General features: G+C 44.3%; 245 protein-coding genes, 4 pseudogenes and 1 other annotated feature (1 of these 250 cut by a window edge). Of the genes and pseudogenes, 23 read left to right on the plus strand and 226 right to left on the minus strand.

Going from position 1 to position 230,686, the window contains the following annotated elements:
• The first annotated feature begins 389 nt into the window (after window positions 1–389).
• Window positions 390–896, plus strand: coding sequence for a hypothetical protein (locus M3221_RS03190; protein ID WP_251270113.1), 507 nt, complete (start codon window positions 390–392; stop codon window positions 894–896).
• 55 nt (window positions 897–951) lie between these two features.
• Here the strand turns inward: M3221_RS03190 and M3221_RS03195 are convergent, their stop codons facing one another.
• On the minus strand, window positions 952–1,587 hold the full coding sequence (locus M3221_RS03195) for an MBL fold metallo-hydrolase (protein WP_251270114.1): 636 nt from the start codon (window positions 1,585–1,587) through the stop codon (window positions 952–954).
• A 90-nt stretch (window positions 1,588–1,677) separates the two neighbouring features.
• Window positions 1,678–1,935 (minus strand): hypothetical protein, encoded by a 258-nt coding sequence (locus M3221_RS03200; protein ID WP_251270115.1) that lies wholly within the window; start codon window positions 1,933–1,935, stop codon window positions 1,678–1,680.
• A gap of 197 nt (window positions 1,936–2,132) precedes the next feature.
• Here M3221_RS03200 and M3221_RS03205 point away from each other — a divergent pair, with 197 nt between their 5' ends.
• Window positions 2,133–2,348, plus strand: coding sequence for a hypothetical protein (locus M3221_RS03205; protein ID WP_251270116.1), 216 nt, complete (start codon window positions 2,133–2,135; stop codon window positions 2,346–2,348).
• 96 nt (window positions 2,349–2,444) lie between these two features.
• Here the strand turns inward: M3221_RS03205 and M3221_RS03210 are convergent, their stop codons facing one another.
• The 4 genes from M3221_RS03210 to M3221_RS03225 all read right to left on the minus strand — a co-directional run bounded on the left by M3221_RS03210 (window position 2,445) and on the right by M3221_RS03225 (window position 5,098).
• A complete protein-coding gene (locus M3221_RS03210) occupies window positions 2,445–2,798 on the minus strand; it encodes a hypothetical protein (protein WP_251270117.1) in 354 nt (117 codons plus the stop codon).
• A gap of 1,163 nt (window positions 2,799–3,961) precedes the next feature.
• Window positions 3,962–4,144 (minus strand): hypothetical protein, encoded by a 183-nt coding sequence (locus M3221_RS03215; protein WP_251270118.1) that lies wholly within the window; start codon window positions 4,142–4,144, stop codon window positions 3,962–3,964.
• Window positions 4,145–4,183: 39 nt separating this feature from the next.
• Window positions 4,184–4,585, minus strand: a complete 402-nt coding sequence (locus tag M3221_RS03220) for a hypothetical protein (RefSeq protein WP_251270119.1) — start codon at window positions 4,583–4,585, stop codon at window positions 4,184–4,186.
• 105 nt (window positions 4,586–4,690) lie between these two features.
• A complete protein-coding gene (locus M3221_RS03225; protein WP_251270120.1) occupies window positions 4,691–5,098 on the minus strand; it encodes a hypothetical protein in 408 nt (135 codons plus the stop codon).
• Window positions 5,099–5,399: 301 nt separating this feature from the next.
• Between M3221_RS03225 and M3221_RS03230 the strand changes: the two genes are divergently transcribed.
• From M3221_RS03230 to M3221_RS03240, 3 genes are all read left to right on the plus strand, one after another.
• The gene (locus tag M3221_RS03230; protein WP_251270121.1) at window positions 5,400–6,188 is read left to right on the plus strand and encodes a hypothetical protein; all 789 of its coding nucleotides are present in this window, start codon (window positions 5,400–5,402) and stop codon (window positions 6,186–6,188) included.
• A gap of 178 nt (window positions 6,189–6,366) precedes the next feature.
• Window positions 6,367–6,534: an aspartyl-phosphate phosphatase Spo0E family protein gene (locus M3221_RS03235; RefSeq protein WP_242233099.1), complete on the plus strand. Its 168-nt coding sequence runs from the start codon at window positions 6,367–6,369 to the stop codon at window positions 6,532–6,534.
• Window positions 6,535–6,671: 137 nt separating this feature from the next.
• Window positions 6,672–6,821, plus strand: coding sequence for a hypothetical protein (locus tag M3221_RS03240; RefSeq protein ID WP_251270122.1), 150 nt, complete (start codon window positions 6,672–6,674; stop codon window positions 6,819–6,821).
• Between the two features lie 81 nt (window positions 6,822–6,902).
• Here the strand turns inward: M3221_RS03240 and M3221_RS03245 are convergent, their stop codons facing one another.
• The 8 genes from M3221_RS03245 to M3221_RS03280 form a co-directional block, all read right to left on the minus strand.
• On the minus strand, window positions 6,903–7,286 hold the full coding sequence (locus M3221_RS03245; RefSeq protein WP_251270123.1) for a DUF6173 family protein: 384 nt from the start codon (window positions 7,284–7,286) through the stop codon (window positions 6,903–6,905).
• Between the two features lie 178 nt (window positions 7,287–7,464).
• On the minus strand, window positions 7,465–8,643 hold the full coding sequence (locus M3221_RS03250) for a beta-ketoacyl synthase N-terminal-like domain-containing protein (RefSeq protein WP_251270124.1): 1,179 nt from the start codon (window positions 8,641–8,643) through the stop codon (window positions 7,465–7,467).
• A gap of 296 nt (window positions 8,644–8,939) precedes the next feature.
• Complete coding sequence (locus M3221_RS03255; protein ID WP_251270125.1) at window positions 8,940–10,298, minus strand: glutamine synthetase family protein; 1,359 nt, start codon at window positions 10,296–10,298, stop codon at window positions 8,940–8,942.
• Between the two features lie 292 nt (window positions 10,299–10,590).
• Window positions 10,591–11,622: an FUSC family protein gene (locus M3221_RS03260; protein ID WP_251270126.1), complete on the minus strand. Its 1,032-nt coding sequence runs from the start codon at window positions 11,620–11,622 to the stop codon at window positions 10,591–10,593.
• 300 nt (window positions 11,623–11,922) lie between these two features.
• A complete protein-coding gene (locus M3221_RS03265; protein ID WP_251270127.1) occupies window positions 11,923–12,072 on the minus strand; it encodes a hypothetical protein in 150 nt (49 codons plus the stop codon).
• Between the two features lie 105 nt (window positions 12,073–12,177).
• Window positions 12,178–12,372 (minus strand): hypothetical protein, encoded by a 195-nt coding sequence (locus M3221_RS03270; protein WP_251270128.1) that lies wholly within the window; start codon window positions 12,370–12,372, stop codon window positions 12,178–12,180.
• A gap of 180 nt (window positions 12,373–12,552) precedes the next feature.
• Complete coding sequence (locus M3221_RS03275) at window positions 12,553–12,750, minus strand: hypothetical protein (protein WP_251270129.1); 198 nt, start codon at window positions 12,748–12,750, stop codon at window positions 12,553–12,555.
• A 214-nt stretch (window positions 12,751–12,964) separates the two neighbouring features.
• Window positions 12,965–13,192 carry a hypothetical protein gene (locus M3221_RS03280; protein ID WP_251270130.1) on the minus strand — a complete coding sequence of 76 codons (228 nt, stop codon included), beginning with the start codon at window positions 13,190–13,192 and terminating at the stop codon, window positions 12,965–12,967.
• Window positions 13,193–14,332: 1,140 nt separating this feature from the next.
• Between M3221_RS03280 and M3221_RS03285 the strand changes: the two genes are divergently transcribed.
• From M3221_RS03285 to M3221_RS03295, 3 genes are all read left to right on the plus strand, one after another.
• On the plus strand, window positions 14,333–14,887 hold the full coding sequence (locus M3221_RS03285; protein ID WP_251270131.1) for a DUF7010 family protein: 555 nt from the start codon (window positions 14,333–14,335) through the stop codon (window positions 14,885–14,887).
• A gap of 607 nt (window positions 14,888–15,494) precedes the next feature.
• Window positions 15,495–15,923, plus strand: coding sequence for a hypothetical protein (locus tag M3221_RS03290; protein ID WP_251270132.1), 429 nt, complete (start codon window positions 15,495–15,497; stop codon window positions 15,921–15,923).
• A gap of 313 nt (window positions 15,924–16,236) precedes the next feature.
• Window positions 16,237–16,407 carry a hypothetical protein gene (locus M3221_RS03295; protein ID WP_251270133.1) on the plus strand — a complete coding sequence of 57 codons (171 nt, stop codon included), beginning with the start codon at window positions 16,237–16,239 and terminating at the stop codon, window positions 16,405–16,407.
• 217 nt (window positions 16,408–16,624) lie between these two features.
• On the opposite strand, the pseudogene M3221_RS26765 reads toward M3221_RS03295, so the two are convergent.
• The 3 genes and pseudogenes from M3221_RS26765 to dctA form a co-directional block, all read right to left on the minus strand.
• Window positions 16,625–17,004: pseudogene (locus tag M3221_RS26765) on the minus strand (RusA family crossover junction endodeoxyribonuclease).
• 776 nt (window positions 17,005–17,780) lie between these two features.
• Entirely contained in the window at window positions 17,781–17,912 is a 132-nt protein-coding gene (locus M3221_RS26215) for a hypothetical protein (protein ID WP_285878868.1), read from the minus strand.
• Window positions 17,913–18,214: 302 nt separating this feature from the next.
• Entirely contained in the window at window positions 18,215–19,555 is a 1,341-nt protein-coding gene (dctA, locus tag M3221_RS03300; protein WP_251270134.1) for a C4-dicarboxylate transporter DctA, read from the minus strand.
• A gap of 648 nt (window positions 19,556–20,203) precedes the next feature.
• Between dctA and M3221_RS03305 the strand changes: the two genes are divergently transcribed.
• A complete protein-coding gene (locus M3221_RS03305; RefSeq protein ID WP_251270135.1) occupies window positions 20,204–20,530 on the plus strand; it encodes a hypothetical protein in 327 nt (108 codons plus the stop codon).
• A 1,084-nt stretch (window positions 20,531–21,614) separates the two neighbouring features.
• On the opposite strand, the gene M3221_RS03310 is transcribed toward M3221_RS03305, so the two are convergent.
• Window positions 21,615–21,818: a DUF6366 family protein gene (locus M3221_RS03310; protein ID WP_251270136.1), complete on the minus strand. Its 204-nt coding sequence runs from the start codon at window positions 21,816–21,818 to the stop codon at window positions 21,615–21,617.
• 409 nt (window positions 21,819–22,227) lie between these two features.
• Between M3221_RS03310 and M3221_RS03315 the strand changes: the two genes are divergently transcribed.
• Window positions 22,228–22,689 carry a CarD family transcriptional regulator gene (locus tag M3221_RS03315; protein ID WP_251270610.1) on the plus strand — a complete coding sequence of 154 codons (462 nt, stop codon included), beginning with the start codon at window positions 22,228–22,230 and terminating at the stop codon, window positions 22,687–22,689.
• 98 nt (window positions 22,690–22,787) lie between these two features.
• Here the strand turns inward: M3221_RS03315 and M3221_RS03320 are convergent, their stop codons facing one another.
• The 13 genes and pseudogenes from M3221_RS03320 to M3221_RS03370 form a co-directional block, all read right to left on the minus strand.
• Window positions 22,788–23,045: a DUF3006 family protein gene (locus M3221_RS03320; protein ID WP_251270137.1), complete on the minus strand. Its 258-nt coding sequence runs from the start codon at window positions 23,043–23,045 to the stop codon at window positions 22,788–22,790.
• The gene (locus M3221_RS03325; protein ID WP_251270138.1) at window positions 23,045–24,754 is read right to left on the minus strand and encodes an S-layer homology domain-containing protein; all 1,710 of its coding nucleotides are present in this window, start codon (window positions 24,752–24,754) and stop codon (window positions 23,045–23,047) included. The genes M3221_RS03320 and M3221_RS03325 overlap by 1 nt, the downstream gene beginning before the upstream one ends.
• Window positions 24,755–24,859: 105 nt before the next feature.
• On the minus strand, window positions 24,860–25,468 hold the full coding sequence (locus M3221_RS03330; RefSeq protein WP_251270139.1) for an S-layer homology domain-containing protein: 609 nt from the start codon (window positions 25,466–25,468) through the stop codon (window positions 24,860–24,862).
• The gene (locus M3221_RS26220) at window positions 25,456–25,587 is read right to left on the minus strand and encodes a hypothetical protein (RefSeq protein ID WP_285878876.1); all 132 of its coding nucleotides are present in this window, start codon (window positions 25,585–25,587) and stop codon (window positions 25,456–25,458) included. Before M3221_RS26220 ends, M3221_RS03330 begins: the two co-directional genes overlap by 13 nt.
• A 374-nt stretch (window positions 25,588–25,961) precedes the next feature.
• Window positions 25,962–26,165 (minus strand): hypothetical protein, encoded by a 204-nt coding sequence (locus M3221_RS03335; RefSeq protein WP_251270140.1) that lies wholly within the window; start codon window positions 26,163–26,165, stop codon window positions 25,962–25,964.
• Between the two features lie 462 nt (window positions 26,166–26,627).
• Window positions 26,628–26,756 (minus strand): hypothetical protein, encoded by a 129-nt coding sequence (locus M3221_RS26225; RefSeq protein ID WP_285878882.1) that lies wholly within the window; start codon window positions 26,754–26,756, stop codon window positions 26,628–26,630.
• A 211-nt stretch (window positions 26,757–26,967) separates the two neighbouring features.
• A complete protein-coding gene (locus M3221_RS03340; protein ID WP_251270141.1) occupies window positions 26,968–29,172 on the minus strand; it encodes a S8 family serine peptidase in 2,205 nt (734 codons plus the stop codon).
• A gap of 553 nt (window positions 29,173–29,725) precedes the next feature.
• A pseudogene (locus tag M3221_RS03345) lies at window positions 29,726–30,031 on the minus strand (phage terminase large subunit); the annotation flags it as partial.
• Window positions 30,021–30,290 carry a hypothetical protein gene (locus tag M3221_RS03350; RefSeq protein ID WP_251270142.1) on the minus strand — a complete coding sequence of 90 codons (270 nt, stop codon included), beginning with the start codon at window positions 30,288–30,290 and terminating at the stop codon, window positions 30,021–30,023. The gene M3221_RS03350 and the pseudogene M3221_RS03345, both read right to left, overlap by 11 nt.
• A 133-nt stretch (window positions 30,291–30,423) precedes the next feature.
• Complete coding sequence (locus tag M3221_RS03355) at window positions 30,424–30,606, minus strand: hypothetical protein (protein WP_251270143.1); 183 nt, start codon at window positions 30,604–30,606, stop codon at window positions 30,424–30,426.
• A 143-nt stretch (window positions 30,607–30,749) separates the two neighbouring features.
• Window positions 30,750–31,229, minus strand: a complete 480-nt coding sequence (locus tag M3221_RS03360; RefSeq protein WP_251270144.1) for a DUF3942 family protein — start codon at window positions 31,227–31,229, stop codon at window positions 30,750–30,752.
• A gap of 564 nt (window positions 31,230–31,793) precedes the next feature.
• Window positions 31,794–32,006, minus strand: a complete 213-nt coding sequence (locus M3221_RS03365; RefSeq protein ID WP_251270145.1) for a hypothetical protein — start codon at window positions 32,004–32,006, stop codon at window positions 31,794–31,796.
• A gap of 82 nt (window positions 32,007–32,088) precedes the next feature.
• A complete protein-coding gene (locus tag M3221_RS03370; RefSeq protein WP_251270146.1) occupies window positions 32,089–32,316 on the minus strand; it encodes a hypothetical protein in 228 nt (75 codons plus the stop codon).
• Window positions 32,317–32,507: 191 nt separating this feature from the next.
• On the opposite strand from M3221_RS03370, the gene M3221_RS03375 reads away from it, so the two are divergent.
• On the plus strand, window positions 32,508–32,663 hold the full coding sequence (locus tag M3221_RS03375; RefSeq protein ID WP_251270147.1) for a hypothetical protein: 156 nt from the start codon (window positions 32,508–32,510) through the stop codon (window positions 32,661–32,663).
• 404 nt (window positions 32,664–33,067) lie between these two features.
• Complete coding sequence (locus tag M3221_RS03380) at window positions 33,068–33,706, plus strand: hypothetical protein (protein ID WP_251270148.1); 639 nt, start codon at window positions 33,068–33,070, stop codon at window positions 33,704–33,706.
• A gap of 614 nt (window positions 33,707–34,320) precedes the next feature.
• Here M3221_RS03380 and M3221_RS03385 read toward each other — a convergent pair.
• A complete protein-coding gene (locus M3221_RS03385; RefSeq protein WP_251270149.1) occupies window positions 34,321–34,503 on the minus strand; it encodes a hypothetical protein in 183 nt (60 codons plus the stop codon).
• Between the two features lie 100 nt (window positions 34,504–34,603).
• Here M3221_RS03385 and M3221_RS27075 point away from each other — a divergent pair, with 100 nt between their 5' ends.
• Window positions 34,604–34,774, plus strand: a complete 171-nt coding sequence (locus M3221_RS27075) for a DUF8096 family protein (RefSeq protein WP_472843770.1) — start codon at window positions 34,604–34,606, stop codon at window positions 34,772–34,774.
• A gap of 66 nt (window positions 34,775–34,840) precedes the next feature.
• On the opposite strand, the gene M3221_RS03395 is transcribed toward M3221_RS27075, so the two are convergent.
• The 8 genes from M3221_RS03395 to M3221_RS03430 form a co-directional block, all read right to left on the minus strand.
• Window positions 34,841–35,086 carry a sporulation protein Cse60 gene (locus M3221_RS03395; RefSeq protein WP_311316120.1) on the minus strand — a complete coding sequence of 82 codons (246 nt, stop codon included), beginning with the start codon at window positions 35,084–35,086 and terminating at the stop codon, window positions 34,841–34,843.
• A gap of 223 nt (window positions 35,087–35,309) precedes the next feature.
• Window positions 35,310–35,498: a hypothetical protein gene (locus M3221_RS03400; RefSeq protein ID WP_251270152.1), complete on the minus strand. Its 189-nt coding sequence runs from the start codon at window positions 35,496–35,498 to the stop codon at window positions 35,310–35,312.
• A gap of 362 nt (window positions 35,499–35,860) precedes the next feature.
• Window positions 35,861–36,109: a hypothetical protein gene (locus M3221_RS03405; RefSeq protein ID WP_396120238.1), complete on the minus strand. Its 249-nt coding sequence runs from the start codon at window positions 36,107–36,109 to the stop codon at window positions 35,861–35,863.
• A gap of 205 nt (window positions 36,110–36,314) precedes the next feature.
• A complete protein-coding gene (locus tag M3221_RS03410; RefSeq protein ID WP_251270153.1) occupies window positions 36,315–36,689 on the minus strand; it encodes a hypothetical protein in 375 nt (124 codons plus the stop codon).
• A gap of 979 nt (window positions 36,690–37,668) precedes the next feature.
• Window positions 37,669–37,980 carry an IDEAL domain-containing protein gene (locus tag M3221_RS03415; RefSeq protein WP_251270154.1) on the minus strand — a complete coding sequence of 104 codons (312 nt, stop codon included), beginning with the start codon at window positions 37,978–37,980 and terminating at the stop codon, window positions 37,669–37,671.
• A gap of 583 nt (window positions 37,981–38,563) precedes the next feature.
• Window positions 38,564–38,758, minus strand: a complete 195-nt coding sequence (locus tag M3221_RS03420; RefSeq protein ID WP_251270638.1) for a hypothetical protein — start codon at window positions 38,756–38,758, stop codon at window positions 38,564–38,566.
• Window positions 38,759–38,827: 69 nt separating this feature from the next.
• Window positions 38,828–39,247, minus strand: a complete 420-nt coding sequence (locus tag M3221_RS03425) for a DUF3908 family protein (RefSeq protein WP_251270155.1) — start codon at window positions 39,245–39,247, stop codon at window positions 38,828–38,830.
• A gap of 121 nt (window positions 39,248–39,368) precedes the next feature.
• Window positions 39,369–40,127: a DUF5677 domain-containing protein gene (locus M3221_RS03430; RefSeq protein WP_251270156.1), complete on the minus strand. Its 759-nt coding sequence runs from the start codon at window positions 40,125–40,127 to the stop codon at window positions 39,369–39,371.
• A 108-nt stretch (window positions 40,128–40,235) separates the two neighbouring features.
• Here M3221_RS03430 and M3221_RS03435 point away from each other — a divergent pair, with 108 nt between their 5' ends.
• Window positions 40,236–40,406, plus strand: a complete 171-nt coding sequence (locus M3221_RS03435; protein WP_251270157.1) for a DUF8096 family protein — start codon at window positions 40,236–40,238, stop codon at window positions 40,404–40,406.
• A gap of 71 nt (window positions 40,407–40,477) precedes the next feature.
• On the opposite strand, the gene M3221_RS03440 is transcribed toward M3221_RS03435, so the two are convergent.
• The 4 genes from M3221_RS03440 to M3221_RS03455 all read right to left on the minus strand — a co-directional run bounded on the left by M3221_RS03440 (window position 40,478) and on the right by M3221_RS03455 (window position 42,490).
• Window positions 40,478–41,020 (minus strand): BA5345 family protein, encoded by a 543-nt coding sequence (locus tag M3221_RS03440; RefSeq protein WP_251270158.1) that lies wholly within the window; start codon window positions 41,018–41,020, stop codon window positions 40,478–40,480.
• Window positions 41,021–41,110: 90 nt separating this feature from the next.
• Window positions 41,111–41,602 carry a sigma-70 family RNA polymerase sigma factor gene (locus tag M3221_RS03445; protein ID WP_251270159.1) on the minus strand — a complete coding sequence of 164 codons (492 nt, stop codon included), beginning with the start codon at window positions 41,600–41,602 and terminating at the stop codon, window positions 41,111–41,113.
• A gap of 73 nt (window positions 41,603–41,675) precedes the next feature.
• On the minus strand, window positions 41,676–41,825 hold the full coding sequence (locus M3221_RS03450; protein WP_251270160.1) for a hypothetical protein: 150 nt from the start codon (window positions 41,823–41,825) through the stop codon (window positions 41,676–41,678).
• A 482-nt stretch (window positions 41,826–42,307) separates the two neighbouring features.
• Window positions 42,308–42,490, minus strand: a complete 183-nt coding sequence (locus M3221_RS03455; protein WP_251270161.1) for a DUF3954 domain-containing protein — start codon at window positions 42,488–42,490, stop codon at window positions 42,308–42,310.
• Between the two features lie 166 nt (window positions 42,491–42,656).
• Between M3221_RS03455 and M3221_RS03460 the strand changes: the two genes are divergently transcribed.
• From M3221_RS03460 to M3221_RS03470, 3 genes are all read left to right on the plus strand, one after another.
• Window positions 42,657–42,824, plus strand: coding sequence for an aspartyl-phosphate phosphatase Spo0E family protein (locus M3221_RS03460; protein ID WP_251270162.1), 168 nt, complete (start codon window positions 42,657–42,659; stop codon window positions 42,822–42,824).
• A gap of 1,468 nt (window positions 42,825–44,292) precedes the next feature.
• Window positions 44,293–44,511: a hypothetical protein gene (locus tag M3221_RS03465; RefSeq protein ID WP_251270163.1), complete on the plus strand. Its 219-nt coding sequence runs from the start codon at window positions 44,293–44,295 to the stop codon at window positions 44,509–44,511.
• 587 nt (window positions 44,512–45,098) lie between these two features.
• The gene (locus M3221_RS03470; protein ID WP_251270164.1) at window positions 45,099–45,272 is read left to right on the plus strand and encodes a YjcZ family sporulation protein; all 174 of its coding nucleotides are present in this window, start codon (window positions 45,099–45,101) and stop codon (window positions 45,270–45,272) included.
• A gap of 330 nt (window positions 45,273–45,602) precedes the next feature.
• Here the strand turns inward: M3221_RS03470 and M3221_RS03475 are convergent, their stop codons facing one another.
• Window positions 45,603–45,902 (minus strand): hypothetical protein, encoded by a 300-nt coding sequence (locus tag M3221_RS03475; RefSeq protein WP_251270165.1) that lies wholly within the window; start codon window positions 45,900–45,902, stop codon window positions 45,603–45,605.
• A gap of 166 nt (window positions 45,903–46,068) precedes the next feature.
• Here M3221_RS03475 and M3221_RS03480 point away from each other — a divergent pair, with 166 nt between their 5' ends.
• Window positions 46,069–46,332: a hypothetical protein gene (locus tag M3221_RS03480; protein ID WP_251270166.1), complete on the plus strand. Its 264-nt coding sequence runs from the start codon at window positions 46,069–46,071 to the stop codon at window positions 46,330–46,332.
• A gap of 76 nt (window positions 46,333–46,408) precedes the next feature.
• Here M3221_RS03480 and M3221_RS03485 read toward each other — a convergent pair whose 3' ends face one another.
• From M3221_RS03485 to M3221_RS03500, 4 genes and pseudogenes are all read right to left on the minus strand, one after another.
• Window positions 46,409–46,828 carry a RusA family crossover junction endodeoxyribonuclease gene (locus M3221_RS03485; RefSeq protein WP_251270167.1) on the minus strand — a complete coding sequence of 140 codons (420 nt, stop codon included), beginning with the start codon at window positions 46,826–46,828 and terminating at the stop codon, window positions 46,409–46,411.
• 74 nt (window positions 46,829–46,902) lie between these two features.
• On the minus strand, window positions 46,903–47,124 hold the full coding sequence (locus M3221_RS03490; RefSeq protein WP_251270168.1) for a hypothetical protein: 222 nt from the start codon (window positions 47,122–47,124) through the stop codon (window positions 46,903–46,905).
• Complete coding sequence (locus M3221_RS03495; protein ID WP_251270169.1) at window positions 47,121–47,297, minus strand: hypothetical protein; 177 nt, start codon at window positions 47,295–47,297, stop codon at window positions 47,121–47,123. The genes M3221_RS03490 and M3221_RS03495 overlap by 4 nt, the downstream gene beginning before the upstream one ends.
• A pseudogene (locus M3221_RS03500) lies at window positions 47,284–47,740 on the minus strand (replicative DNA helicase); the annotation flags it as partial. The pseudogene M3221_RS03500 and the gene M3221_RS03495, both read right to left, overlap by 14 nt.
• A gap of 351 nt (window positions 47,741–48,091) precedes the next feature.
• On the opposite strand from M3221_RS03500, the gene M3221_RS26770 reads away from it, so the two are divergent.
• Window positions 48,092–48,235 carry a hypothetical protein gene (locus M3221_RS26770; RefSeq protein ID WP_251270611.1) on the plus strand — a complete coding sequence of 48 codons (144 nt, stop codon included), beginning with the start codon at window positions 48,092–48,094 and terminating at the stop codon, window positions 48,233–48,235.
• 129 nt (window positions 48,236–48,364) lie between these two features.
• On the opposite strand, the gene glnA is transcribed toward M3221_RS26770, so the two are convergent.
• The 3 genes from glnA to M3221_RS03520 all read right to left on the minus strand — a co-directional run bounded on the left by glnA (window position 48,365) and on the right by M3221_RS03520 (window position 51,520).
• Window positions 48,365–49,699, minus strand: a complete 1,335-nt coding sequence (glnA, locus tag M3221_RS03510; protein ID WP_251270170.1) for a type I glutamate--ammonia ligase — start codon at window positions 49,697–49,699, stop codon at window positions 48,365–48,367.
• Between the two features lie 45 nt (window positions 49,700–49,744).
• Entirely contained in the window at window positions 49,745–50,140 is a 396-nt protein-coding gene (locus M3221_RS03515; RefSeq protein ID WP_242234510.1) for a MerR family transcriptional regulator, read from the minus strand.
• A gap of 117 nt (window positions 50,141–50,257) precedes the next feature.
• On the minus strand, window positions 50,258–51,520 hold the full coding sequence (locus tag M3221_RS03520) for a methionine gamma-lyase family protein (RefSeq protein ID WP_251270612.1): 1,263 nt from the start codon (window positions 51,518–51,520) through the stop codon (window positions 50,258–50,260).
• 150 nt (window positions 51,521–51,670) lie between these two features.
• On the opposite strand from M3221_RS03520, the gene M3221_RS03525 reads away from it, so the two are divergent.
• Window positions 51,671–52,279, plus strand: a complete 609-nt coding sequence (locus M3221_RS03525) for a trimeric intracellular cation channel family protein (protein WP_242234509.1) — start codon at window positions 51,671–51,673, stop codon at window positions 52,277–52,279.
• Between the two features lie 44 nt (window positions 52,280–52,323).
• On the opposite strand, the gene M3221_RS03530 is transcribed toward M3221_RS03525, so the two are convergent.
• From M3221_RS03530 to M3221_RS03560, 7 genes are all read right to left on the minus strand, one after another.
• Window positions 52,324–52,959 carry a TetR/AcrR family transcriptional regulator gene (locus M3221_RS03530; protein ID WP_251270171.1) on the minus strand — a complete coding sequence of 212 codons (636 nt, stop codon included), beginning with the start codon at window positions 52,957–52,959 and terminating at the stop codon, window positions 52,324–52,326.
• Between the two features lie 37 nt (window positions 52,960–52,996).
• Window positions 52,997–53,908 carry an AAA family ATPase gene (locus M3221_RS03535; protein ID WP_242234507.1) on the minus strand — a complete coding sequence of 304 codons (912 nt, stop codon included), beginning with the start codon at window positions 53,906–53,908 and terminating at the stop codon, window positions 52,997–52,999.
• Between the two features lie 81 nt (window positions 53,909–53,989).
• A complete protein-coding gene (hfq, locus tag M3221_RS03540) occupies window positions 53,990–54,220 on the minus strand; it encodes an RNA chaperone Hfq (protein ID WP_242234506.1) in 231 nt (76 codons plus the stop codon).
• Window positions 54,221–54,263: 43 nt separating this feature from the next.
• Window positions 54,264–55,208 (minus strand): tRNA (adenosine(37)-N6)-dimethylallyltransferase MiaA, encoded by a 945-nt coding sequence (gene miaA / locus M3221_RS03545; RefSeq protein WP_251270172.1) that lies wholly within the window; start codon window positions 55,206–55,208, stop codon window positions 54,264–54,266.
• A 53-nt stretch (window positions 55,209–55,261) separates the two neighbouring features.
• A complete protein-coding gene (locus M3221_RS03550; protein WP_251270173.1) occupies window positions 55,262–56,884 on the minus strand; it encodes a glycerol-3-phosphate dehydrogenase/oxidase in 1,623 nt (540 codons plus the stop codon).
• A gap of 150 nt (window positions 56,885–57,034) precedes the next feature.
• Window positions 57,035–58,525, minus strand: coding sequence for a glycerol kinase GlpK (glpK, locus tag M3221_RS03555; RefSeq protein ID WP_251270174.1), 1,491 nt, complete (start codon window positions 58,523–58,525; stop codon window positions 57,035–57,037).
• Window positions 58,526–58,538: 13 nt separating this feature from the next.
• A complete protein-coding gene (locus M3221_RS03560) occupies window positions 58,539–59,354 on the minus strand; it encodes an MIP/aquaporin family protein (protein ID WP_251270175.1) in 816 nt (271 codons plus the stop codon).
• Between the two features lie 238 nt (window positions 59,355–59,592).
• Between M3221_RS03560 and M3221_RS03565 the strand changes: the two genes are divergently transcribed.
• Window positions 59,593–60,357 (plus strand): polyphosphate kinase 2 family protein, encoded by a 765-nt coding sequence (locus M3221_RS03565; RefSeq protein WP_396120239.1) that lies wholly within the window; start codon window positions 59,593–59,595, stop codon window positions 60,355–60,357.
• Between the two features lie 31 nt (window positions 60,358–60,388).
• On the opposite strand, the gene M3221_RS03570 is transcribed toward M3221_RS03565, so the two are convergent.
• The 120 genes from M3221_RS03570 to M3221_RS04160 all read right to left on the minus strand — a co-directional run bounded on the left by M3221_RS03570 (window position 60,389) and on the right by M3221_RS04160 (window position 182,920).
• Window positions 60,389–60,949 (minus strand): glycerol-3-phosphate responsive antiterminator, encoded by a 561-nt coding sequence (locus M3221_RS03570; RefSeq protein ID WP_251270177.1) that lies wholly within the window; start codon window positions 60,947–60,949, stop codon window positions 60,389–60,391.
• Window positions 60,950–60,961: 12 nt separating this feature from the next.
• On the minus strand, window positions 60,962–62,806 hold the full coding sequence (mutL, locus tag M3221_RS03575; RefSeq protein WP_251270178.1) for a DNA mismatch repair endonuclease MutL: 1,845 nt from the start codon (window positions 62,804–62,806) through the stop codon (window positions 60,962–60,964).
• 11 nt (window positions 62,807–62,817) lie between these two features.
• Window positions 62,818–65,397, minus strand: coding sequence for a DNA mismatch repair protein MutS (gene mutS, locus M3221_RS03580; RefSeq protein WP_251270179.1), 2,580 nt, complete (start codon window positions 65,395–65,397; stop codon window positions 62,818–62,820).
• Window positions 65,398–65,482: 85 nt separating this feature from the next.
• The gene (gene cotE / locus M3221_RS03585; protein WP_242234497.1) at window positions 65,483–65,983 is read right to left on the minus strand and encodes an outer spore coat protein CotE; all 501 of its coding nucleotides are present in this window, start codon (window positions 65,981–65,983) and stop codon (window positions 65,483–65,485) included.
• 102 nt (window positions 65,984–66,085) lie between these two features.
• Window positions 66,086–66,523, minus strand: a complete 438-nt coding sequence (locus tag M3221_RS03590) for a YlbF/YmcA family competence regulator (RefSeq protein WP_251270180.1) — start codon at window positions 66,521–66,523, stop codon at window positions 66,086–66,088.
• A 1-nt stretch (window position 66,524) separates the two neighbouring features.
• On the minus strand, window positions 66,525–68,060 hold the full coding sequence (miaB, locus tag M3221_RS03595; RefSeq protein ID WP_251270181.1) for a tRNA (N6-isopentenyl adenosine(37)-C2)-methylthiotransferase MiaB: 1,536 nt from the start codon (window positions 68,058–68,060) through the stop codon (window positions 66,525–66,527).
• Between the two features lie 122 nt (window positions 68,061–68,182).
• A complete protein-coding gene (locus M3221_RS03600) occupies window positions 68,183–69,064 on the minus strand; it encodes a 2-oxoacid:ferredoxin oxidoreductase subunit beta (protein WP_251270182.1) in 882 nt (293 codons plus the stop codon).
• A 2-nt stretch (window positions 69,065–69,066) separates the two neighbouring features.
• The gene (locus M3221_RS03605; RefSeq protein ID WP_251270183.1) at window positions 69,067–70,809 is read right to left on the minus strand and encodes a 2-oxoacid:acceptor oxidoreductase subunit alpha; all 1,743 of its coding nucleotides are present in this window, start codon (window positions 70,807–70,809) and stop codon (window positions 69,067–69,069) included.
• 175 nt (window positions 70,810–70,984) lie between these two features.
• A complete protein-coding gene (locus M3221_RS03610) occupies window positions 70,985–71,245 on the minus strand; it encodes a stage V sporulation protein S (protein WP_050181379.1) in 261 nt (86 codons plus the stop codon).
• A 67-nt stretch (window positions 71,246–71,312) separates the two neighbouring features.
• The gene (locus M3221_RS03615; RefSeq protein ID WP_251270184.1) at window positions 71,313–72,113 is read right to left on the minus strand and encodes a TIGR00282 family metallophosphoesterase; all 801 of its coding nucleotides are present in this window, start codon (window positions 72,111–72,113) and stop codon (window positions 71,313–71,315) included.
• Between the two features lie 63 nt (window positions 72,114–72,176).
• A complete protein-coding gene (rny, locus tag M3221_RS03620; protein ID WP_251270185.1) occupies window positions 72,177–73,736 on the minus strand; it encodes a ribonuclease Y in 1,560 nt (519 codons plus the stop codon).
• A 241-nt stretch (window positions 73,737–73,977) separates the two neighbouring features.
• Window positions 73,978–75,027, minus strand: a complete 1,050-nt coding sequence (recA, locus tag M3221_RS03625; protein ID WP_311316121.1) for a recombinase RecA — start codon at window positions 75,025–75,027, stop codon at window positions 73,978–73,980.
• A 412-nt stretch (window positions 75,028–75,439) separates the two neighbouring features.
• Entirely contained in the window at window positions 75,440–76,690 is a 1,251-nt protein-coding gene (locus tag M3221_RS03630; protein ID WP_251270186.1) for a competence/damage-inducible protein A, read from the minus strand.
• Between the two features lie 64 nt (window positions 76,691–76,754).
• Window positions 76,755–77,333 carry a CDP-diacylglycerol--glycerol-3-phosphate 3-phosphatidyltransferase gene (pgsA, locus tag M3221_RS03635; protein ID WP_251270187.1) on the minus strand — a complete coding sequence of 193 codons (579 nt, stop codon included), beginning with the start codon at window positions 77,331–77,333 and terminating at the stop codon, window positions 76,755–76,757.
• A gap of 24 nt (window positions 77,334–77,357) precedes the next feature.
• The gene (locus tag M3221_RS03640) at window positions 77,358–78,242 is read right to left on the minus strand and encodes a helix-turn-helix domain-containing protein (protein ID WP_251270188.1); all 885 of its coding nucleotides are present in this window, start codon (window positions 78,240–78,242) and stop codon (window positions 77,358–77,360) included.
• An 18-nt stretch (window positions 78,243–78,260) separates the two neighbouring features.
• Window positions 78,261–79,052, minus strand: a complete 792-nt coding sequence (locus M3221_RS03645; RefSeq protein ID WP_242234486.1) for a DUF3388 domain-containing protein — start codon at window positions 79,050–79,052, stop codon at window positions 78,261–78,263.
• Between the two features lie 138 nt (window positions 79,053–79,190).
• The gene (locus tag M3221_RS03650; RefSeq protein ID WP_242234485.1) at window positions 79,191–79,436 is read right to left on the minus strand and encodes a DUF3243 domain-containing protein; all 246 of its coding nucleotides are present in this window, start codon (window positions 79,434–79,436) and stop codon (window positions 79,191–79,193) included.
• Between the two features lie 58 nt (window positions 79,437–79,494).
• Window positions 79,495–80,217: an elongation factor P 5-aminopentanone reductase gene (gene ymfI / locus M3221_RS03655; RefSeq protein ID WP_251270189.1), complete on the minus strand. Its 723-nt coding sequence runs from the start codon at window positions 80,215–80,217 to the stop codon at window positions 79,495–79,497.
• Window positions 80,218–81,513 carry an EF-P 5-aminopentanol modification-associated protein YfmH gene (gene yfmH, locus M3221_RS03660; protein ID WP_251270190.1) on the minus strand — a complete coding sequence of 432 codons (1,296 nt, stop codon included), beginning with the start codon at window positions 81,511–81,513 and terminating at the stop codon, window positions 80,218–80,220. It abuts the gene before it with no gap.
• Window positions 81,513–82,790 (minus strand): EF-P 5-aminopentanol modification-associated protein YfmF, encoded by a 1,278-nt coding sequence (gene yfmF, locus M3221_RS03665; RefSeq protein ID WP_251270191.1) that lies wholly within the window; start codon window positions 82,788–82,790, stop codon window positions 81,513–81,515. The genes yfmH and yfmF overlap by 1 nt, the downstream gene beginning before the upstream one ends.
• Window positions 82,791–83,076: 286 nt before the next feature.
• Window positions 83,077–84,036 (minus strand): ABC transporter permease, encoded by a 960-nt coding sequence (locus M3221_RS03670; RefSeq protein WP_251270192.1) that lies wholly within the window; start codon window positions 84,034–84,036, stop codon window positions 83,077–83,079.
• Entirely contained in the window at window positions 84,037–85,089 is a 1,053-nt protein-coding gene (locus M3221_RS03675; RefSeq protein WP_309087128.1) for an ABC transporter permease, read from the minus strand.
• Window positions 85,076–86,602: an ABC transporter ATP-binding protein gene (locus M3221_RS03680; RefSeq protein ID WP_251270194.1), complete on the minus strand. Its 1,527-nt coding sequence runs from the start codon at window positions 86,600–86,602 to the stop codon at window positions 85,076–85,078. The genes M3221_RS03675 and M3221_RS03680 overlap by 14 nt, the downstream gene beginning before the upstream one ends.
• A 154-nt stretch (window positions 86,603–86,756) precedes the next feature.
• Window positions 86,757–87,845 carry a BMP family lipoprotein gene (locus M3221_RS03685; protein WP_251270195.1) on the minus strand — a complete coding sequence of 363 codons (1,089 nt, stop codon included), beginning with the start codon at window positions 87,843–87,845 and terminating at the stop codon, window positions 86,757–86,759.
• Window positions 87,846–87,890: 45 nt separating this feature from the next.
• On the minus strand, window positions 87,891–88,616 hold the full coding sequence (locus tag M3221_RS03690) for a GntR family transcriptional regulator (RefSeq protein WP_242234477.1): 726 nt from the start codon (window positions 88,614–88,616) through the stop codon (window positions 87,891–87,893).
• A 267-nt stretch (window positions 88,617–88,883) separates the two neighbouring features.
• A complete protein-coding gene (locus M3221_RS03695) occupies window positions 88,884–91,181 on the minus strand; it encodes a DNA translocase FtsK (protein ID WP_251270196.1) in 2,298 nt (765 codons plus the stop codon).
• A 102-nt stretch (window positions 91,182–91,283) separates the two neighbouring features.
• The gene (locus tag M3221_RS03700) at window positions 91,284–92,951 is read right to left on the minus strand and encodes a ribonuclease J (RefSeq protein WP_251270197.1); all 1,668 of its coding nucleotides are present in this window, start codon (window positions 92,949–92,951) and stop codon (window positions 91,284–91,286) included.
• A gap of 143 nt (window positions 92,952–93,094) precedes the next feature.
• A complete protein-coding gene (dapA, locus tag M3221_RS03705) occupies window positions 93,095–93,961 on the minus strand; it encodes a 4-hydroxy-tetrahydrodipicolinate synthase (RefSeq protein ID WP_251270198.1) in 867 nt (288 codons plus the stop codon).
• Between the two features lie 42 nt (window positions 93,962–94,003).
• The gene (gene dapG, locus M3221_RS03710) at window positions 94,004–95,212 is read right to left on the minus strand and encodes an aspartate kinase (RefSeq protein ID WP_251270199.1); all 1,209 of its coding nucleotides are present in this window, start codon (window positions 95,210–95,212) and stop codon (window positions 94,004–94,006) included.
• 40 nt (window positions 95,213–95,252) lie between these two features.
• Complete coding sequence (gene asd / locus M3221_RS03715) at window positions 95,253–96,305, minus strand: aspartate-semialdehyde dehydrogenase (protein ID WP_251270200.1); 1,053 nt, start codon at window positions 96,303–96,305, stop codon at window positions 95,253–95,255.
• A gap of 173 nt (window positions 96,306–96,478) precedes the next feature.
• On the minus strand, window positions 96,479–97,084 hold the full coding sequence (locus M3221_RS03720; protein ID WP_251270201.1) for a dipicolinate synthase subunit B: 606 nt from the start codon (window positions 97,082–97,084) through the stop codon (window positions 96,479–96,481).
• Window positions 97,085–97,087: 3 nt separating this feature from the next.
• Window positions 97,088–97,960 carry a dipicolinate synthase subunit DpsA gene (dpsA, locus tag M3221_RS03725; RefSeq protein WP_251270202.1) on the minus strand — a complete coding sequence of 291 codons (873 nt, stop codon included), beginning with the start codon at window positions 97,958–97,960 and terminating at the stop codon, window positions 97,088–97,090.
• A gap of 106 nt (window positions 97,961–98,066) precedes the next feature.
• Window positions 98,067–99,308, minus strand: coding sequence for a M16 family metallopeptidase (locus M3221_RS03730; RefSeq protein ID WP_251270614.1), 1,242 nt, complete (start codon window positions 99,306–99,308; stop codon window positions 98,067–98,069).
• A 132-nt stretch (window positions 99,309–99,440) separates the two neighbouring features.
• On the minus strand, window positions 99,441–101,567 hold the full coding sequence (pnp, locus tag M3221_RS03735) for a polyribonucleotide nucleotidyltransferase (protein WP_251270203.1): 2,127 nt from the start codon (window positions 101,565–101,567) through the stop codon (window positions 99,441–99,443).
• Window positions 101,568–101,644: 77 nt separating this feature from the next.
• Window positions 101,645–101,914: a 30S ribosomal protein S15 gene (gene rpsO, locus M3221_RS03740; protein ID WP_242234468.1), complete on the minus strand. Its 270-nt coding sequence runs from the start codon at window positions 101,912–101,914 to the stop codon at window positions 101,645–101,647.
• Window positions 101,915–102,023: 109 nt separating this feature from the next.
• A complete protein-coding gene (gene ribF / locus M3221_RS03745; RefSeq protein ID WP_251270204.1) occupies window positions 102,024–102,986 on the minus strand; it encodes a bifunctional riboflavin kinase/FAD synthetase in 963 nt (320 codons plus the stop codon).
• 22 nt (window positions 102,987–103,008) lie between these two features.
• Complete coding sequence (gene truB, locus M3221_RS03750) at window positions 103,009–103,902, minus strand: tRNA pseudouridine(55) synthase TruB (RefSeq protein ID WP_251270205.1); 894 nt, start codon at window positions 103,900–103,902, stop codon at window positions 103,009–103,011.
• An 85-nt stretch (window positions 103,903–103,987) separates the two neighbouring features.
• Window positions 103,988–104,338, minus strand: a complete 351-nt coding sequence (gene rbfA, locus M3221_RS03755; RefSeq protein ID WP_046175015.1) for a 30S ribosome-binding factor RbfA — start codon at window positions 104,336–104,338, stop codon at window positions 103,988–103,990.
• A 24-nt stretch (window positions 104,339–104,362) separates the two neighbouring features.
• Window positions 104,363–106,342, minus strand: coding sequence for a translation initiation factor IF-2 (infB, locus tag M3221_RS03760; protein ID WP_285878939.1), 1,980 nt, complete (start codon window positions 106,340–106,342; stop codon window positions 104,363–104,365).
• A gap of 37 nt (window positions 106,343–106,379) precedes the next feature.
• On the minus strand, window positions 106,380–106,688 hold the full coding sequence (locus M3221_RS03765; protein WP_242234465.1) for a YlxQ family RNA-binding protein: 309 nt from the start codon (window positions 106,686–106,688) through the stop codon (window positions 106,380–106,382).
• A gap of 1 nt (window position 106,689) precedes the next feature.
• Window positions 106,690–106,965, minus strand: coding sequence for an RNase P modulator RnpM (rnpM, locus tag M3221_RS03770; protein WP_242234464.1), 276 nt, complete (start codon window positions 106,963–106,965; stop codon window positions 106,690–106,692).
• A 14-nt stretch (window positions 106,966–106,979) separates the two neighbouring features.
• On the minus strand, window positions 106,980–108,116 hold the full coding sequence (nusA, locus tag M3221_RS03775; RefSeq protein WP_251270206.1) for a transcription termination factor NusA: 1,137 nt from the start codon (window positions 108,114–108,116) through the stop codon (window positions 106,980–106,982).
• A 42-nt stretch (window positions 108,117–108,158) separates the two neighbouring features.
• Window positions 108,159–108,632, minus strand: a complete 474-nt coding sequence (rimP, locus tag M3221_RS03780) for a ribosome maturation factor RimP (protein WP_251270207.1) — start codon at window positions 108,630–108,632, stop codon at window positions 108,159–108,161.
• 148 nt (window positions 108,633–108,780) lie between these two features.
• Complete coding sequence (locus M3221_RS03785; RefSeq protein ID WP_251270208.1) at window positions 108,781–113,091, minus strand: PolC-type DNA polymerase III; 4,311 nt, start codon at window positions 113,089–113,091, stop codon at window positions 108,781–108,783.
• A 59-nt stretch (window positions 113,092–113,150) separates the two neighbouring features.
• Window positions 113,151–114,857, minus strand: coding sequence for a proline--tRNA ligase (locus tag M3221_RS03790; RefSeq protein WP_251270209.1), 1,707 nt, complete (start codon window positions 114,855–114,857; stop codon window positions 113,151–113,153).
• Between the two features lie 28 nt (window positions 114,858–114,885).
• Complete coding sequence (gene rseP / locus M3221_RS03795) at window positions 114,886–116,145, minus strand: RIP metalloprotease RseP (protein ID WP_251270210.1); 1,260 nt, start codon at window positions 116,143–116,145, stop codon at window positions 114,886–114,888.
• Window positions 116,146–116,165: 20 nt separating this feature from the next.
• Complete coding sequence (locus M3221_RS03800; RefSeq protein ID WP_251270211.1) at window positions 116,166–117,311, minus strand: 1-deoxy-D-xylulose-5-phosphate reductoisomerase; 1,146 nt, start codon at window positions 117,309–117,311, stop codon at window positions 116,166–116,168.
• A gap of 13 nt (window positions 117,312–117,324) precedes the next feature.
• Window positions 117,325–118,116, minus strand: coding sequence for a phosphatidate cytidylyltransferase (locus M3221_RS03805; RefSeq protein ID WP_251270212.1), 792 nt, complete (start codon window positions 118,114–118,116; stop codon window positions 117,325–117,327).
• 24 nt (window positions 118,117–118,140) lie between these two features.
• Window positions 118,141–118,902, minus strand: coding sequence for an isoprenyl transferase (locus tag M3221_RS03810; protein ID WP_251270213.1), 762 nt, complete (start codon window positions 118,900–118,902; stop codon window positions 118,141–118,143).
• Between the two features lie 117 nt (window positions 118,903–119,019).
• The gene (frr, locus tag M3221_RS03815; RefSeq protein ID WP_255821970.1) at window positions 119,020–119,562 is read right to left on the minus strand and encodes a ribosome recycling factor; all 543 of its coding nucleotides are present in this window, start codon (window positions 119,560–119,562) and stop codon (window positions 119,020–119,022) included.
• A gap of 17 nt (window positions 119,563–119,579) precedes the next feature.
• A complete protein-coding gene (pyrH, locus tag M3221_RS03820; RefSeq protein WP_251270214.1) occupies window positions 119,580–120,302 on the minus strand; it encodes a UMP kinase in 723 nt (240 codons plus the stop codon).
• 91 nt (window positions 120,303–120,393) lie between these two features.
• Complete coding sequence (tsf, locus tag M3221_RS03825; protein ID WP_251270215.1) at window positions 120,394–121,275, minus strand: translation elongation factor Ts; 882 nt, start codon at window positions 121,273–121,275, stop codon at window positions 120,394–120,396.
• A 104-nt stretch (window positions 121,276–121,379) separates the two neighbouring features.
• Complete coding sequence (rpsB, locus tag M3221_RS03830) at window positions 121,380–122,132, minus strand: 30S ribosomal protein S2 (protein ID WP_050181424.1); 753 nt, start codon at window positions 122,130–122,132, stop codon at window positions 121,380–121,382.
• 145 nt (window positions 122,133–122,277) lie between these two features.
• Window positions 122,278–122,754 carry a DUF6115 domain-containing protein gene (locus tag M3221_RS03835; protein WP_251270216.1) on the minus strand — a complete coding sequence of 159 codons (477 nt, stop codon included), beginning with the start codon at window positions 122,752–122,754 and terminating at the stop codon, window positions 122,278–122,280.
• 9 nt (window positions 122,755–122,763) lie between these two features.
• The gene (locus tag M3221_RS03840) at window positions 122,764–122,928 is read right to left on the minus strand and encodes a hypothetical protein (protein WP_251270217.1); all 165 of its coding nucleotides are present in this window, start codon (window positions 122,926–122,928) and stop codon (window positions 122,764–122,766) included.
• On the minus strand, window positions 122,925–123,056 hold the full coding sequence (locus M3221_RS26230; RefSeq protein ID WP_285878955.1) for a hypothetical protein: 132 nt from the start codon (window positions 123,054–123,056) through the stop codon (window positions 122,925–122,927). The genes M3221_RS03840 and M3221_RS26230 overlap by 4 nt, the downstream gene beginning before the upstream one ends.
• Before the next feature lie 25 nt (window positions 123,057–123,081).
• Complete coding sequence (locus M3221_RS03845) at window positions 123,082–123,843, minus strand: FliA/WhiG family RNA polymerase sigma factor (RefSeq protein WP_251270218.1); 762 nt, start codon at window positions 123,841–123,843, stop codon at window positions 123,082–123,084.
• A 127-nt stretch (window positions 123,844–123,970) separates the two neighbouring features.
• On the minus strand, window positions 123,971–124,471 hold the full coding sequence (locus M3221_RS03850; protein ID WP_251270219.1) for a chemotaxis protein CheD: 501 nt from the start codon (window positions 124,469–124,471) through the stop codon (window positions 123,971–123,973).
• Complete coding sequence (locus tag M3221_RS03855; protein WP_251270220.1) at window positions 124,461–125,102, minus strand: chemotaxis protein CheC; 642 nt, start codon at window positions 125,100–125,102, stop codon at window positions 124,461–124,463. The genes M3221_RS03850 and M3221_RS03855 overlap by 11 nt, the downstream gene beginning before the upstream one ends.
• A 10-nt stretch (window positions 125,103–125,112) precedes the next feature.
• Window positions 125,113–125,550, minus strand: coding sequence for a chemotaxis protein CheW (locus M3221_RS03860; RefSeq protein ID WP_251270221.1), 438 nt, complete (start codon window positions 125,548–125,550; stop codon window positions 125,113–125,115).
• 13 nt (window positions 125,551–125,563) lie between these two features.
• Window positions 125,564–127,603, minus strand: a complete 2,040-nt coding sequence (locus tag M3221_RS03865; protein WP_251270222.1) for a chemotaxis protein CheA — start codon at window positions 127,601–127,603, stop codon at window positions 125,564–125,566.
• Between the two features lie 6 nt (window positions 127,604–127,609).
• On the minus strand, window positions 127,610–128,701 hold the full coding sequence (locus M3221_RS03870; RefSeq protein WP_251270223.1) for a protein-glutamate methylesterase/protein-glutamine glutaminase: 1,092 nt from the start codon (window positions 128,699–128,701) through the stop codon (window positions 127,610–127,612).
• 2 nt (window positions 128,702–128,703) lie between these two features.
• A complete protein-coding gene (locus tag M3221_RS03875) occupies window positions 128,704–129,588 on the minus strand; it encodes a MinD/ParA family protein (RefSeq protein WP_251270224.1) in 885 nt (294 codons plus the stop codon).
• Window positions 129,585–130,700 carry a flagellar biosynthesis protein FlhF gene (gene flhF, locus M3221_RS03880; protein WP_251270226.1) on the minus strand — a complete coding sequence of 372 codons (1,116 nt, stop codon included), beginning with the start codon at window positions 130,698–130,700 and terminating at the stop codon, window positions 129,585–129,587. Before flhF ends, M3221_RS03875 begins: the two co-directional genes overlap by 4 nt.
• The gene (gene flhA, locus M3221_RS03885; protein ID WP_251270227.1) at window positions 130,697–132,733 is read right to left on the minus strand and encodes a flagellar biosynthesis protein FlhA; all 2,037 of its coding nucleotides are present in this window, start codon (window positions 132,731–132,733) and stop codon (window positions 130,697–130,699) included. The genes flhF and flhA overlap by 4 nt, the downstream gene beginning before the upstream one ends.
• 22 nt (window positions 132,734–132,755) lie before the next feature.
• Window positions 132,756–133,832: a flagellar biosynthesis protein FlhB gene (flhB, locus tag M3221_RS03890; RefSeq protein ID WP_251270228.1), complete on the minus strand. Its 1,077-nt coding sequence runs from the start codon at window positions 133,830–133,832 to the stop codon at window positions 132,756–132,758.
• Between the two features lies 1 nt (window position 133,833).
• Window positions 133,834–134,610, minus strand: a complete 777-nt coding sequence (gene fliR / locus M3221_RS03895; protein WP_251270229.1) for a flagellar biosynthetic protein FliR — start codon at window positions 134,608–134,610, stop codon at window positions 133,834–133,836.
• A 6-nt stretch (window positions 134,611–134,616) separates the two neighbouring features.
• Window positions 134,617–134,886: a flagellar biosynthesis protein FliQ gene (gene fliQ, locus M3221_RS03900; protein WP_242234439.1), complete on the minus strand. Its 270-nt coding sequence runs from the start codon at window positions 134,884–134,886 to the stop codon at window positions 134,617–134,619.
• 12 nt (window positions 134,887–134,898) lie between these two features.
• Entirely contained in the window at window positions 134,899–135,564 is a 666-nt protein-coding gene (gene fliP, locus M3221_RS03905) for a flagellar type III secretion system pore protein FliP (RefSeq protein WP_251270230.1), read from the minus strand.
• Window positions 135,557–136,228, minus strand: a complete 672-nt coding sequence (locus M3221_RS03910; RefSeq protein ID WP_251270231.1) for a flagellar biosynthetic protein FliO — start codon at window positions 136,226–136,228, stop codon at window positions 135,557–135,559. Before M3221_RS03910 ends, fliP begins: the two co-directional genes overlap by 8 nt.
• Window positions 136,229–136,241: 13 nt before the next feature.
• The gene (locus M3221_RS03915; RefSeq protein ID WP_242234436.1) at window positions 136,242–136,607 is read right to left on the minus strand and encodes a response regulator; all 366 of its coding nucleotides are present in this window, start codon (window positions 136,605–136,607) and stop codon (window positions 136,242–136,244) included.
• Window positions 136,608–136,630: 23 nt separating this feature from the next.
• Window positions 136,631–137,806 (minus strand): flagellar motor switch phosphatase FliY, encoded by a 1,176-nt coding sequence (gene fliY / locus M3221_RS03920; protein WP_396120252.1) that lies wholly within the window; start codon window positions 137,804–137,806, stop codon window positions 136,631–136,633.
• On the minus strand, window positions 137,796–138,797 hold the full coding sequence (gene fliM / locus M3221_RS03925) for a flagellar motor switch protein FliM (RefSeq protein WP_251270232.1): 1,002 nt from the start codon (window positions 138,795–138,797) through the stop codon (window positions 137,796–137,798). Before fliM ends, fliY begins: the two co-directional genes overlap by 11 nt.
• Before the next feature lie 31 nt (window positions 138,798–138,828).
• Window positions 138,829–139,278, minus strand: a complete 450-nt coding sequence (gene fliL, locus M3221_RS03930) for a flagellar basal body-associated protein FliL (protein ID WP_251270233.1) — start codon at window positions 139,276–139,278, stop codon at window positions 138,829–138,831.
• Window positions 139,268–139,489 (minus strand): flagellar FlbD family protein, encoded by a 222-nt coding sequence (locus M3221_RS03935; RefSeq protein ID WP_251270234.1) that lies wholly within the window; start codon window positions 139,487–139,489, stop codon window positions 139,268–139,270. Before M3221_RS03935 ends, fliL begins: the two co-directional genes overlap by 11 nt.
• A gap of 61 nt (window positions 139,490–139,550) precedes the next feature.
• Entirely contained in the window at window positions 139,551–140,351 is an 801-nt protein-coding gene (gene flgG / locus M3221_RS03940; RefSeq protein ID WP_251270235.1) for a flagellar basal body rod protein FlgG, read from the minus strand.
• Between the two features lie 76 nt (window positions 140,352–140,427).
• Complete coding sequence (locus M3221_RS03945; RefSeq protein ID WP_251270236.1) at window positions 140,428–140,817, minus strand: TIGR02530 family flagellar biosynthesis protein; 390 nt, start codon at window positions 140,815–140,817, stop codon at window positions 140,428–140,430.
• A 13-nt stretch (window positions 140,818–140,830) separates the two neighbouring features.
• Window positions 140,831–141,496 (minus strand): flagellar hook assembly protein FlgD, encoded by a 666-nt coding sequence (flgD, locus tag M3221_RS03950; protein ID WP_251270237.1) that lies wholly within the window; start codon window positions 141,494–141,496, stop codon window positions 140,831–140,833.
• A 3-nt stretch (window positions 141,497–141,499) separates the two neighbouring features.
• Window positions 141,500–142,852: a flagellar hook-length control protein FliK gene (locus M3221_RS03955; protein WP_251270238.1), complete on the minus strand. Its 1,353-nt coding sequence runs from the start codon at window positions 142,850–142,852 to the stop codon at window positions 141,500–141,502.
• Window positions 142,853–142,905: 53 nt separating this feature from the next.
• On the minus strand, window positions 142,906–143,523 hold the full coding sequence (locus M3221_RS03960; protein ID WP_251270239.1) for a MotE family protein: 618 nt from the start codon (window positions 143,521–143,523) through the stop codon (window positions 142,906–142,908).
• Window positions 143,524–143,530: 7 nt separating this feature from the next.
• On the minus strand, window positions 143,531–143,977 hold the full coding sequence (gene fliJ, locus M3221_RS03965; RefSeq protein ID WP_251270240.1) for a flagellar export protein FliJ: 447 nt from the start codon (window positions 143,975–143,977) through the stop codon (window positions 143,531–143,533).
• Window positions 143,978–143,980: 3 nt separating this feature from the next.
• Complete coding sequence (gene fliI / locus M3221_RS03970; protein WP_251270241.1) at window positions 143,981–145,297, minus strand: flagellar protein export ATPase FliI; 1,317 nt, start codon at window positions 145,295–145,297, stop codon at window positions 143,981–143,983.
• Window positions 145,298–145,300: 3 nt separating this feature from the next.
• Window positions 145,301–146,059, minus strand: coding sequence for a flagellar assembly protein FliH (gene fliH, locus M3221_RS03975; RefSeq protein WP_251270242.1), 759 nt, complete (start codon window positions 146,057–146,059; stop codon window positions 145,301–145,303).
• On the minus strand, window positions 146,052–147,065 hold the full coding sequence (fliG, locus tag M3221_RS03980) for a flagellar motor switch protein FliG (RefSeq protein WP_251270243.1): 1,014 nt from the start codon (window positions 147,063–147,065) through the stop codon (window positions 146,052–146,054). Before fliG ends, fliH begins: the two co-directional genes overlap by 8 nt.
• A 9-nt stretch (window positions 147,066–147,074) precedes the next feature.
• Window positions 147,075–148,643, minus strand: coding sequence for a flagellar basal-body MS-ring/collar protein FliF (gene fliF / locus M3221_RS03985; protein WP_251270244.1), 1,569 nt, complete (start codon window positions 148,641–148,643; stop codon window positions 147,075–147,077).
• Window positions 148,644–148,679: 36 nt separating this feature from the next.
• Entirely contained in the window at window positions 148,680–148,985 is a 306-nt protein-coding gene (gene fliE / locus M3221_RS03990) for a flagellar hook-basal body complex protein FliE (protein WP_251270247.1), read from the minus strand.
• 21 nt (window positions 148,986–149,006) lie between these two features.
• Window positions 149,007–149,459, minus strand: coding sequence for a flagellar basal body rod protein FlgC (gene flgC, locus M3221_RS03995; RefSeq protein WP_251270616.1), 453 nt, complete (start codon window positions 149,457–149,459; stop codon window positions 149,007–149,009).
• Window positions 149,456–149,854, minus strand: a complete 399-nt coding sequence (gene flgB / locus M3221_RS04000; RefSeq protein ID WP_311316122.1) for a flagellar basal body rod protein FlgB — start codon at window positions 149,852–149,854, stop codon at window positions 149,456–149,458. The genes flgC and flgB overlap by 4 nt, the downstream gene beginning before the upstream one ends.
• 236 nt (window positions 149,855–150,090) lie before the next feature.
• A complete protein-coding gene (gene codY, locus M3221_RS04005) occupies window positions 150,091–150,870 on the minus strand; it encodes a GTP-sensing pleiotropic transcriptional regulator CodY (RefSeq protein WP_251270249.1) in 780 nt (259 codons plus the stop codon).
• A 20-nt stretch (window positions 150,871–150,890) separates the two neighbouring features.
• Window positions 150,891–152,285, minus strand: coding sequence for an HslU--HslV peptidase ATPase subunit (gene hslU, locus M3221_RS04010; RefSeq protein ID WP_251270617.1), 1,395 nt, complete (start codon window positions 152,283–152,285; stop codon window positions 150,891–150,893).
• A 29-nt stretch (window positions 152,286–152,314) separates the two neighbouring features.
• Window positions 152,315–152,854, minus strand: a complete 540-nt coding sequence (gene hslV / locus M3221_RS04015; protein WP_251270251.1) for an ATP-dependent protease subunit HslV — start codon at window positions 152,852–152,854, stop codon at window positions 152,315–152,317.
• A gap of 14 nt (window positions 152,855–152,868) precedes the next feature.
• Window positions 152,869–153,768, minus strand: a complete 900-nt coding sequence (gene xerC / locus M3221_RS04020; RefSeq protein ID WP_251270253.1) for a tyrosine recombinase XerC — start codon at window positions 153,766–153,768, stop codon at window positions 152,869–152,871.
• Between the two features lie 62 nt (window positions 153,769–153,830).
• Entirely contained in the window at window positions 153,831–155,135 is a 1,305-nt protein-coding gene (gene trmFO / locus M3221_RS04025; protein WP_251270254.1) for an FADH(2)-oxidizing methylenetetrahydrofolate--tRNA-(uracil(54)-C(5))-methyltransferase TrmFO, read from the minus strand.
• 143 nt (window positions 155,136–155,278) lie between these two features.
• Window positions 155,279–157,357 (minus strand): type I DNA topoisomerase, encoded by a 2,079-nt coding sequence (gene topA, locus M3221_RS04030; protein ID WP_251270255.1) that lies wholly within the window; start codon window positions 157,355–157,357, stop codon window positions 155,279–155,281.
• A gap of 205 nt (window positions 157,358–157,562) precedes the next feature.
• Window positions 157,563–158,441: a DNA-processing protein DprA gene (gene dprA, locus M3221_RS04035; RefSeq protein WP_251270257.1), complete on the minus strand. Its 879-nt coding sequence runs from the start codon at window positions 158,439–158,441 to the stop codon at window positions 157,563–157,565.
• 66 nt (window positions 158,442–158,507) lie between these two features.
• On the minus strand, window positions 158,508–159,410 hold the full coding sequence (sucD, locus tag M3221_RS04040; RefSeq protein ID WP_242232063.1) for a succinate--CoA ligase subunit alpha: 903 nt from the start codon (window positions 159,408–159,410) through the stop codon (window positions 158,508–158,510).
• Between the two features lie 34 nt (window positions 159,411–159,444).
• Complete coding sequence (gene sucC / locus M3221_RS04045; RefSeq protein WP_251270258.1) at window positions 159,445–160,605, minus strand: ADP-forming succinate--CoA ligase subunit beta; 1,161 nt, start codon at window positions 160,603–160,605, stop codon at window positions 159,445–159,447.
• 154 nt (window positions 160,606–160,759) lie between these two features.
• Window positions 160,760–161,032: an EscU/YscU/HrcU family type III secretion system export apparatus switch protein gene (locus tag M3221_RS04050; protein WP_251270259.1), complete on the minus strand. Its 273-nt coding sequence runs from the start codon at window positions 161,030–161,032 to the stop codon at window positions 160,760–160,762.
• On the minus strand, window positions 161,029–162,786 hold the full coding sequence (locus M3221_RS04055) for a hypothetical protein (RefSeq protein ID WP_251270260.1): 1,758 nt from the start codon (window positions 162,784–162,786) through the stop codon (window positions 161,029–161,031). Before M3221_RS04055 ends, M3221_RS04050 begins: the two co-directional genes overlap by 4 nt.
• Before the next feature lie 19 nt (window positions 162,787–162,805).
• Window positions 162,806–163,576 (minus strand): ribonuclease HII, encoded by a 771-nt coding sequence (locus M3221_RS04060; protein ID WP_251270262.1) that lies wholly within the window; start codon window positions 163,574–163,576, stop codon window positions 162,806–162,808.
• Window positions 163,577–163,649: 73 nt separating this feature from the next.
• Window positions 163,650–164,504 carry a ribosome biogenesis GTPase YlqF gene (ylqF, locus tag M3221_RS04065; RefSeq protein WP_251270264.1) on the minus strand — a complete coding sequence of 285 codons (855 nt, stop codon included), beginning with the start codon at window positions 164,502–164,504 and terminating at the stop codon, window positions 163,650–163,652.
• 25 nt (window positions 164,505–164,529) lie between these two features.
• On the minus strand, window positions 164,530–165,069 hold the full coding sequence (gene lepB, locus M3221_RS04070) for a signal peptidase I (RefSeq protein WP_251270265.1): 540 nt from the start codon (window positions 165,067–165,069) through the stop codon (window positions 164,530–164,532).
• 98 nt (window positions 165,070–165,167) lie between these two features.
• Window positions 165,168–165,512, minus strand: a complete 345-nt coding sequence (rplS, locus tag M3221_RS04075) for a 50S ribosomal protein L19 (RefSeq protein ID WP_242232070.1) — start codon at window positions 165,510–165,512, stop codon at window positions 165,168–165,170.
• 130 nt (window positions 165,513–165,642) lie between these two features.
• Window positions 165,643–166,377: a tRNA (guanosine(37)-N1)-methyltransferase TrmD gene (gene trmD / locus M3221_RS04080; RefSeq protein WP_242232071.1), complete on the minus strand. Its 735-nt coding sequence runs from the start codon at window positions 166,375–166,377 to the stop codon at window positions 165,643–165,645.
• The gene (rimM, locus tag M3221_RS04085) at window positions 166,374–166,889 is read right to left on the minus strand and encodes a ribosome maturation factor RimM (protein WP_251270266.1); all 516 of its coding nucleotides are present in this window, start codon (window positions 166,887–166,889) and stop codon (window positions 166,374–166,376) included. Before rimM ends, trmD begins: the two co-directional genes overlap by 4 nt.
• A gap of 4 nt (window positions 166,890–166,893) precedes the next feature.
• Complete coding sequence (locus tag M3221_RS04090; RefSeq protein ID WP_242232073.1) at window positions 166,894–167,283, minus strand: YlqD family protein; 390 nt, start codon at window positions 167,281–167,283, stop codon at window positions 166,894–166,896.
• A gap of 81 nt (window positions 167,284–167,364) precedes the next feature.
• A complete protein-coding gene (gene rpsP / locus M3221_RS04095) occupies window positions 167,365–167,637 on the minus strand; it encodes a 30S ribosomal protein S16 (RefSeq protein WP_046175080.1) in 273 nt (90 codons plus the stop codon).
• Between the two features lie 102 nt (window positions 167,638–167,739).
• Window positions 167,740–169,089, minus strand: coding sequence for a signal recognition particle protein (gene ffh, locus M3221_RS04100; protein ID WP_251270618.1), 1,350 nt, complete (start codon window positions 169,087–169,089; stop codon window positions 167,740–167,742).
• A 12-nt stretch (window positions 169,090–169,101) separates the two neighbouring features.
• Window positions 169,102–169,416: a putative DNA-binding protein gene (locus M3221_RS04105; protein WP_242232453.1), complete on the minus strand. Its 315-nt coding sequence runs from the start codon at window positions 169,414–169,416 to the stop codon at window positions 169,102–169,104.
• A 92-nt stretch (window positions 169,417–169,508) separates the two neighbouring features.
• Complete coding sequence (gene ftsY / locus M3221_RS04110) at window positions 169,509–170,531, minus strand: signal recognition particle-docking protein FtsY (protein WP_251270267.1); 1,023 nt, start codon at window positions 170,529–170,531, stop codon at window positions 169,509–169,511.
• A 17-nt stretch (window positions 170,532–170,548) separates the two neighbouring features.
• Window positions 170,549–174,109: a chromosome segregation protein SMC gene (smc, locus tag M3221_RS04115; protein WP_251270268.1), complete on the minus strand. Its 3,561-nt coding sequence runs from the start codon at window positions 174,107–174,109 to the stop codon at window positions 170,549–170,551.
• A 17-nt stretch (window positions 174,110–174,126) separates the two neighbouring features.
• Window positions 174,127–174,861: a ribonuclease III gene (rnc, locus tag M3221_RS04120; protein WP_242232077.1), complete on the minus strand. Its 735-nt coding sequence runs from the start codon at window positions 174,859–174,861 to the stop codon at window positions 174,127–174,129.
• Between the two features lie 251 nt (window positions 174,862–175,112).
• Window positions 175,113–175,346, minus strand: coding sequence for an acyl carrier protein (gene acpP, locus M3221_RS04125; RefSeq protein ID WP_251270269.1), 234 nt, complete (start codon window positions 175,344–175,346; stop codon window positions 175,113–175,115).
• A 58-nt stretch (window positions 175,347–175,404) separates the two neighbouring features.
• Window positions 175,405–176,148, minus strand: a complete 744-nt coding sequence (gene fabG / locus M3221_RS04130) for a 3-oxoacyl-[acyl-carrier-protein] reductase (RefSeq protein ID WP_242232079.1) — start codon at window positions 176,146–176,148, stop codon at window positions 175,405–175,407.
• Window positions 176,145–177,092 carry an ACP S-malonyltransferase gene (fabD, locus tag M3221_RS04135; protein WP_251270270.1) on the minus strand — a complete coding sequence of 316 codons (948 nt, stop codon included), beginning with the start codon at window positions 177,090–177,092 and terminating at the stop codon, window positions 176,145–176,147. Before fabD ends, fabG begins: the two co-directional genes overlap by 4 nt.
• Before the next feature lie 8 nt (window positions 177,093–177,100).
• Window positions 177,101–178,093, minus strand: a complete 993-nt coding sequence (gene plsX, locus M3221_RS04140; protein WP_251270271.1) for a phosphate acyltransferase PlsX — start codon at window positions 178,091–178,093, stop codon at window positions 177,101–177,103.
• On the minus strand, window positions 178,077–178,667 hold the full coding sequence (gene fapR, locus M3221_RS04145) for a transcription factor FapR (protein WP_251270273.1): 591 nt from the start codon (window positions 178,665–178,667) through the stop codon (window positions 178,077–178,079). The genes plsX and fapR overlap by 17 nt, the downstream gene beginning before the upstream one ends.
• 87 nt (window positions 178,668–178,754) lie before the next feature.
• A complete protein-coding gene (gene recG / locus M3221_RS04150) occupies window positions 178,755–180,812 on the minus strand; it encodes an ATP-dependent DNA helicase RecG (RefSeq protein WP_251270277.1) in 2,058 nt (685 codons plus the stop codon).
• Between the two features lie 59 nt (window positions 180,813–180,871).
• Window positions 180,872–182,539 (minus strand): DAK2 domain-containing protein, encoded by a 1,668-nt coding sequence (locus tag M3221_RS04155; RefSeq protein WP_251270280.1) that lies wholly within the window; start codon window positions 182,537–182,539, stop codon window positions 180,872–180,874.
• 18 nt (window positions 182,540–182,557) lie between these two features.
• Window positions 182,558–182,920: an Asp23/Gls24 family envelope stress response protein gene (locus M3221_RS04160; RefSeq protein WP_251270282.1), complete on the minus strand. Its 363-nt coding sequence runs from the start codon at window positions 182,918–182,920 to the stop codon at window positions 182,558–182,560.
• 223 nt (window positions 182,921–183,143) lie between these two features.
• On the opposite strand from M3221_RS04160, the gene rpmB reads away from it, so the two are divergent.
• On the plus strand, window positions 183,144–183,332 hold the full coding sequence (rpmB, locus tag M3221_RS04165) for a 50S ribosomal protein L28 (RefSeq protein WP_045850130.1): 189 nt from the start codon (window positions 183,144–183,146) through the stop codon (window positions 183,330–183,332).
• Window positions 183,333–183,381: 49 nt separating this feature from the next.
• Here rpmB and spoVM read toward each other — a convergent pair whose 3' ends face one another.
• From spoVM to M3221_RS04240, 16 genes are all read right to left on the minus strand, one after another.
• Window positions 183,382–183,465 carry a stage V sporulation protein SpoVM gene (gene spoVM / locus M3221_RS26775; RefSeq protein WP_050181490.1) on the minus strand — a complete coding sequence of 28 codons (84 nt, stop codon included), beginning with the start codon at window positions 183,463–183,465 and terminating at the stop codon, window positions 183,382–183,384.
• Window positions 183,465–184,115: a thiamine diphosphokinase gene (locus M3221_RS04170; protein ID WP_251270284.1), complete on the minus strand. Its 651-nt coding sequence runs from the start codon at window positions 184,113–184,115 to the stop codon at window positions 183,465–183,467. Before M3221_RS04170 ends, spoVM begins: the two co-directional genes overlap by 1 nt.
• Window positions 184,112–184,771 carry a ribulose-phosphate 3-epimerase gene (rpe, locus tag M3221_RS04175; protein ID WP_251270286.1) on the minus strand — a complete coding sequence of 220 codons (660 nt, stop codon included), beginning with the start codon at window positions 184,769–184,771 and terminating at the stop codon, window positions 184,112–184,114. The genes M3221_RS04170 and rpe overlap by 4 nt, the downstream gene beginning before the upstream one ends.
• Window positions 184,772–184,775: 4 nt before the next feature.
• Window positions 184,776–185,651 (minus strand): ribosome small subunit-dependent GTPase A, encoded by an 876-nt coding sequence (gene rsgA / locus M3221_RS04180; protein WP_251270288.1) that lies wholly within the window; start codon window positions 185,649–185,651, stop codon window positions 184,776–184,778.
• A gap of 11 nt (window positions 185,652–185,662) precedes the next feature.
• Window positions 185,663–187,621, minus strand: coding sequence for a Stk1 family PASTA domain-containing Ser/Thr kinase (gene pknB / locus M3221_RS04185; protein WP_251270290.1), 1,959 nt, complete (start codon window positions 187,619–187,621; stop codon window positions 185,663–185,665).
• A 5-nt stretch (window positions 187,622–187,626) separates the two neighbouring features.
• Window positions 187,627–188,379, minus strand: a complete 753-nt coding sequence (locus M3221_RS04190; protein ID WP_251270292.1) for a Stp1/IreP family PP2C-type Ser/Thr phosphatase — start codon at window positions 188,377–188,379, stop codon at window positions 187,627–187,629.
• A 4-nt stretch (window positions 188,380–188,383) separates the two neighbouring features.
• Window positions 188,384–189,463 (minus strand): dual-specificity RNA methyltransferase RlmN, encoded by a 1,080-nt coding sequence (gene rlmN / locus M3221_RS04195; RefSeq protein WP_251270294.1) that lies wholly within the window; start codon window positions 189,461–189,463, stop codon window positions 188,384–188,386.
• Complete coding sequence (gene rsmB / locus M3221_RS04200; protein WP_251270296.1) at window positions 189,464–190,789, minus strand: 16S rRNA (cytosine(967)-C(5))-methyltransferase RsmB; 1,326 nt, start codon at window positions 190,787–190,789, stop codon at window positions 189,464–189,466.
• A gap of 1 nt (window position 190,790) precedes the next feature.
• Window positions 190,791–191,732: a methionyl-tRNA formyltransferase gene (gene fmt / locus M3221_RS04205; protein WP_251270298.1), complete on the minus strand. Its 942-nt coding sequence runs from the start codon at window positions 191,730–191,732 to the stop codon at window positions 190,791–190,793.
• Window positions 191,729–192,214 (minus strand): peptide deformylase, encoded by a 486-nt coding sequence (def, locus tag M3221_RS04210; RefSeq protein ID WP_251270300.1) that lies wholly within the window; start codon window positions 192,212–192,214, stop codon window positions 191,729–191,731. Before def ends, fmt begins: the two co-directional genes overlap by 4 nt.
• Before the next feature lie 14 nt (window positions 192,215–192,228).
• Window positions 192,229–194,625, minus strand: coding sequence for a primosomal protein N' (gene priA, locus M3221_RS04215; protein WP_251270302.1), 2,397 nt, complete (start codon window positions 194,623–194,625; stop codon window positions 192,229–192,231).
• On the minus strand, window positions 194,622–195,827 hold the full coding sequence (coaBC, locus tag M3221_RS04220; RefSeq protein ID WP_251270304.1) for a bifunctional phosphopantothenoylcysteine decarboxylase/phosphopantothenate--cysteine ligase CoaBC: 1,206 nt from the start codon (window positions 195,825–195,827) through the stop codon (window positions 194,622–194,624). The genes priA and coaBC overlap by 4 nt, the downstream gene beginning before the upstream one ends.
• A gap of 95 nt (window positions 195,828–195,922) precedes the next feature.
• The gene (gene rpoZ / locus M3221_RS04225) at window positions 195,923–196,150 is read right to left on the minus strand and encodes a DNA-directed RNA polymerase subunit omega (RefSeq protein ID WP_251270306.1); all 228 of its coding nucleotides are present in this window, start codon (window positions 196,148–196,150) and stop codon (window positions 195,923–195,925) included.
• Window positions 196,150–196,773, minus strand: coding sequence for a guanylate kinase (gene gmk / locus M3221_RS04230; protein WP_251270308.1), 624 nt, complete (start codon window positions 196,771–196,773; stop codon window positions 196,150–196,152). Before gmk ends, rpoZ begins: the two co-directional genes overlap by 1 nt.
• Before the next feature lie 5 nt (window positions 196,774–196,778).
• Window positions 196,779–197,039, minus strand: coding sequence for an extracellular matrix/biofilm regulator RemA (remA, locus tag M3221_RS04235; RefSeq protein ID WP_050181503.1), 261 nt, complete (start codon window positions 197,037–197,039; stop codon window positions 196,779–196,781).
• A 56-nt stretch (window positions 197,040–197,095) separates the two neighbouring features.
• Window positions 197,096–197,344, minus strand: coding sequence for a hypothetical protein (locus M3221_RS04240; RefSeq protein ID WP_251270311.1), 249 nt, complete (start codon window positions 197,342–197,344; stop codon window positions 197,096–197,098).
• 144 nt (window positions 197,345–197,488) lie between these two features.
• Between M3221_RS04240 and M3221_RS04245 the strand changes: the two genes are divergently transcribed.
• Window positions 197,489–199,192 carry an Rqc2 family fibronectin-binding protein gene (locus M3221_RS04245; protein ID WP_251270312.1) on the plus strand — a complete coding sequence of 568 codons (1,704 nt, stop codon included), beginning with the start codon at window positions 197,489–197,491 and terminating at the stop codon, window positions 199,190–199,192.
• Window positions 199,193–199,213: 21 nt separating this feature from the next.
• On the opposite strand, the pseudogene M3221_RS04250 reads toward M3221_RS04245, so the two are convergent.
• The 31 genes and pseudogenes from M3221_RS04250 to M3221_RS04400 form a co-directional block, all read right to left on the minus strand.
• A pseudogene (locus M3221_RS04250) lies at window positions 199,214–199,646 on the minus strand (GNAT family N-acetyltransferase).
• A 186-nt stretch (window positions 199,647–199,832) separates the two neighbouring features.
• Entirely contained in the window at window positions 199,833–200,459 is a 627-nt protein-coding gene (gene pyrE, locus M3221_RS04255) for an orotate phosphoribosyltransferase (RefSeq protein ID WP_251270313.1), read from the minus strand.
• A 1-nt stretch (window position 200,460) separates the two neighbouring features.
• The gene (gene pyrF, locus M3221_RS04260; RefSeq protein ID WP_251270314.1) at window positions 200,461–201,168 is read right to left on the minus strand and encodes an orotidine-5'-phosphate decarboxylase; all 708 of its coding nucleotides are present in this window, start codon (window positions 201,166–201,168) and stop codon (window positions 200,461–200,463) included.
• Window positions 201,168–202,079, minus strand: coding sequence for a dihydroorotate dehydrogenase (locus tag M3221_RS04265; protein ID WP_251270315.1), 912 nt, complete (start codon window positions 202,077–202,079; stop codon window positions 201,168–201,170). Before M3221_RS04265 ends, pyrF begins: the two co-directional genes overlap by 1 nt.
• Window positions 202,076–202,855: a dihydroorotate dehydrogenase electron transfer subunit gene (locus M3221_RS04270; RefSeq protein ID WP_251270316.1), complete on the minus strand. Its 780-nt coding sequence runs from the start codon at window positions 202,853–202,855 to the stop codon at window positions 202,076–202,078. The genes M3221_RS04265 and M3221_RS04270 overlap by 4 nt, the downstream gene beginning before the upstream one ends.
• A complete protein-coding gene (gene carB / locus M3221_RS04275; RefSeq protein ID WP_251270317.1) occupies window positions 202,852–206,058 on the minus strand; it encodes a carbamoyl-phosphate synthase large subunit in 3,207 nt (1,068 codons plus the stop codon). The genes M3221_RS04270 and carB overlap by 4 nt, the downstream gene beginning before the upstream one ends.
• Window positions 206,051–207,142, minus strand: a complete 1,092-nt coding sequence (locus M3221_RS04280) for a carbamoyl phosphate synthase small subunit (RefSeq protein WP_242232106.1) — start codon at window positions 207,140–207,142, stop codon at window positions 206,051–206,053. Before M3221_RS04280 ends, carB begins: the two co-directional genes overlap by 8 nt.
• Window positions 207,139–208,425 (minus strand): dihydroorotase, encoded by a 1,287-nt coding sequence (locus tag M3221_RS04285; RefSeq protein ID WP_251270318.1) that lies wholly within the window; start codon window positions 208,423–208,425, stop codon window positions 207,139–207,141. Before M3221_RS04285 ends, M3221_RS04280 begins: the two co-directional genes overlap by 4 nt.
• Window positions 208,409–209,317 (minus strand): aspartate carbamoyltransferase catalytic subunit, encoded by a 909-nt coding sequence (locus tag M3221_RS04290; RefSeq protein WP_242232454.1) that lies wholly within the window; start codon window positions 209,315–209,317, stop codon window positions 208,409–208,411. The genes M3221_RS04285 and M3221_RS04290 overlap by 17 nt, the downstream gene beginning before the upstream one ends.
• 189 nt (window positions 209,318–209,506) lie before the next feature.
• Complete coding sequence (gene pyrR / locus M3221_RS04295; protein ID WP_251270319.1) at window positions 209,507–210,043, minus strand: bifunctional pyr operon transcriptional regulator/uracil phosphoribosyltransferase PyrR; 537 nt, start codon at window positions 210,041–210,043, stop codon at window positions 209,507–209,509.
• A gap of 160 nt (window positions 210,044–210,203) precedes the next feature.
• On the minus strand, window positions 210,204–211,115 hold the full coding sequence (locus tag M3221_RS04300; RefSeq protein ID WP_242232109.1) for an RluA family pseudouridine synthase: 912 nt from the start codon (window positions 211,113–211,115) through the stop codon (window positions 210,204–210,206).
• Between the two features lies 1 nt (window position 211,116).
• On the minus strand, window positions 211,117–211,578 hold the full coding sequence (lspA, locus tag M3221_RS04305) for a signal peptidase II (protein WP_242232110.1): 462 nt from the start codon (window positions 211,576–211,578) through the stop codon (window positions 211,117–211,119).
• A 63-nt stretch (window positions 211,579–211,641) separates the two neighbouring features.
• Window positions 211,642–214,413 (minus strand): isoleucine--tRNA ligase, encoded by a 2,772-nt coding sequence (gene ileS / locus M3221_RS04310; protein ID WP_251270320.1) that lies wholly within the window; start codon window positions 214,411–214,413, stop codon window positions 211,642–211,644.
• A 50-nt stretch (window positions 214,414–214,463) separates the two neighbouring features.
• Window positions 214,464–214,682, minus strand: a binding site (T-box leader).
• Window positions 214,683–214,733: 51 nt separating this feature from the next.
• Complete coding sequence (locus M3221_RS04315; protein WP_242232112.1) at window positions 214,734–215,243, minus strand: DivIVA domain-containing protein; 510 nt, start codon at window positions 215,241–215,243, stop codon at window positions 214,734–214,736.
• A gap of 90 nt (window positions 215,244–215,333) precedes the next feature.
• Window positions 215,334–216,110, minus strand: coding sequence for a YlmH family RNA-binding protein (locus M3221_RS04320; RefSeq protein WP_251270321.1), 777 nt, complete (start codon window positions 216,108–216,110; stop codon window positions 215,334–215,336).
• Between the two features lies 1 nt (window position 216,111).
• Window positions 216,112–216,372, minus strand: coding sequence for a YggT family protein (locus M3221_RS04325; protein WP_242232114.1), 261 nt, complete (start codon window positions 216,370–216,372; stop codon window positions 216,112–216,114).
• Between the two features lie 5 nt (window positions 216,373–216,377).
• Window positions 216,378–216,806 carry a cell division protein SepF gene (locus M3221_RS04330; protein WP_251270322.1) on the minus strand — a complete coding sequence of 143 codons (429 nt, stop codon included), beginning with the start codon at window positions 216,804–216,806 and terminating at the stop codon, window positions 216,378–216,380.
• Window positions 216,807–216,827: 21 nt separating this feature from the next.
• Window positions 216,828–217,499, minus strand: coding sequence for a YggS family pyridoxal phosphate-dependent enzyme (locus tag M3221_RS04335; RefSeq protein WP_251270323.1), 672 nt, complete (start codon window positions 217,497–217,499; stop codon window positions 216,828–216,830).
• Window positions 217,489–218,373 (minus strand): peptidoglycan editing factor PgeF, encoded by an 885-nt coding sequence (gene pgeF / locus M3221_RS04340; protein WP_251270324.1) that lies wholly within the window; start codon window positions 218,371–218,373, stop codon window positions 217,489–217,491. The genes M3221_RS04335 and pgeF overlap by 11 nt, the downstream gene beginning before the upstream one ends.
• Entirely contained in the window at window positions 218,370–218,627 is a 258-nt protein-coding gene (locus M3221_RS04345; protein ID WP_242232118.1) for a YlmC/YmxH family sporulation protein, read from the minus strand. The genes pgeF and M3221_RS04345 overlap by 4 nt, the downstream gene beginning before the upstream one ends.
• A gap of 75 nt (window positions 218,628–218,702) precedes the next feature.
• Window positions 218,703–219,482 carry an RNA polymerase sporulation sigma factor SigG gene (gene sigG / locus M3221_RS04350; RefSeq protein ID WP_242232119.1) on the minus strand — a complete coding sequence of 260 codons (780 nt, stop codon included), beginning with the start codon at window positions 219,480–219,482 and terminating at the stop codon, window positions 218,703–218,705.
• A 61-nt stretch (window positions 219,483–219,543) separates the two neighbouring features.
• Entirely contained in the window at window positions 219,544–220,263 is a 720-nt protein-coding gene (gene sigE / locus M3221_RS04355; protein WP_242232120.1) for an RNA polymerase sporulation sigma factor SigE, read from the minus strand.
• 21 nt (window positions 220,264–220,284) lie between these two features.
• Window positions 220,285–221,133, minus strand: a complete 849-nt coding sequence (locus tag M3221_RS04360) for a sigma-E processing peptidase SpoIIGA (RefSeq protein ID WP_251270325.1) — start codon at window positions 221,131–221,133, stop codon at window positions 220,285–220,287.
• 228 nt (window positions 221,134–221,361) lie between these two features.
• The gene (gene ftsZ / locus M3221_RS04365) at window positions 221,362–222,528 is read right to left on the minus strand and encodes a cell division protein FtsZ (protein ID WP_251270326.1); all 1,167 of its coding nucleotides are present in this window, start codon (window positions 222,526–222,528) and stop codon (window positions 221,362–221,364) included.
• A gap of 32 nt (window positions 222,529–222,560) precedes the next feature.
• The gene (gene ftsA, locus M3221_RS04370; RefSeq protein ID WP_251270327.1) at window positions 222,561–223,871 is read right to left on the minus strand and encodes a cell division protein FtsA; all 1,311 of its coding nucleotides are present in this window, start codon (window positions 223,869–223,871) and stop codon (window positions 222,561–222,563) included.
• A gap of 215 nt (window positions 223,872–224,086) precedes the next feature.
• Window positions 224,087–224,920 (minus strand): cell division protein FtsQ/DivIB, encoded by an 834-nt coding sequence (locus tag M3221_RS04375; RefSeq protein ID WP_251270328.1) that lies wholly within the window; start codon window positions 224,918–224,920, stop codon window positions 224,087–224,089.
• A 70-nt stretch (window positions 224,921–224,990) separates the two neighbouring features.
• The gene (gene murG, locus M3221_RS04380) at window positions 224,991–226,100 is read right to left on the minus strand and encodes an undecaprenyldiphospho-muramoylpentapeptide beta-N-acetylglucosaminyltransferase (protein ID WP_251270329.1); all 1,110 of its coding nucleotides are present in this window, start codon (window positions 226,098–226,100) and stop codon (window positions 224,991–224,993) included.
• 129 nt (window positions 226,101–226,229) lie between these two features.
• Entirely contained in the window at window positions 226,230–227,339 is a 1,110-nt protein-coding gene (gene ftsW, locus M3221_RS04385) for a putative lipid II flippase FtsW (protein ID WP_251270619.1), read from the minus strand.
• A gap of 41 nt (window positions 227,340–227,380) precedes the next feature.
• Complete coding sequence (gene murD, locus M3221_RS04390) at window positions 227,381–228,730, minus strand: UDP-N-acetylmuramoyl-L-alanine--D-glutamate ligase (protein ID WP_251270330.1); 1,350 nt, start codon at window positions 228,728–228,730, stop codon at window positions 227,381–227,383.
• A complete protein-coding gene (mraY, locus tag M3221_RS04395) occupies window positions 228,727–229,698 on the minus strand; it encodes a phospho-N-acetylmuramoyl-pentapeptide-transferase (RefSeq protein ID WP_251270331.1) in 972 nt (323 codons plus the stop codon). The genes murD and mraY overlap by 4 nt, the downstream gene beginning before the upstream one ends.
• Window positions 229,695–230,686, minus strand: partial view of a UDP-N-acetylmuramoyl-L-alanyl-D-glutamate--2,6-diaminopimelate ligase gene (locus M3221_RS04400; RefSeq protein WP_251270332.1) — the 3' portion only. It continues 484 nt past the right edge of the window; 992 of the gene's 1,476 nt are visible here — the last part of the coding sequence; its start codon lies beyond the right edge, outside the window — the gene reads right to left on this strand; the stop codon is at window positions 229,695–229,697. The genes mraY and M3221_RS04400 overlap by 4 nt, the downstream gene beginning before the upstream one ends.

The raw sequence follows: 230,686 nt of genomic DNA on the forward strand, positions 1-230,686 counted from the left end.
ATGATAGGTTGATCGTATCAAAATGGAAATCACTTGTAAAATGAAAAGAGAATCGGCATGAGTGATGATAATTAAGAAGCGGCAAGCGATGTCATAAAAAATACATAGAAGAATAAGAAGAATCAAGCCCTTAGCGCCTAACCCCCACTAAATCGGAGATTTTGAAGGGGAATGCGGCGCTAATTTTTTGTTCAAAGGATTCAGTGATCATAAACAGCATCAAGCTATGATTACACCCCCTGTTGTTACAGGCTTGATCGCCGGGAAGATTTCATACGGGCGTTCATTCTTTTAAATGTGTGCTGAAAGACTGTTCGGGGTACATAATGAGTATAGGAGTTTCCTGCTTAAACGAATGCAGATAACAATCAAAAAAAGAAGGTGTTTGTATGGGATTTTGGAAAGGTGCTGCTTATGTAGCAGGTGGAGTGGCAGCTGCTGCAGCCGCTCCGCTGGCTGCTAGCGCGATTGCCGCGACGGCTGCAGGAGCCGCCATCGCCGGCACCGCTGCTGTTGTCACAGGCACCGCTGCTGCAGCTGGAACGCTTGCAGCGACGGCGGCTGCAGCGGCTGGAACGGCAGCTGCTGCAGCCGTGACCACAGCCGGGACCGCCGTCGCTGGCGCAGCTGCGGCTGTCGGTGCGGCTGGATTAGCCAGTGCGGTAACCACTGCCACCGGAGCCGTCTCGGGAGCCGCGGTCACAGCCGGAACAGTGGCCGCCGGAACTGCTGGTGTTTTTGCAACGATTGCGGGAGCGGCTGGAGCAGACATATTGATGGAACCTATTTCACCAAAAGGAATCCGAAAAAAGGGATTAAAAACAGTTATAAGCGGTGTTCAGGAAATGCATGCCTCCTGGAAAGAGAGACAGGCAGGAAAAGACACATCCGCTTAAAAACGTGAAAAGCTGTGTTTGTTCTTTTAACAAACACAGCTTTTTTATGTAAGTTTTATTTATGCTTTTTTAAAAAAGGGTTATTTTCTTTTTCCCGGCCAATCGTTGTCACACTATCATGACCCGGCAGTACGTATGTATCGTACGGCAGCGTTAAAAGCTTTTGATGAATGCTTTTCAACAGCTGGGTTTCCTGCCCGCCTTTTAAATCCGTACGGCCGATACTTCCTTCAAACAAGGTATCTCCTACAACAACAAAGCCTCCCTCTTTAAAATAAAAGCTGACACTGCCGGGAGAATGTCCCGGAGTTTCGTACACATCTAAAGAAAAGCTGCCAATCGAAAGCCTTCCTTCCCCTGTGAATAGCTGATCAGCGGGGTTTACTACAATAGGCTCTATTCCCTCAAAAGAAGCCGATCCATTCAAAGCCGGATTCAACAGCCACTTTTTTTCAGCGTGATGAAGGTAAACCGGTATACTGTATTCTTCCCGAAGCGGTTCCACTGCCCCTATATGATCAAAATGGGCATGTGTTAAAAGGATGGCTTCCGGCTGCAATTTTTTCTGTCGGATAAACCGCCGAATTTTATTCCCTTCTCCGCCTGGATCGATCAGTAAGGCTCTTCCTTTCTCGTAAATCACGTATGCATTCGCTTGAAGCGCCCCTGCCGGCAGCCCAATCCATTCCATGTCTATCACCTCTTCTTCTCATTTTATCATGAAAGAACGGCTGTCCTTTTCCGGATGTGCTGCCCAGCAAAAAAGCGCCGGGATAGGCGCTTACACTTTTCCTGATTGTTTCCTGCGAAAATCGGCTATTTTTGATTCAACATCCATATAAATGTTTCTTGCTTCATCAGCGGAAATATTAAATTCACGGCTCACAAGTGCGGTAAGCTGAGGATCCTGCACTTTAGCATCATACGCATCACCGTAGCTCATCGTTCTTTCGTATTCTTCTCTCATAAAACGATACACGTCTTTTTCGTGCTGACTAAGCCCGTCAATAACATTTTCTGTACCGGAATCTCTTTCCATATTGTTCACTCTCCTTTTTTAGCTTTATTCTTTATGTTCCCCAAAAAGGGCAAAATTCACCTCTATTTTGCCAGCGTAAAAGAAAACCTTATACATAGCCGTTTCAAGTGTACGATCAAAGAACAGGCATACGGCTTATACAAAGATTCCGTATTTGAATATCTTAAAGTAACTCTTTAAAGGAGGCTTTTTTTGAGATGATGGATCAAACCTTAAAAGATCTTTTGGATATGGCGAGTTTGTATGGCCTGCTGGCAAAAAGATATGAGTATGTAGATCCGCAAAAGCATATGCACTTTGAATTGCTTCACCTTAAATACGTCGATCAGTTAGAACGGCATTTCAAGATGCTGGAAAAACACCATGGCCCGTCTTCTTTTTCCTTTTCGTCTCCTCCTAATACCATGTACTAATAAACAAGCAAGCCGGACAGGAGAACGGCTTGCTTGTTTTGTTTATTTCTCATTTAAGCCTTTAAAACGACGGCTCCATATTCCTTTTTACTTTTCTCAAGCAATAATTTTTTCATTTTGAAGACGTTGAATAAACTCCGTATACTGGCGCTCATAGCTTTCCGGAAATTCATTCGTAATTGAAACGGCCACCTCTTTTATAAACGGAATCTGGCTTTCGTCTACCGTATAAAAAATTTCGTTTTCTGTTTCCTCAGTGCTTAAAATATTCGTTAAGCCTATTTTTCTTTCCTCTTCAGAAGCAAGCTTTTCATAATGCTCAATATATCGGTGATAACACATTCCTCCGCCAATATCGATGGGCGGATCCAATGTTTCTGCTGCTGCAAACGCAATATGGTCCCCTGCCCGGTGCGCTTTTTTGTTAATTTGCAAAATACACTGTGTCATTCACAGCCGTCTCCTTCCTTACTTGTACAGTTGGTTTGGAATATTCACTTTCATGTCGATATTTTTCACCATTCGTTTTAAAATAAACAAAAACTCTTTTATTTACCACAGGTAACATGTCTTTTATCGCATTGAAGAAGCTTCGTTCTCCAATAAATGAATTTTTTTATATATTTACGCATAATTTTTTGAAATTAGGGTATAAACATATAGGTTTGACTATTTTACCCTTTAGTAGTTTGATAGACATCACCCACACGTTCATCTGTCCCGCACCTTGGTGAAAACAAATTATCCAAAAAGGAGTGCTCATTCTGGAAGATACGATCATTCTTCTTTCTGCTGAATTGGGTCGTTTAATAGATGATCATAACCGGTGTCGCAGCTTGCGCCTTAAGAAATTAATAGAAGAAGATATCCAGCTTTTAAAAAATGCACTGCTGGAGTGTGAGCAGCCAGTTTAAAAATATGTTGGTTGTTCTTTTTTATTTCTTTATTTGAATTTTGCACAATATGAAATATGTATTTTTAAAAACACTATTTTTTACTGTGTTTAAAGACGAATATGTCCCGTGTAGGATGGAAAGAAGCAGCTGTATTCATTCTTTTCTTGAAACCATACATACTGAATACCCATATAATAGGAATTGTCACTTTTTATAAGACTGGGATTAAAAATTTGAATATTCTATTTACTTAATACTTTTTAGTTTACTTTTGTTTTTCTATTTATCTTACATTTTCTAAAAATAGAACAAATAATTTAATAAACATCCTTGTGATTACACTCTTTCTTTCAAATCAAAAAAACGTTCACGATGAACGGTTTTTTGATTTGAAAAAGGATGTATTGTTTTATGCAGGCAGTTAGCCAATCAGCCATGCGGCAATCAATGCGGCCGATAAACAAACACCGCCTAAGCCGTTCTCATGGATTTTATCGAACTTATCAACGTTGAGCCTTAAGCTTTAACTTTTAAGAGCTTTGATCTTTCACCTTTAAGGTTTGAACGTTTGACTTTGAGCTTTCAGCTTGATAACGCTCGCTCGCGTTTAAGTTCCCTGTATCCTCAAATGGATGAATGAAAAGTTAGCGGCTGTAAGGCCAAAGCCGCCGGCACCTGTTTAGTTTTGCTGATTTTCGACTGACTAACCGCTTTATCTTATTCCGGCACTTCAATTTCCGTCAAAGTATTCGAGGTAGACAGGACAAAATCGACTTCTGATAAAAATTCATCCATTTCCTGCTCCAATTTCTCGTATGTATGGCGGATTTTCAGCGGATCGATCATTTTAGCTTCGTTATCGTTTCGATAGCTTTTTACAAGCTCATTGTTTTCGTCCACTTTTATTTTTGCTTCGCGCCCATATAAAGCATCGAGCTTTCAATTCAATTCTTCTTTGACTTCCTCATTTATTCTTTGAATGTTGTTTACCGCTTTTGTATACTCGTTTTTCATTTTTTGCATAAGCTGCACTTCATATTGAATAGATGTTTTTCGCTCGATGGCTTCCGCTACCGTATATTCTTTGTCCGCAATTTTCACCCTTGTCATGGCATTGGAAAGAACAATCGCAGACTTAATATCATTGCGTCGCTTCATCAAATCTTTCACAGACTGATAAGCTGATTGCACTTTATCTTCATATTCTTTGTTCGATGTGTATCCGTTCACCGCTTTTTCACCGATGGCGAAGTCAACGAATGCAGCCGAGTTCATTACTGTCTTGATACGCTTGTCCAGCAGCTTCAATTCTGCCAGCCCCCGGGTCACAGACATTTTCATACAAAAAAGCCGCATCAGCTGAGCTGAATCGCTGATACAACTTTTTTCGCTTCTTTTCTTCCTTTTGCTGTTCAGTTTATCTCTTTTTATACGAAACACTTTTATTCAATGAGCCGAGCCTGCCGGCAGGTATTCGACTACTTTTAATCCGGAAAGATCAGGCGGTCTGTATGGATTGGTCACTTCATACCTGGCCAGAAGCATTTTCACGGGAGTTTTGTGCAAAATTGATTCTTTCATCAGCTCTCTGGCCCGGTCATTTAACGCTCTTTCCTCATCTGACGTTAGGGCTCTTTTTTCTTTCTGCACAAAATCAGCGGTGAGGGACCGGCTGATGGCAGCAAAGTAAAACCAATACTCCGTTGAACGTTGATCATGCGGCTTTCCCATCACAATGCGATCCGGTACAACACCAATAATCTCGCCCGCTTCTCCCCAGTATTTTTTGTCGTCCCATTGCCAGCCGGATGAGTACTGAACAAGTGATTCATTAAAAGGAACTGCTTCACTCATAAGTCTGCCGCTTTCCTTATCTTTTCCTCGCCGTTTACAGCAGCTTTCTCGCCGATTCCGTTTCTGCCCACTTTTTTCATCCTTTCTTTACCGAGGTTTCCATGTACGTTTCTACTTCGGCCATACAGCGGCGCAGTACACAGCTTGAGCGGATAGTATCACCGCTGCAGCCGAGCCATATTCATCGATCAGTGCTTAAGAAAAGCAACAAATAACGGCGAATTCATATGATAAGAGTGCTGCATATGCCATTATCCAGTATCCGCTTTTTTGCGGCTGGCTTTTTAGGAGGGGCGTTTCGATGAAAAACTCACAAAAGCAGGAAACCATCCCAAATAAGAACATCGCTTTATTTTCTTTTATACATGGAGTTGATCTGACTGTTCTTTTCAGCCTGTTTTCTGTTCTGTCGGTTGCTTTTATGTATTTTTATACGGAAAGTCAATTCAGGTATTACGGCATGCCGGCTGAACTGATCGAAATTAAATTGATTAACTTCACTGGGACCTTATTTTACCTGCTTATTTTATGCCTCGTGCTGGCGCAGTTTATTTCCCTATTTTCCTCACCAGCGGCTTATTCAAAAATGTATTCAAAAAGATGGTACACTAGAATCCTTTTTGTTTTTTCGTTCCTCATTACAGCCCTGCTTGTGATTTCTAAATCCACTGATTTTTTTATGACATCGGAATACGATAAAGCCTTTACCTTTCTCCTAACAATCGGCACGATCATTGTATTTCTGCTTATTTTCTCTGAAATCACCTATCTTGTAACGCGAAAAAATCCAAATACACACAATCAATTGGTTTGGTATATATCAGCTGGAATTGGGGTGTTAATATTAAGCAGCGCTCTCGGCTATTTTCAAGCTTATTTTAAAACAGCTTATTACGTAACGACAGAGGACCCCCGCCGAGTGGTCGTAGGAAAATATAATGGCCACTTTATTGTGGCACCAGTTGATTTGAAAAAAGGGATAATCAAGCGGCAGTATGGCATCTTGAAAATGGAGTCAGATGATGGAAAGCTTATTTTAGAAAGTATGCACACAGGAAAGCTAAAAGTAGAGGATCCGAGGATAAAATAAATCCCGGCTGGATGACCAGCGTTTAACTTTACTTCTCTTTCCTCTCATTTCTTGTGAATGTTACTTCAAGCACTTTCCTTTACTTTCGTCAGATCTTCTCACAAACAACTGTTTCTTTTCTATGTAAAATATCCTATAATCAAGTTAGTTCCTATTCTTTTTGACAGGGAGAATGCATATGGATACGAACCAGCCAATTCTTGAAGAATTATCATTCCAAATTAAAAAACTGCGCCACCTAATGATTCTCGCTGCTGCTATTTATGGATTCGGAAGTGAGGAAGTGTTAGGTTACAGCCAGGAATTAGATAAATTAATTATTGAGTATCAGCTTCAAACGAGCTGACTATTTATAGAGCCGGAAAAATTTCCGGCTTTTTTTGCGTGTTTACCCAACATAAACTTATCTTTTTTCTCCTTTCCCTACAGCACCTCCGAATATTTCCGGGCGTTCAACAAACTCTATATAGAGGAGGTGACAACATGGAAAAGCAAGATCAGGCGAAAAAAACGGGACAGAAAGATGAATCCATTAAAACCATGGATCAAGGGTTTAACTTGATTGTTCAAGCGGTTAACAACGCGACAGGCATAGATAAAAGCAATGATGGAAAAAAGAATAAAGAAGGGTAAAGCGAGCGCCTTTTATGGCGTTTACCCCTTTTTTCTCCAAGCTTCAAATAAAAAAAGCCACCTATAAAAGTGACTTTTGCCTTACTGAATAAAACCGAGTGGAATTTTTGGTTCTTTAGGGTTCGGCCGGGGCATGGCCATCAGCAAAAAGTTAAGCTGTGATACGTGCTGAATCAACTGCACTTCCAGTCCACTCTCCGTAACGCCATCAAAAATGATTAAACTCGGATCACAATAACCTAATGCCCTGACTTGAAAAGTAACCGACTGCCCGGACGGAATCAGTTTCACACCCACCCCCTGAGTGCCATCCAGTTTGTTGTCAAAATCTTCCGCTCTCTTTTTTAAATGCTTATACACTTCACTTGCCAGGTTTTTTTGTCCCGGTGCACTCATCGGTAGAGGCAGCTCATTGCAAATGTCACTGTCGTTCATTGGTTGAAGTGAATCTGGCTTTTGTTCCACTTTATCATCTCCTTCTTCGAACCGGGTAAATCTGCTTTACATCCCGTTTTATTATCTCCTTTTTCGAGAAATTATTACCCAAGTCCTCAGAAGCGTTCTTCCCCTTTTAATCCGCCCGATATAAAAAAGCCTGCCGATTCAGTCCGATCAGTCGCCGCTTTGCAGAACAAAGGCCGCCTTATCCTGTAATAAGCAGCCCTGTGTTGCTTCCTCCAAAGCCGTGTGTCGTCACCGCAACCGAGGAAACCGGCTTTTCTTGTTTTTCGGTTACAATTGGCAGTGATTCAAAGCTCTTTTTATCGGTTCCATATGTGGCAGGAATAAAGCCTTCCCGAATGCTGATAATGGAAGCAATCGCCTGTATTACACCCGAGGCTCCAAAGGTATGGCCGAACAGCCCTTTTATAGACGTAATGGGAACACTGCCATCGAAGCAGTTTCGATAAGCACTGGCCTCCACCCGGTCATTTTCCTCTAAACCTAAAGCCTGGCTGTTCACATATGACGGCAGGCGGCTTCCGCATATTTCCTGAATTACTTCAGTCATGTTTTCTCCGGTTTGATCGGATTGAAACACTGAGATATTATCATGATTGGAAAACCCTTTTTCGATAAAAGCATAAATGTCTGCCCCTCTTCGCACAGCATCTTCTTCCCGCTCCAACACAAGCGCCCCAGCCCCTTCAGACACAACAAATCCTTGAGTCGATGTTGAAAACGGCATACCTGCCTGACGTACATCTTCTTCAACAGCAAGACCCCTTTGTTTTAAAAAGCCGTACACGAGTGTTCGATTAATTAAAGAATCTGCTCCCCCAACTATACATATGTCCGTGGTATAACTTTCAAGAAGTTGTTTTCCGAGCAAAATAGCATCGGTGCTGGCGGTACATGTGTTTCCAAGTGTCAACTGAAGATGATTAGCTTTTATATATGAACCAATCCCCATTGCAAGTGACCCAATATTGCCATGGGCAACACCCGTCACCGGATAACGCCGCAGGTTTTCTTGTGCAGCGGATGCCACGAGTTCTTCGATTTCTGTGAGCCCGCCTACAGACGTCCCAAAAATCACGGATATGCGTTTACCTGGATGATTTTCTATATGGATATCTTTAAACGCCTCTTTCACTGCGGCGATGGCCAGTTTGCTTACCCTCGAATACCTTTTAAAATAAGGATCACTCAGTATCTCATGATCAATCACACCCATAACTAAATCTCTGTGTTTTTGCGTTCCTATATTTTTTACAACCTGCAAGGGACAAATATTATGAGCCAGCATTTCAGCAAAGCGGCTTACACTGTCCGCTCCTGGAAGCTGCACGCCCATCCCCGTCACTGCTACTTTCATCATTGATCTCTCGTTTCTAAAGTCCTGTTTTTTATCAGTATAACACTGAAGTTAGAAATGAATGAGTTATTTTTCCTCCTCTTTATCAAGGGTGACGGGGCGAAAGCAGCCGAAGCCCTTTAAAGAATGTTATAAGAGATTGATGCAATCTTTTTCTGCCTGCACGACATAAAGATCCGTTTTAGTGTAAACAGGATCTCACATCCACCCGTGGAAAGAAAAAGAAAAACAGCCCTCCATTTTACCAACAAGGTGAAATGAAGAGCTATCAAAAAAAGCGGGCAAAAGCCCGCTTTTGATTAGAATTTTGCGTGGTAATTTTCGATTTCCCATCCATGAACGGCTGTACGGTAGCTGTCCCATTCTGCTTTTTTCAAAGAAACGTATTCGTTATAAACGTGTTCCCCTAATGTATTTACTGCAATATCGCCTGATTCCAGTGCTTCTACTGCTTCTTTTAAGCTGCCAGGAAGACTTTCAATTCCGTAAGACGCTCTTTGTTCTTCCGTCATGTGGAAGATGTCTTCATTAATAGACGCTGGCGCTTCTAGTTCTTTCTCAATTCCATCCAAGCCTGCAGAAGCAATAACTGCAAACGTTAAGTAAGGGTTTGAAGATGGATCCGGGCAGCGCAGTTCCACACGTGTTGCAAGACCTTTCTTCGCCGGGATACGGATAAGAGCAGAACGGTTAGAAGCGGACCAAGCAAGGTAGCAAGGTGCTTCGTAGCCTGGAACTAAACGCTTGTACGAGTTTACCAATGGGTTTGTTACTGCGACAAAGCTCTTCACATTTTCTAATAGACCCGCAATAAAGTGGTACGCTTCTTTTGATAATTGCAAAGCATCAGAAGGATCAAAAAATGCATTTTCATTTCCTTTAAAGAACGACATATTCACGTGCATACCAGAACCATTGATTCCGAACTTTGGTTTTGGCATAAATGTTGCGTGTAAGCCATATTGTTTCGCAACTGTTTTAACGACCCACTTGTACGTAGTCGCTTTATCCGCTGCACCCAATGCATCTGCATATTTAAAGCTAAGTTCATGCTGGCCTTCAGCCACTTCATGATGCGATGCTTCAATTGTGAAGCCCATTGCTTTTAATGCACGGTAAATTTCCAGGCGAACACGCTCACCAAGATCTTTTGGAGATGGCTCAAAGTAACCGCCGTTATCTGATAGTTCAGTAGTCGGGTTTCCATTTTCGTCTGCTTTGAACAAGAAGAATTCTAATTCCGGTCCGACTGAAATCGTGTAGCCATGTTCCGCTGCACGGTCAACTGTTTTCTTTAAAACGTTACGCGTGTCTCCTTCAAACAAAGAACCATCTGGATTTACGACCGAGCAAAGAAAACGTGCTTCCGCGTAGCCTTCTTCTTCTGTCCAAGGAAGAACCGCAAATGTAGATAAATCAGGCTGAAGATAAAGATCTGAATTGTTAATGGCAGAAAAACCTTTAATAGATGAACCATCAAACATCATTTTGCCTTCTACGACATCTTCTAATTGTTCAGCTGTTACAGTGACATGCTTTAAGATTCCTTCGATATCTACAAACTGTAAGTGAAGTAAATCTACACTTTTCGTTTTAATAGTTTCTTTAATTTGTTCTAAGGCTGCTTCTGTTGTATTTGAAATAAGAGTTTCTGTCATGTCATCTTTTCCTCCAAGTTCACGTTATGTAATATCACATCTGATATTTTGATTATAGTTCAGTCGACACGTTTTGACAATCATTTTTTTTGAATATTTATGCTAGTTTAAGTAATGGTTTTTTTCTATAAAGTGAAATCTTCCAGATTTTCGGCTGAAAAATAAGAACCTCTTAAAGCACTTTATTGTTTTCTTTTAAAACAAATAAAACAGGATTAAACCCCGTTTTCCCAATGTATAAAATATGAATCCATAAAAAAGCAGCCGCTATAAGTAGCGGCTGCTTTTTTCCTCAAACCTTTCGTACCTTGTAGTATTGGTCGATTAATTGGTCCATCCTCTGCAGGTGAAAAGAATATTCAACGATAGAAGAAGCAATAATCAATAAGCGAAATTTTTGGTCTTTGTTTTGCTTATAAATATCCAGCGCCCGTTCAAAAAAAGCGGCGCTTTCCTTTATTTCTTTTAGTTCGTGATGGTTTTCCTGCTGCTTGATTTTCCCTTCATATTTTAAAAATAAATATTCATGATATTTAATTAATTGTTCAATATGAGTATCAAACAAATAATCCTCTGCTTCGTTTGCTCCGGTTTGGAAATAATGTTCTTCGATATTTTCTAATATTTCTTCTCCCTGCTGAAGCGTCTTGAGCATTTGCTTAAATAGGACAATCTCCCGCACATCAACCGGCTTTAATTTCGACAGCTTGGTGCGCTCTTCATCGAACATTTTGAACAAGTCCTCCAATTTCCGAATATCATCCTGGAGCTTTTTGCTTTGCTCTTGAAAAGATGTTTCCGTTAATTCATTGGACACGGCCGTACGCAGCAGCAGTGACATATTTTGAAAAACCGTTCTTGTTTTTTCAAGGTAATTCTTTTTATAGTTTGGCGGTATAATCAGCAGGTTCACGACCAAGGCAGATCCAATACCAACTAAAATAATCAAAAAGCGGTTCAATATAAAATCGATATTTTCATTGTCCGGAGTACTCATAATAGCCAGTACTGTCACGAGGGTCAGTGGAATGGTGCTTTCCATTTTCATTTTCAAGCTTAATGAAATTACGAGCATCATCAACACCCCGATGATAATAGGGTTGTCTCCTATAAAGTAAATAGAAAAAAGGGAAATCGCAGCGCCCATGGTATTGGTCATTACCTGATCGAGCAGCTGCCGCCAGGATCGGTAAATCGATGGCTGAATTGTAAAAAGGGCTGCCACCGCTGCAAAAACAGCCGGCTCAAGATTTAAGAAATAACATATGTATAGTGATAGTGTGACAGCAATGCCTGTCTTAAAGACACGCGGACCTAACGTCATCTCTCAATCCTCCTGTTTGGCTTTTCAATATAAACAAAGACACTTTCATTTGATTTTAGTGGAATATGTAGTTTACTACAAATAATTCTCTTTAATCTATTTTAGAGGGTATGTATAACAGTCTGATTAGAATTGTGTCTGTCTTCATGTGTACCTTAAAAGCCGGGTGCCTTAAACAGCCAGGAAGTGTCTTAAAACCTGCGTATTTCTGGAATATAGAAAAAAGCACCCCGAAGGCTGCTCGCTTGTTTTATATTTTAAGTATATTCTTTCCACCATTAATTAAGCGTTATAGAGGAGTCAGCCATTTTTAAATACCAATCGATCAGGAATGAACTTGTTCTTTTCCAAAATTAACGTTTTCAATAGCTTTTTCGTCCCCTGGTCAATTTCAATGTTTTTTAATATTTTATTCATTTCCTCTGCGGTCAATTCCGTTTGTTTAGTCATATCATCGTCTCCTTTTATTTACATTTCGGCAATAGAGGAATGATTTCCTGCTTGATCTCTTTCGCTAAGAGCTTTGTTTATTCGGATATAAAAAATAGCACCCGTTTATTTGGATGCAATTGTTTCTCTTTTTTCTTTTATAAATTTGTTTAGTTCCCTGTAAAATTCTTCTTCCGTTGCAATATTCTTTTCACTAAGTAAAGCAGACACGGCTGTAATGTGTGGAAATATATTGCACAATTCCTTGAATTTCTCTAGCTGTTCAATGTATTTTTTCAATTCTGTTTGTTTCTCACTCATTTTCCCATTTCCTCCCTTCTATATATTGCAGGAGGAAGCGCTAAAATCCAATAAAAATCATTCATCAAATTCCGACAAGACGACGGCTGCTTTTATTTGGGAAAGTGGTACGTGAAGATTACTTCTCTTGATATACATATGTTCTTTTTAAGTTTCCAAGCGAGAAAGCCGGTTATACACTCAGATAGGTCTGCTCTCGATTACTTCAAACCGATCTTTACTTAAGTGTAATTTTCTGCTTAAGGCGTCTCCTGCCAGTTCTCCTGAGTCGTCGATTGATTGATTATCGATTTCTACTATTTCGTAAGAATAATTGAGATTAGGTACTAATCGTCCTTCTTTCATATCAAATCTTCGATATTTTACTTCTACCTTCATTCGAAACCCTCCTTTACCTTTATTGTTTATTTCGATTAAAGTGGTCAACTTCCTTCAAACACTACTTGTCCTAATAGCTAACTTATTTAGTTTTTTACTTTACCCGCTTTGATTGAATATCATCCCATTTCGCCAATTTACATCACTGTCACCTCCAAGATTTTTTGAACAAAGAAAAAAGCACCCCAGAGGATGCTAGTTATCTTTTCTCGCATTACATGTCTGCCGGTTCACCTTTTATACTGGCCGGTTTTACAAATGAGATCTTTGTTACTAAATTCAAGTTAATCGCCTGGTTGTTTTCGTCAATAATCCATTTTTCTTCATGATCCGTAAACATCTTCAATACTACTTCTTCCTTACCGGGTGGACCTTTGACTTCGATAATCTCACTATTGTCTTTATCGAATTGCAGTTTGACTTTATAGATGATTTTATCCATTGCGCGCTCCCCCTTTTTCTAACATTTCGTCAAAAGGAGGTGATTCCCTTCTTTCTTAGCTGCTCTCTCATATGATACTGTACAAGGGCGCAAAAGGAGGATGCAGCATGGAAACAAAACGAGAAATGGACTCAGAAGTTATCCATGTATAGCCAGTCAATAAATTAGCAGCTTCTGCCTTTCGCACCTGTATTCATAACGGTTGAAGATTTAAAAAAATCTGCTTATTGCAGAAAAATAAACGAAAAGCTGGCAACTGCTGACTAATCTACTTTCAAGAAAGCCTGTAGACTTCATTAACCTATCTATAAGCTTTTTTATTTGGCTTGTATAAAATATGACGAACTTGTCCATACTGACCGATAGCGAGAGACTCCTCTCTCCCATGTAATATTCACACAGTGCAGCCAGAGCCCCCTCTGGCTGTTCTTTTTTACGCACATCCCCATTATTTCTTTCCTTCTTGCTGCCTGTTACTTAATAAATGGCCTTACAAATGCTCCAATTACGACGGCGGTTGCGATAGATGCTGATACACCTACGGGATTAATATTCGCCTTTGTGTACTCGGCTACTGCAAAAAAAGTAGCAATTGCAAATACCAGAGACCAGTGTATCACTTTCAAGGTTGCTCCTCCGATGCTTCGCATTTAGTGTTTCCTTGTATAACTTTGCTTTATTTGTCCCCAAAGATGAGTAATCCCATTCAGCGTATTATGCTATCCTGCTTCGTAAGTGGGTTTTGATCTTAGTAACGGTGTATTTCTATCTAGTAGTTGCCTTCCTTATAAAGCAAGAACATTGATTTCACATAATTTCTCCAAGTAAAGGAAACGACCAATATCAGGGCGTTACATAATAGCGCCCTCTCTATTCATAACACCTCGTATCGGCCTTGAAGCCCGGAAACCTCCCTGGCTTTTTTGTATAAATTTTCATCTAATGGCCCATAATGTTACTGTTACAACCCAAACCCAACTCCGACAGCTCGTCATCATTTTTCCAGTCAGGCTCCCCGGCCTGGCTGCTTTTTCATGCAACCTGAAAATATCTCATCAATGATTTAACCTTTAAAGTTCATAATAAATATAAGCATTTAATAGCACATTATAGGCAGGTCGTAATATGCCAGCGTAAGGAGTGAACTACTTGAATAAAACACTTGAACAGTTTCAAACCGATATGATCCTGGCAGCCAAAAAAGGATTTCCCATATTGTTATCTGGTTCCATCATTTTTTTGTTATTTACCTTCCTGCCCTTTGTCTTGCCCTTAAAACCAGTCTGCTTGATATGGATTTTAGGTATGAGTGCGATTTTTCCATTTGGTCTGTTGCTATGTAAAATGATGAATGTCCATTTATTATCAACCGATAATCCACTTAGTGTTTTAGGCGGTATGATTGCAGCTGCCCAGACTTTTTTTATTCCTGTGTTTATCCTCGTGTATAGACATATGCCTGAATACCTTCCTTTTACAATTGGCTTGCTTGGCGGCTCGCACTTCCTCCCTTACATGTGGATCTATAGAAGCAGAGCCTATTTGTTTATCACATTAGGCACCTGCTCTTCCGCTCTCGTTTTAGGCGGTTACTTTGTTGAGCAGGCATTTACACTTGTACCCCTGGCCACTTCTATCGTATACGCAATCGGTATTTTGCTGATTTTTAAGGAACTTAAAACTGATGCTGTTTAACTACTCGCACAAGGATTGTTCCATGCGATATACTAACCAGCAGTCTTACTCACGACAGCTTGGATTCGCTTTCCGACGGAAATATCATAAACTAAACATAACCCTGCTATTTACGGTCAGAGCCCCCTGGCTTTTTTGTTTAAATCCCCTTTTTCTTTTCTCGTCATCTCTTTAAGGCTGCACCTTTGCTGCCTGCCAACTTACCTGCTAGGAAAGAAAAGTTTTAAAAGGTTACCTATTGGGCATACTTTAAACAGGTGCATATTACGACTGCGGTACTTAACCAAGCTTTGAAGACCTCACGGCACCTGTGAGGTCTTTCTTCATATAAATCATCATTCAACTTCTCGAGGATATATCATCTGCTCAGCACTTTAAAATAAAAGTCTCTTCTTTGCTGAACACACCTAAAAATTCACAATAATATTAGCCGCATATTCCTGAAAAAGTGACGCACACAAAATCGATACACACGCCTTACAGCATATCGCTTCCTTCTTAAAAACCTCAATCTGCCGTTTTATTATGCAAAAGCAGGCAATCTTCTTATACAACATAAAATGAAGTGAATACCCTACTAAGGTAAAGTTAAAAGGGGGAATTTTTAATGAAAATGGATGACATGTTAAAGGATCTTTTAGAAAAAGCAAGCTTATATGGACTGCTTGCGAAAAAATACGAGTATGTAGATCCTCAAAAGCACATGTATTATTATCAAAAGCATTTTCAGTACGTAATGAAGGTGGAACAGCATTACATGATGCTTGAAGGGCGCAGCCATGCCCCCAAAAGAATGCCTAAAAGATGCGGATGTAACAAAGCTCCCCAAATGATGCCTGAAGGATATAACAATGCTCCTTATATGATGGGGGAGGGACATGATAACAATGCTCCTCATATGATGCCTCAGAGCCATGATAACAACGCTCCTCATATGATGCCTCAGAGCCATGATAACAACGCTCCTCATATGATGCCTCAGAGCCATGATAACAACGCTCCTCATATGATGCCTGGACAGTATCCAATGTATTAATTTTTATGAAGAAGTCGTTTTTCACGGCTTCTTTTTAGTTAAAGAACGATTTTAGCGTTTTCTCTTGCTCACCGCGACTGTACTCCACTGCTGTTGTCACTTCCTGCCCGATCCCTCACTCTAGAAGCTTTCTTCGAGGCGAGAGGTTTGCTTCCAACTTTAACAAAGACCTAATCTCCCTCTGAAAATGGCAAAGCTGCCCCTTTTATTCAAATGTTTTGTTATGTCTTAAATTAAAAAATAACGCTTTATTTTCTTTTAAATGGGTAAATAAATAATTCAAAGATTTCCTTAACAAGGAGGTTTCCAAAACATGCATCCAATTGAACTGTTCGGATGGTTTTTATCCGCGGTTTTAACGGTAAGCTTCATTGTTTCGGTCATTTTCCTATCAAGAAAATCCAAATCCTTTTCCGAATCAAACGATGAGTCTTCAAAAGACAATAATCAAAAACTCAAAGACAAAGATAAACGATTTTATTAAAACGCTTCATTTTTTTGTTTTTACTATTGTCACTTCTTATCCACTCTCTTGCCCTTAATCGTCCTGCCACCCCTTTTATTTAATTCGGAGAAACTATTTCATTTGTCAACTTGCAGGTTTGAAACCTTTCGCTCAGCCAGAGACCAAAATCATCTAATACTTGCAAGGAGCTGATATGATGAACCCTGCTTTGTGGATTTTTATGTTCCTCCTTTTTTCAATTATTATCACTTTCGGCTACTATTGGGAAAAAACGATTAAATTGCATTTGCTGCAGCCCAATTGACTCAATTGTGATTTCAACGCGTGGTGTGACACTATCAAACTTTGAAACTCTTAAATCAACAACCTGGCTGTCATCTACCTAAATGACCTGCTGTGGCTGCTTTCTTTTTTCTGAAGCTTTTCAGTGTTGGCTCGAATACCCGGTCAGTATTTCCAATGGATCTTCTAGAAGCTGAACGGGTCAGCGCTGAGAAGCAGCGAACTTTACGCACTCCTTGATTTTTGCGGATCATACATTTGAACTTTGCCATGAAAAGCCGAAGCTCTTGATCGGCCTGGCGCAACCGGCTCTCCATATACTACAAATGTAATGAATCAACTCAACCTCCTTTTCCACTCTCACTATACTTTTTATTCAAGAAACTCATCGATCATTTTTGTCATCTGACTTATCTATATCTTTCAATGTTCAGCTTTTGTTTCCCGATAAAAGTTCTATACGTATTCATGCATAATACACCTGGAATGAAACAAGCTACTCAAAAACAGAAAGGAGCTGTTCACTCTGGAAGATCTACTCATCATTTTTTCTGCTGAGATTGGCCGTCTTGTAGATGACTATCATAAATGTGAAGATGAGAACCTTAAGGAACTCATCCACAATGACATTCAACTTTTGAGTAAAGCATTGCTGGAATGCGAACAGGAAAAGTAGGATATATTACCTTTTTCTTTTTCGGGTTCCGCTATTGAATTTTGCATAATGTTTATTATGTTATACATTTGACCCATGTTCCTTTAGCTTTAAACCGCCGCTGATCTCTATTTAAGAACAGAATGTTAATAGTTGGCTGGCTGAGGATTAGACGTCACTTCTATAATATTTTCAAGCCTCTATAGCTCCTGTTTTTTTATGATGCCCCTTGAGCATTTCGTACACTTCATGCCGACTCATCGCCTCATCTCCTTTCAAGATTTCTAAACTCGCTATATTCCTTCCATGGAAGCAACCCCCACAGTACTGATTGGGCCATTCCATTTTTTACTAAAATGACCTTTGCTACATTTTTAGCTTTGCTCCCTTACTCCACAAAAAATACCCACTATCAATAACGGATAGCGGGCCTAAGAGAATCAAGTTAAAATAATCATTTATTTTTTGCGGGTGTTTCTGCTGGTGGCTGTGTCGGCGCTTCCACCGGCGGCTCTATCGGTGTCTCTGCTGGTGACTTTGTTGGAGTTTCTGCTGGCGGCTTTGGTATTTCTGCAAAATCACTCAAATTAATTCTCCTTACCTGTATAACATGTTGTATTTAATATGATTAATTTACTCTATCCTTGTGTTTTAAACCCGCGTTTCAAAAAAAGCAGCTGTCGCGCATAGCAGGTCCGAAACTCTTGATATTTATGCAAAAAAGAGCAAAGACGGCATTGCATGTGAACAATAAAATTAAGCAGCCAACTAAGTAAAGCTGCATCAGCAATGAATACTTAAATACCCAACCTCCAAAAAATATCAGCAAATGATAAAGGACCTGCTCCATAAGTAAGCAAGCCCTTATCATTTATCTCTATCCATTATTTATTTGAAATTCTTTAAAGGTAAATCGTTGCTGGATGCTTTAGGCGTCATACTAACAGGCTCAATTTTAATACGGCCGGCCAATACGTCTTTTGCACGTTTTATATCGAGCAGTCTTTCCCAGCGTGCGATGACAAATGTTGCTACTGCATAACCAATAATGTTGACAGTTGTACGGTAATTACCCATAAAGCGGTCTGGAGCAAGCATCAGTGCTACCGCAGCAACAGGAATAGAGCCTGTGGCAGCTGCGGTAGCAGACAGCGCTACGAATGCAGATCCTGGAATACCCGCCATGCCTTTTGACGTTAATAAAAGAACACCTAAAATCATAAGCTGGTCCATTAAACTTAAATCAATCCCTACCGCCTGCGCAAGGAACACCAAGGCAAGTGACAGGTAAATAGAAGCACCGTCCAAGTTAAAAGAATAACCAGTTGGAATAACCAGCCCGACTACCGCACGATTACAGCCCGCGTCTTCTAACTTGTCCATTAATTGTGGCATGACAGCTTCTGAAGATCCTGTTGCAAAAGCGAGCATAATTTCCTCACGAATATAGACAATTACTTTCCAAAGGTTTAGACCTAAAAATACACGTGTGATAATAGCTAATACTACAATAAAAGCAAGACACGCAATAGTCATTGCAATAAACAACTTACCAAAAGATAAAAGTGTCCCCATTCCATACTGACTAACGGCAAAGGCCATCGCACCGAATGTGGCAATTGCTGTTAACTTCATAATGTAATCCATAATCTTAAACAAGACTTCATTCACTTTTTCTAGTAAATCAAGAATCGTTTCACTTGTACGCCCGCCTACATGAACAAGAGCAAAGCCGAACAAGCAGGAAATAAGTAAAACCTGCAGCATTGAGTTTGTTGTAAAGGCACCTACCGCACTATCAGGAATAATACTCATTAAAAATTCAGCTTCACTTGGCAATTCAGATCCTTGGGTTTTTTCTTCTACTGCATCTGTAGTTAAAGTGGAAGGATCCACATTCATTCCTTGACCTGGGTTCATCAGGTTTGCCACTACCATCCCGATAATTAATGCAAGCGTAGTGACGATTTCAAAATACAGAAGTGTTTTTCCACCTATCCGGCCTACTGTTTTAATGTTCCCTACTTTAGCAATCCCGACTACGACGACACTAAACACAAGCGGAGCAATAATCATCTTGATCAGTTTTACAAAACCATCGCCCAGCGGCTTTAAAGCAAGTCCAATATCAGGAAATGCATAGCCAACTAAAATCCCCGCTATAATTGCAACCATGATTTGAAAGAATAGCCCTTTATAAAAAGGAACTTTCGCTTTTTCTTTCTTCATCTTCCTCTCCCCCTTTTGCAATATTTCACCGATCAAATATGTAACAAAACATAACATTAAATATCTCTTAATCATCTTAAACCATGCTTACTGAGATTTCATTGTTCATTACAGCTAATTTTTTTATATTTTTTGGGTGTTTCTTCTATTTGTTTTCCTGAATAAAACTGTATAGCAATAAATTGTAATTAATTTACGTAATGTTTTATTCCACTAAATTTAAAATAATAAATAAAAAGCCGTACCAGCAAGATGACTGATACGGCTTTTACTCATAATTTAATGAATCGTAAAACCTATTCTCCAGCATAAGCAGCTAGTGCTGCATCTCAAAAAGAATCGTTTAAAAACTGCCTGAACTCCGCAAGAAGTACCCTGACAGCTTGACAAAAGATGGATGCAGCCACAAAATAGTTTCCTTATAATTTTATCTACATTTCAACATTGAACTTTAAGATGCCTTCTTTTTAACGCGACATAAAAGCGGACGTCCTGTGAAAAATGGCATAGATACGCACTAAGCTTTCCGTTCTTCTGTTCGTTATAGTTAATTTTCCTTACTGAAAATGAGATGCTTTACCCTTTCTTGGCAAAACAGGAATCTGTTACACTCATGAAATAACAATTGAATACGGAGGTTGTCCCTTAATGTCTGTCACATTATGCGCGTCCTGTCATACAAGTCAGGCCGTTTTAAAAGAAAATGAAAAACCTTTTTGCCTGCCCTGTTATTCGACTCTAACGGGAATTAAGTTCCAAGAGGAATCAGATCCTGCTGAATCTGATCGTCCGTCTTTCTTTTTCGACTCAGGCGCTATCCCCACATTAGAACTTCTTGCTGAAACATTGCGGTCACTAAAGCAAGAAGAGATTGAGACAATCCGCTCGGAAAACATGATGGATGCTGCAAAAGCCAAAAAGCAATTAGACCAATTTATTTATGAGGCGGAATCGCTTATCCAAAATTTCAAATAAGATTCTCTTATTTTTAGTGAATACATATTATCCAAACAGAAACTTTCTCTAAAGTTTGTTCATAATTGCGTTTGAGCCCCAGTTATAATATACCTTTGTTTTTCTCAAGAGCCCCGTATAACATGGAGGCTCTTTGCGTATTGATTGTTTCATTTTGAGCGAATTAGAAAAAGACTATCCCCTCATCATCAATAACGAACCAGTTTTCATCTAAAAAATCAAATCCATTAATCCTAAAATCAAGCGACTGGTCATCGGGCATGTCAGCGTTACTAGTATTGAACTAGCTGAAAAAGCGCACAAGACGGCTCAAAACACACTTCATTTTTGATACAAATCTGTGCAAGAGATATACAAACGGCGTGAAAAAAGATCACCAAGCTTATGACAACAAGTGTGACTGTGATAACAGCGGATAGGCTTGGAAAGGTAATGAATAAGCAATGAATTTCCTAAAGTAAAAGCCGTATCAGTTAACATGCTGATACGGCTTTTACTCATTGATTACGCTTGAGCAGCTTCTCTTGGACTTCAATATATAAACAGAAAAGAATAAGCGTTACTAATATTGTGCCAGAATTGATAGATAAATACATACAATTGCCGCAGTAAATAAGAAGACAGAATTCAGAAGGTTTCTCCTCATTTTAATGCCATATGCACAAAAAAAGATTGCTGCAGTTAATTTGGAGCCACTTTGATAATAGGCATTATTCGAGAAAAATGAACTGCTAAAAATAATAGAACTAAGTAAAGTGGTAGAGACTAGTATTTTAAACCATAAAGGCTCCATTAAGAATTGTTTGATCATAAATTTGATCCACTGCATAACGCTATAAACTCCCTTCAAGAAACTTTTGACTTTAATTAAACATAAGATACTCAGTTCATTTTATTCATACCTTTTAGAGAAGGACCATACTTTTTAAAAGGCTTTTTCTCTTATTTCTTGAGCGTATTAGACAAGTGTTTATCCCTTGAAAAACAAGTGGAACAGATACTTATTTCAGCGGATCAAAAACCTAATGGACTACGGTTGAGACCTTAAAAAGTGCATAATAAAAAACCTCAAAAAGAGGCCTTCTTATTTAAAAAATATTGATATCAAAACAAAGCTTATTAAAATTACAAGGATTAGAATGCTGACACCTTTCCAACCTAAACTACCTGCTAAATCAGCAAGGTTTTCATTAAATGCATCATTCATATTTCCAGTTGGATTTCTTTTTAGTTCTTCTTGTCTTAGTCTTTCTCTTGTTCTTTCAGGAGTTTCTTTATCTTTGCTCATTTTAGCACCCCCTATTTTCTATAATTCTAACATAATTTGTTAATTCTTGAATAATCAACCTTTATCTCTTCATCACGAAATTCTACCATACCACTCCAAAACGGGATATGTTTCGACTGTGCATCGTCGTCTTCTTTTCCTTTTTTAATCTTAAATTCCGTCCGAAAACATGAAGAAAGATTTGAGCATTAGTATATAGAATATGATATCTGGAAGGCTTCATCTACATTCCCAGACTGCTTACTCGTAAGCAGTCTTTTTTCGGAAAGAAAACATATTGACAATAAAAAATGAAATATGATATCATGTAAAATTTGAATAAAAATTCATGTTGTGTTAATCTCAAGAAAGGAATCATCCATGGAGGTGGATTAGTTTGTTTGAGATTGGTGACAAGATTGTATATCCAATGCATGGGGCAGGCGTAATTGAAGCCATTGAGGAAAAAGAAATTCTAGGGAAAACACAGCAATATTTCATTATGGCTTTTCCTCTTAAGAAACTGCAGGTAATGATTCCAATCACGAAAGTGAGCGACTATGGGATGCGGCTCGTATTGAACATGACAGCGATTGAGCAAGTCATGGACATGTTCGGGCAAGGAGAAATTGATCGGTCTATAACATATAAACAAAGATTTAAGATCAACACTGACAAAATGAAAACGGGTATGACGAAAGATGGAGCTGAGGTTATCCGCGATTTGGTTATGATCCAAAAGGAAAAACCATTGAATTCAAACGAAAAAATAATGCTCCGCGATGCAATGCAGTTTCTTGTCAGTGAACTTGAGCTAAGTAACAGCATGACGCAGCCACAGGCGAAAGACTTACTACAAGATCGGCTTAGCCGGGTAAAAACCGCTGGCTAAAAATATATAATAAAAAAGCTTGCAGACACCGTCTTCAAAATGAAGACTTTTTCTACAAACTGAAAGCCGTATCAGTAAATAACTGATACGGCTTTTTTTCATTTCTTTTCTTCAATTTGCTTGAGCAACTGTTCTTTCATTGCTCCAGCTTTTTCCTTAATACTTTCTGTTTCCTCTTTTAAAAGCTCAACTTGGAGCCCTTCTGGCAGAGACACGATTTTGATCAAGTCCCCTTCTCTCACATGAGCCCCCAGCTTTTTAACCTCCAACAGCTCTTCAATCGATTCATCTTCCCGCCATAACAGCTTCGCCTGGCCTTTTTCAATGGAATCAATCGTATAAATACCGTTTCTCATCAGTCCACCACGCTCACGATTTCCCAATTTGAATCAAATAACTGTGCTGGATCCCCGATATTGGCCCACATGTTAGAAGTTGTCCATTTCAGATACGTTGGCAATTGTTCTTTTGCATCGGGTCCTGATGTCACGTAAACGGTCTTCCCTGCTCCGAGGATATAGCCATCTGGAAATGTATATGTTTGGTTTCCTTGAACACTGACAAGCTTCCATCCGGACAGGTCTATGCTGCTAGAGCCGCTATTCTTGATGCCAACTGTTTCCCCGCTTAAATCTTTGCTGGCAATTTCGACTGTGCTGCTGCCTTCCACTGGATCTTCTACGGTTGGCGGTACATCAATCCCTTGTGTGAAATGAATCTCCTGGCCTTCTGTCCATGTTTCGATGTTCCCTTCTGGTGTTTTCCACACATTAACACCATAATCAAGCAGGCGGTTCAGTACTTCAGAATGAGGATGTCCATATGTGTTTCCTTCTCCATAAGATAAGATCGCATCACTTGGGTCAACGGCAGCTAAAAAGGCTGCTGAGGTTCCAGTAGAAGATCCATGGTGTGAAACCTTCAATACTTCTGCATCCAGATCATATTTAGCCATGATTTCATTTTCTACTGCAATACCGGCATCCCCTGTTAATAAGTAGTCTGCAGCACCGTAGCTCACTTTAAGAACAATTGACCCTTCATTAAGATCCGCTGCCTGGCTGTCTGCGTGCAATACCTTCACTGAAACGGATGGATCCGGCGAAATATCCTGGCCTTCTTCTGCTACCTTAAAGTCGGCACCTGACACCTGGATGGCTGCCAGATAATCCAGGTATGTATTCGTCGTATGATCCTGGCCGGAATCAATAACGGTTTTCACACCGAAATCTTTAATCACAGCATCAGCCCCACCAATATGGTCGGCATCTGGATGAGTGGCCACGAATGTATCAATCGCAAAGCCAGGACCAAATCCGCTGACTGCTTCCTTGATATCTGTATCCGATCGGCCGGCATCCACCATCATCGTCTGCCCATTTGGGAATGCAAGAAAAATGGCATCCCCCTGGCCAACATTCAAGAAATCCACGTATAAAGCAGGTCCTTCCGGCAATGGCCCAGAAGTGTCTGCGGCATCTATAGCGCGTGACATAAACGCCGCAAATTCGCCGCGTTTCACTGCTGTGTCAGGACGGTATGTATTGTCTGGATAACCTTGTGTAATACCAGTTGCAATAATCTTACCGATATAAGAATAAGCTGCTGAATTCTTTGATACATCTTTAAACACTACTGGTGCTGTTTCTGTCAATTCATAAGCACGTGTCAGCAAAATTGCCAGCTGTCCCCGGGTAACCGGCTCATTAGGACGAAATGTTCCGTCTGGAAAACCGCTAATAATGCCCCCTTCTACCGACTGTGCAATATAACCGGAGGCCACACTGGATGGACTTACATCATTAAATACCGTCGATCGCTTTGTGCCATCCACATCAAATGCACGGCCAATCATAATCGCCGCCTGAGCACGGGTTACCTGCGTATCAGGCATAAAACGGCCATCTGGAAAACCAGAAATAATCCCTGTATTGGATAAATAATCAATATCCTCGTGGAATCTGTAACTTTCAGAAACATCCTTAAATGTTGCTGCCTGAGCTAGCGGAGCCGCAATGCCAAGCGAAAAAACTATGCTTGATAATAAAGCTAATGACCTTTTCAACTAATCTTCCTCCCTCATTTACCAACCTGTTTATATTTTTAAATTACTTCTTTAGGTGTCAATATTTCAAAGAGAAAACCGCCAAATGGCTTGGCGGTTTCTCGTTTACTTCAATGCAGTCATACCTGCTGCCTCCATGCGCTGGAAGAAAGCAAAGATTTGAGCACGGGTTAACGGTTCATTAAAGTGATAGTCTTCAAATGTTTTAGCTCCCGTTATGCCAGAGGCTCCGACTGCTGAATATGGTCCATAAGCAGCACCCTGAGAAGCCGCAATGACTTGTGCCAATTGGCCGCGTGTTACGGTACCGTTTTTCGCAGTATCATTCGTGTGCCCTTTAAGCGGCAGATTGTATGGTTTAAAGAAATCGTAATACTGCTGTGCCCGGTGGCCATAAGTGGCACCTGGCTTAAAGCCGAAATATTTAGCCGCAATTACAGTGAAGTCAGATTCTTTCAATAAAGAAAGTGGCTGGAACCGGCCATCCGGGAACCCTTGAATCAATCCCGTGCGGAATGCCCACGTAATATTTTCACGTGCCCAATGGTCATTTCGAACATCGATAAATGCTGGATATAGCCAGTTTTCCAGTTTCCAATGTAGTCTGTCCGGATCGTAACTCAATTTTGGCGTGCCGCCAGACGTTAAAAAGAGCACACCGCACATATGATATCTTGCTTCTTCATCAAGCTCAACGCCATTTACTGAACCCAATCAACTTCCCATTCTGGTTTCTCTGCCACATTTTCCTGTGCTGAAGAAAAATCTGGAACTAACAAACCAAGCGAAAAAAGCAAAGATGTCAAAAAAAATGATGTGATAAATTTTTTCAAACTATACTCTTCTTATCAATTTTACAATATATTACCTTAGAATATGGCAGGTTCAATGAGCTTAAATACCTATTATTGTTAAAATTTATATTATTTTTTAAAAATAATTGTTAAACATCATAATACTGTATATTACAAGCGTCAATTCGGGTAATTAAATATAAGTTTCATTTATAAATCAAAGGAAGGAAAATTTAAAGAGAGGGTCAAAAAATACTTATGACTGGCTGTGACTGGTCTTTTTCCAGATAAGATTATCTTTCATTCAAGACACGATATAAGAAAGAAGTTAATCAATAATCGATCCCTTGCTCCACAAAAAACGCCCACTATCAATAGCAGACAGTGGGCTTAGAAGAATCAAATTAAAATAGTTATTTATTTTTTGCGGGTGTTTCTTCTGGTGGCTCAATGGGTGTTTCTGCCGGTGGTTTTGCCGGCGCTTCAGCCGGCGGCTCTACTGGTGTCTCTGCTGGTGACTTTGTCGGTGCTTCCACTGGCGGCTCTACCGGTGTCTCTGGCGGTGACTTTGTTGGAGTTTCCTCTGGTTGTTTTAGTATTTCTGCAAAATCGCTCATATTGATTCTCCTTTTCTTTAGCAGCATGTAATATGATTAATTAACTTTATCCTTGTGTTTTAAACTTTCTTCAAAAAAGCTCCCGTCACACATAGCAGATCCGGAACTCTTAGTATTCACAGCAGACGCGCCGTCTACTCCGAAAATCTGGTCTGCACTATTAGCTGCAATTACCAACATAAACAGTCAAGGTTGTTCTGGTGATGGAGAAGTTCAAGTAAGGATTACTGTTAACGAAGATTATGACACCATACTTTTTGGCGCTTACAATTCCTACATTATCGATTCTAGAATCTTAGAAGATGATTTAATTACTGTGATGGGAACATCGAATGGTCTGTTAACTTATGAGTCTACAATGGATGAAGATATTACTATCCCTAGTATATTTATTGATAAAATTGAGCAATAATGATTTGCAAAATCAAAGGCCGCATCCGCTGTTATGCTGACACGGCTTTCTTAATTAATTTCGTCATTTCGCTTAAGCAGCTGCTCTTTAATCACTCTGGCTTTTTCCTTAATGTTCTCTGTTTCCTTCTCTAAAAACTCAACCTGAAGTCCTTCTGGAAGAGACTCGATTTTAATCAAATCCCCTTCCTTCACATGAGCACCAAGCTTTTCAGCCTCTACTGCCTCTTCAACCGATTTGTCTTCACACCGTAACAGTTTCGCCCGGCCTTTTCAATGGATAATAAAAGCCACGTTATTCTTACTTTCCCACAAAAGTTTAACAATAAAAAAGCTGGCACAAAAGCACGAATGCTTTCATGCCAGTTTAATCTGGGTACTCCTATAAACATTATTTAGACGACAACCGATAAAGGAAAACGGCCAGCTGACCGCGGGTAATATTACGGGCAACCCCGAATTGTGTTGCAGTGTAACCAGATGTGATATTATTTGCAACCAATGCATCCACAGCTTCCTTGTAACGAGAAGACACGTCTGTAAAAGAAGATGACCTTCCGTCTCCTGTGAGGTTATAAGCCCGCTGTAAAATAAGAGCAACTTCCCCACGTGTCAGCGGATCAGAGGCACCGAATCTGGTTGCTGTTTTCCCGCCAATGATCCCTGCTTGTTTCAGCGCATTTACTGCCCCTGCAGCCCTTGGCGGTACATCCACAAAGCCGGATTCCTCTGCTCTTTCCGTGTTTAAATTTAGTTCTTTAGCTAACCAAATGGCAGCGTCTGCACGGATAATATCCTTCTGAACACCAAATTCTGTCCGAGATAAACCCTGGGTGATTTGATTACGAACCAAATATTCTACGGCCGGAGCATAAAAGGAAGAAACATCCTGGAAAGAATGAATACCTGTTTCTGATTCTGGCAGCGGCTCTGGGCTATTGACCACAATCATAGTTGATTGACCCTCATACGTAACCATGATGGTTGTGCTGCCATAGCCGGTGAACTCTACTCTTCCGTCCTCGACCATGGCAACAGCCGTGTTGGCCGATGACCATGCTGCCTCATTCGTCACATTTTGCCTATCACCATTTTTGTAGGTGGCGGATGCTGTGACATTAATAACATCTCCTGGCTGCCCTACTAGAATTGTTTGGTTGACTTCAAGGTTGACAACAGGATTCGGTTCTGGCTCTGGAGCTGGAACGTTTACAATGATCACAGCGGATTGGTCTTCGTATGTCACTGTAATTGTTGTGCTGCCATAACCTTTCAGTTCCACTCTTCCGTCTTGAACCGTTGCCACAGCGGTGTTAGCCGATGACCACGCTGCCTCATTCGTCACATTCTGGACTTCGCCGTTTTTAAATACCGCAGATGCTATGACATTGAGGGTATCTCCCGGCATTCCTGAGAGGGAACTTTGACTGAGGTTTATACCGGTCAATGGATTCTCTTCCTCAAATTCTGTAGGCTCTGTGAAGGAAGAAGCCTGAATGAAACCATAGCCAAAAAACGGATCTCTTCCTGCTGAGCCTAAATCCCTTGTATGCTCAATTAGTACCTGGCGCAATTCTTCATTGGTAAGCCGTGGGTAAGCCTGTTTCAATAAAACCAGTTCCCCTGTTACATAAGGTGCTGCCATGGAAGTGCCACTCATATAAGCGTACTGGTTCCCTAAATAGGTACTTAGAATTCTTACACCGGGAGCAGCTACTTCGACAGCTGGCCCTGTAGATGAAAAAGGAGCTCGATTAAAATAGCTGTCTACAGCGCCGACTCCAATAACCGACGAATAACGCGCCGGAAAGTCCACTGTATCTTCTAGTCCATCTGGCGCTCCATCATTTCCGGCAGCTGCAACTATAAGCAGGCCGCTTGCATAAGCTCGATCAATGACAGAGTGTAATACAGCGGATTCTATTTGAGTGCCTGAACTTAAGTTAATGATGTCCATTCCATTTGAAATGGACCAGTCGATTCCTTCGATCAAATCAGACAAATACGCTTCACCATTTTGATCAAACGCTTTTACAGCGTAAAGTTCCGATTCGTAAGCCGCCCCTTTTACACCGAAGTTGTTGTTTCGTGCGCCGATTATACCAGCCACATGTGTTCCATGACCTTGATCATCGTTGTATGAAGTCGTATAGCCAACCGTTGATACCCCTCCTGCAACCGCCAAATCACTGTGCGGTGCGATACCCGAATCAATCACCGCTACTTTAACCCCTTGACCTGTAAAACCAGAATTCCAGGCAGAAGGTATATTGGTGGCCTGAATACCCCAATCTTCTATTTGTTCGCTCAGATGAATGAGAATATCTTCCTCTACATGCTTTACAGAAGGAGATTTCTGGAGCTCATCGATTGAATCTTCTGGTATTTCAATAGATGCGGCCGCCACTTGCTCAAATGAATCTATCACATCACCGTCTACACTCTCTACCGTTTTGTCAATCTCTTGCTGACTGGCTTCCTCATCAAAAATAATAAGCATTTGTTTTTCCTCATTACTATCAGCAAAGACCGGATGGTTTCCGTGAATTGACAGCCACAACCCGATACCTATTACTCCGCAGACGAAGTTTTTCAATTCACTACTCCCTTTCATCATATAATCCGGAAAAATACCCCATTATTTCATTCCTGCTTGAGAAAGTAATGAAACCCTAAAAAGACGTATCTAAAAATAAAAAATAATAACTGGTAGTATCTAATTCAGCCTCCTCTTTCTAACTAAGTTATTCTTTTTGAGTATCTTTTTATTAATTATTTTTTGGAAGCAAGCCCTGTTTTTCTACGAAGCTTCTATAAAGTTTCCTTTGAAGATGATTTGTAAGTAATTCTATTTTGTTCCACTGTACTTTTTTGGAATTTTTTCTTTTCGTCAGTATTTCTCCCTTTTTTGAATAGATGCATTATATTTATAAATCAGCATATCCAGACCAGAAAAGCTGGATAGTAATCTAACTTCAGCAAGGATGGATATTGAAGCAGACTATATATATCCGGTCCTAGCAAGTGCGTAGAAGCTGGCTCACATATACTTATCTTATTAAATGATTCCCTTTCTTGTGCCCTGCAATGACCAGAATATGCGCATGAAGCAGCGCATATTCTCCGTCACTAATGAATGGTACAAGCAGGTTAATGGACTTTAACTTAGCTGGCTTGTCCATTCCTTTGAATATAATCTTGCTGCCATTCGGAAAGCGAATCTGTATAAGAGATGTTATCCACTTAATGTGATCCTCCAAGCCCAAATCGATAACCAGCTTTTCTAGTAAAGAAAACGTAGAGTCACGGTATGTATCATAAACTTCACGGACAATCAAAGCCGTTTGTTTTTCTTCTAGCAGCTTCAAAATAATTTTTAAAGCTACATGATAGCTCTTGCTGCTGCCATAGCCGCCGACAAGGAACTGAAATTTAGTGGACCAATCAAATAAAAAAGCCGCGGAGTTCTTCCATCGCTCGAGATTGAGCGTTTAAAAAGGCAGCCCGCCGATCCCAGGCAAATTGAAATTCCCATTCCTGCTTTTCTGAAGTTGAATTATCATCCGAATAAGTTTCAGTCTTCTTAATCTCTTTGATCATTTCATCTTTATCTTCAACCCACATAATTTGTTGAGAGCAGATGATTGCAGCAAATTGGATCTGTATCCGCTGCCGTATCAAATCAGCGGCAGAAAGATCGGTCATTGCATCCATGATCTCTTTTGTTTCATCTGGCAGGAACCTAGAGAACAACGCATACTTCTCAGCAGCCTTGTTCCGTTTTGTAAATTGGTTATTCGGATGTAGGTTTCCGCTTCTCTTTCGTTGAGGCCCTTACTTTTTTCAGTTATATCCTTTTGTTAAATGGTTGCAACCTTTCCACTTTTGGCTGCATCCGGATTCCTCGACCATCCTTCACGGCTTTTCCGTTTTTTAAGGTACCGGGTTTTATACCATGCTTTTCCGCTAATGCAGCAAGCGTGATCTTTGTTGTTCCCAATTCTGATCTAATATCACCCCAGTTCGCCACTTCACATCACCACCACCTCCATTGTTTCTCCACAATAAAAAGGCCCCCTCCCAGGAGCCTTTTTACTTAATACCGTTTTCTATTCCTATCTTTAAAAACAAATAATACTCAGATATAAAACCATCATTCTAAAAGGTGTTCAATTAAAATATGACAGGTGCAAAAGTTTTTTCTAAATACCCTTCTAAATGTTCTATTTTAAATTCTTCATCATGCCTCTCGCTAAAAAGCTTGCCGTTTTTAACAATGAGCTCATCTAAATATAGTTCCTTTTGATGCTGAAGAATTTTTATTTTGTTCGTACTTTGTTTTACCTTAATATGTAGTTCTGCATCTTTAATTCTAATTTTCCCGCCTGTTTCAGGTGACATCCTAAAGCTATAACTTCTGTTCTCTTCAGAACCTATTTTACTGTTTAATTCAGAAAGATACGGGAATAACACCTCTTTAAATTCTTTCTGTAAAACAGCTTTATCAGGATCTTCAACCAGATGTTCCTTAACTTTCCCGGCAAAAATGTCTTGAAAACTCAAACGAATCACTCCTTCTGCTGTTTTATAATCATAAGTTCGGCAAAAGGAGATAATTTCCTGCCCTTCACTAGACACAAAATTTATTATCATGTTCAAGTGACTTCATAAGAAAGAGTGAGCAGCACCAATGGAAACAAAACAAGAAATCGATTTAAGCATCCCTTCTGATCCAATAGCATCCCAGTTCGCCGCTTTACATTACTACCATCTCCAAGGTTGTTTTAAGCAAAGAAAAAAGCACCTTATACAGGTGCTTTATAAACCAAAGAGATCATCTGACGGCAGCTTGTGCCCTTTATTGGCGTTTTCCCATCTTTTCATCATTTACACTATCTCCTTCATATTGTGTGAAAGACATTGCAATGATTAGATTTATCGATTGATTTATCATGATTTTACAATTCAAAAGGCTTCCTGCTACCTAATTCGTATAAAAGAGCTGATTACATGAAGAAAGAAAAAATGGTTATGGTGTGCCCGCATTGCCTGGAAGAAATACAGGAGCCTGACCCATGTAAGAATAACACAAATTAGCAGTATTGTTCCTTTGCATTGAGGTGCTTGGCCACGACCAGGAGAGAGGATTATTGACGAAGGTTCATACGAGAAAATATTTAAAAAGTATTTATACCCCCGGCCAAACCAGGGCTTTTTCTACTCCATTTCGATCTCCAACATTCCTATATTAAAGAACAGCGGCCAGTTAAACTTCTCCTTCTCATCCTCCGTAAATTCAGCCAGTTTCTTTCGTGTAATACTTTCGAGCTTGGCTAAACAATTCTGCGGAAAGGCACGCGCTCCATATTGCCATACAAGACCGGCGACAAATTGGCGGCACATTTTGATAATTTCAACATCCTTCATCACTATGCAGCACTCCTTTTCACTTTTGATGGTAGTGAACTGATTGTCGGCGCAGGTTACTGCTTGCTGGGAAAGATCTTGGGTTTTATTGAGGATTTTGTTTTAGGTAAAGACGTACCGCATCACGGTATAGTTTAGATCTTTCTCGTTTCGGGACCTTTGTCAACGCATCCATTAAATCCTTATCATATTCCGGATTGAGCTTCGCTGATAATGACCGAACAGGATCTACATGATGTTCCTTTGCGGGAGTGTTATTTTTTCCGATGTACAAAGGAATGTTTTTTACGGTCAGCTTTTTTTCTTCGTCCATTCCCACCACCTCTTCTCTTATGTTAATTAGTGTTAAATAATGATATGGGCGGGAATGCCTGTGTTATGCCGAAATAGATGAAAATATTTAAGAAGAAGTGTGAAAAAGAGGGAATTGATGCGACTGGGTGAGAGAGTTTGAAAAGAAAAAAAACCTCTGGTTATGATACATTTATTTAAAGGGGGAATTTCATGAAGATATATGAGAATGAAAATATGCTGGGCTGTTATTTGTTGAAGTATGGGCCAGATTTATTACTTGTACAATACCGTGATTTTAATCCCCAGAGGCAAAAGGAAGCAATTAACTTGGATGAATGGACCGAAATTACTGAACCAAAGGAGTAACCCCGATTGAAATCGGGGCTTTTTTTGTTATACACTATACGATTTGATTTTTGGATTGTATCCATGTTCAACAGCAATAAGCACCCGGGCTTCTTCTGCAGACTCAAGCGACGTAAAGACATCCGCGATGTCAGGAAGAAATACAGGATTCTGACCCATGTACGAATAACAAAAATTAGCAGCATTGTTCATTTATATTGTGGCGCTTGGCCGCGTCCGGGTAAATGGGTTATCAAGAAAGGGACATTTAGAGACATGAAGAAAAAACATTTATGACCAGGTAAAACTGGTCTTTTTTAATTTTTTTTCAAATAAATCACACTTTGTCATACAATAGTAAAAAGTATTATAGATGAAATTAGAAAGTTAGTCTCAGAATAATTTAAGGTAAAGAGGTTGAGTAAGTGGATAGAATAGAAATTTTCAAAGAAAATTATCATAAAGAGCTGGAATCGAGAGAATACCTGCAAAACCGTTTCTCCACAAACGTTACAATTGTGACCTTATTATTAGCTGCTTTGCTATACTGTATTAAAAATGCCGGCTCCATTGAATACACTAAATATTTTTACTCTGATTTCTTTTGGGTTTTTTACATCTCCTTAATCTTTTCAGTAGCTACTTCTATCTTTATAATTGTGATTTTGTTAATAAACTTACTTGGAGCACCTTATAAAAGAATACCTTCTTCTCAGGTATTAAATTCTTACTATCAAGATTTAGTAAAGTACTACGAAGATTATCCCGAAGCTGAAGGAAATCCTGATAGTGAGTTCGAAAAATCTATGACTGAATATTATATTGAGATAGGCACATATAATATGGAGGTCAACGAGAAAAGAACAAAAAATATGGGCAACGCACATATTGGTATAATTGTTTTAGCAGTTACTATTTTAATTTCTTTGATGTTCTATGTCCCAACCTTTCTTGAAAAGGATGCAAATGTTCAAAAGTTTGAAATTGTTGATCCGAGTACACCTGAAGATCCAGCGTCACCTAAAGAAAAAGATATAAAGGAGAATTTTAATGTTCCAAAATAACTCTAGAAAAACCAGCCCGCAAAACAGTAAAAAAAACCCTCCTCTGCCTAGAAAACCAGCTCCTTCGATTTTAAAAGAGAATTCTGTTAAACCTGGCCGTACTAATAGTAAGAAAAAATGAATTTTATTTGTAAAGCCCCAAAGCCGACATTGCAGACAGCTTTGGGGCTTTTTCCTGCTTTATTCTTTTTTACCCTGAATTAACCCGCGATCAATAGCAACAAACAGCAAGCCGGTCGCATCAGATTCAGTGAGCATGCCTTTATCCAGTTTTCCACCCAAGATGGATCGATACCTTTTGGATCTTTTTCTACTAGCCGATGTAAGACTGTACGAGTAGAATTTTTAATGGATGAGTCAGATGGTTCCTTTCCGCTTTCGGTTGCATCCTTTTTCGTTGGATCCTTTGACCATCCTTCACGGCTCTTCCGACTTTTAAGGTACCGAGTTTTATACTATGTTTTTCTGCTAATGCAGAAAGCGTGATCTTGGTTGTTTCCCATTCCGATCTAATATCCTCCCAGTTCGCCACCTCACATCACCACCACCTCCGAGAATTTTATAGGCAAAGAAAAAAGCACCGTTGTGGGTGCTAATAGAAGATGAAGCTAAATTCATGTCATACTTATAACTTTTAATTTGTTTTTACTTATGTATAACTTTTTGCTTAATGCTTCTTCAACTAGCTTCCTTACGCCACCAGCTAAATCCGGATTTATTTCTACTTGTTCATATTTTTGTAAACCTTCCAGCATCCCATTAGAATCCAAGCAGTAATAACTAACTTTTATTTTCAATTTATCATCTCCTTATACCTTACATTCGATTAAAGGAGATAAATTCCTTCCTCACTTACTGATAGTTAAGTGATATGATTGTCGAGGCGAGGTGAGCAACATGGAAACAAAGCAGGAAATCGATTTAAGCATCATATATAACATTAGAGAGGTACCCGATAAAGTGAGCGGTCGTTGTGATAATTGTAATAACGCTCAGTTTAAGAGTTCAATCAAAAATATGATATTTCTTCGTGAGTGCCGAAACTGCGGCATGAAGAAAATAATTTAACCCTGCCAGATGACAGGGTTTTATTTGAGCAATGAAAAAAGCCACCTCTTACCAAGGCGGTTGCTATTAATTTTCGTTTAAATTTTTATAAATAACTAAAGCAGTGCAATGAATTTTGGATTGTACATCAGTCTCTTTGTGAGTACTAATTGATATAGGAACGATATTGTACTTTATATCAATTAATTGTCCTTCACATAACTGGTGATAAATAAAAAGATTAATATGTCTAGTTAGTTCATCGAATTTATTGCTCTCAAAACTTTTTACTGAATAATGTCGTTTATTCATTTTTCCCCTCTCTTCCCTCATGTTATTTTGGTGAAAAAAGGATAATACCCTACAAAATCGTTAGTCAAATAATTACTCGGACATCAATGGTTACCTGCATCTATCCTTGTTTTTGTCATTTTAAAATTGTTTTAAGCTACTGGGGCAGCCTCCTGCTTGCTTTTGTACTTACTGCTATTATCACTTTATTGGAATTAGGAACTTTTTATGTTAGCTAATTAAATAAATGATAACACCAGAAGAATTATTTCCTTCTAAGACTGCCTCCCACCCGAGCGTATGTATCTCTTCGCTGTCCCATTAATTCTTCCCATTCCCAGCGTCGGTATTTTTCCCTTGGCTTTGCAAACGGATCTTTTTCTCTTTTATCCTGGCCAGAAACAGCGGTCAATTGCTTCTTTATATCAGTTGACAAAAGATCTGCTATTTTCATGTTATTAGCACCACCTTGCGCTATTTGCTCTTTCGTTTTGATGGTATATTTTTGTGATCACGCCTCCCAATACACCGAGAGCTGGCTGAGCAGGACACTTCTTCATCTCGCAGAATCGCTCAAGTACGTCTTGATAAGGGAAAGGCGCTTCTCCCACCGACTGTCGCAGATGCGCCACCCGATAAGAAAATGTTACCTTTATTCAAAAAATAAAAAGGTGCCCAAAATGGTGCCTGTTTTGTCCAGGAAATGTCCGGTTTTTGTTCGCCTTTTATCCAAACAGAGTTAAATAATTCCGAGGGCGGCAGCAAGACGATAAATAGCCGAGCGCTTCTCGTCATAGTACTTTCCTTTCTTGAGGCCTAAATTCTCCGCTCAGTAAAATCTAAGCTTCGATTTAGCGCACGATCAACCTGCCTTACCTTCAATTCATTTAGTTGGTCCTCCTTCCGAACCGGCGGGAAAAGATCAATCACTCCTGCCTCTTCTCTCTCTTTTTTATTCTCTATTTGCACTTTTAAAGCTCGATAATTATGAAGCTCCATGATCAGAAGGTTTTGAATTTCTTTTTCATCTATATTTTTAAAAAGTGTTAGTTGCTTAACCGTCATTTTTCTTCTCCTTTGTCTCTTTTCTACTTGCATACAAAATAAAAAAGGACACCAAACAGCTCACGAATTTTCGCGTCTGTTCAGTACCCTCAGTTTTTCCGTTAGGCTTTTATTCATGAAGTGCTTCGTAGGTTATGTCTATTGACCCCTTCGAAAAATGGTTTGATTTCTACCTCCTAAACCAGTTCTTCCACAGTCGTTTCTTTTACTCCTTTTTCTCCTCTTCCATTTTGAAATAGCAGGCCCGACATAGATGGGCCCCATTGTCTCCTAAATAATCAAACATCAGCTGGCTAACATTATTCTTCTTCGCAATACAGGATCTATGTTGACCATCCGAAAAAGTAATATGCCCACAACTATTTTTAAACCCTCTTATTCCTGATGGTTCGGAAAATTTATATTGTTCTTTCATAATTTCCAATAACTCACGACAATATCCCACTCTTGCTTCATAGTAGTGCGGGTGATTACATGTAGTACTTTCTTTAAGATACTCTTCGTCACTTAAACCGAATGTACATTTTTCATTCACTAGCTTATGGTAACGTTTCGAACAAATAAAATTTAACTTCATCAAGATCGAAACCATTTCTTGCAGCTGGGCATAACCTATTTGCTTTTTTCATCACTGATCATTTTGAAACATATACTATTTTCGGGAAGAAGGAAGCAGGTTAGCCCTTCCTTCATCCTCTACATAATCAACGCACTGACGATTATTCTGTTGGTTTCAAATCCAGTTCCTAAAGATCGAAGCCATTCTGCAGCGAGAGCCCCTCTAGCTATTTTTTGCATATTTTTCTTTAAATGGGGGAAATGATCATGATCAAGACGTTAGATAGTTCCCCTATTCTTAACGTTCTTGATGGTCCCGTTTTGGCCAATGAGCCTGGAAAGCTCCTTGGCTTTTTTTATAAAATCCATTTTGATGGACCATAATGTTACTGCCAGTTTCACATCTGTTTCTGTCGCTCAACTTTTTACAGTCAGGTCCCTCATGCCTGGCTATTTTTTGTTTTAAATTCACTTCGCGTATATTTTCTTTTCTAATAAAGTACACTTTATCACTGCTTAGCCCAAGCAGGCACCTTTTTCAGTCATGCTACCTCTGTACCCGGGTGTACCGGGGCTTTTTGTTTTACGTTGTTTTCTCTAACATGGCGTCCTGAGATGTTCTATAGATTTGCATTGTTGATCTTTTTGTATAGTTTTTTCAAGTTCGCCAATAATATCACAGTCAGCTATGAACCCACACTCACAGATGACACATTCTTTACTGCAGCCTGGTGCAAGCCTGGCTGCTTTTTTATTCAAATCCCCGTCTCTTCTTCGCTATTTTCAACCGTTCCGAAGTCAGGTCCTTGGCCCGCACAAGAATATGTTCATCTGTAATACCTTTCTCTATAGACCGAATGTATTGTGCTCTCCTAAGGTTTCTATTTGAATTTATCGTCTTTTGCGTTGTGAGATCCTTATACGCACCATTCCTCTGCCTCTCACAAATAGGCCGGCCGTTTCGATTCAAACTTAGAAGCACAATAAGCATTCACTTCCGCTCAACTACTGCTCCGCGATATGCCGATTTTTAATCCTTTCGTCAATTCTTCAAACCATTCCTTGTCCTTCGTCATAAGAGCTAGGTCAATGAGTGCTGTTTTATCTTGTATATCGTCCAGTAGTGTGCCAATGGGTTTTAAACGATGCTCCCCAAATAGTAACTTCGTTGGCGTTCCCCACATTATTTTGCCTTTTGTGATTCTTCCGACTATCGCTAGCTCAATTTGACTGTGGCAACAACCGATGCTACTAATATATCCGATGACTGTAAGGTCCCCGATTTTAGCAATTTTCCACTCTCCGATCTCCAAGGATATCTCCCCCCATTTTTTTCAATAAGCAAAAATACAAATTAAATTAGGGGGTAAAAAGGCGGTAAATTGATGGATCTACCTACAATACACGCAAATTTCACTACTGTTCCTGTAAACAGAAGGCCATCGCTTCTACCTCCACTCCCCCTGTTTATATTTTATTACTGCCGCTTCCTGCCCGATCCCCCCTAGAAGCTTTCTTCGGGTGAGAAATCCCGGAAAGTTCGATCGTCTCCAATATAATGACCTAATCTCCCTCTGGAAATTGCAAGGCCGCCACCCCTTTTATTGAATTTTCACAGTCTGCATCCTTGTTACATATAACTAAAACAAACAGGGCTCTTTCTCCCTCCTATTTAGAAGCTTTCTTTTTATGAATTTCGAGCAACTACCTTGACCTAGGATAGTTGCTTTTTCAGATCAATAATTGGGACGAACTGTTGAGAAAACATTAATTTGTTATAGCTCCCTTCTAAGCCCACGTAAATGGTAAACTCAAAATAAGTATTGTACATTTATAAAATGGTATAGAAGGAGTCACCAGCAAAAATGCGTAAACGTTCTTTTAATAAAATATCTGTTATATTACTGCTTGTTTAATAGTTGCAACCTTTTCACTTTTGATTGCATCCTTTTTCGTCGGATCCCTCGACCATCCCTCACGACTTTTTCGGCTTTTTAAAGTACCGAGTTTTATATCATGCTTCTCCGCTAGCGCAGTAAGCGTGATCTTGGTTGTTTCCCATTCCGACCTGATAGTATCCCATTTCGCCACTTCATATCACCACCACCTCCGAGATTGTTTTTAAGAAAAGAAAAAAGCATCTCAAATGAGATGCAAAACTTATTGTAAATATTTATAAATATCCAAAATTATTTCTTGCAGTTTAAAATTATGATTAACGCTATCTAATTTACTATCTAAAAAATAAGTATCGCCATTATCAAAATGAAGAGTTATGGATGAAGAATGTCTATCTTTGTGTAATAACTCAACTCTTGAAACAGTATTTAAAGTCCTATCCATTATAGAAACATATCCACCTTCCAAGAAACTAATGATTCTTATCTTTTCTTTTTCAAATAAGAAAATCTGTGCTTCATTAAAAGACTTGTCTTTAAAAAGATAATTCTTAGGATAAAAATGCAATATCTTAGACTCATCGACAATATCATTTAACGAATAGTACTGATCTTCAATATCAGAGTTGTAAAAGCCTAATCTTTTCATGCCCTCCAAAAACTCACTATAAATAATATCCATAATGGTAACCTCCCTTCGCTTACTCATTTCAACAAAAGGAGATATTTTCCTTCCTCTGCTCCTTACGCTAATCGCTTTGTGTATTTGGGCATAAAAAATAGCACCCTTGGAGGATGCCTATTTATATGACTCGACTTACTATGAAACGCCAGTCATTATCCACTTGGAAGAAATCACCTCGCATGAATTCTTTCAACTCAAAATAAACTGTCATGTTTCTTATAACACTTATTGTAAAATCTAAAATATATTTTCTGATACGAATATCTAGCGCTTCATTATATTCGAATTTACTGTAACTAAATGTCTCATTATCTTTAGCCACTCCATAAGAGTGTCTAGTCTGCGGGTTATAATGAACATAGCCGCTTAACATTGTATACACTTCCGCGTATAGTTCAAATTGATGTATTTTTTTAGATAAATCCTTTATGCTTTCGAGATGCTGAACTCTATTTCTTTTAGGCTTACCTTCAAAGAAAGACTGAATATACTCATCATAATCATCTATTTCTTTCGGCGACTCTTCTTTCAGTTCATTCAGGGTTCTCCCAAGTCTCCATTGTTGGTACGCAAGATGGTCCTTATACTCTTGCTCCAATCTATCCCCATCGCTCTTATTTAGCCTAATATAATTACTATGAAGATATGATTCCAATATTATTCTTAATTGCGGCAACACTTCAATATAATTATTTGGTATATCCGAATTCAGTATAACGTTACTTGTTTGAAAAGCTCTTTTGGTTTTCGAATAAAGATCGTACATTATCCCGTTCAACCATCCTTCTGATGAACGGAATCCCTCTTGTTTCTCCATACTTTCAAATAGATCAGTAATTCTATCATTAAACGAAATTAACCCATCGACATTGCTCACCTTATCACTCCCCTCTAAAAACCCTTCGATAAGAACCTCTATTTTCCTGCCCTTCACTCGACATGAAATCTGTTATCATGTTTAAGTGATTCAAAAGGAGTGTGCAGCATGGAAACAAATCAAGAAATCGATTTAAGCATCACCTATAACATCCGTGAATTCCCAGACATTAAAAGTGGCCGTTGTAATAACTGCGGTAATGCTCATTTTAAGAGCTCCATTAAAAACATGGCCTTTCTTCATGAGTGCCGGAGCTATGGTATGAAGAAAATAATATAACCCCGCCAACTGGCAGAGTTTATTTTTTCTTTCTCATATATACGGTATTTGTACGACAACGCAAAGGGATTTTATCCTCTAATCTGCCTTTTGAAAAAGTCTAGGTTTTTATCGAAATGTTTTTGATTGAAATGAACAATTATAAACATAACAATGTTGGCGATTAAAATAATAATACAAGGGGTATTAACAACATCGGAATAAAACAAAGCTAAAGAAGCTACAGTAATTATCGATAAAGCATGACTAGTTTTAAGAGCTCTTAATTCATGCACTCTTGATAAAAGATGTCTATAACGCTCTCTTATTTTCTCACCTTTGTCTTCGGAATCAAAGATAATCCTGTCTAATTCATACTCTTCTTTAAAAAATTTGCTTTTATTTGGTGTCCATATAATGAAACCAAAAAACATACTCACCTGATGAATTAAGTATCCGACTGGTACCCCTAAACCAGCCAAAATAGCTCCTAAACCTATTAATGATAGGCCTTCTTTTCCTTTAAGATCCGATATATAATTAGGATTGTCAGAAAACACATAAAATATAATCGTCATTAAATAAACCCATCCTGGAATTCCCCCTCGGATCAAATGTTTCGTGTCAAAGTTCATCCTATTATACTTCCTCTCTTTATGTATTTATATTCTATTAAAAGAATATTATTCCTTCTTGATAGCTTGATAGAATAGAAAAAGCCTTTCTCATGAAACAAGAAAAAGGCTGCCGTTTTTGCGTTCTTTAATTTTCCGTTCGGCTCTCTCAAGATACGTTTGGACAGATGATTTAGTAAGGCCCAGCAACTCCGCAGTGTACTCATAGGTCAATCCTTCTGCTTTTACTAAGGTAAATACATCTCTTTCCCTTACTGTTAAATCAGCCAATACATCATCCAGCAGCCATTGTTCATGCGCTGTGAGTTTTCTCTCTTCACTTACCGCGCGGTTTGGTACAACTGCTTCTATCAGTTTTGGATCCAATGTATAAGCTCCTGTCCGATCAGCTCCACGCCTTGCATCTGGATTCCGGCCGGACCCCATCCACTGAATCGCAAACTCCATTTCGCTTATCATGCTATTAATGAGCGTCTTATCCTGGATATCCTGCTCCGACAATTCCGTTTTCGCTTCGATGGCTGTCTTCATTTCCTTCAGCGCTCTTAGTGATTGTTTGTATTCGTAAATAAGTATCTGCATATTCGTTCTCCTTTGTTTTTTTACTTATAAGCTCCGCCACGTCCGCGGCGAAGTGTTTTCATATCCATGTTCATCAAGTAGCGTAAATCTCTATCGGATAGCTTTTTTTCTTTTTAGCGGGCTGTTTCTTCTTTGGCTTGCACTTGTTTTGGTTCTTTTTCTTTGGCGCCGGCATCGGATTCACTTTCTTCCACTGCTGCAGCTGCTCTTTCATTGTTTTCATCTCCACCGCTCCTTTTCAGTAAATAAAAAAGGACACCAAATAGACGCCACATGTGCGTTTATTCAGTGCCCTTGGGGTTTCCAATAAGCATATTCATTTAGCTAAATCACAATTTCGAATACCTTTATTTACCGCTTGTTTTTAATATCACCCAGCGATAATATAAGTAGGTCAGTTGCTTCAAGAAATGTTAATTTAATTTTTTCAAGTTTAAATATTTTGTTACGAAGAGACAGTCCGTTGTCTCTTCTTTTTTTGCGTGTAATTACGGATAACGTTTCATGAACTGGCGCATACTTATAATGATTCATTCTTATCCGGCTACATAAGAAGGATCATTTTGTCTACAGTCGGGCTCCTGCCCGGCTTTTTTGTGTATCGAGCGCTAAATGAAGACATATATTGATGATGAGAGAAGGAAGTAGGTTAGCCCTTCCTTCTTCTTTGTGTAAGTGAATATAAGGTGGAACTATCTCTTTTTTTCAAAACCGTATATCTGTTTCCAATTTAGCGTGACAAGGCTTGTTACCCTGCCAACTGATAATTTGCTTACCGTGACCGCTATCAGGCTTAGCTACCTCCTGCAACTTTCCGTCTTTCACCACATATACTGCATTTTTCATTAAATTTATTTCGGCCGTCATTTTTTCATAATTTATTTTCATGTTGTAGAAGCCCCCAGTCTGTTAAAATAAGATTGTGAGTAATAGTTTAAAAGCTGGGGACTTATTCTCGGCTTTTTGTTAGATTTTCTGCCAAACAGTTGTTTCTTTTTCGTGAAAATTATCCTATAATTTAACTAGGTTCTATTTTGAATTTAGGAGGATTTACATGGAAAACAACCGACCACTCCTTGATGATTTATCATCTCAAATTCAGAAGCTTCGTCATTTAATGCTTTTAGCTGGTACAGTCTACGGACTTGGAAGTAAGGAAGTCTTAGATTATAGCCAAGAGTTAGATGAATTAATCATTCAGTTTCAGCTTCAAAACAGCTGAATAAATATAAAGCCGAAGTTTTCTTCGGTGTTTTTGTATAAATTTTCATTAAAAGGATTATAATGGTAATAATTCGAACTAATAAAATTTAATTCATCAAGATCAAAACCATTTCTGCAGTCAGGTTCATGCCTGGCTGTTTTATTTTTTGTATAAAATTTCTTGTGCGGGGTCATAATGGTACTGTTAATTCTAAATCCAACTCCTACAAACCTGTTGTTTTTCAGTCAGGCTCCCCTCGCCTGGCTGTTTTTTTTGTTTATTCTCTATTGATAAGGGAAATGATTACTATCGATGCGTTAGTCCCCTTGCGATAAATTAACGTTCTTGATGGCTTTGGAGTTTGAGACCTCCTTGGCTTTTTTGTATAAATTTTTCTTAAACGGTCATAATAATAACTGTTGATTTTGATCCTCCAAAGGATTTTAACTATCCGTGTAGTCAGGTTCCTCATATCCTGGCTGCTTTTTTACTTTCAATTTCTATCATGAATATTTTTTCTTTTGATGAAATACACTTTATTAATGCTTACTCCAAGCAGGCACCTCAGTTAGCTTTGCCACTTCTAAACCCGGGCGTATCCCGGGATTTTTTCTTTTGGCCATTTCTGCATTTTGACAGCATTTCGATAAGTCATGTTGTTATCTCCATATTTTTTGTATAAGTATTTCTCAAACGGTTTATACTGGTATTATTCCTTTCAACTTCATATAGCTAAGAATCGCCTTCGTGTCTACAGTCAGGTTCTAGCCTGGCTGTTTTTTTGTTCAAATTTGTTTATTTGTGGTTAAAATGGAAACGAATCAAGCAACCGTCCCCAGTGGTTAAGGCTTGTCTGCCTGAGAGCATTTGCTTTCAGGCCTATTTGTTTTAGACAAACTGTTAACTTACTTATGAGATTTTCATGAATAATTTCTCTAAAAACGGTCATCCTCATGCTAGTGAAATCTTTAGGAGGGGTTATTATTTTTTATTCACTCTTTTTACTTTTATATTTTGTGAATACATTAATTGTTCTAGCTTGGCTTCTATATCAATATCAAGGTTACAGGTCTAACAGTAAACTTAACAGACCTATGCCAGAAGATGAGCACAATGAGTCGAAAGATAAATGATGCCCTGTCTCTTTTACTGTTTCAATTTACTACTTATTAAAGTCTGCATTATATGGAATACAGACATACGCTGAACTCAAGATTTATCTGTATTAAATTTTCTCAACCGATTCATAATAGTAACGCCACCTTCGATGCTAACTCCAAAAAAGCCCATGATTTTTGCAGTCAGGCCCTCTCGTCTGGCTGCTTTTTTATTGAATAAATGGTAAGCAACGATCAATACCGTATTTTTGTTGGATCTCCAATTAAGCAATAGCAGTAAGCATATGTTATAGTAATAAGCGTACTCAGTTGGATTTTTTTTACTTTTTAGTCACTTTCCTTTAATTCAAGAAAGGAGGCAGCATACAATGTCTTTCAATCATATAAAGGACACCCTAGAGACGATATGCTTCTTTAAAAGCGTTAATATTACCCACACGTTTAGTAAAAATGATGAACCTCTATTGCATGTTCAGTTTGCAGAAGAAGTCCAGAAAATCCAGATAACCTGGCCCCAAACTAACAAGAAAGAACTTTACAATGATGTAGATAAAGCCGCTGAAGTCATCCAAGAATTTGTAGGCTAGCCACTATCCCTCACCCGATAAAACTTTAAATCCTTCTTCCACTCTGTTCATTCTTTAATCAGAAGATGATTTTAAAAATGTATATTTTCATGGTAAAAGATCAAAATAATGTAAGTGAGGCTCATTAGGAGAAGGAAGCTATACAGCTCCTTCTTCTTTATTTAGACGGCAGCATACTGACTGCCGTCTAATCTTAAATACTGCTGAGATGAGGCCATTTATTGTCACTATTCAATAACATAAACATACACTGGCTGTTAGAGCGATTTAAAAAGTTCCCCTTCAGATGCCTATACCTTTTTAGAGTAATTTACATTCCGTGAATTGCTCTTTTTTAATTTAAAATACAAATAAGCAATTTTGTTTTGTATAAACTTTTATTTAACGGTCAATACTGGTGTTGTCAATTTCCACTCCACTTCTTAGGAGCGGAGACCTTTCCTTTGGCCAGGCTCCCACCTGGCTGCTTTTTTATACAAATCCCCTATTATTTTCTACCTCACGGATAAAATTTTCTTCTATAAGGTCATTTACACAATCCTAACTCTCAACTTCTCAATACTATGAAGAGGTAGGAGGTGATAGCCATGAGCAATGAAAACAAAGGTGGGTATGAAGACAAAGGTGGATACGGATCTGGTTTTGCACTTGTTGTTGTCTTATTTATTCTTCTGATTATTATCGGTGCCTCTTATGTAAAAGGAGACTACGGATACGATAATAAAGGACACTATGGATATGGTGGTAAAGGATACTACTAAGTGCCCTTACTTTTCTGTGAGTCACTCCTGAAGTAGCCCTGTTTCTTCGTGTAAATCCCGTTCGATGTAAAGTTGGCTGTATTAAATAAATACAGCTTTTTTTGTTTTTTTGTATAAATTTTCATCTGTCGGATCATAATGGTACTGATTCAAACCCAACTCCTAAAGACGCAACCCTTTCTACAGTCAGGTCCCCCACCTGGCTGCTTTTTTATTTCAACACATCTACATTTGCGTTTTTAAATTATTAAAGGATAATAAACAATATCAAGCTATCCACCCCCTGTGGTTCACAGCTTGATTGCCTAGGAGCATTGCTTCTGGGTTTTATTAAATTCCCCACCGCTCCTTTGCTTTCTGTAGCCACCCTATCGGCAAATTAGGATAGCGATCAATAATATTTTCTTCCGTAAGACCCTGCTTCAGATACCGCTCGTATTGCTTCTTGTTTGGCCTTGTCAGACAGAGATCATTCCTCTTTCGCTTACTGTTTTTTGAAAAACGAAGAGCGTCCTCTTGTTCTGCTTTCTTCACGTAAGCTGGCCGCTTTGACCCAAACTTCTCATCGAAATACGTTTGTACTTCCTCTGGCGTCCATTGCTGTACAACTACTGCTCCACGGTATGCCATTAATTGTTCACTCCAATCCTCTAACTCAATTATTTTTAACTAATCGTGTTGTTTCACTTAACTTTTTAAAATGAAGGTGCTACTTCGAGTTCTGCTTCACTCCTGTAATAATTTAATCGACTAAACAATAGGATTAGGTTAGTACAACAACTTGGAGGTGCATCAAATGCTTAATGAAAAATTCGAATTAGAAGTTCTTTATGATGTAAGAGAAAAACTACATGAACTTCAAGAATGGTCCGTTGCTCAAACAAATGACAATCAAGAGCTTTACGATATAATTGATGGGCTGTGCCGGGTTGCAAACATGTATAATGATGTTGTAATTCAAGCTGTCAGGGATAAAGCGATTTTTACAGCAAACCCACAAGACTACATTGAGAGCAAGCTGGGAGCGTCTTATGGCGCCTATAAATATAGAGAAGACTAAGCAAGAGCCCTTTTACTAGGGGCTTTTCACTTTTTAACATCCTTTTTTATTACATAATTTCGATCAACTGTTGTCATCATTGTTCTAACTCTTCAACTAACACTTCCACCCTTGGCGATTCACTATAAAACTTGGAGACAGTCAGATCTACTACCTGGCTATCATCCTTCCAGATCACCTTGTTCAGCGCGTCTTTTATCCCCTTTACGTAGTTGTCCACGTCTGGCTTTGTGACTGGTCGTAGTATTCCGGCCTCTGCCTCAGCTAGTTTCTTTTTACTGAACCTTTTAAGCACAGGCTTGTACACTTTCACTGTGACCTGAAGCGGCCCTTCCAGCAGCTTATCAGGCCGGTATTGTGCAGCTACTACCTTCACATATTCCTTAAAGTTTCTTGATTTAGCAGGATCGTATAAAACGGTGTTTCCCCTCCAGTCCTTGCCGGCGCGAGGCCGGCCCTGAGCAACCGGCTCACCATAAACAGTGAATTGAATCACTTGATCACCTTCTTTTATTTTCTGATATTGAAATTTGCACAATGTTTATTATGTTTTAAAATGGTTTTATTTTATTAATACCAGGTTCCTTTTGCTGTGAATTGTCGCTGCTCGCCATTTAGAAATCGAACGTCAACTGCTGCCTGCTGTGGGTTGGACTTCACCTCAACAACATTTCCAAGCCCATATTGATCGCGCTCTTTACTTGTTAGAGATGATAAATGCTTCTGATGTGCCCGAATAAACAATCTGCGCTCGGCATCTGTTAAATGTTCATAGCCCTGAATTGGTGTCACGCTGTTTTCCCCCTTTGTTGATCTAAAAACCTGCTGAACATATGAACAGCATCGATGATAGAAGCTGGCTCTGTTTCCTCTCCAGCAGCCAAAATCATTTGTACCGGAGTCATTATATGCCCTGTTTTCTTATAGTGCTCCTTCAGCATTTCGTATACCTCATGCCGGCTCATGGCTCCAGCTCCTTTCAAGATCTACAAATTTGCTGTATTCCTTTACGAAAGCGAGTTCTACGGTACCGATCGGGCCGTTCCGTTGTTTGGCTAAAATGACCTCCACTACATTCTTAGCTTCGCTTTCCTTGTTGTAATAATCATCCCGGTACAAGAACGAGACGATATCGGCATCCTGCTCAATGGATCCTGAATCACGTAAATCAGACATCATCGGACGCTTATCCTGTCGCTGTTCTACCGCTCGGCTGGCTTAACTGACTGAGGAGCATCACCAGTACGTCAAACTGACGGGCCATTTGCTTGAGCTCCCTGGTGATGTATCCGATAGCTAAGTCGTGTCGCTCAAACTTGCCAATTGGTGTAATTAGCTGCAGGTAATCGATTACGACAATATGCTTCTTGCCAGAATGCTCCCGCTTTGTTTTGCGGACAGTTGCTCTTCAATGGTCAGATATAAACCGGAGAGATGGAACGATTCATATTCAACGTTCATTGGATTTCCAACCCGAAGAAGGTGAGGAGCTATTTGGACAAACAAAAACTTATCATTCTGATCGGATTATCACTATTCGCCCTTCTCTTCTATCTGAACTTCAAACTCATCTAAAATACCAAAATGAACGTAAGCTGCATTTAGACGATTTGTACTTTCACGCCTTAAATCTGGTTCTTTGCCGCGATGACGGATCACCCCTTACCTAAATCTATATTGTTTAATGCTTTTGATGGTTGCTAAAAAAAATGACGGTCCAAAGCTTCCCATTCATCCAACTTGGCATACTCATGCTGTAATGTTGTTAGAAGCTGGTGCGGATATGAAAATGGTTCAAGAGAAACTTGGCCATGGCTCCATGAAAACTACCTCAGATGTATATGCCCATGTTTCGAAGAAGATGGAATCTCGGTCATTAGATCGTTTTGATAGCTATATGTAGGAATTAGAGGAATCGTAAAAAATCCATGGTAAAGATGTGGTAAGGTCTTAAAAACTTTACCACGAACCCTATAAATTTAGGGCAAAAGAAAAACCCCTTGAAACCATACGGCTCAAGGGGTTGATTCTCTTAGTACATTTGCATGTACTGTTCGCGCTCCCAAGGGTGAACTTGTGTGCGGAACATATCCCATTCGATCTCTTTTGCTTCGATAAAGTGCTCAAGAATATGTTCGCCCAGCGCGTTTTTGATTGTGTCATTTTTCTTCAACACTTCAAGTGCTGCTGCTAGTGTAGCTGGAAGGTCGCGTACGCCTTCTGCTTCACGCTCTTCTTTGTCCATTGCGTAGATGTTGCGGTCTACTGGAGCTGGAGCTGGCATTTTGTTTTTGATTCCGTCAAGACCTGCTGCCAATAGAACAGCCATTGCAAGGTACGGGTTTGCTGCTGGGTCAACAGAACGCACTTCAACGCGTGTGCTTAGGCCGCGTGATGCCGGAATACGGATAAGCGGGCTGCGGTTTTGCGCTGACCATGCAACGTAGCAAGGAGCTTCGTAGCCTGGTACAAGGCGCTTGTAAGAGTTTACTGTTGGGTTACAGATTGCTGTGAACGCTTCTGCGTTTTTCACTGTACCTGCGATAAATTGGTAAGCTGTTTCGCTTAGTTTCAATTCGCCGCTTTCATCAAAGAATGCGTTTTTGCCATCTTTGAATAAAGACAAGTTCATGTGCATACCAGAGCCGTTTACACCGAACAATGGTTTTGGCATGAATGTCGCGTGCAAGCCGTGCTTGCGGGCGATTGTTTTAACAACAAGTTTAAATGTTTGGATGTTGTCACAAGCTGTAACGGCATCCGCATATTTAAAGTCGATTTCGTGTTGTCCTGGTGCTACTTCGTGGTGAGATGCTTCGATTTCAAAGCCCATTTCTTCAAGCTCAAGCACGATGTCGCGGCGGCAGTTTTCACCAAGGTCTGTTGGCGCAAGGTCGAAATATCCACCGTTATCGTTTAGCTCAAGAGTTGGTTCACCTTTTTCGTCCAATTTGAACAAGAAGAATTCCGGCTCAGGCCCAAGATTGAAGTCTGTGAAGCCAAGCTCTTCCATTTCTTTTAAAACACGTTTTAAGTTTGCACGCGGATCGCCTGAGAACGGCTCGCCTTCTGGAGTGTAGATATCACAGATAAGACGCGCTACTTTACCTTTTTCAGCAGTCCAAGGGAATACAACCCAAGTGTCCAGGTCTGGATAAAGCTGCATGTCGGATTCTTCAATACGCACAAAACCTTCGATTGAAGATCCATCGAACATCATTTTGTTATCAAGCGCTTTGTCAAGCTGGCTCACTGGAATTTCTACGTTTTTGATTGTGCCAAGAATATCTGTGAACTGAAGACGAATGTATCTCACGTCTTGTTCTTTCGCTAAGCGCTGAATGTCTTCACGTGTGTACTTACCCATTTGTATCCATTCCTCCTCAAATATGTAAACCTTGTATGCAAAAGATTAGTGAAAAAACCGTCGGTCCATTCCAGAAGAACGATTGAAGCGTCCCGCATTGATCAGCTCTTTGCGAAGCAGCTTGCGAAGTTCTTCATCCGTGAACTCTTTTTTCGGCTTTTGGCCACTATCTCTTGTTTCTAATTCGAGCTCCTGCGATCCGTCTTTAAGCAGGATTTTTTTAATCCCGGCCATATTGATACCCTGGTCCAGAAGATCTTTCACTTCTAAGAGGCGGTCAATATCGTTCAATGAATAGAGACGCCGGTTTCCATCAGAACGATCCGGGGTAATTAATTGATGCTGCTCATAATAGCGAATCTGCCTTGCGGTTAAATCCGTTAATTTCATGACGGTTCCCATTGGAAAAAGCGGCATTGTCCGGCGTATTTGGCTGCTCATATTATCCCCTCCTTTTTCTTATCTGATCTGATACCCTTACTATAAATCATGTAAGATCATTTGTCAACTCGGTGTAACGTTTTGTCACACTTCATTCATTTGTTGATTCATAGGTTGTCAGATTTTTTTCGTTTCCATTAAATAGTCAATCGCGCTTGCCACCGCGATTTTCACATGCGCATACGTAAGTCCGCCCTGTACGTATGCCGCGTATGGCGGACGCAGCGGCCCGTCTGCCGTCAGTTCGATACTGGCACCCTGTACGAATGTGCCTGCCGCCATAATCACGTCATCCTCATAGCCCGGCATATAAGCAGGCTGCGGGGTTACATGCGAGTTTACAGGCGAGGCAAACTGAATTGCCTGGCAAAAAGCGACCATTTTATCGCGGTCACCAAACTCTACCGCTTGAATTAAATCTGTGCGCGGCTCGTTCCATGCCGGTGTAGTATTCATGCCAAAGCCTTCAAGCATCGCTGCTGTAAACACAGCGCCTTTTAAGCTTTCCGCCACTACATGCGGAGCGAGAAACAGTCCCTGGTACATTTCCTGAAGGCTGTAAAGGCTGGCGCCTGCTTCCGCTCCGATGCCCGGTGAGGTCATGCGGTACGAACAGCTTTCTACATATTCCTTTTTGCCGACAATGTATCCGCCGGTTTTGGCAATGCCGCCGCCCGGATTTTTAATGAGGGAGCCGGCCATCAAATCAGCACCGGCATGCAGCGGCTCTTCCTGCTCAACAAATTCCCCGTAGCAGTTGTCTACAAACACTATAGCATCGGGCTTGATTTCTTTCACAAACGAAACCATTTCGCGAATGTCTTCTATCGTAAAAGACGGCCGCACGGCATAGCCTTTTGAACGCTGGATCGCAATCATCTTCGTCCGTTCATTGATACTGGCGCGGATACGGTCAAAATCCGGCCGGCCGTTTTCATCCAGATCCACGTGCTGATAGGAAATGCCAAATTCACGAAGTGAACCATTGGATGGTCCGTTTATGCCGATAATTTCATCTAATGTATCATATGGCTTTCCAGTAATGTAAAGTAATTCATCGCCAGGACGCAAAATGCCGAACAGTGAAATGGTGATCGCGTGCGTACCTGAAATAATTTGCGGACGCACAAGGGCATTTTCACCGCCGAATACGTCTGCGTATACTTTTTCAAGCGTTTCCCTTCCCGCGTCATCATAACCATAGCCGGTAGATGGGGTAAAGTGAAAATCGCTTACCTGATTCGATTGAAAGCTTTTGAGTACACGAAATTGATTGAACTCCGCCCGCTCGTCAATCTGCCGGTGAATACCGGCAATTTTCGCCTCTGCCTCTGCCGCTTTTTCGCGGATGGCAGCGCCGTTTTTCAGTAAATCAAACATGCTGGTCATGATTGTGTTCCTACTTTCTTATTCGCTTTTTTCATCATAGCAAAATACCGGATTTCTTGAAAGAAAAAGTAGATGTGAATTAAGAGAATGGTTTATAATAGAAGCCGAACATTAATCATTTTGAATGAAGGAAGGTTCGGAATGGAGCTTACATGGGATGTTTTTACGATCCTTGGCACGATTGCGTTTGCGATTTCAGGGGCAATTGTGGCAATGGAAGAAGAGTATGATTTGTTTGGCATATATATTTTAGGGATGATTACCGCGTTTGGGGGCGGTGCCATCCGGAATTTATTGATCGGCGTTCCGGTTTCCGCGCTGTGGGAGCAGGGAGAATTTTTTACGATCGCAGCTCTTTCCATTACGGCGGTCATTTTGTTTCCACAAAATCTGCTCCGCCACTGGCCGGTATGGGGGAATTTTTTTGATGCGATCGGCCTCGCTGCTTTTGCCGTGCAGGGTGCATTATATGCAGCCGGCATGAATCATCCGCTCAGTGCTGTTGTTGTGGCAGCTGTACTGACTGGAAGCGGCGGCGGGCTTGTACGGGATGTGCTGGCACAGCGGAAGCCTGCGCTGCTTCGCGATGAAGTATACGGCGTCTGGGCGGCGCTTGCCGGCTTGATCATTGCCCTTGGCGGTGCAGAAACGCCGGCACAGCTTATTATTTTATTTCTGTTTATTACGGTGCTGCGTATTCTTTCTTACAAATACGGCTGGCATCTGCCAAAACGTACGGTTAAACTGTAAGAGCCCGTCTCGGACGGGCTTTTTTTGTGCAAAAAAGAACCCGTTTACTGAACGGATTCTTTCTTTAGCAGGAATTGATCTCCTTTTCCGGCTTTCATGGCGCTTTCGGTCAACAGGGAATGCAGCATCATATCATTAAAAATACGGGCAATATCTTCAATCGATAATTCGCCTTCTTTTTTAAACCATTTGTACATCCAGTTGATCATTCCCATAATCGCCATGGTGGAAATTTCAGCCGGCACTTCCGGACGGAAATCGCCATTCTCCTGTCCTTCACGGATAATCTGGAGAAGCAGCTGGCGGTACTGGTCACGTTTTTCGTTAATCTGCTTTTCAAAATCCCCTTTTAAATACGTACTTTCCTGGTAGAATACCGTAATATGCGGCTTATATAAATCAAAAATTTTTGTAAACGAAGTAATGATTCCGCACATTCGTGAAACAGGGTCTGTTTCTTTTTCGTACGATTCTTTGGCTTTGTTGAGCAGATACGAAATAAACACGTCATGAATATGGTACAGCAGCTCATCTTTTGACCGGAAATTGTGATAAAATCCGCCTTTTGACGTTCCGCATTCATCTACAATCTGGTCGATGGTCACTCCGTGGTAGCCGTGTTTTTCAAACATTACTAAAGCGGTTTCAATGATTCTTTCCTTCACAGGCTTTTTTTTCATCTTCATCATCCTTTTGGACATTCTAACATATGTTTTTTTATTGTGACAATTGAAAATCTTCCCCTTTCAATGTTTTCAGCTCTTTTTTTGAATGGGCGGTCTGCTTCATCAGCCGGATCGCCTGGCGCCGGGCCGCTTTTTCAATGAGAGTCCGCACATTCCTCCCGTTTGCGAAACGAAACCCCGCCCGCCGTTTTTCCTGTTCAATCATCGCCTGAAGGACAGCCCTTCCTTCCCGGTCGATTTCATAATTTTTTTCTCTGGCGATCACATCCGCGATTTGAAGCAGCTCCTCCGTTGTATAATCCGGAAAGTGGTGAACAATTGGAAATCTTGACTGAAGCCCCGGATTCATCGACAAAAAGTGCGCCATTTCCCGTGGATAGCCGGCCAGTATTAGAATAAAGCTGTTTTGATGATCCTCCATTTGTTTCACAAGCGTATCAATCGCTTCTTTGCCAAAGTCTTTTTCTCCGCCCCGCGCCAGAGAGTAGGCTTCATCAATAAACAGCACGCCGCCAAGCGCTTTTTTAACGAGATCGCGTGTTTTTTGTGCCGTATGACCGATATATTCCCCGACCAGGTCCGCCCGCTCGGCTTCAATAAAATGACCTTTTTCCAGCAGGCCGATCCGCTTAAACATCGAAGCAAACAGCCGCGCAGCGGTTGTTTTTCCGGTGCCCGGGTTGCCGGTAAACAGCATATGCAACATTTGCCCGCGCGTATCGATGCCGGCTTCGATGCGCTTTTTGCTGATGTAGGCTGCTGCATACAGCTCCCGTATGAGTATTTTGAGGCCGCTCAGGCCAATTAACGTATCCATTTCTTCTTCAATCTTGCGAAGCACCCCGTGTTCCGGATGCTCCGGCCAGCCGTCAGCAAGCGGCGCCGGCTTTTCTTTTGGGTTGAGGACGACATGAATACGGCCTTCCTTGTTTGTCTGCTTCATGCTGCGCCCCTCCTTTATAAGAAAAGATATGCAGGCGCACAAAAAAAAGACCCGCCCTAGGCGGATCTCTGGAGTCTTCTCTTATTGTTCTTCGAAATTCAAGTTGACGCTGCGCTGAGGAGCAAATGTCGAAATGGCATGTTTAAACACAAGCTGCTGTTTCCCATCGGTTTCTACCAGAACGGTAAAGTTATCAAATCCTTTAATCAGCCCGCGCAGCTGAAATCCATTCAGTAAAAATACGGTAACCATCGTATTTTCTTTGCGCAGCTGGTTTAGAAATTGGTCTTGAATGTTAATTGGCTGTTTCATGCTTGGTTCCTCCTCTTTCTCTCTGAATCCATTATTACTAATTCTACCTTAGATTCAGCTTTCCTGCCAGCAGCGAGCAAATTTGTTGTTTTTTTTCTTTTCGTGCAGCTTCATCCGTTACATCAAACCAGTCAATCTCCATTTTATTGCGGAACCAGGTAAGCTGGCGTTTGGCGTACCGGCGTGAATTTTGCTTGAGCACATCGAGCGCTTCTTCAAGCGTCTGCTCACCGCGCAAAAACGGAAACAGCTCTTTGTAGCCAATGGCCTGAACAGCCGGCACATCGGAGGACAGCTGCTGGCGGTACAGCCATTCTGCTTCTTCCAATAAGCCCTGCTCGACCATCAAATCTACCCGGCGGTTGATTCGGTCATACAGCACATCCCGGTCCATGGTCAGCCCGATCATGGCACTTTCGTATTTTTCTGTCGGTGCTTCGGCACTTGGCCGCTGGGATGGCGGCTCGCCTGTTGTCCGGTAAATTTCAAGCGCCCGGACCGTCCGGCGCACATTGTTCGGATGAAACGTGGCAGCTGTTACAGGGTCCACCCGCTTCAACTCATCATGGAGCGCTTGCGGCCCTATTCTGTCCGCTTCTGCTTCAAGAGCTGCCCGAACGGTGCCATCTGTCTCCTCACGGGCAAATTGGTAGTCATATAAAACAGATTGAATGTAAAGACCTGTGCCGCCGCATATGATGGGCAGCCGGCCCCGCGCGTTGATATCCGCGATTTTTTCGCGGGCGAGCTGCTGAAACTCGGCAGCAGAAAAAGATTCATCTACATTTTTAATATCAATTAAATGATGCGGAACCCCGTCCATTTCTTCTTCTGTTACTTTTGCGGTTCCGACGGAAAGCCTCCGGTAAATCTGCATGGAATCTCCGCTGATCACCTCACCGTCAAATTGTTTGGCCAGGTGAATACTTAAATCGGTTTTTCCGGATGCTGTCGGGCCAATCACGACAGCGACTTTGTTTTTTGTCACGTTTTTCACAGCCTTTTATGGATAAGTATCCTTATTATAGCGGATACGGACCCTTACGAACAGGCATCGATCTCTTTTTGAAGCTCTGTGGCATGTTTGGCCCTTTCTTCTTCTGACCAGCCGAACAGCCGGGCCATTTTGTTTATCACCTGCTCTTTGTACGTAAGGACAGTTTGGATATCAAACAGCAGGGCTCCTGTACGGCGGATGAAAAAGTCTGCCGGCGTATACGCCATTTCTTCCTCGATTGCATACATGAGCTGGGCATTTAACAAGTCTGGCAGTTCACTGTCTTCCTTGTAGGCAAATACTTTTTCTGCATTGGACCCGTACATACGGGCAATTTTTTCTGCATCCTTTTCGGTAAAGCCTTTGGCCGCGCCGACTGTTGTTTTCGATTGTACAAACGCCGGGAAGTTCGCCGAGCCGCCCACATCACCGCCTGAGATCGGCAGGTGCTTCGTTTCGGATGGGCTGTAAAGAATGTCCCGTTCCTCCTTCAGCCGTTTGGCAACCAGGTCCACAATGGTTTCGGCCATTTTTCGGTAGCCTGTCAATTTCCCGCCAGCGATCGTCAGCAGGCCGGATTCAGTTTCCCAGATCTCATCTTTACGGGAAATTTCAGACGGGTCTTTGCCCTCTTCGTAAATAAGCGGGCGGACACCCGACCAGGATGATTCAATATCGGCTTCGCCTACCTTTACGGAAGGAAACATAAACCGGATCGCATCAAGCAGGTAAGCGCGGTCTTCCGCTGTAATATCCGGGCGGATCGGATCGGTGTTGTAGAATGTATCGGTTGTACCGACATACGTTTTGCCGTCACGCGGAATCGCAAACACCATCCGTTTGTCCGGCGTATCAAAGTAAACAGCTTGCTGAAGCGGAAAAACGGACTGATCGATAACAATATGAACACCTTTTGTCAGGCGGAGGTGCTTGCCGTTTTCACTTCCGTCTTTTTTGCGCACTTCATCTACCCACGGGCCGGAAGCGTTAATCACTTTGGCGGCCGTAATAGTCAGCGCCTGGCCGGTTAATTGATCAATAGCTTGAATGCCGGTTACTTTTCCGTCCTCATATGTAAAGCCTTCCGCTTTCACATAGTTCAGGCAGTGTGCCCCTTTTTCGGCCGCCCGCTTCATCACTTCAAGTGTCAGGCGTGCATCGTCTGTCCGGTACTCCACATAGTAACCGCCGCCTTTTAAGCCTTCACGCTTTACAAGCGGTTCCTGCTTCAGCGTTTCTGAAGCCGAAAACATTTTCCGGCGCTCTGACCGCTTGACACCTGCTAAAAAATCATAAACGCGGAGACCGAGAGACGTAGAAAGCGGGCCGAATGTACCGCCTGCGTGGAACGGAAGCAGCATCCATTCCGGCGTGGTTACATGCGGGCCGTTTTCATATACGATCGCCCGTTCTTTGCCGACCTCTGCCACCATTTTCACTTCAAATTGTTTTAAGTAGCGAAGACCGCCGTGCACAAGCTTGGTGGAACGGCTCGATGTACCTGCCGCGAAATCCTGCATATCAATTAAAGCGGTTTTCATGCCGCGCATGGAAGCATCAAGGGCAATGCCGGCGCCGGTGATGCCGCCGCCAATTACGAGAATGTCATACTGCCCGTTTTGCAATGTCTGTATCGCTTCTGACCGCTGGTGATTGGTGAACTTCATTTTGTCATCCCCTTAGTGTTGGTTGTTTCTTTTTACCCCTGGATAAACAAAAAGAGACCTGAAAGAACAAAACAGCGATGCTGTCTTGCTTTCAGGTCTCTCCCGTTTCTCCGGACAATGTATTAACTTATATTTATTGTATCATTAGTGTTATTGAAACGCAATAGCGGCCTTTATTGCTTTTTTCCAGCCTGCGTATAATGTTTCACGGACTTCTTCCGTCATTTCCGGCTCGAACGTGCGGGCTACCTGCCAGTTTTGTGCGATTTCCGACCGGTCGTTCCAAAAACCAACTGCAAGCCCGGCCAGATAAGCCGACCCAAGTGCTGTCGTTTCATTGATTTGAGTGCGCTCAACCGGTACATTCAGCACGTCGCTTTGAAACTGCATTAAAAAAGCATTCATGACGGCGCCGCCGTCTACACGGAGCGTTTTCAGCGAAATACCGGAGTCCGCTTCCATCGCTTCAAGCACATCTCTCGTTTGATACGCAAGAGACTCGAGTACCGCGCGAATAAAATGCTCTTTCTCCGTTCCACGTGTGACACCAAACACGGCTCCTCGTACATCACTTTCCCAGTATGGCGTACCCAGTCCCACAAAAGCCGGTACTACATAAACACCATCGGTGGACTCTACCCGCTCCGCATATTTCTCACTGTCTGCCGCTGTTTTGATCATCCGCATGCCGTCACGCAGCCACTGAATCGCAGAACCAGCTACAAAAATACTTCCTTCAAGCGCGTATTCTACTTTTCCGTCAACACCCCAGGCAATCGTTGTCAGCAGGCCATGCTCTGATTTCACGGCTGTTTCACCGGTATTCATCAACATAAAGCAGCCGGTGCCGTATGTATTTTTTGCCATGCCTTTCTCAAAGCATGCTTGTCCGAAGAGCGCTGCCTGCTGATCTCCTGCAGCGCCGGCAACCGGAATTTCCTGTCCAAAAAAGTGAAACGGTGCCGTTTTGCCATATACTTCTGAAGAAGGGCGAACGTCCGGCAGCAGCTGCTTTGGCACCGTTAAAATCTCAAGCAGTTCTTCGTCCCATTCCAATGTATGAATGTTAAACATCAGCGTCCGCGCCGCATTTGAATAATCGGTTACGTGCGCTTTTCCGCCTGTCAGCTTCCAAATCAGCCACGTATCGATCGTACCGAATAATAATTCTCCTCTTTCCGCCCGCTCGCGTGCTCCTTCTACGTGATCCAAAAGCCATTTTACTTTCGTTCCGGAAAAATAAGGGTCAACCAAAAGCCCCGTTTTGTCACGGAATGTTTGTTCATGGCCTTTCGCTTTAATATCCGCGCAGATATCTGCCGTCTGGCGCGACTGCCAGACGATGGCGTGATAAATGGGACGGCCGGTTTCTTTGTCCCAGACGACCGCTGTTTCACGCTGGTTGGTAATGCCGATGGCTTCGATTTGGTCAGCACGAATGTCCACTTCACTTAATACTGTTGCGATACAAGATAAAACGGATGCCCAAATTTCATTTGCGTCATGCTCCACCCAGCCTGGATTCGGGAAATATTGCTTAAATTCTTTTTGTGCAGAATGAACGATTTCTCCTCCTTTATTAAACAAAATCGCCCGTGAGCTTGTTGTTCCTTGGTCAATTGACATAATGTACTTTTTCATTCCAAAATCCCCCTTATTTATGTGTATAGCTTTGCACAGCAGGCCACGCTGAAGCAAGCTTGATCATTAAAATAAAAACCACTGACAGCGCTAGCGTAATGAAAAATGCGCCTGTTCCTTCATTCAGGAAAAATCCTTTATAAAAGAAAGCAGCCAGCACCGAGCCCAAAACCGGCCCCACTACCGGAACCCAGGCATACTTCCAGTTCGAACTGCCTTTACCGGCAATCGGAAGCAGAAAATGGGCGATGCGCGGACCCAGGTCACGGGCCGGGTTGATCGCGTAGCCCGTTGTACCGCCCAGCGACAGTCCAATGGCCATAATTAAAAAGCCGACAATTAAAGGATTCAAGCCGTCCGTAAACTTATTCGCTCCAATAGTTAATAGTCCAATCACTAAAATAAAGGTTCCAATCACTTCACTCACTACGTTGGCATACGGGCGGTTAACCGCCGGCGATGTAGCAAAAACGCCAAGCTTCGCGCCAGGATCGTCCGTTTCTTCCCAATGCGGCAGAAAGTGCAAAAATACAACCGCCGAGCCAATGATGGCACCGGTCATTTGAGCTGTTACATATGATACAACATCTGTCCATGGAAAAGAACCAGTAATCGCCAGTGCAATCGTAACCGCCGGGTTCAAGTGCGCCCCGCTGGCTCCGCCTACCGCATACACAGCCATTGTAACGGCCAGTCCCCAGCCAAACGCGATCACCATCCACCCGCTTCCATTGGCAAATGATTTTTTTAAACTCGTGTTAGCGCATACACCTGCTCCAAAAATAATGAGCATTGCCGTTCCAATCAACTCTCCCATAAATGGTGTCATTTTGTTTTCATCCCTTCTTCTCGTTGTTTCGCCTTTTACGCCCGGGACGCCTAAAGCAGAAAACAAAAAAACTCACACTGGTCCCCTTGAAGGGTATCAATGTGAGTCTCCATGTTCTCGGTCACAAATTTATGAACTTGCTGTTTATGATAACGCTAATTGAAAGCGGTGTCAAATGTTTTTAAAAAATGTTGAAAAAGCGCGATAATGGGTATGGGAAAGAAAAGGAGGAATGAAGATGAAGATCCAATTAGAAAAATTAAAGCAGGACAAGCAGTTAACGGATAAAAAGCTGTATAAAGCGGAGCTTGAAAAGTATCAGAGGCGCCTTCTTGCTCTGCAGCAAACGCTGTTTCATGAAAAAATCGGCTTAATTATTGCATTTGAAGGCATGGATGCGGCCGGAAAAGGCGGGGCAATCAAGCGGATGAATGAACAGCTCGATCCGCGCGGCGTATTGGTTCATCCGATTTCAGCTCCCCAGCCGCATGAGCTGCGCTACCATTACTTGCAGCGGTTCTGGCGCAAGCTGCCGCAGCACGGGCAAATTGGGATTTTCGACCGCTCCTGGTATGGCCGCGTGCTCGTTGAGCGAATTGAAGGTTATGCTGTCAACCGCGAATGGAAGCGGGCGTACGATGAAATTAATGCATTCGAAAAGTCATTAACAGATGAACGATACATAATGATGAAGTTTTGGGTGCACATTTCCAAAGACGAGCAGCTGCGCCGTTTTGAAGAACGGCAGCAAAACCCTTTAAAACGCTGGAAAATTACCGATGAAGACTGGCGCAACCGTAAAAAGTGGGATCAGTATGTGGAGTCGGCCGAAGAAATGCTCGAGAAAACAAATTTTGCTCACGCACCATGGTTCGTGATTGAAGGAAATGATAAAAAGTTTGCACGGGTAGAAGTTCTCAAAAGAGCCGTCTCCCATATTGAAGAATCGCTGCTGCAGCTTGAGCTGCCGCTGCCCGACTATGCCCTTTACGGCGCCAATTAAAAAAGCGCAGCCTTATTGGCTGCGCTTCTCTTTAGCTCCCGGCAAATTCTTTCCACAGGGCGACATCTGATGTGGTTACAGCAGACGCACCTGCCGAAAGAGCGGCTTCTACTTCCTTTTTTGTTTCGATCAGCCCGCCCGCAAAAACCGGCTTTCCGGTTTCACGGCGGATCAGCTGGATAATCTTTGGCGCTACACCCGGCAGCACTTCAATAAAGTCTGGCTCCGCTTTTTGTGCAAGCCGAACGCTTCTGTTGACCGCATTCGAATCTAGAATAAATGCCCGCTGCGTGGCCACGAGCCCCTTTTGCCTTGCTTTGACGAGGGCGCTTCCTTTTGTGGAAATAATGCCGTATGGCTTAGCGTATCGGGCAATAAATTCCACACCATGCTCATCACCAGCAAGCCCGTTTATTAAATCAAGGTGAACAAACATCTTTTTCCCATTTTGCTGGGCAAGATCAAGCACACTTTTTACCTGCCCGATGTGCAGATCTAAAAACACACCGTATTCATACTTCATGGAGAGCATTTTCTCAAAGTCTTTCATTGACCGGATTGCCGGCAGAATTGCTTGTCCATCAAAAGACATCGTGCCACCTCTTTACATAATTCGTTTGAACATTTTTTCAATATCATAGTTGGACAGATGAATGGTGATGGGCCGGCCATGCGGACACGTAAAAGGGTCTTCGCTGCGTCGCAGATCGGCCAGCAGCTGCTCAATTTCATCATTCCGCAGATGGCGGTTCGCTTTGATTGATCCTTTGCAGCTCATTAGAATCGCTGCTTCCTCGCGAATTTTTTTCACATCCGGTTTTTTCATCGCCAGTACTTCTTCAATCATTTCTTCGATCACATCGCGCTCTTCATTTTTTGGAAACCAGACTGGATGCGCACGGACAACGTACGACCGGTCGCCGAATGGCTCTAAAAATACACCGACGTCTTCAAGTCCGGATCGGTTTTCTTCGATTTTCATAAACTCGTCCGCTGAAAAATCAAACGTGAGCGGAATAAGCAGTTCTTGAAGCTCCGGTTCCGTTTGTCCGACTTTTTCCCGGAAGTATTCATATTTAATTCGCTCTTGAGCGGCATGCTGGTCGATCATATACAAGCCGTTTTCGTTTTGGGCAAAAATATACGTGCCATGCATCTGGCCGATAGGATACAGCATCGGCATGCGCTCTTTCGGCTCTGCCGGTTCGGCAGGCACAACTGGTGCTTCCTCTTTTACCGGCTCCGGTTCGGCAGGCGGTTCGTGATCGGTTGGATAAAACGTGGTTTGCGGCGGCCCTTCTTTTACAGGCTCCTCGTAATATTCAGGCTTGTACAGCTTTTCCACTTCCGACACCGGCGGCATGGCCGGTTTGCGCGGAGGAGACGGCGCATCAAATTGAAAGGCCGGCTGCTCTGTAAAGTCTTTACGCTTTTTTAGTACAGGCAGTGCATCTGGAATCAGCGTTTCTTTTCGCAGCGCTTCTTTAATGGAGGAGGCAATCAGTGCGCAAAGCTCCGCTTCTTTACTAAAGCGCACTTCCAGCTTCGCCGGGTGTACGTTTACGTCAACAAGCAATGGGTCCATTTCAATATTTAACAGCACGATCGGATAGCGTCCGACCGGCAGAAACGTGTGATAGCCTTCTAAAATAGCGTTAGAGATTTTAAAGTTTTTAATAAACCGTCCGTTAACAATCATCGACATATAATTTCGCGACGCACGTGTCACTTCGGGAAGCGACACGAAGCCGGACAGCCGAAAATCGAGCGACTGCGCTTCGACCGGAATCATTTGCTTGGCAATAGACGTTCCGTAAATAGCGGCAAGCACCTGTCTTGCATCGCCGTTTCCGTTTGTTTTTAATAGCTCACGGCCATTATGGCGGAGACGGAACGACACATCCGGGCGGCTTAAAGCCATCCGGTTGACCCCGTCGGTAATATTGCCAAGTTCCGTATGAACGCTTTTCATGTATTTCAGTCGGGCCGGCGTATTAAAAAACAGGTTCGAAACCGTAATTTCCGTTCCTTTACGGGCAGGCCCCGGCCGCTTGGACTGAATGGCGCCGCCGGACAAAACAATCTCCGTCCCGGCACCGCTTCCTGTAGACGTAGCCATCGTTACATCAGATACCGAGGCGATACTCGGCAGCGCTTCGCCCCGAAAGCCGAGTGTGCGGATGCGGAACAGGTCATTTTCATCTTTAATTTTGCTTGTAGCGTGCCGGTAAAAAGCCCGCTCTACATCATCCGGCTCTATGCCGGACCCGTTGTCGGTAATCCGGATCAGTCCAAGTCCGGCTTCTTCCACATCAATTTCAACAACCGTGCTTCCGGCATCAAGCGCATTCTCGGTTAGTTCTTTTACAACAGAGGCCGGACGCTCCACCACTTCACCGGCCGCAATTTTATTGGATAATGACTCGTCAAGCTGGCGGATAATCCCCATTTACGTTCACCTCATTTTTTTGCTTCTTTTTGCAGAGCATATAATGTATTCATTGCTTCCATCGGCGTCATTTCCATAATGTCATAGCTGAGCAGCTTGGCAACAATAGACGGATCTTCCTTGGGCGGCTTTGTCTCCTTCTCAACCGGAGCCGGAACAGGTGCTTCATCAAAGAAAGAAAGCTGTCCTTCCTGGTGAGCGGCAGCCGGCGCATCGTGCTCCTCACGATTTTCTAAAGAGTGCAAAAGCGTTGACGCCCGCGAAATCACCGCCTCAGGAAGGCCGGCCAGCTCCGCTACATGAATGCCATAGCTTTTATCGGCCGCGCCGTCTCTCACTTTGTGTAAAAAGACGACTTTTCCCTCCTGTTCCGCTGCAGTGACGTGAACATTTTGCATATGCTCGAGGGATTGGTCCAGCACTGTTAACTCATGGTAATGAGTAGAAAACAGTGTTTTCGCACCAATTGTTGTATGAATATATTCAATCATCGCCTGTGCAAGTGCCATCCCATCATACGTGGATGTACCGCGGCCAATTTCGTCAAATAAAATGAGCGAGCGATTTGTGGCGCTGACGATCGCATGCTTCGCTTCAAGCATTTCAACCATAAATGTACTTTGTCCGGACACCAAATCGTCCGCTGCGCCGATCCGGGTGAATATCTGGTCAAAAATTGGCAGCACCGCTTCATCTGCCGGCACATAACAGCCGATTTGCGCCAAAATCGCAATCAGCGCTGTCTGGCGCATATACGTACTTTTTCCGGACATATTCGGTCCGGTAATCAGCAGTACGTTCCGTCCTTCTTCCATGTGGCAGTCATTCGGCACGAATCCTTGCGCGTCCATTACTTTTTCTACAACCGGATGGCGGCCTTCTTTAATCCACATCCGGCCGTCCTTTGAAAACACCGGGCGGACAAACCGGCGCGACTCACTTACCGCCGCAAAGCATTGCAGCACATCCACTTCACTCACCATGCGGGCAAGGAGCTGCAGGCGCGGAATAAAGCTTTTCACGTGCTCGCGCAGCTCGCAAAACAGATCATACTCAAGCTCCACCATTTTTTCGTTTGCTTCTAAAATAAGGGCTTCTTTTTCTTTCAGTTCCGGTGTGACAAAGCGCTCGCAATTGGCGAGTGTCTGCTTGCGCTCATACCGGCCTTCTTCAAGCAAGCCAAGATTGGCTTTCGTTACTTCAATATAGTAGCCAAAAATGCGGTTGTAGCCGATTTTCAGCGATTTAATGCCTGTTTTCGCACGTTCCTGCTGCTCGAGTTCCGCGATCCACTGCTTGCCGTTACGGGAAGCATCCCGGTATTCATCGAGCTGATCATGGAACCCGTCCCGGATCATGCCGCCTTCTTTTACCGAGATTGGAGGCTCTTCCACAAGTGCCTGCTCCAGCTCGTCCAAAAGCTCCTCGCACGGATCCAATGAATCAGCCAGCTTGTCCAGCTCGGCTCCATTCATTTGTTTTAATACGTGAACAAGCAAAGGAATTTGTCCAAGTGATTTTTTCAACTGAACCAAATCACGCGCATTTACACTGCCAAAAGCGACCCGGCCGGCAAGCCGCTCTAAATCATACACTTCTTTCAGCTGTTCACGCAGTTCTTCCCGCTCAAAAAAAGCTTTGATAAATGTGTCTACAACCTCCAGGCGGCGGCCGATTTCTTTTTCATCGAGCAGCGGACGGTCAATCCACTGCTTTAGTAAACGCCCGCCCATGGCGGTTTTTGTTTCATCCAGCAGCCAGAGCAGCGAGCCTTTTTTCCCTTTTGAACGGATCGTTTCTGTCAGCTCTAGATTTCGTTTTGAAAAGTAATCGATATTCATATAATCACGAATTTCATACGGCTCTGCCGGCTGCAGGTGGTCGAGGCTGCGTTTTTGCGTCCGGTGCAGGTAATGATACAAGCGGGCTGTGGCCTGGCGGAGCAGTCCGTGCGTCAGCTGGCTCAAAAGAGGGCTGAATGAATCTTCTGCCGCCGCTTCCTCTACCGAAAGAACCGCGCCAAGCCGGCTGTGTATCTGCTTTGCTTCCAGCTCATCCAGCGTGCCGTCCGTAATTACTTCCTTTACCCCGTAAGCTGCCAGCTCATGAAGAGCCGCATCAAACGAAGGAAAAAGCGCTGTTTTACACTCGCCTGTTGTCACATCCGCTGCCGCTACCGCATAATCATTGCCGGAACGCTCGAACACCGCCAAGTAATGATTTTCTTTTTCTTGAATGCCGGACCCTTCCATCATGGTCCCCGGCGTAATGACCTGTACAACTTCCCGTTTGATCACGCCTTTTGCCTGCTTCGGATCTTCCCGCTGCTCGCAGATGGCTACTTTATGGCCTGCTGCGACCAGCCGCTCTATGTACCCTTTGGCAGAATGATAGGGCACGCCGCACATCGGAATCCGGTCTGCGCTGCCGCCGTCCCGCGATGTTAAAGTGATTTCTAGTATCTGGCTTGCATTTAATGCATCCTCAAAAAACATTTCGTAAAAATCGCCGAGGCGAAAAAATAAAAAGGCATCTTGGTAGTCTGCCTTTACACGCAAATATTGCTGAATCATTGGAGTATATTGTGCCATGTCGCATTCCTCTCTGTCTTTCTTCTTCTGATAGTATAGCACACGAAAAAAAAGCGGGAAAACGGTTCGTTCCCCGCCAGCTCATTTAGTGGTCATGATGTTCTTCTGCTGTTTCCCGCTCGCAATCCCATTCGTCTTCGTAGTCATGAAACGCCACGCAGACTTTTGTCTCACCTGTGACTTCTACAAGCAATTCGCGTTCCGCCTGCACGTTGATTTTTGTACCGCAGTCAGAAATGACGGCTTCCTGGCAATTTGGCTGCTGCAGCACTTTTACCCAAACATGATCATCTCCGTCGTACTCATCATCCCGGTACGTTAATTTCAACACGTCTTTGTATTCAACTTTATCCGTGACAACAGCCGTTTTCGTGTGGTTGTGGTAGGAATACCAGACGTTGATTTCATACGTGCCAAATACTTCTACTTTATTGCCGGCTTTTTTCGCTTTGTACTCGTGGTTGATAATCCAGCAGCCTAAAATGCCGGACGGCTTATTCGGCGGCAGAACAGCATGGTGCGACTGCGTATACTTCCGGCCTTTGGCAACGACAGACTTTGTGATGATCTCGCGGAATTGGCTCAATCTGTTGTCCCTCCTCTGATGTGGTCTTCCTATTGTATGCAGAGGAAGTGAGACGGGTGCCCAAGATTGAAAAAAATCCCGCCTAAAAGGCAGGATTGTTTTTTACGAGCAGCTCCCTGACGGGCGGTTTCTTACCTGGGCGCCTGTTTCACCACGAAGCAGGTCGCCGCCTGTTTCCATAATAATATTGTCGGTCACTTTGTTAGAGATGGCTGTCGCAACCATTTGTAAAATGGCGTTTACATCTGTCTGCGACTGCTTGAATTGCTGCACGATCGGCATTTCATCAAGCTCCTGCTCAATTTTAGCGATTTTTTCTTCTGTTGCCTTCAGCGCTTCTGTTTTTTTATAGTGCTGAAAATTAACAGCTTGCTTTTGCAGGCTTTTTAAACCCGCCATTTTTTCACGGAGCTTCTGGTTTTCGTGGATTTTGGCTTCTGCCTGTTTAAAAAACGCCACTTCTTCTGTAGCCGAAATCATATTGGCGAGTTCTGTTGCTTTGGCAATAATCTCGTCTTTTGTGTAAATGGTTTTCTCCATTTTAGTTCACCTCGGCCATATTTTCGATTTCTACCGCTTCCCCGTCCATTGACCATGATTTTGTTTCTGTAATACGCACTGGAATAATTTTTCCGATGGCCGATTTTGGTGCTTTTACGTTTACAAGCTTGTTCTTAGATGTGTAGCCGGCAAGAACATCCGGATTTTTCTTGCTTTCTCCTTCAATGAGTACTTCAACGATTTGGCCTTTATACCGCTTCATGGACTCATTAGATAATTCGTTAACAAGGGCATTTAACCGCTGCAAACGCGCTTTTTTCACGTCCATCGGCACATTATCAACCATTTTTGCAGCCGGCGTGCCTTCACGCGGTGAATACAAGTACGTATAGGCCATTTCAAAGCCGACTTCACGATAAAGCGACATCGTTTCTTCGAATTGTTCTTCTGTTTCGTTCGGATAGCCGACAATAATATCGGTTGTCAGTGCTACATCCGGCATTGCTGCTTTGATTTTGCGCACAAGCTCTAAAAACTGCTCGCGTGTGTATTTACGGGCCATGATTTTGAGGATATCTGTTGAACCGCTTTGTACCGGCAGATGGATATGGTCCATCAAGTTGCCGCCTTTAGCGAGCACCTCGATTAAATGGTCGTCAAAATCACGCGGATGGCTTGTTGTAAAGCGTACACGCGGAATGCCGATCTGACGAATTTCATCCATTAAGTCCCCAAGACGATATTCCATGTCGGTAAAATCTTTTCCATAGGCATTTACGTTTTGGCCAAGCAGCATCACTTCCTGGTAGCCCTGCGCCGCAAGCTGGCGTACTTCCTGGATGATTTCTTCCGGACGGCGGCTCCGCTCTTTTCCGCGTGTATATGGCACGATGCAGTACGTGCAGAACTTGTCACAGCCGTACATAATGTTTACCCAGGCTTTTACATTGCCCTGGCGCACTTTCGGAAGGTTTTCGATCACGTCGCCTTCTTTAGACCATACTTCTATAACCATTTCTTTGGACATGTAGGCTTCATTTAAGATTTCCGGCAGACGGTGAATATTGTGTGTACCGAAAATCATATCCACGTGATGATATGATTTTAAAATTTTGTTTACCACTGATTCTTCCTGGGACATACAGCCGCAGACGCCCAGAAGCAGGTTCGGGTTATCCCGCTTTAAATGTTTCAGGAACCCGATCTCACCAAACACCTTGTTTTCTGCATTTTCACGGATGGCACATGTATTCAGTAAAATAACATCTGCTTCTTCCGGTGTTTCCACCGCATTGTAGCCGAGTGCCATAAAAATACCCGCCATGACTTCCGTGTCGTGGGCATTCATTTGACATCCGTACGTACGGATATAAAAGTTTTTGCCATTGCCCATCCCTTGAAAACGATCGTCGATTTTAAAATCATTGTGATACGCTACTTCTTCTTTTCCGCGCTTTTTAGCGTCTTTTAAAGAAGGCGGCGTGTAAACAGATTGGAAATACTGGCTGTAGTCCTTAACGGATTTTTTGTCCGATGGACGAGCCTGCTCGCTATTTTTTCGTTGTTCTTCGTTCATGGTGAATCCCCTTTCCGATCTTTCAAACTATCGTGCACATTCCTTAAGTATATACCGTTCAAAGACCGCACTCAAGCAAGGCACAGAAAAAGCACAGAGATTTCTTCTCTGCGCCATAAATCTTACATAAATTCTTCAACAAGCTTCTTAAATGTTTCTTCTCCAAGATCTAGATCCGCTTCAGTGAGCGGCGTTTCCGCGTAGCCTTCAACGAGCTCCTGATAAGAAGGACGCTCTGTATCCTGATAAATGATGCCTGTTACCAGGTCATCGTGCTGCATCAGCGTATTCATCGCAGCCTGACGGTCAGATGGATCGTAGCCTTCAATTGTCGAAAGCTTTGTTAAGTTTTCTTTAAACCAGTCATACGTGTTCACTTTATTATACGTTACACAAGGGCTGAACACATTAATAATAGAAAAACCTTTATGGTTAATACCCGCTTCAATGATCGCTGTTAAATCTTTCAAATCCGTTGAAAAGCTTTGCGCCACAAACGTAGCGCCTGTTGTAACAGCCAGTTGCATCGGTGACAATGTCTGCTCAATCGCACCAAGCGGTGTTGATTTTGTTTTAAAGCCGGCCGCTGAACGCGGAGAAGTCTGGCCTTTTGTTAATCCGTAAATTTGGTTGTCCATAACGATATACGTTAAATCGATGTTGCGGCGCATCGCATGGATGGTATGACCCATTCCGATCGCAAATCCATCGCCGTCACCGCCGGATGCGATAACTGTCAAATCTTTATTGGCCATTTTCACGCCTTGCGCAATCGGAAGCGCCCGGCCGTGAATGCCATGAAGTCCGTATGAATTAATGTAACCGGAAATTCGGCCGGAACAGCCGATCCCGGAAATAACCGCTAGTTTTTCGGGCGTTAACCCCACATTGGCTGCCGCGCGCTGAATAGCCGCCTGCACGGAGAAGTCACCACAGCCAGGGCACCAGTTAGGCTTCACACTATTACGGAAATCTTTAAATGTTGCTGTTGTTGCTGTTGCCATGATTAAATCAGCTCCTTGCTGCTCTTAACAATATGATGCGGCTGGAATGGATTACCGTCATATTTCAAGATGCTTTTAATTTTATGCGGGTAGCCGGCGTTCATTTTAATGATACTTGCCAGCTGGCCTGTCGCGTTGTTTTCTACAACAGCGACCTGTTTTGCCGACTCAATAAGCGGCAGAATTTCTTCTGTCGGGAATGGGTGGATCAACCGGATACGCGCATGGTTTACTTTGATGCCATCCGCTTCAAGACGCTCCATCGCTTCTTCAATCACACCACCGGTAGAATTAAAGCCAATCAATAAAAGGTCTGCTTCCGCATGCTTGGCATTTTTATAAACAGGGTTCGGGAACACATGTGGCAGGTTTTCGAGTTTTCTCATACGCTTGTCCATTTGTGCGTTCCGGTTAGCTGGCGACTCGGACGGCTTGCCTGTTTCATCATGCTCAACCCCGGTTACGTGATGAATCCCGCCAACAACGCCCGGAATCACCCGTGGAGATACACCGTCTTGTGTGACTTCATACCGTTTAAAATAAGATTTATCTTCGCGCGGTGCAATGCCTTCTTTTACCAGTTTTCCGCGGCGGATGTTCACCCGGCTGTAATCGAGCGGCTCCACCGTGTGTTTGCCAAGTGAAAGCTGCAGGTCAGACAGGACAATTACAGGCACCTGATACTCCTCAGCAATGTTGAACGCTTCTACTGTATCGTAAAATCCTTCTTCTGCCGTTCCCGGCGCGATCACCACTTTTGGAATTTCACCATGTGTTCCGTAAATCATCGCCATTAAATCAGACTGCTCCTGCTTTGTTGGAAGTCCTGTTGACGGACCGCCGCGCTGTGTATCAACGACGACAAGCGGCGTTTCCGTCATGCCGGATAAGCCAATGGCTTCCATCATAAGAGACAATCCCGGACCGGCTGATGCCGTAAAGGATCGGATACCGCCGTAGTTGGCGCCGATTGCCATCGTCGCAGCTGCAATTTCGTCTTCCGTTTGAATAACGGTGCCGCCGACTTTCGGTAATTTTTTAATTAAATACTCCATAATTTCCGAAGCGGGTGTAATCGGATAAGCTGCCATTAAACGTACACCTGCTGCAAGCGCACCAAGCGCTATCGCATCGTTACCGATCATAAACATCCGCTTCTGTCCATCTGCCGGAGGAAGCTGAAGAGCGCTTGTCCCACCGTCAAGCTGTTCTTTCATGTACGCGTAGCCCTGCTGTATAGCTTCCATGTTTTTTTGAACGACCGTTTCACCTTTACGGCCAAAAATCTCTTCTACTACTCCGAGAAACACGGAAACGTCGAGGTTAATAACGGCACATGTAGCACCAACAGCCACCATGTTTTTCATCAGTGAGGTGCCAAGCTCCGTTGCGATTTCGGTAAATGGAACCGCATAAAAACCAGCTTTTGTGTCATCCGGCTTGACCGGTTTAAACTTCGTATCTGCAATAATAATCCCGTTTGCATGAAGCTCGCGGTAATTCACATCAATCGTTTCCTGGTCAAAAGCCACTAATATATCAAGGTCATCTGCGACCGAGCTTACTTTTTTCGTGCTGACACGAATTTTATTGTTTGTATGTCCGCCTTTAATACGAGATGAAAAGTGGCGGTATCCGTACAGGTAGTATCCGAGGCGGTTCAATGCCATTGAGAAAATTTCACCTGTACTTTCAATTCCTTCCCCTTGCTGTCCTCCCACTTTCCAAGAAAGCTGCTCTGCCATTGTTTCTAACACTCCTTTAAATATGACCCCATCATTTTTCTGCTTCTCCTAGTGTATCACTTTTAAACTTAAATCACTATACGAATGCTCCATCAGTAAAAAATGTCTTTTTGTGTGTTTTATGGTGTCTCCAGGGGGCCACTTAAAAAGCATTCCAGCCAAATGGCTGGAATGCTTATCGGGATTGGACAATTAATTTCATTGCCGTTCGCGCTTCTCCCGCGATTACAATACTTGTAAAAGCGGGGATACAAATAAGATCGATGCCGCCAGGTGCGACAAATCCTCTCGCAATAGCGACTGCTTTAACCGCCTGATTCAAGGCGCCTGCTCCGACGGCTTGTATTTCTGCACTGCCTTTTTCCCGCATGGTTCCGGCCAGCGCACCCGCGACCGAATTCGGGTTTGATTTTGATGATACTTTTAACACATCCATTCCCTAATCCCCCTTCTAAAGCCTCCATTCGTCTTTCATATATATTCAAAGGAAGAAGGGCTATGAATCAATAATCGTGAAAAGGGTGGTCATCGTTAATTAAAATACGCTCTATCGACTTGGCACGTCCTGTTTTCCGGTCTGTTTGAATGAGACATGCTGATAATTGGGTGCGTCCTTCTTTTGGCACCTCGAATCGGGCCGGGAGCTGGTTTTGAAACTTTTGGATAATCGTTTCTCTTTCCATGCCTAAAATCCCGTCGTACGGCCCTGTCATGCCTACATCCGTTAAATAAGCGGTTCCGCCTGGCAGCACCCGATTGTCTGCTGTCTGTACATGTGTGTGTGTGCCGACAACAGCCGTTACCCGTCCATCTAAAAACCAGCCCATTGCCTGCTTCTCGCTTGTTGTTTCCGCATGAAAATCAACAAAAATAAACGGCGTCCGCTTTCTTGCTTCTTCTACAAGCTGATCTGCTTTTTGAAACGGGCAGTCCAGATCGTTCATAAATACGCGGCCTTGTAAATTAATAACTGCTACTTCGAATTCACCGGCCGGCACATAAGCAATCCCTTTTCCTGGAACGGATGCTGGAAAGTTCGCCGGACGGACGAGCCATTTTGCCCCATCAATAAAATTAAATATATCCCGATTGTCCCATGCATGGTTGCCGAGTGTGACGGCGTTGGCACCATCCTGCATAAAGGTTTTATAAATTTTTTCTGTAATGCCGCGTCCCGCCGCTGCATTTTCACCGTTAATGATGGTAATAGCCGGGCGGTATTTTTTCTTTAATTTCGGCACGTACTCACTTACCATATCGCGTCCCGGGGAGCCGACAACGTCCCCAACAAATAATAAATCCATATTTCTCCTTCTTTCTTCTTGTAAAAAAAGAAAAGCGGTGTGATTTTCGCACACCGCTTTCACTTATTTTGCGTATTCAACTGCTCTCGTTTCACGAATAACGGTTACTTTAATATGGCCCGGATAATCGAGCTCCCCTTCAATTCGTTTGCGAATATCGCGTGCAAGACGGTGAGCCTGCAAATCATCAATTTGCTCTGGTTTCACCATAATCCGTACTTCGCGTCCGGCTTGAATGGCAAATGATTTTTCAACACCATCGTATGATTCCGAAATTTCTTCCAGTTTTTCCAAACGACGGATGTAATTTTCAAGTGTTTCGCTTCGTGCACCCGGTCGTGCGGCAGACAAGGCATCTGCTGCTGCAACAAGAACGGCAATAACAGATGTTGGCTCTGTGTCACCGTGGTGAGAAGCAATGCTGTTGATGACAACAGGATGTTCTTTATACTTTTGACCAAGTTCTACACCGATTTCAACGTGGCTGCCTTCTACTTCATGATCGACTGCTTTACCGATGTCATGAAGCAGGCCTGCTCGGCGGGCAAGTGTTTCATCTTCGCCAAGTTCCGCTGCCAGTAAGCCGGAAAGATAAGCCACTTCGATCGAGTGTTTCAGTACGTTTTGCCCATAGCTTGTCCGGTATTTCAAGCGGCCGAGAATTTTGATGAGATCTGGATGCAATCCATGGACGCCGACATCAAATGTGGTTTGTTCGCCAATTTCACGAATATGCTCATCCAATTCACGCCGGGCTTTATCCACCATTTCCTCGATACGCGCCGGATGAATACGTCCATCCTGCACCAATTTCTCCAACGCAATGCGGGCCGTTTCACGGCGAATTGGATCAAAGCCGGAAAGGATGACCGCTTCAGGTGTATCATCGATAATTAAATCGATACCGGTAAGCGTTTCAAGTGTACGGATATTCCGCCCCTCGCGCCCGATAATGCGCCCTTTCATTTCATCATTTGGCAGTGAAACGACGGATACGGTCGTTTCTGCCACATGGTCAGCTGCACAGCGCTGGATGGCAAGTGATAGTACTTCACGTGCTTTTTTATCGGATTCTTCCTTCGCACGTTGTTCATTTTCTTTCACCATGATTGCAATATCGTGGGATAATTCCTGTTCCGTCCGTTCTAAAATGATGGAGCGTGCATCTTCACGTGTCAGAGCGGAAATTCGCTCAAGCTCGGATTGCTGCTTTTTCACCATCTCATCCACTTTGCTGTCCATCTCTTCAATATGTTGTTGTCTTGTGTTTAACGATGCCTCTTTGTTTTCAAGAGTTTCTTCCCGTTTATTCAGGGATTCATCTTTTCGATCAAGGTTTTCTTCTTTTTGAAGGAGGCGGTTTTCCTGTTTTTGCAATTCATTTCGTCTCTCACGGAGTTCGTGCTCTGTTTCCGTGCGCAATTTATGAATTTCATCTTTTGCCTCTAAAAGAGCTTCTTTTTTCGACGCTTCCGCTTCCCGCTTTGCATCTTCAACAATCTGGTCAGCAACGCTGCGCGCGCCTGCGATTTTTGATTCGGCAATTGATTTTCTTACAAAATAGCCAACAACGACACCAATGATAAGGCCAAGCAAAATGGAGATGATTGTAATGGGTTCCATCATTTCACCTCCTCTTGCTATAAATAATTGTCATGTGCTTCACATGTTGGCTGCTGTCGCATAAGTTATGAAACAAACAGCACTACATTTCCATTTTCAAGATAAAAAATGTCAAATATACAAGTTTAATTTTATCGGTGTAAAATTTCATTGTCAAGGTTTTCTCCATGAAACCCCTCATTTCGGAAGAGCCTAACAAAAAAGCAGGAAAACGGGCTGACCCGCTCTCCTGCTTTTTCTCTTATTCTTCGTCAAACAACGTATCCGCTCCGTTGTCTTCTTCCGCCGGCGGAAGCTCCTGAACATTGTCCAATCCATAACGCTCACGGATTTTCATCATAATCTCGTGACGTACATCTGGATTTTCTTTCAAGAACTGTTTCGCATTTTCACGGCCCTGTCCAAGACGTTCACCATTGTATGAATACCAGGCGCCGCTTTTTTCCACAATATCTTCTTCAGAACCAAGGTCGATGATTTCCCCTTCACGCGAGATGCCTTCTCCATACATAATATCTACTTCGGCTACGCGGAACGGCGGCGCTACTTTGTTTTTCACGACTTTGATTTTTGTTTTGTTTCCGACAATGTCGTTCCCTTGTTTCAACGCTTCTGCACGTCTTACTTCAAGACGAATAGAGCTGTAGAATTTAAGCGCACGTCCGCCTGGAGTTGTTTCCGGGTTTCCGAACATAATCCCTACTTTTTCACGGATCTGGTTGATAAAGATCGCGATCGTGTTTGATTTATTGATCGCACCTGATAATTTACGAAGCGCCTGCGACATCAAACGTGCCTGCAAGCCGACGTGCGACGCACCCATTTCGCCTTCAATTTCCGCTTTTGGTACAAGTGCAGCTACCGAGTCAACTACGATAATATCAATCGCGCCGCTGCGTACAAGAGCTTCTGCAATTTCAAGTGCCTGCTCACCTGTATCCGGCTGTGATAGAAGAAGCTCATCGATGTTTACGCCAAGTTTCTGTGCATAAACCGGATCAAGCGCATGCTCAGCATCGATAAAAGCAGCTTGTCCGCCTTTTGCCTGTACTTCTGCAATTGCGTGAAGAGCAACCGTTGTTTTACCAGAGCTTTCCGGTCCATAGATTTCGACAACACGCCCGCGAGGATAGCCGCCTACTCCAAGGGCGGAGTCAAGTGCAAGCGATCCACTCGGTGTAGTGGACACACGGCGCTCTGCCTGCTCACCAAGCTTCATAACCGAGCCTTTACCGAATTGTTTTTCAATTTGTTTAAGTGCCATATCTAAGGCAGCCTGACGATCGTTCACTATAAAATTCCTCCTCTAAAATGTGTATCTATATGGGAACAGCTGTTATGCCGGTTGTTGTTTTAACCTGCTTTAACTATACCTTAATTGACGGTGAATTACAAGCAAAAAACGAACATTTATTCGATTTTTTCATCCTTCCTAAAATTGGAATATGCTTGTGGAATGAAGAGATAGAATTGAGTAAAAAGCTATGAAGAAAAAGAAGATCAGTTGAAGATTTTTATTTGCTTCAACCGGTTTACTGCTTTCTTATTATACCACGAAACCTATTAAAAAAGCCCGCCGGAACTACCGGCGGACCTACATTTATGAAGAAATTTTTTGTCTATAAAACTGTCGTGCCAAGTCGGCTTTCCGGCCTTCTGCCAGCCATGAATCATGACGCTCGTTTCTTCGAAAAACGCCCTTTTCAGCCCTGCTCGGCTTCATCAAGCAAAGCAAGCAAATAGTGGCAGCCATATTTGACTGTACGCTTGCGGATGCCAGCCCGGCTTCCAGCCATTTTCAGCGGATGAACAATGGTCTGCTGCCCTGCACGCGCAATCGCCAGGAAGACAGTGCCCGGCTCGTGCCCTTCTAATGGGTCCGGCCCCGCTGCTCCTGTGAAAGAAATGCCGATGTCAGCGCCGCACAGCTCACGAACATTTTCAGCCAATTCTTTTGCACATTCTGCGCTGACTGCCCCATGAGCCGCTAACGTTTCACTTTTTACCCCCAGCACCTTATGTTTCACTTCGTTTGTGTAACAAACGATGCCGCCTTTTACAACAGCGCTTGTACCAGGGACCGCTGTAAGTTCACCCGAAAACAAGCCGCCGGTTAAGCTTTCTGCAGCAGCAACCGTCACTTGCTTTTCTTTTAATTTCGCCGCCAGTTCAGCCGCGATCGTCGTTTCTCCATAGCCATAGAAAAAAGCACCGACCCGCTTTAAAATGTCGTCTTCTGCCTGCTGAATCAAACGTTCTGCTTCTGCTAACGATTCATGCTTGGCCGTAATCCGCAAAATAACTTCTCCGTCTCCTGCGAGCGGAGCAATTGTCGGATTGGTCTGCTTGACTAAAATATCGTCGATTTCTGTTTCAAGTGCTGATTCGCCAATGCCGAAAAACCGCAGCACGCGCGACTCAATGCGCTCTACTTTTTCCATTGTCTTTAAAATTTCAGCGCGGCCGTAGTTCGTAAACATCGGCTGCATTTCACGCGGCGGACCCGGAAGAAGCATATAATATGTGTCGTCTGTTTTTGTAAACATCCCCGGAGCCATGCCGTTATCGTTTGGCAGCACGGTGCTGCCTTCGATCACGAGCGCTTGTTTTTTATTGTTTTCCGTCATGATACGGCCGGTTTTTTGAAAGTACGCCTCGATACTTTCAAGCGCTTCTTCGTTGTATTCGAGCGTCTTACCAATTAAACGGGCAATGGTTTCTTTTGTTAAGTCGTCTTTTGTCGGACCGAGGCCGCCTGAAAACACGATTAAATCCGCCCGTTTTTGCGCAAGCTGAACGGCGTCCACTAAACGCTGCTCATTATCGCCGACGACCGTATGATAATAAACGTTTACACCGATTTCCGCCAGATGCTGAGACAGGAAGCGGGCATTGGTATTGGTGATCTGGCCAAGCAATAATTCAGATCCTACTGCGATAATTTCTGCATTCATCTTATGTATACACTCCTTTTTAGTAAGCGAAAGGCACCGTGGAGAATCCAGGGTGCCTCTTTGCTCATTTCGAGTCTTTAAAAACATCTTTGTTTAACTTAAAGTAATCCCAGCCGGACCAAAGCGTGAAGAACAGGGCCACCCACAGCATAATATCGCCAAATGGAAAGCCTATGCTTTCAAACGGCGCATTATGCAGCAGCAAAACGGCAATGGCAACGATCTGCGTCCACGTTTTGATTTTCCCAAGCATATTCGCTGCCACCACTTCGCCCGTTTCCGCCAGAATGAGGCGAAGCCCTGTTACCGCAAACTCGCGGCAAATAATGGCGATGACAATCCACGCGGGTGCGAGCTGCAGTTCCACAAGTATAATAAGCGCTGCTGATACAAGCAGTTTGTCTGCCAATGGATCGAGAAACTTGCCGAAATTCGTTACCAGGTTGTACTTTCTTGCAATGTAGCCATCAATCCAATCTGTCGTTGAAGCAATGATGAAAAGAAGCGCTCCGACAAAATGCTCGACTGGCATATTCGTTCCCAAAACCCGTATTGTTCCCCATCCAAAATCAACCGACATAATTAAGATAAAGAATGGAATCATTAAAATACGTGAAATGGTAATTTTATTAGGTAAATTCAAAACTGTTCCCTCCAGAAACGACCGTTATTGTGCTTTCGGGCGAATGATAATATCCTGCAGCACCTGGCTGTCTGCCGGCAGTTTGTATGCAAGTGCCTGGCCATTCACCGTAATAACGGTATCCGGGGCAAAGCCGACTTTAATCTTCGCTTCTTTTTGACCGGTCATATTATGTGTTTGCGTTTGTCCTTTTGCAAGCATGCCGCTGAAATAGCTTTTGCCGCTTCCGTCCGTAATTTCAATCCATGTTTCTCCTTTGGAAGCAACAGCAATTTCTAGCTTGTCCGCTCCGGAAAGCTCATAAACCGTCTGGCGTCCGCTTGTAGATACGGCTGAAAGTGTTTGAGCCGGTGCAGCTGGTTTAGCCGGTTCTGCTTTTTCTTCCTCAGCTGGTTTTTCCTCGGTTGCCGGTGTTTCTTCCACAGCCGGTTTCTCTGTTTGCGGCTCTTCTACCTGTACCTCTTCCTCTACAGCCGGATCACTTTCTGAACCGCTTTTTGGAATAAGCACATAAACGAGTGCAATCGCGCCAATGATAAACGCCCCTACTAAAAGCTTCGGCAGATAATCAAGCCATTTAGAAGATTCACGAACGGGCTTTGATGCATCAACGCGTGTTTTCTGCTCAGACAAAGCGGCGCCCGTTGGACGAAGCGGCACTTCATCTTCGTTAGAGGACGGCACCTCGCTTTTAAATTCTTCAAATAGTTGTTCTGCATTTAAACCGACCGCTTCCGCATATTGCTTAATAAATGCCCGGACATAAAACTTGCCCGGCATAATGTCGTATGTGCCTTCTTCAATACCTTCAAGATACCGTTTTTGAATTTTAGTGGTTTCCTGAACATCTGAAAGTGACATTCCTTTTGCTTCGCGCGCTTCCTTCAATCTTCTCCCTAATTCTGTCACCCATAACACCTTCCAATATTAAAAGTTAAACCCACCGAACTCCGAGTCCTGAAATAGGTTATTTTTTTCGACTGCTTCATATGTAATCTCTTCGTCCGGTTCATTGCGCAGCTCGATAATATAGTCAAAATCATCGATTGAGTAGTGACTGTTTTCTGCAAATACATCCGGATGCTCTACCACTTTTACAGCCGGAAGCTGCATCACTTCCCGAATAAGCTGCCAATGCTTTTCGCCGGCACGTTTGGCTGAGATCACTCCGTCTAGAATAAAGATATTCTTTGGGCTGTATTCATCACGAAGCAGTTGTTCACGAACAGTCTGTTTAATCATGGTGGACGACATGAACAGCCATTTTTTGTTCGCGCATACACTAGCCGCGACAATAGATTCCGTTTTCCCCACTCTTGGCATGCCACGAATACCAATTAATCGATGGCCATCCATTTTGTACAATTCTGCCATAAAATCAACCAGAAGTCCAAGCTCACTTCGTACAAAGCGAAAAGTTTTCCGATCATCCGCATCGCGTTCAATATAACGGCCGTGGCGCACAGCCATTCGATCCCGCAGCTTCGGCTCCCTCAGTTTCACAATTTCAATCGTGTCCATTGTGCGCAAAATAGATTCAAGACGCTTGATTTGGTCTTCACTTTCCGCCCGCATTAATAAACCGCGGTTTTGATCATCTACACCGTTAATCGTGACAATATTAATCGACAGCATGCCCAAGAGAGAAGAAATATCCCCGAGCAGGCCGGGACGGTTTTTTTTAATTTTGTATTCAAGGTAATATTCTTTTTTGACCATCATATTCCTCCAGCATGGCTTGTATAGTGCAGCCATGGACCCTTTTACTATAATAAAGGATATTATGTATTTTTAAAAGCACAAGTAAAAAGAAAACCCCTTCCAGCTTCAGACAGCTGGAAAGGGTTCGCCTTTGTATTATTTTTGAACGAGTTTCATCATGCATGACGCCAGGACTTTTTGCTCAGATTCATCAGCAACAGACCATAGATCCGCTAAAACACGCTCCTGCTCGTTTTTTGGCTCTACATTTGCCTGCAAGTAGTCACCGATCTCATATGCCAATTTGTTAACTGCTTCTTCCGGCATACCACGGTGCAGGGCATTGTCCATTCGGTTACCTAAAAATTTCTTCCAATCCTGCCAGTTGTCAAGTACAGACATATTGAGCATCCTCCTTTTCAAGTAAGAATCCTCTTTAGTGTGTACCCGGCGCACGAATTTATGCGTACCATCCACCATTTACCGACAGCGTGTGGCCGGTAATGTAACCGGCTTCGCTGGAAGCTAAAAAAGAAGCCGCCGAAGCAATTTCATCGGGAAGAGCAAAACGGCCAAGCGGGATATCCGAAGAGATCTCCTCTTTTTCCTCCTGGGAAAATTCGCTGTTCATCGGTGTATCTACTGCACCAGGTGCAATTGTATTTACACGAATTCGAGACGGCCCAAGCTCTTTCGACAGCGCTTTGGCAAAAGCAATCTGGGCGCCTTTCACAGCTGAATAAACGGATTCACACGAAGCACCCGTTTCACCCCAGACCGATGAAATAAACGTGATGGAAGCCGGCGCTTTTCGAAGCAAAGCCGGCAGCAGCTCTCTCGATAAAATCATCGGCGCTTTTACATGAACAAGCCACAGCCGTTCCATTTCTTCATCTGAGACATCCTGGAGCAGGCCGTACTGGCTCATGCCAGCGGCAAAAATGAGCGCTTCCGCTGACTGAGATGCTTCTGCCAGGCGCTGGACCTCCTGCCGGTTTGTTAAATCAGCTTGAACCGTCAAAGCTTCTCTGCCCATTTTTTGAATGGTTTGTGCCGCCCCGCGCACCGATTCTTCGTTGCGGCTGTAGTGAAGAATGGTATCCCAGCCTGAAGCGGCCATTTTCAAGGCAATCGCACGGCCGATGCCGCCTGATGCCCCGGTAATTAACACTGTTTTTTTCATTTATGCCGTCTCTTTTGGCAGTACAAAGCAGGAAGAAAAACGTTCAGCTTGAATCATTTCTTTTGCAAAAGCAGTCACATCCTGAAGAGTCATCTCTTCTAATACCGGTACTGTATCAAATAAATTCAGTTCATTGAACTGATACCGCGTAAATTGGTTGGCAATGTATTCAGGCGAGTTAAACGCGCGAAGTGTAGCGCCGATTTTCTTTTTGCGGGCACGTTCAAACGCTTCCTCCGTTAAATGACCGCCTTCTTTTGCTTCTAACAGCTGTGTTTGAATGCGCTCAGCCAGCGTATTCGGATCATTGGAATCCCCGCCGACAAGCGCGAAGCTGAACCCTCGTTCTGCTGTATAGTCAAAGCCGAACGTGTCGTCAATCAAGCCAGATTCATACGCTTTTTCATAAAACTCGGCTGTTCTGCCAAATAGCATTTCAAGCAAAAGGCTTGCCGCCAGTTCTTCCCGCAGCTTATCCTTGCCTGTGCGGTCTGAGGCCGGCATTTTAAAGCCTACTTCGCATTTTGGCGTATTCACACTCATGCGGATCTCTTTATGCTCAAGACCTGCTTTTTCAGCCTCTTCAGGGAACCGCCGCTCAACTGGAACGGGCTCCGGAAAAGACTTTTTCGATTGGTTTTCTTTCACGAAAGCCATCATTTCATCAGCATCCACCGGTCCAACAATAAACAGCGACATGTTGACTGGATGGTAAAACGTGTTGTAGCACGTGTAAAGGTGGTCTTTGGTAATATCGGCAATGGATTCGACCGTGCCGGCAATATCAATTTTTACGGGATGGTCTTTATATAAATTTTCAATTAAGCCAAAATATACGCGCCAGTCGGGATTATCATCATACATCCGGATTTCCTGGCCGATGATGCCTTTTTCTTTCTCGACCGTTTGTTCTGTAAAATAAGGGTCTTGAACAAAATCAATCAATGTTTCTGTGTTTTCTTTTATGTTGGATGTGGCTGAAAACAAATAAGCCGTCCGCGTAAAAGAAGTAAAGGCATTCGCTGATGCCCCCTGGCTGCTGAATTTTTGAAATACATCGCCGTCTGCTTTTTCAAACATTTTGTGTTCAAGAAAATGGGCAATGCCGTCTGGCACATGAATAAATTCCGTTTCTCCATTTGGGATAAAGTCATTATCGATCGATCCGTAGTTTGTTGTAAAAGTTACGTACGTTTTATTAAACCCTTTTTTCGGAAGGATATACACATTAAGCCCGTTGTCGAGCTGTTCATGATAAACCGTTTCATTCATTTGGTCAAAAACTGTTTTCTCCATCACTCTTCCTCCTTGCCTGACAAAAAGTACACCGTATCAATCGTAATGGTTTGAGCGGCCGCTGCTGCCTGTTCTTTTGTTACAGCATCAATCTCTTCCAGCCATTGATTGATTGGGCGCTTTGTCCCCGATGCGAGGTTATGGTAAAGCACTTCTACCAAACCGCGCGCTGTATCGGCTGATTCCTGCAGCTGGTTTTTCAAGAGTGCCTTTGTTTGATTTATTTCCAGATCGGAAATATGGCCGTTTTTCATTTCTTCCAGCTGTTCTTTCATGATTCGGACTGTTTTTTCATAATTTTTTTGATCAATACCCGCAAGCATCGCCACAAAGCCTTTATGGCTGTCGAGACGGCTTGCCGCGTAATACGCAAGACTTTCTTTTTCACGCACATTCATAAACAATTTCGAGTGGGAAAAAGCACCAAATACGCCATTTGCGACCTGCATGGCGACAAATTGCGGATCTCCATACGTAATGGTTGTACGGCAGCCGATGTTTAGCTTGCCTTGATTGATATCCTGCTTTTCATGAATTTCGCGTACTTCCTGATTGACCGTGCCCGGCTCTGTTTGGACAGGTGTTGTAGTCCGGTTTTGGAACGGAAGGTGCGACTCGATTTTGGCAGCGACTTCTTCTGCTTTCACATCACCAATCACGAAAATATCAATGATATCTTCTGCAAGCGCTTTTTGGTAATACGTATACAGTGATGCTGCATCAATCGAACCCACTTTTTCCAATAAACCGCCGGCTGGCAATGCATACGGATCATCTCCGTACATTTCTTCCACAAGCTTAAGTGAAGCATAACGGGTTTTATCATCGTAAATGGACCGGATCCGCTGCTCCAGGCTCCGTTTTTCCTGCTGGACAACTTTGTCCGGGAAAATCCCTTCTTTTAAATGGGGGCGAAACAGTAGGTCGGCCAAAAGTGTCAGCGCCCGGTCGAACAAACCATTCTCGCCGTGCAGGTACTTTTCATTGGCTGCTTCCATTGTAAAGGTAAGCACATGCTCGTTTCCTTTTTTTGCGGAATCTGAAAAAAACAATGCACCGTATAGTTCATCCAGCTCTGTGCGAAAAGCAGCTGCTGACGGCGCATTTTCGGTGCCGGACTGCAAAACATGAGGCAAAAGTGCACGCATCGTCACGGTCTCTTTTTGGAGAGGCGCCCTCATTTTAATAATAATCGTATTTGTTTTAAATTTTTCCGTTTCAATCGTGTGAATATTATATCCTGGTTTAGTAAATGTCTGTTCACGTGTCGTTTCCATCGAATTCCTCCTCTGCATCCAGTTGCTGAATACCTTTTACTAGTATATCTTCACTATCTTCCTATAGGAAATATAATGTCTTAAAGGAAACAAAAACCTTATATATAATGAAGAATTTGGGCAGGATATACCTGTCAACATGTACGAACTTTAAAAACAGTATGAGAAAAAGCAGGCGTTTTTAATCACCTTTTCTCCTTCTGTTTTAAAGAATGAGGTAAAAGGTAAACAAAAGGCTATGACCTAAAGCAAAAAAAAAGAATTCCGCATATAGCGGAACTCTTTTTTATCTGCTGCCTTTAACATAGGGCGTACCCGATGCTTTCGGTGCATCAGCACGTCCGATAAAGCCGGCCAATGCTAAAATGGTCAGCACATATGGAGCAATCAGCAGGTAGACATCCGGAACGTCCTGCAAAAACGGAATGTTCGAGCTGACAATACTGAGGCTTTGAGCAAAGCCAAAGAAAATAGCCGCTCCCATCGCGCCAAGCGGATGCCACTTTCCAAAAATCATGGCTGCAAGTGCCATAAAGCCCTGGCCGGTAATGGTAGCGTGGCTGAAATCCAGTGAAATAGACTGGGCATACACCGCGCCGCCAAGACCGCCGAGAAGTCCTGAAATAAACACGGCAATATAGCGTGTTTTGGCCACATTTACGCCCATTGTGTCAGCCGCCATCGGATGCTCCCCAACAGAGCGGAGACGCAGGCCAAACGGTGTTTTGTACAGCACAAACCAGGAAATAATGGCGATCGCAAAAGCTAAAATGGTTGGTCTTGCAATATCGCTAAAGAAAATATCTCCAATGACCGGGATATCACTTAAAAAAGGGATATCTTTTTTAATAAAATTCATTTTGATCATGTCTGTCTGGCCTTTGTCATACAGAAGTTTCACAAGAAACAGGGACAGACCGAGTGCGAGGAAGTTAATGGCGACCCCGCTGACAACTTGATCGGCACGGAACGTAATAGACGCCAAACCGTGAAGCAGCGACAGCAATCCTCCGGCAAGCATGGCCGCCAGAAGCGCAATCCAAGGTGTTGCACTGCCAAATGTATCAGCAAATGTTAAGTTAAAAATAATCCCTGTAAATGCGCCGATAATCATCAGTCCCTCCAGGCCGATGTTTACAACGCCGGATTTTTCCGAAAATACGCCGCCAAGTGCTGTGAAAATAAGCGGTGTAGCTGCGAACAAGGACGAAGAAACGATTAACGCAATGATCGTTAACGCATCCATTTATTTCGCCTCCTTCTTTTTAAAGCGGCCTAGAAGCCAGGTAATCATATAGCTTGATGCTACAAAGAAAATAATCAGCGCAATGACAATTTCAACGAGCTCATTCGGCACGCCTGATTCGATTGGCATATTCAATGAACCTACTTTTAATGCACCGAACAAAAGAGCCGCTAGCACAACGCCGATCGCTGTATTTCCTCCCAAAAGTGCAACGGCGATACCGTCAAAACCGATACCGGAAAATCCGGAGTTAATAAACATGTTGCCAAATGTACCAAGCCCCTGCATGGAGCCGCCAATACCGGCGAATGCACCTGAAATGACCATGGACAAAATAATGTTCCGGTTTACACTCATGCCGGCATATTCAGAGGCATGCTGGTTGTAACCAACTGCACGCAGCTCATAGCCAAGCGTTGTTTTTTCCAGCATAAACCACATCACAATGGCAGCCACAACTGCTAAATAAATTCCGTTATGAAGTGATGAAAAATCTGTTATACTTTGCAGAAACTCCGATTGAAGACTGGCTGTTTCATGCACAGGATCTGTTGCATCCGCTCCGTCGCTGATTACGTCACGGATAAAATAGTTTGTTACGTGAAGCGCTGTGTAGTTCATCATAATGGTTACAATAACCTCATGTACACGCAGGCGCGCTTTTAGGAAGCCGGGAATAAAGCCCCAGGCCGCTCCTGCAGCCGCCCCCGCCAAAATAGCGAGCGGCAGATGAATGAATTTCGGAAGCTCAAATGCCAGACCAACCCACACCGAAGCAAGCCATCCGACAAGAAGCTGTCCTTCTACCCCGATATTAAATAAACCTGTTCGGAAAGCGAATGCAACGGCAAGGCCCGCAAATACATATGGCGTCATTTGGCGCAATGTTTCACCTGTATAAAACGAATCACCGAATGCCCCGTTCCATAAGGCGGCATACCCCGCTGCTGGATCGTTTCCACTGACCAGCATAATAATGGCCCCCGCAAGCAGGCCAAGCAGAACGGAAATAACCGGAACTGCCAATACAGTCCAATTTTTAGACACGCTCATCCGCTCCCTTCTTTGATCCGGCCATTAGGAGGCCGAGTTCCTGTTCTGTTGTTGTTTTTGGATCCACGTTGGCGACAATCTGCCCTTCATAAATAACTGCAATCCGGTCTGATACATTCATAATTTCATCAAGCTCAAATGAAAGAAGCAAAACCGCTTTTCCACTGTCACGCTGTTCGATAAGACGGCGGTGAATAAATTCGATTGCTCCGACGTCAAGTCCGCGTGTCGGCTGGGCGGCAATTAAAAGGTCGGGATTACGATCCACTTCCCGGCCGATAATGGCTTTTTGCTGGTTCCCGCCTGAAAGAGCCCGTGCCAGCGTTGTCTCAGACGGCGTCCGTACGTCAAATTCCTTGATCAGCGTAGCTGCTTTTTTGTACACTTCTTTATAATTCATAATTCCCGCTTTTGAATACGGCTTTTGATAATACGTTTGAAGGACGATGTTCGTGCCAATCGGGTAGTCAAGCACCAAGCCATGCTTGTGCCGATCCTGTGGAATATGCCCAACACCGGCTTCGGTCACCTTCCGCGGCTTAAAGCCTGTAATATCTTTGCCATTCAGCTGAATAGAGCCGTCAGCTGCTTTTCGAAGTCCTGTAATGGCTTCGATCAATTCTGTTTGGCCGTTGCCGTCTACACCGCAAATACCGACAATTTCACCGGCCCGCACATCGAGGTTTAAATTGCGCACCGCTGGAACACCGCGCGAATCGTTTACCGAAAGTCCACGTACCTCGAGCACATTATGAGCTGGAGCGGCTTCCGTCTTCTCAGTCGTAAAGGTGACATCGCGGCCCACCATTAAGCTCGCTAAATGATTCGGATTTGTTTCCGACACGTCTACCGTGCCAATTCCTTTTCCTTTTCGAATGACCGTTACCCGGTCACATACTTCCATAATTTCTTTTAATTTGTGCGTAATGAGAATAATTGATTTTCCTTCTTTAATGAGCGCACGCATAATTCCAATCAATTCTTTGATTTCCTGCGGCGTCAAGACGGCGGTTGGTTCATCAAAAATTAAGATTTCCGCACCGCGGTATAGTGTTTTTAAGATTTCGACACGTTGCTGCATACCCACTGAAATATCCGCAATTTTCGCTGTCGGATCAACCGAAAGGCCATACTGCTCTGACAATTCCCGCACCTTTTGTTCGGCTTTTTTCATATTTACCGTTCCGAATTTCTTCGGCTCATTGCCCAGCACAATATTTTCCGTTACAGTGAACGTGTCCACCAGCATAAAATGCTGATGCACCATGCCAATGCCTAAATCGTTCGCTTTATTCGGATCAGTAATGTGAACGTCCTGTCCATTTACCCGAATGCGTCCTGCTTCTGGCTGATAAAGACCGAAAAGCACATTCATTAAGGTCGATTTTCCCGCTCCATTTTCACCGAGAAGAGCATGAATTTCTCCTTTGGCGAGCTGCAACGTAATATTATCGTTCGCCACGAATCCGTTAAATTCTTTTCGAATGCCAAGCATTTCGATTACATAATCCATCTTTCTCACTCTCCTTTTTAAAACGCTTATAATCCAGTAGGATGTCTGACCTTATGAGCAAAATTTTTTAAAAATCAAGGCAGTATAGCTTGTCTATACTCCCGTCATCTTTAAAAAGGGATGCCGGCGTTCAGTCCGGCATCCGCTAAACGGATTATTTTCCGCTTGGTTTTGTTGGCACTTCAACTTCACCATTTTTAATTTTATCTGTCCATTCTTTTACAGCAGCTTTTGATTCTTCTGTTAAGTTATCCTGTGTTGGCGCAATGCTTACACCGTTTGCCTCAAGACCATACTCAATCACTTCGCCGCCCGGGAATTCACCGTTTTGGGCTTTTGTTGCCACGTCTTGAACAGCAAGGTCTACACGTTTAACCATAGAAGTCAGCGTTACGTTCATTTCCTTGCCGCCTGCTGTTACTTTTCCTTCTTCTGCCTGGTCGCGGTCAACACCGATAACCCAGATTTCTTTGCTTGGATCTTTTTGTTTTAAGCTTTTCGCTTCTGAAAATACGCCGTTTCCTGTGCCGCCTGCTGCATGGTAAATGATATCAGCACCGGAAGAGTACATAGCAGATGCCATTTGCTGGCCTTTATCCGCTTTATCAAATGCACCGGCATATTCAATAACAACGTCCGCGTCTGGATTTACAGCTTTGACACCGGCTTCAAAACCGCCGGCAAATTTGTCGATCAGTTCACTTTCAACTCCGCCAATAAATCCGACTTTGTCTGTTTTTGTTTGAAGGCCTGCTACTACCCCAACAAGGAATGAACCTTCATTTTCTTTGAATGTAATGCTTGTCACGTTATCTAAACCTTCTACCACATCATCCACAATCGCAAACTGGCTGTTTTTCCGCTGTTTTGCCACTTCTTCAATGGCTGGTTTTAACTTATAACCAATACCATACGTTAAATCAAAGCCATTTCGAACTGCAGTATTCAAGTTTGTTTTGTAATCGGCATCGCTTTTTGATTGAATGTAATCAAAACCATCCGTGCCTTTTTCAAGATTGTTTTCTTTACCGAATGCCTGAAGCCCTTCCCAGGCAGATTGGTTAAAGGATTTATCGTCAACACCGCCGACATCTGTTACCATCCCAACCGTAAACTTATCGGATTCTCCTCCGCCGTTGCCGCCGCCATTATTATCAGCTTCTTCACCGCCGCCGCATGCACCTAAAATTGTGCCGGCTGCTAAAACCATGGACATTGCAAAACCAAAATTACGTTTTTTCATTCTTTTATGCCCCCTCTAGTAATTTAATTAACGTGGATGCCTGGATTACATACGTCTGCGCAGAACATGAAAACTGAACTTGTCCGCCCGAAAATAATTCACCGAATACAAAACCGGCACATCATTCTCCGTATAATGAAGCTGCTTTAAGGCAAGCAGTGCGGTTTCAGGCTCACAATCCAGAATCGGTGATACTTTTTCATGCCAGCCATATGGTTCAATGTTGGCTACAGCATGCGAAACAGGATGTGCAGCATGCTCGTCAAATAAAGTAAACAAGGATTCCTGTCCTGCGTCAAATTGCCCCGGAAACAGTACTTTCGGTATTTTATCAATACAATAAACAACCGGTACTCCGTTAGCGGTCCGCACACGCTCAATCACCATTAATTCCGCATCCGGCTCACATGCCAGCCTGCGCGCATCCTCCTCAGTTGCCTGCATCACTGCAGACGAGAGAAAAATGGTACTCGGTTCCATGCCAGCATTTACAATCATATCCGTCACGCTGATCAACTGCTCAATGCCGGATGTGAATAATGGCTTGGAATGAACAAATGTTCCTACTCCATGACGTCGGATAATCACATTTTCCTCCTCGAGTATGCGCAGCGCTTCCCGAAGAGTGGCTCTGCTGACGCCAAGCTGTTTGGCCAGCTCAAATTCTGAAGGAAGCTTTTCTTTTTCTTTGTAGATCCCTTCTTCAATATCTTTTTTCAGCCGGTCAATTACCTGAAGGTATAAATGCCGGTTGTCCTGTTTAATGGACACGGAATCGTCACCACCTTTTCATTTCATTCGCTCGAGACATCAGACCTCTGAGGTTTAACATTTACGCTAATTTCATTTAACATATCATTTTTTTTGATAATTGAAAAGATACTATTTAATAGTGAAAAGAAAGAATTTCTTAAACATTCTCTTGTTTGTATTATTATACAAGTAAAGTAATAACAGCAAGGAAATCGCTTACATAGTCATACATACATTAACAAAAAAGTTTTTTAAAAAAAGAACAGCCCTTCGGCTGTTCTTTTTTTACATATGCTCTTCAGACGGCTTTGGAACGAGCACCGTTCTCGGTTTACTTCCTTCGTACGGACCAATAACGCCTCTCATTTCCATTTCGTCAATTAAACGCGCTGCCCGGCTGTAGCCGATTCGAAAGCGGCGCTGCAGCATAGACACCGACGCAGTCTGCATTTCAGCAATCAGCTGCACCGCATCATCATACAGCTCATCCTCCGACTGGCCGGCTGTTTCCGGCACATCTTCTGGAATCATTTCTTCCTGGTATTGCGCTTTTTGCTGGGCAATCACAAAATCAACGATATCTTCTACCTCTTCATCTGACAAAAAGGCACCTTGAACCCGAATCGGCTTTACCGCTCCAGACGGGTAAAAAAGCATATCCCCGCGTCCGAGAAGTTTTTCGGCACCGCCCATATCTAAAATGGTGCGGGAATCGGTTGCCGATGAAACAGAGAAAGCGATACGCGATGGGATATTCGCTTTAATAACGCCGGTAATAACATCTACAGATGGACGCTGCGTGGCAATAATTAAATGAATGCCGGCTGCCCGGGCCATTTGAGCAAGCCTTGTAATCGAATCTTCTACGTCGCTTGAAGCAACCATCATTAAGTCAGCCAGCTCATCCACAATCACAACAATGTACGGCAAATGAGGCTGCTTCTCGCCCGTTTCGTTATTGTGCTTGGTCACATGCCCATTATAGCCTTCGATATTTCGCGTGCCTGTGTGCGAAAACAAATCGTACCGGCGTTCCATTTCCCCTACTACTTTTTTCAATGCCTGTGATGCTTTTTTCGCGTCTGTTACAACAGGGGCGAGCAAATGCGGAATGCCATTGTATACATTAAGCTCTACCATTTTCGGATCAATCATCATCATCTTCACTTCGTGCGGCTTAGCACGCATTAAAATACTGGTGATAATGCCGTTGATGCAGACACTTTTTCCGCTGCCCGTTGCCCCGGCAACAAGCAAGTGCGGCATTTTATTCAGTTCAGCTGCAATGGCTTCACCGGTAATATCACGCCCAAGTGCTGCTAAAAGTTTTGAATCCTTTTTTTCATTCTGCTTTGCTTCAATCACTTCACGAAAGCTGACCATTGCCACTTCAGCATTCGGCACTTCAATTCCTATAGCAGATTTGCCCGGAATTGGCGCTTCCATCCGAATATCTTTTGCCGCAAGCGCCAGCGCCAAATCATCCGTCAAGCCGACAATTTTGCTTACCTTTACGCCGGTATCCGGCTGTACTTCATACTTGGTAACAGCCGGACCAAGATGGATCTGAGTCACTTTCGCTTTAACACCAAAGCTTTGAAACGTTTTTTCGAGTTTTTGAGCATTTTTTTGAATATGTTTTTTTTCATTGCTTTGATCTGCTTGCTGCGGCTTTTGGAGAAGAGAAGCCGGCGGCAGCTTGTAATCTTTGTTTTCTGATTCTGTAAACGATAGAACCGCTGGCTCTGCTTCCTGCGGTGCTTCCGGTTCATGTTTCTTCTGCTGCGTAACCGGTTCTTCTGTATAAGCTTTTTCAGCAAAGCTTGAAATAAGCGGTGCGGCCTCCGACATAACAGGGTCTTCTTTGCTTTCTACTTCAGGTAGAGCTTCTTTTGCCGCTGCTCTCGGCTTGTCCTTCTCAGCCTGCTCCTGCTCCTGTTCCTTCCATTCTCTTCGCTCTGCCCACTGTTCCCTCGCTTGATGCCAGGAATCGTTCAGCTTTTCGCCCGCAAGAGCGGCGCCATGTACCAATTTTTCAACAAGCGGTTTGCCGCCTACTAACACAATCCCTGCGAAAAATAAAGCCAGTCCAAAAATCCATGTGCCCGGCCGGCCAAATAGAAAGAAAAAAAGATGAAATAAAGCTCCGCCAATCATTCCGCCGCCGATATCCATCGTTCCGACACCTGAAACGCTTTGTTTGTATAAATACCACGTTTCAGCTGTGTAATTCACACCTTCTGCCGGGTTTTCAAACAGGCGAATATGCAGAAATACAAGCAGACTGGCAACTACCAGCAGGCTGCCCGTAATTTTACGTTCCCAAACCGGCGGACATTTTCGCCTTACGATCATATAAAGTGCCATACCGCAGAGACCGATCAATCCGAGCGCATACAGCGTACCGAAGAAAAAAGCGGCTGCTCCTTGGATAATGGCTCCAGCGACTCCGGTGCCAAGCAGCCCCACAGCGCAAAGGACAAAGATAAGAGCGCCGGCTCCCTGGATCTTCAATGATTCTATTTGCTTCTTTTCTTTATTGGTCCGACGCCGGGCCGGTTTTTTTCGTTTTTTTTGTGCCATGTCGTCACCCTACTTTTCATGATCTTTAAACAGTTGAAAGCAGCCGGTTTCGGCTGCTTTCACATTATATCATATGATCGACACATGAGAACATATGAGCGTTTATACTTCCATGATAATTGGCAGGATCATTGGACGCCGCTTTGTTTTTTCATGTAAGAATGAGTTTAATTGATCACGAATATCCTGTTTAATACCAGACCATTCAAACGTTTCACCCGCAAGATTTTTCTCGACAATACCTGTCACAAGCTTTACGGAATCATCGATCAGCTTTTCTGACTCGCGTACATACACAAAACCGCGCGAGATAATTTCCGGTCCGGCAACAATTCTTTTTTGTTTTTTGCTTAACGTAATCACAACGGTGAAAATGCCATCCTGTGACAACAGCTTTCGGTCACGAAGAACAATATTGCCTACATCTCCTACACCAATTCCGTCAATCAGGACATTGCCGGCGGTTACACGGCCGGCCGGACGCATCTTTCCATTTTTAAATTCAATGACGTCGCCTTTTTCTGGGATGTACGTATTCTCTTCCGGCACGCCAGTCACTAGTGCCAAATTTTTATGTGCTTTAAGCATACGGTATTCCCCTTGAATCGGAATGAAATACGTCGGCTTCATTAAATTAAGCATAAACTTTAAGTCTTCTTGAGATCCGTGTCCGGAAACGTGTACACGGCGGCTGCCTGTCAACACATTTGCGCCAGCACGGTAAAGAAGGTTAACTGTTTTGGCCATCAGCAGCTCTAAGCCTGGAGATGGAGATGCAGTAATCAGCACCGTATCGCCTTCTTTAATTTTCACATGTCGGTTTGTTCCCTTCGCCATTTTCTGAAGCGCCTCAATTGGCTCACCTTGTACGCCTGTTGCGAGAATCACCACTTCATGATCAGCATGCTTGCTAATTTCATTTAAGCTGATTAAAATATCATCTTCGACCTGCAAATAGCCAAGCCGGATGGCAATATCATTTACACGCTGAATGCTTTTTCCGCTCACCGCTACCTTGCGGCCATTTTCATAAGCGGCATCAAATACCTGCTGCATACGAATTAAGTTAGACGCAAAAAGTGAAACGATAATCCGGCCTTCAGCTGAATGAAACGCATCTGAAAGCTGAGAGGCAATGACTGCCTCAGAAGTTGTATGACCCGGACGTTCAGCTTCTGTAGAGTCAGAAAGCAAAGCGAAAACACCATTTTTGCCAAGCGCCGCCATTTTGCCGATATCCGGTGCGTAGTGGCCTTTTGCACTTTGGTCAAATTTAAATTCACCTGTGTGTACGATGGCGCCTTCGGATGTGTGGATGGCGACACCGACAGAATCCGGAATGCTGTGTGTTGTCCGGAAAAAAGTCACGTCCGCATGATCAAAACGCAATTTCGATTCGGAATGAACCGTGTAAAATTTAACGTCTTCTTTTACATTCTCTTCACGCAGGCGCATCTTGGCAAGCGCCAGGGTTAATTTGGTTCCATATACAGGTGCCTGTACTTTTTTAAGTACATACCCGAGCGAGCCGATCGCATCTTCATGACCGTGCGTCAGGAAAATACCCTTTACCCGCTCCTTGTTTTCTTCCAGGTATGTAATGTCCGGAATGACAATATCGATTCCAAGCATTTCATTCTCAGGAAACATAAGGCCGGTGTCGATCACGAAAATATCCTGATCCACTTCTACGACTGTCATATTTTTCCCGACTTCCCCGACTCCGCCCAGCGGGATAATCTTAATTAATTCATTTGTTCTCTTGCTCACATTATTTCCTCCTAAACATTTAAAAGACCCGATCCAAACATTACGTCTATTATAAGCGATGAAGAAAATGAAAGCCAATACTATCTGCCAGGAAATAAGAAAAGCCGGTTTTTGCAGAAGTTCTGCAAAAACCGGCTTTATTTTTAAAGCAGTGTCGACAGGGTTGTTCGCTCCTCTTCTGTTAAAGGAAGAAGCGGCAGACGAACACCGCCCACATCGAGACCTTTCATTTGAAGAGCCGTTTTGACCGGCACCGGATTTGGTGCGGCAAACAATCCGCGGAAAAGCGGAAGAAGGGTTTGATGAATGGAAGCTGCTGTTTGAACATCTCCACTTAAATAAGCATTCACCATTTGCTTCATTTCTTGTCCAGCCACGTGAGATGCGACAGAAATGATTCCTGTGCCTCCTACCGAAAGAACCGGCAGTGTCAGCCCGTCATCACCGCTGTATACAAGAAAATCATCTCCAGTATTTGCGACGATTTCTGTAATGATATCCAGACTGCCGCTCGCTTCTTTTGTTGACATGATATTTGATACTTCATTCGCAAGACGGATCGTTGTTTTTGGCTCAATTAAAACAGAAGAACGGCCCGGAATGTTATAGATCATAACGGGAAGATGAGTAGATTCCGCTACTGTTTTAAAGTGCTGGAACAACCCTTCCTGGTTCGGTTTATTATAATAAGGAGCGACGAGCATAATGGCGTCAACGCCTTCTGCCTCCGCTTTTTTCGTTAATTCAATGGACGCTTTTGTATTGTTGCTTCCCGTACCTGCAACGACCGGAATACGGCCATTGACTACTTTAACGGTATGGCGGAAAAGCGCCACTTTTTCCTCAGTTGTAAGTGTTGGTGATTCACCGGTTGTTCCCGCTACGACAAGCGAATCGGTTCCGGTTCCGATTAAATGTTCAATCAGCTGTGTGGTTTTTTCGAAATCAATGTTTCCTTTTGAGTCAAACGGCGTCACCATTGCCGTCGACAACCGGCCGAAAGAAATCATGTGCAATCGCCTCCTAATTCCGGCTTCCTCAATCAATTCAGCCTATTCATTTATTTGTTCAAGTAAAAATGCATCATGCAGAGCATTAACAGCAGCCGGCATCTGGTCTTCTTTCACTAACACCCAGATCGTCGTATGACTGTCCGCGGACTGCATAATAGAGATACCTTTTGCAGCGAGCGCTGAAACAATTTTCGATGTAACTCCCGGTACGCCTGTCATACCAGCGCCTACAACTGACACTTTCGCACAATCAGGGTCGAGAAGCGGGGTATATCCGTTTTCTTCCAAACGCTGCTTTGCTTTTGGCGCATCCGCATCTATAACCGTGTACGTGACACGATCTTCAGAAATGTTGATAAAATCAACACTGATGCCTTCTGATGCCATCAATGCAAAAATCTCCGCCTGCTCTGTCGTTTGTATCCGAATGCGCGTGATGCCTGTTACGTGGGCAACCCCCGTCACGAGCCGGTCACGTGTATCAGAGCCTCGGTTTTCATCCGGAGAAGAAGTAACAAGGGTACCTGTTTCCTCCGAATACGTAGACCGTATACGAAGCGGCACCTTCGCCTGCATGGCAATTTCCACAGCCCGCGGATGAATGACTTTCGCACCTTGATAAGCCATGTTACATACTTCTGTATAAGTTACAACAGACAATGGCCGAGCATTTTTGGCAATTCTCGGATCGGCTGTCATAATTCCGTTTACATCTGTAAAAATGTCGATAAAATCGGCCTGCAATGCTGCACCAAGCGCTGCTGCAGACGTATCGCTGCCGCCGCGTCCAAGAGTTGTAATTTCACCTGTGCTTGTCGCACCTTGAAAGCCTGCTACGACAACGACGTCGCACGCTTCAAATTCTTTCAGCAGCCTTGACGGCTCGATTTTGACAATTTTCGCATCCATATGGTTATGGTCCGTTAAAAAGCCGGCTTGAGCGCCCGTAAGCGCAACAGACGACAGCCCGTTTTCTTTCAGCATCGCTGAAAAAACAAGACTGGAAATAAGTTCTCCGGTTGACATGAGCAGGTCTGTTTCCCGCTTTGTCAACACCCCTGTCCCGCTTCCTGCAAGCGAAAGAAGCGTATCCGTCGCATACGGATCGCCTTTTCGCCCCATTGCAGAAACTACGACAACTACCTTATATCCTTCACGGACCGCGCGCTGTACATGACTAAGAGCGCTCAGCCGCGACTGTTCATCACGGACAGATGTCCCGCCAAACTTTTGAATGATGATGTTCACATTATACACCTGGCTTTCTCAATTAGGAGTGGCAGCCGGCTTATTTTTCTGTTACAAGGCCCATTTCAATTAACGTCTCAGCAATCTGAACAGAATTCCAAGCTGCTCCCTTTAACAGATTATCAGAAACAACCCACATATGGAAACCGTTATCTGTATCAAGATCTTTACGGATCCGTCCAACAAAAGTATCATTTTTGCCTACGCAGTCTGCCGGCATTGGATAAAGCTGTTCAGAAGGATTATCCTGCAGCACAACACCTGGAGCGTCTTTTAGCAAAGCCTGGATATCCGCTGCGCTCAAGCCGCCTTTTTCCGTTTCAAAATAAAGAGATTCTGAGTGGCCCGTTGCAATTGGCAGGCGGACACATGTTGCGGCAACCGGCAGGTCTTCCATATGCATAATTTTCTTTGTTTCATTAATCATTTTCATTTCTTCATATGTGAAGCCGTTATCTTGGAATTTATCAATTTGCGGAATGGCGTTGAATGCAATTTGATAATGTTTTTTGTCGCTGCCGACTGGTAAAATCTTCGGCTCAAACGATTCATTGTTTACGATCGCTTTTGTCTGGCTGTAAAGCTCTTCAACTGCTTTTGCTCCCGCACCAGATACAGCCTGGTACGTAGAAACGATTACTTTTTTCAAGCCTGCTGCCTGGCGGATCGGCTCAAGCGCTACAAGCATTTGAATCGTTGAGCAGTTCGGGTTGGCAATGATGCCGTTATGGTTACGCAAATCTTCTTTGTTGACTTCCGGCACGACAAGCGGCACATCCGGATGCATGCGGAAAGCACTTGTATTATCGATCACGATCGCACCGCGTTTTGCCGCTTCCGGAGCCAATGCTTCTGATACGCTGCCTCCTGCGGAAAACAGGGCGATATCGATTCCTTCAAAGCTTTCTGGCTTTGCTTCTTGAACTGTTACTTCTTCGCCTCTAAAAGAAACGGTTTTTCCCGCTGAACGGGCGGATGAAAGAAGCGTCAATGTCTTAATCGGAAAATTGCGCTCTTCCAATGTTTTTAGCATTTGCTGTCCGACCGCTCCCGTCGCTCCAACGACGGCTACGTGAAAACCTGTGTTACTCATTCAAATCTTCCCCTTCCGGTAATAAAAGTTCATCTTTTTGTATAAAGATACATTGTCGAATTATCATGAATGTTGAAAAAAGTATCTTGATACTGATAATAGCACTATTTTAACACATTAAAGGACGATGGAAAGAAGAAAATCAATGGGAAATAAAAAAAGCGGTGATTTCTTTAAACGGTTGAAGACGGATATTCTTTCAACAGCGGCTGAATTTGTTTATGGGAAAGGGCTTCTGAAACCGTTGCGGGAATCAAATCCATAAACGCCACTAAAGAATTTGGTTTTTTAATGGGATCGTCCTGGCCAAAAGGAACAAAATAAATATTTTTCATATTTAAGAGCTTCACAATATTTTGGCTGTTTAACCCAAGCGCATCGTTTGTTGAGACAGCGACCACCACAGGGCTTCCATTTCGCAGTGTAGCCTTGGCAGCCATTAAGACGGGAGAGTCTGTAGCAGCGTTGGCAAATTTACTGATGGAGTTTCCGGTCATAGGCGCGATTACCATGCAATCCACTGGATTTTTTGGTCCCAGCGGTTCAGCATCTTGAATGGTTGTAATCGCTTTTTGGCCTGCTACCTCCTCTACTTTCTTCAGCCACTCTCCTGCCGAACCGAACCGGCTTGCTTCTTTTTGTACTGTATTCGTTGCCACCGGTACTACCTCGGCTCCCAGTTCTTTTAACTTTGCCACGACCGGCACTATTTCTTCAAATGTACAATGTGATCCTGTGATCCCGAACCCAATCCGACGCCCTTTTAACGATAGGTCCACTTCTTACAATCCCCTTTCTTCTTTCCATTCTTTTACAGCATCCCATAAAACATGAGCCAGTATTTCCCCAGCTGTTTTCGGCGCTACTTTGCCCGGCAGGCCTAGAGCATGAATGGCTTCTATTCCTGCTTTTTGGGCAGCTTCGAAATCCGTTCCTCCTGGTTCAGAGGCGAGATCAATCACCAGAGAGCCCGGCTTCATTTGCTCTAATATTTCTTTTGTTAAAACCATATCCGGCACTGTATTGATCACAATGTCGGCCCGTTTAATTTCTTCTTTCATGCTTTCCATATAAAAAGGATACAGGCTCATTTCTTTTGCTCTAGCAAACTTCCCTGTTTCCCGGACCGCTGCCGTTACATGAGCACCGGCCTGGTGGAACAGCCGGGCCGTTGTAATACCGACGCGGCCAAGCCCGATCACCATCACATTGGCCCCGTGAATGGTATGATCCGTTTTTTGCATGGCGATCATCAGGGTTCCTTCAGCTGTCGGAATAGAGTTAAGCACCGCTGCGTCTTCCCGGTCGAAAATATACAGAATGTCACGGTCTACTATGCTTTTTAAAGCTGGTGTTTCAATGCCGCTTACGATAATGCAATTGGGTGACAGAGACTCGGCAATTTCTTTTGTCATGAAAAGCGGTTTTGATGAAAACGGGGCATCCACTACCCCTCCTTTTTTCACGCCCGAAACCGGCAATATAAACAAGTCCATCAGCTGATAGGACACGTCTTCTGGTTTCAGAACCTGTGCGCCTGAGAGTTCCTTCTTTGCCTGATCAAATCCAGCCATGTACACATGGATGCCGCGTTCCATTAACAGGCGGCCCATCTCAATCTGTCTGGCATCTCCGCCATAAATCAATGCTTTCACCTAAATCTCCTCCAATTGCGGCGTATTCTTTTTATTGTATGAACCGCCATTTTTCCCTGTGCGTTCTGTTTTGTTCCAAAAAAAAGAATCCACTCTTTGAGTGGATTCAAATTTGGGCTGTTTTCGGCCATTTGCCATCCGGGCTGATCAGCGCGGCTGAGAATGGTTTATTAAACAATTCTGCTGCTAGTGCGTCCACCCGGTCTTTTGTTACGTTATCAATTAGTGAGACGACTTCATCAAGCGTACGGTGGCGCTTAAGAAGCAGCTCATTTTTTCCATTACGGCTCATACGGCTGTTTGTGCTCTCCAGGCTAAGCATTAAGCTGCCTTTAAGCTGTTCTTTGCTGTTTTGAAGCTCTTTTGGTGTAATTCCTTCCTTTTTAACAAGGTCGATGGACTTCATAATGGTCGCATATAATTCTTCCAGCTGTTCGGCTCCTGTTCCACCATAAAATGTGATCAGACCCGTATCTTTATAAGAAGAATGGTACGAGTACACGGAATACGCAAGACCCCGTTCTTCACGAACTTCCTGGAAAAGGCGGCTAGACATGCTTCCACCGATAATATTATTGAGTACGATTAAATTGTAAATGTCTTTGTCTCCGATTGGGACACCTTCATATCCAAAGCATAAATGCGCTTGCTCTGTTTCTTTCGAGCGTGCTTTTTTCTCATGGTAAAAGTGGGAAACAGCCTCCATGGCCGGCGCTTTGCCGCCTTCGTACTCTCCAAAAAGAGCTTCTGCTTTTTTCACGAGCTCTTCTGTAATATTGCCTGCGATCGAAATGACTACCCGATCCGGTGTATACATGTTGTACATGTATTCTTTGAGCGTGTCACGTGTGAAAGCAGCCAATGTTTCTTCTGTCCCCAAAATCGGAAGGCCAAGCGGATGGTCACCGTAAGCGGCGCTGCTAAGCAAATCATGAACGATATCGTCCGGCGCGTCTTCATACATTTTAATTTCCTCTAAAATAACATTGCGCTCTTTTTCAAGCTCTTCTGTATCAAATTTAGAATGGAAAAACATATCTGCCAGCACATTTAAAGCGTGCTCTGCGTGATTATCAAGCACCTTTGCATAGTAACACGTGTATTCTTTTGACGTAAAAGCATTTACTTGACCGCCGATGCTGTCAAAGCTTTCTGCTATTTCTTTTGCACTTAATGTATCTGTTCCTTTAAAGAACATATGTTCAAGAAAATGGGACACACCGTTTAGTTCTGGTGACTCGTCACGGGATCCTGTTGCAATCCATATGCCAATTGCAGCGGACCGAACCGTGGTCATTTCTTCTGTTACGATGGTCACGCCATTCTTGCATGTAAATCGTTTTATCAACGTAATCATATCCCCCTAGTTTCTGTTCATCTTGTTGACCACATCACAATATCAATGAATAACAATATCATACTTCGCTTCCAAAAGCTATAAAAAAAGCAGAGACTTCACACGAAGTCCCTGCCTTTAATGTTACTGCTGCTGTTTAGCTGCTTCTTCTTTTTCACGCTGTTCTTTTAAAACAGCTTTTCTAGACACATTTACGCGCCCTTGATTATCAATGGCAATTACTTTAACAAGGATTTCATCGCCTATTTTCAATACATCTTCTACCTTGCCAACCCGCTCTTCAGCAAGCTCGGAAATGTGCACAAGACCGTCTTTGCCTTTGAACAGCTCAACAAAAGCGCCGAATTTTTCAATACGCTTTACTTTCCCCATGTAAAGCTCGCCGACTTGTACTTCACGTACAATGTCTTCGATAATTTTCTTCGCCCGTTCATTGTCTTCCTGGTTCACCGATGAAATAAAGACGGTTCCGTCTTGTTCAATATCGATTTTTACGCCAGTTTCTTCAATAATTTTATTGATTTGTTTGCCGCTCGGCCCAATAACATCACGGATTTTATCCGGATTGATGGTCATGGTCATAATTTTCGGCGCGTAAGCCGACAATTCATTGCGCGGCGTATCAATCACAGACAGCATATGCTCTAAAATATGCATTCTGCCTTCTTTTGCCTGCTGAAGTGCTTCTTCTAAAATCTCGCGGCTTAATCCGTCGATTTTAATATCCATTTGAAGCGCGGTCACGCCTTTTGCTGTACCTGCTACTTTAAAGTCCATATCACCAAGGTGGTCTTCCATGCCTTGAATATCAGACAACACTGTATAATGCTCGCCAGACTTAACAAGACCCATTGCAATACCAGCTACAGGCGCTTTAATTGGTACACCTGCATCCATCATCGCCATTGTGCTTGCACAAATACTCGCTTGAGATGAAGATCCGTTCGATTCAAGCACCTCTGATACAAGGCGAATCGTATACGGGAAGTCTTTTTCATCAGGGATAATCGGATAAAGAGCACGCTCTCCAAGAGCACCATGCCCAATTTCCCGGCGGCCCGGTGCACGAAGCGGACGTGTTTCCCCTACGCTGAACGAAGGGAAATTGTAATGGTGCATAAACCGTTTTGATTCTTCCGTTCCAAGACCGTCCAAAATTTGCACATCACCTAAAGCACCAAGCGTAGCTACACTCAGTACCTGTGTTTGTCCACGGGTAAACATAGCGGAGCCGTGTGTACGTGGAAGTAATGTGGTTTCGGAAGAAAGCGGACGAATTTCGTCGATCTTCCGGCCGTCTGGACGAATTTTTTCAACGGTAATCAAACGGCGCACTTCTTCTTTAACGAGTTTTTCGAGAATAGCGGAGGCTTCAGCCAGCACTTGTTCTTCTTCGCCTTCCGAAAGAAGCGCTTCTTTCACAGCATTTTTCACTTCTGTGATCGCTTCCTCGCGCGCATGCTTTTCAGGCGTTTGAATAGCCTGCTTCATATCCGCTTCACACATTGCACGAATTTTGGCTTCCAGTACTTTGTCGTTTTCATAAAGAACAACTTCACGCTTTTCTTTTCCGCATGCAGCGACAATTTCTTCCTGGAAAGCGATTAAGCGCTTGATTTCTTCGTGGCCAAACATAATCGCTTCAAGCATCACTTCTTCTGGTACTTCGTCTGCTCCCGCTTCAACCATGTTGATTGCTTCTTTAGTACCAGCGACCGACAAATCAATGTCACTTTTTTCCTGCTGCTCCACTGTCGGGTTGATCACGAAAGAACCGTCTACACGGCCGACGTTTACCCCGGCAATTGGACCTTCGAATGGAATATCTGATACTGACAGCGCCAGTGAGGAACCGAACATTGCAGCCATTTCAGGTGAGCAGTCCTGGTCTACACTCATGACCATGCTGATCACTTGAACTTCATTACGGAATCCATCGGCAAAAAGCGGACGAATTGGGCGGTCAATTAACCGGCTTGCCAGTGTCGCTTTTTCACTCGGACGGCCTTCTCTTTTAATAAATCCGCCTGGAATTTTACCTGCGGCATAAAGACGCTCTTCGTAGTTTACTGTTAACGGAAAGAAATCCACTGCTTTCGCTTCTTTAGAAGCTGTTGCAGTACTAAGTACGACCGTATCGCCGTAGCGAATTAGCGCTGAACCATTGGCCTGCTTCGCGATTTGTCCTATTTCAACCGTTAATTCGCGTCCTGCCCAGTCGATGGAAAATGTTCTTTTTCCCTGCTCCATTTGGTTGCACCTCTCTTTATTTAAAAAAACGTTTTTTTCCTAACAAAAAAGCGGGAAAAATCCCGCTTTATCGTGAATTATCGGCGCAAACCGAGCTTTTGGATCAACTCGCGGTAACGTGCTACATCCTTGTTACGAAGGTATGAAAGCAGGTTACGACGGCGGCCGACCATTTTTAGAAGACCGCGACGTGAATGGTGGTCTTTTTTATGTGTACGTAAGTGATCATTCAACGTGTTGATTTGTTCAGTTAATACAGCGATTTGAACTTCTGGAGACCCAGTGTCGCTTTCGTGTGTTCTGTACTCCTGAATTAGTTCGTTTTTGCGTTCTTGTGTTAATGCCATTTGTAATTCCTCCTTTAAATTGATTCATCCCCGTCAGCCGAGCATGCGTTGGAGATTCGCGATGCCAAGCAGCGGTTCAAAATGTCAAGCACTTCTTATTATAAGAAATTTATGCTTCTTCGTCAAGACGTTTGCTGTCGAAGAAATGCACAGCTGCTTTTTTATCCCGTTCAATTTGTGCAGCCAGCTCTTCGATACCGCTAAACTTTTGCTCCCCGCGCAGCCGAATAAACCAGTCCACTTCCACTTCTTCTCCGTAAATATCCCCCGTATACTGAAAAATATGCACTTCGATTGATAAAACCGGCTTGTCCGGACTTTTAAATGTTGGACGGAACCCAACATTGCACACCCCTTCATGCCATTCATTTTTCACACGGATTTTCACGGCGTATACACCGGTGCGCGGCAGGAAATAATCATCATCGGGTTCGATATTCGCGGTGGGAAAACCCATTTTCCGGCCGCGTTTATCACCGTGAATAACCGTCCCGTGCATCCGGTAAGGGCGGCCGAGTAAATCGGACGCATCGCGTACAAGTCCTTCCGAAAGCAGCTCTCTTATTTTGGTCGAACTTACTTTTTCCTCCCCAAATTCAAGCTTATCAACAGATGTAAAAGCAAATGCCCCGCGTGAATGAAACAGTAATGTTTCCATCGTTCCTTTTCCAAGACGGCCGTATGTATAATCAAAACCGGCCGTCACGTGCTGAACATTTAAACCAATGATATACTGGTCTACAAACTGCTGTGGTTCGAGGGCTGCAAAATCAGACGTAAATCGGACCACGAACAAATAGTCAATACCGAGATCAGCGATCAAACGCTTTTTTTCCTCAAGAGGAGTAATATAGCGGATATGCTGATGCTTTCTGCCAAGAACAACAGACGGATGAGGATCAAACGTCATCACGGCACTTTTCCAGCCGTGCGTATCTGCCGTTTTTTTAGCGGCAGAGATTACCTGCTGATGCCCTTTATGTACCCCGTCAAAAAAACCAAGCGCAAGCGCCATCGGTTCGAATTCTTCTTTTTTATGGCTGTGCGGGTGGCGCAGCATAATAACATCCATACATTTCACACCTGTCTCTCTGTCATTGTGGCATCACTTTAACCGGCTTGATCAGCCCTGTTTTTCCCGGGTGAACCTGGTAGATGGCCAATAGTTCCCCGTTTAAATAAACAGCTGCTTCGGACTCTTCAGCCGGCCACTGGGCAGGCTTCGACAAAACAGCCCCATTCTTTACCTTTACTGCTACTGTATCATTTACAATCCACTTCGGCAAATGAGAAACCGCTGTTTCAACCGGCTTTAAGACGTCCTCCGGAGCCCGTTCTGCCAGCACAGACAGCGTGACGCAGTCGTCTTCATCAAAGCCTCCTGAATGGGTACGTACCAAGCGTGACATATGCGCCGGGTAGCCAAGCTTTTCGCCAATCATTACAGCCAAAGTTCGAATATAGGTCCCTTTCCCGCAAGAAACGCGAATGGAAAAGCGGACTTTTTCATTTTCCTGTTCGATCGGGCTGATTCGCTCAATGCTGTAAATAGAGACGATCCGTGACGGGCGCTCTACCGTTTGTCCAGCCCGTGCATATTCATATAAACGCCTGCCGTTCACTTTTACAGCCGAGTACATAGGGGGTGTTTGCTCAATTTCACCAGTGAGGCTTTGGAGCACACTTTCAAGATCGGCATCTGTAATAGACCGGTCAACCGCCCTTGACTCCACCACTGCTCCAGACGCATCCTCCGTTTCTGTTGAAAAGCCAATGGTTACCTCTGCCTCATAGGTTTTTCCACTATCGGTAATATATTCAGCGAGCCTCGTTGCTGTCCCGATACAAAGAGGAAGCACGCCTTCTACATCGGGATCAAGTGTACCCGTATGGCCTACTTTTTTCGTACGAAGAATTTTACGGGCCTTAAATACACAGTCATGTGATGTCATTCCTTTTTCTTTCCATAGCGGCAAAATGCCATTCATATTTCAAGCCTCCTTTTGCTGTCAAAAAAAAGCGCCTGATCAAGCAGCCGACATTCCTGCTGCTTCTCAAGGCGCTCTTTTTGTATTACGACGGGTCTGAGTCTCTTAATTCCCGCAGCAGCGTATCGATTTTGTTTCCGTACGCAACTGATTCATCAAACTCAAACATAAGCTCCGGGGTTTTGCGAAGACGGATTCGAGTTCCAAGTTCAGAACGGATAAATCCTTTTGCTTTCGCTAATGCCTTCAGTGTGCCCTCCCGCTCTTCTTCACCGCCAAGCACCGTAATATAAACGGTTGCCTGCTGCAGATCTCCGGTAACCTCTACATCCGTTACGGTTAGAAATCCGATACGGGGATCTTTTACTTTCCGGCTTAAAATTTCCGTCAGTTCTTTTTTCATTTGTTCCGCCACACGATTAGAACGCATTGACATACTTCTCACTCCTTGGGACGAAGGTTACTTACGTTCGATTTCCTGTTCGATAAACGCTTCAATAACATCGCCTTCTTTGACATCATTAAAGCCACGAATAGTAATCCCGCACTCATAGCCCTGCGCGACTTCTTTTGCATCATCTTTGAAGCGTTTCAGCGCATCGACTTCTCCTTCGAAAATAACGATGCCGTCGCGAATCAAGCGGACGCCTGAATCACGTGTGATTTTCCCTTCTGTTACATAGCTTCCCGCAATTGTACCGATTTTAGACACTTTGAATGTCTGGCGTACTTCCGCTTGTCCGATAATTTTTTCTTCAAATTCCGGATCAAGCATTCCTTTCATCGCAGCCTCGATTTCTTCGATGACTTTGTAGATAATACGATGCAGGCGTACTTCCACTTCTTCCGCTTCCGCCGTGCGTTTTGCATTCACATCCGGACGCACATTGAATCCAATAACGATGGCATTCGAAGCAGAAGCCAAAATAATATCTGATTCTGTAATCGCACCGGCACCGGTATGGATGATTTTTACGTTTACGCCTTCTACTTCAATTTTTTGAAGAGCAGCCGCTACCGCTTCAACCGATCCTTGTACATCGGCTTTTAAAACGATGTTTAAATCTTTCATTTCCCCTTGTTTCATATGTTCAAACAGGTTATCAAGGCTGACTTTTGTTTTCTCGCTCCGCTGTGCCAAAAGAGCATCCTGCGCACGGGATTCCCCGATTTGACGTGCTGTTTTCTCGTCTTCGAATACGACGAATCGATCACCCGCAAGCGGCACTTCATTCAATCCGGTAATTTCAACCGGGGTAGACGGGCCAGCTGTTTTAACACGGCGGCCAATGTCGTTTACCATGGCGCGGACACGGCCAAATGTGTTTCCAACAACAATCGGGTCACCGACATTTAACGTACCGTTTTGAACAAGCAATGTTGCTACAGAACCGCGGCCTTTATCCAGCTCGGCTTCAATAACTGTACCCATTGCTTTTCGTTTTGGATCTGCTTTTAATTCTTCTACTTCTGCAACAAGAAGAATCATCTCGAGCAATGTATCAATACCTTCGCCGTGTTTTGCTGAAAGCGGAACGAAGATGGTATCGCCGCCCCATGCTTCAGGAACAAGTCCATGCTCTGTTAATTCCTGCATCACACGATCCGGATTTGCAGCCGGCTTATCAATTTTGTTTACAGCAACGATAATCGGCACTTCTGCTGCTTTTGCGTGGTTGATGGCTTCAACGGTTTGTGGCATAACACCGTCATCGGCTGCCACTACAAGAATGGTAATATCGGTTACTTTCGCACCACGTGCACGCATTGTTGTAAACGCAGCGTGTCCTGGTGTGTCAAGGAATGTAATCTTTTTGCCGTTTGCTTCAGCTTGGTAGGCACCGATATGCTGCGTAATACCACCAGCTTCGCCTTCTGTTACTTTTGTGTTACGGATAGAATCCAAAAGTGTCGTTTTCCCGTGGTCAACGTGACCCATAATGGTTACAACCGCCGGACGTTCAACCGCAGTTTCCTCAGAATCTTCTTCTTCAAAATATGTTTCAAGGTCCGCTTTATCGATTAAAATTTCTTCTTCTACCTCTACGTTAAACTCGCCTGCCACAAGTTCAATGGCATCTTTATCAAGCTCCTGATTGATCGTTGCCATTACGCCGAGCATAAACAATTTTTTAATGACATCAGATGGTTCCACGTTCATTTTCTTAGCAAGCTCGCCCACTGTTAAAGAACCGGAGAAAACAATTTTTTCCGGAATTTCTTTCTTTTTCACTGGAATTGGCTGTTTCGGTGCTCCTTTACGCTGCCCACCGGAACGGCCTTTTCCGCGTGGCCCGCCGTTAATGCCGCGGGAACCCGGTTTTGAACCGCCCTGCTTTTGCTGGCCTGGTCTAGAACCTGTTGGCTTCGGCTTTGCCGGTCCACGGTTTCCCGCCGGTTTATTCGTAGTTGATTGTTGATTATTCGGTTTATTATTCAAATTTAAACAGCCTCCTTGTCATGACAGATCGCTTCTGTCACTCCTCCTCGATAAGCGTTTTAAGCTTTTTAGCAAAACCGGTGTCCGTTACCGCCACAACGACACGCGCTTCTTTGCCAATGGCCTGTCCGAGTACTTCGCGATTTTCTACGCGGCGCACCGGCACTTTGTAAAAAGCTGCTTTATCCGTTATTTTCTTTTCTGTGTTGCGGGATGCATCTTTCGATAAAAGAACCAGTTTTGCATTCCCGCGCTGTATTTCTTTTACGGTCAGTTCTTCACCGGTAATCAGCTTGCCGGCTCGGTTGGCAAGACCAAGAAACGAAGCCCATGGATGTACGGCCATCTCAGTCGTTGCCTTTCGCCACAAGCTCAAATAATTCCTCATAAATAGATGGCGGCACTTCCGCACTCAGCTGCCGTGCCAGCACATTTTTCTTTTGAGCCGCTTCCACCGCTTCTTTCGTCCGGGAAACATAAGTGCCCCGTCCCGATTTTTTGCCGGTTGGGTCAACGGACACTTCGCCTTCCTTCGACCGGACAATGCGGATCATTTCTTTTTTAGGTTTCATTTCTCCTGTTGCCGCACACTTTCTAAGCGGCACTTTTTTAGGCATTGGCATTGCAGTACGCCTCCTTATTCGATTTCTTCAGAAAAGAAATCTTCAAGGTTGTTGTTCGACGGCTCCGTATCGTCTTCATCCTGCTCGGCTGTTTTTCCGCTTGGATAAATGCCTGCTGCCCGAGCGTCCGTTTCACTTTTGATATCAATTTTCCAGCCGGTTAGTTTCGCTGCAAGACGGGCGTTTTGACCGCGCTTGCCGATAGCCAGTGATAATTGATAATCCGGTACGATAACGGTTGTTGCTTTGTTTTCCTCTTCCACCATAACCTCAACGACTTTAGCCGGGCTGAGGGCATTAGCCACAAAGACAACCGGATCTTCTGACCACTGAACGATATCGATTTTTTCGCCTTTCAGCTCGTTTACGATTGCCTGAACGCGATTGCCTTTCGGACCGACGCATGCGCCAATCGGATCCACTTCCGGGTTTTCTGCATGAACAGAAATTTTGGAACGGTCGCCTGCTTCGCGTGATACCGAGCGAATTTCAACAGTGCCGTCAAAAATTTCCGGCACCTCAATTTCAAACAATCGCTTCAGAAGTCCTGGATGTGTGCGTGATACATAAATTTGCGGACCTTTTGTTGTCCGCTCCACTTTTGTAATAAACACTTTGATTCGATCATGCGGCTTGTATGTTTCATTCGCCATTTGCTCTGCCTGTGGCAAAAGCGCCTCGATTTTGCCAAGGCTTACATAAATAAAGCGGGCATCCTGGCGCTGTACAATGCCGGTCATAATATCTTCTTCACGGTCGATAAATTCTGAATAAATAATTCCGCGTTCTGCTTCACGAACACGCTGCGTTACAACTTGCTTTGCTGCTTGAGCTGCAATCCGGCCAAAATCTTTTGGTGTTACTTCCATTTCGACCACATCGCCAATTTCATACGAAGGATTGATTTGTACTGCATCAGCCAGCGCAATTTCCAAACGGAAGTCGAATACTTCCTCTACTACCTCTTTCCGGGCAAACACACGCATTGAGCCGGCTTCTAAATTCAGCTCCACCCGAACGTTTTGTGCCTGGTTAAAATTGCGTTTATACGCTGAGACAAGTGCTGCTTCAATTGCTTCAATTAACAAACTGCGCTCAATGCCTTTTTCTTTCTCAAGATAAAGCAACGCATCATATAATTCTGAACTCATTGGCCAAAAAGCCTCCTTACATCCATATCTTATTAAATTTTTTTAAAATGTGACAGCCAGACGCGCTTTTGCCACTTTGGAAAGTGGAACCGTCACTTGCTTTTTGCGGGTTTTAACCATATATTCTACAGTCAGCTCGCCATCTGCAAACGAAAGAAGTGTTCCTTCAAATGTTTTTTCCCCATCAATTGGCTCATAAAGCTTAATGTTCACATGCCGGCCGACAGCCCGTTCGAAATCCTGCTCTTTTTTAAGCGGGCGCTCTGCCCCTGGTGATGAGACTTCAAGGAAATAATTGTGTGGAATCGGGTCCGGGTCAAGTGCATCAAGCTTTTCGCTCAACCGTTCGCTGACCGCTGCGCACTCTTCAATGTCCACGCCGTTTTCTTTGTCAATGTAAAGGCGCAAAAACCAGTTTTTCCCCTCTTTTACATACTCTGTTTCAACGAGTTCGAGGTGTAATTCTTCAATGATTGGTACGGCGATTTGTTCAACCGTTTCGATGATTTTGCTCATTTTTTATCCTCCCGCATGAAAAAATTTGTTTCGGAACATCCCCGCAACAAACACGAAAGAGTGGGGGCGGCCCACTCTTTCGAAGAGAGTTATCATGCAATTTCCATCTGTAAGGATACCATAAATGCACCCTTTTTGCAAACGCGCCTCAAAACAGTGACAGCTGGTTTTGGTCGGGCAGCGCATCGAGACATCCCATTTTGTCCAAGTATTCCATAATGGTTTTCGAAACCTTGCCGCGCTGCTGTAAATCCTCTTTGGATAAAAACTCACCGTGTTCACGGGACGCCACAATATTTTTAGCCGCATTTGTCCCAAGACCCGGCAGCGCATTAAACGGCGGAATAAGAGAATTGCCGTCAATGACAAATTCGTCTGCGCTTGAACGGTATAAATCCACTTTTTTGAACGTAAAGCCTCGCTCTACCATCTCAAGTGCCAGCTCAAGAACCGTCATCAAGTTTTTCTCTTTCGGTGATGCATCCAGCCCTTTTGCGTTAATTTCCTGAAGCAGTGCTTTGATCGCAGAGGAGCCCTTTGACATCACATCAATATCAAAGTCTTCCGCACGGACCGTAAAATAAGCAGCATAGTAAAGAAGCGGCAAATGCACTTTAAAGTATGCGATCCGCACGGCCATTAAAACGTAAGCGGCGGCGTGCGCTTTCGGAAACATGTATTTGATTTTTTTACATGAATCAATATACCATTCCGGCACTTCATTTTTGCGCATTTCTTCTTCCATTTCTTCCGTCAGCCCTTTTCCTTTACGGACAGATTCCATGATTTTAAAAGCAAAAGCCGGTTCAAGCCCTTGATAAATCAAATAGACCATAATGTCATCCCGGCAGCCGATTACGTCAGACAGCTGGCAGATGCCTTTTTGAATCAGTTCCTGCGCATTTCCGAGCCATACATCCGTTCCGTGAGACAAACCGGAAATTTGAACGAGCTCTGAGAATGTAGTTGGTTTTGTTTCTTCAAGCATCTGGCGGACGAACCGCGTACCAAATTCCGGAATACCAAGTGTACCGGTTTTACACATAATTTGTTCTTCCGTTACACCGAGGGATTCAGTGCCGCTGAAAATCTTCATTACTTCAGGATCATCAGTCGGAATCGTTTTTGGATCTATGCCTGATAAATCCTGAAGCATCCGGATTACCGTTGGATCGTCGTGGCCGAGAATATCGAGCTTAAGCAGGTTATCGTGAATGGAATGGAAATCAAAATGGGTCGTTTTCCACTCCGATTTATCAGAGTCAGCCGGATACTGAATCGGTGAAAAATCGTATATATCCATGTAATCCGGCACAACAATAATACCGCCTGGATGCTGTCCGGTTGTCCGCTTAACGCCCGTACATCCGGATACAAGACGGTCTACTTCGGCACTCCGGTATTGCTTCGTATATTCTTCAGCATACTTTTTCACATAGCCGTAGGCGGTTTTTTCCGCTACCGTACCAATGGTGCCGGCCCTGAATACATAATCCTCGCCAAACAGCTCTTTCGTGTAATTATGCGCACGCGGCTGATACTCACCGGAAAAGTTCAAATCGATATCCGGCACCTTGTCCCCTTTAAACCCAAGGAATGTTTCAAACGGAATATCATGTCCGTCTTTTTTGTAGGGGATCTTGCAGTTTGGACAATCTTTATCCGGCAGGTCAAATCCGGAGCCGACCGACCCATCATCAAAGAACTCGGATTTTTTGCACGATGAGCATACATAGTGCGGAGGCAGCGGATTTACTTCTGTTATTTCGGTCATTGTGGCAACAAATGACGAACCGACCGATCCGCGTGAGCCAACCAGGTAACCGTCATCAAGTGACTTTTTCACCAGCTTATGTGAAATCAGGTAAATAACCGCGAATCCATGGCCGATGATACTTTTTAATTCTTTTTCAAGCCGCGCTTCTACAATTTCCGGCAGGTCATCCCCATAAATCTTCCGTGCCATGCCATAACTCATTTCCCGCATTTCTTCGTCAGCGCCTTCTATTTTCGGCGTATACAGATCGTCCTTAATCGGTTTGACTTCTTCGATCATATCAGCGATCTTATTCGTGTTGGCCACAACGATCTCATGCGCTTTTTCTTTCCCCAAAAATGAAAAAGCGTCAAGCATATCATTCGTTGTCCGGAAGTGAACGTCCGGCAGCGTCTGGCGATTTAATGGATTGGCTCCGCCCATAGATGAAATTAAAATGTGGCGGTACACTTTGTCTTCTTCATTTAAATAATGAACATTGCCGGTTGCGGCAACTAGTTTGTTTTGTTCTTCTCCAATGGTGACGATGTTTCGAATAATATCTTCAAGCCCTGCTTCATCACGTACAAGCTCCATTTCAATCAGCGGCGCATTCACGGCTTTCGGCTGCACTTCTAAATAATCATAAAACTCAGCAGCCTGTCGTGCTTCGTCCATCCCTTTTTGCATCATCGCTTCAAATACTTCCCCTTTGTTGCAGCCGGAGCCAATCAGCAAGCCGCCGCGGTGCTTTTGCAAAACAGACCGCGGGATGCGCGGCACACGGTAAAAGTAATTGATATGCGAGAGGGACACAAGCTTAAATAAATTTTTCAGCCCTTCTGCATTTTGGGCAAGAATCGTACAGTGGTAAGGGCGTGCACGTTTATAGGCCCCGCCTTCCCCCATAAAGTTATTGAACTCGTTATGTTTCTTAATCCCTTTTTCATCTGCCTCTTTTAACAATTTAAGCAGGATGTATCCCGTCGCTTCCGCATCGTAAATCGCGCGGTGATGCTGGGTTAATTCTACATCGAATTTTTTCGCCAGTGTGTTCAGCCGGTGATTTTTCATATCCGGGTACAGTAAACGTGCCAGCTCCAGTGTATCAATCACTGGATTTGAGGTCCGGCCTATAGCATACTTTTTGTAGCCTGTTTGAATAAAGCCCATATCAAACGACGCATTATGCGCAACCAAGATGGCATCCCCGGTCCACTCTTTGAAATCACGGAGCACTTCGTCTATCTCAGGTGCATCTTGTACCATGTCATCGGTAATGCCGGTCAGTTCAATGGTCGTTGCAGACAGCGGATGATGCGGGTTGGCAAATCGTTCAAACCGGTCGATAATTTCACCGTCTTTTATTTTGACTGCGGCCAGTTCAATAATCGTATCGTATACTGCTGAAAGACCCGTCGTTTCAACGTCAAAAACCACATACGTGTCTGTAGCAAGGTCCCGGTCGGCATCTTCGTATGCGATCGGCACACCGTCATTAACGAGATTGGCTTCCATCCCATATAAAATTTTTACACCATGTTTTTTTCCGGCACTGTATGCTTCCGGGAACGACTGAGCCACTGCATGATCGGTAATAGCGATAGCCGGATGTCCCCATTTTTTTGCCTGCCCGACTAATGTGCTGATGGAAGTTATGGCATCCATCTGGCTCATCGGTGAATGAAGATGAAGTTCCACCCGTTTTTCCTCTGCTGTATCTTCCCGCATCGGGGAACGAATTTCATTTACATCATTGGCGATCATCACGAGGTCACGGACAAAGGTGTCATTTTGAACAGACCCCCGCACACGTACCCACATGCCTTTTTTAATACGGTTAAACATCGCAGCGTCTTCTTTATCACGTGAAAACATTTTGATCATTAAGGAGTCCGTGTAATCGGTAATCTTAAAAGTAAGCAGCGTACGGCCGCTGCGCAGCTCTTTCGTTTCTGCGTCAAAGATATACCCTTCTGAAGCAATCCGGCGCTCTTCATCAACAATTTCTTCAAGCTTTTTAAAGTCTGCATCCGGCTTGATCATATAACCAATCGTTACAGGGCCGGATTCTTCCGGAGCCTCACCCTGCTCTTTTGCCCGGTTTTGCATATCGATGACTGCCTGACGTGCCCGTTCCGCATCTTCTTTACGCTTTTCTTCTAAAAACTTTTCATATTCTTCGTTTCGTTCGTTTTGGGAAACCTGTATGTCAAATGTCAGCGGCGGAAATCCAAGACTTTCATACACTTCGGACAAGCGGCGTCCATATTTGTTTTTCAGCGCCATGCCTTCCATTTCATTTTGAGTGCGGATCACAAGCTTGGTCCCCGATACCTCCGGTTTTTGCCCGTTTAATGCCGCTAAAAGCGGAGGCGCCATGCCTTCAAGCTGGCGGACGCAATACGGCCAGTAATCGATGATATGCTCCGGTGTACATGTACGATCCTGTACTTCCATCGAGAAAGTAACCGAGGCAAATGTGGCAAATGTGGCAGACAGCGCATCGGCAAACCGCATGAGAACATTACACGGAATCAGCGCTGGGGCCGCAAATACAAAATGCCACTTTTTTTCTTGTTTTAATACGGTTAATTTTTTGATTTCGGTTCCTTCAAAGTGGCGGACCACTGCATCTTCTGTTAGCCGAAGCTGGTCCAGCAGGATTAAAAAGCGGCTCCGTCCACTTGATGCTTCCTTCATTTTTATTTCCCCCTTACACAGAAAAGGATGAGCGGCACGAGCCGGTCATCCTTTTTCTTTTAAAGTGCAGCCTGCAAGCTGCGTACCGCTTGCACGATTTCTTCAACAGACGCTTCTACTACTTCGCCTGTCTGGCGTACTTTTATTTCAACAATGCCTTCAGCAGCTTTTTTCCCTGCTGTTACACGAACAGGCACACCAATTAAATCACTATCGGTAAACTTAACCCCTGCACGTTCAGCACGATCATCGAGCAGCACATCCATACCTGCACCCCGAAGAGCCGTATAGATTTCGTTTGCTGCATCTGTCTGCGCCGAGTCTTTCACATTGACAGGAATCACATGAACATCAAATGGCGTAAGATTTAGCGGCCATACAAAGCCGTTTTCATCATTGTACTGTTCCGCCATTGCTGCAAGAACACGCGAAACGCCGATACCGTAGCAGCCCATAATCATCGGCTGTGTCCGGCCGTTTTCATCCAGATACACAGCGTTCATTGCTTCACTGTAACGCGTGCCCAGCTTGAAGATGTGGCCAACTTCGATTCCTTTTGCAAACTGAATTGTTCCTTCTCCATCTGGAGACGGATCACCTTCTAAAATAAAGCGAAGATCTGCAAATTCTGTTACATGGAAATCACGATCTGCATTGGCATTCACATAATGAAAGCCATTTTCGTTCGCCCCGCACACAATGTTTACCATCGATTGAACGGCGTTATCAGCCAGTATTTTCACATCAGCCGGAAGGCCGACCGGACCAAGCGAACCGAACGAAGCACCAAATAATTTTACGGCCGCTTCTTCATCCGCCATTTCGACCGTTTTGGCATTTAAGACATTTTTCAATTTAATATCGTTGATTTCATGATCTCCGCGTGCAAGAACAACGACCATTTCATCGTCGACGTTAAAAAGAAGCGTTTTAATGCACTGCTCAGCCGAAACATCCAAAAACGCACTGACTGTCTCAATCGTTTTTGAATCAGGTGTTTCTACTTTCTCAAGCGGTTTTTGTTCCTCACCACTTTTTTCATATACGACTGCAACCGGCGCCATCTCGACATTTGCTGCATAATCGGATGTGTCTGAATACGCAATTGTATCTTCACCGATATCAGACAACACCATAAACTCATGTGTGTCTTTTCCGCCCATTGCACCTGAGTCGGCAATAACTGCCCGGAAATTCAATCCGCAGCGGCGGAAGATATTCGAATATGCTTCAAATAAACGATCATATACTTCGTCCAGGCTCTCTTGTGAAGCATGGAAGGAGTATGCATCTTTCATAATAAATTCGCGGCCGCGAAGCAGGCCAAACCGTGGTCGTTTTTCATCACGGAACTTTGTTTGAATTTGGTACAAAGTCAGCGGCAGGCGCTTGTATGATTTTATTTCATCCCGGATAAGAGACGTAATCACTTCCTCATGGGTTGCGCCGAGTGCGAAGTCGCGTGAATGACGATCTTTTAAACGCATGAGTTCCGGACCATAAGTCTGCCAGCGTCCTGACTCCTCCCAAAGCTCTGCCTGCTGCAGGGCCGGCATTAGAAGTTCAACTGCCCCTGCGGCATCCATTTCTTCACGGACAATCGCTTCTACTTTGCGGAGCATTTTTTGGCCAAGCGGCAGATAGCTGTAAATCCCGCTTGCATTTTGCCGGATAAAACCGGCGCGAAGAAGCAGCTGATGGCTTTTTACGTCCGCATCAGCCGGTACTTCCCGCATCGTTGGAATTAACGTTTTGCTTTGTTTCATTCAATCGCACCTCGACTAAAATAATAATTTACTGTAAAAAGAATCTTTCAATATCATTCCATGTAACCACAATCATCAAAAGCATAAGCAGCGCAAAGCCGACAAAATGCACCATACCCTCCATGCGGCGGTCTACCGGCTTTCCACGTATCGCTTCATACAAGAAAAACAGCAGGCGTCCGCCGTCTAAAGCTGGAAGCGGCAGGAGATTCATAATTCCGAGATTTATGCTCAGTACACCCGCCCATTTTGCCAGGTTTAAAATGCCGGACTGAGCGACTGTATCGGTGGAAACATAAATGCCGACAGGCCCTGACAGCATATCAAGCGAAAACTGCCCCGTTACAATCGTGCCAAGCATATTGACGATCATCTTCGTCCAAACGTACACTTCTTTGGCCCCGTACGTGAACGAGCCAAGTACAGAGTGCTCAAAAGGACTATACACGCCGATACGGCCGAATGTTTCGCCTTCTGCCGTTTCTTTATCCGGCGTAACAGGTATCGTTAATTGTTCCCCATTACGATCGATGGCAAAAGTTAACTCTTTTCCTGGGTTGTCCTGAATAACCGTAACGATTTCTTTCCAGGATCCCATGTTTTCTCCATTAATGGAGATCACACGGTCTCCTTCTTTCAGGCCGGCTTCAACTGCTGCCCCATTGTTAATCACTTCACCAAGCTTTGGCTCGTCCGTTGGAATTCCCTGAATCATGGCCAGTACTACGAAAATAATGAACGCGAGAATGAAGTTAAACAAAGGACCGGCAAAAATAGCCATAGCACGCTGCGGAAGCGTTTTTGAATTAAATTGGCGGTCATACGGCGCAATTTGCGTGCTTAACTGGTCTTCGGTCATTAAAGCTTCACGGTGTACCGGATAAGTGCGCAGTTCTTCTTCGCCTTCTTCGTATCCACTGATCGTTAAGCCATGCTCAAGATCCGCTTTTTCAATTTCAATCGTGCGAGCATCTTTAAAGCGATCCCGGCCATTTACAATTAAATTAACCGCCTCGCCTTTTTCATTAAAAACAACGCCAATTCTCTGGCCGGCTTTCAGTTCTGTCGTTTCCGGGTCTTCACCCGCCATGCGTACATAGCCTCCGAGCGGAAGCAGGCGGATCGTATAAACGGTTTCTCCTTTTTTATGCGCAAATATTTTTGGACCGAATCCGATCGCAAATTCACGGCATAGAATACCGGCCCGCTTAGCAAAGAGAAAGTGGCCTAATTCATGGAAAAAAACAAGCGATCCAAAGATAACGATAAACGCTATAACGGTATTCAAACGTTTCTAACCACCTTTTTTTATGATAAAAGTGAGCGTACTGCCGCCCTGGCTTCAGCATCTGCCTCCAGCACTGCCCCAAGTTCTGGTGATTGAACAGGTGTATGTCCCTCCATCGTCCGCTCCACCATTTCATCAATTTGCAAAAATGATATTTTCCGATCGAGAAAAGCAGCTACCGCTTCTTCATTTGCCGCATTCATCACGGCAGGCATCGTTCCGCCTGTGCGTCCCGCTGTGTACGCAAGATGAAGCATACGGTATCGGTCAAAATCCATCTCTTGAAAATGAAGACGGCCAATCTCGGCTAAATTCAACTGAGCCGTATCAGGAAGAGGCAGCCGGTCCGGCCAAGTGAGCGCATACTGGATCGGCACACGCATATCAGGTGAACCAAGCTGTGCCATCACCGACCGGTCATGAAACTCGACCATCGAGTGGATGATGCTTTCACGGTGCAAAATAACATCAATTTGTTCATAAGGCAGGCCAAACAGCCAGTGCGCTTCAATTACTTCAAGCCCCTTATTCATCATTGTAGCAGAATCGACTGTTATTTTCGCGCCCATAGACCAGTTTGGATGATTTAATGTTTCTTCTACGGTTACTTTTTCGAGCTCTTCCCTTTTTCTATCACGGAAGCTTCCGCCTGAAGCTGTTAAAATGAGCCGGCTGATATTTTTTTCCTGTTCACCCTGCAGGCTTTGAAAAATGGCTGAATGCTCACTGTCAACTGGAAGTAAATGAACGCCCGCCTGCTTTGCGGCCTCTGTTACAATATGTCCAGCTGTAACAAGCGTTTCTTTATTGGCAATGGCGATGTTTTTTTTCGCCTTTATCGCTTTAAGCGTCGGCTCCAGGCCGACACTGCCAATCACCGCGTTTACAAGTGTGTCTGCTTCCGGAACCACTGCCGCTGCTTCAAGCCCTTCCTTTCCATACAATACGCGTACGGACGGAAACTTCGCCTGCAGGCGTTCCGCTGTATTTTTTTCGATAACGGAGACGAGCGCTGGCTCAAATTCTCGAATGATGTTTTCAGCAGCTTCCTCGTTTTTCCCTGCAGAAAAAGCCGCCAGCCGGAAAGAATCTGGATGCTTCCGTATAATATCAAGAGTCTGCACACCAATGGATCCGGTTGCCCCTAATAAACTTATCGTTTTCACTACATTCATCTCCCTACAATAGTTGAAGCATGTGCAACAGCGGAAACACGAACAGCCAGCTGTCTGTGCGGTCTAAAATCCCACCATGGCCTGGCAGCAGATTACCTGAATCTTTTACACCATAATGCCGCTTCAGAGCGGATTCTGCCAAATCGCCCACCTGGCCTGCTACAGACAGAATCGCTGCCGATACGAGTACCCACAGAGCCGGCGCCTGGAAATCAAGAAACAGCAGAAAAACTGCCGCAACGACTACGGCCGAGCCAATTCCCCCGTAAAAGCCGGCCACTGTTTTGTTCGGGCTGATATCCGGCCAAAGCTTGCGTTTTCCAAATGAGCGGCCAATAAAATATGCGCCCGAGTCAGATGCCCACGTAATAAACAGCGCAAAAAAGACATACAAAACGCCGCCGGCTTCTCTCGTTTCGATAAAATAATAGAAACCAAAGCCGATATAAAGTGTCAGCAATATACAATAAGCAGCATCTTCAAACGTAAATTGGTTTTTCGTCATGACCGTTACAACAAGAAACAGCAAAACGAATAAGCCAAGATATTCAAACTTCTCCATGCCAAGGAATTGCCAGTCCGCCCTGTCGCTCTGCGGAATCAGCATAATAAAGACGAGCAAAATCGACAACAGGCCCGGTATGGAGAAAATCGAAATCTGTTTCATTTTTAATGCTTCTATTACAGCCGCCGCACTCATTACATAAACAAGAATAAGAAAGGGCAGCCCCCCAATCAGTACGATTGGCAAAAATGCTGCTGCCGCTATTATTCCTGTTATCATTCGTTGTTTCATGATTGTTAATCCCCCATCATTCCATTACGACAACCCGCCAAACCGCCTTGATCTTTTTTGATATGAAGCTACTGCCTCAAGTAGATGTTTTTCTGAAAAATCAGGCCATAAAACGTCCGTAAAGAAAAATTCCGTATAAGCCAGCTGCCATAACATAAAGTTGCTTAGTCGATGCTCTCCGCTTGTTCGAATGAGGAGGTCGGGCTCTGGCAAATGGCTGGTCATTAAATAGCGGGAAACAGTAGCATCTGTTATATCCTGCTCCGATAATGTTCCCGACTGAACATCTGTTATCATAGAACGCATAGCCTGTACAAGCTCTGTTCGACTGCCATAATTCAAGGCAAAATTAAGAATAAGTCCATTATTTTCGGCTGTTTGGTTTATTGCATTTTGCACAGCATTTCTTGTGTGTGCAGGAAGCTGCTCGATATCACCTATCATTTCTACACGTACGTTTTCTTCCATTAGTTCAGGCAAAAATGTAGAGAGAAACTCCTGTGGAAGCTTCATTAAAAAATCAACTTCAAGCTTAGGCCGCTTCCAGTTTTCTGTCGAGAACGCATAAAGCGTCAGCACTTTAACACCAAGCTTATTTGCAGCCCTTGTGATTTCCCGAACCGTTTTCATTCCCTCATTATGACCGGCAATACGGGGCAGCGCTCTTTTTTTTGCCCAGCGGCCGTTCCCATCCATAATAATGGCAATATGCGCAGGAATCCCTTCTTCGGAAATCACAGGCTCTCCTGCATTTTTTGATTGCCAAAACCACTGTTTATGTGCCATACAAAATCCCCCATATCGCTTCTTCCAACCTATTTTACCATAGATGCTGTTTTCGTAGTAATTGGAGCGATAAAATCCAAAAAAAGAAACCCTCCTGCCAGCAAGAGGGTTTTTTCTTTACACTTCCATGATCTCTTGTTCTTTTTCCTTGGCAATTTCATCCACTTTGCGGATATAATTGTCCGTTTGTTTTTGAACATCTTCTGTGTAGCCGCGAAGGTCATCCTCAGTTAGATCACCATTTTTTTCGCCCTTTTTCAAATCATCGTTCGTGTCACGACGAATATTGCGAATCGCTACTTTTGCCTCTTCCGCTTCTTTTTTAACAAGCTTGGCCAATTCTTTGCGGCGCTCTTCTGTTAAAGCAGGAAAATTCAATCGAATCACAGAACCATCATTCGATGGTGTCAAACCAAGGTCTGACTTTAAAATTGCTTTTTCAATATCACCCATAGATGATTTATCATATGGTGTAATGACTAACAGGCGGGCTTCTGGAATGTTGATAGAAGCAAGCTGGTTAATTGGCGTTGGCGCGCCGTAATAATCAATTGTAATACGGTCAAGCACGTTCGCGCTTGCGCGTCCAGCACGAATGGAAGCAAGCTCGCGATTAAATGCGGAGATCGCTTTATCCATTCTTTCTTTTGATTGATTCATTACTTCTTGAGACACGTTTATTTCCCCCTCACGATTGTTCCGATATTATCACCAAGTACAACGCGTTTGATGTTTCCTTTTTCCGTAACCGAGAAAACAACAAGCGGAATATCATTGTCCATGCATAGAGAAGAAGCAGTGGAATCCATAACCGCAAGTCCTTCCTTAATCACATCTAGGTAAGACAACTCTGAGTATTTAACCGCATCTTTGTCTACTTTTGGATCGGCGCTGTACACGCCATCCACGTTGTTTTTCGCCATTAAAATAACTTCCGCTTCAATTTCAGCAGCACGCAGTGCAGCAGTTGTATCGGTTGAGAAGTAAGGATTTCCAGTACCCGCAGCAAAAATAACAACACGACCTTTTTCCAAATGACGAATCGCACGACGGCGAATGTACGGCTCAGCAATCTGGCGCATTTCAATGGATGTCTGTACGCGTGTTTCAATTCCGAGCTGTTCCAGACTGTCCTGCAGCGCCATTGAATTCATCACGGTTGCAAGCATCCCCATATAATCCGCTGTTGCGCGGTCCATACCCATTTCGCTGCCAATCTTGCCGCGCCAAATGTTGCCGCCGCCTACCACAACTGCCACTTCCACATCCAGTTCGCTTACTTCTTTTACCTGTTCTGCAACAGATTGAATAACAGCAGGGTTAATCCCAAATCCTGCTTCACCTGCTAATGCTTCACCACTTAATTTTAATACAACACGTTTATACTTTGGCTGGCTCATGTAGACCTCCATCTGTAATGTACATGAAATCCCTCACCAAGAGCGGCAAGGGATTCCATTTATTCCTTTCCGACCGGCGGATGCGGAATCATTATTTTTTAACTTGGCTCATAACTTCTTCTGCAAAGTTATCTTGACGCTTTTCTAAGCCTTCGCCCACTTCGTAACGAACGAACTCAGTTAAAGTTGCTCCTTTAGACTCAAGGAACTGGCGTACTTTTTGATCTGGATCTTTAACAAAGCTTTGATCCAAAATGCAGATTTCTTCAAAGAATTTGCCAAGACGGCCTTCAACCATTTTTGCAACAATGTTTTCTGGTTTGCCTTCGTTAAGCGCTTGTTCTGTTAATACTTTACGCTCACGATCTACTTCTTCTTCAGAAACTTGGTCGCGTGAAACATATTTTGGATTTAGTGCAGCTGCATGCATTGCTACATCTTTGGCTGCTGCAGCATCTGTAGTGCCTTCAACAATAGCTAATACGCCGATACGGCCGCCCATGTGCAGGTACTCACCAAATGCAGCGTTTTCGCCTTTTGTACGAATTTCAAAGCGGCGAAGTGTAATTTTTTCACCGATTTTCGAGATTGCTTCGCTGATGTACATATCAACTGTTTTACCGTTTTCCATTGTTTGTGCAAGAGCTTCTTCAACAGAAGCTGGCTTGTTCGCTAATAGGTGAGCTGCGATTTCTTTTACAAGCACTTGGAAGTTTTCGTTTTTTGCAACGAAATCTGTTTCTGCATTTACTTCCAAAAGAACAGCTGTGTCGCCTTCACTTGTAATAAATGTTGTACCTTCAGCTGCAATACGGTCTGATTTTTTCGCTGCTTTTGCAATTCCTTTTTCACGAAGGAAATCGATTGCTTGATCTAAATCACCGTTTGTTTCAACAAGTGCTTTTTTGCAGTCCATCATGCCTGCGCCTGTTTTTTCACGAAGTTCTTTTACCATTTGTGCAGTAATAGCCATTTTGGTTCCTCCTTTAAATATGTAGAACCGCTATGCGGTTTTATTGTTTCTTTCTTTAAAAAAAGGTGATAAGGGTATCCCTCTTATCACCTTTATCTGTTTCATTACTCAGCTGCTGCTTCTGCTGTTTCAGCTTCTTGCACTTCTTCTTGAACTTCTTCTTCAGCGATTTCTTCGCCTTGTTTCGCTTCAAGAACAGCGTCAGCCATTTTACCTGTTAGAAGTTTAACCGCACGGATCGCATCATCGTTCGCTGGAATTACATAATCGATTTCATCCGGATCGCAGTTTGTATCAACGATACCTACGATAGGAATGTTCAATTTACGTGCTTCTGCAACAGCGATACGCTCTTTGCGTGGATCGATAATGAATAGGGCATCAGGAAGACCTTTCATATCACGAATACCGCCAAGGAATTTAACAAGACGCTCATGCTCTTTTTTAAGCTGAACAACTTCTTTCTTTGGAAGTACTTCGAATGTACCGTCTTCTTGCATTTTTTCAATGTTTTTCAAACGTTGTACACGCTTTTGGATTGTTGAGAAGTTAGTAAGTGTACCACCCAACCAGCGTTGGTTTACATAGTACATACCTGAACGTTCTGCTTCTTCTTTTACAGAATCTTGTGCTTGTTTTTTTGTACCAACAAACAAGATTTTACCGCCGTCACCGGCAACTTCTCTTACAAATTTGTACGCTTCTTCCACTTTGCGAACGGTTTTTTGAAGATCGATGATGTAGATCCCGTTACGCTCTTGGAAAATGTACTTTTTCATTTTTGGGTTCCAACGGCGAGTTTGGTGACCGAAGTGAACGCCTGCTTCAAGCAATTGCTTCATAGAAATTACTGACATGTTTTGTTTCCTCCTGTTTGGTTTGATTTCCTCCGTCTTTCTCACACTCACACAGCTTCCGTCTGAGACGGCACCGGCTGATGAATCAAAAGACGTGTGTATTAACACCGTTAGTTACTATAACACATTCGATATGGGGCTGCAACTACTTTCCTTCAGTTTTGTTAAATTTAAGTGCAAGCTGCACTTCCGTTACCCCAATATGAAGCGTTTTTGCGATTTGTTCCTCTGTCATTCCCTGCTCTTTCATATCCGCTATTTTTTTCGACTGCGGCACCTCCTTTTCTGTATTCCTTTCTACTTGGACTGTTTTTATCCCCGTATAGGCTTTGGCCGCAGCTTTTCGAGGCATGAGCGGAGGCAGTGGCTTTCCCCTGGGTTCTGGGTCTTTAGCATTTGATTTTTTTGCCGGAGGAATACTTCCCAATTTCGCAATAAGCTGCTCATTTTCTTCTTTTATTTCTATTAGGAAGGCCGTCATCATTTCTTCCATATCCTTTGCGGCCTGCTTTGCTTTTTTCTCCGAGTCGCTGATTTTGTTCTGCCGCTGGAAAAGGATAATCAGGGCAAATAAGCTCATCGCATGAATTAAAAAAGAAATGGTGATTAAAAATATTGTCATACGTCCCTCTTACCCGCTAAAGTCGATCTGCTTCCCTATTATAAGGATGGGCATATCCCATCTTTTGCGGATTTCTTTTTTCTTTTTCTGTTTGTTTTGCTGCTCTTCGCCACCCTGCCCGCCTGTTTTGTTGCTTTGATGACTCTCAGCTGCCACCGTCCCTTTCCACTTCATTTCTTTGACGGCTTTATGCTGTATAGCTGCTGGGCAGCAAAAAAGGTCTGCTGGTGGTCTTGAGCCGGCTTTGCTCCTTCAAATGTACGTGGAAGCGCCACCTGCATTTCAATTGATTTAAAATCCATTTACCAGCCCCCTCTGCATTCATATTTAATGCTTTAAGAGCTGCTGCTTCAACTTAAAAAGAGCTTTTGAATGGATTTGTGAGATACGTGAAGTGGATAAGTTTAATACCTCGCCAATTTCCGTAAGCGTCAATTCTTCTTTATAAAAGAGATCAATCACCAGCTGCTCTTTATCTGTTAACTTTTTGATTTGCGAGGACAGCTCTTGAATCTGCTCCTGCTTGACCATTTCCTCCTCAGGTGTTTTGGTGCGCGGGTCTTTCAGTACAAACCCTCCTGCTTCCGGCTGATCAGGATCCTGCGCCTGTTCATCCATAGACAGTACATGAGAAAAAAAATGTTCCGCCATTGTATCTTGAATGTCGGCCACAGACATGCCAAGTTCGTCGGCTACCTCTTCGGGTGTAGCCGCACGTAAGTATTTCTGTTCAAGCATTGAAGAAACTGCTTCAATTTTTTTGGATTTTTCTCTCGTTGCCCGCGGCAGCCAGTCCTCTTTTCTGAGACCGTCTAAAATGGCGCCACGGATCCGAAAAGAAGCATAGGTGTCAAACTTTAAATCTCGTGATGGTTCAAACTTCAGCAGAGCATCGTAAAGCCCTGTCATTCCATAGCTCGCTATTTCTTCCCTGCTTACTGTTTTTGGGAGAGCTGCTCCAATACGCCGACAATGAAATGTGACAAGCGGCATATAACGAGCTACCAGTGCATCTCCAGCATCGGGATGCTGTTCCTGCTTCCATCTTTCCCATAGTTTTTGCTCATCTTCAGGCATTTTTCGTGCCATTGAACCTCTCCTTCCGGCGTACGACTACAACACGCTGCAAGTCTTTCTTTTATTCTAATGAAAAGTATTTCTTTTGCCAACAATATACACTAAAAAGCAGCGGACATCCGTCCGCTGCTCGCTCAAATTAAATCTTTTGTTCTCCCTTATTAACTGTCCGAATATGCAAAAGAAACGTCATTGGATCGAATTCAATCGTTCTGCCGCTGCTGCCGCCGGTATCTTCTGAAAGAATAGGAATATGGGCTTTTTGCAGCTGTTCTTTTACAGCAGCTACATTCCGGGGGCCGATTTTCATTAAATCAGAACCTGATTTAAATTGAAACATCTGGGCGCCTCCCGCTATTTTCGCCTTCAGGCGACCTGGACGGACCCCCTGTTTTGCAAGCTCCGCAATTAGCGCTTGAATACCCGTATCGGCAAATTTGGCTTTATTTTTAATATCAGCTTTTGCAAGATTGGAATCCGGAAGCATCACATGGACCATTCCCGCTATGTGTGACACTTCATCGTAAAGAACAACCCCGACACAGGAGCCGAGCCCGGAAGTTCGAATCATATTCGGCGGCTTGACGATATTCATGTCTGCGATACCGACTTTGATGATTTCACCTATTTTATTTATCATAGCCTGCACCAAGCGCTTTAAACAAAATAGGAAAAGAATCCGGTGACAGAAAAAGAAAGAAATGGCCTTTGACCGTTTCAACGTCTCCTTCATCCGTTTCAGTTAAAATCGTATCAATGACGATGGTATAATCGCTGTATTGAGAGATCTCAAGCAGCCCATAGCTAATGATTGCGCCAAACATATCCACCGCCAGTTCTGGTACGGAAGGCTGCAGCTTGAGCTGTGTAAAATCTCCCAAAGCAGACAAGTATGAACCAGATAAAATATTGCCCATTTCCTGCATGGCAGAAAAGCCGATCGTATGCGTATCATGTTCGCGGAATGTAAAGGATTCGTCACCCATTAATTTTTGAATAAAACGATCGGCTTCTTCAACAGCCAGCATAAAAAACATATTGCCGCCTGCTTCCCCTTCAATTCGCAAGCTCACACTGACTACTTCTTTTTCAGAGCCGCCGGTTAGCTCCATCATCTCTGCAAAAGGAACAATCCGGACGTTCGGGACCTTCATATCAATTTTCCGGTTTAATAAAGTGGAAAGGGACGTCGCCGCATGACCTGCTCCTATATTGCCTACTTCTTTTAAAATATCAAGGTGAATGGGTTGAATTCTATCAATATAATTCATAGCAGCAGCCTTAGTTGAAAATCTTCTGCAGGCTCAGCATAATAAGCAGCCTTTTTTCAAGTTTTGCTACACCTGTTATATACTCATCTCCAAGTGAGCCTACCACTTCGGGCTGAGGCTCAATGGCATCTACCGGAATATCAAGTACGTCGTTGGCACCGTCTACAACCAGTCCCACCTCAATATCATCAAAAGAAGCAATAATAATACGGGTTGATTCATCATATTGTTTATCCGACAAACCGAAACGGCTGCGAAGGTCAATAATCGGCGTTACAACCCCTCTTAAATTAATAACCCCTTTCACAAAAGGAACTGTTCCCGGGACACGTGTAATATGCATTAACTTCTCAATAGAGTAAACCTGGTGAACGGGAAGTGCATATTCTTTATCTACCAGCTGAAAAGCTATCACTTTTACTGTTTCAGATGCAAGGGTTTCACTCATTTGATGCACCTCCTTATTTAATCAGCGCATTGCAATCTACAATCAGCGCTACTTGTCCGTCTCCGAGTATAGTCGCGCCGGAGATCGCAAAAACATTTGATAAGTAGTTTCCGAGTGATTTAAGCACTACTTCCTGCTGTCCGATAAATGAATCTACCACTAATCCAGCCATCTTTTCCCCTTTGCGGACGAGGACAACAGAGTAAAAACGGTCGTCATCTTCTTCATGCGGCACAGAGAAAATATCCTCTAAAAACAAAAGAGGTACTACCTTTCCACGGAAATCAATGACCTGCTGGTTATGCGCATGCATAATATCTTCTTTTTTGACAATCGCCGTTTCGATAATAGAAGACAAAGGAATGGCATATTTTTCTTTTTCCACTTCGACGAGCATAACAGAAATAATCGATAGTGTCAGCGGCAGCTGAATGGAGAAGATGGAGCCTGCTCCTTCTTGAGAATCGATCGTAATGGAGCCGCCCAGCGATTCAATGGTCGTTTTCACAACATCCAACCCTACGCCGCGTCCTGATAAATCAGAAATCACTTCAGCTGTTGAGAAACCAGATGCCATAATGAGCTCAAAAATCTGGCGGTCTGTCATTCCTAGTGCCTGCTCTTCTGTTACGATTCCTTTATCAAGCGCTTTTTGAAGAACGCGGTCTTTATTGATCCCGGCCCCGTCATCTTCAATTTCAATAAATACATGGTTGCCGCTATGGTACGCTTTCAGCTTAATCGTTCCTTCAGCCGGTTTGCCTTTTGAAAGACGGACTTCCGGCATCTCGATTCCGTGATCTCCCGCATTCCGAATTAAATGAACGAGTGGATCGCCAATTTCATCGATCACCGTACGGTCAAGTTCTGTTTCCGCACCGACAATTTCCAAGTTGATTTGCTTTCCTAAATCCCGTGATAATTGACGGACCAGCTTTGGAAAACGGTTGAACACTGTTTCTACCGGAACCATGCGCATGTTTAAGATAATATTTTGCAAGTCGCCTGAAATACGTGACATGCGTTCTACAGTTTCATTCAGCTCGGTATGGTTTAACTCTGCTGAAATAGATTCAAGCCGTCCCCGGTCAATCACAAGCTCTTCAAATAAGTTCATTAAAATATCAAGACGCTCAATGTTTACCCGAATGGTTTTATTAGAGGCAGCCTGCTTCGGCGATTTGGCTTCGCTCTTTTCTGCCTCTGCCGGCTGTTTCTTAGCTGTTTCCTGTGCAGCACTGTCAAGTTTTGGCTGAGGCGCTGCAGGCGGGGAGGAAGCGGGCTTCATTTCCGGCTCGGTTACAGAAGTAATTTCTGTTACCTGCACTTGCTCTACTTCAGACACTTTCTTTATTTTTTCTCCAATATCGCCTGCCGGTTCTTTTGTAATAAGCGTGACCGTAAAGGTTTCATCAAATTTTTCTTCTTCCAGCTGCTCAGAGGAAGGAGAGCTTTTGATGACTTCTCCGGATTTCTCAAGCACCTCAAACACCATAAATACACGTGCGGCTTTTAATACACAATCCGGTCGAAGTGAAACGGCGATCTCCAAACAAGTGAATCCCTGCTCTTTTGATTGATTAATCACTGTCCATTCAAACTCGTCATATGAAAGGGCGGCTGCGGGCTGGGAAGCCGTGGGAGCCTCGGGAGCTTCAACGGCTGCTGCCGCTTCTCCCTGTTCAATAATCAGAAGTTTTTCTACAATAGTGGAAACGTCCCTTTTGCCATCTCCTCCTGCCGCAATATCTTCTACCATTGCTTCAAGGTCATCTACAGAAGAAAAAACCGTATCCATTATTTCCAAGGACACAGATAGTTGATGGTTACGAATCGCGTCAAGGACGTTCTCCAATTTGTGGGTTAAATTGGCCAAATCTTCATATCCCATCGTTGCAGACATCCCTTTTAACGTATGGGCGGAGCGGAAAATTTCATTCACAATCGTGATATTGTCCGGATCCTTCTCTAATTCAAGCAAATGCTCACTCATCGCTTGAAGGTGTTCTTTGCTTTCATCAATAAAAATTTCTAAATACTGATTTGTATCCATACGTGTTCACCTCTTATTGTATACGTACTTAACAATGGCTGAAGCAATCTCGTCAACCGGCACTACATCATCAACAAGGTGTGTGGCAATGGCCGCTTTTGGCATTCCATATACTACACATGTTTCTTTCGCTTCCGCAATGGCCTTCACAGTTCCGGTTTCTTTTAATGTAATAAGCCCTTCTGATCCATCCGACCCCATCCCAGTCATAATAACTGCTGTTTTTTCAAGGTCATGTATAGCGGCCGCAGAACGGAATGTTGCATTGGCTGCAGGACGGTGTCCGCCTTCCGGCGGCAATTCATCTAATGCAATAACGGTCGATGTCCCTGTTTTTTTCAAGCGCAGATGCTTTCCACCCGGTGCGATATACACTGTGCCATTTTGCAGAATTTCACCATCTTCGCCTTCTTTCACTCGAATTTCGGATAGTGAATTAAGCCTGTCTGACAAAGACTTTGTAAAACCAGGCGGCATGTGCTGAACAATCACAACCGGAGCCGGAAGCGAGGCTGGAAGTTTAGTCACTACATGCTGCAAGGCGCGCGGCCCTCCAGTAGAAGTCGCAATCAAAACCAGTTTATTCATTTTTTTGCTGCGAACCTGGGGACGCACAGTGTTTGTCTCTGTATATTCGCTCTCAGCCGGAGGGGAAATAATAGCAGGTTTTTTTAATATAGCGGGCTTCATACTGATGTTTGCTTTTGATGCACCCAGTACTTTTTCAATCAGGATATCTTTAATTTTGTGAAGATCAAGCGAGATCGTTCCTGATGGTTTTGCAATAAAATCAACTGCGCCAAGCTCAATCGCTTTCAGTGTTGTTTCCGTTCCTTCTTTTGTTAGACTCGATAACATCACCACTGGACACGGCTGCTTTTCCATAATGGCTTTTAAAGCCTCCAGCCCATCCATTTCCGGCATTTCAATATCAAGAGTGATCACATCTGGTTTAAGCTCCAGTGCTTTTTTTACACCATCTCGGCCATTTCGGCCAAAAGCTATCACTTCAAGCTGAGGATGTTCAGATAAAAACTCGGAAATCAACTTTCTCATAAAAGCGGAGTCATCCACTACGAGAACTTTTTTTGCGTTCATTCTTACCCTCCTCTTTCTGTAAAGAAGCGGCGTAGCTTACTTATAAAACGGGACCCTTCCTTGAAGGTTTCCTTTGGCTCCTCTGCGTATTGATGCACAATTTGCTCAAAAGAAAATGAGATTTTTGCTTTTGGAAAGGAGAGAAGAAATGGCTGTCCCATTTTCACTGCTTTTCTCACTGCGGAATCTTCCGGAATGGCTCCAAGAAAAACGGGCTTTACATTTAAAAACCGATGCATGGTACTGCCCAAACGCCCAGCAGTTTCCTGACCTTCTTTTCTTGATTCCACGCGGTTACAAATTAAATAAAAGATTTTTTGCGGATCGCGCATGTGAATAAATTTCATCATAGAGTACGCATCCGTCATAGCAGTTGGTTCAGGTGTCGTAACTGTCAATACTTCATCAACCGCTTGGAGAATATTTAAGCTTTCTTTTGTAGCTCCTGCTCCCATGTCGAAAAGGAGAAAGTCAAATTCCGCTATCAGTGACTGAAGTCCTAAAATCCATTTTTCTTGATAAGCTTCTTTCCATTCGAACAGGGACGAAAAAGCAGAACCCCCGTGAATGTAGGAAAGCCCCTCAGGTCCAGCTTGAATAAGCTGAGCAAGCGGAAAGTCCCTTTCAAAAAAATCAACAATCGATAATGAGGGGTTGCCATTAATTAAATGATAAATATTACCCATACCAATGTCCATATCAAATAGCAAAACTTTTTTATTTATTTTTGCAAGCCCGACCGCTAAATTAACAGAAATGTTTGTTTTTCCAACACCGCCCTTGCCGCTGACAATGGCCAGCGTTCGAGCTACTTTTTGATTATAAGGCCTTGACTGGACTGATTTTTGCATCATTTTTTGACGAAGCAGTTCCGCTTGGTCTTTCATGCTTTCCAGTCCTCGAAAATGTAATTTACTAATTGTTCCGTCGAAAGTTCGATCAAGTCATCTGGTACATTTTGACCATTGGAAACGAAAGCAGTATGCCGGTTATACGTATGCATTAAATTAAGGAGAGCCCCTTTTGTTTTTGTTTCATCAACCTTTGTGAAAATAAATCCATCTATTCGTAAAGATGAGAAATTTTGAATAATAGCATGTAAATCTTCTTCTTTCGCTGTTGCACTTAATACGAGGAAATAAGCAGATTCTTCGGGACGCTGCATGATCAAAGGCCGAAGATCCGCCACATACTGACCATCAAGATAGTTGCGTCCTGCTGTATCAATAAAAACAGCGTCAGCCGAGCTCAATTCCTGCATACACTGGTTCATGTCTTCTCTTGAATAAGCTACTTTCATTGGTGCATTTAAAAGCCCGGAATACGTTTTCAGCTGCTCGATGGCTGCAATCCGGTATGTATCTGTTGTAATAAAAGCTACTTTTCGATTGAAATCAAGCACCTGCTTTGAAGCAAGCTTTGCAATGGTTGTGGTTTTTCCCACTCCCGTCGGACCGAGTAAATAAGAAAACTTTACTCCTGCTTTGTTTGATGAGCCGGAATCCGGCAGACAGCTTTTTAAATAAAGAAGTGTCCACTCCCTTATTTGCCGGGCTGTGGCTGTTTCTTTTTCGGTATGCCATTTTTCGAATAAGTAGGAAGCCGTTTGGTCAATCCATTCTTTCGCTATTCCATGCCGCTTTAATTGATCGATAGCCGGCTGCAGCATATCCGGATACAAAGCAGAAGAAGCGGTTGATCTTTGAAGGTCCTGAATCATTTTTTTCATATCATTCATTTCATTTTTTAACTCTTCGGAAACTATGGAAGCCGGCTTTTCCTGCAAAGCCGGCCGCTTTACTTCCGGCTGCGCAGGAAAAGCAGCGGCCGCAGGATCAACTGCTGCCACCACCTCAATGTTTTTTTTCTTAAACAAGCCGAAAATTCCACCCGAGTAAACCGTTCTTGACTGCAAAATAACGGCCTGGGCTCCCAATTCTGCTCTGACTTTTTTCATCACTTCCGGCATAGAAGGCGCAAGATATTTTTTTACTTTCATTCGATGGTCACCACCCCTGTACTTTGCACTTCCACACTTGGTTCAAGCTCATTATAAGACAGCACCGGTATTTGTGGAAAATAACGCTCTAAAAGCTGCCGTACATACATCCGAATAGCAGGAGAACAAAGAATAACAGGCGATTGCTGCATAAAAGATGCTTGTTCAACCTGCTGAGCCGTCGCTTCTAAAATACGCTGTGAATCATTTGGATCGATAGATAAATAGTTTCCATGTTCGGTTTGCTGTACACCATCTGCAATCAGTTTTTCAATTCTTCCTGACAGCGTAATAACGTTCAATGACCCGCTCTCATCTGCAAACTGCATGGTAATTTGACGGGCAAGCGCCTGCCTTACATACTCTGTCAGCAAATCGGTGTCTGAAGTCATTTTCCCATAATCAGCCAGGGTTTCAAATATGATCGGCAGATTACGGATAGATAAGTTTTCTTTTAACAGCTTTGACAGTACTTTTTGTACTTCTCCGACAGAAAGCGGATTTGGCGTTACTTCATCTACTAAAATCGGATATGTTTCTTTTAAATGGTCGATTAACTGCTGGGTTTCCTGGCGCCCTAAAAGTTCGTTTGCATACTTTTTAATCGTTTCCGTTAAATGAGTGGACACAACACTTGGCGGATCAACAACGGTATAGCCGAAGATTTCTGCCTGCTCCTTTGCATCTTCCGTAATCCATTTTGCCGGAAGGCCGAATGATGGCTCGATCGTGTCAATGCCTTCTACTAAATCATCTTCTTCACCAGGGCTCATTGCCAGATAATGATCCAGCAGCAGTTCCCCGCCTGCCACTTCACTGCCCTTGATTTTCATACGGTATTCATTTGGCTGAAGCTGAATATTATCCCGGATGCGGACAACCGGAATAACCAGGCCGAGCTCAAGTGCCAGCTGGCGCCTGATCATTACGATACGATCAAGCAAATCTCCGCCTTGATTTGTATCGGCGAGCGGAATTAAGCCATACCCAAATTCAAATTCAATCGGGTCTACGGTTAAAAGGTTCACCACAGATTCTGGACTTTTTAACTCTTCCATTTCTGTTTCTTCTTCAGACGGCACCGGATCCTCCAGATCTGGTTTCGGTACCCGGTTCATCCTATAGCCGCCGTATGCAAGACCGGCTGCAATAGGAATAGTTAACAGATCTGTAATAGGCGTAGCGATGCCTAACAGAAAAATCGTTCCTGCTGCGATATACAGCATAGAAGGATAACGTAAAAGCTGTGCGGTAATTTCTTCTCCTAAATTTCCGTTAGAAGCTGCACGAGTCACAACAATACCCGTTGCGGTTGTAATAAGCAGTGCTGGCACTTGTGAAACGATTCCATCCCCAACCGTTAAAAGAGAATAACGGGCTGCCGATTCAGCAAAAGATAGATCCTGCTGCATCACACCGATGACCATGCCGACAATTAAGTTAATGATAACCATAATAATACCGGCAATCGCATCTCCTTTAACAAACTTTGTTGCCCCATCCATCGCACCGTAAAAATCGGCTTCACGGCTGACTTTTTCCCGGCGCTCACGTGCCTGGGCTTCAGAAATCATCCCAGCATTCAAATCGGCATCAATACTCATCTGTTTTCCCGGCATGGCATCGAGTGTAAACCGGGCTGCCACTTCTGATACACGCTCGGCTCCTTTTGTAATGACAACAAACTGGATGATAACCAGAATAACGAAAATAACCATCCCTACTACAACATTACCGCCAACTACGAATGTCCCGAATGTCTCGACAACGCCCCCAGCTTCGCCGTGACTCAATATGGAACGCGTTGTCGACACATTCAGGCCAAGCCGGAATAACGTCAACAATAAAAGGAGCGACGGAAACACAGAAAACTCCAGCGCTTCTTTCATGTTCATGGAGATGAGCAAAACGAGAAGCGCAAGAGAGATATTCATAATGATGAGCACACTTAACAGCCATGTTGGCAATGGAACGATCAGCATGGCAACGATTAAGATCACGCTTAGTAAAACCGAGAGGTCTCTTGCTTTCATTTTTTTCTCTCCCAACGAAAAACTACAATTTATTTTTTATTCGATATACGTATGCTAGAATTTCAGCAATGGCTTTAAAGAATTCTTCCGGTACTGAATCACCTATTTCCGTTTGATCATGAAGAGCCCGTGCAAGCGGCCGGTTTTCAACCATCATGACGTCATTTTCTTTAGCCACAAATTTAATTTTTTGCGCTAGATAATCTGTGCCTTTGGCCACCACATACGGTGCATCCCTTTTGGATTCATCATACTTTAGCGCAATGGCGTAGTGAGTCGGGTTGGTGATCACGACGTCTGCATTCGGCACCTCCTGCATCATTCGGCGCATAGCCATTTCTCTTTGCGTCTGGCGGATTTTTGATTTAATGAGCGGGTCACCTTCTGAGTTTTTATGCTCATCTTTAATATCCTGCTTGGACATACGCAGGCTTTTTTCGAAATCATACTTTTGGTAAAGGTAATCCAAAACCCCTAAAACGAGTAATGCGGCGGCGGCGGCTAAACCCATTTGTACAGTAATGGAACCGACAAACGGAAGCGTATCTTGAATAGGCTTTAGGGCCAGCTTCAACACTTCATCCATATTTGACCATAAAATAACAAAAGCGGCCGTACCGACAAAACCAATTTTCAAGATTGATTTTAACAACTCTACAATCGCCCGCATCGAAAAAATCCGTTTAAATCCTTTGATCGGATCCAGCTTGTCAAGCTTTGGTTTAATAGGCTCGCCTGTAACCAGCCATCCTACCTGGGCATAATTGGCAACGACTCCCGCCGCCACTGCCGCTGCCATAAATGGACCGGCAATCATTAAACCTTGTTCCATAATTTCAAATACAATCGTTTTTAAGTTTGCTTCCGTGACTTCCATCATCATGTAAGTTTTAAGCGAATGTTCAAACATATGAAAAATGTTTCTGCCCATTGACGCAGCAAACAGCGATAAAAAACCGAACAGAACGAGCAGGCTGACCGCTGTGTTTAAGTCCTGACTTTTTGTAACCTGGCCTTTTTTACGGGAATCCTGCTTTTTTTTCGGCGTGGCTTTTTCTGTTTTTTCACCTGCAAAAAACTGTAAATCTAATTTAAGCACGTTATCCGCCTCCAAAAATCGTCATTAAATCCCGCATAGTGAGAAGCATCATTTGAAACAACTGACGAACAAGCGTGAAAATCACACCCATTACAATAAACATAACCGCAAAGGCCACCCCAATTTTCAATGGAAAGCCCACTGCGAAGATGTTTAGCTGCGGCACGGTTCGTGCTACCACACCAAGCATCACATCCGTTAAAAATAAAACGGCCACTACAGGCATTGACATTTGAAAAGCGATCACAAATACACTGCTGAACGTTCTCGCCATATAATGAGCCGTTTCCTGACTGCCAAATGGAAAAGTGAGCTCGTTGATCGGGATGAGCTGGTAGCTGTAGAAAATGCCATCTAAAATAAGGTGATGCCCATTTAAGGCAAGCAGCATCAATAACGAAAACATGTATAAATATTGGCCCATCAGCGGGCTTTGAACCCCTGTCTGCGGGTCAATAACATTGGCAATCGCAAAACCCATTTGAAAATCAATAAAGCCGCCGGCAATTTGAATAGCCGATAAAACGATAAATCCGGCCATGCCAATTAAAAGACCCACCATAGCTTCTTTTAAAATAAGCAAAATATATTCCCCATTGATTTCAATGGGTGCGGCATCGATCGTGTAATACATCGTCCAGGCAAGCACTAACGAAAAAGCAGCCCGGTGCTGTGCGGGAATGGTCCGATATGAAAACAACGGCATGGTCACAAAAAAAGCCGATATACGGACAAGGACAAGCAAAAAAAGAGATGGATCTGGCATTAATTCTGTCATACTTGTTTAACCAACAAATCTCGTTAAATTAGTAAAAATATCCGATGTATAGGTGATCATTCGCTCCAGCATCCATGGGCCAAAAAAAATCAGGCCGATTAAAACACCCGCAATTTTTGGCACGAACGCAAGCGTCTGCTCCTGAATTTGCGTTGTTGCCTGAAAAATACTCACAATCAAACCGATCCCAAGTGCCAGAAGCAAAAGCGGCGCGCATACAATTAAAGTTGTATATACCCCTTTTTCAGCCAGGGAAAGAACCATTTCTGTATTCATGTTGTCACCTTCCTAAAAGCTTTGAAGCAAGGATTCTATTACGAGATACCACCCATCAATTAAAACAAACAGCAGGATTTTAAAAGGAAGGGAAATCATAACGGGCGGCAGCATCATCATTCCCATAGACATAAGGACACTTGCCACAATCATGTCGATTACAAGAAACGGAATAAAAATCATAAAACCAATTTGAAAAGCCGTTTTGATTTCGCTTAGTGCAAAAGCCGGCACAAGCGTTGTCAGTGGAATGTCGTCAATCGATTTCGGCTGCTCTGCCTGAGTGTAATCCAAAAACAACTGTAAATCTTTTTGGCGGGTCTGCTCGCTCATAAATTCTTTAAATGGGCCGCTCGCCAGCGAGTATGCTTCTTCAAGATTGATTTCTTCATTAAAAAGCGGTGTTAATGCTTCTTCATTCACTTCCTGTAAAACCGGAGACATAATAAAAAAGGTTAAAAAAAGGGAAAGTCCGAGTAAAACCTGTGTTGGCGGCATTTGCTGCGTGCCCAGAGCTGTCCGGACAAACGATAACACAATGACAATTCGTGTAAAACAAGTCATGAGAATTAAGATACTCGGCGCCAGGGATAAAACGGTTAACATTAGCAGCAATTTAACAGATGTTGATACATTTTCCGGGTCGCTTGAATTAAATATTTCCATAAATTCATTCATCTTGTTTCCGCTCCCTGTCTGCCAATTCCCGCATAGCCTGCTCCCGTTTTTTTCTGAGCTCATGCATTTTTTGCTCAAATTCCTGCTTGAATGAAGCAGGTTCTTTTTCTTCGCTCTGTCTGCCCAGCCGTTCTTTCAGCTTGCTCACAAATTCAGCAGGCTGAATCATTTTCTCTGATTGTTCTTCATAGCGGCTGATTAAGTCCCCTCGCTCAGCCGGATCGTCAATTTCTTTTAAAAGGGATACATCGTCTCCTACTCCTAAAACCAGGACGCGATCTCCTACTTTTACAACTTGAATGGACCGGCTGCCTCCAAGCGGCGTACCGCCTAAATGCCGGACAATATGCGTTTCCTGGTAAGAACGGCTTTTTTTATTCACAAACCGAAGCAGAAAATAAAGAAGCGCCACTACAAAAGCAAGTGCCGCAATCACCCGAATAATTTCCCAAAAACTGACCCCGACTGAAGCGGTGGCATTTTCATCGGCATTATCCTGGCTGTTGTTCGCGGCCGGCTGTTCCTGCTGGCACGAATCTGGATTGTTTATGCAATCTTGTACACTACTTTTATCGGAAAGCGCTGCTCCGGCAACGATCTCATTGCCGGAAAACAACACAAACGCTAATAAAAGCGCAAAAGCCACTTTTATAAATAAGTTCATGAACCATCACACCTTAAGAAGAAAGCACTTTAGAAATAGCTTCGATCACTCGATCAGCCTGAAACGGTTTGACAATAAAATCCTTGGCTCCTGCTTGAATCGCATCAATAACCATTGCCTGCTGCCCCATAGCTGAGCACATGATAATCTTCGCGCTGGCATCTGCTGCTTTAATTTCTTTCAAGGCAGCAATCCCGTCTTTTTCCGGCATTGTGATATCCATTGTTACAAGATCCGGTTTCAATTCAGCATATTTTTCAACAGCCTGCGCACCATTTTCAGCTTCGCCTACTACCTCATATCCATTCTTCGATAAAATGTCCTTGATCATCATGCGCATAAATGCGGCGTCATCCACCACTAAAATTCGATTACTCATCAGAAAAACCCCCTGTATTCAATTTAATTTAAATTTTTTAATCGATCAGCCGGACTTGCAATATTTGTAATCCGGACGCCGAAGTTTTCTTCTATTACAACCACTTCGCCTCTGGCGATTAAACGGTTGTTAACGAGTACATCAACTGGCTCTCCAGCCAATTTATCCAGTTCAATAATAGAGCCGGATGTTAATTCTAAAATATCTTTCACGTTTCGGTTTGTACGGCCAAGCTCGACCGTTACCTGAAGCGGGATATCAAACAGCATATTTAAGTTGCGCGCTTCCTGATCTCCAAGCTGAGGTGACTGAAACGAAGAAAAAACGGCCGTTTCAACTTTTGCCTCAGAAGCTTGTCTGCCTGCATTCTGGCCCATATAAACCGGTTCCTGAGATGGTCTCGCCGGCATAGACGGAGGCTCCGCAGGCGGCGGTGGCGCCTGGGCAGCAGCCGGTTTCGTTACCGGAGCCTGCTGAATCGGCGGCGGTGCCGCTTCCTGCGGCGCTGGATTCATCAGCTCTGTGACAAGCTGCTTCCCGAACTGAAGCGGGATCAGCTGCATAATATTTGAATCAATCAGGTCCCCCACTGTTAAGCGGAACGATATTTTAACGAGCAGCTCCTGCTCTGGAATCGTCTCCTCTCCCTCTCCCTCATGTAAATTTAAAAGAGAAATCGACGGCGGGGAAATATCCACCCTTTTATTGAAAATAGTTGACATGGAAGTAGCAGCTGAACCCATCATTTGGTTCATCGCTTCCTGCACGGCACTTAGCTGCAGCTCTCCTAAATCAGGCGCTATGCCTACTCCGCTTCCACCAAGCATTAAATCGGCAATAATAGCCGCATCATTTTGATGAATCACAAGTAAATTTGCCCCGGCAAACCCTTCGGTGTATTGAACCTCAATCGCCGCATACGGATGTGGAAACTCATCTTTTAACCGGCTTTTTTCTACAACTGATACGGTAGGTGTTGTAATTTCCACTTTTTGGTTTAGCAGGCTTGAAAGAGCCGTTGCTGAGCTGCCGAATGAGATATTGCCGATTTCACCAAGCGTATCTTGTTCGAATGCGTCTAAATATTTTTCTACATTTTTAGTGGCTTCAAGTGTTGCGCTTTCTTCTGTATCATCGCTGTCTCCGCCTCTTAACAATGCATCAATTTCTTCTTGTGAGAGCATATCATCACTCATCATCATCTTCCCCTCCTTTCACATAATCAAGCACCTGCACAGCCAGTTTGCGGTTTACACGCCCGGGCTGTGCTGAAAATTTCGGTACATTCCCTACTTTTATCGTAAGTGCGTCGCCAACTACTGTATTTAAGCTGATCACATCTCCTTCTGTCATCGTTAAGAACTCTTCAATCGTGATAGCCGTTTGGCCAAGCTCTGCGATAACCGGCAGGGAAGCTTTTTTGATCCGGCTGTCCAAATTTTGCGCTTCCTGTGGGCTGCGTTCTTTTTTGTCAGGATTTTGCATCCAGTAGTGTACAGAAAGCTTTGGAATAATAGGTTCTAAGACAACATGCGGAATACAAATGTTGATCATGCCTGTTGTTTCCCCAATCGTTGTATTTAACGAGATCACTACGACGGTTTCGTTTGGGGAAACCATTTGCAGAAATTGCGGATTCACTTCAAAATCAGTAGCGATTGGATCGATTTCTACAACATTAGCCCATGCTTCTCGATAATTTTCAAAAGCATGATCAAACATGTTCGACATGATCCGCGTTTCAATTTCTGTTAAATTTTCTACTTTATTGACACTTACACCCCGTCCGCCAAGAAGACGGTCCAGCATCGCATAAGCGACGTTCGGATTTACTTCCATTAGGATCCGTCCCTCAAGCGGCGGAACTTCAAATACATTTAAAATCGTCCGGTTTGGAATCGAGCTGATAAACTCTCCGTAAGGAATTTGATCAGCAGATACCACTTCAAGCTGCACGTACGTACGAAGCTGTGCCGCAAAAAATGTCGTCAAAATCCGGGCAAAGTTATCATGCATTCTTGTTAAACTTCGAATCTGGTCTTTTGAAAACCGCAAGGCACGTTTAAAATCATATACCTTTACTTTCTTTTCTGCTTCTTCTTTCTTTAACTCATCCGCATTCATTTCCCCCGTTGACAAAGCAGACAAGAGGGCATCAATTTCATTTTGAGACAAGATTTCTCCTGACAATCGTCTCACCTCCGATCAAGTGCAGGTATCGTTACTGAATGATATAGGAAGTAATGTATACTTTCTCTACTTTCCCTTCCTGCATAATACTATTTAAATTTGTTTTTAGCGTTTCCGTTAGTTTCTGTTTTCCAGCTTCGCCTTTTAAGTCATCTGCTGTCATTTCCGATAACTTTTGAATAATGATATCTTTCGCCTGGAAGTCCCGCTTTGTCATTTCTTCCATCGCTTCCTTGCTGTCCATTTGAATTTTAAACGAAATACGGATAAAGTCCTCCGAAGCAAGGTTTGTTGTCATTTCAGGAATATCCACAGACGATTCAAGCACTTCATCAATAGATGGCTCTTTTGGAGCTTCTTCTCCGCCTGACGCACGTAAAATAATAATTACGGCGATCGTGCCGGCCAGCAGGATAACGGCTAGCAGCACAATCATAATAGTAAGTAATTTATTTTTCGGCGCTTTTTGTTCATTCTCCATCCTGTTCCTCCTCCGCCTTTACTTTTCCTAGAAGCGAAATGCGTGCATAAAACGATTCAACATCCGCCCTTACCTGTTCATGCGGTTCGAGAACAACATACTTTCTTCCATTGGTTAGTGTAATTGTGGTGTCCGGAAAGCTTTCCACCGTTTCTATGTAAATAGCATTTAGCGAGAACGGCTTGCCGTTCAGTTTTGTTACAGTAATCATGTATGCCAGGGCTGAACGTGCCAGCCCTGTCCCTCCCCTGCATTTGAAAGTAAAGAAGCAATTAACGCTTCATGCTCATTAATTCCTGTAAAATTTCATCTGATGTTGTAATAATACGTGTATTTGCTTGGAAACCACGCTGTGCTACGATCATTTCTGAGAATTCTTCGGAAAGGTCTACGTTGGACATTTCTAGAGCACCAGCCACGATCGTGCCCGTTCCATCTTCACCTGGATTGGCAACTATAATCTCTCCTGCAGCATTTGAGTTGACTGTTTCTTCATATAAATTTTCTCCTACCTTTTGAAGACCGTCTGGATTTGCAAATTTAGCAATTTGAATTGTATCTACTTCTTGCAATTCTCCGTCCGTATCTACATAGCTTACAACTCCATTAGCATCAATGCTCATACTCTGAGCATCAGTCGGAATTTCGATAGCTCCATTCGCACCCTGCAAGTATAATCCGTCTGAATTTACAATGTTCCCTTCTCGATCCATATAGAAATTTCCCGCTCTTGTATATAAAGTATTGGTGCCATCAGTGACTTGAAAAAATCCATCTCCTGATATAGAAAGGTCTAATGCACGGCCGGTAGTCTGCAAGGAACCTTGAGTCTGAATTGTATCAATAGCTGCTAACTGGGCGCCTAACCCGACTTGTCTAGGGTTTGTCCCTCCTTTAGTAGCCGCAACCGGTGCACTTGCTCCTGCAATAGATTGAGAGACCATATCCTTAAAAACTGTTCTTCCTTTTTTAAATCCATGCGTATTCACATTGGAAATGTTATTCCCGATTACATCAAGCTTTGTTTGAAAGTTTTTCATTCCGCTGATTCCTGAGTACATTGAACGTAACATAAGTTCTTTTCTCCTTTCGAATTCGTCCGCGTCAATCGGTCAGCAGACGGTTGGCCTCCTGTTCGGTCCAGCCAGTTTAAAGTGTGTCCATAAGAATAGCGCCATTGATATTGGTAAAAAGATGTGCAGTTGCTTCTTCGCGGTTCATCGCCGTAATAATGGTATGGTTTTGTGCACTTGCCACAAGCGCAGCATCTTTCAGTACAACGAGTGAATCGGTTACCCCTTTTGACTTAGCTTCGGAAAGTTTCTCGCCAATCAAGTTCCATTCTTTTTCATTTAAATGAATTCCCCGCTCTGTTAACCGCTGCGCGGCATGCTTGGAAATGATCAGCTCTTTTGGTGTTGCGGTGGCCGTTTTAAAGGTTTCATTAAATGTTGAGACAGTGTTTTGTGCTGACTGCTTTTTAGCTGGCGGAATGATGGGCTGGCGTACTCCATGAATGATTGGATTGACTGCTTTCATTCTCGTCACCCGCCTACTCGATCTTTGTCAGAGTAGAAGCCGTGATTTTTTCACCATTTGCAAGCTGCAGCCAAATCTGTCCGTCCTTCATCGAAACGGATTGAACAGCCGCGCTTTGTCCATCACCTTCTGCGCCCCATGTGACAGTGCGGCCAATTAAATAGCTCGCTTCCACTAATGGATTTGAACTGACTGCGCTGCTCGATCCTGTCGATCCTGTTGAGCTTGTCCCGCCGGTTAGTTCAGAAATATTCGCTGGTTCGAGGACCGTTCCATCTGTTAACGTAAACTGGACGCTTTCACCAGCAAACTTGATAGAGGCGATTGTGCCATTTCCTGTTTCCACAATCGGCTGTCCATTTTCATCTGTCTGGTCCGTCAATTTATGCCATGTTACATCTTTGCCGACAAATGACTGATAATTAATCATTTGAGAAGCGGTTTGCGATTGCACCATTTTTTCAATCATTGAGGTCATATTCACCATTTGCTCCAATGATGTAAACTGGGCCATCTGTGCAATAAACTCTTTGTCTTCCATCGGATTAAGCGGATCCTGGTTTTGCAGCTGCGCCATTAAAATTTTTAAAAATTCATCTTTGCCGAGCGAACTGTTGCCGGTTTGTTTCGTTTGAGCCGGGTTATTGGCCAAATAAAGCGAAGGATCAATTTTCGACATCTATTACACCTCCAATGTAACGTTTTGCAATGCTTCCTCAAAGGCAGAGAGCATTTCAGTCTCGTTCTGCTCTGCCGATTCCTGTTCCGGCTGTTTTTGTTCCTGCTGGCGCTGCTGCTGGGCACCTCGGTCAAACAGCTGCTGTTTCGTTTCCGGACTTATGATGTCCAATTTATCGATTGTCACGTTTTGCTGGCTGAATGCATGCTTTAACTGGTGGGCATTTTGTTCAAGCAGTTCTTTCACTGTTTGAGTCGATGATAAAATTTTAGCTGTCATTACCCCGTTTTGCTGAAGCAGTTCAATACGGAGAGAACCAAGCTGCTCCGGATAAAGCTTAATCAGCATTTTTGTTCCATTTGGCATTTTCAGCATGTTAGAGCTGCCCAAAATTTGTTCAAACTTTTGAATAAACTGCTCCATATTCATTGGCCGCGGCGTTGTTTTCACACTCATCACAAACTGTTCTGTTTTAGAGAGCGGATGCAACAACGGGTTCACAACTTCTGCAGCCTGTGCAGCCGGCTTTACAGCAGCGGCTTTGCTTTCAGTCGATTCTCCTGGCCCGTGAATTTTTTTATAATTTGTAAATGCTGCCTGCAAACTCGCTTGATTTACAGGAGTGGTGTTGGCTTGAAGACCATCAGCACTCTGCAGTCCCGTTTGTTTTGTTTGTGGCAGGACGTTATTAAGCTGCTGTTTTACCAGCGCTTCTGTATTTTCCAATGCGGTTTGCAATGCTTGAAAACGAGGCTCCGGCTTTTGTATATGCTGGGCAAAATAGTTTATGAGCTGTGCTGCCCTTATGGCTGTTACGACGAATGGCTTATCGGCTTCTTTTAATAAAAGCGGCACCTGTTCACTAAGCTGATTTATTAAAGCTGTTAACTGTTCAATCAACAGCGTTTCATCTGTTTCCGGTTTGCCGGTATCCTCTAATGGGTTCTCTAAACCCGCTTCTTCTGCACTTCCACTTACTGCGTGAATCAGCTTTTGGAGGGAATGCTTCAATGTTTCCATATCCGTTTGCAGTAGAACCGCCAGTTCTTGAAGCGTGGGCATTTCTCCTTTTTCAACAAGCTCTTCGGCTAGTGTTAAGAGCTCCGCTTTTTTTCCAACTAGTTCTTCTGCCGGCTCAGAGCCATTGGCACTATTGAACAAAGAAGCCAACAAAGCAGACAAGTCGTTGGAAGCAGTGCTTGTGGATGGACCCAAAACAGCCGGGTTTTGAACAGCTTGTTGAATAGAGCCAAGCAGCAGGCTGCCAAATCCTCCTGCGCCGCCTGCTCCGGCTGGATTTAACAGAGGTCCATTAGATAGTGATAAAGAACTAGTACCTAAAGTAATCCGCATCATTTGTCACCCCCCTTTTTTCCTCCCGCATTATCTCACATTTTACTTCATATTCCTTATTCGTTCGATAATATTTTTGTATATTCAGCGGCTTTTTTCGCGTCTAGGTTTTCAAATATAGCTGCTTGTTTTTCAACACTTAATTCCTGCAAAATCGCGACTGCTTCATTGTTTGTTAAGTTCGTAATAATTCCGGCAATGCTTTCTTCATCCATTGATTCATATGTTTTGGCAACATTGTTCGCCGCACTTTTTTCTTCCGTTTCGGCTGTTTCTGTTTGCTGGTTCTGAAGCTGCTTAAGCTGGGCATTCAGCCGGTCCTGCTCTGTTAACAATTCCTCGATTTCCGCTTTGGAGCTTTCAAGATCATCCGACAGCTGATCAATTTTTGCTTGTTTGTTTTTGATTTCCGCTTGCAGCTCTACTACTTTTTCGCTGTCTGTTTTACCGTCTTGTTCGGTTGCTCCAGTCCATTCTGATACATAAGGAATATTCGCTGCTACTTCCTTTGTTTTTTCAAATACGTTCACGCCGGCAATCGTCATGACAACCAAACCAACAGTCAGCGCAAACAACAAGGGAATAACAACGATAAACAGCAGCCATTGAAAAGGGTTGTAACTGTTTTTTTCCTCCATATCAGCCGGAACTTTTTTTCTCTTTTTTCCTGCCATGTGTTCATCACCTGATCTTTCGGTTCATAAACTGAATGGATGAAAGCTCGTCCATTTGCTTTGCTTCTTCTGAAGCTGCCCATTTGCGATAATGCGTTAATTCATTCGCTCGGATTTTGCTGTATTTTTTTACTTCTATATTTTTTTCCTTTAGCTGCTGTTCACACCACTGCATCCGGCCGCGTGCTGTTACAACCACTCGTTGCTGCTGATCAATTAATTTTTCCAAATTCGAGATAAATTGCTGATAGTGCTGAATATCGAGTACAGAAAAACCGGATTTCATTTTTTGTTCCTGCACGGCGATTAAATCTTCTTTTCTCTTCAACAGCCCATACAGTTTGTTTGCTTCCGTTTCAAATTGGCTCTGTGCTTCTCTAAATACGTTCTCAGCCTCCTCTTTTTCACGTTCACGAAGCTGCATAACTTTCTCGAATTTATAATTAAATGACATGCATTAACTGTCCCTTCCTTGGACTAGATGAACTAAACCGGCTTCTGTTTCGTCCAGTCCGGCCTGCTCATCCGTCCGCTGTTTTAAAAACGAGAGAATCGGCAGATAGTTTTGAATGGCTCTATCAATCTCAGCGGATGACCCTCTTTTATATGCACCGATGTTAATCAAATCTTCAGAGTTTAAATACGTATTTAACGAATCCCTTACTGCTACTGCCGCATCATAATGGCTTCGGCTGACAATATGGGGCATAAGACGGCTGACACTTTTTAATACGTTTATAGCTGGGTACTGCCCCTTGTTCGCAAGCTCACGGTCTAACACAATGTGTCCATCTAATATTCCCCGCACGGCATCTGCAATCGGTTCATTCATGTCATCACCATCTACGAGCACTGTATAAAAAGCAGTAATCGTTCCATGTTCGTTTGTTCCTGTGCGTTCCAACAACTTTGGCATAATTGCAAAAACCGATGGCGTGTATCCTTTGGTGGCAGGAGGCTCTCCAACGGCCAGCCCGATTTCACGCTGTGCCATAGCAACCCGCGTGACTGAATCCATCATAAGCATGACATTCAACCCTTTATCCCGAAAGTACTCAGCAATGGCTGTAGCGGTAAATGCTCCTTTAATACGCATCAATGCCGGCTGGTCTGAAGTGGCGGCGACTACAATCGACTTTTTCATTCCTTCGGGGCCAAGATCCCGTTCAATAAATTCACGCACTTCACGACCGCGCTCTCCAATCAAAGCAATGACGTTTAAATCTGCTTTTGTATTGCGGGCAATCATGCCAAGCAGTGTGCTTTTCCCAACACCGCTTCCTGCAAAAATACCGACCCGCTGACCTTTCCCGACTGTCAGCATCCCATCAATAGCCCGTACACCAACTTCAAGCTTTTCCCGTATTGGCGGTCTTGTCATCGGATTTGGCGGATCTGCTTCTGTTTCAATCGGCGTCAACGTCCGTGGCAGTACAGAATCGTCAAAGGGTTCTCCAAGCGGATCAATAATTTTGCCGATCAAAGCCGGTCCTGATTTTACTTGAAGAGGGTGACCGAGTGATTCTACAAGGCTGCCCGGTGAAATTTCGTTTATATTCCGGTATGGCATTAAGATCATCATTTCATCCCGAAACCCGGTTACCTCGGCCATAATGGTTCGTTTATTGTCTTTCGAATGGATCAAACAAATATCACCAATAGAGCTTTCTGGACCCTGTGATTCAATCATTAAGCCGACAACCCTTTTTACCCGTCCATATCTTTTAAACGAATCAAGAGTTGGGATCACATACTTTAAGTCCTGTGCTTTCATCTCTTATTCACTCTCCAGCAATTGAAGCAGCGTTTTACGCAGCTGGTGCAGCTGTGTATCAACACCGGCATCAATTCGGCCATTGGATGTTTCAATAAAGCAGGCGTTTTCCCCCGCTTCTTCATTCGGAAAAATATAGCAGTTGATTTCATTTGGGAATAGAGCTTCTATTTCATCTTTTTGTGAAATGACCAATTCATATTTTCCTGGATGAACATGAATTTGAATTTCTTTTTGGTTTTTTGTTTCTTTTAATGCTGAACGAATGATACTCATAAAAGCATCTTCGTTTTGGTCAAGCTCTGTACGCAGAATTTTTTCTGCGCAGATAACAGCAAGCTCTATGATGGTCCGTTCTGACCGCTCAACATTTTTTTCGTATTCAATTTTCGAAGATGCCACGATAGAATGCGCTTCTTCAATCAGCTCTTTCATCTCATTGTATCCGGCTGCTCTTCCTTGTTCTGCTCCCTGCTGAAACGCCTGGTCATAGGCTTCTTTTTGCAGTCGTTCTTTTTCCTGCACCCAGTTTTGCTGCCAGGCGGCAGATTCTTGTTCGATCCGCTGCCGCTTCGTTTCAGCCTCTTCTAAGATTTTTTGTGCCTGGCGGTTTGCTTCTTCTAACACTTGTGATCGTTCATGAGAAAAATCCGGTGCAACTGTTTCTTTTTGTTCATTGCGTGTGTAAATAGGCTTTATGCCAATGATTCGTGTACCCGCTTCTTGTTCTATCGGCCACTCATACCGTTCAAAATTAGACAATAATATCATCTCCTCCGCCACGAGCAATGATAATTTCTCCCGTTTCCTCTAGACGGCGAATCGTCGCAACAATTCGTGACTGCGCTTCTTCCACATCACGAAGCCGGACAGGACCCATATATTCCATTTCTTCTTTGAACGTCTCCACCATTCGCTGAGACATATTGCGGAAAACCACTTCACGCACTTCCTCGCTTGAAACTTTAAGAGAAAGCAGCAAGTCTTCATTTTCACAGTCGCGAATAACACGCTGAATAGAGCGGTTATCCAGTGTAACAATATCTTCAAACACAAACATGCGCTTTTTAATTTCTTCTGCCAATTCAGGATCTTGTATTTCAAGTGCATCCAAAATTGTTTTTTCCGTTGAGCGGTCTACACCATTCAACACTTCAACGACCGCTTCTACTCCGCCTGTCTGTGTATAATCCTGGGTTACCGTTGAGCTCAATTTCCGTTCTAAAATCGCTTCAACTTCATTGATAATTTCTGGAGACGTGCTGTCCATAATGGCAATTCTTTTTGCGATATCCGCTTGAACTTCCTGCGGCAGCTCCGATAAAATTTGCCCTGCCTGCTGCGGATCCAAATAAGAAAGAATCAAAGCAATCGTCTGCGGGTGTTCATTTTGAATAAAGTTTAATATTTGTCCCGGATCTGCCCGGCGAGCAAAATCAAACGGCCGAACCTGCAGGGACGATGTTAAACGGTTAATGATATTTTGCGCCTGATCTGTTCCGAGCGCTTTTTCAAGAACAGTTTTGGCATAACCGATCCCACCCTGGGAAATATAATCCTGTGCCAATGCAATATTATGAAATTCTTCGAACACTTCTTCTTTAATCTCGGTATCTACTTTTTTCACACCCGAAATTTCCAGTGTCAGCCGTTCAATTTCTTCTTCTGATAAATGTTTGTAAACAGAAGCCGAGTAATCCGGCCCAAGAGAAATAAGCAGGATTGCGGCTTTTTGTTTTCCAGTCAGTTTCTTCTCACGTATCGCCATATTGCCCTCCTATTCCTCAGACAGCCAAGTACGAAGCAGTTTTGCAAACTCTTCTGGTTTTTCTTTCGCCATTTTTTCTAACTGTTTCCGTCTTGTGCTGCTCTCTGTTTCAGTCAACAGTTCTTCAATCTCTTCTTCTAATTCTTCCTCGAACTCTTCTTCTTCCTCACGGCGTCTTCTTACCATCATAAAGATGAGCACACCAATAATGACAAGAAGAATAGCCCCAATGAGATATACCCACCATGGAATAGAGGATGTTTCTTCTTCCTCAAATGCAAATTTCCCATTTAATTCCTGAACTGAAACCGTAATTTTATCTTCAAGTACCTGGTCTGTTAAGTCAGTATTGTAGCTTTCATCAATAGACGTTCTGACAATGTTGCCGAGCAGCTGCTGGATTTCTTCCACGCTTTGATCAGGCATGGAGTTTGGATCATCCGGCGTTGGCGGCTCCACCATAACCTGGATACCTAAGTCGCGGATCTTATAAGGACTTTCTTTGATTTCCCGGCGAATCCGGTTTACTTCGTTATTGACCGTTTCCTCTGTCCGCTCGTAATCACCTGTACCTGTTGCTCCTTCAAGGTAAGAAGTGGCTGTGTCCCCTTCTTCTTCTGCCTGCGGAACGCCTCCTGCGCCTGCTGCATCTCCTGAATAGGTTTCGGTGATTCTTTGAGCACTGATTTGGATACCTTCCATGTTTTCTTCGTCAACCGGCTCTACCAGGTTTTCTTCTCGATTCTCCTGGGTAAAGTCAATATCGGCTGTAACCGTTGCAACCACTTTGTCCGCGCCCATCAGTGTACCAAGCATACTTTGTACCTGCCGCTGCACGTCGCGTTCCACTTGTTTTTTCACAGCCAGCTGCTGTTCGAATGAATCGCCCGAACTGCTTCCTGCACTCGCAAGGTCGTAGTATTCAAAATTTTGATTCATAATGGCAATATTTTCGACAGGAAGGTTCGGGACACTTTTGGATACTAAGTGATAAAGGGACTTAATTTGTTTTTCATCAAATTGATAGCCTGGTTCTGTATTCAGCACAACCGAAGCAGATGCTTTTTCTGCTTCATCGGTAACGAAAATTTGCTGCTGCGGCAGGTTAATCATTACCTTCGCATCTTTTACTCCATCAATCTCAGAAATAAGATTGCTAAGCTCGGTCTGCATCGCATCAAGCTTAAGAACATTAAATTCATTGTCCGTCATTCCGAACCCGGCATTTTCGCTGAAAAAGCTGTAATCGATCGTACCGGACTGCGGAAGGCCTTCAGCGGCTAGATCCACTTTGAGCGTATCGACGGATTCTTCCGGCACAAGGATACCTGTTCCTCCTTCAGTCACTTCGTACGGAATACCCCGCCCATCCAGATTTTCTTTCACAGCACCGATCTCTGAAGGAGCAAGCTCGCTGTAAAGAGGAACCATTGTCGTTCTGTTAGTCAAAAAAACGATTAGTGACAACGCAATAACAAAAAGAGTAAAGGATGATATTCCAATCACTTTTTGTTTTTTTGACCGGCTGTTCCAATATTCTTTTATTCTTGCAAGCTGTTGTTTTATATTTTCGTTCATTACAATCCCCCGGTCACTTCATTCGGTCATGATCTATTACATCTGCATCCGCATCATTTCCTGATAAGCTTCTACAGCTTTATTACGGACTTCCAATGTTAACTGCATGGTGATGCCTGATTTTTGAGCGGCTGACATCACTTGATGGATATCGACATTTTCACCATTGATCATTTTTGCCGTCAGCGAGTTTGACTCCGCTTCTGTTTTCATCACAGTATTCAATGAATCTTTTAAAAAATCCGCGAATTTTTGCTGAGATTCATAGGGTGTAGCTGCTTTTTTTAAAGCAGCTGTTTCGATCGCAGGTGTAGAAACCGCATTTAATGCTTCAATCGCCATTTAAATCATCTCCTTATTTCCTTATTTCCCAATTTCAAGCGCTTTAGTCATCATAGCCTTCGAAGCATTGAAAACTGTAACATTCGCCTCATAGGAGCGGGTTGTACTCATTAAATCAACCATTTCCCGTAAAGGGTCTACATTTGGCATACTTACATAGCCCTCTTCATTCGCATCAGGATGTTCTGGGTCATAAACCATTTTATTAGGTGTTTCTGTATCTTCAATGATTTTAGTCACTTTTACACCGTTTTCTGCTTCCTGGCGATTTGACGCCATCTGCAAAAAGCTTGAAAACGAACTTCCTTTTGGCTGCAGCACAACGGATTTACGCTGATAAGGCTGCCATTCCCCCTCCACGAGCTTTGCCCGGGTAGATTCAGCATTTGCCATATTAGAAGAAATAACATCCATACGCAGACGCTGTGCAGTCAGGGCAGATGCCGTAATGTTCATTCCGTTAAACATATTTATCTGCCTCCTTTTATGATATTTGTCAGAGAAGCATACTTTGAACTAAGCCGGTCTGTCAGTGCATTATAATAAATTTGATTTCCTGCCATTTTGGACATTTCGGCATCTAAATCTACACTATTTCCATTTTCGTTGTAGGACATATTTCGTGCAGTCATAATGACATGGTTTGGTGATTGAGCGGAAAAAACAAAATGACGCTGATCTGTTCGGTTATTTTTAAAATCATTTTGATTATTTTCCAATATTTTCTTGAAGTTTACCTCTTTAGCCTTATAGTTTGGTGTATCAACATTGGCAATATTATCAGCAATCGTTCTTTGCTTTAAAGCCGCGTAATCCAAACCTCGTTCTAAAGAAGTGATTGAATTTGAAAACAGGTTCAATTTAACCACTCCAGTACCTTGAATTCTTTAGTTAATTTGTTAATAAATTATACACTTAAAGAAATATAACATAAAAGACATTTTTCGACACCTACTTAACAAAAATAACAAAAAAATTTCATATTTCCTATAACTAAAGAATAAATTGACATAATACTCTCATTCTTAAACAATTTTGGGATTATTATCATAAAAAATTGATAAAAAAAAACACCTGCAGTATTTGTAACTGCAGGTGTTTTTTGTTAATTTGATTTCAGTTTTTCCAATTCCATCAAGAATTTATTGTTTAGGACTTTGATATATGTGCCTTTCATACCAAGCGAACGTGATTCGATCACCCCGGCACTTTCAAGCTTACGAAGCGCGTTTACAATAACAGAGCGGGTAATGCCCACACGGTCTGCAATTTTAGACGCAACCAGCAGTCCTTCTTTCCCATCTAATTCTTCGAAAATGTGCTCGATTGCCTCCAGCTCGCTGTAGGAAAGAGAGCTGATGGCCATTTGCACTACCGCTTTACTGCGGGCTTCTTCCTGCATTTCTTCCGCTTTTTCACGAAGAATTTCCATTCCAACGACTGTTGCTCCGTATTCCGCTAAAATCAAATCATCATCATGGAATTGTTCTTCTAACCGAGCCAGTACAAGTGTACCAAGACGCTCACCAGCACCTACGATCGGCACAATCGTTGTTAAGCCGTTTTGAAACAGCTCTTTGTTTTCCACTGGAAAAGCGGTGTATTCACTGTTTACATCTAAGTTGGATGATGTTTCAGTTAAATTAAACAGGCTTTTTGTGTATTGCTCTGGAAATTGGCGTTCAACGAGCATTTGTTTCATTCGCTCGTTTTCAATTTGCTGGTTTACGCCAAAGCCAAGCAGTTTTCCACGGCGGCTCACGACAAAAATATTCGCTTCAATTACTTCAGAAAGGGATTCAGCCATTTCTTTAAAGTTCACCGTTTTGCCTGCCGCGTTTTGCAGCATTTGATTAATTTTTCTTGTTTTCTCTAAAAGATTCATGATGCAGTTCCTCCGATTGATTATAAAATAAATTCGCTTAAATCTTTGTTCTGTGAAATAGCAGATAATTTCTCATCTACGTATTGGGGTGTGATTGTGATTTTTTCCATCGTAATATCTGGTGCTTCAAAAGATAAATCTTCAAGCAGCTTTTCCATGATTGTATGCAGACGGCGGGCACCGATATTGTCTGTTTCACTGTTCACATGAAAAGCAATTTCGGCCAGGCGCTGAACAGCTTCATCTGTAAATTCAACATGGATGCCTTCTGTTTCAAGCAATGCTTTATACTGCTTAAGAAGCGCATTATCCGGCTCTACTAAAATTCGAACAAACTCGTCTGTTGACAGCTTCTCTAATTCAACCCGGATCGGGAAGCGCCCTTGCAGCTCTGGGATTAAATCAGACGGCTTAGACATGTGAAAGGCGCCTGCTGCGATAAATAGAATATAGTCTGTTTTAACCGTCCCGTATTTCGTCACAATGGTTGACCCTTCTACAATTGGCAGAATGTCGCGCTGAACCCCTTCGCGCGAAACATTGGCTCCTGAAGATGCACCGCCTTTTACCGCTATTTTATCCACTTCATCAATGAATATAATCCCGGTTTGTTCGGCACGTCTAACTGCTTCCTGTGTAACCTCATCCATATCAATCAGCTTTTGGGCTTCTTCCTGCTCCAGCACAGAGCGGGCGTCTTTCACAGCAAGCTTTTTCTTTTTCTTTTTTTTCGGCATCAGGCCGCCAAGAGCATCCTGCATATTCATTCCCATTTGCTCCATTCCGGAGCCTTGAAACAAATCAAACATAGAAGGCGGCTGCTCTTCCACTTCCACCGTAATGGTTTCATTTTCAAGTTCTCCGGCTGCAAGCTTTTGCTCAACTGCACGGCGTTTTTCAAAAATAGACATATCTTCAGTTGCATCATCTGATTCTTCCTGCTGGCTGTTCTGTCCTCCAAACAGCATTTCAAACGGATTTTTAACCGATGTGCTTTTTTTGCGTGATGGAACAAGCAGCTCGACAAGACGGCGGTTGGCCGCTTCTTTGGCCGGTTCCTTTACTTCGTTCATCTTTTCTTCTTTGACGAGCCGGACGGCCGTTTCAGCCAAATCCCGCACCATTGATTCAACATCCCTGCCGACGTAGCCCACTTCGGTAAACTTTGTGGCTTCCACTTTAATAAATGGCGCACCTGCAAGCTTGGCCATACGGCGGGCAATTTCTGTTTTCCCTACCCCAGTCGGCCCAATCATGAGTATATTTTTCGGAACGACTTCATCACGAATCGCTTCATCAAGCAAACTTCTGCGGTACCGGTTACGAAGCGCAACAGCGACAGACTTTTTCGCTTCTTTTTGTCCTACAATATATTGATCAAGACGCTCGACAATTTGGCGCGGTGTCATATTCATCGTATTTGGCTTCATTTTTTCACTCCTCACTACAGTTCTTCCACAATAATATTATGGTTCGTGTATACACATATATCTGCTGCCGTTTTCAAGGCGGCTTCTGCAATTTCCGCCGCAGTTAGCTGTACAGCATATTGCTTGAGTGCCCGTCCTGCTGACAAAGCATAATTCCCGCCCGATCCAATCGCTAAAATGCCGTCATCCGGTTCAATGACTTCGCCTGTACCCGATACAAGCAGTAAATTGTCTTTGTCCATCACGATGAGCATGGCTTCCAGGCGGCGAAGCATTTTATCAGTACGCCACTCCTTGGCAAGCTCGACAGCTGCCCGCTGCAGGTTGCCGCTGTATTCATTCAGTTTTTTTTCAAAAAGCTCAAATAACGTAAACGCATCCGCAACTGATCCGGCAAAGCCAGCGACGACTTTTCCATTAAAAAGACGACGTACTTTTTTAGCCGTGTGCTTCATTACAACCGCGTTGCCAAACGTTACTTGTCCATCTCCAGCCATCGCTGAAGATCCATTGTGCTTAACAGCAAATATCGTTGTTGCATGAAATTCTCCCACTTCTTCTCTCTCCTTTATGCACGTGGATGATGATTGCGGTATGTATGCTGCAGGTGTTCTTTCGTAATATGTGTGTACATTTGGGTAGACGAAAGGCTGGCATGCCCAAGCAGCTCCTGTACCGTTCTCATATCCGCGCCGTTATTTAACATATGCGTTGCGAACGTATGCCTTAGCATATGCGGATGAATTTTCCCTGATAACGAAGCTTTTTGAATTAAATCATTTAAAATATGGCGGATTCCGCCAGTCGTGATTGGTGCACCCCTGAAATTCACAAACAATTTACTATGTTCATTTTTCTTCATTAAAAGGGGCCGGCTGTTTTGATTGTAATGTTCCACAGCCTCTGCTGCAAAACTGCCGTATGGCACGTACCTTTCTTTCCCGCCTTTTCCATGGACAAGAAGAACACCGAGGCGCGCATCCAAATCGGGCAGCTCAATCGCCGCACACTCACTGACACGAATACCCGTCCCGTACAAGATTTCAAGCAGCGCCCGATTTCGGATAGACAGGGGATCTGCCCCTTCTGCCGCTTCAAATAGCTCCTTCATTTCCTCTTCATAAAAAAAAGACGGGAGCTTCTTTGTTCCTTTCGGCCGATGCACAAGCAAAAACGGATTTTCCGTTACGACATTTTCCCTCATTAAAAAACGATAAAACCCGCGAAGGGCCGATATTTTTCGTGAAACAGACGCCCGCGCCATTTTTTTCTCATGAAGCAAGGTTAAATATAAGCGCGCTGTTTGATGCGTTACATCTGTTAATTCTGTAATAAGCTGTTCATTCATGAACATAAAAAAGTGCTCCAGATCATCACGATAATTCTTTACCGTATGAACAGAGCTGTTTTTTTCAATTTGCAGGTAAGCAAAATAAGAGTTTGTATAATTTTTGAAAAGTTTAGACATTTTCCCACCTCACAAAAGGGCTACTACATAATAGCATATGTCAGCAGCCCTTCGCAAGAAATTTACAAACTTTTCGAAAAAGTTTGAATTGTTTCTAAAGCCCGCCCAGCGAGCGCTTCGTACCGTTCTTTTTTGCCTTTAATTTTCTCTGGCAACGCCGGGAACAACCCAAAGTTGGCATTCATCGGCTGAAAATTATCCGGGGATGTATGCGTAATATAGTGTGCCATGCCGCCAATAGCTGTTTCCTGCGGTGCGGTTACCGGATCCTGTCCAAGTGCCAGCCTTGCAGCATTAATTCCTGCCATTAAGCCGCTTGCCGCTGACTCTACATATCCTTCCACGCCAGTCATTTGTCCGGCAAAGAAAAGTGTTGGACGGCTTTTTAGCTGATAAGTTGGCAGCAGCGCTTTTGGTGAATTAATAAACGTATTGCGGTGCATTACTCCGTAACGAACAATTTCTACATTTTGAAGTCCCGGAATAAGCTGAAGCACTTCTTTTTGCGGCCCCCATTTCAAGTGGGTTTGAAAACCAACAATATTGTAAAGTGTTCCGGCCGCGTTATCCTGGCGAAGCTGTACTACTGCGTATGGACGCTTTCCTGTACGTGGATCTTCCAGTCCGACCGGCTTCATCGGGCCAAACAGCATGGTTTTCTTGCCCCGGCTGGCCATAACTTCAATCGGCATACAGCCTTCGAAGAAAATTTCTTTTTCAAATTCTTTTAACGGCACCGTTTCTGCCGCGATCAATGCTTCGTAAAAACGGTCAAACTCTTCTTCATTCATCGGGCAGTTTAAATAAGCCGCTTCCCCTTTGTCATAGCGGGATTTTAAATACGCAATATTCATATCAATACTGTCTTTTTCGACAATCGGTGCTGCCGCGTCATAAAAGTATAAATATTCTTCCCCTGTAAGCTCTTTTATTTTTTCAGCTAATCCGCTCGTTGTCAGAGGACCTGTTGCAATAACGGTAATCCCTTCTGGAATTTCCGTTACTTCTTCATTAATCACGGTTACATTCGGATGATTTTTCACCCGCTCTGTTACGTGTCCCGCAAATTCATGCCGGTCTACAGCCAGTGCACCGCCCGCCGGAACCGCACATGCATCCGCTGAACTGATAATCACTGAATTTAAACGGCGCATTTCTTCTTTTAACACGCCAACCGCATTCGTCAGCCCGTTTGCCCGCAATGAATTGCTGCACACAAGCTCGGCAAATTTATCTGTATGATGCGCTGGTGTTTGTTTAACCGGGCGCATTTCGTATAAGCGGACCTGCAAGCCCCGTTCTGCTATTTGAAAAGCGGCTTCGCTGCCCGCAAGTCCCGCTCCGATTACGTTAATTGGTTGATTCATCGTTGTTTCCCCCTGCTTTAAAGGTACGTACCCGTATGTCCATTAAGCATTGTACACTACCTGCTTGTAGAAAAAAAGCAAAATGTTGTCGTCCATGCAAAAAGCCGCCTTGTTTTGCTCCAAACAAGGCGGCTTTCACCGTTTTAAGACTGCGGCTGTTCCTTATAATCACATTCCGTGCATTGAATCTGCACGCCTTTTTTCAGCTTTTTCTCAACGAGTAGTTTACCGCATTTCGGACATGGGCGCTCAATTGGCTTATCCCACGATAGAAAATCGCATCCTGGGAATTGGTCACAGCCATAAAAAATACGCCGTTTTTTACTTTTTCTTTCTATTATATTACCTTCTGCACACTTCGGGCATTTTACGCCGATTTCTTTGACAATGGCTTTTGTATTTCGGCAGTCGGGGAAGTTACTGCATGCCATAAACTTCCCAAAGCGGCCCATTTTAAAGACCATTTCATGGCCGCATTTTTCACAATCCTCACCAGCAGGCTCATCCTTGATTTCAACCTGCTCCATTTCTTTTTCTGCTTTTTCCAAATGGCCTTCAAAGCCCTTGTAGAACTCATCAATAACGGCTGCCCATTCTTTAATGCCTTCTTCTACATTATCAAGGTCACGTTCCATTTTCACCGTAAATTCTACATCGATAATATCCGCAAAAAACTCGGCCATCAATTCGTGGACGATCGTTCCCAGTTCTGTCGGAACAAAACGCTTATTATCCAGTGCCACGTATCCGCGTTTTTGAATTGTGTCAAGAGTAGGTGCATACGTGGACGGGCGCCCAATGCCGAGCTCTTCCAGCGTTTTAACAAGACGGGCTTCTGTATAACGGGGCGGCGGCTGAGTAAAGTGCTGCTTTGGATCAATTTCCTTTGATTGCACCGTATCCCCTTTTTCGAGATTTGGCAGAAAGTTTTCTTTTTCTTCTTTTGTGTCATCCGTACCTTCTACATATACTTTCATAAAGCCAGGAAACTTTACTTTTGACCCCGTTGCCCGGAACATCACATCACCGTTTACAATATCTGTGCTGACGGTATCCATTACAGCCGCGGCCATTTGACTCGCGATAAATCTCTCCCATATAAGCTTATAAAGGCGATGCTGATCCCGCGAAAGAAAATCTTTCAGTGCGGACGGCTCACGCATCGTGCTGGTCGGACGAATCGCTTCATGGGCATCCTGGGCACCTTTTTTCTTTGATTCGCTTTTTTGCCCCTGCTCTTTCACATATTCTTTTCCATAATGAGCAGTGATGTACTCCAGGCTTTCCGACTGCGCTACTTCCGAGACGCGTGTTGAATCCGTTCTCATATACGTGATCAAACCAACCGTGCCTTCCTTGCCAAGGTCGATTCCTTCATACAGTTGCTGGGCGAGCATCATTGTTTTTTTCGCTCGGAAATTTAATTTGCGTGCCGCTTCCTGCTGCAGCGAAGAAGTGGTAAACGCAGCAGCTGGATTACGCCGGCGTTCTTTTTTTGTAACGGTTTGAATAGAAAACTGATTCCCTTCAATCGCAGCCAGCACTTTTTTTACATCGGCTTCTGATGAAAGCTTTTCTTTTTTGCCATTTAACCCGTAAAAAGAAGCACTGAATGTATCCGTTCCTTTTGTAAATTCTGCTTCAATGGTCCAATATTCTTCTGGTATAAATACTTTAATTTCATTTTCACGATCAATCACAAGGCGAAGAGCCACTGATTGAACACGTCCGGCACTCAGGCCCTTCTTTACTTTTTTCCATAATAACGGACTAATATTATAGCCGACAAGCCGGTCGAGAATCCGCCGTGCCTGCTGGGCATCCACCAAATCCATATTAATTGGCCGCGGGTGCTTAAAAGATTCCTTGATCGCGTCTTTGGTAATCTCGTTAAACACGACCCGGCAGTCAGAGGCCGTATCAATGTTTAGTGAATGCGCCAAATGCCAGGCAATCGCTTCTCCTTCGCGATCCGGGTCAGCCGCGAGGTAGATTTTTTTCGCTCTTTTGGCAGCTGTTTTTAGTTCTTTTAAAACCGGGCCTTTGCCGCGGATCGTAATGTATTTTGGATCATAATTATGTTCTATGTCTACGCCCATTTGGCTTTTCGGCAAATCCCGAACATGCCCCATGGATGCGCGCACCTTGTATTTTTTCCCGAGATAGCGTTCAATTGTCTTCGCTTTCGCCGGGGACTCTACTATTACTAAATAATCTGACATAAGATAAAGCCTCCCCGAGAGGTAAAATGAATAATTAGACATATTATTATGCGGTTATGGTTTGTTTGTCAAACGTTTCTTTATTTATGCTATTCATTTTCGTTCTCTATTTATTACAAAACAGGACATGTTTTGCAAAAATCATTCTGTTGCAAAATTTATATGATATAAACCTGAATTGCAACTGTTTTCGCGAAAAGTTTTTTTATTCCTGCCTCCATTCCGATAAAATATCGTCAGCACTATGAACAATTTTGGCTCCATCCGCAATGAGAGCATGCACACCTTCTGAAAGTGGATGGGTAATTAGTCCTGGTACTGCAAATACATCAATGCCTTGTTCAAGTGCAAAAGAAGCAGTGATAAGTGAACCGCTTTTTTTAGCCGCCTGTACGACTAGCACACCCTTTGACAATCCGCTGATGATCCGATTTCGTGCTGGAAATTGCCATTTCTCCGGCTTTCGGTTCGGTGCGTATTCGGATAAAATAAGACCTTGCCTGGAAATATAATGTGCTAATAGTTTGTTTTCTTTTGGGTAGAAGTGACTAAATCCGCCTGCAATAACCGCAATCGTTTTGCCGCCTGCCTGAAGGGCAGCTTCATGTGAAAAAGCGTCGATTCCTTTAGCAAGCCCGCTGACGATTGTAATATTTCTTTTGACTAAAGCAGGGACTAGCATTTGCAGTACTTGTTTTCCGTATTCATTTCCATCGCGGGCTCCCACAACAGCAAGCATATTCCGGCTGCTCATAAGCGCCGTTTCTCCCATAGCAAATAAGCCCCACGGAGGCTGCGGGAGCATTTTTAAAGGTTCAGGATATTGCGGGTCATAAATGGGAATAAAGGTTGTAGAGGACTCCAATAAAGAAGAATAAAGATGATGATAGGAAAGAGAATGAAACCCGCTTAAAATGGTTTCTGCTTGTCCAATGGAACGGTTTGTGGCTGCAGCAAATTCTGCGGCTGTCATGCGGGGAAGATGGCTTAAATGAGGATCATTTTTTAATAATACATATTGGTCTTTCCAGCTGATACCCGGGCAGTACTGCAGTTTTAAAAGCTGCTTAGTTGTATGGTGCAACGCATTTCCCTCCTTTAATACATGCAAAGAGAGACGCCTGAATCATTCAGGCGTCTTCGTTTTCGATTAATGTGTTTTGCATTCTTCTAAAAGTCCTTGCTGCTCAAGAACTTTAATTAATGTTTCACCCATAACAGACGGAGTTTCCGCTACTTGAATGCCGCATTCATTCATAACACGGATTTTTTCATCAGCTGTTCCTTTGCCGCCTGAAATAATCGCACCAGCATGGCCCATACGCTTTCCTGGAGGCGCTGTACGTCCGCCGATAAAGCCGACAACTGGTTTTGTCATGTTTGCTTTTACCCACTCGGCTGCTTCTTCCTCTGCTGTACCGCCGATTTCACCAATCATGATGACTGCTTTTGTTTCCGGATCTTCATTGAATGCTTTTAAAACATCAATAAAGTCTGTTCCGTTCACCGGGTCACCACCGATACCAACAGCTGTAGACTGGCCGATTCCTGCTTGTGTTAACTGGTGTACAGCTTCGTACGTAAGTGTGCCGGAGCGTGATACAACACCAACATGGCCTTTTGTATGGATATACCCTGGCATGATACCGATTTTGCACTCATCCGGTGTAATAACACCTGGGCAGTTTGGCCCAACAAGGCGTGTTTTCTTGCCTTGCATATAACGTTTTACTTTTACCATGTCGAGTACTGGAATATGTTCTGTAATACAAATTGCAAGGTCAAGATTTGCGTCAACCGCTTCCAAAATGGCATCTGCTGCGAATGGAGCCGGTACGTAAATAACAGACGCGTTGGCACCTGTTGCCTGCACAGCTTCTTGAAGCGTATTAAATACCGGTACGCCTTCTACTTCAGTGCCGCCCTTACCAGGAGTAACACCGCCAACAATTTTCGTTCCATATTCAAGCATTTGTTTTGTATGGAAAAGGGCAGTAGAGCCCGTGATGCCCTGAACAATTACCTTTGTATCTTTATTAATGAATACACTCATGCCTATACCTGCCTTTCTATTGTCAACATCCTGATTATTTTACGAGACTAACGATCTTTTGCGCGCCATCTGCCATAGAATCTGCTGAAACGATGTCAAGACCTGACTCGTTCAAGATTGCTTTACCGGCATCTACATTCGTACCTTCTAAACGTACAACAAGTGGTACGGACAGACTTACCTGCTTCGCAGCTTCTACCACACCTGTTGCAATAACGTCACATTTCATAATGCCGCCGAAAATGTTAACGAAAATACCCTTTACATTTTCATCAGACAAAATAATTTTAAATGCTTCTGTTACTTTTTCAGCTGTTGCGCCGCCCCCAACATCAAGGAAGTTAGCCGGATCGCCGCCATAATGCTTGATAATATCCATCGTTGCCATGGCAAGACCTGCACCGTTTACCATGCAGCCGATATTTCCATCAAGGGCAATGTAGCTGAGGTCATATTTTGATGCTTCGATTTCTTTTGCATCTTCTTCTTCAAGATCACGATATTCTAAAATGTCTTTATGACGGTATAGAGCATTTGAATCAAAATTCAATTTTGCATCCAGCGCCATTACTTTTCCATCACCTGTTACAACAAGCGGATTAATTTCAGCAATAGAGCAGTCTTTTTCTACAAATGCAGTGTAAAGGCTCATCATAAATTTAACAGCTTGTCCAACAAGTTCTTTCGGAATATTGATATTGAACGCAATACGGCGGGCCTGGTATGCGCTAAGGCCAGTTACTGGGTCAATATACTCTTTAAAGATTTTTTCTGGTGTTGCTTCGGCTACTTCTTCAATCTCTGTTCCGCCTTCTTCAGATGCCATTAAAACAACTTGAGACGTTGCGCGGTCCAGCACTAAGCCGATATAGTATTCTTTTTTAATGTCGCATCCTTCTTCAATAAGAAGGCGCTTTACTTCTTTGCCTTCAGGACCTGTCTGGTGTGTGACTAACACTTTACCGAGGATTTCTTGTGCATATGTACGTACTTCGTCGAGATTCTTTGCGACTTTAACGCCGCCCGCTTTTCCGCGGCCGCCCGCATGAATCTGTGCTTTGACAACGTTTACTGCTGTGCCAAGTTCTTTTGCTGCTTCAACCGCTTCTTCAACGGAAAACGCAACTTTCCCATTCGGCACGGCAACGCCGTAGCTTCTGAGAACTTCTTTCCCTTGATACTCATGAATATTCATCTTCCAGCCTCCTATCGGTCTCAAAACATAGTCTTTTTGCAAATCAGACTGCGACTTCATTGTAGAGAAAAATCAAAATTATGTCCAGCTTTTGAACATAAAAAATCCGCTCTTTTTTCAAGAACAGACATTTTTCGCAAAACGCTTACAATGTTTATTTATCAAGGGACTGATCAAGACGGTATATAAAAGCGAACACTTCGGCTACCGCTTGATATAAATCTTCTGGAATCGCTTCATTTATTTCAAGCTGTCCAAGCAGCTCAACAAGCCCTGGATCTTCTTGTATCGGAATATTATTTTCTTTTGCAGAGGCAATAATTTGATCAGCGATGAGTCCTTTCCCTTTTGCTTTTACAACCGGTGCTCCCACTGAGTCTGGATTATAAGAAAGAGCGGCGGCCTGCCTCCGGTTTGGCTGGTTCATATGCGTATATCCACCCCCATATAACGATCATCATCCATAATGCGGGCAAGCGGCGGCTTTTCCTTTTCCAGCGCCGCTGGTTCCTTGAACGAAACGCCAGACAAGCGGTATCCGCCTGCTTCAAGGGCCTCCTTCAACGAATCAACAGCCGGGCTGCTTATTTTTTTCAGCAGTGGGCCCGGAATTTCCGCGGCAATGTGCAAATGCACAATCCGGTTTTGCACCTGCATGTCAATGACCGTTTGTTTTAAACGCGGCATTTCCACATAAAACAATACACGGCAAAAATCAGCGTCAATTTTTCCGTCTGCTTTTTTCTTTCCTTCCCACTTGATCGTCACATCGCCTCTAAATTCACCAAATTGTAAAGGAGACTGCAGCACCAGCTGCTGAACAGGGCCGGATTCGGCAGACAAAATATGCTGTGCATTAAGACGGCCAACCATCTGCTCAGCAGCTTCTTTAATAGGTGCCGGCATTGTATCTGACATGAGCTTGATCAGCTCCTGCTTAACAGTCTGCGGAGCGTTTTGGACATTTTCTTTCGAGGCAAGAACGGCTTCGTGGTCCACTCCAAGAAAACGGAAGGCATCACGTAGAACCGAACTTGCCGGCGGTTCCTCAAAAGAAAGCGCATCGGCACCGATCAATACAGCCATTCTTGACGCGGCCTGGCCAGGAAGGGATACAGCGGCAGAAGAAGCCAGCTGAAGCAAGGAGGCAGCCATTTTTTGAGAAAGGGCCTGTCCTATTTCAAACCCGTCTGCGAGCTGTGCCAGCTGCTGCATCAAAGCCGGTCGTTCAGGATGCCCAAGAGGGAGGGATAAAGAAAGAGCCTGCTTAAAAGCGGTAACTGCTTTTTCAGACACAGGACTTCCAGCCAGCTGGGACAGTGCTTGTTTAAGCAGCTGGACAGGGCGAAGTTCCGCATTCTGGTTCAAAGATGGCTCAGAGCTTCTGGCAATCCCGGCAAGCAGTGCCTCTCCATGCTGGGCTGCTAAAGAAGGATTTGCAGCCATTGATTGGCCGAGCACCCGGATGGCTGCCGCTTTTTCGGGTGTGTCGGTACCTTGCAGCGCTGAAACCAGCTGAACCGCTTTTTCATTGGCTGTGCCTTTAAAAGCAAATGTCTCTGCTGTTTCACCAAGCAGGCGGCCGATTGCTTTGGCTGCCTCTGATTGTTTAAAGTCATTTTGTACGAGTAATTGCTGTAAAGAACCCATTTTTCCGGTCATTGAACCCGTTGAACGGGCAGCCAGCAGGGACTGGAAAACATTTTCTGTTATCGGCAAATGACGGCTCAGCATAAACCGGACCACTTCTACCCCTTCTGCTCCAGACTTCCCAAGCCATCCCGAAGCGGTTTGGATCAGAGATTTTGAAAGAGCTGTTCCATTTTGGAGAGCCGCTGCTGTAAAAGCCATATTTTCTTTCGTTGGCTGCAGTCCCATTTTTTCAAGCAGGACAGACACTTGATCGGCTGGAAGCTTTGCTGCCGGGTTTTCTGCCAGTACACGGAGTGAAACACCCCGATCCAAAGAAACCACTTGAAACGTATAGCGCTCTCCTGCTTGCAGCGGTGTTTCAAGCTGTGCTGTCAGCTTTTGGCCAAGCGCTGCGATTTCGGCCATTTGTCCGGGTAAAAGCTTGATGGTTTTACCAGAAAAAATATGCCCTTCTTTCAATATGTCAATCGGGCTGCGCGCCTCCTGCAGCCGCACGCCTCTTTGAAGGGCCTGCTGCCCAATTTCCATAGAATGCCCCTCCTGCTTTTTATAGTGTGTGCATATCTTTTACAGGCGCAAATGTTTTGCGGTGCTGCGGCGTTACGCCAAATTGCTTTAATCCTTCAATATGCTCTTTCGTGCCATATCCCATATTCTTTTCAAATCCATAGCCGGGAAATTGAGCTGCATATTCTTTCATGAGCCGGTCACGAGTTACCTTGGCAATAATAGACGCTGCGGCAATAGACGCACTTTTAGCGTCCCCTTTTATAATAGCCTCCTGGCTGATGGCAGCCGGCAGCGTCATCGCATCGACAAGCAGGTGATCCGGCTGCTTTGGAAGTGATTCTACTGCAAGCATCATTGCTTTTTTAGCAGCTTCGTAAATATTGATTCGGTCAATTTCTTCTGCGCTGACAATACCGACGCCGACTGCCGCTTTTTCTATTATCAGCGCATATAGTTCATCACGGATGGATTCTTTTATTTTTTTAGAGTCATTTAACCCTTCTGGCAAAAAACCATCCGGCAGAATACATGCAGCAGCTACTACAGGGCCTGCAAGGGGCCCTCTGCCCGCTTCATCAATGCCGGCAATGCTTTGCATCCCCCGCTTCATTGCTGCCCGCTCATACGCCATCATTTGCTCCAGGCGCTCCTGTTCATCCTTTTTCTTTTGAAGACGGCGCCTGCACGCTTTCACAGCTGCCTGTACGCCCCTTCTTTCATCTTTCTCCCACTGGGCCAGCTGGTTGTCTTCTAAGCTGCTGACAGCTGCGAGCTGCTGTTTAATTTGGGTAATCGTTTCCTTGCACATGTTTTCTTGGCTCCTTATCTGTATTATCGGCTTTTTTTCTTTTTTTTCCACAAAAAAACGCGAAGGAAGTCCTTCACGCTTTTTGTGGCGGAATATCAAACGTAAGGCGGCCAAACTGCGTTGTACGCACATCACGAATAATGACATCCGTTACCTTGTCGTAATCAATGCCGCCTCCTGTAGATAGGCAGCCGCGCCGTTCACCAACTTGTTCAAAAACAACCGCCATGTCTTCCGGAAGCTCTCTGTAGCCATAGCGCTCTTGAAGCCGCGACGGATACTCGCTCTCTAAAAAACGAAGCCCCCAGATCGCCACATCCTGCAAATTCAAGATCGCGTCTTTTATGGCACCCGTCAAGGCTAATTTGTAGCCGATTTCTGGGTCTTCGAACTTTGGCCATAAAATACCCGGCGTATCCAAAAGCTCCAGGTTTTTAGCGGTTTTAATCCACTGCTGTGCTTTTGTTACGCCTGGCATATTACCGGTTTTGGCAATGTTTTTTTTCGCAATCCGGTTAATGAGTGTTGACTTGCCGACATTTGGAATACCAACAATCATCGCTCTTATTGCCCGCGGCTTCATTCCCCGTGCGCGCATTCGATCCCATTTTTCTTTTAAAATGCTCTCAGCTGCTTTTACAATTTTGTCGAGTCCGCTGCCCGCCTGGGAATTCACCGAAACGGCTTCAATGCCTTTTTCTTTGAAGTAAGCAATCCACTCTTTTGTCATAATCGGATCTGCCATATCCTCTTTGTTTAGAATGACAAGCCGCGGCTTCTGGTTTAAAATCTCATCGATCATCGGATTGCGCGAAGACAAGGGCAGGCGTGCATCCACCAATTCAAAAATGATATCAACGAGTTTTAATTTCTCTGTTACCTGCCGTCTTGCTTTGGCCATATGGCCTGGAAACCACTGTATTGTCAAGCGTACACATTCCTTTCGAGTCCGTTTATTCTACAAGATGAATTTGATCAAACGGCCAGTAAACAAGTCTGGTTTCACCGACAATCTCATCAATTTTAACAGTGCCAATATGACGGCTGTCTTTACTGAAACGGCGATTGTCGCCCATTACAAAAATCTCGCCTTCCGGTACAGTTTCCTGGCCAGTAATTTCAGCTAACGTAAAGTCGGGAGTTAATGGACCATCGGTTACTTCCCTCTTATATTCATCCAAATACGGTTCTTCTATAGCTTTCCCATTCACGTATAAAATGTCATTTTTATACTCAATGGTGTCTCCTGGAAGACCAATAACTCGTTTTATGTAATCTTTCTGTTCGGGCGCATGAAATACGACAATATCGAAACGGTCCGGATCACCAAGTTTATTCACAATCATCCGATCCCCGCTTTCAAGTGTCGGCATCATCGAAAGACCGTCAACCACAATCGGCGCAAATATAAAATACCGGATCAGGGCAGCAAGCCCGACCGCGATCAGCAGCGCTTTCGTCCATTCCCAAAATTCATTTTTTCCTTTAGCCATGCTGGCACCACCTTCAATTCAAGTACACTTATCATATCATGATGGTCGTAAAACCTGAAAGAAAAAGGAGTCTGCAGGCAGACTCCTTTGCTCTCTTATTATCGAATTTCTTTAATACGCGCTGCTTTACCGCGTAGGTTACGCAAGTAGTACAATTTCGCACGACGAACTTTACCACGACGCATAACTTCGATTTTCGCGATTTTTGGTGTGTGAAGCGGGAATGCACGCTCAACGCCCACGCCGTAAGAAATCTTGCGGACTGTGAATGTTTCGCTTACGCCGCCGCCGCGACGCTTGATTACAACGCCTTCAAATACCTGAATACGCTCACGTGTACCCTCGATAACTTTAACGTGTACACGAACTGTATCTCCCGGACGGAAAGCTGGAAGATCAGTACGAAGCTGCTCTTGTGTCAATTCTTGAATCAATTGGTTCATTGTGTTTTCCTCTCCTTCTAACAAATGTTCATACCCGCGCAATCACGACAGCGGAACACCGTTTTAATGTAGCGTGTTATTTTACACACTGACTACGAAATTTTATCATAGATTTCCCACTAAATCAACGTTATTTTTCGGATTCCCATCGCTTAATTTTTTCTTTTTCCTGATCCGTTAAATTCATTAAATCCAGCAAATCAGGCCGCCGTTCCCACGTACGCTTAAGCGACTGCTCTGCACGCCACTCTTCAATATGCTTATGATTACCCGATAGAAGGACATCCGGCACCTTCATGCCTCTAAAGTCGGCTGGACGTGTGTAATGGGGGTGCTCAAGCATACCGGACGAAAATGAATCCAGTACGGCAGACTGTTCATTTCCAAGCACGCCCGGCAAAAGACGGACCACGCTGTCCGCTATGACCATTGCCCCCAGTTCACCGCCGGTCAGCACATAATCACCGATCGAAATTTCGTCGGTTACGAGGTGATTGCGGACCCGTTCATCATAGCCTTCATAATGACCGCATAAAAAAATCAAATGCTGTTCTTTTGAAAGCTCTTCTGCTTTTTTTTGCGTATACCGCTCTCCCTGCGGGCACATTAAAATAATGCGCGGAGCTGCCTCCGCTTCCCCCTTTAACGCTTCTACCGCATCAAAAAGAGGCTGTGGCTTAAGCACCATTCCCGCACCGCCGCCGTACGGATAATCATCGACCACTTTATGCTTTCCTTCCGCAAAATCCCGAAAGTTAACCGCCCGAAAGGACGCTTTATTTTTTTCGGCTGCTTTTTTCATAATGGATGAAGAAAAAACGCCCTCAAACATTTCCGGAAATAGTGTCAGCACATCGATCTTCATTCAAGCAGTCCTTCCATCGGATCGATTAAGATCAGCTTTTTCTCTTTGTCGATCGATTTCACTACATCATCAATGTAAGGGATATAAAATGTCTTGTCCTCGCCTTTTACGACCCACACATCGTTTGCACCCGGTGTCAGCACTTCAGTTACTTTGCCAACTGTATCGCCTGACATCGTTTCCACCTGGCAGCCGACGATTTCATGAAGATAAAATTCTCCTTCATCCAGCTCGCCAAGGTGGGTTTCATGTACTTTTAATATCGTTCCCTTGAAGGCCTCTACATCCTCAATGGAGGGACGCCCTTCGAACGTCAGCAAATCAAAATTTTTATGGGTACGATGTGCAGCGACTGTAACCGGGATACCTTCTTTATCACCTTTTTTAAAAACCGCGAGCTCACTGCCTTTTTTAAATCGCTTCTCTGGAAAATCCGTTTGTGACATGACACGGACTTCTCCCCGCAAACCATGTGTATTGACGATTTTCCCCACATTAAACCACTTGCTCATTTTTTCACTCCTCGGTGCGAATTTCTACAATGACGCCATCTTTTACAACAATCGTGCCGCCGGTTTTTCCATAGAAGCGGTCTCCGGGCTTAACCTCCACAATGGATTGGATATCCCGTTCTTTTAATTCTGTCCCAAGAGGCAGCCCTTTTAACTGGCTGATTTGAAATTCAACCATTTCCAGCTTTTCATGACGCTGGTCAATTTCCATTTGATAACGGGCCGCCGCTTCCGCCCGCTTGGAGCCGCCGCGCTCCGCTTTTTTCTTTTCAAAAAGCAACTGGGCTGTTTCCCGCTCTAACCGGCGTTTTTGCTGCTCGTATGCATTCATACGGCTTTGTTTTAGTGACTCTGTCACCACTTGAACGACTGATACGGTTTGTAAAATATGCATCCCACCGCTCCTTTTTATGGAACAAAAATGGCAATTCCCCAAAAGAAAGATTCTTTTGGGGAATTGATGTTTCGCAATAACTTACTTGCTGTATTTAGCATTGTGGAATTTTTCCAAAATGCCTTCTTTTGAGAAAAGATTGCGAACAGTATCAGATGGTTTTGCACCATCTTGAAGCCATTTAAGCGCAAGCTCTTCATTGATTTTTACTTCTGCTGGCTGAGCAACCGGATTGTATGTTCCGATTGTTTCGATTGAACGGCCATCACGCGGCGCGCGGGCGTCAGCTACTACGATACGATAGAATGGGGATTTTTTTGCACCCATACGTTTTAAACGAATTTTTACTGCCATGCTAATAAGCACCTCCGAAATAGTTTCACACAAGATAGAATCATATCAAATACTTTAAGTGTTGTAAAGTGTTTTTTCTTTACAGTTTGCATCCCACTGTTCTTACATAAAAGGAAGCTTTGGCAGACCGCCTTTTTTCTTTCCTTTTTGCTGCATAGAAGACATTTGTTTCATCATTTTCTTCATGTCTTCAAACTGTTTTAACAGGCGGTTTACTTCCTGGATCGTTGTGCCTGATCCGCGGGCGATACGCTTGCGGCGGCCGGAATTAATGATTTCTGGCTGCTGTTTTTCAGCTGCAGTCATCGAACGGATAATGGCTTCCACACGGCCGATTTGTTTTTCATCCACCTGTATGTTGTTTAAGCCTTTCATTTTGTTCGCGCCTGGCAGCATTTTTAAAATTTCGTCAAGCGGTCCCATTGAACGCACTTGTCCAAGCTGATCTAAAAAGTCATCGAAAGTAAACGACATGGTCCGCATTTTTTGCTCAAGCTCTTTTGCTTTTGCTTCATCCACGTTCGTTTGAGCTTTCTCGATAAGAGACAGCACATCACCCATGCCAAGAATACGGGATGCCATGCGTTCCGGATGAAACTGCTCAAGTGCATCAAGCTTTTCACCCATCCCGACAAACTTAATCGGTTTGCCGGTAACAGAACGGATAGACAGTGCCGCCCCGCCTCGTGTATCGCCATCAAGCTTGGTAAGGACAACACCTGTAATGCCGAGCTGCTCATCAAAGCTTTCAGCGACATTCACAGCATCCTGTCCGGTCATAGAGTCGACCACTAGAAAAATTTCTTCCGGAGAAGACAGCTCTTTGATTTGTTTCAGCTCGTCCATTAATTCTTCGTCAATGTGAAGGCGGCCAGCTGTATCAATGAGTACATAATCCAAATGGTCGTCTTTCGCTTTTTGAATGGCCTGTCTGGCGATTTCAACCGGACTTTCCTGGTCACCGAGCGAGAAAACCGGCATACTAAGCTGTTTGCCGAGCGTTTCAAGCTGTTTAATAGCCGCCGGTCGGTATACATCGGCTGCCACAAGAAGCGGCTTGCGGTTGTATTTTTTGCGAAGCAGGTTGGCAAGCTTACCGGTTGTCGTTGTTTTCCCGGCACCCTGCAGCCCTACCATCATTATCACGGTCGGCGGGCGCTTTGCTGTGCCAATACGGCTTTCTTCCCCGCCCATTAACGTGGTTAATTCTTCTTTTACCACCTTAATAACCTGCTGTCCCGGCGTTAAGCTTTTCATCACTTCCTGGCCGACGGAACGCTCACTGACTTTTTTCACGAATTCTTTGACGACTTTAAAGTTAACATCCGCTTCTAAAAGAGCCAGTCGAACTTCTCGCATCATTTCTTTTACATCGGATTCGGATACTTTTCCTTTGCCGCGGATTTTCTGCATTGTTCCTTGCAGCCGTTCGGCCAATCCTTCAAATGCCATCATGCAGTCCCCCTATTCAAGTTCCTCAATTGCCTTGATAATCTTCAGCATTTCTTCATCCGCTCTTTCTTTGAGCTGATTCATAAATGCCTGGCGCTTTTGGAATTTCTTCAGCAGCCCGAGCTTTACTTCGTATTCTTCAAGCATCGCTTCTGTGCGTTTTATATTATCATAGACCGCCTGGCGGCTCACCTCATATTCTTCGGCGATTTCACCGAGCGAATAATCGTCCAAGTAGTATAGGGACATGTAGCTGCGCTGTTTGTCGGTCAGAAGCATCTGATAAAAGTCATACAGATAATTCATCCGCATTGTTTTCTCAAGCACGGCCGCCCCTCCTTTGTTAAGTGAAAAACCTTTACACTGAATTAGTGTACCTGCTTCGGCTGCGTCTGTCAAGAACGGGAAAAAACAGCCGGTTATTCGGCTGTTTCATCTTCCTCTGTATCTGATTTTCTTTCTTCAAAAGCCTCGGTAAACAGCCCATACGCATATTTTTCAGCATCAAACGGCTGCAGATCATCCATTTTTTCACCAAGACCTACAAATTTAACCGGAACTCCCAGTTCTTTACGAATCGCCAGTACAATACCGCCTTTTGCGGTTCCATCCAGCTTTGTAAGCACGATGCCGGATACATCTGTCGCCTCTTTAAATGTTTTCGCTTGAATCAATGCATTTTGACCGGTTGTCGCATCGACAACGAGCAGAACTTCATGCGGAGCGCCAGGAATTTCACGTTCAATGACACGCTTTACTTTTTGTAGCTCATTCATTAAGTTTACTTTGTTTTGAAGACGGCCGGCTGTGTCACACAGTAAAACATCGGCTTGTCGTGATTTTGCAGCACGTACGGCATCGTACATAACTGCAGCTGGATCAGACCCCTCTGCTTGTTTGATCACATCAACACCTGTGCGCTCTCCCCATACTTCAAGCTGTTCAATCGCTCCAGCCCGGAACGTATCACCAGCTGCGAGCATCACTTTCTTGCCCTCTTCCTTAAACTGGTGGGCAAGCTTGCCGATCGTTGTCGTTTTGCCGACCCCGTTGACACCAACAAATAAAATGACCGTCAAGCCCTCGTCCTGCATATTCAGATCTGAAGACATTTCATGGTCACCCGCATAAATATCAACAAACTTCTCGGTAATAATTTCGCGGATCGCTTCTGGTTCATTTTTGTTTTGGCGTTTTACTTCCGTTTTTAATTCATCAATCAATTCCATCACTGTATCGAAACCCACATCTGCCCCGATCAGAATTTCTTCGAGTTCTTCAAAAAAATCTTCATCAATTTTACGGTAGCGGGCAAATAAATTGTTCATTTTTTCGGAAAAGCCAGAGCGGGATTTTTTCAGCCCTTCTGTATACTTTTCCGTTGTTTGCTCCTGCTCCTGAGAGCCGGAAAACTTTTCTTTTAATTTTTTAAAAAAGCTCATTTGTTTCATCCTTTCTTTTACTGCGTTACAGCGGCTTCTTCGAGTCTTACTGAGACAAGGCTCGTTACGCCGGATTCCTGCATGGCCACGCCATAGAGCGCATCGGCTTCTTCCATCGTTTGTTTGCGGTGTGTAATGACGATAAACTGTGTGTCCGCACTGAATTCTTTTAAGTACCGGCTGAACCTGTGCACGTTCGCTTCGTCAAGTGCTGCTTCTACTTCATCTAGTATACAAAACGGAACCGGGCGTACACGTAAAATAGCAAATAAAAGAGCAATAGCCGTAAGAGCACGTTCTCCGCCGGATAAAAGACTTAAATGCTGCAGTTTTTTCCCTGGCGGCATCGCTGAAATATCCACACCGGCATTTAAAATATCTTTCGGGTCGGTCAATTTCAATTCGGCCCGTCCTCCGCCAAACAGCTGGACAAAAGCCGGCTGAAATTCCGCTTTAATCGCTTCAAACGTTTCTGAGAAGCGGCGGGTCATTTCAACATCCATTTCATTCATTACATCACGAAGTGTTGACTTTGCTTCTTCAAGATCTTCTTTTTGGCCCCGCAGAAACGTCACTCGTTCAAACGTGATCTCATATTCTTCGATCGCCCCGAGATTCACATCTCCCAGCTCCTCAATCGCCCTTTTAATGAGCCGGACCTGCCGTCTCGATTCTTCAATCGGCAAAGTAAGCGGGTAGAGCCGCTGTGCTTCCTCGAAGGTTAAGCTGTATTGCTCATTCAGCTTTTGCAGCCATGTATCGATTTCAACTTCTAAGCGGGCAATGGCTACATCATGCCCGCGTACCGATTCTGTTAACCCTTTTAATAAACGGCGGGACTCCTGAAGGGCGGCTGTTTGTTCTTCAAGCCTCTGTGTTTTGCTGCTTCGTTCCTTTTTCAGCAATTCAAGCCCTTTGATCAGCCGCTCTTTTTCAGCAGCCTGCTCTTCCGCCTCCTGGGCAAGCGTCAGGCCGGTTGAACCGCTGTTTGACCGCTCCGCTTTCATAAATGCCTGCTCTTCTTCGAGCTGCTTCACTTGTTTTTGAATCTCTTTCCACTCTGCCCCGATCCGCTGTTCCTGCTGTCTGCTGAACGCAAGCTGCTCTTCAAGCACGGCGATCTGCGGACGCAGCGTGTAAAGTTCTTCTGTAAGCTCATCCCGCTTTGATGTAACGTCCTTTTGCTCTCTTTCAATAAAAGCAATTTGATCATCCAATTGTTTAATCGCCTGCTGTTTTTTGGCTAAAGAGCGGGAAGCTTCCTTTTCACGCTTCTGAAGCCGCTCTTTTTCTTCTTGAAATTCTCTTTTTTCCGCATCGTAAACGGCAAGCCGGTCATTGATGGACTGTTCATTAAAAGACCATTCAAGCTGCTGGTTTTTCGCTTCCTGAAGTCCCTGGCGGTACAGCTCACCCGTTTCTTCAAGGCGGCTGACTAACCGATCACACTCAGCCGCACGGTCCTGCAGCGCTTTTACTTCCCTTTCAGCCTGCGCTGTTTTCTGCTCCATCTGTACGATTTGGGAACTTAACGTGTCCAGTTCATTTTTGCGCCCGAGCAGGGATGCACCTGTTTTTTTCACAGATCCGCCTGTCATCGAGCCGCCCGCATTAACTACATCACCTTCAATCGTGACAACGCGGTAACGGTGGTTGATTTTACGTGCAATGTGATTGGCTTTTTCAAGAGAATCCGCTACAAGCACATTGCCAAGCAGGTGACGCGCTGCCTGGGCGTACCGTTCTTCATAATCGGTCAGCTCTGCTGCGGTTCCGAGAAAGCCGTTTTCATGACGGACAAGGGCTAATGTATGATCAGGGATCACTTTTTCTTTTACCGTCGACAGGGGTAAAAAAGTCGCCCGGCCAAATTTGTGCTGCTTTAAAAAAGCAATCGCTTTGCGGGCAGCCGCTTCATCTTCTACGATAATATGCTGGAGAGCTCCGCCAAGAGCTGTTTCAATGGCGAGCTCATACTGCTTAGGTACCCGGATCAATTGTGCAGCAGCGCCAATCACGCCGGGAAGACGCCCGTCTTTTTCTTTCAGTACTTCTTTAACGCCGGAGAAAAAGCCTGAATAATCTTCTTCCATTGAGGTTAAAAGGTCGCGCCGGGAAGACGCCTCCTGCAAAATCTGGTAGGCTTTGTACAGGGCATTTCGCTTTTTTTCAAGCTTTTCCTTTACACTGTCACGCTCCCGTTTTGCTTCGCGGTACGCTGTTGTATGCTCATTGAGCTTTTCCTCTGCCTCAAGACGAGCCTGCTCGATCTGTTCCTGCTCCCTTTGCAGGGCAGCCCGTTCAGAAAGATATTGGTCATTGTGTCCGCCGAGCCGTTCAAATCGAGCTGTTAATCGTTCGAGCTGACGGCCAATTTCAGCCAACTCATTTTTCGCCGCTGCTTCTTTGCTTAAATGATCAATATAATCAGCTTTAAGAGATTCCAGCGTTTCACTGCTGTTTTGCGAGACTGCGCGAAGCAATGCTTCTTTTTCCGCTGCTTGTTTTGTTAACACATCAAGCGCTTGTTTTTTCTCCTCAGACTGCTTTTTCGCTTCTGCCAGCGCTTGTTTTAATACCGCTTCTTTTTCTTTGGCTTCGTTTATCGATTTCACAAGCTTTTCTTCATTATAAGAAGCATTTTTTTGACGCTCGTCCATCAAGCGCCGTGTTCCTTCAATTTTCTCAAGTGATTCCACGACAGTCATAAGTTTTTCCTGTATCAATTCTTCCTCAACAGCCAGCTTTTTTAATTCCTGCTCGACTGCCCGGATATGAGATTCTGCGCTTTCTGCTTCCCTGCTGAAATAAGCGATCTGTTTCTCCTGGTGCTCCCGGTCTTTTTTTCTCTCTTCCCATTCAGCGTGGGACTCACCAAGATCATACGCCCAGACAGAGGCTTCTACTTCCTTTAATTCTTCCTTTTTCTCAAGATAATCTTTTGCTGCGGCGGCTTGAATTTCGAGCGGTTCTACCCGCTGCTCTAATTCGTATAAAATATCCTGCACACGGCTTAGATTCTCTTCTGTTTCAGCAAGCTTTACTTCTGCCTGCTTTTTACGGGTTTTGTATTTTAACACGCCGGCTGCTTCTTCAAATATAGACCGGCGCTCTTCAGGACGGCTGTTTAATATTTCATCAACCCGCCCCTGGCCAATAATTGAAAATGCACCGCGCCCGAGTCCTGAGTCCATAAACAGTTCAATAATGTCTTTTAAGCGGCAGCTTTGCTTGTTGATAAAAAAACCACTGTCGCCATTTCGGTTTACGCGGCGCGTGATGCTTACTTCACTGTAATCAAGCGGAAGCGCCCCGTCCCGATTATCGAGCGTGATGGTCACGTCCGCTTCATTCAGCCGCCTTCTTGAATCACTTCCCGAAAAGATGACATCTTCCATTTTTCCGCCACGCAAGTTTTTAGCTGACTGTTCACCAAGTACCCAGCGAATCGCTTCAGTAATATTGCTTTTGCCCGAACCATTCGGTCCCACTACTGCTGTTACACCAGGCATAAAGTCAATGCTAACTTTTCCTGCAAATGATTTAAATCCCGCTATATCAAGCTTTTTCAGGATCATACTTCTCCACCTGTCTCCTACTTCGATTGTTTTACCTGTTCAAGCGCCATACGCGCTGCAAATTGCTCTGCTTCTTTTTTAGAGCGTCCGCTGCCTGTGCCGAGTACAGTACCGTTTAAGGATACTTCCGTAATAAACTCTTTGTTATGAGCCGGGCCTTTTTCTTCTAATATCCGGTAAGACGGGGAGCCTTTTAATTCACGCTGTACAAATTCCTGCAGCTGGCTTTTAAAATCCATTACATGTGAAAACGCTCCTGCACTGATTTTCGGGAAAACGATTTTTTCCAAAAACGGAATGACGGCATCCATCCCCTGATCAAGATAAAGGGCGCCAATGTAAGCTTCAAACACGTCAGCAAGCAAAGCCGGACGCATTCTTCCGCCTGTCATTTCTTCACCTTTTCCGAGTAAAATAAGCCGGCCAAACTCAAGCTCGTTCGCAAATGTAACAAGTGAAGGCTCGCATACAACAGCGGCGCGAAGCTTTGTTAACTCTCCTTCTGACATAACGGGATACGTTTTATATAAAAACTGCGAAACTGTCAACTCTAATACGGCATCGCCTAAAAACTCCAGGCGCTCGTTGTCTTCATATGGTTTTCTTCTGTGCTCGTTCACATAAGAAGAGTGGGTAAAAGCCTGTTTTAGGAGCGATTCATTTTGAAAATGGATGCCCATTTTTTCCTGGAATTCTTTAAATTCTTTATTTTTCCGTTCTGAATATCGCTGCTCCTGATTTGTTTTCTTCATTCTGGTTCCTCCGCAATGTTAAAGTGCACACAAAATTAGTTTAGCCGAAAAAAATGCATAGCGCAAAAAGAATTAAAGCGCAAGACACTGTTTATGAATCGCGCTCGTTTAACAATCCTGCATTTCACTTTCGGGAAAGCTTGGACTGGAATGCTTAATGCCTTAGGGTCCTGTGTGCGGTTCCTGGGCTTCCATTCAATAAAAGCATGAAAAAAGCAGACCCGCATTACCGGGCCTGCCATTAAGGACGATTAGTTTTTGCTGTTTATGTACGATACAGCGTCGCCTACCGTCGTAATATTTTCCGCGTCATCATCGGAAATTTCCATATCGAATTCATCTTCAAGCTCCATTACAAGCTCAACTACGTCTAGAGAATCCGCACCTAGATCTTCCTTGAATTTCGCATCAAGGTTGATTTGTGATTCTTCTACACCTAGACGATCAACGATGATTTTCGTTACACGTTCTAATACATCTGCCACAATATTCACCTCCCCTCAAGTATTATAGACGATTCATCCTGCCAAAACACGCTTTTTCTTACATTGCCATGCCGCCGTCTACACCAAGCACCTGGCCAGTAATGTATTTCGCACCATCACCGGCTAAAAATGCGGCTGCAGCAGCAATATCGGCTGTATCGCCAAGCGTGCCAAGCGGAATTTGGCTGATCAGCTGCTCTTTTGCTTCTGCCGGCAGTTCATCCGTCATGTCAGTCGTAATAAATCCTGGCGCAATGGCATTCACTGTAATACCTCGTGGTGCAAGCTCACGGGCCGATGCTTTCGTTAACCCAATAACCCCTGCTTTTGCTGCTGTATAATTTGCCTGTCCAGCATTGCCGATTCGGCCAACAACCGAAGAAATGTTAATAATACGGCCGCTTTTTTGCTTCATCATTTGGCGGGTAACTGCTTTTGTGCAAAGGAATACACCTTTTAAATTGGTGTTAATAACCTCGTCCCACTCTTGCTCTTTCATGCGCATCATCAAGTTATCGCGTGTGATTCCCGCGTTGTTTACTAAAATATCAAGACGGCCGAATTGGTCAATCGTTTCTTTCACCATCGCCCCTACTGCTTCACTATCAGAAATATCACACTGTACGATAAAAGAACGGCGGCCCATCGCTGTAATTTCATCGGCTGTTTCTTTTGCTTTTTGCTCGCTTCCTGCATAGTTGACGACCACGTCTGCGCCTAAACGGGCAAGTTCAAGTGCGATCGCTTTGCCAATCCCACGGGAAGCTCCTGTGACAAGAGCTATTTTTCCTTCCAGGTTCATTGTGTTTCCTCCTTTAGAGCTGCCGCTGCTTTTACAATGGATTCTTCATCGCTCACTGCAATGGTGCGGACACGGCGGTTTACTTTTTTAATTAAGCCGGATAAAACAGTACCTGAACCAATTTCAACAAACGTATCGACCCCTGCATCAAGCAGCGCCTGCACGCTGTCTTCCCATAAAACAGGTGAGTACAGTTGTTTCACAAGATTTTCTTTAATCGCCTCTGCCTCTGTTACTGGCTGTGCATCAACGTTGGCAATAACCGGTACGCGGCTTGACTGAATATTGGCTTTTTCGAGCACAGTGCGCAGCTTTTCAGCAGCCGGCTCCATAAGCGGCGAATGGAATGGGCCGCTCACATTCAGCGGAATCACTCTTTTTGCGCCTTTTTCTTTTAAAAGAGCAGATGCCTGCTCTACACCTTCTTTTGCCCCTGAGATCACAATTTGACCAGGGCAGTTGAAGTTAGCAGCAGCAACGACGTGGCCGTTTGCCGCAACTTCTGCAACGGCTGCTTCCAGCTCCGCGCGGTCCATGCCAAGCACAGCCGCCATCGCGCCTTCTCCAGCCGGTACAGCCGCTTCCATTAAATTGCCGCGCTCATGTACAGCCCAGACTGCGTCTTCGTATGTAATAGCCCCTGCAGCCGCCAAGGCAGAATATTCACCAAGGCTGTGCCCAGCGGTAAAGTCCGGCACAATGCCTTCTTCTTCGAATCGTTTTAAAACAGCCATACTGTGCGCTAAAAGAGCAGGCTGCGCGTTTGATGTAAGTGTCAGCTTTTCTTCTGGGCCATTAAACATAATGTCCGTTAACGAGTAGCCGAGGCGCTCGTCTGCTTGTTGAAGCATTTCCTTGATGGAAGCATGCTCCTCAGCAAGTGATTTTCCCATTCCAACGGCTTGAGAGCCTTGTCCCGGAAATACAAATGCGATTTTTCCCATTGATGATGTCATTCCTTCCCAGTGGCAATTTGTGATTCAATAATAGCCGGCACATTCGCCTGTGCCATTTTGTAGGCTTGTTCGATCGCGTGATAAAAGGCGTTGGCGTCCGATGAACCATGTGCTTTGATGACCGGCGCTTTCAAGCCGAACAAACCGGCGCCGCCGTACTCTGTGTAATCCATTTTTGATTTTAACCCGCGCAGCTCATCTTTAAGCAGCAGTGCGCCGATTTTTGATTTAGCGGACGCAGTCAAAGCGGTTTTTAACATAGAAAAAACAGACAACGCGCTGCCTTCAATGGTTTTTAAAACCATATTGCCGGTAAAGCCGTCTGTGACAACAACATCCGCTGCCCCATTTAACAGTTCACGGGATTCAATATTGCCAATAAAGTTTAAATCAGCCGCTTCGCTTAATAGTTTGTATGCGGCTTTTGTTAAATCATTCCCTTTTTTTTCTTCCGTTCCAATATTTAAAAGACCTACACGAGGTTTAGGGATCCCTCGCACTTTTTCTGCATAAACCGAACCCATGATCGCATACTGCAGCAGATGCTCAGGCTTCGCATCCGAATTAGCACCGGCATCAAGCATGACAAATCCTTTGCCGTCAATTGTCGGAAGCGTTGGGGCCAGTGCCGGACGTTCTACTCCGTCAATACGGCCGACTACAAACAATCCTGCAGCCATAAGCGCACCTGTGTTGCCTGCTGATACACATGCTGCCGCTTCGTTAGCTGCAACGGCCTCTGCCATTAACACGAGTGAGGACTGTTTTTTCCGCCGCACAGCCCGGACCGGCTCGTCTGTGCCGAGAATCACATCGGGAGCATGAACGACCTGCGCCCGGCTGCTCTCCTCTAAATACGGCCGGATTTTTTCTTCATCTCCATAAAGCATTACTTCGAGCTGCGGCATTTCCTTTAATGCCCGATTCACACCTAAAATGATTTGCTCCGGTGCGTGGTCACCGCCCATTGCGTCAATTGCGAGTTTCATCTATTTCCTCCTTTTCTGCAGATGGTGCACGAAACATAGAGAACTCTCCGCGAAACACGAGGTCACTGCCGACGAAACTGGATACCTCTACAATGGTTCGTCCCTTTTGGGATCGAATCACCTTCGCTTTGGCGATTACCCGGCTGTTTTCTTTCACCGGCTGTGTAAAACGAATATCCGCTTTGCCTGTGAGAGCCATTTCATCATTTATTACGGCAACGGCCAGCGAATTCGCCTGGGCAAACAGATGATGCCCCCGTGCAATGCCGTTCCGTTTAAAGACATGCTCTTTTTTTACATCAAAAATAGAAATAGCGCTTTTGTCTAATTCAATATCAATAATATCGCCGATAACTTCTTCGATCGGCAATGAACGCACTTCATCCTGCATATTTTTTTCCGCTACATATTTAATGCGTTCCCTCAGTTCCGGAATGGATAACTCCATCCGATCAAGCCGAATCGTTTGGACGCTTACGCCAAACTCCTGCGCCAGTTCTTCGTCGGTGACAAACGGATTTTCTCCGATTGTTTGCTTTAGACGCTCCTGACGCTCTTTTTTTGATCGTCTCATATTTATCCCACCATCCGATATTAGGACTAGGTACTAAAAAACAGTATAAAGATAACAAAAAAAGAATGCAAGAGGCAACTTGCATTCTTAATCAAGCTTTTCACCATCAAACACACCCGAATCATTTAAAACCTTCCGCAAATGTCGATATTCATGGCTGGTCCAAAAATCGGGCGCATTAATTAATTCTTTGGCATCTTCGCGCGCCGTTTCAAGCGCCCGGTAATCATGCACCATGTCCGCCATTTTAAATTCAGGCAGCCCGCTTTGTTTGCGGCCAAAGAAATCTCCTGGCCCGCGCAGCTCCAGGTCTTTTTCACTGAGCACAAACCCATCGTTCGTTTCTGTCATAGCGGTCATCCGCTCTTTACCGGTTTCAGACTTTGGATCAGCAATCAGCATGCAGTACGACTGCTCTGATCCCCGTCCTACCCGTCCACGCAGCTGGTGTAACTGTGACAAGCCGAATCGCTCTGCATCATAAATAATCATTACCGTTGCATTCGGCACGTTCACCCCGACTTCTACCACTGTTGTGGAGACTAACACGTTCCATTCATTCGCGCCGAATGCCTTCATTACGGCTTCTTTTTCTTCTCCGCTCAGACGCCCATGCATTAAGCCGACTGTAAATCTTCCTCCAAAATACTGGGTCAGCTGTGAATGAACATCAAGCGCGTTTTGAAAATCAAGCTTTTCCGATTCTTCAATCAGCGGGCAGATCACATAAGCCTGCCGCCCTTTTCGCAGCTCTTTTTCCGTAAATTCAAGCACACGGCCAAGCATTTCTTCTTTTGCCCAATAGGTTTCGATTGCTTTGCGGCCGGCCGGCATTTCATTAATGATCGAGACGTCCATTTCACCAAAAACGGTAATGGCAAGTGTTCTGGGAATTGGCGTTGCGGTCATAAACAGGACATCAGGATTTTCACCCTTGGACCGAAGCACGCGGCGCTGATTCACCCCGAACCGGTGCTGCTCATCCGTAATGACAAGTCCAAGCTTATGAAAGACAACATCATCTTGAATAAGGGCATGCGTCCCGATTAAAATATCAATTTCGCCCGCTTCAAGTGCTGCAAGCAGTGCTTTGCGGCGCTTTCCTTTTACAGTTCCGGTCAATAGAGCTGTTGTGACGCCAAACGGCTCAAGCATCTCATGCAGCGATTTTGCATGCTGCTCTGCTAAAATTTCGGTCGGCACCATTAAGGCCCCTTGAAATCCTGCTGTTACGGAAGCATACAGTGCCAATGTCGCAACAGCGGTTTTTCCGCTTCCCACATCCCCCTGCAGCAGCCGGTTCATTCGGTACGGCGATTTCATATCGGCACATATCTCATTTACAGCTTTTTTCTGCGCATTTGTTAATTCAAAGGGCAATGAGTCAATCAGTTCTTTTAGCTTAGCGAGATCATACTTTTGAACAATCCCCCCGGACTGTTCCCGAATCGTTTTTCGGAGCGCCTGCATTTTAAGCTGAAAATAGAAAAATTCTTCGTATACAAATCGCCGCCGCGCCTGTTTCATCTCTTTATGTGAAATCGGAAAGTGAAGGGCACGAATCGCCTCTTTTCTTTCCATTAAGCGGTATTGTTGAATCAAATGAACCGGCAGCGTTTCTTCTATATACTCACCAAAGGAGTCGATTGCCTGTTTTACAAGCTTCCGAAACTGCTTGAGAGGAATGGCATTGCGCAGTAAATAGACCGCTTCGAAATCCGTACCGCGTGCATAGGCCCCTTTCTCCATTGTCTGGCCAGAAATAGCCAGACGGTGGCGGTCCCACTTTCCGGTCACGGTAACCGTGTCGCCGACGGACGCTTTTTTCTTTAAGTAGGGCTGATTAAAAAAAGTGACGTTAATCAAATGAGGACCTGACAAAAATTTAAATGTCAGCCTCGACTTTTTCTTTCCGTAATACATGACGGAAGGCTCGGTTTGAATCACACCTTCGATCGTGACTTTTTCATCGTGTTCTGCTTCTTCAGGGCTTTTTAGTCTCATATCTTCATAGCGTGCCGGCACAAATTCCATTAAATCCCCTACCGTAAGCACACCAATAGAAGCCAGAGATGCTTCCGCTTCTTTGCCTGCGCCTTTTAACACACTGACAGGCTGGTTCAGCGGATGGCTTGTTTCAAGCATGTTTTTTCCTCCCTTCCTTTTCAACGTGAAAAAGAGAGAGAATAATCTCCCTCTTTTGTTTATTCAACCGAAAAAATAAACGGATACAGCGGCTGTCTGCCGTTATGCACTTCCACTTCGATATCCGGGTACGTTTCTTCAATAAAACTTGTTACTTGTTCAACCGTTTCTTCTGACGCTTCTTCCCCATGAATAACCGTTACGATTTCTGACTCGTCATCGATCAGCGACTGCAGCAGCTCTTTCGCCGCTGATGCCGATTCTGTATGCGTGACCACAATTTTCCCTTCGGCCAGTCCCATAAAGTCATTTTTCTTAATATCGATGCCATCAATGGTCGTATCACGAACAGCGTATGTGATTTGTCCGGTTTTTACCTGCGTGGATGCTGCGGTCATGGCGTCCTTATTCCATGCTGCATCACTTTCTGGATTAAACGCAATGAGGGCTGCCAGACCTTGCGGAACGGTCTTGGTTGGGATAACAGACACAGTCGTTTCCATGATGTCTGCTGCCTGCTCGGCCGCCATAATAATATTTTTGTTATTTGGCAGAACAAACACGTGCTCAGCATGGCACTCCTGGATTGCTTTAACAATATCTTCTGTGGACGGATTCATCGTTTGACCGCCTTCAATAACAGCGGCTGCTCCGATACTCGTAAATAACTCAGCAATACCGGCTCCCATCGCAACCGCTACAACACCATATTTAGCCTGCTGCACCGGCTGGGCTGACGCCCGGGATGTGCTTCCAGTAATCGCACTGTGCTGTTCACGCATATTTTCAATCTTCATATTGATTAAGCTTCCGTATTGCTGCCCAACGGTCAGTACTTCTCCCGGATGTTCCGCATGAATATGCACTTTGGCAATTTCATCATCAGCAACCACAAGCAATGAATCACCAAACCGGCTTAATTCATCGCGGAAGCGCTCTTCAGAAAAAGGATGTTTAACGAGCTTTTCTTTTTCAAATTTGACCATAAATTCCGTACAATAACCAAATTCAATATCTTCTGTGTTCATAAAGCTCTGCACACTTTTACGGTGCTCCGCACTGACAAGCTCCTTTATGTCCTGGCGGTCCGAAAGCGCTGCCGGAAGTGCTTCTCCCTTCAGCTCAGCCAAAAAGCCTTCATATACAAGTAAAAGACCCTGCCCGCCGCTGTCGACTACGCCGACTTCTTTTAACACAGGCAAAAGCTCCGGTGTCCGGTTTAAGGAAGCCTGTCCTTCTTTCACAAGCGCTTCTACTACCGCGACAATATCAGATTCTTTTTGAGAAACGGCTACCGCTTTTTTAGCGGCGTCTTTTGCCACCGTTAAAATCGTTCCTTCCACTGGCTTCATCACCGCTTTGTATGCCGTTTGAACGCCTGCTTCAAATGCAGCAGCAAGTTCAAACGCGGATACTTCCTGCTTGCCGGCCACTGCTTTTGAAAACCCCCGAAAAAGCTGGGATAAAATAACGCCTGAGTTTCCGCGCGCGCCCATTAACAGCCCTTTCGAGAGCGCTTCGGCTGTTTTTCCGAAATGGCGCTGCGTGCCCGCTTCTGTTTCCTTTGCTCCTGATGTCATTGATAAATTCATATTCGTGCCGGTGTCGCCATCCGGCACGGGAAATACATTCAGCGCGTCAACCATTTGTGCATTTGCTGATAAATGCTGTGCGCCTGCTTGCACCATCCTGGCAAAGCGCAATCCGTCCAATGAAGTTATAGCCACAAAAATTTCCTCCTCACACTACGGGTTCGTTACCCGCACACCCTGTACAAAAATATTAACAGAATCAACTGATAATCCGACGGTTTGATTAAGTATATATTTTACTTTTGACTGCACATTGCTTGCCACTTCAGAGATTTTCGTTCCGTAGCTCACGATAATATACATATCAATAAAAATACGGTCTTCTTCCTGGCGTACGACAACGCCGCGTGTAAAATTTTCACGACGCAGCATTTCAGCAAGGCCATCTTTTAATTGATTTTTTGATGCCATACCGACAATACCGTAGCAATCTACCGCCGCACCGCCTGCGATCATCGCGATGACTTCATTTGAAATGTCAATTTGACCAAGTTCAGTCGTTAATTCAATCGTCACAAAACATCCTCCTCGCGAATCAAACTATTCTCATTTTACTATATTTATCTGCCACTTCACAACTTACGGGCCGGATCTGCCGCTTATTCACTGTCAAGTGATTTTTCTTGAAAGACTTCTTCAAAGCTGTTGCATTCATTCATTGATTGTGATAAATTATTTAAGTGTCTTGCACATAAAAACGTAGACAATTAACGATCCTGAATAGTAAGGAGTGAATACAATGCCAAAAAAATGTGTTATTTCCGGCCGCAAAGCACGTACTGGAAACAACCGCTCACACGCGATGAATTCAAGCAAACGTACGTGGGGCGCTAACCTTCAAAAAGTTCGTATCCTTGTTGACGGTAAACCAAAACGTGTTTGGGTATCTGCCCGCGCACTTAAATCTGGAAAAGTTGAGCGCGTTTAATTTTTCCTTTCATAAAAAAGCACCTGCGCCAAACGGCACCGGTGCTTTTTTATTTTTTCTTTTTCCCTGCTGACATAAACATCCGAATCATGCCCCCGACAAACTTTGGCAGTTTCAATGTGTAAAATTTCACTAGCTTCTCCTCCCGTCACGGCTTCTAATAACCATTAATATGCCTGAACGGAACGAAAAGACCCCCTTTTTTTCAAGGATTTCATTACTTACACATCTTGAGGAACCCGGCTGAACCGTGTCATTGTCCAATGGATATTTAAAGCCGGACAGCGTCAGCCCTTTCACGCTTTCATTCAGCGCAAAAAAAGAAACGTACGGCCATCCTTCCCTTTGAGGAATAACTCCTTCTCCGGGTGAATAAACAGCCAGTTCATTTTGACAGTCTACGATCATAACCGGGCAGGGAAGCTCCCTTTTTAAGAGCAGCGTAACCGCCCCGAAAAAGTGATCAAGACGGCCGCCTGTCACGCCATATAAAAAAATCATCTCCGGGTTTTGCTTTGCTGCGTCATTGAGGGCAATTTCAAGGTCAGTTTCATTTTTTTCCGCTGGAAACTGCACATGATCCGGGACTTCTGCCGCCACACGGCGCCATTCTTCTTCCGTTATGGAATCAAAGTCGCCAAAGGCCTTGTCCGGCGTGATCCCACGGTCAAGCAAATAAAGAGCGCCACGATCTACACCAACCCATTGCTCCCTCAAGGCGGGATCCCTTTTTAACACAGGCAGTTCCGTATCCGGACCGCCGGCAACGATCCGGATAATCACGCTTTTTCCGCGGCAGCCCGGATCGCCCGGATGGCCGCACTCCGGTCCTTTTCATTATAGATCGCTGAACCGGCAACAAGCACATTTGCTCCGGCCTCTGTACAAATCCGGGCCGTTTCCGTATTGACACCGCCGTCTATTTCAATATCCACCGACACACCCGCTTTTGTGATCATGTCGCGAACACGGCGGATTTTCGGTACAACGGCCTCAATGAAAGACTGCCCTCCGAACCCAGGGTTTACAGTCATAAGTAAAACCATATCAATATCACCGATCACATACTCGAGTACATCGACCGGTGTAGAAGGGTTTAACACTACTCCCGCTTTAATGCCAAAGGAGCGGATAAGCTGAATGGTCCGATGCAGATGCGGACATGCTTCAGCATGAACCGTAATAATATCAGCCCCGGCTTTTGCAAACGTCTCAATGTACTGATCAGGGTTGCTGATCATCAAATGAACATCAAGAGGTAATGCTGTTACCGGCCGGATCGCTTCTACAATCAGCGGGCCAATCGTAATATTCGGCACGAAATGTCCATCCATCACATCTACGTGAATATAGTCAGCTCCACCCGCTTCTACGTCTTTTATTTCTTCACCAAGCCGCGCAAAGTCAGCGGATAAAATAGATGGGGCAATCTTAATCATAACGTCAGTACCTCGGCTTTCTCTCTTTAATTTCCTCTATAAATTGCAAATAATGCTCATAGCGATAATTCGGGATTTCTCCTTCTGCTACTGCTTCTTTTACCGCGCATTTTGGCTCATTTAAATGCAGGCAGCCTCTAAATTTACAATCGGAGCTCCGGTCTGCCATTTCTGGAAAACACGCGGATAATTCATCCAGCTCTATTCCTTCAAAATCTAACGAACTAAAACCCGGCGTATCGGCGACTAGTCCGCCTGCCGCTGGAATGAGCTCTACGTGCCGTGTTGTATGCTTGCCCCGTCCTAGTGAACTGGAGATCTCATCTGTTTTCAAGGCAAGATCGGGCCGGATCGCATTTAGCAGGGAAGACTTTCCGACGCCTGACTGTCCGGCGAATACCGATGTTTTTTCTGTTAAGTGGCCTTCCAGCAAGTGAAGGCCGTCCATTGTTTCTGATGAAGTTTCCACAACGGTGTAGCCAATCCTGCGGTAATCGGCCACGTATTGATCGAGCGTTTTTCTGTCTTCAGCTAAATCCATTTTGGTCAGGCAGATAACCGGTTCAATATTCTTTGATTCAATTAAAACTAAAAAACGGTCTAGAAGCACTGTGCTGAAAGCAGGTTCCATCACTGAAAAAACAAGGACCGCCTGGTCAATGTTCGCAACAGGCGGACGAACCAAATCATTTTTTCGCTCTTTAACGGTTAGAACGTAGCCTTCTTTTTCATTTTCTGCTTCGTATTCGACATAGTCGCCGACAAGCGGTGTAATATTTCTCTTCCGGAATACCCCCCGGCCCCGGCACTGAATAATACTTTCTCCATCGAGCACATAGTAAAAACCGCTTAACGCTTTAATAATTTTGCCTTCTGGCATGTAGCACCACCTTATTCAGATTGTGTTTTTTCCGGGTAAGGAATCGTTTGATCCATAATGACGACCTGATCCCGCACCACTTTATATCCTGCTTTTTGGCCTTTCTCAATCACAAACTGCAGTGTTCGCTTCGTTTCTTCTGTAATTAAAAACTTTTCATAGGGTTCTGTCATACTGTGTGTGGCATCTTCTACGTAAATCTGGACCTCTTGAGGTTCTCCTTCAACCTCAGGCTCGTATGGAATCACCACTTCTGTTGAGACTTCTGCCGGCGGAATTTCCTCTGGTCCTTTTGAAAGAGTGACTTTAACCGTACTGCCCGGCTCCACTTCACTTCCGGCCTCAGGCGACTGCCTGATCACCTGGCCGGCCGCAACGGAATCCGAATATTCTTCTTCGGAAAAATCAATGATAATGCCATTTGCATCCTCATAGTCTTCCAGGCTTTTTTCCGTATAGCCTGAAAGATCTTTCAGCTCGACATCGGCAAGGCCTATGCTCACCGTTAATTCAACGTCTGTTTCTTCCGGAATGACGTCTTCATCCGCATCTGGTCTTTGCTCCAGCACCGTCCCTGGTTCACTGTCGTCATATTTCGACTCGACGACTTCAACATTACGAAAGCCGGCTTCCTCCAGCAATTCCCGTGTTTCTTCGAGTGTTTTCCCGGTGTAATCTTCCATTGCTTTTTGTTCTTTGCCAGCCGAGACAAACAAGTCAATCTCACTGCCTTCTTCTACCGTTGTTCCCGCTTTTGGCACCGTTCGAATCACTTTTCCTTCTTCAATATCTGCACTGAATTCCTCATCGGAGTCACCCACAACAAAACCGGCATTTATTAAAGTGGCGGCAGCTGCTTCCGGACTGCTTCCGTTTGTATCCGGCACTGCTATCTGCTTCGGCACCATCAGCATAAACCAGGCTGCAGCGCTGAGGGCACCCAGAATAAGGAGCACGAGCAGAAACCATGGCCACTTTCTTTTCTTTTTCTGCGGCTTAGTATTTATATCACTATCTGTTTTCTGCTTGATTTCTACAGGCGGTACAGACGGCTGGATTCGCTCCGGCGGCTTCGATGAAATAATCGGAATCGCTTTTGTCACTTCATCGTCATCATCCGGAATTTTAAATTTTTCCTCCTGCATGCGGTAAGGCTCTAAGGCAGTAGACAAATCGTGTTCCATTTCTTCTGCGCTCACATAGCGGTGAAAAGGATCTTTTGCCGTTGCATGAAGGACGATATTTTCAATGCTTTGCGGAACTCCCGGGTAAAGTTGTTTAATAGATGGAGTCTCTGCCTGCAGATGCTTTAAAGCAATGGAGACAGCCGATTCACCCGAAAACGGAAGCTTTCCCGTTAACAGCTCGTACATAACAATCCCAAGTGCATAAATATCAGACTTTTTTGTCGCCATTCCCCCTCTTGCTTGCTCGGGAGAAATATAATGAACAGAGCCAAGAACCGCATTTGTCTGCGTAATAGAAGTTGCACTCATGGCCATTGCAATCCCAAAGTCGGTCATTTTTACAATTCCATCCCGATCAATAAGCATGTTGTGTGGTTTTACATCACGGTGAATAATGGAATGCTGATGGGCAAATGCAACGGCCGCAGTCATTTGCCTCATAATATCAATAACGGTTTCGTACGGAACGGGAGAAAATTGCTGAATGTATTCTTTCAGCGTCATTCCGTCCACATATTCCATTACAATAAAGTGAATATTGTCTTCTTCCCCAACATCGTAAATATTGACTATATTCGGATGGGCCAGGCTTGACGCTGCCTGGGCCTCACGCTGAAATCGACGCAAAAATTCATCTTCTCCGGCAAAATCAAACCGCAGGACTTTAATAGCCACATCTCGGTCTAAAATCATATCGCGGGCCAGGTATACATGCGCCATTCCGCCGCCGCCAATCGCCCGGACGATTTTATAGCGCCCGCTTAAGCTTCTGCCAATTAACATCACCGTCACCCGCTTTCGCGTTCGGCACAATGCTCGAGAATTGCGACTGTAATATTGTCTTCTCCGCCGTTTTCATTGGCCAGACGAATCAGAGTATTTGCTTTTTCATGCAGCGGATCTGATGATTGCAGAATATGGCTCATTTCGGGAGCTGACACTTTGTTTGATAAACCATCGGAGCAAAGAAGGAGCAAATCTCCTTCTTCAAACATGATCGTTCTGTAATCAACAGACAGCTTTTCGTCTGTTCCAAGAGCTCGTGTTAGTACATTTTTTTTCGGATGGCTCTCTGCTGCTTCCTTGGTAATTTCACCTGATTTAACGAGTTCGTTCACAAGTGAATGATCTTCCGTGACTTGTGAAAAGCCGTCCTCACTCTGCAGGTAACACCGGCTGTCTCCAATGCTCGCAATCGCGCAAAACCGGTCTGTGCAAAGAGCCGCTACCAGTGTCGTTCCCATACCGCTGCATTCTGGATGGGTATGGGCATGAAATAAAATTTCTTTATTGATCACTGGTATAATCGCCTTCATCCAGTTTAAGGCCTCATCCGGCGATTGAATATTCAATGCTGTTTCGTTCCAATGCTGTTCAAACATGCTGATGGTCATCCGGCTTGCGGTATCTCCCGCATTGTGCCCGCCCATTCCGTCTGCTACGACGGCCAGGCACAAGCTGCCGTTATGATGAAAAACGCCCCCGCTGTCTTCATTGTGCGAGCGCACTCGTCCGCGGTCTGTTTCAAACACAGCATTCATCTTGTCACCTCGTTTCGCTGGCACGCTCTTTCGCCCGAAGCTGGCCGCATGCTGCATCAATATCCGTTCCTTGCTCACGTCGAATCGTTACGTTTACACCATTGTTTTTCAATGTTTTTTCAAACTCAAAAATCTTGTTGCGCGGTGTGCGAACATAATCCCGCTCAGGCACGTAGTTCACCGGGATTAAGTTTACGTGACACTTAATTCCTTTAATCAAAGCAGCAAGCTCTTCTGCATGAGCCACTGAATCATTCTCACCGCCGAACAGTCCGTATTCAAATGTGATACGGCGGCCCGTTTTTTCTGTATAGTAACGAATCGCTTCCATCAAGTCCTTCAGCTTGTATGCACGGTTAATCGGCATAAGCTTTGTGCGCAGTTCATCATTTGGCGCATGAAGAGATACCGCGAAGTTAATTTGTGTTTTTTCATCGGCAAATTTGTAGATTTTCGGTACAATCCCGCTCGTTGATACGGTAATGTGCCGCGCTCCAATGTTCAAGCCTTTTTCGTGGTTAATAATGTGTAAAAATGACATCATTTCCTCGTAATTGTCGAACGGCTCCCCGATACCCATAATGACGACAGAGCTTACCCGTTCTCCTACTTCATCAAGTGCCTGCTGCACTTTCACAACCTGCGCCACAATTTCACCGGCTTCAAGGTTCCGCTTTAAACCGCCAAGTGTTGATGCACAGAACGTACAGCCGATTCGACAGCCGACCTGCGTCGTTACACAAATGGAGTTGCCATATTCGTGGCGCATCAGCACGGTTTCAATCGAATACCCGTCATGCAGTTCAAATAAAAATTTAATTGTACCGTCAGCGGACTCCTGCTGAATGGCTGTTTTCAGCACCGTAAACACAAATGCCTCATCGAGCTTTGTGCGCAGTTCTTTCGATAAGTTAGTCATATCATCCACGGTTTTCGCCCGTTTTACATACAGCCAGTCAAAAATTTGATCAGCCCGAAATGGCTTTTCTCCGTTTGCTGAAAGCCACTCTTTAAGCTCATGAAGTTCCAGTGAATAAATGGATGGCTTCTGCGGTTCCGTCTGCTTTTTTCTCGCTGTTGTCATTTATTTATTTTCCTTCTTTCTAAATTTACTTATAAAAAATCCATCGCCGCCAAAATCGTCTGGAAACACTTGAACCATATTCGCCTCTTTCTCTATAGAGATGTGCTCAAGAGGGGCAGGCTCGAATTCGGGATGAGCATCCAAAAAGGCGTTCACCGTACCTTCATTTTCTTCCCTGTCAACCGTACATGTACTGTAGACGAGGACACCGTCCTCTTTTAAAAGCGGCACAGCGGCATCCAAAATCGCCAGCTGAATCTGCTGCAGGTTATCGAGATCCTGTTCCGTTTTCGCATATTTCAAATCCGGTTTCCGGCGAATAACGCCAAGCCCTGAACAAGGAGCATCCACTAAAATCGCATCAAAAGTTTCTTCTGCAAACAGTTCTCCTGCTTTGCGCGCATCCTGCTTTTGAACATGGATGTTCGAGAGCGCAAGCCGCTCGGCATTTTGAGCAACAAGTTTCAGCTTGTGCGCGTGAATATCCAGCGCATCAATCCGGCCTTCTCCATTCATTTGTTCAGCAAGATGTGCGGTTTTTCCGCCCGGTGCTGAACACATATCTAAAACACGCTGGCCGGGCTTCACGCCTAAAACAGGAGCGACGAGCATTGAACTTTCATCTTGAATGGAAATAGCCCCGCTTTTAAAAAGATTTGAACGTGCTGCATTTCCTTTTAAAATTCTGACTGCATATGGTGAGACGTCAGAAGGTTCTGCTTCAAACCCTTCTTCTGCCAGGGCCTGGATGGCTTCATCGCGCGTCATCTTCATACTGTTTACACGAACAGTCTGTTCTGGTGCTGTTAAGTTGTGCCGGCACATCGCTTCTGTTTTTTCTTTCCCGTATGCCTTGATCCATCTTTTCACAAGCCAGAGTGGATGGCTTGTTTCAATCGAAATGCGTTCTGCGTCATCTTGAATAGAAGCCGTATCCGGAACACCTTCTCGCTGGATGGACCGAAGCACACCGTTGACCATGCTGGAAATGCCTTTATGGCCTCTTTTTTTCGCAATCTCAACTGCTTCATGAATAACCGCTCTTTCCGGTACTTTATCAAGATAGACCATTTGATAAAGAGATAAACGAAGCAAATTATGCACCCAGCGCTCAGGCTTTTTTTTCAAAAAAGGTGCGAGATAGAAGTCAAGCGTCATTTTCCGCTGAATAGTGCCATAGGTGATTTCCGTCAGCAGCGCCGCGTCCCGGCCCGGCAAGTTATTTTTTTCGATTGCCGTATTCAGCATCAAATTGCTGTAAGAACCGCTTTTTTCTACTGTATCAATTAAGTCGAGCGCAATTTCGCGCACATTCAATGATTTCATATTAGTCTCCAAATACAGCACCGGCTTGAAGGAATGATCCTGAACCACGCAGGTAATCGCGTGCACTCATCCGTTTTTTTCCTGCCGGCTGTAATTCTGTTATTTTAAGCGCTGTTTCTGAACCGGTCGCAACGACAATGCCGTCCTCTTCAAGAGCAAGTACGGTGCCGGGTGCGCCGCTTTTGCCCGCCGTTTTTTCACTTTTCCATACTTTTACGACTGCCTCATTAAGAATGGTATACGCAACCGGCCAAGGGCAAAGCCCTCTTACCTGATTGTACAGTTCTTCTCCCGGGCGGCTCCAGTCAATTTTTTCATCCTGACGGCGAATATTAGGCGCAAATGTTGCTTTTGCCCCATCCTGGGGTGTCCGCGAAGAAGTGCCTTCAATGATAGCCGGAATGGTCTTAGACAGCAAATCCGCACCAACTGCACTTAATTTATCGTGCAGGGTGCCTGTGTTGTCATCTTCCTCAATGGTTACAGCCGCTTGTGAAATAATGTCCCCTGCATCCAGTTTTTCAGCCATATACATAATGGTGATGCCTGTTTCTTTTTTTCCCTGCAGGATCGAATAGTGAATCGGAGCACCGCCTCGAAGTTCCGGCAAAAGAGAGGCATGAACATTAATGCACCCGTATTTTGGCGCCTCAAGAAGGGCATTCGGCAAAAGCTGCCCGTATGCTGCCGTGACGACTAAATCCGGCTTTAAGGCGATAATTTCATCGAGCTCGGCCGACTTCGACAGCTTTTCAGGTTGCAAAACCGGAAGCCCTTGCTCTAGAGCTGCCGCTTTAACCGGCGGCGGCGTTAACACTTTTTTCCGGCCTACAGGTCGATCGGGCTGTGTGACCACAGCGAGGATTTCGTAGCCGTCTTTGATGATCTGCTCAAGCACCGGCACGGAAAAATCCGGGGTTCCCATAAAAACGATTGTGGTCACTGTTCATCCGCTCCTTTCAATTCCTCAGCCGGAATATATTTTTCCACTTTAGATGTAAATAACACGCCGTCTAAGTGATCCATTTCATGCAAAATGGCCCGTGCCAGAAATCCGCTTGCTTCAAACGTGTAAAACTGGCCTTTAACGTTTTGAGCTTTGATTTTAATTTGATTCGGGCGGGTTACTTCCCCGTATAAATCAGGAAAGCTCAAACACCCTTCGATATCTGTCTGGCTGCCCTCTGAAGAAAGCAGCTCAGGATTGATTAACACAATTAAGCCATGCTCGTCTTCAATATCCACAATGGCAAGGCGCATATCTTTCCCGATTTGCGGGGCAGCGAGGCCGACGCCGTCCGCTTGAATCATGGTTTCCTGCATATCACGCACCAGGCGCTTTAATTTACTGTCAAATTGTTTAACCGGCTGGCATTTTGTTTCTAAAATGTCGGCTGGATGTTTAACAATGGATAAAATCGTCATTGCGTTCCTCTTTTCTACATCAGTACATATGGGTGAATATCAATAGATACGATAAGCCCATTTGATTTCCCTTGTTTTGCATAATGCTCAAGCACCTGCTTCAGCACGGTGCCAAGCTTTGGTTCACGTTTGTATTTTATCAAACATTGCCACCGATATCTATTGTTGATCCGTGAGATCGGTGAAGCGACAGGACCGAGCACAACCGCCGCTGGAGACAGCTCCGGCTTAATATTGACAGCAATTTTGCCGGCCTCGCTCGATGCGGTAATCGCTTCTTCATGGCTGACTGTAATAAGTGCAAGAAAATAAAATGGAGGATAGCCTCCCGCTTTTCTCACTTGCATCTCCTGCTCGTAAAATGCTTCGTAATGCTGATCAGCAGCAAGCTGAATGCTGTAATGCTCCGGCGTATAGGTTTGAATCACCACTTCACCGGGCAATGTATGCCGGCCGGCCCGTCCGCTTACTTGCGTTAAAAGCTGAAATGTTTTTTCTGATGCACGAAAATCCGGCAAATGCAGCATCGTATCCGCGCTTAAAACACCGACGAGCGTAATATCCGGAAAATCAAGTCCTTTGGCAATCATCTGCGTGCCGAGCAATATATCAGCTTCCTTGTCAGCAAAGCGTCTCAGCAGCCGTTCATGGGCTCCCTTTGTGCCGGTTGTATCTACATCCATTCGTATAATCCGCGCTTCCGGCAGCAGTTTTAAAAGCTCTTCTTCCACCTTTTGTGTACCTGTGCCGAAATGGCGGATATGCTCACTGCCGCATTCCGGGCAGACGTTAGGCGACGGCTCCTCATGGCCGCAATAATGGCATTTCAGCTGATGGCGGTGACGGTGATACGTCATCGACACATCACAGTTGGGGCATTCCGGCACGAATCCGCAGTCGCGGCACATGATAAAAGAAGAATATCCACGCTTATTTAAAAACAGGACAGTTTGTTCTCCTTTTTGAAGGCGGTCTTTTATTTTTTCAAATAAGTTTCTAGAAAACATAGACCGGTTTCCTTCCCGCAGCTCTTCACGCATATCGACAATATCGACCGAAGGCAGCGGGCGGTCATTGACACGCTCGGACAGCGTCAACAGCTTGTAGACCCCTTTTTTTGCCCGGGCAAAGGATTCCAAAGAAGGAGTTGCGCTTCCTAAAATAACCGGACATTGATAGTAACCGGACCGCCAAATAGCCACATCACGCGCATGGTAACGGGGATTTTCTTCCTGCTTATAGCTTGTTTCATGCTCTTCATCAATAATGATTAACCCGATGTTTTCGAACGGAGCAAAAACAGCGGAGCGGGCGCCCACGACCACTTTTACTTCCTTGCGGCTGATTTTCCGCCATTCGTCATATTTTTCACCCGTAGACAGTCCGCTGTGAAGCACCGCCACATCATCGCCAAACCGCTGTTTAAACCGGTCCGTCATTTGAGGCGTCAATGAAATTTCCGGAACGAGCACAATCGCTTCCTGCCCTTTTTGAATGACTTCGCTGATGGATTGCAGATAAATTTCTGTTTTCCCGCTTCCGGTTACACCATGAAGCAGAAAGGTTTCTGCTTTGTTTTCTTTTATGTTCTCAATAACAGGCTCAATCGCCGCTCTTTGAGTGGGTGTCAAGTCAAGCGGCTGATCTGGTTCAAATGTCCGGCCGGCTAAAGGGTCACGGTATGTTTCTTCCTGCTTCTCTAAAAGCAGCCCTTTTTCGATGAGTGCTTTTGCTACAGCAGATGAAATACCTGTTTCCTTGAGCGGTATCCATTTTCCTTCTGTTCCTTGAAAAAGCTGGAGAGCTTCCGATTGTTTTACGGCATTTTTCGGCATAGACTGAAGGGTTCGGGCCAGCTCTTCCTCAGACAGCGGACATTGAACCATACGAATCGTCTTTTTTCGCCCTTTGCTTTTCACAGAATAAATTACATCAAGCGATCCTTTTTTTACTTCCCTGCGTATTTGGGCAAGCGCACCTGCCTCGGACGCTTCTTCCCATGTAATTTCCTCACGGTCTCCAAAAAGAGAATGGGCTTCTCTGCTCAGCGCGCTGTGGCCGGTTATACGAATATGCTTTGCGTATTTGGCTTTCATTGCAGCCGGAAGCATCGCCTGCAGCGCTGAAATTTTAAAGCATAGCGATTCGGCGGTCAGCCAGTCGGCGAGTGAAAGCAATTCTTTATTTAATACCGGAACAAGATCCATTGGTTCTACAATCGGCTTTAGCTTACGGCTTTCCAGCTCTTCTTTTACATCCAGCACAAACCCCTGCACATGGCGCGGGCCAAATGGGACGATCACCCGCATACCCGGCTGAATCATCCCTTCCCATCTGGAAGGAATTTCGTAGTCAAACGGGCGGTCCGTCTGGCGGACCGCAACGTCCACGACGACAGAAGCGATATTCATTTTTCCTCACCCATCCGCCCGGCTGCTTCCTGCAGAATACGGAATGCTGCTTCTTTTTTGGTCATTTTCTCAAAGTCCTGGTGTGTGCCGTCACGGTGGAAGATCGAGATAATATTCGTATCACCGCCGAAGCCGGCCCCCTCCTGCTTGACATTGTTTGCCACAATCATATCTGCATTTTTTGATTCAAGCTTCCTCTTTGCGTACGTCTCTACATCATTTGTTTCAGCCGCAAAGCCAATTAAAAATTGGTGTTCTTTTTGTTCGCCAAGTGTTTTTAAAATATCCTTCGTCCTCTCAAGCTCAATTGTAAGCGCACCGTCCTGCTTTTTCATTTTATTGTCAAGCACAAAAGCAGGGCGGTAGTCTGCAACAGCAGCCGTTTTCACAACAATATCCGCATCAGGATAAACGTGCATCACTTCCTGAAACATTTCTTCCGCACTTTCTACCTGTCGGACGGTTACACCACCAGGCGGCTTGATCGCTACAGGTCCTGAAATTAACGTAACATCTGCCCCTAGTTCCCGTGCTGCTTCCGCCACTGCATATCCCATTTTTCCTGTTGATTTATTGGTGAAAAAGCGCACTGGATCGATCGCTTCACGTGTGGGCCCTGCCGTTACGACAACTCGTTTTCCTTGAAGAATCTTTGGTTCGTCTTTAGCGAAAAATTGAGCGGCAAGTTCCGCAATCCTCTCAGGCTCTTCCAACCGCCCTTTCCCTGTATATCCGCAGGCAAGGTAGCCTTCACCGGGTTCGATAAACCGGCAGCCGAACGACTGCAGTGTTTCCATGTTTTTTTGTACAGCAGGGTGCGCATACATATTTACATTCATGGCGGGTGCAATCCATCTTGGCGCTGTACCGGCGAGGAGAACAGTTGATACCATGTCATCTGCCATCCCGTGAGCCATTTTGGCAATGATATTTGCTGTTGCCGGTGCCACAATCACAAGATCTGCCCAGTCTGCAATATCAATATGAGCAATTTTAGCGGGATCTTTTTCATCGAATGTATCGGTATATACCGGTTCACCAGACAGCGCCTGAAAAGTGACCGGCGCTACGAACTTCTGGGCGGATTCGGTCATGACTACTTTCACATGAGCACCCGCCTGTTTCAGCTTGCTCGTTAGTGCCGCCGCTTTGTAAACTGCTATGCCGCCGCTGACGCAAAGCAAAATGTTTTTTCCGTTCATTCCCTTTTCCTCCGTTCCAGTCAACTCTTTATGCCAATATGATAGCATACAAAAAGAAAAGGCCGGTATTCGCCGCCCTTTTCCGTTTTTCTTATTTACACTTCGTCTGAGTACGTTTTGTTCTCGTCTTTCTTTTTCATGACAAGCTCATCCGCATAAATCTCTTCAAGCGCTTTTCCAACAAACTTGTACGACCGATACGCTCCAAGCGCGCCTTTTCCTTTGTTTTCCTGCATTGAACGGGCGCGCTTTGCAGCTACGCTGACCAATGAATATTTAGAATCGATTTTTGTTAGTAAGTTATCAATAGATGGATATAGCATTATTGTTCCCCTTCCAGTTCAAGCATAATTTGATAGCGGTGCTGTACACGCTCACGCCGGCAGTGCTCTGCTTCAACGATAGACTGAATGCGCGAGCATGCCCGCTCTACTTCATCATTTTCAACGACGTAGTCATACAAGTCCATCATATCAATTTCTTTGCGTGCCTGCTCCATACGGCCCCGGATCACTTCATCCGTCTCCGTGCCGCGGCCGACAATCCGGCTGTGCAGCTCCGAAAGACTCGGCGGCGCTAAGAAAATAAACAGTCCTTCCGGAAACTTTTCACGTACCTGTCTTGCACCCTCTACTTCAATTTCAAGGAAAATATCCTTCCCTGCATCAAGCGTTTCGCGAACGTAATCAACCGGCGTTCCATAATAGTTGCCGACAAATTCTGCGTATTCAAGCAGTTTCCCTTCCTTGATCAGCTGCTCAAATTCCTCGCGGGATTTAAAAAAGTAATCAACGCCGTCCACTTCTCCTTCGCGCGGTTTGCGCGTTGTCATGGAAATGGAATACTCGAACTTTACATCTTTTCTTGAAAAAATCGCTTTACGCACCGTTCCTTTGCCCACGCCGGACGGTCCGGACAATACGATCAGCAAACCTTTTTCTTTCACTTACTTCACAATCCTTCCTCAGCATCCTCATCTTTTAGCGCCGCACGATTCGCCACCGTTTCCGGCTGAACAGCAGACAAAATAACATGATGGCTGTCTGTTAAAATGACCGCACGTGTCCGGCGGCCAAATGTGGCATCGACGAGATTTCCTTTTTCACGCGACTCTTGAACGAGCCGCTTCATCGGTGCCGACTCCGGGCTGACAATCGCTACAATCCGCTCTGCCGAGACGACACTGCCAAATCCAATATTGATTAATTGCATCAATCTTGATCCCCTTTGTCACGTTTCGTCCGTTTTTGCACACTCGAATTATTATATCATAAATGTTGCTTTTCCTGCTCGATAAATGCAAGAACCTCTTCTTTTTCTTCAAAGGGGGCTGAAAGCCGGAGCTCGGTTTTCATTTTTTCTGTTTCCAATAGAAAGTTTTCCTGCTTTAGTTTTTCCAGTTGTACTTGTTCTTTAATCATTTTGTATTGCAATTTCGTTTGGCTTCTTTTATAAGATGTAAAAATGGCAGCAAGAGGGATGGAAAAAATCATAACTACTGCGACCAGCTCTGTCATAATATGCCTCTTTTCTGTATAAGTTTGTCAAAATAAGTATACAGCAGTTTGAACGGTTCCAAAAGAAATGTCCTCAAATTTACGAAAGGCCCCATCCCATGTTAAGATGAATAAATATGTTCGTTCAAAAAGGGAGTATGAATCATGGCATTCGATGGACTATTTACAAAAGCAATGGTAGAAGAATTAAAGGAAGCCTTGACAGGCGGACGAGTCAACAAAATTCACCAGCCATTTAAAAACGAAACCATTATGATCATTCGGGCGAGAGGCAAAAATAACCGCCTGCTTTTATCTGCCCATCCGTCTTATGCGCGGGTACAGCTGACAGAAACCGTTCAGGAAAATCCATCTGAGCCGCCGCTTTTCTGTGTAATGCTGCGCAAGCATTTAGATGGTGCTATTTTAGAAGACATCCGCCAGTTTGGCCTTGACCGGACGATTTGTTTTGAATTTAAAGGAAAAAATGAAATCGGAGATATTTCCTACAAGCAGTTGTACGTGGAAATTATGGGCCGTCACAGCAATATTCTTCTTGTTGACAAGGAAAAAGGAACGATCATTGACAGCATCAAGCATGTTCCATCTTCTATGAACAGCTATCGGACCATTCTGCCCGGAGCAGCATACGTAGAACCGCCTGCACAAAACAAGCAAAATCCGCTGGCTGCTGATAAGGAAACCATTCAGCGTGCTGTAGATTTTAATGCAGGGAAAATTGCCAAACAGCTCGTGTCAGCGTTTGAAGGCTTTTCTCCGCTTATCAGCAATGAAATTGTCGCCCGGGCCGGCCTTGCTAACCGTGAAACAGTGCCAGCTGCGTTCCTTGACGTGGTAGATCCTATAAAAAAAGCTGCGTATTCCCCTGTGATGATTGAAAACGGTGACAAATCATTTTTCTACATGATGGATCTTTCTCACCTAAAGGGAGAGCGTACATGCTTTGAAACGGCTTCTTCGCTCTTAGACCGGTACTATTTCGGTAAAGCGGAGCGTGACCGTGTACGCCAGCAGGCAAACGACCTCGAGCGCTTGATCGGAAATGAGCTGCAGAAAAATCGCACCAAAATCGGGAAGCTGGAGCGTACTCTTCAAGAAGCGGAAAATGCCGGTGAGTATCAGCGCATGGGCGAGCTGTTAACAGCTAACTTATATGCAGTGAAAAAAGGCATGACAGAAATTGATGTTGTGAATTATTATGATGAAAATGGAGCAACAGTGACGATCCAGCTTGATCCGCAAAAAAGTCCGGCTGACAATGCACAAAAGTACTTTTCACGTTATCAAAAAGCAAAACATGCGGTTGTAGCGGTGCAGGAGCAGATCGAAAAAACAAATGAGGAAATTCAATATTTTGAAGCCCTCCTTCAGCAGCTTGAATCAGCTTCTCCACGGGATATTGAAGAAATTCGCGAGGAGCTCGCTGAAGAAGGCTACTTAAAAGCACGGCATATCAAGAAGAAAAAGAAAGTGGACAAGCCGGTCATTGAAGAATATATGGCCACAGACGGAACGCTTATTTACGCTGGTAAAAACAACCGGCAAAATGATTATTTAACGAATAAAGCAGCACGCCGGGATGATATCTGGCTTCATACAAAAGACATTCCGGGATCGCATATTGTGATCCGTTCAGATGATCCGTCAGAGGAAACGATTTTAGAAGCTGCCATGATTGCTGCCTACTACAGCAAAGCAAAAGACTCTTCTTCTGTTCCAGTTGACTACACAAAAGTACGCCACGTGAAAAAGCCGTCCGGTGCAAAACCGGGATTTGTGATTTATGATAATCAGCATACGGTATATGTTACCCCGGATGAAGGGAAAGTCATGAAAATGAGAAAGTGAGCAGACCCGCTCACTTTCTTTTTATGTGTCGATCCAAAATCGTTTGACGACGGTTCCATCTTCCTCTACAAAGTCCCGATCGGCGATACCGCCATTTTTTACAATGGTTTTAAAAGACCCGATATTGTCTTCGTCACAAACAACCAAAGCCCGCTCGATACCGAGCTCTCTTGCTTTTTGAAGTGACAGTCTAAGCAAGGAAGCCGCATAGCCCTTTTTTCGTTCAAAAGGCCGGATACCGTATCCGACGTGCCCGCCGCTGTTTCGCAAAAAAAGGTGTTAAAGCATGGCGGATATTGACAACGCCAAGGACTCGCTTCCTTTCATCAATCAGCCAGTATGTGGAATCAGGCACCCAGCCGGCTGGAATACGGATGCCCTTTTCATTGTCCCGCAGAAACTGAAGCACTTCTTCAAAACGGGATGGATCCCGTTCAATCACCGACGGTATCATCTTTTCACCGCTTGCTTCCCATTCTTCATAAAACGAGCGGTATTCTTCTTTTAAATGAGAAGAGGGATTTATTAATTTTACCTTGTATTCTGCTACATCAATTCCTCCCGCCGATAAAATTGACACGATTGTATCATATTTTTCCAAACAAAAAAGCGGCCGTGATCAATCACGGCCGCCTGGAAATTAATTGGTCCCCCATGAATCGGGCGCCTGTTTCCATTTTTTCAGCGTTTCGATGTCTTCTGTTTTTACGTAATTCTTTTCAGCAGCAACTTCAATCAGTGCATCATAATCACTTAGCGCAACAGCTTTTAATTCTGCTTCTGCCAGGCGTGCATCCCCTTTTGGCAGTCCATATGTAAAGATGGCTGCTACACCTAAAACGTCACATCCTGCTGCACGGAGCGCCTCTGCTGCTGTAATCGCGCTGCCGCCTGTTGAAATCAAATCTTCAATGACGACTACTTTTGAGCCGGGCTCCGCTTTTCCTTCAATCTGGTTGCCTTTGCCATGCTCTTTTGCTTTTGAGCGCACATAGCACATTGGCAAATTCAATACGTCTGAAACCCAGGCAGCATGCGGAATGCCTGCTGTTGCAGTGCCGGCAATGATTTCTGCTTCCGGATATTCTTTTTGGATCAGTTCTGCCAGTCCAGCAGCGATCTTTTGGCGCGTTTTCGGATACGATAATGTTAAGCGATTATCGCAATAAATGGGTGATTTCATGCCGGATGACCATGTAAACGGATCATTTGGCTGTAAAAAAACCGCACGGATTTCGAGTAATTCTTCTGCAATTTGCTTTTTCATTTTATGCTTGTCCTCCCCAGAGTGCTTTCACATGTTGATAGGCTGCAACCGGGTCGGCTGCTTTTGTAATCGGGCGCCCTACTACAATCATCGTTGAACCGATTTTACGCGCTTGATCCGGATCCGCAATACGCTTTTGATCGTCTGCCTGTCCGTCTTTTAAGCGAATGCCAGGTGTTACTTTGTAAAATGCTTCCCCGCATGCTTCGCGAATAGCCGCTGCTTCTAAAACAGAGCAAACCACTCCATCACAGCCGGCTTCCTGCGCTTTTTGAGCATAATGGCGGACAGACTCCCCGAGCGGAACCTTGATTAATTGATCCTGCTGCATCGCTTCTTCCGATGTCGAAGTCAGCTGCGTAACCGCAAGCAGTACAGGCCGGCTGCCTTGAGCACCTGCATCCAGGCCTTCGCGGGCACGCTTCATCATTTCAACTCCGCCGGCTGCATGGACATTAATCATATCCACGCCAAGCGCCGCCAGGCCTTTCATGGCTTGTCCTACTGTATTAGGAATATCATGAAGTTTTAAATCGAGAAAAATACGGTGATTCATTTGTTTCAGCTGTTCAATAATGAACGGCCCATTTTGCAAGTAAAGCTCCATCCCTACTTTTACGTAAAGCTGCTCTCTGCGAAAGGGCACAAGAAATTGCTCGGTTTCCTGCCAAGTCGGGAAATCGAGTGCAATAATCGGTTCTTTTTCCATTATTTCCAGCTCCGTCCTTTTAATTCACTAATATGATCTACATTATGGGCTTCCAAGTACTGATCCAGCTCTGCAATTAATTCCGGGCAGACAAATGGATTTACAAAGTTTGCTGTGCCAACTGCCACGGCATCTGCACCCGCTAAGAAAAACTCAATCACATCTTCAACGTTTGAAATACCGCCCATGCCGATGATTGGCAGATTCGTCTGCTGGCTTACTTCATACACCATGCGGATCGCTACCGGTTTTACGGCTGGACCTGACAAACCGCCTGTCCGGTTCGATAAAATCGGCCGTCCTGTTTTCAAGTCGATACGCATGCCAATCAATGTGTTGATCATTGTAATGCCGTCTGCGCCGCCGTCTTCTACCGCTTTTGCCATCTCGACAATATTGGTGACATTAGGCGACAGCTTTACATATACAGGCACCTCAGACACTTCTTTTACTCGTTTCGTTAACTCTTTTGCTGTTTCTGGTATGGTTCCAAAAGCAATTCCGCCTGTTTTAACATTCGGGCAGGAAATATTGAGTTCCAATGCATGAACGTTGTCCACTTTAGAAATCTCTTTGGCTACTTGAACGTAATCCTCTGTTTGCGAGCCGGCTACATTGGCAATAATCGGCACGTCAAACTGTTTAAGCCACTCGAGTTCATTGGCGATTACTTTTTCCAACCCGGGGTTTTGAAGCCCGATCGCATTCAGCATACCGCCCGGTGTTTCTGCTACACGAGGTGTTGCATTTCCATAACGCGGTGCTTCTGTTGTTGCTTTGATCATGATGGCCCCAAGTGTGCTTAAATCAAACAGCTGGCTGAATTCGCGGCCAAACCCGAAGCAGCCGGATGCTGGCATAACCGGATTTTTAAGTGACAAACCTGGAAGATCTAGTGCCAATCGGCTCATAATGCCACCTCCCCGGCTTTAAATACTGGACCGTCGCTGCAGATTTTCAAGTACGCCGTTCCCGTTTCATCCGCTGCCGGATGACATACGCAGGCAAAGCAGGCACCAATTCCGCAGCCCATCCGCTCCTCAAGAGAAATAAAACCGCGCGGCGCGGCATGAAGCTTTTCAACCGCTTTTAACATAACTGTTGGACCGCAGGAGTAAAATACGTCTCCCCGCAGTCCATGTTTATTTACAATATCCGTTACAAATCCCTGTTCACCAAGTGAGCCGTCTACTGTTGCGACATATGTCTCACCCAGCTCGGCAAACTGTTCTGTATAAAACGCAGCTTCCTTATTTTGAAAGCCAAGAACATGAATGGTCTTTACGCCTTTTTCATTTAAGCGGCGTGATAGTTCATAAAGCGGTGGAACGCCGATGCCGCCGCCGATTAACAGGGCGGTTTCTCCAGGGGCTGCTGCTTCAACCGGGAAACCGTGGCCAAGTGGACCGAGAACGTCCACCTGGTCACCGAATTCCTTGCGGGAAAGCGCAGTGGTTCCTGCGCCTTCCGCCCGGTAAATCATCGTAAATTCCTGCTTATCGTGTTCAACGCGCGCAATGCTGATTGGGCGGCGAAGAAGGGGCATCATTTCTTCGCTCGCTTTTAAATGGACAAATTTGCCCGGCTGGTCGATTTGATCAACCAGCGCCCCTTTTAATGTCATTTCAAAAATATTTTTAGCGATTTCCGATTGGGAAACAACCGTCATCAGCTCTTTTTGAATCATGAATGGACCGCCTCCAATGCCGGTTTTGGCATTGCTTCTGCATTAAAGATCATTGATTCAAGCACTTCTAAAATCGCGGTTGCTGTATCAAGTGACGTTAAGCATGGAATACCGTTTTCTACTGATTCACGGCGGATACGGAAGCCGTCACGCGCCGGCTGCTTGCCTTTTGTAAGAGTATTGATAATAAACTGCGCTTCGCCTCCGCGAATTACATCCAGCATATCTGGACCTTTCGCGCCGATTTTGGCCACGGTTTGTACTGGTACACCTGTTTCGCTGATCATCTTGGCTGTGCCATGTGTAGCCAGCAGCTGGAAGCCGATATTGTGGAAGCGTTTTGCGATTGCCAGCGCTTCTTCTTTATCTTTATCAGCAACTGTCAGGAGAACAGCTCCTTTAGTTGGAATCTTCATACCGGATGCCACAAGCCCTTTGTAAAGTGCTTTTTCAACCGTTGCATCTTTCCCCATTACTTCACCTGTTGATTTCATTTCAGGGCCAAGCGTTGTATCTACACGGCGAAGTTTCGCGAATGAGAACACTGGAACTTTTACGTAAACACCTGATTTTTCTGGAACAAGGCCTGATTCGTAGCCCATGTCTTTTAATGACTGTCCCATGATCGCTTTTGTTGCAAGGTTCGCCATCGGTACATTCGTAATTTTGCTCAAGAATGGCACCGTCCGGCTTGAACGAGGGTTTACCTCGATTACAAATACTTCACCTTTTGAAATAACATATTGAATGTTGAGCAGGCCGATAATGTTTAAGCCTTTGGCAAGCTTTGTTGTATACTCGATAATTTTTGCTTTTTGATCATCTGTCAGCTTTTGTGGCGGATATACGGCAATCGAGTCACCAGAATGGACACCTGCACGCTCGATGTGCTCCATAATTCCTGGAATGACTACATCTGTGCCGTCAGAGATCGCATCTACTTCAATTTCTTTACCCGTTAGGTAACGGTCAATCAAAACTGGATGCTCTGGGTTGACTTTTACAGCATTTTGCATGTATTGAAGCAATTCTGCTTCTTTATAAACAATTTCCATTGCACGGCCGCCGAGCACGTATGACGGACGAACAAGAACTGGGTAACCGATACTGTTGGCAATCTCAACGGCTGCATCTACTGAGAAAGCTGTTCTGCCAAGCGGCTGCGGAACATCAAGCTCCTGCAAAGCCTGCTCGAACTTATCACGGTTTTCTGCGCGGTCTACATCTTCAAGGCTTGTGCCGAGAATTTTTACGCCGTGTTCTACTAGCTGGCCGGCTAAGTTAATCGCCGTTTGGCCGCCGAACTGTACAACAACGCCTTCTGGTTTTTCCAAATCGATAATGTGCATGACATCTTCGATTGTTAACGGCTCGAAGTAAAGCTTGTCAGAGATACTAAAGTCTGTTGAAACCGTCTCAGGGTTGTTGTTAATAATAATCGCTTCATAACCTGCTTCTTTCAGCGCCCATACAGAGTGTACCGTTGCGTAGTCAAACTCAACACCCTGTCCGATACGGATTGGACCAGAGCCAAGTACGACAACGGACTTGCGGTCTGTCACAATCGATTCGTTTTCTTCTTCATATGTGCCATAGTAGTATGGTGTTTCTGATTCAAATTCTGCCGCACATGTATCAACGGTTTTGAAAACAGGGACAATGCCGTTTTCTTTACGCCAGTCGTACACTTCTTTTTCAGAAACGGCCCATGCTTTTGCAATAGTTTTATCGGCAAATCCAAGCTGTTTGGCTCGTTTCACAACCTCATGGTTAAATGGATTGTTTTCGACTTCTTTTTCGTATTTGACGATGTTTTCAAATTTCTTCAGGAAGAACAGGTCAATTTGGCTCCACTCATGAATCGTTTGGATTGTGATGCCGCGGCGAAGTGCTTCACCCAGATAGAACAAGCGCTCGTCTCCTGCTTTGCGAATCCGTTTTTCAAGAAACGCGTCGTCTTTATCAGCCAGCTCATCGAGCGACAGATGGTATACGCCGCTTTCCAGTGAGCGGACTGCTTTCAGCATTGACTCTTCAAATGTGCGGCCAATTGCCATAACCTCGCCCGTTGCTTTCATTTGCGTACCTAATGTACGGTTTGCGTTCTCAAATTTATCAAACGGCCAGCGTGGGATCTTAGAAACAACATAGTCAAGGGCCGGCTCAAAGCAAGCGTACGTTTTGCCCGTAACCGGGTTCATCATTTCATCCAGTGTTAAGCCGACAGCAATTTTTGCTGCCAATTTTGCAATCGGGTAGCCTGTTGCTTTCGATGCAAGGGCTGATGAGCGGCTTACACGCGGATTTACTTCAATAATGTAGTACTGGAAGCTGTGGGGATCAAGTGCAAGCTGTACGTTACAGCCGCCTTCAATACCAAGCGCGCGAATAATAGACAAAGATGTATTGCGCAGCATTTGATACTCGCGGTCTGTTAATGTCTGGCTCGGCGCTACAACAATCGAATCCCCTGTATGAACTCCAACCGGGTCAATGTTTTCCATGTTACAAACAACGATCGCATTGTCATTTGAATCGCGCATCACTTCATATTCGATTTCTTTGAAGCCGGCAATGCTTTTTTCTAGAAGACACTGTGTAACCGGGCTTTGTTTCAAGCCGTTTGTTACGGTTTCAACCAGTTCTTCTTCGTTTTCGCAAATTCCGCCGCCCGTACCGCCAAGTGTATAAGCAGGGCGTACGATAACTGGATAGCCAATTTGCTCAACAAAGGCATACGCTTCATCTAAGGTGTGGATAATTTCACTTTCCGGCACCGGCTCGTTTAATTCATTCATTAATGAACGGAACAAGTCGCGGTCTTCCGCCTGCTCAATCGCTGAAAGCTTCGTACCAAGCACTTTTACGTTGTACTCATCCAGCACGCCGGCATTGGAAAGCTCGACTGCCATATTCAATCCTGTCTGACCGCCAAGCGTTGGCAAAATCGCATCCGGACGTTCTTTTTGAATAATGCGGCGGACAAACTCAAGCGTGATCGGTTCAATGTAAACTGCATCCGCAATTTCCGTATCCGTCATGATCGTTGCTGGGTTTGAGTTTACAAGAATAACCCGGTATCCTTCTTCTTTTAAAGCGAGACATGCTTGTGTCCCTGCATAATCAAATTCTGCCGCCTGGCCAATTACGATCGGGCCGGAGCCAATCACAAGTATACTTTGGATGTCTGTACGTTTAGGCATGTTGTGTCTCCTTTGCAGCGTTTGTTTTCATTAAGTCAACAAAGCGGTCGAATAAAATATTGTCATCTTCTGGTCCTGGTGAAGCTTCTGGGTGATATTGGACAGTGAAAGCAGGGTACTTCTTATGAGCCAGACCTTCAACTGTTCCATCATTAAGTGCAACATGTGTTACCTTCAAATCCGTATTCGCAATTGATTCTTCGCTTACAGCAAACCCGTGGTTTTGAGAAGTGATCGCTGTACGTCCTGTTTCAAGATCCTTAACTGGATGATTCGAACCGCGGTGGCCGAATTTCAGCTTGAATGTATCGGCACCGGAAGCAAGAGCAAACAGCTGGTGGCCAAGGCAGATACCGAAAATCGGCACCTGACCGATAAGCTCACGAATCGTTTCGATGGCATGCGGCACATCTTTCGGGTTGCCCGGTCCGTTTGTCAGCATGATACCATCTGGTTTAAACTGCATAATTTCTTTTGCTGTTGTATCATGCGGTACGACCGTTACGTCGCAGTTACGGTTGTTTAATTCACGTAAAATCCCATGCTTCATACCAAAGTCGATTACGACAACCCGGAAACCGCGTCCCGGACTTGGATAAGCGGACTTTGTAGAAACTTGTGCAACCTGATCGTTTGACAGTACTGTTGCCTGAAGGCGTGGAATCACATCCTCAGGATTTACATCCGCGGAAACAATTGCTCCTTTAAGGGCACCGTGCTGGCGGATGATTCGCGTTAATTTGCGTGTATCAATACCGGAAATAGCCGGAATATCTTTCATTTTTAAATATTCATCGATTGAAAATTCAGTTCTGAAGTTTGAAGGAAAATCTGCTGCTTCCTTCACAACGAGTGCTTTTACAGCCGGCTGAATTGTTTCAAAGTCGTCACGGTTAATACCGTAGTTGCCAATAAGCGGATAAGTGAATGTGACAATTTGTCCGCAGTAAGATGGGTCGGACAAGGTTTCCTGGTAACCTGTCATACCTGTTGTAAAAACCACTTCGCCCGTTACGTCTTTTTCACTGCCGAATCCTTCACCAGCAAATACTGTACCATCTTCTAAAATAAGCTGTTTTTTCATTCGTTGATCGTTCCTTCCTGCCATACAAGATTTCCTTCAAAAAGCGTTGCGGCCGGCCACCCTGAAAGTACGCGGCCTGCAAATGGTGTGTTTTTACCTTTTGATAAAAACGTCTTTGGATCTACTTCTTTTTCGCTATCAAGATCAATAATGGTAAGATCCGCGCTGGCACCTTCTTCGAGGCGGCCATACGGCAGATTAAAGACTTCAGCCGGTTTCACCGTCATCCAGTCTATAAGCTGCTTCAATGTAATCACACCTTTTTTCACTAGCTCGGTGTACAGAAGCGGAAAAGCTGTTTCGAATCCTGTAATGCCGAATGGTGCTTTGAGAATGCCTGCTGCTTTTTCTTCTGCTGTATGCGGTGCATGGTCTGTAGCGATAAAATCAAGCGTTCCGTCAAGCAGCCCTTCAATAAGAGCCTTTCTATCTTCCGCTCCGCGAAGCGGCGGGTTCATTTTAAAGTTCGGATCCTGTCCGGGGATATCCATATCCGTGAGTACAAGATGGTGCGGTGATACTTCGCCAGTTACCCGAATGCCCGCTCTTTTTGCATCGCGAATCGTACGGACCGATTCTTTTGTGCTGACGTGGCAGACATGGTAGTGACAACCTGTGTTTTCTGCAAGCAACACGTCCCTTGCAATTTGAACGGCTTCGCAAATGGATGGAATGCCCGGCACGCCTTCACGTTTAGCATATTCACCGTCGTGAACAACGCCCCCGTAAATTAAGCTGTTGTCTTCACAATGTGCTACAACTGCCATATCAAGAGCAGCTGCCTGCTTCATTGCAGCATGCATCATGCCTGCCTCTTGAATGCCGACTCCGTCATCTGTAAAAGCAAATGCCTGGTTTTCTTTGAGTACTTTAAAGTCAACAAGCTCTTTGCCCGCTTGGCGGATTGTAATAGATGCATACGGCAGCACACGAATTTGTGCATTTTCCTCAATAAGTGTATTCACTTTTTGAAGATTTGCTTCTGTATCTGGTACCGGCCGGGTATTTGGCATAGCCGCGATCGTTGTAAATCCACCTTTAGCGGCTGCTTTCGTTCCAGTTTCAATTGTTTCTTTGTGCTCGCCGCCTGGCTCGCGCAGATGCACGTGCAAATCAATCAGGCCGGGTGCAATGAGCTTGCCGCCCGCATCGATTGTTTCTTCGCCGTTTTGTGCGAGGCCAGCGCCGATTTCAGTAATTTTCCCATCTTGAATGCGGACATCTGCTCCGGTTAATTCACCGTTTTCTGTTAAGACTTGTCCATTTTTAATTAACCAGTTCATTTGCCAATCTCCCCTCAAGCACTTCTTTTAAGACCGCCATGCGGACATATACACCATTTTCCATTTGTTTAAAGATGCGGGACCGTTCGCATTCAACCAAGCTGTCGGCAATTTCTGCATCCCGATTTACCGGAGCAGGGTGCATAATAATGCTTCCCGGCTTCATCCGGCTCTCCCGTTCCTCTGTTAAACCGTAACGGATATGATACTCTTCTTTTGTCATCGACGAAGCGACCTGATGCCGTTCGTGCTGGATACGCAGCAGCATTAAAGCGTCCACCTGCTCAACTAATTCGTCAATTTCAACGAACCCTCCTGACTGGAGGAAATCCTCTTCAAACCATTCAGGAGGACCTGAAAATTTTACATCTGCACCAAGGCGTCTCAGTGCCTCTGCGTTGGAGCGGGCTACCCGGCTGTGCCGGATATCGCCGACAATGCCGATTTTTAAGCCTTCGAACGTGCCAAACTCCTGCTGAATGGTTAGAAGGTCAAGCAGGCATTGGGTTGGATGCTGGCCGCATCCGTCTCCTGCGTTAATGACCGGAATATCGATATGGCCAACCAGTTCGTCGTAGTAAGCATCTGCTTCGTGACGGACCACCACTGCGTTAACGCCAATGGCTTCGAGTGTGCGAACTGTGTCGTACAATGTTTCTCCTTTTAAAACACTTGAACTCCCAACATCAAACGGGATCACATCCAAGCCGAGTTTTCTCTCTGCCATTTCGAAGCTTGTTTTTGTCCGCGTGCTTGCTTCAAAAAACAAATTCGCGACATATTGTTTTTCATGCGGTGTCCAAACTTCGCCTTCCGCAAATTTCTGCGCCTGCATTAATATTAACAAAATTTCATCTTTATGCAAATCCCTAATTGAAACTAAATTTCTCAGCATCGATTTTTACCTCCGTTTTCATAAAAAAAACACCCTGGTTTCAGGGTGTTTTTCGTTTTTACAGCATAACGAAGCTGTTCTGCGCATAAGCGCAGACCGATTTCACCCTTAAATGCCTCTCGTGCATTTTTAAAAGGTTGTCAATGTTCATCCAGCCTCACAGGGCCATTACTAAACATTCATTCTTTATTCATAAATACTTATACGATCTTCTTCATCCACTTCTTCAAGTGTGACCACAATCCGCTCAGTTTTCGCTGATGGAATGTTTTTTCCAATATAGTCGGCCCGGATTGGCAATTCACGGTGCCCTCTGTCAATAAGTGCCGCCATTTGAATGTGGGAAGGGCGTCCAATGTCCATGATGGCATCCATTGCAGCCCGGACAGTGCGGCCCGTATACAAAACATCATCTACAAGAATGACCGTTTTGCCGTTTAAATCAACGGGTATGTCGGATCCTTTTACTTCTGGATCATCGTTTTTTGTTTTTACTGTTAAATCGTCCCGATACAGCGTAATATCAAGCTCTCCGACAGGGATACGCTGTCCCTCAATTTGAAAAATGCGCTCGGCAAGCCGCTGTGCCAGGTAAATGCCCCGTGTTTTAATGCCAATAAGCACACAATTTTCAATGCCTTTATTTCTTTCAATAATTTCGTGTGCGATTCTTGTTAATGCCCGGCGAATCGCCTGCTGATCAAGTACAACCGCTTTTTCCATGAAAAAAGCCTCCTCACCCGGTGTGGGCGAGAAGGCATAGTGGTTCCTTGAAAATGGCATACTCATGCCATTTCATATCCGATTCCTTCCCAGCCTCACGGGACTGTTCTTAAAGGTTCTTATTCAACTGAGTTCATTGTATCGATAAATTCGACAAAAGTCAAATCTTTTTCCGTAAGTCATCAACTAAATCTGTAAACTCTTTAGGTGCCGGTGCTTCAAACTCCATATATTCATTCGTACGCGGGTGAACAAAGCCCAATACGCCTGCATGAAGTGCCTGGCCGTCAATGTCGAGTGTTTTCCGCGGTCCGTATTTTGGATCTCCAGCAAGCGGGAAGCCGATATACTTCATATGAACACGGATTTGGTGGGTACGCCCTGTTTCGAGCTCACATTCCACCAGCGTAAAGTCCCGGAAACGCTCAAGCACTTGAAAATGCGTCACAGCTACTTTACCATGATCTACAATGCCCATTTTTTGCCGGTCTTTCGTATCCCGGCCAATCGGGGCATCGATAGTGCCATAATCATGAGAAATAATACCATGTACAATCGCCTGGTACTTACGCGTCACAGACTTTTCGACAAGCTGATTCACTAATTTTTCATGTGCCATATCATTTTTAGCGACCATGAGAAGACCGGATGTATCTTTGTCAATTCGGTGGACAATACCCGGACGCATCACACCGTTAATACCGGATAAGTCTTTGCAATGGTACATTAAACCATTCACAAGCGTTCCCGTTGTATGCCCGGGGGCCGGATGCACAACCATGCCGCGCGGCTTGTTGACCACAATGACATCTTCATCCTCGTAGTAAATGTCCAGCTTCAGATCTTCCGCTTCAATATTCAGTTCTTCAGGATCTGGAATGTCAATGGTCACTTCGTCTCCTGCTGCCGCTTTGTAGTTCGCTTTGACCGGCTGACCATTGACTAGAACGCGCCCTTCCTTAAGCCACTCCTGCACCTGCGAACGGGAATACTGCTCCTCTTGAGCTGCGGCGAGTTTATCAATCCGGCTCCCGTTTTCTTCTTCACTTACTGTAAACTGTAATGATTTCATATTATGCCTTCTTTCCTTTTCGATCTTCTATTAGCATGGCAGCAAACAGCAAAATAACACCGATCGTTAACGCCGCATCGGCAATATTAAAAATGGGAAACCGGTAGCCGAAAATAAACGTCTGCACAAAATCAACCACTTCCCCGCGGAACAGCCGGTCAATAAAATTGCCTAATGCTCCCCCGAGCAAAACAGCTAGAGAGATTTTCATTAACGGTTTTCCCTTTGCTTCTTTTTGCATAAAGTAAATGATGCCAACCACTACAATAGCTGTAATCAGATAAAACAGCCAAAATTGACCTTCGAGCATTCCCCATGCTGCTCCCCTGTTCCGGTGCGAAGTAATATGAAACAGGTTGTCCATAACCGGCACACTTTCCCCTATTTCCATTGATTTCACAATAAGCCACTTTGTCCATTGGTCAAGCAGAATGATGAGCAGCGACAATACGTAGTAATACATATTTTACCTCCAACGCTGAAAAGAGGTTAGCGGTTTTCTTAGCTAACCTCTTTTTCGTTTGTTTTAGTTCACTTCTGAATAATGCTCTTTTACAACAGACGCACAGCGTGGGCAAAGCGTCGGATGCTCAGCATCCTTTCCTACTTCGTCTGTTACAGTCCAGCAGCGTTCGCATGTTTCACCAGACGCTTTTTCTACTACAACAGAAGCTGTTTCAAGCTGAACCGCACGTTCAGGTGCTTCAGCATCTGTTCCAGCAATTTCAAATCCAGAAACGATAAATAGCTGCTTCAGGTCTTCTTCGATAGACGCAAGCAATGCTGTTGTTTCCGCTCCAGCAAACAACTTCACATGGGCTGTCAATGATTTCCCAATGACTTTTTCGTTGCGGGCTTCTTCAAGCGCTTTGAGCACATCGTCACGAACCGCCATAAATGCTGTCCATTTTTTCGTTAACGCCTCAGCGTCCGGAAGTTCTTTGTACTCTGGCATATCTGTCAGCTGTACGTATTTCTCTTCAGCTTCCGGCACTTCCACCCATACTTCGTCCGCTGTATGCGGAAGGATTGGCGATACCAATTTTGCAAGTGCTGTTAACGTTTCAAAGAGAACCGTTTGAATAGCACGGCGGTCGGCATGATTCTCCGCTTCGATATATAAAACATCTTTCGTAAAGTCAAGGTAGAAGGAGCTTAAATCAACTGTACAGAAATTGTTGATCGCATGGTAAATAGCCGCGAATTCATAGTTTTCGTAATGGCCGCGTACCGCTTTGATTAGTTCGTTTAATTTCACCAGCATAAACTGGTCAACTTCACGCAGGTTTTCATATGCTACCGCATGCTCACTCGGCTTAAAGCCATCCAGGTTTCCTAAAAGGAAGCGGAACGTATTACGGATTTTACGGTAAACTTCGGCCACTTGTTTTAAAATCGCATCTGATACACGCACATCCGCTTGGAAATCAACCGATGATACCCATAGACGCAGAATATCAGCACCAAGCTGCTCCATTACTTTGGCTGGAACAACCGTGTTGCCAAGTGACTTACTCATCTTGCGGCCTTCACCGTCAAGTGCAAATCCGTGGCTTAGCACTCCTTTGTATGGAGCATTTCCCGTTACAGCTACTGCTGTGATCAAAGAAGAGTTAAACCAGCCGCGATACTGGTCAGAACCTTCCAGGTAAAGATCAGCCGGACGCTGTGCATCCTCGCGCTGCTCTAAAACGGCTTCATGTGAAGAGCCGGAATCGAACCAAACATCCATAATATCGTTTTCTTTCGTAAATTCACCGTTCGGGCTGCCAGGATGCGTAAATCCTTCCGGAAGCAGCTCCTTAGCTGTCCGCTTAAACCAAATATTTGATCCGTGCTCGCGGAATAAATTCGAAACATGCGAAACCGTTTCATCAGTAATAATCGCTTCACCGTTTTCTGCGTAAAACACCGGAATTGGCACTCCCCATGCCCGCTGGCGGGAAATACACCAGTCACCACGGTCTCGGATCATATTAAACAAGCGTGTTTCGCCCCATGCCGGCACCCATTTCGTTTCTTTTACAGCTTGGAGCAATTCCGGGCGGAACTTGTCGATCGACGCAAACCATTGAGCTGTCGCGCGGAAAATAACCGGCTTTTTCGTCCGCCAGTCATGCGGATACGAATGGGTAATAAACTCCATTTTTAACAGCGCGCCGGCTTCTGTCAATTTTTCGGTAATCGCCTTGTTGGCATTGTCATAAAACAGCCCTTCAAATCCAGGAGCTTCCTCTGTCATCACACCGCGGTCGTTTACTGGGCAAAGAACATCAAGGCCATATTTCTTCCCAACGATAAAGTCATCTTCCCCGTGTCCTGGTGCTGTATGAACCGCTCCTGTACCGGAATCCGTTGTTACATGCTCACCAAGCATTACAAGAGAATCACGTCCGTAAAGCGGATGTGCGGCGATGATACGGTCAAGCTGTTCCCCTTTTACCAGCTTATCAGTCGTATAGGATTCCCAGCCGATTTTTGATGCTACTTCTTCTAGAAGTGCTTCAGCCACAACAAACTTCTCGCCCGCTGCACTGACAACGGCATAATTCAGTTCCGGATGAACGGAGATACCAAGGTTTGCCGGAATCGTCCATGGAGTTGTAGTCCAAATGATAATTTTTGTGCCTTCTTCAAGCACACCGTTTCCTTTTTTCACTTCAAAAGAAACATAAATAGAAGCTGATTTTTTATCCTGGTACTCAATTTCTGCTTCTGCAAGAGCAGACTCAGAAGACGGAGACCAATAAACAGGTTTTAACCCTTTATAGATAAACCCTTTTTTCGCCATTTCACCAAACACTTTAATTTGAGCTGCTTCATACTCAGGCTTTAATGTAATATAAGGATTTTCCCAGTCACCGCGGACGCCAAGACGCTTAAACTGCTCCCGCTGGCTGTCCACTTGCTTGTAGGCATACTCTTCACAAAGCTGACGGAACTCGGCTACCGTCATCTCTTTCCGATTTACACCGGAATTTGTTAGTGCCTGCTCAATCGGAAGACCGTGAGTATCCCAGCCTGGAATATACGGTGCATAAAAACCGCTCATCGATTTAAAGCGGACAATAAAGTCTTTTAAGATTTTATTCAGTGCGTGCCCAATATGAATATCACCATTTGCATATGGAGGACCATCGTGCAGGACAAACATTGGCCGGTCCTTTGTGCGGTCCAATACCTGTTGATAAATGTTTTCTTCATTCCATGTGCTCTGCATGACCGGCTCGCGCTTTGGCAGATTGCCGCGCATCGGAAAGTCTGTTTTCGGCATTAATAACGTATCTTTATAATTCATTCCATAATCTCCTTTTTTAAATGAAAATAAAAAAACCTTTCACATCCCTCAAAAGGGACGGAAAGGTTTCCGCGGTACCACCCTGATTGACAGCCAATGGCTGCCCGCTCAAAATCCGTAACGTGGATCGATCGTTTTCCGCTACTCCGATGTTCACGAAAAATGCTCAAGGGTGATTTTGGAGCTGCATATCGGCACCAGGCTTTCACCGTCCCTGGTTCGCTTATGACCGACTATCTGCGCTCTACTGTCCCTTTCATCGCGTTTCATAATTTATTCAGATGGTTACATTATAAAAATGAACGATTCATTCGTCAAGCTTATCTCTCTTCGTCGCTGAAGCGCTCAACTTCTTCCGTATCTACTTCAAATTCAAGAAGTGTATCCCAGTCATCATTGTTTAATAAATCTAACTGAGCTTCCATCAGCATTTTAAAGCGCGTACGGAATACTTTAGACTGCTTTTTCAGTTCTTCAATTTCAACAGCGATACGACGGGCTTTTGATAAAGACTCCTCGACAATACGGTCGGCATTTTTTTCTGCTTCACGAATCAAAAGTTTAGACTCTTTTAAAGCATTTCGTTTTACATCCTCTGCCGTTTCCTGCGCAATAACGATAGATTTATTTAATGTTTCTTCAATATTGGCAAAATAACTAAGCCGTTCCGTTTGGCCGGCCAGCTGCGCTTCTAATTCTTTTTTCTCGCGAATAATCAACTCGTAATCTTTAATAATTTGATTTAGAAAATCGTTCACTTCATCTTCATCATACCCACGAAATGAACGGCCAAATTCTTTTTTATGTATGTCCAACGGCGTTAAGGGCATACAGCCACCTCCAAAGCATTACATGATCATTGATTTTCATTATAAAGGTTTTTCGAGCGCTTGTGGGAAAATCTCGGCATTTTCACAAATTTATTTCAAAATGCCCAAGGTCATTCGCCATTTTTCTTTTTTAGTTTGTCCATCAAGGGATAAAATTTTCACACGTCCTGTTCCACGAATAGACAGCATATCTCCGGTTGCACATTCAAAAGAAGGTTGGTCTACAGCCCGCCAGTTTACTTTCACGGCACCGCCTTTAATAAGCTGCTGAGCCTTTTGGCGTGACATCGACGGCAGCGCGCTGATGATCACATCAAGGCGCAGTGACGAAACCGTAACCGCTTGCTCGCGCCAATCTTCCGCTGTGTAAAGAGCTTCCGAAAATGGCTTTTCTTTCAACGAAACAGGTACTTTGCCAACATGGTCAAAATGGCTGTGCAGGTAATCGACAAGTTCTTTTGCCACAATTACCTGAAAGCGTTCCTGCTCGTTTAAAATATCGCCAAATTTCTCCCGCTTTAAGCCAAGCCCCATCATACTCCCCAAAATATGGGGGTGGCTGATAGAAGCAAATTTATGCGGGTATTCAATATCAAAAAGACTAACATCAAAATCCGTTTCCTTCGGTTCGAAATAAGAAGGATGAATAAGCGCTCTTTTTCGTTCTGCGTTCGGATAGCCTCCGAAAAACGAAACGAGCACTTCCTCCCCTGATCCGACAACCGACCGAAGAATCTGCCGCTGCCGGGGGTCTAAAAAGCCGGTTAGTTTAGGCGCATACATATCCGCCACTTGCTGCTTCCACTTTACGGTTTTATCAATGAAGTCCCGCTCTTCCGGCCTGAAATGCTGATAAATATCACTCATGTTATACCCAGATCATCAGCTGATGAAGTCCGCGCGTTGCTAGGTTCAGCGTAATAAAAGCAACGATTGGCGAGATATCAATCATGCCAAGCGGCGGAATAATACGGCGGAATGGGTCCAGGTACGGTTCACAAATTCTTGTTAAAAAGCGCCCGATTGATGTATTACGTGCATCGGGAAACCAAGACATTAAAATATAAATAATGAGTGCCCAGGAATATAGATCAATTGCCCGGATCAAATAATAAAGTACAACATCCATCTTTTCTATTGCCACCCCGTTTTTTCTTGATCCTGCTGCCCAAACTGTGTAATATTTCCTGAAATCTCCACGTTTTCCGGCGCACAGAAAAAGATTTTTTCCCCAATTTGCTGAATTTCGCCGCCGATAGCGTATACCGTTCCGCTTAGAAAATCAACAATTCTGCGCGCCTGATCTGTTTGAATGCGCTGCAGGTTTACAACAACTGCTTTTTTTGCTTTTAGATGATCGGCAATCTCTTGTGCTTCTGCATACACACGTGGTTCTGCCATAACGACTTTTGATGGCTTTTGCGCACTTTTTAAACTCACAACATTTTTTTTGCGAGGCGCTGCCGCTGGAGGCGGCTCTTCTTCATACACTTCTTCTTCCACCATATCGTAATCTTCTTCATCCAGCAGGAAAAATGACTTAAACTTCGACTTCACGCCCATCATTCCACCTCCGCTTTCTTTTTACTCTCCAACAAGCGCCGTGCCAATACGAATCATTGTAGCTCCTTCTTCTACAGCTATTTCAAAATCATTGCTCATGCCCATCGATAGCTCCTGACACGGGGCATAGGGAAGGTTTAATGCTGCCACTTCTTCTTTGCATAAAGCAAGCTTCCGAAAGCAGGACCGCAGAACATCACGGTCTTCTGTCAGCGGAGCCATTGTCATCAAGCCGCACACGCGAATTTTTTCGTAGATATGAAGCGATTGAATAAATGGAACGACTTCATCCGGTGCCAGCCCGTGCTTTGATTCTTCGCCTGATACATTTACCTGCACAAAACATTGGACAGGTTTTTCAGCACGGCTGTTTATTTCTTTAGCGAGCGATGCCCGGTCAAGTGAATGAATAAAATCAGCCTGGTGAATAATTGACTTTACTTTTCTTGTCTGCAGAGACCCGATAAAATGCCATACGGCACGATCTCCAATACTTTCATACTTTTCATTTAGCCCTTCGGCCCGGTTTTCACCAAGATGTGTAATACCCGCTTCCACTGCTTCCTGGGCGCGAGCTGTTGTCACGTATTTTGTGACGGCGATAATCTGCACATCTTCCGCCTGCCGGCCTGACCGGTGGGCCGCTTCTTCAATCCGCTGTTTAATACTTTTTACATTTTCACTAACTTTCATGTTTCCCTTCCTTCCAGCCGATATAACCCATCATTCTGCCCGTACTCCCCCGGTCACGCCGATGAGAAAAAAAGTCCGGAGAGCAGCTTGAACATAAGGATGTTACATAAATATTTTCCGGCGGGAGTCCTGCTTTGATTAAAAGGTCTTTGTTAAAATCCTGCAGGGAGAAAAAATACGCATCTGCTTCATCCGGCACGGGAGAGAGCGGCAGCTTTTCTCCCGGACGATACCATTTCTGTACTTCTTCCGCTACAGCCGCTCCCACTTTGTAGCATGATCCACAAATAGAAGGGCCAATGGCTGCTTCAATATTCTGCAGGCGGCTGCCTTGCTGCTTCCATTTCTCAAGCATCTTCGGCCCTATTCCGCCAACTGCACCCTTCCAGCCGGCGTGGGCCGTACCAATACGCTTCGCTGCCCGGTCAAGAAAAAAAAGAGGTACACAATCCGCATAACAAAGAGTAAGGAGCACACCGGCATCCTCGCTGTACAGTCCATCAGTAGCCGCCAGGGCCGTTTCATAATCAAGTGCGCCCTTGCCGGCATCTCTCTTTGACACATGAGCAATGTGCACCTCATGTGTTTGTTCACACCCAACCCAGCCAGCTGTCGGAAAATCAATTAATTTGGCTGTATTTTTTCGATTTTCCTGAACAAAAGAAGCTTCCTCCTGCACATGAAAAGCCATGTTCAAGCCATTATAGCGGCCGGTTCCGCCAGCTTTCGACGTAAATCCAGCCACAAGACCTGGTTCTTCCAGCTCCCATTTTTCCAGATGAAATAAACCGTCATTCGATTTTTTAAAAGGTTCTGTCATGGCATGCTCCCGCTCATTTTCTTTTAGTGTACCACATGCCCTCTTTTTCGTCACCGTTCTTCCTCTTTCGGTTCGGTGTCACTATGGCGGACTAAAATAACGTCACCGCCGATTTTCACAATATGCATCCAGGGAATCACCAATTCTTCTTCCCTGCCGAATAAACCAAATTTTTTTCCGCTTTGTTCAATGATAAGAGCGGATATAGCACCCGTTGCATTATTTAACTCAATGTCAGCCAGCCGGCCAAGCTTTTTTCCGTTTGTAACATTGACGATATCCTTGAGCTGGAATTCTGAAATTCGCATAACAGCCCCTCCTTTGTATCAATGTATGCGCCAAACCAAAGAAAAAACAGAAGATCTTCTCTTCTGTTTTTCTGATTAACCATTTATTTTCTTTTTCATTTGTTTGATGGCCCCTTTTTCGAGCCGGGATACCTGTGCTTGAGAAATACCGATTTCATCTGCTACTTCCATCTGAGTACGTCCGGTAAAAAAGCGTTTTTCGATAATCATTCGTTCCCGGTCTGATAATTTACTCAGCTCATCGGTCACCGTCATTGTATCTACCCATTCTTTTTCCCTGTCTTTTCCGTCACTGATTTGATCCATCATGTAAATAGGGTCGCCTCCGTCCTGGAAAACGGGTTCAAACAATGAAACGGGATCTTGAATCGCATCAAGAGCAAAAACCATTTCTTCTTTTGGCACATTGATTTCACGTGCAATGTCTTCCGCTGCCGGCTCAACAGACCGTTCGGCAGTCAGCCTTTCTCTTGCCTGCAAAGCTTTATAAGCAATGTCACGCAGCGAGCGTGATACTCGAATAGGATTATTATCCCTCAGATACCGGCGGATTTCACCGATAATCATGGGAACCGCATAAGTGGAAAAGCGGACATTGTGGCTTAAATCAAAATTATCAATGGATTTCATCAAACCGATGCAGCCTACTTGAAACAAGTCATCGGCTTGTTCATTACGGTGGTTGAATCGTTGAATTACACTTAAAACGAGGCGTAAATTTCCGGTAACCAGTTCTTCGCGGGCTTCTTTATCCCCATTTTGGTATTTTACAAACAGCACTTTCATCTCAGGATTTGTTAATACAGGAAGCGTCGATGTGTCGACGCCGCACAGAACAACTTTATTTCGGGCCATCACTGTTCCTCCTCATGATGTCTGTTTCTCAAAACAGTATTGCCGGCCCGAAAGAAATTATTCAGCGCAGTTTATTGAGTTCCTTTTTCAGTCTTCCGATAATTTTTTTCTCCAACCGTGAAATATAAGACTGTGAGATTCCCAGCAAATCTGCGACATCTTTTTGTGTTCTTTCTTCCTGTCCATTCAGTCCAAACCGCATTTCAATAATTTGTTTTTCACGGCCTTCTAAGTCTTCAAGCGCTTCTGCTACAAGGTGTTTGTCCACTTCTTCTTCAATGCCTTTTGTGATAATATCACTTTCGGTCCCCAGCACGTCGGATAAAAGCAGTTCATTACCGTCCCAATCGATGTTAAGCGGTTCGTCAAATGAGATTTCCGAACGGATTTTATTATTGCGGCGCAGGTACATTAAGATCTCATTTTCAATACAGCGGGACGCATAAGTCGCAAGCTTGATTTTCTTTTCGGGGTCAAAAGTGTTGACGGCTTTGATAAGCCCGATTGCTCCGATGCTGATGAGATCTTCAATATGAATGCCAGTGTTTTCAAACTTCCGGGCAATATACACAACAAGGCGCAGATTTCGCTCAATCAGCATAGCGCGTACTGCTTTGTCTCCAGAAGGCAGCTTCGTTAAAAGATGCGCTTCCTCGTCACGTGTAAGCGGCGGCGGAAGTGCTTCACTGCCGCCGATATAGTAAATCGCCTTGGATTTAAGCCCGGCTTTTTGAATCATATTATACATTACGTACATCCACTTCGTTTTTACCTGCCGCATATTATCCACTCACCTTTCGATTCATTCCCGAACCATATTCGGATGCAGGATGCACGCAAACGCTCCGTCATCCGATAACATCTTGTCCGTAAACGTGACAAGCGCCCTGTTCGTTTCTTGTTTTTTTCCATTTATACATATAGTAAAGCTGTCTGTACGAAAGGAGGCAAGCAGCCTGCTTTCAGCATGAATAGATTTAGATGGTACCCATACGAGTTTTTCAGTCCAAGTGTCCGGGAGATGGAGCAGATCACTGATGTCCTCTTTAAAAAGCGCCTCGGGCCACTCCTCAGAGGGCTGAATCTGACAGACTGCCACTTCTTTTTTTGAAATAGGATCACACAGCGCATTGCCCGTATCAATCAATCCGTGCCCTGACCAATTAATTCCGCAAAGTGTAAAAGAAACGGGAACTGTCTGACTGATTACCCGCCTTGAAGCATTTAAACCTAACAAACGGCGTTGAATAAAGTAAAAGGAAATGGCCACTGATACAATAAAAAAGAATATGAGAGACCATTTTCCCGCATCGGCATATTGCCTGTACATGGATTGAAATCCGAATAAAATGCCGCCTGTTAAAAAAACAGTAAAGTAAAAGGTAAGAACCATAGAAACAAGGCTTTTTATGCCGGTTGTTTGAAACGCAATACGAATCATGAATACAGGCATAATGACCGTCAGCGATTTATGCAAAAGTCCGGTCGGGCCTGCTGCTAAATAGATACATACGGGGATAGTTCCAGCTAACGAAGCCACAAGCAGCCGGGGCACCCTGAATGTACGCCCGCTCAGCTTTCCTGTTACGAAAAGAAGCAGTGCATCCGCAGCAAAATTAAAAAAAATAATCCCTTCTGCGTAACCGGCCAATTGATCCCTCCTTTTTTCCGGCTGCCTGTCCTATGTGCATTAGTGTACCGGATTCAATAGTGGATGTATGTCGGAATGTAAGTGAATTTTTACAGTAGTTTTTCCGAATCATGTCTAATTCGGGCATGGAAAAAGCCGGTTACGCCCTTTGCATAGTACGGTGCGCCTTTTGCCTGTAAGAACTAGCATGCACAAAAAAACCCGCCACATAAGTGGCGGGTCTGCTTTTTATCTTCTTCTATTGCGGTTACGTAAAAATGTAGGAATATCCAACGTATCATCCGCTGAAGGCTGTTGATGCTGGCGCATTGGCTGCTCCGGCGCCGGCGTATCTTCACGCTTCAGTTCACGCGATTTTGGCTGCTGTTGCGAAGCTGGCTGCGAAGGCTGTGGTTTTACTTGGCCAAGACCTGGACGAACCTGCTGGCCTGCTTCACCTGGCACCTCTTTAAAACCGGTCGCAATAACTGTAACGACAATTTCTTCTTTTAAATTTTCATTAATAACAGAACCGAAGATCATATTTACGTCTTGGTCTGAAGCTGAAGATACAATATCAGCTGCTTCCTGTACTTCATAAAGACTTAAGTTTGTGCCTCCGGTAATGTTCATTAGCACACCTTGCGCACCGTCAATGGCTTTTTCAAGCAATGGACTGGAAATGGCTTTTTTCGCCGCTTCCACTGCGCGGTTTTCACCTGAAGCAACCCCGATTCCCATCAAGGCAGAACCTTTGTTCGACATAATAGTTTTTACATCGGCAAAGTCTAAGTTGATTAAACCTGGTGTTGCGATCAAGTCAGAGATCCCCTGTACCCCTTGGCGAAGAACATTGTCTGCTTCACGGAATGCTTCAAGCATTGGTGTGCTTTTGTCGACAATTTCAAGCAGGCGGTCATTTGGAATGACGATTAATGTATCTACTGCCGCTTTCATTGATTCAATTCCACCAGCTGCCTGCGTAGCACGCTTACGGCCTTCGAATGTAAATGGACGTGTCACAACCCCTACTGTCAGGGCGCCAAGATCTTTTGCAATTTGTGCAATAACCGGAGCCGCACCTGTTCCTGTGCCTCCGCCCATACCAGCTGTTACGAACACCATGTCAGCGCCCTTAAGCGCTTCTTCAATTTGCTCTTTGCTTTCTTCAGCCGCTTTTTTTCCAACCTCAGGGTTAGCACCGGCACCTAATCCGCGCGTCAGCTTGTTGCCGATTTGCATTTTCACTTCTGCTTTTGACAAATTAAGAGCTTGCGCATCCGTATTGACGGCAATAAAGTCTACTCCCTGCACTCCGTGCTCAATCATTCGGTTGACGGCATTGTTACCGCCACCGCCTACGCCGATAACTTTAATCGTTGCCAACGAATCTAAACTTGTATCGAATTCCAGCATGGCAAATCCTCCTATTTAATGCGTTCTTTTTTCTATTCTTCAAAGAAGTACCCGAAAAGTCTTTTCATTTTTCCTTTGACGCCTTTTTCTTCTCCGTCATGCGGCTGCTCTTTTTTCACAGGCTTCGGTTCCTGTTTGACTTCCTGGCGCTCTCTTCTAACTTCTTTCGGCGCCGGAGCCGCTTGATTGGATTCACTTAATTTCCGTCCCGTTAACCGGGCATTTTTATATGCATACTTGATCAGGCCTACAGACGTTGTAAATTGTGGCTCACGTACACCGATATAATCAGGAATCGCAACGCGTACACGATTTTGAAATACATCCTGTGCCAAATCAAGAATGCCATTCATTGCGGATGATCCGCCGGTTAAAACAAATCCACCTGGAATATCATGAATACCCAACTGGCGAAGTTCTTCCACGACCATCATAAACAATTCTTCCAGTCTTGCCTCGATAATTTCTGAAATTTCAAGCTGGTTAAATTGATCATGCTGGTCACTGCCAATCACCGGAACACTGAACACTTCTTCTTCAGAAGCTAAATCATAAAAAGCATGTCCATGCTTCATTTTAATTCCTTCGGCTTCCTCTGTTGACGTACGCAGACCAATGGATAAATCTTTCGTAATGTGATCACCGCCAACAGGCAGGACAGAGGTATGCTGAATATAGCCATCTCTAAAGTAAGAAATTGTCGTGGAGCCGCCACCGATGTCGACTAGTACAGTGCCTAGATTTTTCTCATCCATGGATAAAGCGATTTCTCCACTCGCAAGCGGCTGCAGAACAATTTCATTAATCTCAAGACCCGCGCGCTCTACACAGCGCAGCGTGTTATGTAAAAATGTTCTTGAACCTGTTACGATGATCCCTTCCATTTCAAGACGTACACCGAGCATACCGCGGGGATCATTAATTTCATCAAAGCCATCTACAATAAATTGTTTGGCAATTACATTAACAATTTCCCGGTCGGGTGGAATAGACATCACTTGTGCCGCATCTTTGACCCGGATCACGTCTTCACTTGTAATCTCCCGGTTTTCGCTTGAAACAGCTACAACGCCATTGCACGGATGCAAAATGGCGTGGTTGGCAGCAATACCAACAATCACGGAGCCAATCTCTAGGCCTACCATACGCTCCGCCTGCTCAATCGCTTTTTTAATCGAATAAACCGTATCGTCAATATCGACGACCGCTCCTTTTCGAATGCCTTTTGATTTTACATTTCCGACACCAATTATATTTAAGGAATCATTAACCATTTCGCCAATAATCACTTTAATCGCGGATGTACCGATGTCGAGACTTACTAAAATTTCATTATTATTCATGCTGCGGCACCTCCTTTACCATAAAAGCGTGAATAACCGAACAACCATTCGCACATTTACTCTACGAATACATGTTTAAGAACGTAATTCGTCATATTCAGCGTGTTTCCCTTTTAAAGTTTAGTATTTTTGATGTTTTTCTTAAACTCTCTCATACAAGTCTACACTAAGATAAGAAGCTCGAAAAGGCTAAGTTATTCAGTTTTAAGAAAACTTTATGGCGTCTCTGCTTCTTGTGTAGTTTCCTCTGTTGTTTCTCCTGCTGCTTCCTCTTCGGCTTCTTCTGCTAGTTCCTGCTGCTGAGCTGGATCATAGGCTTTGAAATACGAACCAACTTCGATGTCGATTACACCTTTTACATCGGGATTAAGCTGTGTAGAAATGGAAGGATAGTAAACCATTTTCTCAGCAAATGTGGAGAGAGTGGCAGACACTTCAAACCCATCTGTCATAAACGCCTTTATATGAAGAGAGTTATTTTTCTTTGGATCATAATACACTTCAGAAATTGTATTATATACTTCATCCGGAAGTGTTTGGGCTGCTTTTGCAAACAAATCGAGTGCCTTTCCTTCTTTGAAGCCATACAAAATCGGAAGCTGTAATGGTGCACCGCTCAGAGGCTGGCTTAAAATTTTCCCATTTTGAAGAACAGGGTACAGCCCGCCTTTTTGAGCAGCGTAAGCAATTTCATTATGCTCTTCCACCGAAATCATTAAATCATTTGGGAACCCAATTGTAACCTCCGCTTTTTTAATGCGGTCGTCTTTTAAAAGAGCTTCTTCTGCCCTTCCCTTCCCGGCTGCCCAAATGCTGCTTCCTTTTACAAGCCCGCTTTTCTCAATTACTTCCTGCTTCGTCACAAGACTGTTTCCCTGCACGTGAATGTCTGCCACTTTGCTTAAGGGAGACTGCAGATACACAACAAGAAGAATAAGCGCGAAAAACAAAGATAGTAAAAACAGCAGCCGGCGGTTCGCTTTCTTTTTTCTGATTTGTTTCAGCTTTGGAATGCGATCCTCAATTGAAATGATTTTTTCCTTTGTCATGTTCACACCTCTGCCCATGCTGCAAACCAGCCGCGCATGATCTCTTTTAACGCGGCTGACTGCCATGTGTTCAAGATGAACGGCTGGTTCTTTCTGTTAATTCCACCATTACATTATATAAACGATCTGCCGCATCCGGAATGCCCAAACGTTTTGCTTGTTCTTTCATTTTACCGAGCCGCGGCTCATTCATCAGGATAGCATCCAACTCTTTTACGAGCAACGCGCCCGTTAAATCTTTTTCAAGCAGCAGCACTGCTGCGTCCTGGTCCGTTAGAGAGCGTGCATTTTTCTCTTGATGATTGTTTGTTACGTATGGACTTGGAATTAAAATGGACGGAATACCGAGCGCTGTCAGCTCTGCAAGGGTAGTGGCCCCCGCTCTTGCTACTACCAGATCACAAGCAGCCAGCACATCCGGCATGTTATGAATAAACGGCTCAACCGCCACATTATCAGGCTTCCCTGCAGTCTGCAGCTCCGTCGAAACGCGTTCATAATGAACATCACCTGTGACATATAACACCTGGTAGCTGCGATCCGCCAAGTTGTTCAATGCCTCGATTACCGCATCATTAATAGGACGGGCGCCGCGGCTTCCTCCAAAAATAAGAACGGTTTTTCGTTCAGGTGTAAACCCGTACTTTTGCAGTACACCCGCCCCGCTCGCTTCGATCACTTCGGAAGCTCTAGGATTGCCGGTAAGAACGGTTTTTTCTGCCGGAAAGTGTGTTTTTGCTGCATCAAAACAAACCGCCACTTTATCCACATACCTGCTTAGAAATTTATTTGTCAGTCCCGGCACGCTGTTCTGTTCATGGACAATTGATGGGATTCCCATTTTCGCAGCTGCATACACGACTGGTCCGCATACGTAGCCGCCTGTACCAATCACAACATCCGGCTGAAATTCTTTTAGCATTTTTTTACAGTCGTTAACACCTTTTAAAAAGCGCATAACCGTTTTCACGTTTTCAAATGAAACTGCCCGGCGGAATCCAGTAATGTCGATTGATTGAAAGGGAATCCCTTCCCGTACAACAAGCTTGGATTCTAGTCCTTTTTCTGTTCCGATGTATAGGAACGATGTGTCCGGGTGTTTCTTTTTAATCATCCGAATAAGTGCGAGTGCCGGGTAAATATGTCCGCCCGTTCCTCCGCCGCTGACTACTATTTTCAATTCTGTCACCTCAATAATTCATCTGGCAGCTTTTGTTGTTCAAACAGCTGTCCAATGCATTTTCATCTTAAATCAATGTGTCACGAGAATCAAATATTATCTTGAAAAAACCGTAAATTTCCTTCAATACTACCGCATATGACGGCTTGCACTTAAAACAATTCCCGCCAATGCCAGTGTCATAGTTAAAGAAGAGCCTCCATAGCTTAAAAACGGCAGGGTTACCCCTGTTACTGGAAGGAGTCCTACTACGACCCCAAGGTTAATAAAAGACTGCAGGCTTATCATAGCCGTCAAGCCGAAAACGAGCAGCATGCCAAATGGATCGTCAATCCGCATGGCTATATATACTCCGCGCCAAATAAGCAGGAAAAATAAAAGAATAATCCATACAGCACCAAGAAAGCCCGTTTCCTCTGACCATATGGCAAAAATAAAATCAGTCTGCGGTTCAGGAAGATAGTAATATTTCTGCCGGCTTTCTCCGTAGCCATGCCCAAAAAGCCCTCCTGGTCCAACTGCATAAAGAGACTGAATAATTTGAAACCCACTTCCAAGCGGATCCGACCATGGATCCAAATAAGCCGTAATACGCTTCATTCGATAGGGTGCCGATGCAATCAGTCCAACCAATCCAATCACTGCTGTTACACCGATCGTCATAAAAAAGCGAATCGGTGCTCCCGCACTGAACAGCAAAAGAAAAGCAGTTCCCCCCATAACGGCCGCTGTTCCAAGATCCGGCTGCAGCATAATTAAGCCAAAAGCAGCCCCGATAACAGAAAGCGGAAAAAAGAGCCCTTTCCAAAACAAGTGAATGGTTTTCTTTCGTTCAGACAGGATAGATGCCAGAAAAAAAACAAGAGCCATTTTCATCCACTCAGAGGGCTGGAAGGACAAAGAGCCTACGCCAATCCAGCTTTGTGACCCGTTGCGCACCATCCCAATCCCCGGAATTAATACAGCGATCAGCAGCAAAAATGCGACGATAAGCGCATGCTTTGAATAGGTCTTGAAAATCCTATAATCAAAGCGTGAGAATACCGTCATCACCACGATCCCGGCTGCAGCAAATACGGCTTGTCTTTCTACAAAATAAAAAGAATTCCCATAGTTAAATTGCCCCCATACTTCCCCAGCGCTTGCGACCATCAGAAGGCCGCTTCCTGTTAACAACAAGACAAGCAGCAAAAACAGTTTGTCCGTTCCACGAGTAGAAACAGCAGCCACCCCTCTCATGCGCATTAAAAAACCGGAGCCATCAAGGCCCCGGCTCTTTCTTATAACGTATTCACACAGTCGATAAATATGTCTCCGCGTTCTTCAAAGGTTTTATATTGATCCCAGCTTGCACAAGCTGGAGACAATAAAACAACATCTCCTGCTTTTGACAGTGCAGCTGCTTTTTGTACCGCATCAGTCATATATTCCGCTTTTTCAATACAGGTAATGCCGGCTTTTTCCGCCGTTTCTCTCCATTTTTCTGCTGTTTCTCCAAACGTCACAACTGCTTTGACATCGTGCAGGTATGGAAGCAGGTCATCAAAGCCGTTGCCCCGGTCGAGCCCTCCCGCGAGCAGAATGATAGGAGCTTGAAAGGCTGTGAGGGCACTTTTTGTCGCAAGCGTATTGGTTGCTTTAGAGTCATTGTAAAACTTCCGGCCGTTCCATTCGCGTACAAACTGGGTCCGGTGTCTCACACCCGAAAACGTCTTAAGAACATGGATAATCGCTTCATTTGCTACACCTGATAGTTTAACTGCCGCAATGGCCGCCAAAATATTTTCAAGGTTATGGCTGCCCGGCAATGCGATATCTGCTGTCGGCATAATCGCTTCTTCTTGAAAATACACCATTCCATTCTCGATATAAGCCCCATTTTCTACTTTCTGGCGCACGGAAAATGGAATTACATTCGCCACACTCGCCCCACCCAAAGACAGAAGAGCTTCTTGATCCGCGTTAATAATTAAAAAGTCTTCGTCAGTCTGGTTTTGTGTGATTTTCATCTTTGCTCCAACGTACTCTTCCCGTGATCCATGATAGTCTAAGTGGGCATCATAAATATTCGTGATAATCGCAATGTGAGGACGAAATTCCTGAATTCCCATTAACTGAAAAGAGGAAAGCTCAATCACCACATGGTCTTCCGGCTTGGCTTGCTGTACGACCTCAGATGCTACCTTACCGATATTACCGGCAAGTACAGTGCTTTTGCCGCCTTTTTTCATCATTTCATCGATCAGTGTCGTCGTTGTTGTTTTGCCGTTAGTGCCGGTAATGCCAATGAACGGCGCTTCAGAAATCAGTCCGGCAAGCTCTACTTCCGTAATCACCGGCAGTCCGTCTAAGACCGCCTTGGATATGATCGGGTTTGAGTAGGGAATACCCGGGTTTTTCACGACCAGCTCGAACCCTTCATCCAGCAGTTCTACCGGATGGCTTCCGCAGATCACTTTAATTCCTTCTGCCGAAAGTGAGCGGGCAGCTTCATTTTCTTCAAGCGGCTTTCCATCATTGACTGTGATATCAGCGCCTAGTTTTTTCAGCAAACGGGCAGCTGCGAGCCCGCTTTTTGCTAAACCTAATACAAGTACTTTTTTTCCGTTAAATTGATTGATCTGCTTCATATGTTCCATACTCCAATCCATAGACCGACCGCTGCTGCAATCACACCGACGGACCAAAAAGTGACCACTACACGCCACTCAGACCAGCCGCCTAGTTCAAAGTGATGGTGCAGCGGACTCATTCTAAAAATTCGTTTCCCTCTAGTTTTAAATGACCAAACCTGCAAAATAACCGATAGTGTTTCTGCTACAAATACAATCCCAATAAGAAGCAGCAAAAACTCAAACTTCGTTAAAATTGATAGAACCGCGATCGCACCGCCCAGCGCAAGCGATCCTGTGTCTCCCATAAATACATGGGCCGGATAAGCGTTAAACACAAGAAAACCGATGATGGCCCCAACAACTGAAAAAGCGAAAATGGCTGTTTCATCCAGCCCCTGGCTCCAGGCAATGACTGCATATGCTCCAAATGCAACAGCTGCCGTACCCGATACGAGGCCATCAAGTCCGTCGGTTAAGTTCACTGCGTTTGAAAAGCCGACCAGCCAGAAAAGAACAAACAGCGCATATAAAATGCCCAGGTCAACGGAGAAAAAACCAAATGAAAGCTCCGTTGATAATCCTTGCTGCGCATAAATCACATAAAAGATAATAGAAATAATAATTTGGCCGATTAATTTTTGCAAGGATGTCAGACCAAGATTGCGCTTCATCACGACTTTAATAAAATCATCTAAAAACCCAAGAAGTCCAAATCCAATGGTTACAAGTAAAAGCAAGGTTGTTTCTGTACCGATTGAATCAAATAATTGGGCAAAAAACAACGTCGTCACAATAATAGATAGCAAAAAGACGATTCCGCCCATTGTCGGAGTGCCTGATTTTTGCTGGTGAGACTTCGGTCCTTCTTCACGAATGCTCTGCCCGAACTTCAGTCTCCTTAAAAAAGGAATAAATAACGGGGCAATAAGAACCGTAATTAAAAACGAAACCGCAATAATTAACGCTATCTGCCACTCATTCATGCCTGTCCACCGTCCTTCTGAAGAAGTGCTTCTTTCGCAATCTCCCGATCATCAAAATGAAAAACATCTTTTCCAATAAGCTGATACGTTTCATGGCCTTTTCCTGCAATCACAACCGCGTCGCCAGGCTTCGCCGTACGAATCGCTTCAAAAATGGCTTCTTTTCGATCCTCAATCACCGTATAGCGCTCCTGCGGCACACCTGCTTCCATATCTTTTAAAATGGTTTTCGGGTCTTCGCTGCGCGGGTTATCCGATGTGAAGATCGCTTCATCTGCATATTTGCAAGCCGCCTGTGCCATAAGCGGGCGCTTTGTTTTGTCACGGTCACCGCCGCATCCGGCAATGGCAATTACCCGCCCTTTTGTTAATGGCCGAACCGTTTGAAGAACATTAATTAAGCTGTCCGGTGTATGCGCGTAATCAACAATCACCGAAATATCACGGTCATTTGGCACCACTTCAAAACGGCCTGCTACTCCTTCCACCTGCTCAAGCGCTGTTTGAATGGTTTCCGGCTTGATGTTTGAGACGAAGCCAGCCGCAAACGCAGCAAGCATATTGTATACATTGAAGCGGCCTGCTAATTTTGACTGAACTTGCAGCTCTCCGCCCGGATACGTGATGGTAAAAGCTGTTCCTCCTGAGGTGAGCCGAATATCCTTAGCACGAATGTCTGCTGGATGGTCAATGCCATAGGTAACAACATGCGCCGCCGTCATCGAACGGTAAACAGCAGAAGCTGCATCATCGGCATTTAACACCGCAAAAGACGGACGGTCGGAATGCATTACATTTCCAAGGCGGGCAAACAACAGCCCTTTCGCTGTCCGGTATTCATCCATTGTTTTATGAAAATCGAGATGATCCTGCGTTAGGTTGGTGAAAACTGCCACATTAAAAGCAGTGCCATTTGTCCTCCCTTCTTGGAGTGCATGAGAAGATACTTCCATAACCGCAGCCGTTACACCTGCTTCTTTCATATTTG

It is taken from the genome of Domibacillus indicus, assembly GCF_023715895.1.
Lineage (GTDB): Bacteria > Bacillota > Bacilli > Bacillales > Domibacillaceae > Domibacillus > Domibacillus indicus_A.

Excerpts from the sequence above, each read along its gene's own strand:
- pknB (WP_251270290.1), bottom strand. The coding sequence starts at position 187,621 with ATGTTAATTGGCAGAAGCTTAAGCGGGCGCTATAAAATCGTCCGGGCG.
- fliI (WP_251270241.1), bottom strand. The coding sequence starts at position 145,297 with ATGAAAGCACAGGACTTAAAGTATGTGATCCCAACTCTTGATTCGTTT.
- M3221_RS03455 (WP_251270161.1), bottom strand. The coding sequence starts at position 42,490 with ATGAAAATAAATTATGAAAAAATGACGGCCGAAATAAATTTAATGAAA.
- M3221_RS03190 (WP_251270113.1), top strand. The coding sequence starts at position 390 with ATGGGATTTTGGAAAGGTGCTGCTTATGTAGCAGGTGGAGTGGCAGCT.
- rpoZ (WP_251270306.1), bottom strand. The coding sequence starts at position 196,150 with ATGCTATATCCATCTATTGATAACTTACTAACAAAAATCGATTCTAAA.
- M3221_RS04330 (WP_251270322.1), bottom strand. The coding sequence starts at position 216,806 with ATGGGCGTGAAGTCGAAGTTTAAGTCATTTTTCCTGCTGGATGAAGAA.
- M3221_RS03945 (WP_251270236.1), bottom strand. The coding sequence starts at position 140,817 with ATGAAAGCAGTCAATCCAATCATTCATGGAGTACGCCAGCCCATCATT.
- pnp (WP_251270203.1), bottom strand. The coding sequence starts at position 101,567 with ATGGAGCAGGGAAAAAGAACATTTTCCATCGACTGGGCAGGACGCGAA.
- carB (WP_251270317.1), bottom strand. The coding sequence starts at position 206,058 with ATGCCTAAACGTACAGACATCCAAAGTATACTTGTGATTGGCTCCGGC.
- M3221_RS03870 (WP_251270223.1), bottom strand. The coding sequence starts at position 128,701 with ATGAACGCAAAAAAAGTTCTCGTAGTGGATGACTCCGCTTTTATGAGA.
- fabD (WP_251270270.1), bottom strand. The coding sequence starts at position 177,092 with ATGGGAAAAATCGCATTTGTATTTCCGGGACAAGGCTCTCAAGCCGTT.
- trmD (WP_242232071.1), bottom strand. The coding sequence starts at position 166,377 with ATGAAGATCGATGTGCTGACACTATTTCCGGAAATGTTTGAGGGCGTT.
- tsf (WP_251270215.1), bottom strand. The coding sequence starts at position 121,275 with ATGGCTATTACTGCACAAATGGTAAAAGAACTTCGTGAAAAAACAGGC.
- M3221_RS03205 (WP_251270116.1), top strand. The coding sequence starts at position 2,133 with ATGATGGATCAAACCTTAAAAGATCTTTTGGATATGGCGAGTTTGTAT.
- glnA (WP_251270170.1), bottom strand. The coding sequence starts at position 49,699 with ATGGGTAAGTACACACGTGAAGACATTCAGCGCTTAGCGAAAGAACAA.
- M3221_RS04055 (WP_251270260.1), bottom strand. The coding sequence starts at position 162,786 with ATGGAAATTGGGCAGCAGGCCCTTCAAAGAGGCGTGCGGCTGCAGGAG.
- M3221_RS03535 (WP_242234507.1), bottom strand. The coding sequence starts at position 53,908 with ATGAAGCAGACAAACAAGGAAGGCCGTATTCATGTCGTCCTCAACCCA.
- M3221_RS04190 (WP_251270292.1), bottom strand. The coding sequence starts at position 188,379 with ATGAATGCTGTGTTTGAAACAGACCGCGGACGAGTGCGCTCGCACAAT.
- M3221_RS03450 (WP_251270160.1), bottom strand. The coding sequence starts at position 41,825 with ATGAAAACAATGAAAGAGCAGCTGCAGCAGTGGAAGAAAGTGAATCCG.
- def (WP_251270300.1), bottom strand. The coding sequence starts at position 192,214 with ATGACGATTTTATCCATTGTTAAACATCCAGCCGACATTTTAGAAACA.
- M3221_RS03960 (WP_251270239.1), bottom strand. The coding sequence starts at position 143,523 with ATGGCAGGAAAAAAGAGAAAAAAAGTTCCGGCTGATATGGAGGAAAAA.
- lspA (WP_242232110.1), bottom strand. The coding sequence starts at position 211,578 with ATGTATTACTACGTATTGTCGCTGCTCATCATTCTGCTTGACCAATGG.
- sucD (WP_242232063.1), bottom strand. The coding sequence starts at position 159,410 with ATGAGTGTATTCATTAATAAAGATACAAAGGTAATTGTTCAGGGCATC.
- ymfI (WP_251270189.1), bottom strand. The coding sequence starts at position 80,217 with ATGAAAAAAACAGTGTTAATTACCGGGGCATCAGGCGGCATCGGCCGT.
- ribF (WP_251270204.1), bottom strand. The coding sequence starts at position 102,986 with ATGGATGTTATTATGCTGCGCCACCCGCACAGCCATAAAAAAGAAGAA.
- rsmB (WP_251270296.1), bottom strand. The coding sequence starts at position 190,789 with ATGAAATCATTGAATGTGCGCGAAATTGCGCTCGACTTAATTGATACA.
- fliG (WP_251270243.1), bottom strand. The coding sequence starts at position 147,065 with ATGGCGATACGTGAGAAGAAACTGACTGGAAAACAAAAAGCCGCAATC.
- M3221_RS04280 (WP_242232106.1), bottom strand. The coding sequence starts at position 207,142 with ATGAAAAAACAGCTTATTTTAGAAGATGGTACAGTATTTGCTGGTGAA.
- M3221_RS04325 (WP_242232114.1), bottom strand. The coding sequence starts at position 216,372 with ATGGATGTTGTACTTTATTATTTGATCCGGGCAATTGATCTATATTCC.
- M3221_RS03435 (WP_251270157.1), top strand. The coding sequence starts at position 40,236 with ATGGAAACAAATCAAGAAATCGATTTAAGCATCACCTATAACATCCGT.
- xerC (WP_251270253.1), bottom strand. The coding sequence starts at position 153,768 with ATGTCTAAACTTTTCAAAAATTATACAAACTCTTATTTTGCTTACCTG.
- M3221_RS03360 (WP_251270144.1), bottom strand. The coding sequence starts at position 31,229 with ATGATAATAAATTTTGTGTCTAGTGAAGGGCAGGAAATTATCTCCTTT.
- M3221_RS03785 (WP_251270208.1), bottom strand. The coding sequence starts at position 113,091 with ATGAAGGAAGCATCAAGTGGACGGAGCCGCTTTTTAATCCTGCTGGAC.
- rbfA (WP_046175015.1), bottom strand. The coding sequence starts at position 104,338 with ATGTCAATGCGTTCTAATCGTGTGGCGGAACAAATGAAAAAAGAACTG.
- rnc (WP_242232077.1), bottom strand. The coding sequence starts at position 174,861 with ATGAAGAAAACAAATCAGGAGCAGCGATATTCAGAACGGAAAAATAAA.
- M3221_RS03315 (WP_251270610.1), top strand. The coding sequence starts at position 22,228 with ATGCATGGGGCAGGCGTAATTGAAGCCATTGAGGAAAAAGAAATTCTA.
- M3221_RS03525 (WP_242234509.1), top strand. The coding sequence starts at position 51,671 with ATGGAGCTTACATGGGATGTTTTTACGATCCTTGGCACGATTGCGTTT.
- ftsW (WP_251270619.1), bottom strand. The coding sequence starts at position 227,339 with ATGAGAGGGGTGGCTGCTGTTTCTACTCGTGGAACGGACAAACTGTTT.
- M3221_RS04300 (WP_242232109.1), bottom strand. The coding sequence starts at position 211,115 with ATGAAATCATTACAGTTTACAGTAAGTGAAGAAGAAAACGGGAGCCGG.
- fliQ (WP_242234439.1), bottom strand. The coding sequence starts at position 134,886 with ATGAATACAGAAATGGTTCTTTCCCTGGCTGAAAAAGGGGTATATACA.
- M3221_RS04245 (WP_251270312.1), top strand. The coding sequence starts at position 197,489 with ATGGCATTCGATGGACTATTTACAAAAGCAATGGTAGAAGAATTAAAG.
- lepB (WP_251270265.1), bottom strand. The coding sequence starts at position 165,069 with ATGGCTAAAGGAAAAAATGAATTTTGGGAATGGACGAAAGCGCTGCTG.
- M3221_RS03670 (WP_251270192.1), bottom strand. The coding sequence starts at position 84,036 with ATGGATGCGTTAACGATCATTGCGTTAATCGTTTCTTCGTCCTTGTTC.
- pyrH (WP_251270214.1), bottom strand. The coding sequence starts at position 120,302 with ATGAGCCAGCCAAAGTATAAACGTGTTGTATTAAAATTAAGTGGTGAA.
- M3221_RS03290 (WP_251270132.1), top strand. The coding sequence starts at position 15,495 with ATGAAAATGGATGACATGTTAAAGGATCTTTTAGAAAAAGCAAGCTTA.
- M3221_RS03810 (WP_251270213.1), bottom strand. The coding sequence starts at position 118,902 with ATGGCACATAAACAGTGGTTTTGGCAATCAAAAAATGCAGGAGAGCCT.
- M3221_RS03850 (WP_251270219.1), bottom strand. The coding sequence starts at position 124,471 with ATGATAAATAAAATAGGTGAAATCATCAAAGTCGGTATCGCAGACATG.
- M3221_RS26230 (WP_285878955.1), bottom strand. The coding sequence starts at position 123,056 with ATGGATTTTAAATCAATTGAAATGCAGGTGGCGCTTCCACGTACATTT.
- M3221_RS04315 (WP_242232112.1), bottom strand. The coding sequence starts at position 215,243 with ATGCCCTTAACGCCGTTGGACATACATAAAAAAGAATTTGGCCGTTCA.
- M3221_RS03915 (WP_242234436.1), bottom strand. The coding sequence starts at position 136,607 with ATGAGTAATCGAATTTTAGTGGTGGATGACGCCGCATTTATGCGCATG.
- rsgA (WP_251270288.1), bottom strand. The coding sequence starts at position 185,651 with ATGCCAGAAGGCAAAATTATTAAAGCGTTAAGCGGTTTTTACTATGTG.
- M3221_RS03400 (WP_251270152.1), bottom strand. The coding sequence starts at position 35,498 with ATGAAAATAGCAGATCTTTTGTCAACTGATATAAAGAAGCAATTGACC.
- M3221_RS03805 (WP_251270212.1), bottom strand. The coding sequence starts at position 118,116 with ATGAAACAACGAATGATAACAGGAATAATAGCGGCAGCAGCATTTTTG.
- plsX (WP_251270271.1), bottom strand. The coding sequence starts at position 178,093 with ATGAAACTCGCAATTGACGCAATGGGCGGTGACCACGCACCGGAGCAA.
- M3221_RS27075 (WP_472843770.1), top strand. The coding sequence starts at position 34,604 with ATGGAAACAAAGCAGGAAATCGATTTAAGCATCATATATAACATTAGA.
- M3221_RS04335 (WP_251270323.1), bottom strand. The coding sequence starts at position 217,499 with ATGAAAGTTAGTGAAAATGTAAAAAGTATTAAACAGCGGATTGAAGAA.
- dctA (WP_251270134.1), bottom strand. The coding sequence starts at position 19,555 with ATGAAGAAAGAAAAAGCGAAAGTTCCTTTTTATAAAGGGCTATTCTTT.
- M3221_RS03520 (WP_251270612.1), bottom strand. The coding sequence starts at position 51,520 with ATGTTTGATTTACTGAAAAACGGCGCTGCCATCCGCGAAAAAGCGGCA.
- ftsZ (WP_251270326.1), bottom strand. The coding sequence starts at position 222,528 with ATGCTGGAATTCGATACAAGTTTAGATTCGTTGGCAACGATTAAAGTT.
- fliP (WP_251270230.1), bottom strand. The coding sequence starts at position 135,564 with ATGAATGAATTTATGGAAATATTTAATTCAAGCGACCCGGAAAATGTA.
- fliR (WP_251270229.1), bottom strand. The coding sequence starts at position 134,610 with ATGACAGAATTAATGCCAGATCCATCTCTTTTTTTGCTTGTCCTTGTC.
- M3221_RS04345 (WP_242232118.1), bottom strand. The coding sequence starts at position 218,627 with ATGCGAATTTCAGAATTCCAGCTCAAGGATATCGTCAATGTTACAAAC.
- M3221_RS03335 (WP_251270140.1), bottom strand. The coding sequence starts at position 26,165 with ATGAGCGATTTTGCAGAAATACTAAAACAACCAGAGGAAACTCCAACA.
- M3221_RS03260 (WP_251270126.1), bottom strand. The coding sequence starts at position 11,622 with ATGACGTTAGGTCCGCGTGTCTTTAAGACAGGCATTGCTGTCACACTA.
- ffh (WP_251270618.1), bottom strand. The coding sequence starts at position 169,089 with ATGGCATTTGAAGGATTGGCCGAACGGCTGCAAGGAACAATGCAGAAA.
- pyrE (WP_251270313.1), bottom strand. The coding sequence starts at position 200,459 with ATGAAAAAGCAAATTGCAGAAGAATTACTCGAAATCCGTGCGGTTTTT.
- M3221_RS03495 (WP_251270169.1), bottom strand. The coding sequence starts at position 47,297 with ATGAGCCGGCATGAGGTATACGAAATGCTGAAGGAGCACTATAAGAAA.
- M3221_RS03845 (WP_251270218.1), bottom strand. The coding sequence starts at position 123,843 with ATGGCACGAAAAATGCCTGAAGATGAGCAAAAACTATGGGAAAGATGG.
- murD (WP_251270330.1), bottom strand. The coding sequence starts at position 228,730 with ATGAAGCAGATCAATCAATTTAACGGAAAAAAAGTACTTGTATTAGGT.
- M3221_RS26770 (WP_251270611.1), top strand. The coding sequence starts at position 48,092 with ATGTTGTTAGAAGCTGGTGCGGATATGAAAATGGTTCAAGAGAAACTT.
- M3221_RS03875 (WP_251270224.1), bottom strand. The coding sequence starts at position 129,588 with ATGAAAGACCAAGCGGAACTGCTTCGTCAAAAAATGATGCAAAAATCA.
- M3221_RS03650 (WP_242234485.1), bottom strand. The coding sequence starts at position 79,436 with ATGTCTGTACTTGACAACTGGCAGGATTGGAAGAAATTTTTAGGTAAC.
- M3221_RS03855 (WP_251270220.1), bottom strand. The coding sequence starts at position 125,102 with ATGAATTATATTGATAGAATTCAACCCATTCACCTTGATATTTTAAAA.
- M3221_RS03220 (WP_251270119.1), bottom strand. The coding sequence starts at position 4,585 with ATGAAAATGTCTGTGACCCGGGGGCTGGCAGAATTGAAGCTGCTGGAC.
- M3221_RS03440 (WP_251270158.1), bottom strand. The coding sequence starts at position 41,020 with ATGAACTTTGACACGAAACATTTGATCCGAGGGGGAATTCCAGGATGG.
- M3221_RS03630 (WP_251270186.1), bottom strand. The coding sequence starts at position 76,690 with ATGAATGCAGAAATTATCGCAGTAGGATCTGAATTATTGCTTGGCCAG.
- M3221_RS03695 (WP_251270196.1), bottom strand. The coding sequence starts at position 91,181 with ATGGCACAAAAAAAACGAAAAAAACCGGCCCGGCGTCGGACCAATAAA.
- M3221_RS03375 (WP_251270147.1), top strand. The coding sequence starts at position 32,508 with ATGAAGATATATGAGAATGAAAATATGCTGGGCTGTTATTTGTTGAAG.
- M3221_RS03680 (WP_251270194.1), bottom strand. The coding sequence starts at position 86,602 with ATGGATTATGTAATCGAAATGCTTGGCATTCGAAAAGAATTTAACGGA.
- M3221_RS03210 (WP_251270117.1), bottom strand. The coding sequence starts at position 2,798 with ATGACACAGTGTATTTTGCAAATTAACAAAAAAGCGCACCGGGCAGGG.
- M3221_RS03425 (WP_251270155.1), bottom strand. The coding sequence starts at position 39,247 with ATGGATATTATTTATAGTGAGTTTTTGGAGGGCATGAAAAGATTAGGC.
- rnpM (WP_242234464.1), bottom strand. The coding sequence starts at position 106,965 with ATGCCAATGCCTAAAAAAGTGCCGCTTAGAAAGTGTGCGGCAACAGGA.
- codY (WP_251270249.1), bottom strand. The coding sequence starts at position 150,870 with ATGAATCTTTTAGAGAAAACAAGAAAAATTAATCAAATGCTGCAAAAC.
- smc (WP_251270268.1), bottom strand. The coding sequence starts at position 174,109 with ATGATCCTGAAAAAGCTTGATATAGCGGGATTTAAATCATTTGCAGGA.
- M3221_RS03265 (WP_251270127.1), bottom strand. The coding sequence starts at position 12,072 with ATGACTAAACAAACGGAATTGACCGCAGAGGAAATGAATAAAATATTA.
- ftsY (WP_251270267.1), bottom strand. The coding sequence starts at position 170,531 with ATGAGCTTTTTTAAAAAATTAAAAGAAAAGTTTTCCGGCTCTCAGGAG.
- flhA (WP_251270227.1), bottom strand. The coding sequence starts at position 132,733 with ATGAAAGCAAGAGACCTCTCGGTTTTACTAAGCGTGATCTTAATCGTT.
- M3221_RS03835 (WP_251270216.1), bottom strand. The coding sequence starts at position 122,754 with ATGACAATATTTTTAATCACCATTTCTTTTTTAATTCATGCGATGAGC.
- M3221_RS03840 (WP_251270217.1), bottom strand. The coding sequence starts at position 122,928 with ATGAAGTGGAAAGGGACGGTGGCAGCTGAGAGTCATCAAAGCAACAAA.
- recG (WP_251270277.1), bottom strand. The coding sequence starts at position 180,812 with ATGCTTGAAACAAGCCATCCGCTGAACCAGCCTGTCAGTGTGTTAAAA.
- fliY (WP_396120252.1), bottom strand. The coding sequence starts at position 137,806 with ATGATGAGTGATGATATGCTCTCACAAGAAGAAATTGATGCATTGTTA.
- M3221_RS03610 (WP_050181379.1), bottom strand. The coding sequence starts at position 71,245 with ATGGATGTGTTAAAAGTATCATCAAAATCAAACCCGAATTCGGTCGCG.
- ftsA (WP_251270327.1), bottom strand. The coding sequence starts at position 223,871 with ATGAATAATAATGAAATTTTAGTAAGTCTCGACATCGGTACATCCGCG.
- M3221_RS03865 (WP_251270222.1), bottom strand. The coding sequence starts at position 127,603 with ATGGATACAAATCAGTATTTAGAAATTTTTATTGATGAAAGCAAAGAA.
- hslU (WP_251270617.1), bottom strand. The coding sequence starts at position 152,285 with ATGAATATGACACCGCGCCAAATTGTCGAGCGTCTTGATCAATATATT.
- M3221_RS03465 (WP_251270163.1), top strand. The coding sequence starts at position 44,293 with ATGTCTTTCAATCATATAAAGGACACCCTAGAGACGATATGCTTCTTT.
- M3221_RS03600 (WP_251270182.1), bottom strand. The coding sequence starts at position 69,064 with ATGGCAACAGCAACAACAGCAACATTTAAAGATTTCCGTAATAGTGTG.
- fapR (WP_251270273.1), bottom strand. The coding sequence starts at position 178,667 with ATGAGACGATCAAAAAAAGAGCGTCAGGAGCGTCTAAAGCAAACAATC.
- sigG (WP_242232119.1), bottom strand. The coding sequence starts at position 219,482 with ATGGCCCGAAATAAAGTTGTTCTGTGCGGCGTCGACACATCGACGCTT.
- flgG (WP_251270235.1), bottom strand. The coding sequence starts at position 140,351 with ATGTTACGTTCAATGTACTCAGGAATCAGCGGAATGAAAAACTTTCAA.
- M3221_RS03310 (WP_251270136.1), bottom strand. The coding sequence starts at position 21,818 with ATGAGCAAAGATAAAGAAACTCCTGAAAGAACAAGAGAAAGACTAAGA.
- mutL (WP_251270178.1), bottom strand. The coding sequence starts at position 62,806 with ATGGGGATTATCCGCCAGCTTGACGAGTCATTATCCAATAAAATTGCG.
- M3221_RS04050 (WP_251270259.1), bottom strand. The coding sequence starts at position 161,032 with ATGAACCAGCCAAACCGGAGGCAGGCCGCCGCTCTTTCTTATAATCCA.
- M3221_RS03615 (WP_251270184.1), bottom strand. The coding sequence starts at position 72,113 with ATGGATTTATTATTTGTTGGGGACGTTGTCGGCTCCCCGGGACGCGAT.
- M3221_RS03225 (WP_251270120.1), bottom strand. The coding sequence starts at position 5,098 with ATGAGTGAAGCAGTTCCTTTTAATGAATCACTTGTTCAGTACTCATCC.
- rpsP (WP_046175080.1), bottom strand. The coding sequence starts at position 167,637 with ATGGCAGTAAAAATTCGTTTAAAACGTATGGGTGCAAAAAAATCCCCA.
- priA (WP_251270302.1), bottom strand. The coding sequence starts at position 194,625 with ATGAATATCGCTTCTGTCGTCGTGGACGTTGCGGTCCGCCAGACGGAC.
- yfmF (WP_251270191.1), bottom strand. The coding sequence starts at position 82,790 with ATGGAAACGACACGTGAACAGACATTTACTAAACCAGGATATAATATT.
- flgD (WP_251270237.1), bottom strand. The coding sequence starts at position 141,496 with ATGTCGAAAATTGATCCTTCGCTTTATTTGGCCAATAACCCGGCTCAA.
- rpsB (WP_050181424.1), bottom strand. The coding sequence starts at position 122,132 with ATGTCAGTAATTTCTATGAAGCAATTGCTTGAAGCAGGCGTTCACTTC.
- rny (WP_251270185.1), bottom strand. The coding sequence starts at position 73,736 with ATGGAACCCATTACAATCATCTCCATTTTGCTTGGCCTTATCATTGGT.
- M3221_RS03570 (WP_251270177.1), bottom strand. The coding sequence starts at position 60,949 with ATGTCTTTTGATGGACAAGCAATTCTGCCGGCAATCCGGTCAATGAAA.
- M3221_RS03255 (WP_251270125.1), bottom strand. The coding sequence starts at position 10,298 with ATGACAGAAACTCTTATTTCAAATACAACAGAAGCAGCCTTAGAACAA.
- M3221_RS03765 (WP_242234465.1), bottom strand. The coding sequence starts at position 106,688 with ATGGCCGTACATCCATGGGCTTCGTTTCTTGGTCTTGCCAACCGAGCC.
- hfq (WP_242234506.1), bottom strand. The coding sequence starts at position 54,220 with ATGAAACAGCCAATTAACATTCAAGACCAATTTCTAAACCAGCTGCGC.
- M3221_RS03370 (WP_251270146.1), bottom strand. The coding sequence starts at position 32,316 with ATGGACGAAGAAAAAAAGCTGACCGTAAAAAACATTCCTTTGTACATC.
- M3221_RS04320 (WP_251270321.1), bottom strand. The coding sequence starts at position 216,110 with ATGAGTGATATTTATCAGCATTTCAGGCCGGAAGAGCGGGACTTCATT.
- mraY (WP_251270331.1), bottom strand. The coding sequence starts at position 229,698 with ATGAATGAGTGGCAGATAGCGTTAATTATTGCGGTTTCGTTTTTAATT.
- frr (WP_255821970.1), bottom strand. The coding sequence starts at position 119,562 with ATGAATCAATCAAAAGAAAGAATGGATAAAGCGATCTCCGCATTTAAT.
- M3221_RS03675 (WP_309087128.1), bottom strand. The coding sequence starts at position 85,089 with ATGAGCGTGTCTAAAAATTGGACTGTATTGGCAGTTCCGGTTATTTCC.
- M3221_RS04265 (WP_251270315.1), bottom strand. The coding sequence starts at position 202,079 with ATGAGCCGATTGGCACTAGATCTTCCAGGTTTGTCACTTAAAAATCCG.
- M3221_RS03515 (WP_242234510.1), bottom strand. The coding sequence starts at position 50,140 with ATGAGCAGCCAAATACGCCGGACAATGCCGCTTTTTCCAATGGGAACC.
- M3221_RS03685 (WP_251270195.1), bottom strand. The coding sequence starts at position 87,845 with ATGAAAAAACGTAATTTTGGTTTTGCAATGTCCATGGTTTTAGCAGCC.
- M3221_RS03230 (WP_251270121.1), top strand. The coding sequence starts at position 5,400 with ATGAAAAACTCACAAAAGCAGGAAACCATCCCAAATAAGAACATCGCT.
- ileS (WP_251270320.1), bottom strand. The coding sequence starts at position 214,413 with ATGAATTATAAAGATACGTTATTAATGCCGAAAACAGACTTTCCGATG.
- M3221_RS03395 (WP_311316120.1), bottom strand. The coding sequence starts at position 35,086 with ATGAGGGAAGAGAGGGGAAAAATGAATAAACGACATTATTCAGTAAAA.
- M3221_RS03445 (WP_251270159.1), bottom strand. The coding sequence starts at position 41,602 with ATGCAGATACTTATTTACGAATACAAACAATCACTAAGAGCGCTGAAG.
- sucC (WP_251270258.1), bottom strand. The coding sequence starts at position 160,605 with ATGAATATTCATGAGTATCAAGGGAAAGAAGTTCTCAGAAGCTACGGC.
- M3221_RS03590 (WP_251270180.1), bottom strand. The coding sequence starts at position 66,523 with ATGGAGAAAACCATTTACACAAAAGACGAGATTATTGCCAAAGCAACA.
- M3221_RS03460 (WP_251270162.1), top strand. The coding sequence starts at position 42,657 with ATGGAAAACAACCGACCACTCCTTGATGATTTATCATCTCAAATTCAG.
- fliJ (WP_251270240.1), bottom strand. The coding sequence starts at position 143,977 with ATGTCATTTAATTATAAATTCGAGAAAGTTATGCAGCTTCGTGAACGT.
- M3221_RS03350 (WP_251270142.1), bottom strand. The coding sequence starts at position 30,290 with ATGGATGCAATGACCGATCTTTCTGCCGCTGATTTGATACGGCAGCGG.
- M3221_RS03480 (WP_251270166.1), top strand. The coding sequence starts at position 46,069 with ATGCTTAATGAAAAATTCGAATTAGAAGTTCTTTATGATGTAAGAGAA.
- M3221_RS03195 (WP_251270114.1), bottom strand. The coding sequence starts at position 1,587 with ATGGAATGGATTGGGCTGCCGGCAGGGGCGCTTCAAGCGAATGCATAC.
- M3221_RS03475 (WP_251270165.1), bottom strand. The coding sequence starts at position 45,902 with ATGGCATACCGTGGAGCAGTAGTTGTACAGCAATGGACGCCAGAGGAA.
- M3221_RS03790 (WP_251270209.1), bottom strand. The coding sequence starts at position 114,857 with ATGAAACAAAGCAAAACGTTAATTCCAACGATGCGGGAAGTACCGGCT.
- mutS (WP_251270179.1), bottom strand. The coding sequence starts at position 65,397 with ATGGCACAATATACTCCAATGATTCAGCAATATTTGCGTGTAAAGGCA.
- rimP (WP_251270207.1), bottom strand. The coding sequence starts at position 108,632 with ATGAGCAAAATCATCGAAACGGTTGAACAAATCGCCGTACCAATCATT.
- M3221_RS04270 (WP_251270316.1), bottom strand. The coding sequence starts at position 202,855 with ATGATTCAAAAAGAGCTGATGACGGTTGTTTCCCAATCGGAAATCGCT.
- pyrF (WP_251270314.1), bottom strand. The coding sequence starts at position 201,168 with ATGGAAAAAGAACCGATTATTGCACTCGATTTCCCGACTTGGCAGGAA.
- fliL (WP_251270233.1), bottom strand. The coding sequence starts at position 139,278 with ATGGAGAATGAACAAAAAGCGCCGAAAAATAAATTACTTACTATTATG.
- remA (WP_050181503.1), bottom strand. The coding sequence starts at position 197,039 with ATGCAATTAATCAATATTGGATTTGGCAGTGTCGTCTCGGCAGAGCGG.
- glpK (WP_251270174.1), bottom strand. The coding sequence starts at position 58,525 with ATGAAAAAGTACATTATGTCAATTGACCAAGGAACAACAAGCTCACGG.
- M3221_RS03560 (WP_251270175.1), bottom strand. The coding sequence starts at position 59,354 with ATGACACCATTTATGGGAGAGTTGATTGGAACGGCAATGCTCATTATT.
- rpe (WP_251270286.1), bottom strand. The coding sequence starts at position 184,771 with ATGATTAAGATTGCCCCATCTATTTTATCCGCTGACTTTGCGCGGCTT.
- rimM (WP_251270266.1), bottom strand. The coding sequence starts at position 166,889 with ATGAGCAAGTGGTTTAATGTGGGGAAAATCGTCAATACACATGGTTTG.
- pyrR (WP_251270319.1), bottom strand. The coding sequence starts at position 210,043 with ATGGAAAAAGCGGTTGTACTTGATCAGCAGGCGATTCGCCGGGCATTA.
- sigE (WP_242232120.1), bottom strand. The coding sequence starts at position 220,263 with ATGCGGCAGGTAAAAACGAAGTGGATGTACGTAATGTATAATATGATT.
- fliE (WP_251270247.1), bottom strand. The coding sequence starts at position 148,985 with ATGGCGATTGAAGCATTAAATGCGGTTTCTACACCTGCGATCGAAACA.
- M3221_RS03935 (WP_251270234.1), bottom strand. The coding sequence starts at position 139,489 with ATGATTACTGTAACAAAACTGAACGGCAAGCCGTTCTCGCTAAATGCT.
- M3221_RS03235 (WP_242233099.1), top strand. The coding sequence starts at position 6,367 with ATGGATACGAACCAGCCAATTCTTGAAGAATTATCATTCCAAATTAAA.
- yfmH (WP_251270190.1), bottom strand. The coding sequence starts at position 81,513 with ATGGAGAAAACAGTTTTTGACCAAATGAATGAAACGGTTTATCATGAA.
- M3221_RS03565 (WP_396120239.1), top strand. The coding sequence starts at position 59,593 with ATGAAGATCCAATTAGAAAAATTAAAGCAGGACAAGCAGTTAACGGAT.
- M3221_RS03530 (WP_251270171.1), bottom strand. The coding sequence starts at position 52,959 with ATGAAAAAAAAGCCTGTGAAGGAAAGAATCATTGAAACCGCTTTAGTA.
- asd (WP_251270200.1), bottom strand. The coding sequence starts at position 96,305 with ATGAGTAACACAGGTTTTCACGTAGCCGTCGTTGGAGCGACGGGAGCG.
- rlmN (WP_251270294.1), bottom strand. The coding sequence starts at position 189,463 with ATGACAACAGCGAGAAAAAAGCAGACGGAACCGCAGAAGCCATCCATT.
- M3221_RS03645 (WP_242234486.1), bottom strand. The coding sequence starts at position 79,052 with ATGGTCAAAAAAGAATATTACCTTGAATACAAAATTAAAAAAAACCGT.
- M3221_RS03270 (WP_251270128.1), bottom strand. The coding sequence starts at position 12,372 with ATGAGTGAGAAACAAACAGAATTGAAAAAATACATTGAACAGCTAGAG.
- M3221_RS03250 (WP_251270124.1), bottom strand. The coding sequence starts at position 8,643 with ATGATGAAAGTAGCAGTGACGGGGATGGGCGTGCAGCTTCCAGGAGCG.
- trmFO (WP_251270254.1), bottom strand. The coding sequence starts at position 155,135 with ATGAATCAACCAATTAACGTAATCGGAGCGGGACTTGCGGGCAGCGAA.
- M3221_RS04285 (WP_251270318.1), bottom strand. The coding sequence starts at position 208,425 with ATGAACTGGTTAATTAAAAATGGACAAGTCTTAACAGAAAACGGTGAA.
- M3221_RS03470 (WP_251270164.1), top strand. The coding sequence starts at position 45,099 with ATGAGCAATGAAAACAAAGGTGGGTATGAAGACAAAGGTGGATACGGA.
- fliF (WP_251270244.1), bottom strand. The coding sequence starts at position 148,643 with ATGAACGAAAATATAAAACAACAGCTTGCAAGAATAAAAGAATATTGG.
- M3221_RS03200 (WP_251270115.1), bottom strand. The coding sequence starts at position 1,935 with ATGGAAAGAGATTCCGGTACAGAAAATGTTATTGACGGGCTTAGTCAG.
- M3221_RS03955 (WP_251270238.1), bottom strand. The coding sequence starts at position 142,852 with ATGATGCGGATTACTTTAGGTACTAGTTCTTTATCACTATCTAATGGA.
- M3221_RS03320 (WP_251270137.1), bottom strand. The coding sequence starts at position 23,045 with ATGAGAAACGGTATTTATACGATTGATTCCATTGAAAAAGGCCAGGCG.
- M3221_RS03910 (WP_251270231.1), bottom strand. The coding sequence starts at position 136,228 with ATGAACTTATTTATAAAAGTGGCTTTTGCGCTTTTATTAGCGTTTGTG.
- M3221_RS03405 (WP_396120238.1), bottom strand. The coding sequence starts at position 36,109 with ATGACGGTTAAGCAACTAACACTTTTTAAAAATATAGATGAAAAAGAA.
- dapA (WP_251270198.1), bottom strand. The coding sequence starts at position 93,961 with ATGATTTCTTTCGGCCGGTTGTCGACGGCAATGGTGACGCCGTTTGAC.
- rpsO (WP_242234468.1), bottom strand. The coding sequence starts at position 101,914 with ATGGCATTAACACAAGAACGCAAAAACGAACTAATTCAGGAGTACAGA.
- M3221_RS03240 (WP_251270122.1), top strand. The coding sequence starts at position 6,672 with ATGGAAAAGCAAGATCAGGCGAAAAAAACGGGACAGAAAGATGAATCC.
- M3221_RS03295 (WP_251270133.1), top strand. The coding sequence starts at position 16,237 with ATGCATCCAATTGAACTGTTCGGATGGTTTTTATCCGCGGTTTTAACG.
- M3221_RS04375 (WP_251270328.1), bottom strand. The coding sequence starts at position 224,920 with ATGACAAAGGAAAAAATCATTTCAATTGAGGATCGCATTCCAAAGCTG.
- M3221_RS03275 (WP_251270129.1), bottom strand. The coding sequence starts at position 12,750 with ATGAAGGTAGAAGTAAAATATCGAAGATTTGATATGAAAGAAGGACGA.
- M3221_RS04240 (WP_251270311.1), bottom strand. The coding sequence starts at position 197,344 with ATGACAGAGCTGGTCGCAGTAGTTATGATTTTTTCCATCCCTCTTGCT.
- M3221_RS03550 (WP_251270173.1), bottom strand. The coding sequence starts at position 56,884 with ATGAAGTTCACCAATCACCAGCGGTCAGAAGCGATACAGACATTGCAA.
- rpmB (WP_045850130.1), top strand. The coding sequence starts at position 183,144 with ATGCCAAAAAAATGTGTTATTTCCGGCCGCAAAGCACGTACTGGAAAC.
- fabG (WP_242232079.1), bottom strand. The coding sequence starts at position 176,148 with ATGAACCTGGAAGGAAAAATAGCTCTTGTCACAGGAGCTTCCCGTGGG.
- miaB (WP_251270181.1), bottom strand. The coding sequence starts at position 68,060 with ATGAACGAAGAACAACGAAAAAATAGCGAGCAGGCTCGTCCATCGGAC.
- coaBC (WP_251270304.1), bottom strand. The coding sequence starts at position 195,827 with ATGAACGGAAAAAACATTTTGCTTTGCGTCAGCGGCGGCATAGCAGTT.
- M3221_RS03280 (WP_251270130.1), bottom strand. The coding sequence starts at position 13,192 with ATGGATAAAATCATCTATAAAGTCAAACTGCAATTCGATAAAGACAAT.
- M3221_RS04060 (WP_251270262.1), bottom strand. The coding sequence starts at position 163,576 with ATGTGCAAGGAAACGATTACCCAAATTAAACAGCAGCTCGCAGCTGTC.
- M3221_RS03860 (WP_251270221.1), bottom strand. The coding sequence starts at position 125,550 with ATGAGTGAAACCCTTGCATCTGAAACAGTAAAAGTGATAGCTTTTCAG.
- nusA (WP_251270206.1), bottom strand. The coding sequence starts at position 108,116 with ATGAGTTCAGAATTATATGATGCGTTGCTTTATCTTGAGAAAGAAAAA.
- M3221_RS03605 (WP_251270183.1), bottom strand. The coding sequence starts at position 70,809 with ATGGCAGAGCAGCTTTCTTGGAAAGTGGGAGGACAGCAAGGGGAAGGA.
- rplS (WP_242232070.1), bottom strand. The coding sequence starts at position 165,512 with ATGAACCAATTGATTCAAGAATTGACACAAGAGCAGCTTCGTACTGAT.
- topA (WP_251270255.1), bottom strand. The coding sequence starts at position 157,357 with ATGTCAGATTATTTAGTAATAGTAGAGTCCCCGGCGAAAGCGAAGACA.
- truB (WP_251270205.1), bottom strand. The coding sequence starts at position 103,902 with ATGAATGGCATTTTGCCGCTATGGAAAGAAAAAGGAATGACATCACAT.
- flhF (WP_251270226.1), bottom strand. The coding sequence starts at position 130,700 with ATGAAAGTAAAAAAATATCTTGCGCCTTCTATGCCGGAAGTGATGAAA.
- M3221_RS03305 (WP_251270135.1), top strand. The coding sequence starts at position 20,204 with ATGTCTGTCACATTATGCGCGTCCTGTCATACAAGTCAGGCCGTTTTA.
- M3221_RS04090 (WP_242232073.1), bottom strand. The coding sequence starts at position 167,283 with ATGCATATTTTACAAACCGTATCAGTCGTTCAAGTGGTGACAGAGTCA.